This window comes from Herbaspirillum camelliae (assembly GCF_001929405.1).
Lineage (GTDB): Bacteria > Pseudomonadota > Gammaproteobacteria > Burkholderiales > Burkholderiaceae_D > Herbaspirillum > Herbaspirillum seropedicae.
Genome location: NZ_KV880769.1, coordinates 2,496,120 through 2,726,805, shown reverse-complemented (window position 1 = coordinate 2,726,805; position 230,686 = coordinate 2,496,120). Strand labels below are relative to the sequence as shown.

The 230,686-nt window shown below is 63.5% G+C and carries 202 protein-coding genes (2 of these 202 only partly in view); 88 read left to right on the top strand and 114 right to left on the bottom strand.

Annotated features, from left to right (window positions below):
- The 3 genes from BGK68_RS12085 to BGK68_RS12080 all read right to left on the bottom strand — a co-directional run.
- Positions 1–214: the 5' portion of a DUF883 family protein gene (locus BGK68_RS12085; RefSeq protein WP_075257300.1), read on the bottom strand. It extends 101 nt beyond the left edge of the window; only the first 214 of its 315 coding nucleotides appear in the window; the start codon lies at positions 212–214; its stop codon lies off the left edge, out of view.
- Between the two features lie 65 nt (positions 215–279).
- Complete coding sequence (locus BGK68_RS27825) at positions 280–420, bottom strand: hypothetical protein (RefSeq protein WP_156181733.1); 141 nt, start codon at positions 418–420, stop codon at positions 280–282.
- 153 nt (positions 421–573) lie between these two features.
- On the bottom strand, positions 574–771 hold the full coding sequence (locus BGK68_RS12080; protein ID WP_075257299.1) for a CsbD family protein: 198 nt from the start codon (positions 769–771) through the stop codon (positions 574–576).
- Positions 772–1,265: 494 nt separating this feature from the next.
- Between BGK68_RS12080 and BGK68_RS12075 the strand changes: the two genes are divergently transcribed.
- On the top strand, positions 1,266–1,730 hold the full coding sequence (locus BGK68_RS12075) for a PA2169 family four-helix-bundle protein (RefSeq protein ID WP_013233216.1): 465 nt from the start codon (positions 1,266–1,268) through the stop codon (positions 1,728–1,730).
- A gap of 134 nt (positions 1,731–1,864) precedes the next feature.
- Here the strand turns inward: BGK68_RS12075 and BGK68_RS12070 are convergent, their stop codons facing one another.
- From BGK68_RS12070 to BGK68_RS12045, 6 genes are all read right to left on the bottom strand, one after another.
- Positions 1,865–2,590 (bottom strand): ABC transporter ATP-binding protein, encoded by a 726-nt coding sequence (locus BGK68_RS12070; protein ID WP_075256096.1) that lies wholly within the window; start codon positions 2,588–2,590, stop codon positions 1,865–1,867.
- A gap of 15 nt (positions 2,591–2,605) precedes the next feature.
- Positions 2,606–3,373: an ABC transporter ATP-binding protein gene (locus tag BGK68_RS12065; RefSeq protein WP_013233215.1), complete on the bottom strand. Its 768-nt coding sequence runs from the start codon at positions 3,371–3,373 to the stop codon at positions 2,606–2,608.
- A gap of 15 nt (positions 3,374–3,388) precedes the next feature.
- On the bottom strand, positions 3,389–4,603 hold the full coding sequence (locus BGK68_RS12060; protein ID WP_075256097.1) for an ABC transporter permease subunit: 1,215 nt from the start codon (positions 4,601–4,603) through the stop codon (positions 3,389–3,391).
- Positions 4,604–4,656: 53 nt separating this feature from the next.
- Positions 4,657–5,586 (bottom strand): branched-chain amino acid ABC transporter permease, encoded by a 930-nt coding sequence (locus BGK68_RS12055; protein ID WP_013232225.1) that lies wholly within the window; start codon positions 5,584–5,586, stop codon positions 4,657–4,659.
- Between the two features lie 566 nt (positions 5,587–6,152).
- Positions 6,153–7,124: a 4-hydroxy-3-methylbut-2-enyl diphosphate reductase gene (gene ispH, locus BGK68_RS12050; RefSeq protein ID WP_075257298.1), complete on the bottom strand. Its 972-nt coding sequence runs from the start codon at positions 7,122–7,124 to the stop codon at positions 6,153–6,155.
- A gap of 71 nt (positions 7,125–7,195) precedes the next feature.
- Positions 7,196–7,651, bottom strand: a complete 456-nt coding sequence (locus tag BGK68_RS12045) for an FKBP-type peptidyl-prolyl cis-trans isomerase (RefSeq protein ID WP_075257297.1) — start codon at positions 7,649–7,651, stop codon at positions 7,196–7,198.
- Between the two features lie 195 nt (positions 7,652–7,846).
- Between BGK68_RS12045 and radC the strand changes: the two genes are divergently transcribed.
- The 3 genes from radC to rpmG all read left to right on the top strand — a co-directional run bounded on the left by radC (position 7,847) and on the right by rpmG (position 9,156).
- Entirely contained in the window at positions 7,847–8,521 is a 675-nt protein-coding gene (radC, locus tag BGK68_RS12040; RefSeq protein ID WP_075257296.1) for a RadC family protein, read from the top strand.
- Positions 8,522–8,727: 206 nt separating this feature from the next.
- Positions 8,728–8,964 (top strand): 50S ribosomal protein L28, encoded by a 237-nt coding sequence (gene rpmB, locus BGK68_RS12035; protein ID WP_006463730.1) that lies wholly within the window; start codon positions 8,728–8,730, stop codon positions 8,962–8,964.
- Positions 8,965–8,988: 24 nt separating this feature from the next.
- A complete protein-coding gene (rpmG, locus tag BGK68_RS12030) occupies positions 8,989–9,156 on the top strand; it encodes a 50S ribosomal protein L33 (RefSeq protein ID WP_006463731.1) in 168 nt (55 codons plus the stop codon).
- Between the two features lie 313 nt (positions 9,157–9,469).
- Here rpmG and BGK68_RS12025 read toward each other — a convergent pair whose 3' ends face one another.
- The 16 genes from BGK68_RS12025 to BGK68_RS11950 all read right to left on the bottom strand — a co-directional run bounded on the left by BGK68_RS12025 (position 9,470) and on the right by BGK68_RS11950 (position 24,556).
- Positions 9,470–10,666: a DesA family fatty acid desaturase gene (locus BGK68_RS12025; protein WP_048348507.1), complete on the bottom strand. Its 1,197-nt coding sequence runs from the start codon at positions 10,664–10,666 to the stop codon at positions 9,470–9,472.
- 82 nt (positions 10,667–10,748) lie between these two features.
- A complete protein-coding gene (locus BGK68_RS12020) occupies positions 10,749–12,107 on the bottom strand; it encodes a mechanosensitive ion channel family protein (protein WP_075257295.1) in 1,359 nt (452 codons plus the stop codon).
- A 39-nt stretch (positions 12,108–12,146) separates the two neighbouring features.
- Positions 12,147–12,731, bottom strand: a complete 585-nt coding sequence (locus tag BGK68_RS12015) for a phospholipase D family nuclease (RefSeq protein WP_075257294.1) — start codon at positions 12,729–12,731, stop codon at positions 12,147–12,149.
- Positions 12,728–13,987 (bottom strand): RsmB/NOP family class I SAM-dependent RNA methyltransferase, encoded by a 1,260-nt coding sequence (locus tag BGK68_RS12010; RefSeq protein WP_075257293.1) that lies wholly within the window; start codon positions 13,985–13,987, stop codon positions 12,728–12,730. The genes BGK68_RS12015 and BGK68_RS12010 overlap by 4 nt, the downstream gene beginning before the upstream one ends.
- Positions 13,988–14,038: 51 nt before the next feature.
- Positions 14,039–14,650, bottom strand: coding sequence for a phosphoribosylglycinamide formyltransferase (gene purN, locus BGK68_RS12005; RefSeq protein ID WP_198937193.1), 612 nt, complete (start codon positions 14,648–14,650; stop codon positions 14,039–14,041).
- 134 nt (positions 14,651–14,784) lie between these two features.
- A complete protein-coding gene (locus BGK68_RS12000; RefSeq protein WP_324617640.1) occupies positions 14,785–15,303 on the bottom strand; it encodes a barstar family protein in 519 nt (172 codons plus the stop codon).
- Between the two features lie 2 nt (positions 15,304–15,305).
- Positions 15,306–15,701: a ribonuclease domain-containing protein gene (locus BGK68_RS11995; RefSeq protein ID WP_013233203.1), complete on the bottom strand. Its 396-nt coding sequence runs from the start codon at positions 15,699–15,701 to the stop codon at positions 15,306–15,308.
- A gap of 113 nt (positions 15,702–15,814) precedes the next feature.
- On the bottom strand, positions 15,815–17,020 hold the full coding sequence (locus BGK68_RS11990) for a patatin-like phospholipase family protein (protein ID WP_013233202.1): 1,206 nt from the start codon (positions 17,018–17,020) through the stop codon (positions 15,815–15,817).
- Positions 17,021–17,080: 60 nt separating this feature from the next.
- Positions 17,081–17,839: an SDR family NAD(P)-dependent oxidoreductase gene (locus BGK68_RS11985; protein ID WP_075257292.1), complete on the bottom strand. Its 759-nt coding sequence runs from the start codon at positions 17,837–17,839 to the stop codon at positions 17,081–17,083.
- Positions 17,840–18,036: 197 nt separating this feature from the next.
- Positions 18,037–20,079, bottom strand: a complete 2,043-nt coding sequence (locus tag BGK68_RS11980) for a sodium-translocating pyrophosphatase (RefSeq protein ID WP_171941788.1) — start codon at positions 20,077–20,079, stop codon at positions 18,037–18,039.
- Between the two features lie 338 nt (positions 20,080–20,417).
- A complete protein-coding gene (adk, locus tag BGK68_RS11975; RefSeq protein ID WP_075257291.1) occupies positions 20,418–21,074 on the bottom strand; it encodes an adenylate kinase in 657 nt (218 codons plus the stop codon).
- 279 nt (positions 21,075–21,353) lie between these two features.
- Positions 21,354–22,169, bottom strand: a complete 816-nt coding sequence (kdsB, locus tag BGK68_RS11970) for a 3-deoxy-manno-octulosonate cytidylyltransferase (protein WP_075257290.1) — start codon at positions 22,167–22,169, stop codon at positions 21,354–21,356.
- 15 nt (positions 22,170–22,184) lie between these two features.
- A complete protein-coding gene (locus tag BGK68_RS11965; RefSeq protein ID WP_075257289.1) occupies positions 22,185–22,373 on the bottom strand; it encodes a Trm112 family protein in 189 nt (62 codons plus the stop codon).
- A complete protein-coding gene (gene lpxK / locus BGK68_RS11960) occupies positions 22,354–23,391 on the bottom strand; it encodes a tetraacyldisaccharide 4'-kinase (RefSeq protein ID WP_075257288.1) in 1,038 nt (345 codons plus the stop codon). Before lpxK ends, BGK68_RS11965 begins: the two co-directional genes overlap by 20 nt.
- Positions 23,392–23,506: 115 nt before the next feature.
- Positions 23,507–23,935, bottom strand: coding sequence for an ExbD/TolR family protein (locus tag BGK68_RS11955; RefSeq protein WP_013233196.1), 429 nt, complete (start codon positions 23,933–23,935; stop codon positions 23,507–23,509).
- A 15-nt stretch (positions 23,936–23,950) separates the two neighbouring features.
- The gene (locus BGK68_RS11950) at positions 23,951–24,556 is read right to left on the bottom strand and encodes a MotA/TolQ/ExbB proton channel family protein (RefSeq protein WP_013233195.1); all 606 of its coding nucleotides are present in this window, start codon (positions 24,554–24,556) and stop codon (positions 23,951–23,953) included.
- 162 nt (positions 24,557–24,718) lie between these two features.
- Between BGK68_RS11950 and xseA the strand changes: the two genes are divergently transcribed.
- On the top strand, positions 24,719–26,116 hold the full coding sequence (gene xseA, locus BGK68_RS11945; protein ID WP_075257287.1) for an exodeoxyribonuclease VII large subunit: 1,398 nt from the start codon (positions 24,719–24,721) through the stop codon (positions 26,114–26,116).
- Between the two features lie 317 nt (positions 26,117–26,433).
- Positions 26,434–27,012, top strand: coding sequence for a superoxide dismutase [Fe] (sodB, locus tag BGK68_RS11940; RefSeq protein ID WP_075257286.1), 579 nt, complete (start codon positions 26,434–26,436; stop codon positions 27,010–27,012).
- 112 nt (positions 27,013–27,124) lie between these two features.
- Here sodB and BGK68_RS11935 read toward each other — a convergent pair whose 3' ends face one another.
- The 4 genes from BGK68_RS11935 to BGK68_RS11920 form a co-directional block, all read right to left on the bottom strand.
- Positions 27,125–28,426, bottom strand: coding sequence for an NAD(P)/FAD-dependent oxidoreductase (locus BGK68_RS11935; protein WP_075257285.1), 1,302 nt, complete (start codon positions 28,424–28,426; stop codon positions 27,125–27,127).
- Positions 28,427–28,442: 16 nt separating this feature from the next.
- Positions 28,443–29,171 carry an amino acid ABC transporter ATP-binding protein gene (locus BGK68_RS11930; RefSeq protein ID WP_075257284.1) on the bottom strand — a complete coding sequence of 243 codons (729 nt, stop codon included), beginning with the start codon at positions 29,169–29,171 and terminating at the stop codon, positions 28,443–28,445.
- Positions 29,168–29,824, bottom strand: a complete 657-nt coding sequence (locus BGK68_RS11925; RefSeq protein WP_013233190.1) for an amino acid ABC transporter permease — start codon at positions 29,822–29,824, stop codon at positions 29,168–29,170. The genes BGK68_RS11930 and BGK68_RS11925 overlap by 4 nt, the downstream gene beginning before the upstream one ends.
- A 100-nt stretch (positions 29,825–29,924) precedes the next feature.
- Positions 29,925–30,701 (bottom strand): ABC transporter substrate-binding protein, encoded by a 777-nt coding sequence (locus tag BGK68_RS11920; RefSeq protein ID WP_075257283.1) that lies wholly within the window; start codon positions 30,699–30,701, stop codon positions 29,925–29,927.
- A gap of 346 nt (positions 30,702–31,047) precedes the next feature.
- On the opposite strand from BGK68_RS11920, the gene BGK68_RS11915 reads away from it, so the two are divergent.
- Entirely contained in the window at positions 31,048–31,839 is a 792-nt protein-coding gene (locus tag BGK68_RS11915; protein WP_075257282.1) for an IclR family transcriptional regulator, read from the top strand.
- Positions 31,840–31,892: 53 nt separating this feature from the next.
- On the top strand, positions 31,893–32,279 hold the full coding sequence (locus BGK68_RS11910; RefSeq protein WP_075257281.1) for an OsmC family protein: 387 nt from the start codon (positions 31,893–31,895) through the stop codon (positions 32,277–32,279).
- On the opposite strand, the gene BGK68_RS11905 is transcribed toward BGK68_RS11910, so the two are convergent.
- The 8 genes from BGK68_RS11905 to BGK68_RS11870 form a co-directional block, all read right to left on the bottom strand.
- Positions 32,261–33,184, bottom strand: coding sequence for a DedA family protein/thiosulfate sulfurtransferase GlpE (locus tag BGK68_RS11905; RefSeq protein WP_075257280.1), 924 nt, complete (start codon positions 33,182–33,184; stop codon positions 32,261–32,263). The genes BGK68_RS11910 and BGK68_RS11905 overlap by 19 nt on opposite strands.
- Before the next feature lie 174 nt (positions 33,185–33,358).
- A complete protein-coding gene (locus tag BGK68_RS11900) occupies positions 33,359–34,702 on the bottom strand; it encodes an MFS transporter (RefSeq protein ID WP_075257279.1) in 1,344 nt (447 codons plus the stop codon).
- A gap of 117 nt (positions 34,703–34,819) precedes the next feature.
- Positions 34,820–36,187 carry a glucarate dehydratase gene (gene gudD, locus BGK68_RS11895; RefSeq protein ID WP_075257278.1) on the bottom strand — a complete coding sequence of 456 codons (1,368 nt, stop codon included), beginning with the start codon at positions 36,185–36,187 and terminating at the stop codon, positions 34,820–34,822.
- Between the two features lie 202 nt (positions 36,188–36,389).
- A complete protein-coding gene (locus tag BGK68_RS11890; RefSeq protein ID WP_075257277.1) occupies positions 36,390–37,487 on the bottom strand; it encodes a LacI family DNA-binding transcriptional regulator in 1,098 nt (365 codons plus the stop codon).
- 73 nt (positions 37,488–37,560) lie between these two features.
- Positions 37,561–38,973, bottom strand: coding sequence for a S1C family serine protease (locus BGK68_RS11885; protein ID WP_233149298.1), 1,413 nt, complete (start codon positions 38,971–38,973; stop codon positions 37,561–37,563).
- Positions 38,974–39,157: 184 nt separating this feature from the next.
- Positions 39,158–40,450 (bottom strand): MFS transporter, encoded by a 1,293-nt coding sequence (locus tag BGK68_RS11880; RefSeq protein ID WP_075257275.1) that lies wholly within the window; start codon positions 40,448–40,450, stop codon positions 39,158–39,160.
- Between the two features lie 48 nt (positions 40,451–40,498).
- Positions 40,499–40,939: a MarR family winged helix-turn-helix transcriptional regulator gene (locus BGK68_RS11875; RefSeq protein WP_075257274.1), complete on the bottom strand. Its 441-nt coding sequence runs from the start codon at positions 40,937–40,939 to the stop codon at positions 40,499–40,501.
- A gap of 120 nt (positions 40,940–41,059) precedes the next feature.
- Entirely contained in the window at positions 41,060–42,028 is a 969-nt protein-coding gene (locus BGK68_RS11870) for a LysR family transcriptional regulator (protein ID WP_075257273.1), read from the bottom strand.
- A 159-nt stretch (positions 42,029–42,187) separates the two neighbouring features.
- Here BGK68_RS11870 and mdlC point away from each other — a divergent pair, with 159 nt between their 5' ends.
- The 4 genes from mdlC to BGK68_RS11850 all read left to right on the top strand — a co-directional run bounded on the left by mdlC (position 42,188) and on the right by BGK68_RS11850 (position 47,874).
- Entirely contained in the window at positions 42,188–43,786 is a 1,599-nt protein-coding gene (gene mdlC / locus BGK68_RS11865; RefSeq protein ID WP_075257272.1) for a benzoylformate decarboxylase, read from the top strand.
- Between the two features lie 75 nt (positions 43,787–43,861).
- Positions 43,862–45,313 (top strand): aldehyde dehydrogenase, encoded by a 1,452-nt coding sequence (locus tag BGK68_RS11860; protein WP_075257271.1) that lies wholly within the window; start codon positions 43,862–43,864, stop codon positions 45,311–45,313.
- Positions 45,314–45,538: 225 nt separating this feature from the next.
- Positions 45,539–46,921, top strand: coding sequence for an MFS transporter (locus BGK68_RS11855; protein ID WP_075257270.1), 1,383 nt, complete (start codon positions 45,539–45,541; stop codon positions 46,919–46,921).
- The gene (locus BGK68_RS11850; RefSeq protein ID WP_075257269.1) at positions 46,918–47,874 is read left to right on the top strand and encodes a ketopantoate reductase family protein; all 957 of its coding nucleotides are present in this window, start codon (positions 46,918–46,920) and stop codon (positions 47,872–47,874) included. The genes BGK68_RS11855 and BGK68_RS11850 overlap by 4 nt, the downstream gene beginning before the upstream one ends.
- Here BGK68_RS11850 and BGK68_RS11845 read toward each other — a convergent pair.
- Positions 47,853–48,581 carry a DUF2076 domain-containing protein gene (locus BGK68_RS11845; RefSeq protein WP_075257268.1) on the bottom strand — a complete coding sequence of 243 codons (729 nt, stop codon included), beginning with the start codon at positions 48,579–48,581 and terminating at the stop codon, positions 47,853–47,855. The two genes, BGK68_RS11850 and BGK68_RS11845, sit on opposite strands and share 22 nt — an antisense overlap.
- A 456-nt stretch (positions 48,582–49,037) precedes the next feature.
- On the opposite strand from BGK68_RS11845, the gene BGK68_RS11840 reads away from it, so the two are divergent.
- Positions 49,038–51,314 (top strand): NADP-dependent malic enzyme, encoded by a 2,277-nt coding sequence (locus BGK68_RS11840; protein ID WP_075257267.1) that lies wholly within the window; start codon positions 49,038–49,040, stop codon positions 51,312–51,314.
- Between the two features lie 110 nt (positions 51,315–51,424).
- Here the strand turns inward: BGK68_RS11840 and BGK68_RS11835 are convergent, their stop codons facing one another.
- Positions 51,425–52,141: a GntR family transcriptional regulator gene (locus BGK68_RS11835; RefSeq protein WP_075257266.1), complete on the bottom strand. Its 717-nt coding sequence runs from the start codon at positions 52,139–52,141 to the stop codon at positions 51,425–51,427.
- A 207-nt stretch (positions 52,142–52,348) separates the two neighbouring features.
- Here BGK68_RS11835 and BGK68_RS11830 point away from each other — a divergent pair, with 207 nt between their 5' ends.
- From BGK68_RS11830 to BGK68_RS11815, 4 genes are all read left to right on the top strand, one after another.
- Entirely contained in the window at positions 52,349–53,677 is a 1,329-nt protein-coding gene (locus tag BGK68_RS11830) for an MFS transporter (RefSeq protein WP_075257265.1), read from the top strand.
- 42 nt (positions 53,678–53,719) lie between these two features.
- Entirely contained in the window at positions 53,720–54,994 is a 1,275-nt protein-coding gene (locus BGK68_RS11825; protein ID WP_075257264.1) for a glucarate dehydratase family protein, read from the top strand.
- A gap of 385 nt (positions 54,995–55,379) precedes the next feature.
- On the top strand, positions 55,380–56,927 hold the full coding sequence (locus BGK68_RS11820) for a methyl-accepting chemotaxis protein (RefSeq protein WP_075257263.1): 1,548 nt from the start codon (positions 55,380–55,382) through the stop codon (positions 56,925–56,927).
- Between the two features lie 123 nt (positions 56,928–57,050).
- The gene (locus tag BGK68_RS11815; RefSeq protein WP_075257262.1) at positions 57,051–58,181 is read left to right on the top strand and encodes a DSD1 family PLP-dependent enzyme; all 1,131 of its coding nucleotides are present in this window, start codon (positions 57,051–57,053) and stop codon (positions 58,179–58,181) included.
- Here BGK68_RS11815 and BGK68_RS11810 read toward each other — a convergent pair.
- Genes BGK68_RS11810 through BGK68_RS11800 form a run of 3 tightly spaced genes read right to left on the bottom strand, consistent with a single transcriptional unit; the run spans position 58,168 to position 61,311 of the window.
- Positions 58,168–59,379 (bottom strand): M20 aminoacylase family protein, encoded by a 1,212-nt coding sequence (locus BGK68_RS11810; RefSeq protein ID WP_075257261.1) that lies wholly within the window; start codon positions 59,377–59,379, stop codon positions 58,168–58,170. The genes BGK68_RS11815 and BGK68_RS11810 overlap by 14 nt on opposite strands.
- Positions 59,380–59,416: 37 nt before the next feature.
- Positions 59,417–60,877 (bottom strand): aldehyde dehydrogenase family protein, encoded by a 1,461-nt coding sequence (locus tag BGK68_RS11805; RefSeq protein ID WP_075257260.1) that lies wholly within the window; start codon positions 60,875–60,877, stop codon positions 59,417–59,419.
- A gap of 56 nt (positions 60,878–60,933) precedes the next feature.
- Complete coding sequence (locus BGK68_RS11800) at positions 60,934–61,311, bottom strand: RidA family protein (RefSeq protein WP_324617605.1); 378 nt, start codon at positions 61,309–61,311, stop codon at positions 60,934–60,936.
- Positions 61,312–61,472: 161 nt separating this feature from the next.
- Here BGK68_RS11800 and BGK68_RS11795 point away from each other — a divergent pair, with 161 nt between their 5' ends.
- Positions 61,473–62,417 (top strand): LysR family transcriptional regulator, encoded by a 945-nt coding sequence (locus BGK68_RS11795; RefSeq protein ID WP_075257258.1) that lies wholly within the window; start codon positions 61,473–61,475, stop codon positions 62,415–62,417.
- A gap of 6 nt (positions 62,418–62,423) precedes the next feature.
- Here BGK68_RS11795 and BGK68_RS11790 read toward each other — a convergent pair whose 3' ends face one another.
- The 7 genes from BGK68_RS11790 to BGK68_RS11760 all read right to left on the bottom strand — a co-directional run bounded on the left by BGK68_RS11790 (position 62,424) and on the right by BGK68_RS11760 (position 71,146).
- Positions 62,424–63,749, bottom strand: a complete 1,326-nt coding sequence (locus tag BGK68_RS11790) for an NAD(P)/FAD-dependent oxidoreductase (RefSeq protein ID WP_075257257.1) — start codon at positions 63,747–63,749, stop codon at positions 62,424–62,426.
- A 1-nt stretch (position 63,750) separates the two neighbouring features.
- Positions 63,751–64,485, bottom strand: a complete 735-nt coding sequence (locus BGK68_RS11785) for a cupin domain-containing protein (RefSeq protein ID WP_075257256.1) — start codon at positions 64,483–64,485, stop codon at positions 63,751–63,753.
- Between the two features lie 241 nt (positions 64,486–64,726).
- On the bottom strand, positions 64,727–66,658 hold the full coding sequence (locus tag BGK68_RS11780; protein ID WP_083657786.1) for an ABC transporter ATP-binding protein: 1,932 nt from the start codon (positions 66,656–66,658) through the stop codon (positions 64,727–64,729).
- Between the two features lie 4 nt (positions 66,659–66,662).
- Positions 66,663–67,544: an ABC transporter permease gene (locus BGK68_RS11775; protein ID WP_075257255.1), complete on the bottom strand. Its 882-nt coding sequence runs from the start codon at positions 67,542–67,544 to the stop codon at positions 66,663–66,665.
- A complete protein-coding gene (locus BGK68_RS11770; protein ID WP_075257254.1) occupies positions 67,541–68,497 on the bottom strand; it encodes an ABC transporter permease in 957 nt (318 codons plus the stop codon). Before BGK68_RS11770 ends, BGK68_RS11775 begins: the two co-directional genes overlap by 4 nt.
- Positions 68,498–68,712: 215 nt before the next feature.
- A complete protein-coding gene (locus tag BGK68_RS11765) occupies positions 68,713–70,335 on the bottom strand; it encodes an ABC transporter substrate-binding protein (RefSeq protein WP_075257253.1) in 1,623 nt (540 codons plus the stop codon).
- A gap of 142 nt (positions 70,336–70,477) precedes the next feature.
- On the bottom strand, positions 70,478–71,146 hold the full coding sequence (locus tag BGK68_RS11760) for a haloacid dehalogenase type II (protein ID WP_075257252.1): 669 nt from the start codon (positions 71,144–71,146) through the stop codon (positions 70,478–70,480).
- A 640-nt stretch (positions 71,147–71,786) separates the two neighbouring features.
- Here BGK68_RS11760 and BGK68_RS11755 point away from each other — a divergent pair.
- From BGK68_RS11755 to BGK68_RS11715, 9 genes are all read left to right on the top strand, one after another.
- Positions 71,787–72,674, top strand: a complete 888-nt coding sequence (locus BGK68_RS11755; RefSeq protein WP_075257251.1) for a GNAT family N-acetyltransferase — start codon at positions 71,787–71,789, stop codon at positions 72,672–72,674.
- A gap of 19 nt (positions 72,675–72,693) precedes the next feature.
- Positions 72,694–73,620: a 2-hydroxyacid dehydrogenase gene (locus BGK68_RS11750; RefSeq protein WP_075259799.1), complete on the top strand. Its 927-nt coding sequence runs from the start codon at positions 72,694–72,696 to the stop codon at positions 73,618–73,620.
- Positions 73,621–73,835: 215 nt separating this feature from the next.
- Positions 73,836–75,128 carry an NAD(P)/FAD-dependent oxidoreductase gene (locus BGK68_RS11745; protein WP_075257250.1) on the top strand — a complete coding sequence of 431 codons (1,293 nt, stop codon included), beginning with the start codon at positions 73,836–73,838 and terminating at the stop codon, positions 75,126–75,128.
- 75 nt (positions 75,129–75,203) lie between these two features.
- The gene (locus BGK68_RS11740; protein ID WP_075259798.1) at positions 75,204–76,685 is read left to right on the top strand and encodes an NAD-dependent succinate-semialdehyde dehydrogenase; all 1,482 of its coding nucleotides are present in this window, start codon (positions 75,204–75,206) and stop codon (positions 76,683–76,685) included.
- A 49-nt stretch (positions 76,686–76,734) separates the two neighbouring features.
- Entirely contained in the window at positions 76,735–77,637 is a 903-nt protein-coding gene (locus tag BGK68_RS11735; protein ID WP_075257249.1) for a GNAT family N-acetyltransferase, read from the top strand.
- A gap of 178 nt (positions 77,638–77,815) precedes the next feature.
- Positions 77,816–79,192: an aspartate aminotransferase family protein gene (locus tag BGK68_RS11730; protein ID WP_075257248.1), complete on the top strand. Its 1,377-nt coding sequence runs from the start codon at positions 77,816–77,818 to the stop codon at positions 79,190–79,192.
- A 143-nt stretch (positions 79,193–79,335) separates the two neighbouring features.
- On the top strand, positions 79,336–79,830 hold the full coding sequence (locus BGK68_RS11725) for an Lrp/AsnC family transcriptional regulator (protein WP_013233150.1): 495 nt from the start codon (positions 79,336–79,338) through the stop codon (positions 79,828–79,830).
- Positions 79,831–80,157: 327 nt separating this feature from the next.
- Positions 80,158–82,188, top strand: a complete 2,031-nt coding sequence (gene fliD / locus BGK68_RS11720; protein WP_075257247.1) for a flagellar filament capping protein FliD — start codon at positions 80,158–80,160, stop codon at positions 82,186–82,188.
- A gap of 194 nt (positions 82,189–82,382) precedes the next feature.
- Positions 82,383–82,838: a MaoC family dehydratase gene (locus tag BGK68_RS11715; RefSeq protein ID WP_075257246.1), complete on the top strand. Its 456-nt coding sequence runs from the start codon at positions 82,383–82,385 to the stop codon at positions 82,836–82,838.
- Between the two features lie 15 nt (positions 82,839–82,853).
- On the opposite strand, the gene maiA is transcribed toward BGK68_RS11715, so the two are convergent.
- From maiA to BGK68_RS11695, 4 genes are read right to left on the bottom strand one after another with little or no spacing between them, the layout of a single operon-like run.
- Entirely contained in the window at positions 82,854–83,501 is a 648-nt protein-coding gene (gene maiA, locus BGK68_RS11710) for a maleylacetoacetate isomerase (protein WP_075257245.1), read from the bottom strand.
- A gap of 42 nt (positions 83,502–83,543) precedes the next feature.
- A complete protein-coding gene (gene fahA / locus BGK68_RS11705; RefSeq protein ID WP_075257244.1) occupies positions 83,544–84,890 on the bottom strand; it encodes a fumarylacetoacetase in 1,347 nt (448 codons plus the stop codon).
- Positions 84,887–86,224: a homogentisate 1,2-dioxygenase gene (gene hmgA, locus BGK68_RS11700; RefSeq protein WP_075257243.1), complete on the bottom strand. Its 1,338-nt coding sequence runs from the start codon at positions 86,222–86,224 to the stop codon at positions 84,887–84,889. The genes fahA and hmgA overlap by 4 nt, the downstream gene beginning before the upstream one ends.
- On the bottom strand, positions 86,221–87,564 hold the full coding sequence (locus BGK68_RS11695) for an MFS transporter (RefSeq protein WP_075257242.1): 1,344 nt from the start codon (positions 87,562–87,564) through the stop codon (positions 86,221–86,223). The genes hmgA and BGK68_RS11695 overlap by 4 nt, the downstream gene beginning before the upstream one ends.
- A gap of 193 nt (positions 87,565–87,757) precedes the next feature.
- Here BGK68_RS11695 and BGK68_RS11690 point away from each other — a divergent pair, with 193 nt between their 5' ends.
- The 5 genes from BGK68_RS11690 to BGK68_RS11670 all read left to right on the top strand — a co-directional run bounded on the left by BGK68_RS11690 (position 87,758) and on the right by BGK68_RS11670 (position 94,890).
- A complete protein-coding gene (locus BGK68_RS11690; protein ID WP_075257241.1) occupies positions 87,758–88,678 on the top strand; it encodes a LysR family transcriptional regulator in 921 nt (306 codons plus the stop codon).
- Positions 88,679–88,703: 25 nt separating this feature from the next.
- Positions 88,704–89,537 (top strand): alpha/beta hydrolase, encoded by an 834-nt coding sequence (locus tag BGK68_RS11685; protein ID WP_075257240.1) that lies wholly within the window; start codon positions 88,704–88,706, stop codon positions 89,535–89,537.
- A 163-nt stretch (positions 89,538–89,700) separates the two neighbouring features.
- Complete coding sequence (locus BGK68_RS11680) at positions 89,701–92,253, top strand: sulfite reductase flavoprotein subunit alpha (RefSeq protein WP_075257239.1); 2,553 nt, start codon at positions 89,701–89,703, stop codon at positions 92,251–92,253.
- A gap of 240 nt (positions 92,254–92,493) precedes the next feature.
- The gene (cls, locus tag BGK68_RS11675) at positions 92,494–93,912 is read left to right on the top strand and encodes a cardiolipin synthase (protein ID WP_075257238.1); all 1,419 of its coding nucleotides are present in this window, start codon (positions 92,494–92,496) and stop codon (positions 93,910–93,912) included.
- A 42-nt stretch (positions 93,913–93,954) separates the two neighbouring features.
- The gene (locus tag BGK68_RS11670; protein ID WP_075257237.1) at positions 93,955–94,890 is read left to right on the top strand and encodes a hypothetical protein; all 936 of its coding nucleotides are present in this window, start codon (positions 93,955–93,957) and stop codon (positions 94,888–94,890) included.
- A gap of 307 nt (positions 94,891–95,197) precedes the next feature.
- Here BGK68_RS11670 and BGK68_RS11665 read toward each other — a convergent pair whose 3' ends face one another.
- Entirely contained in the window at positions 95,198–96,085 is an 888-nt protein-coding gene (locus tag BGK68_RS11665) for a LysR substrate-binding domain-containing protein (RefSeq protein ID WP_075257236.1), read from the bottom strand.
- Positions 96,086–96,311: 226 nt separating this feature from the next.
- Here BGK68_RS11665 and BGK68_RS11660 point away from each other — a divergent pair, with 226 nt between their 5' ends.
- The 5 genes from BGK68_RS11660 to BGK68_RS11640 all read left to right on the top strand — a co-directional run bounded on the left by BGK68_RS11660 (position 96,312) and on the right by BGK68_RS11640 (position 101,919).
- Positions 96,312–97,061 (top strand): SDR family NAD(P)-dependent oxidoreductase, encoded by a 750-nt coding sequence (locus tag BGK68_RS11660; RefSeq protein ID WP_075257235.1) that lies wholly within the window; start codon positions 96,312–96,314, stop codon positions 97,059–97,061.
- A gap of 73 nt (positions 97,062–97,134) precedes the next feature.
- Positions 97,135–98,181 (top strand): TRAP transporter substrate-binding protein, encoded by a 1,047-nt coding sequence (locus BGK68_RS11655; protein ID WP_075257234.1) that lies wholly within the window; start codon positions 97,135–97,137, stop codon positions 98,179–98,181.
- Entirely contained in the window at positions 98,178–100,034 is a 1,857-nt protein-coding gene (locus BGK68_RS11650; RefSeq protein ID WP_075257233.1) for a TRAP transporter large permease, read from the top strand. The genes BGK68_RS11655 and BGK68_RS11650 overlap by 4 nt, the downstream gene beginning before the upstream one ends.
- Positions 100,035–100,072: 38 nt before the next feature.
- The gene (locus BGK68_RS11645; RefSeq protein WP_075257232.1) at positions 100,073–100,918 is read left to right on the top strand and encodes a transketolase; all 846 of its coding nucleotides are present in this window, start codon (positions 100,073–100,075) and stop codon (positions 100,916–100,918) included.
- Positions 100,915–101,919 (top strand): transketolase family protein, encoded by a 1,005-nt coding sequence (locus BGK68_RS11640; RefSeq protein ID WP_075257231.1) that lies wholly within the window; start codon positions 100,915–100,917, stop codon positions 101,917–101,919. Before BGK68_RS11645 ends, BGK68_RS11640 begins: the two co-directional genes overlap by 4 nt.
- Before the next feature lie 63 nt (positions 101,920–101,982).
- Here BGK68_RS11640 and BGK68_RS11635 read toward each other — a convergent pair whose 3' ends face one another.
- Positions 101,983–102,297, bottom strand: a complete 315-nt coding sequence (locus tag BGK68_RS11635; RefSeq protein ID WP_013233132.1) for a c-type cytochrome — start codon at positions 102,295–102,297, stop codon at positions 101,983–101,985.
- A gap of 230 nt (positions 102,298–102,527) precedes the next feature.
- Here BGK68_RS11635 and BGK68_RS11630 point away from each other — a divergent pair, with 230 nt between their 5' ends.
- Entirely contained in the window at positions 102,528–103,430 is a 903-nt protein-coding gene (locus tag BGK68_RS11630; RefSeq protein ID WP_075257230.1) for a LysR family transcriptional regulator, read from the top strand.
- 95 nt (positions 103,431–103,525) lie between these two features.
- On the top strand, positions 103,526–104,362 hold the full coding sequence (gene lgt, locus BGK68_RS11625; protein ID WP_075257229.1) for a prolipoprotein diacylglyceryl transferase: 837 nt from the start codon (positions 103,526–103,528) through the stop codon (positions 104,360–104,362).
- A 228-nt stretch (positions 104,363–104,590) separates the two neighbouring features.
- Here lgt and BGK68_RS11620 read toward each other — a convergent pair whose 3' ends face one another.
- Together BGK68_RS11620 and edd are read right to left on the bottom strand one after the other, a co-directional pair.
- Positions 104,591–105,220 carry a bifunctional 4-hydroxy-2-oxoglutarate aldolase/2-dehydro-3-deoxy-phosphogluconate aldolase gene (locus BGK68_RS11620; RefSeq protein ID WP_069373241.1) on the bottom strand — a complete coding sequence of 210 codons (630 nt, stop codon included), beginning with the start codon at positions 105,218–105,220 and terminating at the stop codon, positions 104,591–104,593.
- The gene (edd, locus tag BGK68_RS11615; RefSeq protein WP_075257228.1) at positions 105,217–107,088 is read right to left on the bottom strand and encodes a phosphogluconate dehydratase; all 1,872 of its coding nucleotides are present in this window, start codon (positions 107,086–107,088) and stop codon (positions 105,217–105,219) included. The genes BGK68_RS11620 and edd overlap by 4 nt, the downstream gene beginning before the upstream one ends.
- A 353-nt stretch (positions 107,089–107,441) precedes the next feature.
- Between edd and pgi the strand changes: the two genes are divergently transcribed.
- From pgi to tal, 4 genes are all read left to right on the top strand, one after another.
- Positions 107,442–109,115, top strand: coding sequence for a glucose-6-phosphate isomerase (pgi, locus tag BGK68_RS11610; RefSeq protein WP_075257227.1), 1,674 nt, complete (start codon positions 107,442–107,444; stop codon positions 109,113–109,115).
- Positions 109,116–109,183: 68 nt separating this feature from the next.
- Entirely contained in the window at positions 109,184–110,650 is a 1,467-nt protein-coding gene (gene zwf / locus BGK68_RS11605; protein WP_075257226.1) for a glucose-6-phosphate dehydrogenase, read from the top strand.
- Between the two features lie 51 nt (positions 110,651–110,701).
- Entirely contained in the window at positions 110,702–111,556 is an 855-nt protein-coding gene (locus tag BGK68_RS11600) for an SIS domain-containing protein (protein WP_034310514.1), read from the top strand.
- A gap of 118 nt (positions 111,557–111,674) precedes the next feature.
- On the top strand, positions 111,675–112,610 hold the full coding sequence (gene tal / locus BGK68_RS11595) for a transaldolase (RefSeq protein WP_075257225.1): 936 nt from the start codon (positions 111,675–111,677) through the stop codon (positions 112,608–112,610).
- Positions 112,611–112,725: 115 nt separating this feature from the next.
- Here tal and BGK68_RS11590 read toward each other — a convergent pair whose 3' ends face one another.
- From BGK68_RS11590 to BGK68_RS11565, 6 genes are all read right to left on the bottom strand, one after another.
- Positions 112,726–113,595, bottom strand: coding sequence for a hypothetical protein (locus tag BGK68_RS11590; protein WP_143433027.1), 870 nt, complete (start codon positions 113,593–113,595; stop codon positions 112,726–112,728).
- A gap of 345 nt (positions 113,596–113,940) precedes the next feature.
- Positions 113,941–115,494 (bottom strand): methyl-accepting chemotaxis protein, encoded by a 1,554-nt coding sequence (locus BGK68_RS11585; protein ID WP_198937192.1) that lies wholly within the window; start codon positions 115,492–115,494, stop codon positions 113,941–113,943.
- A 228-nt stretch (positions 115,495–115,722) separates the two neighbouring features.
- Positions 115,723–116,760 (bottom strand): L-idonate 5-dehydrogenase, encoded by a 1,038-nt coding sequence (locus tag BGK68_RS11580; RefSeq protein WP_075257223.1) that lies wholly within the window; start codon positions 116,758–116,760, stop codon positions 115,723–115,725.
- Positions 116,761–116,788: 28 nt separating this feature from the next.
- Entirely contained in the window at positions 116,789–117,583 is a 795-nt protein-coding gene (locus BGK68_RS11575; protein ID WP_075257222.1) for an SDR family NAD(P)-dependent oxidoreductase, read from the bottom strand.
- Positions 117,584–117,741: 158 nt separating this feature from the next.
- Positions 117,742–119,304 (bottom strand): gluconokinase, encoded by a 1,563-nt coding sequence (gntK, locus tag BGK68_RS11570; RefSeq protein WP_075257221.1) that lies wholly within the window; start codon positions 119,302–119,304, stop codon positions 117,742–117,744.
- Between the two features lie 56 nt (positions 119,305–119,360).
- Complete coding sequence (locus tag BGK68_RS11565) at positions 119,361–120,713, bottom strand: GntP family permease (RefSeq protein ID WP_075257220.1); 1,353 nt, start codon at positions 120,711–120,713, stop codon at positions 119,361–119,363.
- Positions 120,714–121,336: 623 nt separating this feature from the next.
- On the opposite strand from BGK68_RS11565, the gene gntR reads away from it, so the two are divergent.
- Together gntR and ggt are read left to right on the top strand one after the other, a co-directional pair.
- Positions 121,337–122,395 (top strand): HTH-type transcriptional regulator GntR, encoded by a 1,059-nt coding sequence (gene gntR, locus BGK68_RS11560; RefSeq protein WP_069373234.1) that lies wholly within the window; start codon positions 121,337–121,339, stop codon positions 122,393–122,395.
- A 232-nt stretch (positions 122,396–122,627) separates the two neighbouring features.
- Complete coding sequence (gene ggt / locus BGK68_RS11555) at positions 122,628–124,385, top strand: gamma-glutamyltransferase (RefSeq protein WP_075257219.1); 1,758 nt, start codon at positions 122,628–122,630, stop codon at positions 124,383–124,385.
- 267 nt (positions 124,386–124,652) lie between these two features.
- On the opposite strand, the gene BGK68_RS11550 is transcribed toward ggt, so the two are convergent.
- Both BGK68_RS11550 and BGK68_RS11545 read right to left on the bottom strand, forming a co-directional pair.
- Positions 124,653–127,187, bottom strand: a complete 2,535-nt coding sequence (locus BGK68_RS11550; protein WP_143433026.1) for a hypothetical protein — start codon at positions 127,185–127,187, stop codon at positions 124,653–124,655.
- An 8-nt stretch (positions 127,188–127,195) separates the two neighbouring features.
- Positions 127,196–127,735, bottom strand: a complete 540-nt coding sequence (locus BGK68_RS11545; RefSeq protein WP_075257217.1) for a hypothetical protein — start codon at positions 127,733–127,735, stop codon at positions 127,196–127,198.
- A 194-nt stretch (positions 127,736–127,929) separates the two neighbouring features.
- Here BGK68_RS11545 and BGK68_RS11540 point away from each other — a divergent pair, with 194 nt between their 5' ends.
- From BGK68_RS11540 to BGK68_RS11510, 6 genes are all read left to right on the top strand, one after another.
- The gene (locus BGK68_RS11540; RefSeq protein ID WP_075257216.1) at positions 127,930–128,208 is read left to right on the top strand and encodes a hypothetical protein; all 279 of its coding nucleotides are present in this window, start codon (positions 127,930–127,932) and stop codon (positions 128,206–128,208) included.
- 78 nt (positions 128,209–128,286) lie between these two features.
- Positions 128,287–128,688, top strand: a complete 402-nt coding sequence (locus tag BGK68_RS27820; RefSeq protein ID WP_158035442.1) for a hypothetical protein — start codon at positions 128,287–128,289, stop codon at positions 128,686–128,688.
- Positions 128,582–129,313, top strand: a complete 732-nt coding sequence (locus BGK68_RS11530) for a hypothetical protein (RefSeq protein ID WP_075257214.1) — start codon at positions 128,582–128,584, stop codon at positions 129,311–129,313. Before BGK68_RS27820 ends, BGK68_RS11530 begins: the two co-directional genes overlap by 107 nt.
- The gene (locus BGK68_RS11525) at positions 129,262–131,706 is read left to right on the top strand and encodes a hypothetical protein (RefSeq protein WP_075257213.1); all 2,445 of its coding nucleotides are present in this window, start codon (positions 129,262–129,264) and stop codon (positions 131,704–131,706) included. Before BGK68_RS11530 ends, BGK68_RS11525 begins: the two co-directional genes overlap by 52 nt.
- A 1,016-nt stretch (positions 131,707–132,722) precedes the next feature.
- On the top strand, positions 132,723–137,792 hold the full coding sequence (locus BGK68_RS11515; RefSeq protein WP_075257211.1) for an Ig-like domain-containing protein: 5,070 nt from the start codon (positions 132,723–132,725) through the stop codon (positions 137,790–137,792).
- A gap of 131 nt (positions 137,793–137,923) precedes the next feature.
- The gene (locus BGK68_RS11510) at positions 137,924–138,325 is read left to right on the top strand and encodes a helix-turn-helix domain-containing protein (protein WP_075257210.1); all 402 of its coding nucleotides are present in this window, start codon (positions 137,924–137,926) and stop codon (positions 138,323–138,325) included.
- Between the two features lie 88 nt (positions 138,326–138,413).
- Here the strand turns inward: BGK68_RS11510 and BGK68_RS11505 are convergent, their stop codons facing one another.
- A complete protein-coding gene (locus tag BGK68_RS11505; RefSeq protein WP_075257209.1) occupies positions 138,414–139,736 on the bottom strand; it encodes a hemolysin family protein in 1,323 nt (440 codons plus the stop codon).
- Between the two features lie 458 nt (positions 139,737–140,194).
- On the opposite strand from BGK68_RS11505, the gene BGK68_RS11500 reads away from it, so the two are divergent.
- Positions 140,195–141,196 (top strand): reverse transcriptase domain-containing protein, encoded by a 1,002-nt coding sequence (locus BGK68_RS11500; protein ID WP_075257208.1) that lies wholly within the window; start codon positions 140,195–140,197, stop codon positions 141,194–141,196.
- The gene (locus BGK68_RS11495) at positions 141,193–142,719 is read left to right on the top strand and encodes an AAA family ATPase (RefSeq protein WP_075257207.1); all 1,527 of its coding nucleotides are present in this window, start codon (positions 141,193–141,195) and stop codon (positions 142,717–142,719) included. Before BGK68_RS11500 ends, BGK68_RS11495 begins: the two co-directional genes overlap by 4 nt.
- A gap of 33 nt (positions 142,720–142,752) precedes the next feature.
- Here BGK68_RS11495 and BGK68_RS11490 read toward each other — a convergent pair whose 3' ends face one another.
- Together BGK68_RS11490 and pdxR are read right to left on the bottom strand one after the other, a co-directional pair.
- A complete protein-coding gene (locus tag BGK68_RS11490) occupies positions 142,753–143,754 on the bottom strand; it encodes a zinc-binding alcohol dehydrogenase family protein (RefSeq protein WP_075257206.1) in 1,002 nt (333 codons plus the stop codon).
- 134 nt (positions 143,755–143,888) lie between these two features.
- A complete protein-coding gene (pdxR, locus tag BGK68_RS11485; RefSeq protein WP_075257205.1) occupies positions 143,889–145,439 on the bottom strand; it encodes a MocR-like pyridoxine biosynthesis transcription factor PdxR in 1,551 nt (516 codons plus the stop codon).
- Between the two features lie 115 nt (positions 145,440–145,554).
- On the opposite strand from pdxR, the gene BGK68_RS11480 reads away from it, so the two are divergent.
- The 9 genes from BGK68_RS11480 to BGK68_RS11440 all read left to right on the top strand — a co-directional run bounded on the left by BGK68_RS11480 (position 145,555) and on the right by BGK68_RS11440 (position 156,884).
- Entirely contained in the window at positions 145,555–146,835 is a 1,281-nt protein-coding gene (locus BGK68_RS11480; protein WP_075257204.1) for a 4-aminobutyrate--2-oxoglutarate transaminase, read from the top strand.
- Between the two features lie 84 nt (positions 146,836–146,919).
- Positions 146,920–148,050 carry an ABC transporter ATP-binding protein gene (locus BGK68_RS11475; protein WP_075257203.1) on the top strand — a complete coding sequence of 377 codons (1,131 nt, stop codon included), beginning with the start codon at positions 146,920–146,922 and terminating at the stop codon, positions 148,048–148,050.
- 237 nt (positions 148,051–148,287) lie between these two features.
- On the top strand, positions 148,288–149,331 hold the full coding sequence (locus tag BGK68_RS11470; protein WP_075257202.1) for an ABC transporter substrate-binding protein: 1,044 nt from the start codon (positions 148,288–148,290) through the stop codon (positions 149,329–149,331).
- Positions 149,332–149,570: 239 nt separating this feature from the next.
- Complete coding sequence (locus tag BGK68_RS11465) at positions 149,571–150,851, top strand: ABC transporter permease (RefSeq protein WP_075257201.1); 1,281 nt, start codon at positions 149,571–149,573, stop codon at positions 150,849–150,851.
- 52 nt (positions 150,852–150,903) lie between these two features.
- Positions 150,904–151,737 carry an ABC transporter permease gene (locus tag BGK68_RS11460; protein ID WP_075259796.1) on the top strand — a complete coding sequence of 278 codons (834 nt, stop codon included), beginning with the start codon at positions 150,904–150,906 and terminating at the stop codon, positions 151,735–151,737.
- Positions 151,738–151,763: 26 nt separating this feature from the next.
- Complete coding sequence (gabD, locus tag BGK68_RS11455) at positions 151,764–153,218, top strand: NADP-dependent succinate-semialdehyde dehydrogenase (protein WP_069373226.1); 1,455 nt, start codon at positions 151,764–151,766, stop codon at positions 153,216–153,218.
- A gap of 295 nt (positions 153,219–153,513) precedes the next feature.
- Positions 153,514–154,845 carry an MFS transporter gene (locus BGK68_RS11450; RefSeq protein ID WP_075257200.1) on the top strand — a complete coding sequence of 444 codons (1,332 nt, stop codon included), beginning with the start codon at positions 153,514–153,516 and terminating at the stop codon, positions 154,843–154,845.
- The gene (locus tag BGK68_RS11445) at positions 154,842–155,861 is read left to right on the top strand and encodes a histone deacetylase family protein (protein ID WP_075257199.1); all 1,020 of its coding nucleotides are present in this window, start codon (positions 154,842–154,844) and stop codon (positions 155,859–155,861) included. The genes BGK68_RS11450 and BGK68_RS11445 overlap by 4 nt, the downstream gene beginning before the upstream one ends.
- Positions 155,862–155,909: 48 nt before the next feature.
- The gene (locus BGK68_RS11440; protein ID WP_233149297.1) at positions 155,910–156,884 is read left to right on the top strand and encodes a LysR family transcriptional regulator; all 975 of its coding nucleotides are present in this window, start codon (positions 155,910–155,912) and stop codon (positions 156,882–156,884) included.
- 241 nt (positions 156,885–157,125) lie between these two features.
- On the opposite strand, the gene BGK68_RS11435 is transcribed toward BGK68_RS11440, so the two are convergent.
- From BGK68_RS11435 to BGK68_RS11420, 4 genes are all read right to left on the bottom strand, one after another.
- A complete protein-coding gene (locus tag BGK68_RS11435) occupies positions 157,126–158,016 on the bottom strand; it encodes a LysR family transcriptional regulator (RefSeq protein ID WP_075257198.1) in 891 nt (296 codons plus the stop codon).
- Between the two features lie 69 nt (positions 158,017–158,085).
- On the bottom strand, positions 158,086–159,051 hold the full coding sequence (locus tag BGK68_RS11430; RefSeq protein WP_075257197.1) for a pyridoxamine 5'-phosphate oxidase family protein: 966 nt from the start codon (positions 159,049–159,051) through the stop codon (positions 158,086–158,088).
- A gap of 46 nt (positions 159,052–159,097) precedes the next feature.
- A complete protein-coding gene (locus BGK68_RS11425; protein ID WP_075257196.1) occupies positions 159,098–159,718 on the bottom strand; it encodes a glutathione S-transferase family protein in 621 nt (206 codons plus the stop codon).
- Positions 159,719–159,929: 211 nt separating this feature from the next.
- The gene (locus tag BGK68_RS11420; RefSeq protein WP_075257195.1) at positions 159,930–161,198 is read right to left on the bottom strand and encodes an MFS transporter; all 1,269 of its coding nucleotides are present in this window, start codon (positions 161,196–161,198) and stop codon (positions 159,930–159,932) included.
- A 79-nt stretch (positions 161,199–161,277) separates the two neighbouring features.
- On the opposite strand from BGK68_RS11420, the gene BGK68_RS11415 reads away from it, so the two are divergent.
- On the top strand, positions 161,278–162,291 hold the full coding sequence (locus BGK68_RS11415) for an AraC family transcriptional regulator (protein ID WP_075257194.1): 1,014 nt from the start codon (positions 161,278–161,280) through the stop codon (positions 162,289–162,291).
- A 16-nt stretch (positions 162,292–162,307) separates the two neighbouring features.
- Here BGK68_RS11415 and BGK68_RS11410 read toward each other — a convergent pair whose 3' ends face one another.
- The 3 genes from BGK68_RS11410 to BGK68_RS11400 form a co-directional block, all read right to left on the bottom strand.
- A complete protein-coding gene (locus BGK68_RS11410; RefSeq protein WP_075257193.1) occupies positions 162,308–162,598 on the bottom strand; it encodes a type II toxin-antitoxin system RelE/ParE family toxin in 291 nt (96 codons plus the stop codon).
- Positions 162,586–162,876, bottom strand: coding sequence for a CopG family ribbon-helix-helix protein (locus BGK68_RS11405; RefSeq protein WP_267889708.1), 291 nt, complete (start codon positions 162,874–162,876; stop codon positions 162,586–162,588). The genes BGK68_RS11410 and BGK68_RS11405 overlap by 13 nt, the downstream gene beginning before the upstream one ends.
- Positions 162,877–163,102: 226 nt before the next feature.
- Positions 163,103–164,182, bottom strand: a complete 1,080-nt coding sequence (locus BGK68_RS11400) for an alpha/beta fold hydrolase (protein ID WP_075257191.1) — start codon at positions 164,180–164,182, stop codon at positions 163,103–163,105.
- A gap of 250 nt (positions 164,183–164,432) precedes the next feature.
- Here BGK68_RS11400 and BGK68_RS11395 point away from each other — a divergent pair, with 250 nt between their 5' ends.
- On the top strand, positions 164,433–164,648 hold the full coding sequence (locus BGK68_RS11395; RefSeq protein WP_006465163.1) for a glycine zipper 2TM domain-containing protein: 216 nt from the start codon (positions 164,433–164,435) through the stop codon (positions 164,646–164,648).
- 123 nt (positions 164,649–164,771) lie between these two features.
- Here the strand turns inward: BGK68_RS11395 and BGK68_RS11390 are convergent, their stop codons facing one another.
- The 8 genes from BGK68_RS11390 to BGK68_RS27455 form a co-directional block, all read right to left on the bottom strand.
- Positions 164,772–165,497, bottom strand: a complete 726-nt coding sequence (locus tag BGK68_RS11390) for an SDR family oxidoreductase (protein ID WP_075257190.1) — start codon at positions 165,495–165,497, stop codon at positions 164,772–164,774.
- A gap of 14 nt (positions 165,498–165,511) precedes the next feature.
- Positions 165,512–167,158, bottom strand: coding sequence for an FGGY-family carbohydrate kinase (locus BGK68_RS11385; RefSeq protein ID WP_075257189.1), 1,647 nt, complete (start codon positions 167,156–167,158; stop codon positions 165,512–165,514).
- Positions 167,159–167,197: 39 nt separating this feature from the next.
- Complete coding sequence (locus BGK68_RS11380; protein WP_075257188.1) at positions 167,198–167,929, bottom strand: SDR family oxidoreductase; 732 nt, start codon at positions 167,927–167,929, stop codon at positions 167,198–167,200.
- Between the two features lie 52 nt (positions 167,930–167,981).
- Positions 167,982–168,968 carry an ABC transporter permease gene (locus BGK68_RS11375; protein WP_075257187.1) on the bottom strand — a complete coding sequence of 329 codons (987 nt, stop codon included), beginning with the start codon at positions 168,966–168,968 and terminating at the stop codon, positions 167,982–167,984.
- A complete protein-coding gene (locus BGK68_RS11370) occupies positions 168,958–170,472 on the bottom strand; it encodes a sugar ABC transporter ATP-binding protein (RefSeq protein ID WP_075257186.1) in 1,515 nt (504 codons plus the stop codon). The genes BGK68_RS11375 and BGK68_RS11370 overlap by 11 nt, the downstream gene beginning before the upstream one ends.
- 66 nt (positions 170,473–170,538) lie before the next feature.
- A complete protein-coding gene (locus tag BGK68_RS11365; protein WP_013233092.1) occupies positions 170,539–171,447 on the bottom strand; it encodes an ABC transporter substrate-binding protein in 909 nt (302 codons plus the stop codon).
- Positions 171,448–171,624: 177 nt separating this feature from the next.
- Entirely contained in the window at positions 171,625–172,509 is an 885-nt protein-coding gene (locus tag BGK68_RS11360; RefSeq protein ID WP_075257185.1) for a helix-turn-helix domain-containing protein, read from the bottom strand.
- Entirely contained in the window at positions 172,469–172,762 is a 294-nt protein-coding gene (locus BGK68_RS27455) for a hypothetical protein (protein WP_143433023.1), read from the bottom strand. The genes BGK68_RS11360 and BGK68_RS27455 overlap by 41 nt, the downstream gene beginning before the upstream one ends.
- A 36-nt stretch (positions 172,763–172,798) precedes the next feature.
- On the opposite strand from BGK68_RS27455, the gene BGK68_RS11355 reads away from it, so the two are divergent.
- Positions 172,799–173,515: an MgtC/SapB family protein gene (locus tag BGK68_RS11355; RefSeq protein WP_075257184.1), complete on the top strand. Its 717-nt coding sequence runs from the start codon at positions 172,799–172,801 to the stop codon at positions 173,513–173,515.
- On the opposite strand, the gene BGK68_RS11350 is transcribed toward BGK68_RS11355, so the two are convergent.
- From BGK68_RS11350 to BGK68_RS11325, 6 genes are read right to left on the bottom strand one after another with little or no spacing between them, the layout of a single operon-like run.
- Complete coding sequence (locus tag BGK68_RS11350) at positions 173,512–173,928, bottom strand: nuclear transport factor 2 family protein (RefSeq protein WP_075257183.1); 417 nt, start codon at positions 173,926–173,928, stop codon at positions 173,512–173,514. The genes BGK68_RS11355 and BGK68_RS11350 overlap by 4 nt on opposite strands.
- A gap of 2 nt (positions 173,929–173,930) precedes the next feature.
- Complete coding sequence (locus BGK68_RS11345) at positions 173,931–174,782, bottom strand: SDR family NAD(P)-dependent oxidoreductase (protein ID WP_075257182.1); 852 nt, start codon at positions 174,780–174,782, stop codon at positions 173,931–173,933.
- A complete protein-coding gene (locus BGK68_RS11340) occupies positions 174,779–175,348 on the bottom strand; it encodes a DUF3833 domain-containing protein (protein WP_143433022.1) in 570 nt (189 codons plus the stop codon). Before BGK68_RS11340 ends, BGK68_RS11345 begins: the two co-directional genes overlap by 4 nt.
- Positions 175,349–175,351: 3 nt before the next feature.
- Positions 175,352–176,563: an SAM-dependent methyltransferase gene (locus BGK68_RS11335; protein WP_075257181.1), complete on the bottom strand. Its 1,212-nt coding sequence runs from the start codon at positions 176,561–176,563 to the stop codon at positions 175,352–175,354.
- Positions 176,560–177,414 (bottom strand): DUF1365 domain-containing protein, encoded by an 855-nt coding sequence (locus BGK68_RS11330; protein WP_075257180.1) that lies wholly within the window; start codon positions 177,412–177,414, stop codon positions 176,560–176,562. The genes BGK68_RS11335 and BGK68_RS11330 overlap by 4 nt, the downstream gene beginning before the upstream one ends.
- A complete protein-coding gene (locus BGK68_RS11325) occupies positions 177,411–178,697 on the bottom strand; it encodes an NAD(P)/FAD-dependent oxidoreductase (RefSeq protein ID WP_075257179.1) in 1,287 nt (428 codons plus the stop codon). Before BGK68_RS11325 ends, BGK68_RS11330 begins: the two co-directional genes overlap by 4 nt.
- Positions 178,698–178,873: 176 nt before the next feature.
- Between BGK68_RS11325 and BGK68_RS11320 the strand changes: the two genes are divergently transcribed.
- Entirely contained in the window at positions 178,874–179,494 is a 621-nt protein-coding gene (locus BGK68_RS11320; RefSeq protein ID WP_075257178.1) for a TetR/AcrR family transcriptional regulator, read from the top strand.
- A gap of 18 nt (positions 179,495–179,512) precedes the next feature.
- On the opposite strand, the gene BGK68_RS11315 is transcribed toward BGK68_RS11320, so the two are convergent.
- From BGK68_RS11315 to BGK68_RS11285, 7 genes are all read right to left on the bottom strand, one after another.
- The gene (locus BGK68_RS11315; protein ID WP_075257177.1) at positions 179,513–180,382 is read right to left on the bottom strand and encodes an L-fucono-1,5-lactonase; all 870 of its coding nucleotides are present in this window, start codon (positions 180,380–180,382) and stop codon (positions 179,513–179,515) included.
- A gap of 123 nt (positions 180,383–180,505) precedes the next feature.
- Positions 180,506–181,396, bottom strand: coding sequence for an ABC transporter substrate-binding protein (locus BGK68_RS11310; RefSeq protein ID WP_407645728.1), 891 nt, complete (start codon positions 181,394–181,396; stop codon positions 180,506–180,508).
- Positions 181,397–181,530: 134 nt separating this feature from the next.
- A complete protein-coding gene (locus BGK68_RS11305; RefSeq protein ID WP_013233080.1) occupies positions 181,531–182,574 on the bottom strand; it encodes an ABC transporter permease in 1,044 nt (347 codons plus the stop codon).
- 45 nt (positions 182,575–182,619) lie between these two features.
- On the bottom strand, positions 182,620–184,182 hold the full coding sequence (locus BGK68_RS11300; RefSeq protein ID WP_075259793.1) for a sugar ABC transporter ATP-binding protein: 1,563 nt from the start codon (positions 184,180–184,182) through the stop codon (positions 182,620–182,622).
- Positions 184,183–184,337: 155 nt separating this feature from the next.
- Positions 184,338–184,700, bottom strand: a complete 363-nt coding sequence (locus BGK68_RS11295) for an L-rhamnose mutarotase (protein WP_075257175.1) — start codon at positions 184,698–184,700, stop codon at positions 184,338–184,340.
- A gap of 7 nt (positions 184,701–184,707) precedes the next feature.
- The gene (locus BGK68_RS11290; RefSeq protein ID WP_075257174.1) at positions 184,708–185,484 is read right to left on the bottom strand and encodes an SDR family oxidoreductase; all 777 of its coding nucleotides are present in this window, start codon (positions 185,482–185,484) and stop codon (positions 184,708–184,710) included.
- A gap of 81 nt (positions 185,485–185,565) precedes the next feature.
- On the bottom strand, positions 185,566–186,843 hold the full coding sequence (locus BGK68_RS11285; RefSeq protein WP_075257173.1) for an L-fuconate dehydratase: 1,278 nt from the start codon (positions 186,841–186,843) through the stop codon (positions 185,566–185,568).
- 354 nt (positions 186,844–187,197) lie between these two features.
- On the opposite strand from BGK68_RS11285, the gene BGK68_RS11280 reads away from it, so the two are divergent.
- Positions 187,198–188,046: an IclR family transcriptional regulator gene (locus tag BGK68_RS11280; protein WP_013233075.1), complete on the top strand. Its 849-nt coding sequence runs from the start codon at positions 187,198–187,200 to the stop codon at positions 188,044–188,046.
- A 19-nt stretch (positions 188,047–188,065) separates the two neighbouring features.
- On the opposite strand, the gene BGK68_RS11275 is transcribed toward BGK68_RS11280, so the two are convergent.
- Both BGK68_RS11275 and BGK68_RS11270 read right to left on the bottom strand, forming a co-directional pair.
- Positions 188,066–188,944 carry an SMP-30/gluconolactonase/LRE family protein gene (locus tag BGK68_RS11275; protein ID WP_075257172.1) on the bottom strand — a complete coding sequence of 293 codons (879 nt, stop codon included), beginning with the start codon at positions 188,942–188,944 and terminating at the stop codon, positions 188,066–188,068.
- 192 nt (positions 188,945–189,136) lie between these two features.
- Complete coding sequence (locus tag BGK68_RS11270) at positions 189,137–190,261, bottom strand: porin (protein WP_041310257.1); 1,125 nt, start codon at positions 190,259–190,261, stop codon at positions 189,137–189,139.
- Between the two features lie 322 nt (positions 190,262–190,583).
- Between BGK68_RS11270 and BGK68_RS11265 the strand changes: the two genes are divergently transcribed.
- Complete coding sequence (locus BGK68_RS11265) at positions 190,584–191,525, top strand: LysR family transcriptional regulator (protein WP_013233072.1); 942 nt, start codon at positions 190,584–190,586, stop codon at positions 191,523–191,525.
- 295 nt (positions 191,526–191,820) lie between these two features.
- Here BGK68_RS11265 and BGK68_RS11260 read toward each other — a convergent pair whose 3' ends face one another.
- From BGK68_RS11260 to BGK68_RS11220, 9 genes are all read right to left on the bottom strand, one after another.
- Positions 191,821–192,606, bottom strand: coding sequence for an SDR family NAD(P)-dependent oxidoreductase (locus BGK68_RS11260; RefSeq protein ID WP_075257171.1), 786 nt, complete (start codon positions 192,604–192,606; stop codon positions 191,821–191,823).
- Between the two features lie 63 nt (positions 192,607–192,669).
- Complete coding sequence (locus BGK68_RS11255; protein WP_075257170.1) at positions 192,670–194,427, bottom strand: IlvD/Edd family dehydratase; 1,758 nt, start codon at positions 194,425–194,427, stop codon at positions 192,670–192,672.
- A gap of 93 nt (positions 194,428–194,520) precedes the next feature.
- Positions 194,521–195,738 carry a multiple monosaccharide ABC transporter permease gene (gene mmsB, locus BGK68_RS11250; RefSeq protein WP_075257169.1) on the bottom strand — a complete coding sequence of 406 codons (1,218 nt, stop codon included), beginning with the start codon at positions 195,736–195,738 and terminating at the stop codon, positions 194,521–194,523.
- A gap of 74 nt (positions 195,739–195,812) precedes the next feature.
- Positions 195,813–197,369: a multiple monosaccharide ABC transporter ATP-binding protein gene (gene mmsA / locus BGK68_RS11245; protein ID WP_075257168.1), complete on the bottom strand. Its 1,557-nt coding sequence runs from the start codon at positions 197,367–197,369 to the stop codon at positions 195,813–195,815.
- Positions 197,370–197,575: 206 nt separating this feature from the next.
- The gene (gene chvE / locus BGK68_RS11240; protein ID WP_075257167.1) at positions 197,576–198,649 is read right to left on the bottom strand and encodes a multiple monosaccharide ABC transporter substrate-binding protein; all 1,074 of its coding nucleotides are present in this window, start codon (positions 198,647–198,649) and stop codon (positions 197,576–197,578) included.
- A gap of 219 nt (positions 198,650–198,868) precedes the next feature.
- Complete coding sequence (gene yjfF / locus BGK68_RS11235; protein ID WP_075257166.1) at positions 198,869–199,891, bottom strand: galactofuranose ABC transporter, permease protein YjfF; 1,023 nt, start codon at positions 199,889–199,891, stop codon at positions 198,869–198,871.
- Positions 199,888–200,967: an ABC transporter permease gene (locus BGK68_RS11230; RefSeq protein WP_075257165.1), complete on the bottom strand. Its 1,080-nt coding sequence runs from the start codon at positions 200,965–200,967 to the stop codon at positions 199,888–199,890. Before BGK68_RS11230 ends, yjfF begins: the two co-directional genes overlap by 4 nt.
- Positions 200,964–202,514: a sugar ABC transporter ATP-binding protein gene (locus BGK68_RS11225; RefSeq protein WP_013233064.1), complete on the bottom strand. Its 1,551-nt coding sequence runs from the start codon at positions 202,512–202,514 to the stop codon at positions 200,964–200,966. Before BGK68_RS11225 ends, BGK68_RS11230 begins: the two co-directional genes overlap by 4 nt.
- A gap of 111 nt (positions 202,515–202,625) precedes the next feature.
- Positions 202,626–203,600, bottom strand: a complete 975-nt coding sequence (locus BGK68_RS11220) for an ABC transporter substrate-binding protein (RefSeq protein WP_075257164.1) — start codon at positions 203,598–203,600, stop codon at positions 202,626–202,628.
- A gap of 199 nt (positions 203,601–203,799) precedes the next feature.
- Between BGK68_RS11220 and BGK68_RS27815 the strand changes: the two genes are divergently transcribed.
- From BGK68_RS27815 to BGK68_RS11185, 9 genes are all read left to right on the top strand, one after another.
- Positions 203,800–203,952: a hypothetical protein gene (locus BGK68_RS27815; RefSeq protein ID WP_156181721.1), complete on the top strand. Its 153-nt coding sequence runs from the start codon at positions 203,800–203,802 to the stop codon at positions 203,950–203,952.
- Between the two features lie 150 nt (positions 203,953–204,102).
- On the top strand, positions 204,103–205,077 hold the full coding sequence (locus BGK68_RS11215) for an aldose 1-epimerase (RefSeq protein ID WP_075257163.1): 975 nt from the start codon (positions 204,103–204,105) through the stop codon (positions 205,075–205,077).
- 13 nt (positions 205,078–205,090) lie between these two features.
- Complete coding sequence (locus BGK68_RS11210; protein ID WP_013233061.1) at positions 205,091–206,050, top strand: 2-dehydro-3-deoxygalactonokinase; 960 nt, start codon at positions 205,091–205,093, stop codon at positions 206,048–206,050.
- Between the two features lie 32 nt (positions 206,051–206,082).
- Positions 206,083–206,721 (top strand): 2-dehydro-3-deoxy-6-phosphogalactonate aldolase, encoded by a 639-nt coding sequence (locus tag BGK68_RS11205; RefSeq protein ID WP_075257162.1) that lies wholly within the window; start codon positions 206,083–206,085, stop codon positions 206,719–206,721.
- 99 nt (positions 206,722–206,820) lie between these two features.
- Positions 206,821–207,969 (top strand): galactonate dehydratase, encoded by a 1,149-nt coding sequence (gene dgoD, locus BGK68_RS11200; protein WP_075257161.1) that lies wholly within the window; start codon positions 206,821–206,823, stop codon positions 207,967–207,969.
- On the top strand, positions 207,947–208,207 hold the full coding sequence (locus BGK68_RS27450) for a hypothetical protein (RefSeq protein ID WP_143433021.1): 261 nt from the start codon (positions 207,947–207,949) through the stop codon (positions 208,205–208,207). The genes dgoD and BGK68_RS27450 overlap by 23 nt, the downstream gene beginning before the upstream one ends.
- The gene (locus tag BGK68_RS11195) at positions 208,173–209,255 is read left to right on the top strand and encodes a hypothetical protein (protein WP_075257160.1); all 1,083 of its coding nucleotides are present in this window, start codon (positions 208,173–208,175) and stop codon (positions 209,253–209,255) included. The genes BGK68_RS27450 and BGK68_RS11195 overlap by 35 nt, the downstream gene beginning before the upstream one ends.
- Positions 209,243–210,112: a nucleotidyl transferase AbiEii/AbiGii toxin family protein gene (locus BGK68_RS11190; RefSeq protein WP_075257159.1), complete on the top strand. Its 870-nt coding sequence runs from the start codon at positions 209,243–209,245 to the stop codon at positions 210,110–210,112. The genes BGK68_RS11195 and BGK68_RS11190 overlap by 13 nt, the downstream gene beginning before the upstream one ends.
- Before the next feature lie 104 nt (positions 210,113–210,216).
- Entirely contained in the window at positions 210,217–211,389 is a 1,173-nt protein-coding gene (locus BGK68_RS11185) for an MFS transporter (RefSeq protein ID WP_075257158.1), read from the top strand.
- 23 nt (positions 211,390–211,412) lie between these two features.
- Here BGK68_RS11185 and BGK68_RS11180 read toward each other — a convergent pair whose 3' ends face one another.
- The gene (locus BGK68_RS11180) at positions 211,413–211,937 is read right to left on the bottom strand and encodes a MarR family winged helix-turn-helix transcriptional regulator (protein ID WP_075257157.1); all 525 of its coding nucleotides are present in this window, start codon (positions 211,935–211,937) and stop codon (positions 211,413–211,415) included.
- Between the two features lie 62 nt (positions 211,938–211,999).
- Between BGK68_RS11180 and BGK68_RS11175 the strand changes: the two genes are divergently transcribed.
- Complete coding sequence (locus tag BGK68_RS11175) at positions 212,000–212,872, top strand: EamA family transporter (RefSeq protein WP_075257156.1); 873 nt, start codon at positions 212,000–212,002, stop codon at positions 212,870–212,872.
- Positions 212,873–213,193: 321 nt separating this feature from the next.
- On the opposite strand, the gene BGK68_RS11170 is transcribed toward BGK68_RS11175, so the two are convergent.
- Entirely contained in the window at positions 213,194–213,922 is a 729-nt protein-coding gene (locus BGK68_RS11170) for a hypothetical protein (protein WP_233149294.1), read from the bottom strand.
- Positions 213,923–214,221: 299 nt separating this feature from the next.
- Here BGK68_RS11170 and map point away from each other — a divergent pair, with 299 nt between their 5' ends.
- A complete protein-coding gene (gene map, locus BGK68_RS11165) occupies positions 214,222–215,019 on the top strand; it encodes a type I methionyl aminopeptidase (RefSeq protein WP_075257155.1) in 798 nt (265 codons plus the stop codon).
- Positions 215,020–215,026: 7 nt separating this feature from the next.
- Here the strand turns inward: map and BGK68_RS11160 are convergent, their stop codons facing one another.
- Positions 215,027–215,842, bottom strand: a complete 816-nt coding sequence (locus BGK68_RS11160; protein WP_075257154.1) for a DeoR/GlpR family DNA-binding transcription regulator — start codon at positions 215,840–215,842, stop codon at positions 215,027–215,029.
- Positions 215,843–216,103: 261 nt separating this feature from the next.
- Between BGK68_RS11160 and deoC the strand changes: the two genes are divergently transcribed.
- The 8 genes from deoC to BGK68_RS11120 all read left to right on the top strand — a co-directional run bounded on the left by deoC (position 216,104) and on the right by BGK68_RS11120 (position 225,936).
- Entirely contained in the window at positions 216,104–217,135 is a 1,032-nt protein-coding gene (deoC, locus tag BGK68_RS11155; protein WP_075257153.1) for a deoxyribose-phosphate aldolase, read from the top strand.
- 26 nt (positions 217,136–217,161) lie between these two features.
- Positions 217,162–219,537, top strand: coding sequence for an aldehyde dehydrogenase family protein (locus tag BGK68_RS11150; protein WP_075257152.1), 2,376 nt, complete (start codon positions 217,162–217,164; stop codon positions 219,535–219,537).
- Positions 219,538–219,726: 189 nt separating this feature from the next.
- The gene (locus BGK68_RS11145; RefSeq protein ID WP_075257151.1) at positions 219,727–220,179 is read left to right on the top strand and encodes an RbsD/FucU family protein; all 453 of its coding nucleotides are present in this window, start codon (positions 219,727–219,729) and stop codon (positions 220,177–220,179) included.
- A 2-nt stretch (positions 220,180–220,181) separates the two neighbouring features.
- Complete coding sequence (rbsK, locus tag BGK68_RS11140) at positions 220,182–221,141, top strand: ribokinase (RefSeq protein ID WP_075257150.1); 960 nt, start codon at positions 220,182–220,184, stop codon at positions 221,139–221,141.
- 27 nt (positions 221,142–221,168) lie between these two features.
- The gene (locus BGK68_RS11135) at positions 221,169–222,182 is read left to right on the top strand and encodes an ABC transporter permease (protein WP_075257149.1); all 1,014 of its coding nucleotides are present in this window, start codon (positions 221,169–221,171) and stop codon (positions 222,180–222,182) included.
- Between the two features lie 51 nt (positions 222,183–222,233).
- Complete coding sequence (locus tag BGK68_RS11130) at positions 222,234–223,241, top strand: substrate-binding domain-containing protein (protein WP_013233048.1); 1,008 nt, start codon at positions 222,234–222,236, stop codon at positions 223,239–223,241.
- An 86-nt stretch (positions 223,242–223,327) separates the two neighbouring features.
- On the top strand, positions 223,328–224,890 hold the full coding sequence (locus BGK68_RS11125; RefSeq protein ID WP_198937190.1) for a sugar ABC transporter ATP-binding protein: 1,563 nt from the start codon (positions 223,328–223,330) through the stop codon (positions 224,888–224,890).
- Between the two features lie 2 nt (positions 224,891–224,892).
- On the top strand, positions 224,893–225,936 hold the full coding sequence (locus tag BGK68_RS11120) for an ABC transporter permease (RefSeq protein ID WP_075257148.1): 1,044 nt from the start codon (positions 224,893–224,895) through the stop codon (positions 225,934–225,936).
- A 161-nt stretch (positions 225,937–226,097) separates the two neighbouring features.
- Here the strand turns inward: BGK68_RS11120 and BGK68_RS11115 are convergent, their stop codons facing one another.
- Together BGK68_RS11115 and BGK68_RS11110 are read right to left on the bottom strand one after the other, a co-directional pair.
- Positions 226,098–226,793, bottom strand: a complete 696-nt coding sequence (locus BGK68_RS11115; protein WP_075257147.1) for a PEP-CTERM sorting domain-containing protein — start codon at positions 226,791–226,793, stop codon at positions 226,098–226,100.
- Positions 226,794–227,022: 229 nt separating this feature from the next.
- On the bottom strand, positions 227,023–228,027 hold the full coding sequence (locus BGK68_RS11110) for a sensor domain-containing diguanylate cyclase (RefSeq protein WP_075257146.1): 1,005 nt from the start codon (positions 228,025–228,027) through the stop codon (positions 227,023–227,025).
- A gap of 1,154 nt (positions 228,028–229,181) precedes the next feature.
- Between BGK68_RS11110 and BGK68_RS11105 the strand changes: the two genes are divergently transcribed.
- Positions 229,182–229,754, top strand: a complete 573-nt coding sequence (locus tag BGK68_RS11105) for an MFS transporter (protein WP_075257145.1) — start codon at positions 229,182–229,184, stop codon at positions 229,752–229,754.
- Here BGK68_RS11105 and BGK68_RS11100 read toward each other — a convergent pair.
- Positions 229,751–230,230, bottom strand: coding sequence for an NAD-dependent epimerase/dehydratase family protein (locus BGK68_RS11100; protein WP_233149293.1), 480 nt, complete (start codon positions 230,228–230,230; stop codon positions 229,751–229,753). The two genes, BGK68_RS11105 and BGK68_RS11100, sit on opposite strands and share 4 nt — an antisense overlap.
- A protein-coding gene (locus tag BGK68_RS11095) for a fumarylacetoacetate hydrolase family protein (RefSeq protein ID WP_075257144.1) crosses the window boundary here: on the bottom strand, positions 230,227–230,686 show its end. 524 nt of this gene lie beyond the right edge of the window; only the last 460 of its 984 coding nucleotides appear in the window; its start codon lies beyond the right edge, outside the window; its stop codon occupies positions 230,227–230,229. The genes BGK68_RS11100 and BGK68_RS11095 overlap by 4 nt, the downstream gene beginning before the upstream one ends.

Genomic DNA, 230,686 nt, shown 5'->3' with positions numbered 1-230,686 from the left:
CGGTGGTGGTGACGATCTGACGACCGGTATCGACCACCGCTGCCTGTGCATCCTGGGCGGTGTTGAGCGCCTGCTCCAGAAGATCCTGGGCGCCGGCGCGCAGGTCATCGGCCTTCTTGCCGGTGGCATTGGCCGCTTCGGCGAACATGTCCTGGGCCTGCTGCAGCAGGGATTGCACATCGGTACGGACAGTCTTGAACTTGTTGGCTTGCATGCTAGCCCTCCATGAATTCGTTTCGGGTTGATCGAGGCGGCCATGCCAGCCTCGGCGTAGGGTGCTTACATGAGGTATTGCAGAACGATCAGCATCAGCACCGGCACACCCAGAAGCCATCCGAGCACGAGCTTGTCCATGTCGTCTCCTCCCATCTTGTTCTTGCTGATGCCGGGTGCTGGTGGAACGCTATCGCGTTGCAACATCCGGCGCCTCCTTGCATGTTCTGCATGCTCTTGGCTACCTGCATGTCTGCGCACTTGAGCAAGTAGTCAACACGATATCGATCCCTTGTCGCGCTTTGTATCGGCGCCATCCCGATTGCCGTGTAGGACAACGGGCCACGCCGAGCGCCACAGTCAGAGCGAACCTGCGCGCTGGCGCAGCGAACGCTTGATCAGCTCTTGCGCCTGGCCCACGGCATGCATGATGCGACCATCCATCTGGCGACGTTGCGCAGCGCGCTGCAGGTTGACATTGCCCAGTGCGGCGCCCAGGTTTTCCTGGAACTTGCCCAGCGCAAGCTGCCACTGGCCGTGGATGGTCTTCTTGTTCATGTGCGTCTCCTCGTGGTCAAGGTGGTCGGGTTCTGCCCTCGCAGGACAGCCTGTACAGCATGGAAAAATGGTAGCAACGCCATACTGCAGGGCTCTATAGGACGCCGGCCGATTGTCTTGTAGGACAACGCGCAAAGCCTTGCGGGAACTGGATTTGCGCCATTCTGAGGAGAGTTTGTGAACGGGGGGTTTTCAGCGCATGGGAAGATCGTTTCCTACAGGCGCTTGCGGCCTCGTCCGATGGCGTAGGGGCCTATGCGCTCCTAGGATGAAACTGTGCAGCAAGGCGACGCCACTGCTGCAATCCATTGAACCCATCACAAGGAGAATCCCATGGGCAAGTATTTCCTCGCGTGGCTGTGCGGCGTACCGGCTTTCCTGCTGGTGCTGATCTACTTCTTCGCTCACTGACCTGCCTGATTCCACGGACTGCCGGCGTGACCTAAGTTTTCTAAATAAGTCGCGCACGGCGCTTTGCCAGAAAGGAGACCACCATGACCAACGACCACCTGATTTCCACCCTCAACGACCTGATCCAGATTTCCATGGATGGCGAGAAGGGCTTCCGCGCCTGTGCTGATGACGCTCAGGAGCGCTATATCCCGTACAAGGACACCTTCATGGCGCGCGCCACTGAATGCGCGCAGACCGTGCTGGACCTGCAGGACCTGGTACGCCGGCTGGGCGGTGAACCGGCCAGTCACAGCACGCTGGGCGGCGCGCTGCACCGCCAATGGGTCAACCTGAAGAGCGCCATCACCGGACGGGATGACGAAAGCATCCTGGAAGAATGCGAACGGGGCGAGGATGCCGCCGTCAACGCCTATCGCAAGGCCTTGAGTGAAGATCTGCCGACCGACATCCGCCTGCTGATCGAACGCCAGTACCAGGGCGTGCTGGCCAACCACGACAAGGTCAAGAGCCTGCGTAATGAGGTGCGGGCGCGCAAGGCGGCCTGATCCTCGATGCGTCAAATATGCAATGACGCAAGCATGAAAAAAGCGCAGCCGGTGTGGCTGCGCTTTTCATTGATACCGCAATCTTCCTGCAAATAATTTATATCATTTACAGAAGAACGGGCACTTCAGCACTCTCAACCTTCACCGAGATAAGCCGCCTTCACCCGCGGATCATCCAGCATCTGCTGCGCCTGCCCCTGCATGGTGATCAGGCCCGACTCCATCACGTAACCGCGATGCGCCGCCTCCAGCGCCAGCTTGGCGTTCTGCTCCACCAGCAGGATGGTGATGCCCTGCGCCGACACATTGCGGATCACCTCAAAGATCTTCTCCACCATGATCGGCGACAAGCCCATCGACGGTTCATCCAGCAACAGCAGCTTGGGATGACTCATCAACGCCCGCGCCATCGCCAACATCTGCTGCTCGCCGCCCGAGAGCGTGCCCGCCATCTGCGCCGCGCGCTCCTTCAGGCGCGGGAAGACCGCGAACCACTTGTCGATATCGGCCGCGATCTGGCCCTTGTCGTCGCTGGTGTAGGCGCCCATCAACAGGTTTTCCTGGATGCTCATGCGCGTGAAGACGCCCCGCCCTTCCGGCACCATCGCCAGCTTGTCCTTGACCAGCTCGAAGGACTTCTTGCCCTTGAGCGCCTGGCCCAGGTACTCGATATGCCCCTCGACGCGGCTGGCCGGCAGCGTACCGGTGATGGCCTTGAGGGTGGTGGTCTTGCCCGCGCCGTTGGCGCCGATCAGCGTGACCAGTTCGCCTTCGTTGACCTCCAGGTCAATCCCCTTGACGGCCTGGATGCCGCCATAGGCCACGCTCAGTTGTTGGACTTTAAGAATGTTCGTTGTCATGTTCTATGGTCTCGCTTAATGTCCCGCACCCAGATAGGCCTCAATCACCGCCGGGTTCTTCTGCACATCGGCCGGCACGCCTTCGGCAATCGGCTTGCCGTAGTCCAGCACCGTGATGCGGTTGCACAGGCCCATCATCAGCTTGACGTCGTGCTCGATGAGCAGGATGGTCTTGCCTTCGGCCTGGATCTTCACCAGCAGCTCGCGCAGGCCCAGCTTCTCGGTGGCGTTCATGCCGGCAGCTGGTTCGTCCAGCGCCAGCAGTTGCGGATCGGTCGCCAAGGCGCGGGCGATCTCCAGGCGGCGCTGGTCACCATACGACAGGTGACGCGCCGTGCGCTTGGCGAACTGGCCGATGCCCACGAAGTCCAGCAGCTTCTGCGACTTCTCGCGGATGGCCGCTTCCTCTTCACGGGCGGCCTTGTGGCGGAACACCGCACCGAAGACGTTCTGCTTGGTGCGCACATGGCAGCCCACCATCACGTTTTCCAGCACGGTCATCTCGCCGAACAGGCGGATGTTCTGGAAGGTGCGGGCAATGCCGGCCTTGGCCACTTCATGCGGGGCGCTGGGCGAATAGGGCTTGCCGTCCAGTTCGAAGGTGCCGGTGTCGGGTTGATACAGGCCAGTGATGACGTTGAAGAAGGTGGTCTTGCCCGCGCCATTGGGGCCGATCAGGCCATAGATCTGGCCGCGTTCGATGGTGATGCCCACGCCGTTCAAGGCTTGCAGGCCGCCGAAGCGCTTGCTGACGTCGCGGATCTTGAGCAGTGTCTGGCTCATCTTGTTCTCTCCTGCTTAGGCTTTGACTTCGCCGGTCGTGCCGACTTGGGTATGGTCCGCTTCGGGGCGGTCTTCATGGCGCGGCGAGGGCCACAGGCCGGCCGGGCGGGTCAGCATGATCACCACCATGGCCAGGCCGTAGAGCAGCTGGCGCAGCACTTCGGCATCGATCCAGACCTTCCCGAAGAGGGCCATCTGCACCGGCTCCACCACGTGACGCAGCACTTCCGGCAGCGCCGCCAGGATCACGCCGCCCAGCACCACGCCAGGAATGTGGCCGATGCCGCCCAGCACCACCATGGCCAGCACGGCGATGGATTCGGTCAGCGAGAACGATTCCGGCGAGACGAAGCCCTGGAAGGCGCCGAACATGGCCCCGGCCACGCCGCCAAAGGACGCGCCCATGGCGAAGGCCAGCAGCTTGACGTTGCGGGTGTTGATGCCCATCGCCTTGGCGGCGATCTCGTCTTCGCGAATGGCGACCCAGGCGCGGCCCAGACGCGAATCCTGCAGCCGCACCGAGAAGAAGATCACGCCGATGCACAACAGCAGGAACAGGAAGTAATAGGCGTTGACCGAGGGCATGCTCATGCCGAAGACCTGGACCATCGAGCCCGAGCCGGGCTCACCGGCCAGCGAGACGCCGAACACCTTGATCGGATCGATCAGGTTGATGCCCTGCGGCCCGTTGGTGATGTTGACCGGGGCGTTGAGGTTGTTCATGAAGATGCGGATGATCTCGCCAAAGCCCAGCGTCACGATGGCCAGGTAGTCGCCGCGCAGCTTCAGGGTCGGCGCGCCCAGCAGCGCACCGAAGAGCGCAGCCAGCAAGGCCGAGATCGGTACGATCAGCCACAGCGAGAGGTGGATGCCGTTCTGCACGATCTCCGGGCCGCACAGCCATACCAGGAAGTTGCCGACGCTGGGATAGGTGTTGACGAAGGATTCGATGACCGCCGCAAACTGCGGCGAGGCCAGCAAGCCCGCGGTATACGCACCGATGGCATAGAAGGCGATGTAGCCCAGGTCCAACAGGCCAGCAAAGCCCACCACCACGTTCAGGCCCAGGGCCAGCATGATGTAGAGCAGCGCCACGTCCATGATGCGCACCCAGGAATTGCCGAACTGCTGGGCCACGAAGGGAAACACGATCATCAGGGCCAGCAGCAACAAGAGGCTGGTGCGGGCTTGCTGCGGATTGCGCTTCATGTCGAAAGTTAGGAGAGCCATAGGTCTTCTCTTCTGGTTCTGTAAAGGTGTGGATGACTAAAGGAGTAAGGGGCTCAGGCGCGGTCAGCCACGCGCTCGCCCATGATCCCGGAGGGACGCAGGGTCAGCACGATGATGAGCACGATGAAGGCAAAGATGTCCTGGTAGTTGCTGCCCAGGAAGTTGCCGGTGAGGTCGCCGATGTAACCCGCGCCCAGGCTTTCGATCAAGCCCAGCAGGATGCCGCCAAGCATGGCGCCGTAGATGTTGCCGATGCCGCCCAGCACGGCGGCCGAGAAGGCCTTCAGGCCGGGTACGAAGCCCATGGCGAATTGCGCGGTGGAATAGTTGGCCGCCCACATGACCCCGGCAATGGCCGCCAGGCCCGCGCCGATGGCGAAGGTGACCACGATGACCTTGTTGGCGTCCACGCCCATCAAGCCGGCGATGCGTGGGTTCTCGGCGGTGGCGCGCATGGCGCGACCCATCTTGGTCTTTTCCACGATCAGCACCAGGCCCACCATGGCCAGCACGGCCAGCGCCAGCAGCATGATTTGCGTGGGCGAAATGAGGGCGCCGGCGATATGCACCGGGTCCGACGGCATGACCTGCGGGAAGGGCAAGGGGCTGCGGCCCCAGATCATCATGGCCAAGGTCTGCAACAGGATGGATACGCCGATGGCCGTGATCAGCGGGGCCAGGCGCGGGGCATTGCGCAGGGGCCGGTAGGCGATGCGCTCGATGAGCAGGCTCACCACGATGCACACCGGAATGGCGCCGACGATGGCGATGACCAGTTGCACGATGCCCGGCAGGCCGGGCGCCACCTGCTGCACCACTTTGAGCAGCGACAGGCCGACCATTGCACCCACCATCAGGATGTCGCCGTGGGCGAAGTTGATCAGGTTCAGCACCCCATACACCATGGTGTAGCCCAGGGCGATCAGTGCGTACATGCTGCCTAGCACCAATCCGTTGATGATCTGCTGGATGAAAATGTCCATGGTTAACTCTTCGATCTAGATGAAAACAAGAAAAACGCGGAGGCCTGCACCGGGCGGGCGCTGCACGAAAGCATGGCGATTAGCAAAATCCGTTCCCGGAGGCCGGGATACGATCATTGCCCTTCAACCAAAGGCTTGCTCAGCCAAGCTGACAGACGGGGACGGAGGGAAGTGAAGCGATATCAGCCGCTATCGCCGCGGATGCGACAGCAGCGCCTGTGGCGGGAATGCCGACAAGACCGGCGCAGGCCGGCTGGCAGATGGACTTGCATGGTTGGGGTCTCCCTGTCTCTCGTTACGCCGCGTTGGCGGCGCGCCGGGCCTCGCTCGAAGGAGGCTTCTCGCGTAGCCGCCTTTTGGGCGGCTCGTCAATATTGGTGCGGAATTATACTCAGAACCTTCATACAATCCAGCAGAAAGACTCGGCTGTTACATAAGAAAGCGCGGTAAGACCAGTGAACTGCACCGTTTTATTGCATCAACTGCGGCCAAATTGAAAAAGGCTTGCATCGGCAAGCCTTTTAACGCAATCCATGCGCTCCACGCTCTTCAGTGTCGACTCAGCCTCAGGCCGCTATCTCGCTGGTCGCCGTGCGCGCCCCCAAGCCCTTGGGCAAGGGGAAGGTGACGTTTTCTTCAATCCCTTCCAGCACCCGCACGCTGCGCGCACCGATTTCCTTGATGCGGTCGATCACGGCCTGCACCAGCACTTCCGGCGCGGAAGCCCCCGCAGTGACGCCGATGCGCTGGCGCCCCTGGATCCATTGCGGATCGATCAGGGCGGCATTGTCCACCATGAAGGCCGCCACGCCCTTCTTCTCGGCCAGCTCGCGCAGACGATTGGAATTGGAGCTGTTGGGGCTGCCCACCACGATGACCACATCCACCTGCGGCGCCATGAACTTCACGGCTTCCTGACGGTTGGTGGTGGCATAGCAGATGTCGCCCTTCTTGGGCTCGGAAATGGCGGGGAAGCGCTCGCGCAGGGCGGCGATGATCTCGGCCGTGTCATCCACCGACAGCGTGGTCTGGGAAACATAGGCCAGCAGGGCCGGGTCGGCCACCTGCAGGCGCTGCACGTCTTCTACCGTTTCCACCAGGTGCATGCCGGCTTCGGTCTGGCCCATGGTGCCTTCCACCTCGGGATGGCCGGCGTGGCCGATCATGATGATCTCGCGACCCTCGCGGCGCATCTTGGCCACTTCCATATGCACCTTGGTGACCAGCGGACAGGTCGCGTCGAACACCGTCAACCCGCGCTCGGCCGCCTCGGCCTGGATCGCCTTGGACACGCCATGGGCCGAGAAGATGACGGTGCTGCCGGCCGGCACATCGGCCAGCTCCTCGATGAACACCGCACCCTTGGCGCGCAGGTCGTTGACCACGTAGGCGTTGTGGACAATCTCGTGGCGGACATAGATCGGTGCGCCGAACTGCGCCAGCGCGCGCTCGACGATCTCGATGGCGCGATCCACACCCGCACAGAAACCACGGGGCTGGGCCAGCAGGATTTCGGATTCGGCTTTATCCACGGTCATGGTGATTTCCTTGATTCTTCACGACTTTCTTCACTACTTCACTAGCACTGCATCGCCAAATATCGAGGCGCTTACAGGATTCCTATGATTTTCACTTCGAACTTCAATGTCTGGCCGGCCAGCGGATGATTGAAGTCGAAAATTGCGCCATCATCATCCATCGCCCGCAGGATGCCTGCGAAGCGGCCGCCGCCGGGCGCAGCGAAATCCACCAGGTCACCGATGCGATATTGCTCGTCCATGGAAGAGTTCTCTTCCAAGGTGGCGCGGGAAATGCGCTGCACCAGTTCATCGGTGCGCTCGCCGAAGGCCTGGGCCGGGGCCAGTTCGAAGGTCTGGTGTGCACCCTCGGGCAAGCCCAGCAGGCAGGACTCCAGGAACGGCGCCAGTTGCCCCTGCCCGAACTGCAGCGTGGCCGGATTCTCGTTGAAGGTGCTGACGATGTCTTCCCCGTCCAGCGAGGCCAGGCGGTAATGCAGCGTGAGATAGGCGTTTTCGGTGACGACGGGTGCGGATGGGCTGGGCATGGCAGAAACTCGGATAGGCACAATAGCCCGCTATTGTAAGCCACGTTGGCCTGCCGCGCCGGGGCCGGCTTCATCTTCGCGACCAGGCGGGCGCACTTCCCTGCACTGTCCTTGAGGCGGCTCAAGACCCGCTGGGGCGGCCGGGACCGGGCAGGCGATTTCCTTCATTTCCTTCATTTTCAGGAGTTTCAAGACATGGTGATCACGGATTGGCCCAAGGAACAAAGGCCGCGCGAGCGGATGGCCCAGCACGGACCGGCGGCGCTGTCGGACGCGGAATTGCTGGCGATCTTCCTGCGCGTGGGTATTCCCGGCAAGAATGCAGTGGAGCTGGCCAGCGAGACGATACAGCGCTTCGGCTCGCTGGACGGCGTGCTGGGGGCTGTCGAAAAAGACCTGCCGCTGGGCAAGGGCCTGGGACCTGCCATCTGCACCCAGTTGCGGGCGGTGCTGGAAATGTCCCGCCGCGCCATCCACACGCAGATGCGGCAGCGCGAATTGCTCAATTCGACACGAGCGGTAGGCGACTACCTGAAACTGATGCTGGCCCATCGCGAACAGGAATGTTTCGTCGCCCTCTTCCTGGACGTGCGCAACAAGCTCATCGGCACCGAAGAATTATTCAAGGGCACGCTGACCCAGTCCGCCGTCTACCCCCGCGAGGTCATCAAGGCCGCGCTGCGGCATAACGCAGCCTCGGTCATCCTGGCCCATAACCATCCCTCGGGCGACCCCGAACCCAGCGACCACGACCTGCGGCTGACCGAAGCACTGGACGAGGCGCTGCAGATGATGGACATCCGCCTGCTGGACCATTTCGTGGTGGCTGGAACACGTCTCTACTCCTTCGCCGACCATAGGAAGATCTAGCGCAGCACCACTCGAACAGGCGGCAAACCCGCATGGCAAGCGGCTTCTGCGCCAACTAGGCAGGTTCAGGAAAGCTTGATGCAAACAATTGTTAAATATCTAGGTATCACGATGACACAATTGTTTTTCGCAAGTCATTGAAAAGTCTAAGTTTTTTCCTTATACTCTCGTTTTTCCCAAATTCGGAAATTTTTAAGGAGTCTCACATGGCACGTGTCTGCCAAGTCACCGGGAAGGGGCCGATGGTCGGCAACAACGTTTCCCATGCAAACAACAAGACCAAGCGTCGTTTTCTGCCCAACCTGCAGAACCGCCGCATTTTCGTCGAATCCGAGAACCGCTGGGTTTCGCTGCGTTTGTCCAACGCCGGCCTGCGCGTGATCGACAAGATCGGCATCGATGCCGTTCTGGCCGATCTGCGTGCTCGTGGCGAAAAAGTCTAATTAGCAGAGTAAAGGAAATCTATCATGGCGAAATCCGGCCGCGACAAAATCAAACTGGAGTCGACCGCAGGTACTGGTCACTTCTACACCACCACCAAGAACAAGCGTACTACGCCCGAAAAGATCAGCATCATGAAGTTCGATCCCAAGGCACGTAAGCACGTCGAATACAAGGAAACCAAGATCAAGTAATTGATCCCGGTCTCCCGATGAAAAACCCGCAGAGCGATCTGCGGGTTTTTTGTTGCCTGTGCACGGCCATCGTCCACTGCCCTGCCCCTCCCCTCGCGCCGCTGCCTTGACGCAACGCCGGGAGCGCCTCGTCAAGCCTCGCCGCTGATGGCGCCGGGCAGCGGCGCCGCGACAGGAAAAGGGCCGTAGACTGGCCAACGGCGCTCAAGCCTGCGCACACCAGCCCACGCACAAAGAAAAATCCCCGCAGATCACTCTGCGGGGATTTTTTATTCCTGCCCAGGCGGCCAGCGCGTACTGGCCAACCGGTCAATCAGGCATAGCTGCGCAGGCGCAGTGCAAAGTCACGCAAGGCCTTCACACCGGACGCCTCGGCGCGTGCGCACCAGTCTTGCAGTTGCTGCAGCAGTTGCTCGCGGGTCGAGTGCGAACGCTCCCAGATGGCGCTCAGTTCGATGCGCATCTCATGCATGGTCTGCAGCGCCTTGCTATGCGCGAACAGTTCGGAGAGCTGTTGCTTCTGGCCATCTTCCAGACGGCCCGGCTCACGCTGCAGCAGCTTCTTGGACGACTTCAGGAAGCGCGATTCCAGCTTGGCCTTCTCGATCAGGTGGTCCAGCTCATCCTTCCAGGCGCTCTTGAGGGAGCGGGCGTACTTGGCGGTGACGTCGTAACGGTTGGCGATGACCGATTGCAGCGTGTCGAAGTCGATGACGGCTTTCTGGCGGTCGAACTTGGGCACCGGCAACACCTTCTTGACCTTGGCCAGGCCGAAGGTTTCCAGGATGCGGATATACATCCAGCCGACGTCGAATTCATACCACTTGGCCGAGAACTTGGCCGAGGTGCCGAAGGTGTGGTGGTTGTTGTGCATTTCCTCGCCGCCGATCAGGATGCCGATCGGGAACAGGTTGGTCGAGGCATCCACGCAGTCGTAGTTGCGATAACCCCAGAAGTGGCCCAGGCCATTGACCACGCCGGCCGCCCAGAAGGGGATCCAGGCCATCTGCACAGCCCAGATGGTCAGACCGATGGCGCCGAAGAGCAGCACGTCGATGATCAGCATCAGGCCCACGCCCTGCCAGCTGTACTTGCTGTAGACGTTATGCTCGAGCCAGTCGTCGGGGGTGCCATGGCCGAACTTCTCCATGGTTTCGTCATTCTTGGATTCGGCGCGATAGAGCTCGGCGCCTTCCCACATCACCTTCTTGATGCCGCGGGTCTGCGGGCTGTGCGGATCTTCCTCGGTCTCGCACTTGGCGTGGTGCTTGCGGTGGATGGCGGCCCATTGCTTGGTCACCATGCCGGTGGTCATCCACAGCCACAGACGGAAGAAGTGGCTGGGGATCGCGTGCAGTTCGAGCGCGCGATGCGCCTGGCAACGATGCAGGTAGAGTGTCACGCCCACGATAGTGATGTGGGTCATCACCAGGGTGTAAATGACAATCTGCCAACCGGATGCATGCAGCAGGCCGTTGGCAACAAAGTCGAGGATCGCATCAAGGGTCATCAGTACAACTCCAAATAGAAAACAACTATCGGACAACAAAACAGGATTATTACTTGTTCCGTGAAAATGGTTTTATTTTCTTTTAATTACCGGGCATTGTACGCGAATTCCGCGCCCCTGGCATATCAGGATTTTCCTTGCCCGTACTTTGGCGGAAGCTGCGCTCATCCATGATGCGAATGTCGCGCTTGGCGTGCGCCACTTCAATGCCATGTTGCTTGAAGGCAGCCCAGATGGCCCGATTGACGTCGGACAAGACATTGAGCCGGCCATTTTCCGGGTCGGTAATCCAGAAACCGAGCTCCAGGTCCAGCCCGTCGGCCCCGATCTTGATCAGCAGGGCCTGCGGGGCGGTCTGCTGGGATACCCGTTGTACCCCAAGTGCGGCCTGTTCCATGATCGACAAGACGGTTTCGACGTCGTCCTGGTACAGAATTGTAAGCTGTGTGGACAAACGTACAATGCGGTGGGTCAATGAATAGTTCTGTACCGGATTTGAGACAAACAGTTCGTTGGGCAACACCGATTCGATGCCGTCCAGCCCTTCCAGGATGGTGTAGCGGGTATTGATCTGGGTGACCTTGCCGAAATATTTATCCACAGCAACCATGTCGCCGATGACCATGCTGCGCTCGAGCAGGATCACGAAACCCGATACATAGCTGCTGGCGATCTTCTGCAAGCCCAGACCGATACCCACCCCCAGTGCGCCGCCGAAGACCGAAAGCACCGTCAGGTCGATCCCCACCAATGACAGGCTGACCAGGAAGGCGATCAGGATCAGCAGGGCCCGCAGCATCCGCGCCACCACGGTACGCAGCGAGGAATGCATGCCGCTGAACTTCATCAGCCGGTTTTCCAGCACCGTCCCTATCCACAGGGCAATGATGAGCGTCACCAGCACCGAGGCCGCACCTTGCAACATCGTCAACAGCGAGACCTTGTGGCGCGCCAGCGGCAGCGTGGTGCCATCCAGGTAATCGACAAAGTCCGGCCACAGCCCGGTGATCCAGAGCACCACGCACAGCCAGACCAGCACGGCGATCGCCTTCTCGGACAGGTGCAGCAGGGCGCCCACGGTCGCGTCCTTGACGAAGATGCCGCGCAGCACATAGAACACAAAGCGCATCGCCACCTGCGCCACGGTGAGCGGAAACATGATTTCCCACAGCGTCACCGAATGGCCGCTGCGCTTGAGCATGTAGTAGGCCGCCGTCAGCAGCCCCAGCGCCAGCAGTGGCGAGAGCACGCGAGCGAAGCTCTTCACGCCGATCTGCATGACCAGCGACTGCGGGACGTCGTCGCCGGGCAGCATGAAACGCGCCCGCAGCCAGCGCGACAGGGCGATGCCGCCCAGCAGGCACAGGGCGATCAGGCCCAGCTGGCGCAGCAGCGACAGTGGGGCGGGGTCAGTGAAGAGGGAAAAGAAGTGATCGGTCATGCAGGCCGGGAAGCAAAAGGACGAAGCGAGGACGGCGGCTCAGGGAGCGGCTTCGGCATCCTGCCGGTGCCGCTGCCAGTTCTCGGCGTAGCGTGCTGCCAGCGCGGGATTCTTGCCGAGCACCAAGACGTTCTCGGCATTCTTGTGCTGGGCCGACCAGGTGAAATTGTAGCTGCCGGTGATCACGGTGGCCGTCGCCAAGGGGGCATCAATGATGATGACCTTGTTGTGGGCGTTGCGGTAATCGGTTTCCAGCCAGACCGGAATGCCAGCGCCGCGTAATTGCTTGAGACGGTCATTGGAATTCTTGTCGAGCTGGCCCACATCCATCAGCACCCGCACATCGACGCCGCGCTTGCGGGCCGCGACCAGCGCATCGGTGATGGGCCGGCTGGTCAGCAGGTAAGCCTGCACCAGGATCTGGCGGCGGGCGCCATCGAGCTGGCCGACGATCAGGCCCTCGACATCGTCCCAAGGCGCAAAGGCCGGCTGTATCGTGCCCTGAGCTGGCATCACCGGGGGCGGCGGTACGGCCTCGCGGGCCTGTCGCGCCAGCGCCGGCGCGGCGGCCGGCAGGCACAGTGCCAGCGCAAGCAGAGCGCGGGAGAAGCACCCTCGCATCATGCCGCGCGGCGCTCCAGCACGGCCGCAAAGAAGCCATCGGTCTGATGCTGATGCGGCAACAGCTTCAGGTAGTCGCCCATCTCCAGCGCAATCTTCTGTTCGGCCAGCACCTCGCCCATGGGGCGCAGGATGAAGTCCGGATGCGATTGCAGGAAGTCGGCGATGACCTCGTCATTCTCTTCTTCCAGGATGCTGCAGGTGCCGTACACCAGGCGGCCGCCGGCGCGCACCAGGCGCGCGGCGCTGGCCAGGATGGCGCTTTGCTTGGCACGCATCTCGGCCAGGGTCTCCACGGTCTGGCGCCACTTCATGTCGGGATTGCGGCGCAGCGTGCCCAGGCCGCTGCAGGGTGCATCGACCAGCACGCGGTCGAGCTTGCCGGCCAGGCGCTTGACCTTGGCGTCGTTCTCGTGGGCGATCACCACCGGATGCACATTGGACAGGCCACTGCGCGCCAGGCGCGGCTTGAGCTTGGCCAGACGCTTCTCGGAGACGTCGAAGGCATACAGGCGGCCGGTATTGCGCATCAGCGCGCCCAGCGCCAGGGTCTTGCCGCCGGCGCCGGCACAGAAATCGACCACCATCTCGCCACGCTTGGCGCCGACGATCTGGGCCAGCAGCTGGCTGCCCTCGTCCTGCACCTCGATGGCGCCATCCTTGAACAGCGGCAGGTTCTGCAGGGCCGGCTTCTTCAGCACGCGCAGACCCAGTGGCGAATACGGAGTAGGTTCGCAGGCCACCGGGGCCTTGGCCAGTTCGGCGATGACAGTGTCGCGATCGGCCTTGAGGGCATTGACGCGCAGGTCCAGCGGGGCCGGACGGTTCATGGCCTCGGCCAGTTCCAGCGTGGCCGCTTCGCCCATGCGCGCCACCAGCTTGTCCCACAGCCAGGGCGGCAGGTTGCTGCGCATCTGCGGAGCCAGTTGGGTGCGATCGATCTGGGCCACGCGCTCCAGCCAGTCGGCCTCGCCTTCCTGTAGGCCGGCGATGGATTCAGCGCCCACCGCATCGGCCAGGCCCAAGAGGGCCAGGCGGCGCATCATCGGACCGCTGCCCGATTCGGCAAAGTTGGTCAGCACCGTCTTGTTGCGCAAGAGGCCATAGACGGCCTCGGCGATCACGCCGCGCTCGCGGCTGCCCAGCCGGGGGTTGTCGCGGAAGTAACGCGACAGCGTCACGTCGGCCGGGCCGGTGAAGCGCAGCACTTCGCGCAGCAGTTCTTCGGTATGGGGAATGATCGCGGGAGGCAATCTCATGCTAGGTCCTTCAGATTCAATTCAAGATAAGGGGTTGCGCAGGCTGGGCGTTCAGGACGCCGTCGCCAGGCGTACGCGATGGCCATCGAGGCGCAGACGGCCGTCGATGAACCAGCGCACGGCGCGCGGGTAGATCACATGTTCCTGTTCCAGCACCCGTTCGGCCAGGGCTTCTTCGCTGTCCTCTTCCTGCACCGGCACGGCCGCCTGGGCCACGATGGGACCATGGTCGAGGTCGGGCGTGACGAAGTGCACGGTGGCGCCGTGCAGCTTCACGCCCGCCGCCAGCGCCTGGCGGTGCGTGGCCAGCCCGGGGAAACTGGGCAGCAACGACGGATGGATGTTGAGCATGCGGCCCTGGTAGTGCTCCACGAAAGGAGCCGTCAGGATACGCATGAATCCGGCCAGCACCACCAGGTCCGGCGCGAAGGTATCGATCTTCTCGCGCAGGGCGCTATCGAACTGCTCGCGCGTAGGATAGTCGCGGCTGGGGATGACGGCGGTCGGGATGCCCCGCTGGGCGGCGAACTCCAGGCCGCTGGCGTCGGCGCGGTTGCTGATGACGGCGGCGATCTTGGCAGGCCACTGCTCGGCCTGTGCGGCGCGGACGATGGCTTCCATATTGCTGCCTCGTCCGGAAATCAGGATGACAATGCTTCTCATGGTCTGCGCATTGTACCTGCTGGCGGCCCGCCCACCGCCGTTTTTCACGATGTGCAAGGCAGATCGTGGCGTAAATGTTTTAACAAAAAGTATCCGGATCGGCTTCGGATCCGCTTCGGGTCGGCTGCGGATCTTTACTGGAAGGAATAGAAGACGCGGAATGGCACCTTCTTCTCCGCCCAGTAATCGGCCGCATCGCGGAAGACGTCGAGCAGGGTCTCACGGGCTTCCTTGTCGAACTTCTGCGTATTGGGCAACTGCTCCAACACCACCACGAAGCCGGGCTGCTTGCCGGCCTTGTGGGTCAGGTCGGTCAGGCAATCGTACAGGGCATCGAAATTCTTGCCGAAGTGACGCGGGAAGTGGAAAGCGGTGGCAATGCTGGTCAGCACCTGCTGCTTGGTCACGGCCTGGGCGCAATAGGCATAGAGAAAATGCTGCTGCAGATGCGCGGCCTCCTGCTGCAGTTCATTGACGCGAAAGGCGCGAATGGACTGCACGAGATTGGGCGGCACCGTTTTAAACAAACTTATTTTCCCTTCAGTATCCATAGGCGGGGCTGTGTGGCTGTCTTGGCTATCGTGATAAATCTGGTGACCAGGTCTGACTTGCGTGCGTGCAGACAGGGCTTGCGCGCCCTGCTGCCCGACCAGCCTCAATCCCGTATCCGGCGGAAGGTCTTGTAATGATCGCTGGTGTAATAGTATTCGCCGGAAGTCTTGGGCTCCCCCCCGCTGACGATCCTGCGGGCCCCGCGATTGCGGGCGCGCGGCGTCTTGACGGTGTATTCGCGATAATACCCGCGCTTTTGCCGGGGCAACACCCCTTCATAATTGCCGAACACCGCCCCATCCTTCTCGTAGGGGAAAGGTCCGCCAGCGCGGATCAGGGCCATGGTCTGCTGGGCTTCGCGCGGCAGCTGGTCAAGGTTGACCTCCGGCAAGCCCCCCGGCGCAGGTCCGCGCGCCTGCACCGGCGCCGACAGCATCAGGGCGGTCAACAGCACCAGCCAGTAGCGGGAAAATATCGAGAAAATGAATCGGGCTCGCATCTGCGTTTTATTTAATTGCAATTTTGTCAATTCAAGGCGAAAGCATCTCGTAGATTAACGTGTTGCTTTCAGCTAGGCAACCGTCACAGCGGCCAAGCTTGACCGGCAGCAAATCAGGCAGAGGCTTGGAGCAATTGCGCCGTGTCCGGTTCAAAAAAGGCCATCACTTCGTCGCGCTTGGCGTAGGTATCGCTCTGACCCAGGGCGATCAGTTCGCGCGTGAAGCTCTGTTCGAACAGCAGATAGGAAGCCAGCGCCGAACCCCGCGCTTCGGTCGCGCCAATGCCGCCCAGCATGGTGCGGATGGGACGTGGCAGGCTGCCCACATGGCGGCTGGCGATGCTGTCGATGCGCTTGGAGGGCGAGATCACCAGGGTGCGGATGGGTTTCAAGGGGGTGTGGCGGCGCTGTTCTTCGTTGAGCACCGACAGGGTCTGGTTGACGCGGTTGATGCGCTCGATGTCGGCCGAGAGACCATCGAGGAAGATGCCCGACATGGCATGGCCCGCCACCTGCGCCAGGCTGGGATAGTGCGGCGTGTTGGTGGGCGCCTGCTCGCCTTTCTCGCCCATGCGCCCTGCCCCGATCACCAGCACCTTGGTCGCGCCCAGGTGGATGGCTGGCGAGATCGGTGCGATCTGGCGCATGGAGCCATCACCGCAGTATTCGCAGCGCCCATCGATATAGACCGGGATGGCCGGGAAGATGAAGGGAATGGCCGAGGACGCCAGCAGATGGTCGACACCGATCTGGTCGCGGATGGCCAGGCGCTGGGTGCGCCGCCAGGGTTCGATCTCCCCGGCGCATTGGTAGAAGGTGATGTGCTGGCCGCTGGTGTAGGAAGAGGCGGTTACCGCCAGCGCATGCAACTGGCCCTCGGCCAAGGCGGCATCCAGGCGCGGCAGGTCCAGCAGGCGATGCAGCATGCTCACCAGGGGCGTGTTGTCCAGCAGCGAGTTGGGCGGATTGGCGCGCCACTTGCGCAGCAGCCAGCCGAAGGAAAACAGCGACAGCCAGCGCGCGCCCGAGCGGATCACGCCCAGCGAATCGGCCCGGTAGACCTGGTCCACGCCAAAATTGCTCCACACCGCCATGAGCTCGCGCACGGCCTCGCCGAAATCATCGGCGCGGCAGGCCAGCGCAGTGCCATTGATAGCGCCGGCCGAGGTGCCGCAGATGATGGGAAAGGGATTGCTATGCACCGGCCAGCCTGCTTCGAGCAGGATCATGGAAATCGCATTGAGCACGCCTACCTGGTAGGCGGCGCGTGCGCCGCCACCGGTGAGGATCAGTCCGGTTTTATGTGTGGTTGTCTCCATGGCCTGAGCTTAGCAGCAGCACCGGGCCTGTGGACAAGAGAATTGGCAGGTAAATGCCGCTTATTTGGGCTGCATGCGGATGGCACCGTCCAGGCGGATGGTCTCGCCATTGAGCATCACGTTCTCGATGATGGTGCGCGCCAGTTGCGCGTACTCCGCCGCGCGTCCCAGCCGTGGCGGGAACGGTACCGCCTGGCCCAGCGAATCGCGCACTTCCTGGGGCATGGCCAGCATCATGGGCGTCTCGAAGATGCCCGGCGCAATGGTCATGACCCGGATGCCGCTGCGCGACAGATCGCGCGCCATCGGCAAGGTCATGGCCACGATGGCGCCCTTGGAGGCGGCGTAGGCAGTCTGGCCGATCTGGCCATCGTAGGCCGCCACCGAGGCCGTGTTGATGATGACGCCGCGCTCGCCCTCCTCCACCGCCGCGCTCCTGGCCATGGCCTCGGCGGCAAAACGCGCCATGTTGAAGCTGCCCACCAGGTTGATGTTGAGGGTCTTCATGAACAGCGCCATGGTGTGCGGGCCACTCTTGCCGACCAGCTTTTCAGCCGGGGCGATGCCGGCGCAATTGACCAGTCCGCGCAGGTTGCCCAGGGACTCGGCGGCACGCACCACCGCTTGCGCATCCTCTTCCGAACTGACATCACAGCGCACGAAGACACCGCCCAGCTCCGCCGCCAATGGCTCGCCTGCCTCCTGGTTCAGGTCGGCCAGCACGGGCTTGCCGCCGGCGGCAGCGATCATGCGCGCCGTGGCTGCACCCAGCCCGGAAGCCGCGCCGGTGATGATGAAAACATGTCCTTCGATACGCATGGAGTCTCCTGAAGATGGTCATGACAGCCGCGGGCGGATCGCCCAGGCCGTGCGCCTGGATGATGAGGTGATGCATCAGGCGGCATTATTTGACGGATCGTCCACTCTGGCAATCCGCATCTGCGGATCGATGATGAAAGGGTCGCCGCACCGCAGACTATCGATACGGCGACAATTGCTGCACGGGTCAGCCACACTCAGGTCGGCATGGCCGGTAACAGCGGCACCAGCAGCAGGGCCACGATGTTGATGATCTTGATGAGCGGATTGACGGCCGGGCCAGCGGTGTCCTTGTAGGGATCGCCCACGGTGTCGCCGGTGACGGCGGCCTTGTGCGCCTCGGAACCCTTGCCGCCGTGATGGCCGTCCTCGATGTATTTCTTGGCATTGTCCCAGGCGCCGCCGCCAGTGGTCATCGAGATGGCCACGAACAGGCCAGTGACGATGGTACCCATGAGCAGCCCGCCCAGGGCCGACGGCCCCAGCAGCATCCCCACCAGGATAGGGACGATCACCGGCAGCAGCGAGGGCAGGATCATCTCGCGGATGGCCGACGAGGTCAGCATATCGACGGCCTTGTCATACTCAGGCCGGCCGCTGCCATCCATGATGCCCTTGATCTCGCTGAACTGGCGCCGCACCTCGACCACCACCGCCCCGGCCGCACGCCCTACCGCCTCCATCGCCATGGCGCCGAACAGGTAGGGAATCAGTCCGCCGATGAACAGGCCGATGATCACCGCCGGACTGGAGAGATCAAAGCTGGCGCTCTTGCCCACCGATTCCAGCGCGTGGGTGTAATCGGCAAAGAGCACCAGCGCCGCCAATCCGGCCGAGCCAATCGCATAGCCCTTGGTGACGGCCTTGGTGGTGTTGCCCACCGCATCGAGCGGATCGGTGATGGCGCGCACCGACTCGGGCAGGCCGGACATCTCGGCAATGCCGCCGGCGTTATCGGTGATGGGTCCGTAGGCGTCCAGCGCCACCACGATGCCGGCCATGGACAGCATGGAGGTGGCCGCAATGGCGATGCCATAGAGCCCGGCCAGCCAGTACGACAGCAGGATCGCCGCACACACCGCCAGCACCGGGTAGGCCGTGGACTTCATCGACACGCCCAGCCCGGCGATGATGTTGGTGCCATGACCGGTGGTCGAGGCCTGGGCGATGTGTTGCACCGGTTTGAAGTCGGTGCCGGTGTAGTACTCGGTGATGTAGACCATCAGCCCGGTCAGGGCGATGCCCACCACGGCCGCTCCCATCAAGGGAACACGCAGGGGCGGTGGCAACAGCAGCCAGGTGACCACGGCAAAACCGATCAATGACAGGCCGGCCGCCCACCACAGGCCGGTATAGAGCGCCGACATGATCTTCTTGCCGGGCTGCGCCTTGACCATGGCGCAACCGACGATGGAGGCCAGGATCGAGACCCCGCCCAAGGCCAGCGGATAGAGCACCGCCAGCGTCTCCATGCCGGTCAGCATGAGGCTGCCCAGCAGCATGGTCGCCACCAGCGTGACCACATAGGTCTCGAACAGGTCGGCGGCCATGCCGGCGCAATCGCCCACGTTGTCACCGACGTTGTCGGCGATCACGGCGGGATTGCGCGGATCATCCTCGGGAATGCCGGCCTCAACCTTGCCCACCAGGTCGGCGCCGACGTCTGCGCCCTTGGTGAAGATGCCCCCACCCAGCCGGGCGAAGATGGAGATCAGCGAAGCGCCGAAGGCGAGTCCGATCAAGGGCTGGATGGCGTCATGCAGGCTGGCCGCGCGGCCCTGTCCATAGATGTACAAGACCCAGAAGAACAGCGACACTCCCAGCAGCCCCAGCCCCACCACCAGCATGCCGGTGATGGCGCCGCCGCGAAAGGCCACGGCCAGCGCCTGGTTCATGCCCTGCGTGGCGGCCTGCGCGGTGCGCACATTGGCCCGCACCGAGACATTCATGCCGATGAAGCCGCAGGCCCCCGACAATACCGCCCCCAGCAGGAAACCAATGGCCGTGAGCCATCCCAGACCAGGTATCAGGGCAATGAGGATCAAGAGCACCACCCCGACCATGGCGATGGTACGGTACTGGCGCGCCAGGTAGGCAGAAGCGCCCTGCTGGATGGCCAGGGCGATGTCCTGCATGCGGGGGTTGCCAGGGTCTTGCTTGAGAATCCAGTTGCGCGATACCAGGCCATAGATCACCGCGACAATGCCGCAGGCAATGGCGAACCACAGGGCAAGTGCCATCTTCATCTCCTTTGTTATCACGACTCATCAACAATCACGAACATCCGCCGTGCCGCCTGCAGTCTTGTGCTGCCTGCGTCACCACCGATACTGCGCCTGCAAATTACGTCGCCCTTATTGTTGGAATTGTTATGCCTGCTGGGGCTGTCGCGACGACATCCCCGGGCGGGATAGCGTCTTGATCATCACTGTTCTGTTACCTGCTGTTCTGCTGTTCTGCTGTTCTGCTGTTCTGCTCTTCTCCTAGCTCTGTCAGTTCTATTAGTTTTCCAGCTCAACCGCCGCTTGTGCCGGCAATCAAAAGACTAATAAAAAAGCGGACCGAAGTCCGCTTTACTTTACTCCGCCAGGGCGGCAAATGCACGATCCCTGATTTCTTCCACCGGACCCACGCCGGCGATCTTGCGATACTTCGGCGCACCCGGTTGGCCCGAAGCCGCCCAGTTGCTGTAGTAACCCAGCAGCACCTTGGTCTGGTCGTGGTAGACGGCCAGGCGCTTCAGGACGGTTTCTTCCTTGTCGTCATCGCGCTGCACCAGCGGCTCGCCGGTGACGTCATCCTTGCCCTCGACCTTGGGCGGGTTGAACTTGACGTGGTAGCTGCGACCCGAACCCGGGTGCACGCGGCGACCGCTCATGCGTTCGACGATGGCGCTGTCGGGCACGTCGATTTCCAGCACGTAGTCGATGGCCACGCCCGCATCCTTCATCGCGTCGGCCTGGCGCGTGGTGCGCGGGAAGCCGTCGAACAGGTAACCGTTGGCGCAATCGGCCTGCTTGAGGCGATCCTTGACCAGGCCGATGATGATGTCGTCAGAAACCAGACCGCCTGCGTCCATCACCTTCTTGGCGGCGATGCCCAGTTCAGTACCCGCCGCCACCGCCGCGCGCAGCATGTCGCCGGTGGAGATTTGCGGAATGTGGAATTTTTCCTTGATAAAAGTGGCTTGCGTGCCTTTACCGGCACCAGGCGCTCCTAAAAGGATGAGGCGCATATGGGTTCCTAAATTGAGGTTTCTGAAATTTGAATGCTTGAATTCTTGTGTGACGTGATGGCAGAGGATGCCTGCCATCTGGACGGTTATGCAGCTTGTTTGCGCGCCGTTTGCATCAGCTCTGGGACGAAACTTACCACAAAATCTTACCGAACCATGACAAACGCCTGATTTTTAAGCAGTCTCCGGGGCTTGATTGTGTCGTGTCAGCTTGACATGGAACTTACAGCAAGCCGATCCGGCCCGCCTTGCGCCGGATCATGCCGGCGCGGGCTCGAGTCAGAGTGCCGAAATGGTCTGCACCAGCGGACTGTCGGGCGGGGCCTCGAAATGCTTGCGCACGCGCAACAAATCCTCGGGGGTGTCCACCCCGGCTTCGGGCAGCAGCGAGGTCACATGCACGGCGATGGCGTGGCCATGCCAGAGCACGCGCAGCTGTTCGAGCGCCTCAATGCGTTCCACCGGCGACGGCGAGAGCGTGGGATAGAGCTGCAGGAAGCGGTTGCTGTAGGCGTACAGGCCGATATGGCGCAGCGGCACGTATTCGTTGGCGTGGTCGGGACCGCTGGCGTCGGGCAAGACCTCGCGCGACTGGGCGAAGGCATCGCGGTGCCAGGGAATGGTGGCGCGCGAGAAGTACATGGCGCAGCCTTCCTTGTTCAACACCACCTTGACCACGTTGGGATTGAAGGCATCGGCGGCGCTCTCGATGGCATGCGCGGCCGTGGCCATGGGCACGCCGGGCTTGATGTGGGCCGCTGTGGCGGCGATGAGGCCCGGGTCGATCAGCGGTTCATCGCCCTGCACGTTGACCACCACCGCATCCTCGGCCAGGTCCAGCGCGGCCGCCACTTCGGCGATGCGGTCGGTGCCGGAGGGATGGTCGGCGCGGGTCATGGCCACTTCCACGCCATGGGCCTGGCAGGCCGCATGGATGTCATGATGGTCGGTGGCCACGATGATGCGCGCCGCGCCCGACTGGGCCGCGCGCTCGGCCACCCGCACGATCATGGGCTTGCCGCCCAGGTCGGCCAGCGGCTTGTTGGGCAGGCGCGTGGAAGCCAGGCGCGCCGGGATGATGACGGTAAAGCTCATGGGCAGACCGATGGATCAGGCCGCCGGCGCCGCAGGCACTGCGGTGAGCTCACGCGCTTCGTCGGCCCACATGATGGGGATGCCGTCGCGGATGGGATAGGCCAGCTTGTCTGCCTTGCAGATCAGTTCCTGGGCTTTCTTGTCATAGTCCAGCGGACCCTTGCAGAGGGGGCAGACCAGGATATCAAGCAGTCGGGCGTTCACGGAGTTTCTCCACTATGTGTTCAGCCAGCGCGCCGTCGATGCGCGCTGTTACAGGCACGACCCAGATGCGCGGGTCGTTTCGGATGGCCTCGATAGCCCTGCATTTTACTGCATCCTTTTCGGTGATCAGGATGACATCGGCGGCAAGGCCGGCAAAGGGATCGACGGCAAAGTCGTAATGGTCGGGCAAGGGATGGCGCGAAAAGGATAATCCCGCCGCCTGCAGGGTGGCAAAAAAACGTTCCGGATTGCCGATCCCGGCCAGCGCCGCCAGCCGCAGCCCGCCCTCGCCCATGCGCGCCAGCGGCTTGCGCGCCGAGGGCGGCGCCAGTTGCACCGCCTCCGTGGCCAGCAGCTGCATCGCATGCACGCCGGCAGGCGCGGCGCCAGCCATGCCGCTGCTACCCACATTGAGCACCGAGAAATCCCGCCGGCGCGACGCCGGCTCGCGCAGCGGCCCCGCCGGCAGCAGCCAGCCGTTGCCGACTCCGCGAGCATCCGAGAGTACGATCTCGATATCGCGCGCCATGGCGTAATGCTGCAGGCCATCGTCGGAGACCAGCACATCGACCTGCGGATGCGCCGCCAGCAAGGCGCGCGCAGCCTGCACGCGGCGGCGGCCCACCACCAGCGGGACGCCGGTGCGCTGGGCGATCAGCAGGGGCTCATCGCCCACCTGCGCAGCGGCGGACGTGGCGCTGACTTCCACGGTCTGCTGCGCGCCGCCGCCATAACCGCGCGAGATCACGCCCGGCGTATAACCGGCCGCGCGCAGCGCCTCGATCAGCCAGATCGCAAACGGAGTCTTGCCGGTGCCGCCGACGAAGATGTTGCCCACCACCACCACCGGCACCGGCAGCCGTTCGCTGCGCTTGACGCCCAGTGCAAAGAGCAGCCGGCGCACGCCCGACAGCGCCGCAAAGAGCAGCGACAGCGGCCACAGCAGGCAGGCCAGCGGGCCACGCGACTGCCAGGCGCGGCTCAGGATGGCTTCGGCGTTGGGCCTGGAATCGGCCATGGGTTCAATCCATAAAATGAAAACGATGTACGGCGGGCGCTGATCACTGATAACAGTGACAACAGGCCCAACGTACCTCCGGTGAAGAATCGATTACGCCAGAATGACGTCCATCTCACTTGCTGCTGGCCTGTGCCGCAAACGTCACCTTGGGATAACCGGCCATGCGCGCGGCTTCCAGGACGTTGACCACGGTCTGATGCGTGGCCAGCGCATCGGCATTGATGATGATGACCGGATCGAGCTTGCTGGCGCTGGCGCGCACGACGGCCTGCATTTCCTCGGACAGCCCCTGGGCGTCGCGCGCGGAAATGCGCTTGTTGTTGAGGGCGTAGCGCCCATTGGCGTCAACCGCGATGTTGAGCTCGAAGGGCTGCTCCAGCGCCTTGGGCGCATCGGCCGTGGGCAGGGTCAGCTGCAGTGCGGTGAACTTGCTGTAGGTGGTGGTGACCATCAGGAAGATCACGATCACCAGCAGCACATCGATAAAGGGAATCAGGTTGATTTCCAGGTCTTCGCGGGGACGGCCCTTGCGGAAGTTCATGACGGCCTCGGCAGATCAGCGGCGCACGTCGTGCACGATGTCGACGAACTTCACGGCCTGCTGTTCCATGTCGACCACGAAGCCATCGACCAGCGCCCGGAAGTGGCGGTAGAACACCAGCGCCGGCATGGCAATGGCCAGCCCGAAACCGGTGTTGTAGAGCGCAATGGAAATGCCGTGCGCCAACTGGGCCGGATTGGTGCCGGCGGCGTTCTGCGAGGCAAAGATCTCGATCATGCCCACCACGGTGCCGAACAGGCCCATCAGCGGGGCCAGCGACGCGATGGTGCCCAGCGTGGTCAGGAAGCGCTCCAGACGATGGGCTGCAGCCTGGCCGGCTTCCTCGATGGCTTCCTTCATGACCTCGCGGGGGGCATCGACGTTACGCAGGCCTGCGGCCAGCACGTGGCCCAGCGGCGAATTCTGTTCCAGCTTGTCGGCCACGTCGTCGGTGATGCGGCCGCTCTGGTAGACGCGCACCACCTGGTTGAGCAGGTCGGGCGGCAGGATGCGGCTGCGGCGCAGATACACCAGTCTTTCAATGACCAGCGCCAGGCCGATGATGGATGCGATCAGCAAGGGCCAGATCGGCCAGCCTGCGGCGAGGATGATGGCGAGCAAAACGTACTCCTAATGTCCTGATGAGATGCAATGGTTCCGATGGGCAGCGCGGCGGTCCTCCCAGGGTCCGCTGCAATCTGCGGTGCAGAATGTAGCCTATGCGGCTTGGCTTTACAATGCGACATTGTATCGCCTCCCACTCGTACCACGCCCTAACGCCCGATGCCATCCGACAAGTTCCCGCCCTTCCCGACCGCCCGCCCGCTCGCGCCCGCTGCACCAAGCGCCGATGGCGGACCGCCCATGCTGACCGTCTCGGCCCTGAACCAGGCGGTGGGACGGATGCTGGAACGCAACTTTCCACTGCTCTGGGTCAAGGGGGAAGTCTCCAATTTCACCCGCGCCGCATCCGGCCACTGGTATTTCAATCTCAAGGACGAGGGTGCGCAGGTGCGTGCCGTGATGTTCAAGGGCCGCGCCCAGTACGCCGGCTTCATGCCGCGCGAGGGCGACAAGGTCGAGGTGCGCACCCTGGTCACGCTCTATGCGCCCCGTGGCGACTACCAGCTCAACGTCGAAGCCATCCGCCGCTCGGGCGTGGGCGATCTCTACGCCGCCTTCCTGCAACTGAAGGAAAGGCTGGAGCGCGAGGGCCTCTTCGCCCGCGAGCGCAAACGCGCACTACCGGGCTTCCCGCGCCGCATCGGCATCGTCACTAGCCCCCAGGCTGCGGCCCTGCGCGACGTGCTGACCACGCTGCGCCGCCGCGCGCCCCATGTGGAGGTGGTGCTCTATCCCACGCCAGTGCAGGGCGAAGGCGCGGGCCAGCGCATTGCCGCGGCCATCGGACGCGCCTCGGAACGGGCCGAATGCGATGTGCTGCTGGTGTGCCGGGGCGGCGGCAGCATCGAGGACCTGTGGTCCTTCAACGAAGAGGTGGTCGCCCGCGCCATCGTGGCCGCGGCCATGCCGGTGATCTCAGGGGTGGGCCACGAGACCGATTTCACCATCGCCGATTTTGCCGCCGACCTGCGCGCCCCGACCCCGACAGCAGCCGCCGAGCTGGCCGCCAGCGCCCGCCAGGACTGGCTGGCCGAGCTGCGCGGCCACGCCGCCGACCTGACCCGCGCCCTGCGCCGCACGCTCGCCGACAAGGCCCAGAGCGTGGACTGGCTGTCGCGCCGCCTGGTCAGCCCGAGCGCCTATATCCAGCACGAACGGGTCAAGCTGCTGGCCTTGCAGAACCGCCTCTCGCACGCCAACCAGATCCCGCTCACGCGCATGCGTCATGGCCTGCAGCAACTGGCTTCCCGGCTGGCGCACCAGTTGCCCGATACCCGCCATGCCCGGCGTGACCTGGCCGACCTGGCGCGCCGCCTGCAACGCGCGCAAGGCGCGCAGCAGAGTGCGCAGCGCCAGGCGCTGGCCACCCTGCACTCCCAGCTGGAACTGCTGAACCCGCAACGCACCCTGGAACGCGGCTATGCCATCGTCAGCGGCCACCAGGGGCGCGTGCTGCACAGCCCCGCCGAGTTGGCCGCCCGCAGCGAGATCACCATCCGCCTGGCCCAGGGCAGCGCCGAGGTGGGTATCGCCAGCGTGCAGCCGCGACTGGATTGAGCCAGGCAGGCTTGACAGCTGTGGCAGACTTTTTTGCATAAGCTTCTGCTGCCCTGGTGTAGCCGGCTTGCGCTGTCTGCGGGGCGCACGCGCCTTCGGATGAGCTGGAACGTCTGCGCCGCGCTGGCATCTACGGCTTTGCCCGCTGCTGGCCGGGCGCTTGCGCAACAGGAAGCATTCGCATTGCCGCCCGCCATGCGGGCGCCTGCCCGACGAAGACGGCATTTGATCGAGTGCAAAGAATTGTCTTCCGCTTTAGAATCTCAGGTTCTGAATAGAACCTTCGTAGCAAACCAACAAGACTGAAAGGATTCATCATGGCACATACCCTTCCGGCACTGCCTTACGATCTGGACGCGCTGGCGCCCACGATTTCCAAGGAAACCCTGGAATATCACTATGGCAAGCACCACCAGACCTATGTGACCAACCTGAACAACCTGATTCCGGGTACCGAATTCGAAAACCTGTCCCTGGAAGAGATCATCAAGAAATCCTCCGGCGGCATCTTCAACAACGCTGCCCAGGTGTGGAACCACACCTTCTACTGGAACGGCCTGACCCCGAAGGGCCAAGGCGCTCCGAGCGGCGCGCTGGCTGACGCCATCAATGCCAAGTGGGGTTCCTTCGACGCCTTCAAGGCCGAGTTCACCAAGCAAGGCCTGGCCAACTTCGGTTCCGGCTGGACCTGGCTGGTCAAGAAGGCTGACGGCGCCCTGGACATTGTCAACACCACTGGCGCCGGCACCCCGCTGACCACCGACAGCAAGCCGCTGCTGACCGTGGACGTGTGGGAACACGCCTACTACATCGACTACCGCAACGCACGCGCCAAGTATGTCGAGAACTACTGGGGCATCATCAACTGGGACTTCGTGGCCAAGAACTTCGCCTGATCTTCAGCATCAGCGACGGCCTTCCCGGCAAGAAAAAACCACGCGCAAGCGTGGTTTTTTTTCGCCTGCACCGCCTGAGCTCATATCAGGATAGTCAGGATGGTCAGGAGACTCAGGAAAACCGGTCCAGCACGCTGTACCAGGCCACACCGGCGGCGATGTAGAAGCGCTGCAAGCCATGCAGAGGAATGGGCGCAATGGTGCTGACCGGGAAGGGAAACGCCATCCCGGCCTGTCCGATCAGGCGCTGCGCCAGGCGCTGCCCCATGGTCGTGGCCATGGCAATGCCACGTCCGTTGTAGCCTAGCGCGATGCTCAGGCCGGGCGCAGGCTCATGCACATGGGGCAGAAAGTCCCGCGTGATGGCGACCCGTCCCGACCAGCGGTATTCGTATTCCACCCCGGCCAGCTGCGGGAACAGCAAGGCCACCGAGCGCTCCAGATGGGCAAAGTCCGCTGGCCCGCGCGGCTCGCCGAAGGGCCCGCGGCCGCCCATGAGCAGCCGGCCCTGTGCATCGCGCCGGAAGTACAGCAGCAAGCGGCGCGAATCGGAAGTGACCTCGCCACCGGGCAGGATGCTGGCGCCCAACGCTGGCGGCAACGGCCGGGTGGCGACGATGAAGCTGTTGGCGGCAATCACCGATTGCCGCAGATGCGGCCACAGGTCATCGGTATAGCCATTGGTGGCCAGCACTACCCGTTCGGCATCGATATGCGGCCCCTGTTCTCCGGACGGACCATGCAGCCGCCAGCCCCCCTGGCGGCGCTCCAGGCGCGTCACCCGCGTATCGCCGTGGATGACCACACCCAGGCGCTGCGCCGCCTGCGCCAGTCCCCGGCAATACTTCAGCGGATGCAGGCTGCCGGCCCGCTTATCCTTCCATCCGCCCACATAGGCGCCGGTACCAATGCGGCGCGTCACTTCAGCCCCATCCATCAACTGCGCCGACGCCCCCTCGGCCATCCACTGGCGCGCACGCGCCTCCAGGGCGCGCATCATCTTGGGAGAATGGGTGGGCTGGATCCAGCCAGCGCGTTGCGCCTCGCACTCGATGCCATGGCGGGCGATCAGGTCGAACACCGTATCGGCCGCCGAACCGATGGCCGTAATCAGGGGATCGGCCACGGCACTGCCGAACATGACCCGCAACTGGTCGGGATCGTACTTGAGGCCGGGAATGACCTGTCCGCCATTGCGCCCAGACGCACCCCAGCCTGGCGCATGGGCATCCAGCACGCACACCGACACACCGGCCTGGGCCAGGTGCAGGGCCGTGGACAGGCCGGTGTAACCGGCGCCGACGATGGCCACATCGTAGCGTGCGCTGGCCTGCAGGGGCGGCGCCCCGGAAAACTCTTCGGCGGTCGCCGCCCACAGGGAAGGCGGGAAGGCCGGGTTGGAATGCTTTGTCATGGGCAAGGCCTCGCTCTCACTTGCCAATCACGCGGCGCAGGAAATCCTGGGTACGCGCATGCTGCGGTTCGGACAGCACCTGCGCTGCCGCGCCAGATTCGACGATGCCGCCGCTATGCAGGAAACACACACGGTCGGCCACCTCGCGGGCAAACCCCATCTCGTGCGTAACCACGATCATGGTCATGCCATCGGCGGCCAGCGTGCGCATCACCGCCAGCACCTCGCCCACCAGTTCGGGGTCCAGCGCCGAGGTGGGTTCGTCGAAGAGGATCGCTTCGGGCTGCATGGCCAGCGAGCGCGCAATGGCCACGCGCTGCTGCTGGCCTCCGGAGAGCTGGGCCGGATAGGCATCGCAGCGCGCCGCCAGCCCCACCTTGTCCAGCAAGGTCATGGCCAGTGAACGCGCTTGCTCGCGCCCAAGCCCATTGACGTAGATCGGCCCCTCGGTCACGTTCTCCAGCACCGTGCGATGCGGGAACAGGTTGAAGCGCTGGAACACCATTCCCACCCGGGTGCGCAGGCGGTGGATATCCGGGCCATCGCGGTCCACGCGCTGGCCGTCGATCAGGATGTCGCCACGCTCGTAGGACTCCAGTCCATTGATACAACGCAGCACCGTCGACTTGCCCGAACCCGACGGGCCGATAAGGCAGACCACTTCGCCCTGGGCCACGGAGAGCGAGACATCCTTGAGCACTTCGTGCCGGCCGAAGCACTTCGAAATACGCTTGACCTCGATCATCGCGCTCTCCCCTTGCTGTTGCGGATCTCCAGGCGACGGATCAGGAACACCAGCGGCAGCGACAGCAGCAGGTACAGCACCGCCACGGTGGTGTAGACCGTCATGTTCTGGAAGGTGCTGGAAGCGATCATCTGGCCGGCGCGCGTCATCTCCAGCACCGTGATGGTGGAGACCAGCGAGGAATCCTTCAGCATCATCACCAGCGTATTGCCATAGGGCGGCAAGGCGATGCGAAAGGCCTGCGGCAGGACCACGCGGCGCATGATCAACGGCCCGCGCATGCCGATCGATTGCGCCGCCTCGATCTGGCCCATATCCACCGCCTCGATGCCGGCACGGAAATTCTCCGCCTGGTAGGCCGAATAGGCGATGCCCAGGCCGACCACACCGGCCTGGAAGGCCGAGAGCTGGATACCGATATCGGGCAGCACGAAATAGATGTAGAACAGCTGCACGATGATGGGCAGCCCGCGGATGATGTTGACGATGGTGGCCCCGGCCAGCGCCACGGGCTTCAGGCGCGAGACTTTCATCAGGGCTAGCAGCAGTCCGATGACCGAACTGAGCAGGAAGGAATAGATCGTGACTTCGACGGTGACCAGCGCTCCCTTCAGGAGGATGGGCAGGAAGTCCAGCACGTTTTGCAGGAGCATGGGCGAACGCAAGTAGTGAGGATGGCAGGAAGCAGGCAGGACGCCGCAGGTGACGTCCCTGCCTGTGCCGATAACGGGGAAGGCGACGACGAGGAGCGGATCAGTTCAGCTTCCACTGCTCCACGATGCGCGCCAGCGTGCCATCAGCCTTGAGCTCGGCAATCGCCTTGTTGAGCCGTTCCATCAACTTCGGATCGCCCTTGCGGATGACCAGACAGACATCGCCCATGAGCGTAGGCTGATATTCCTTGACCAGGCGCACCTGCGGATTGGCGCCCTGCGCAAGCTGGTAGGCCACGATGGGGCGATCGCCGAAACCGGCCTTGATCCGGCCCAGGGCGACGTCGCGCATCATGTCGGCCACCGAATCGTAGGTCTTCACTTCCTTGAAACCGCCCTTCTTGTTCAGCGCGTCCACGAAGACAGTGCCGACCTGGGCGCCAACGATCTCTCCCTTGAGGTCATCGAGGTTCTTGTAGCTCTTGGCATCCTGGGCATTGACGAACAAGCCCTCGCCATAGGAATACACCGGATCGCTGAAGTCCACGATCTGCGCGCGCGCCTCGGTCTTCAACATGGCAGCTGCGATGATGTCGATCTTGTTGCCGGTCAGCGAGGGGATCAGCGCGGCAAAGGGCGTCTGCTGGATATTGACCGAGAAACCGGCCTTGTTGCCCACGGCGGTGACGGTGTCGACCATCATGCCCTGCAGCTTGTTGGTCTTGATATCGAGGAAGGTGAACGGCACCCCCGTGGAAGTGGCGCCCACGTTGTAGCTAGCCTGCGCCATCGCGGGCGCGCTACCCAGGGTGGCCACCGCGGCAGCCAGCGCGACGCTGCCCACCAGATGTTTGAACAGGCAATGGAATGGCTTCATACGACTCCCCTTTGGCGCAAGATCGCGGCCAGGCGCGATCAGGATGGACGACTGGAAGTCCGCGCGACGGTGCTGGCGCTCCCTCGGCGGTGCGTGGACCTGCTGAACAAGCATGGACTGCGACGGCCCTGACGGAACCGGATGTTGCAACACCTCAGGCAAGCTCCTTCGCATCGGACTGCCCGGTATGGCCTGGATGCAGATCTTGGATATCAAAATGAGGTGTTGAAATAAGTATATTTGGTTTACTCGAATCGTTAACAGATATTTATGAATCGATATTCGATACGAATGCAGTGAATTACCGTAGAATTGGCCATTCTTTCCCACTCCTCCAGGAGCCCGCATGAACGAGCCCGACGACACCGCATCGGATCTCTTATTCAATCAATCGCTGGAAAAGGGCCTGGCCGTGCTGCGCGCGTTCAATGCGCAGCATCGCACCATGACACTGGGCGACGTGGCCAGCGCGACCGGCATCTCCAAGAGCTCGGCGCAACGGATGGTGCATACGCTGGAGACGCTGGGATACATCTGCAAGCACGCCAAAACGCGGCGCTACCAGCTCACGCCCAAGGTGATGGAAGTGGGTTACAACTATCTGGCCGCCGATATCCTGGTGGATGTGGCCAATCCCTTCCTGTCGGAACTGGCCAACATCACCGGCGAGACGGTCAACCTGACCGAGCCCTACGACGGTGAGATGGTCTACGTGGCGCGCTTCGTCGCCAGCAAGTTCATTCCCATCCACATGCCCATCGGCAGCCGCATCCCCATGTACTGCACCGCCTCGGGCCGCGCCTACCTGAGCGCGCTGGAACCGGAGGAAGCGCAGGCCATCCTGGAGTCCAGCGAACGCACGGTGCACACGCCCCATACCCGCACCGATGTGGAAGACATCATGCAACTTCTTGCCGCCAGCCGCGAGCGCGGCTTTGCCAGCAACCGGGAAGAGCTGTTCCTGGGTGACATGACCATCGCCTCACCAGTATTCAACAGCGAGCGCAAGCCGGTGGCATCGGTACATGTGGTGGCGCCGACCAGCCGCTGGAGCGTGGAAGAGGCCGACAAGAAACTGGGACCGCTGGTGCTGGAATGTGCTCGCGCGATTTCCAATTCGGTGCGCACGCTGGTGTGAGCCTTGTGACACAATCTCCGATCACATCGACCACTTGCCCCACGGAGACCCTCATGGCCCACGTCACCCTGCACAACGCCGCCGGCTACGCCCAGGACATCCAGGCGCGCATCCACCAGCTCAAGTCCGACGAACCCGAAAGCAATGGCGGCAAGGACACCGGTCCCGCGCCCTATGAGCTGCTGCTGGCTGCGCTGGCCTCCTGCACCTCGCTGACCCTGCGCATGTACGCCGACCGCAAGGGCTGGGACCTGGGCAGCATCTCGGTGGACGCCCACTTCGGCCGCGATGACAGCGGCCTGGAAACCATCACCCGCAAGATCAGCTTCGGCAATGCACTGTCCCCGGAACAACTGACCCGCCTGGCCGAGATCTGCGAAAAGACCCCGGTCACCAAGACCATCCGCCAAGGCACCGCCATTCAGACATCGATGGCGTAACCCGCCGCGCGCCAGGCATCGATGCCGCCGGTCAGCGGACGCACACGGGTATAGCCGCGCCGCATCAGCTGGCGCGCCACCAGGGCCGCCGAGGCCTCGTTGGGACAGGCGCAATAGACCACCACCTCGCCCTCGACGGGGCCATCGAAGACGAAGGTCTGGATCTCCTGGTTGGAGATGGTGACGGCGCCCGGAATACGCCCATCCTGCTGCGACAGCGGCGAACGCACATCGATGATGGTGGGGGCGTTGCCCTCTTCGAGCATGGTGTTGAGCTCATCGACCGAAATGCGCGCCATCTCCAGCGACTTGCGGAAACGCCGGCGCTGCCACCACTTGTTGGCCACGAAAGCGGCCAGCGCCACCGCGATCATCAGCATGCCGTAATGGCCGAGTTCGGCCAGCACATTGAGCAGGTCATCCACGGCCGAACTGAACAGTGAACCGAGGAAGATGCCCAGCCCGGCCCACAAGGCGCTGCCGGCGGCGTCCCACAGCAGGAAGCTGCGACGGCGCGTGCCCATGGTGCCCGACAGCGCACTGGCAATGGAAGCAAAGCCGGGAATGAACTTGGCCAGCAAGAGCGAACGCGCACCCCAGCGCAGGTAGATCGATTCGGTCTGGCGCACGCAGGAGTCCGGCGAGAGCGAGATACGGCACAGCCGCGACATGATCTGGCGGCCATAGCGCCGGCCCGCGAGGTACCAGACATAGTCGGCCAGCAGGGCCGCGCACACCGCCACCAGCAACAGCACCGCCGGCGAGTAGCGCCCCGACGCCGAGAGCGCACCGGTCAGGATCAGGGTCGGATAGGCCGGCACAGGCGCACCGAGCTGCTCCACCAGAACATTGACGAAGACGATGAGCAGACCATACTGCTCGATCAGGTGATAAAGGGTTTCCATGGCAGGCGGCCTTGATGTTCCGCCGCGATGGCGGATTGCAGACTGCCATTATAGGTGCGCCGCAGCGCGCCCGCTTGCATCGGGCCGGGCATGAAAAAGCGCCCTGCTCGCCGGCACAGGTCCGGCGCACAGGGCGCAAACGAGGAAAACCTCGGAGAAAACCGTAACGCCGCTTCAGGCAGCGTGCTTGACCGCCGCCTCAGCCGGGCCGCCGCCATCCGGCGCGGCGGGCCGGGTGCGCGCCAGGAAGACCAGCACCGCCGCCAGCAGAGAGGCTCCTGACAAGGCGAACAGGCCACCCTGGATGGAACCGGTCTTCTGCTCCAGGTAGCCGAAGGTGGCGGGAGCAAAGAAGCCGCCCAGGTTGCCCAGCGAATTGATCAGCGCCAGCACCGCCGCCGCGATGCGGGCATCGAGATAGGCTTGCGGAATCGGCCAGAACAGCGACGAAGCCGCCTTGAAGCCAATGCCGGCGAAACACACCGCGACGAAACCGATCACCGGGCCGGCCACCGCCGAAATGGCCATGCCCACCGCCGAGATCACCAGCGTGGTGGCGACCCAGAACTGCGGCTTCTTGTAGCGCGCCGCCAGCACGGCGAACAGGTACATCGCCGCAATGGCCACGATCCACGGGATGGAGTTGAACAGCCCCACCTGGAAATCATTGAAATGCCCCATCTTCTTGATGATGGTCGGCAGCCAGAAGGTGGCGCCGTAGATGGTCAACTGGATGGCGAAATAGATAAAGCAGAACAGCACGATCTGCGGATCGCGCAGCAGCGACAAGGCAGAGACATGGGCCGGACGACTGGCCGCGCGCTGCTCCTGTTCAGCGGCAATGACGGCGGCCAGCGCCTCGCGTTGCTCCTGCGAGAGCCACTTGGCCTCACGCGGAGTGGAGTCCAGCACCAGCCATACCACCACGCAGAACACCATCGACGCCCCGCCTTCGATGATGAACATCCATTGCCAGCCATGCAGCCCGCCGCCTTCGATGAGCAAGAGCGCCCCCGTGATCGGACCGGACAGGATGGAAGCGATCGCCGAGCCCGACAGGAACACCGCCATCGCCCGGCCACGCTCATGATTGGGCAGCCACTGCGTGAAGTAGTACACCACGCCGGGGAAGAATCCTGCCTCGGCCACGCCCAGCAGGAAACGCATGAAATAGAAGCTGGTTTCGCTCTGCACGAAGGCCATGCAGGCCGCCACCAGGCCCCAGGTGAACATGATGCGGGTCAGCCAGGCGCGCGCGCCATAGCGCTGCAAGAGCATGTTGGAGGGGACTTCGAAAATGGCATAGCCCACGAAGAACAGCCCCGCGCCCAGGCCAAAGGCGGCGGCGCCAATGCCCAGGTCGGTGGACAGATGGCTGCGCACGAAACCGATGTTGACGCGGTCGATGTAATTGATGATGAACATCGCCACGAACAGCGGCAGGATGCGCCACTTGATCTTGCTGACCGCCGAGGTGAGCGCCAGGCCTGCCGGGGTGGATGACTGGGAAGGATTCACGGGTTGTCTCCTCTGTTGAGCCCGTACTGCTACTGCCGGTTGATGAACTACATGCCAGGCCACCGGCGCGTCAGCGCGCTCTTGTGGCGGCCTTGCTGGAGCGTCGAGCGCCCGTCCTCAGCGGACCAGGCAGGGTTTCTTCGGATCGAACTTCCAGCCCGGGATCAGATACTGCATGGCCACCGCGTCATCGCGCGCGCCCAGGCCCATGTTGCGATAGGTCTGGTGCGCTGCCTCGACTTGCTCCATGTCCAGCTCCACACCGAGGCCCGGCTTGGCCGGCACCTTGACCTTGCCGCCGACGATCTGCAATGGTTCACGCGTCAGACGCTGGCCGTCCTGCCAGATCCAGTGAGTATCGATGGCGGTGATCTTGCCGGGTGCGGCCGCTGCCACATGCGTGAACATGGCCAGCGAGATATCGAAGTGGTTGTTCGAATGCGAACCCCAGGTCAGGCCCCACTCATGGCACATCTGCGCAACACGCACCGAGCCCTGCATGGTCCAGAAGTGCGGATCGGCCAGCGGGATGTCCACCGATTGCAGCGAGATCGCATGGCCCATCTGGCGCCAGTCGGTCGCTACCATGTTGGTAGCAGTCTGCAGGCCCGTGGCGCGGCGGAACTCGGCCATCACTTCGCGGCCCGAGTAGCCATCTTCCGCGCCGCAAGGATCTTCGGCATAGGCCAGCACATCATGCTGGTCGCGGCACAGGCGGATCGCATCCTTGAGCAACCAACCGCCATTCGGATCGAGCGTGATGCGCGCCTTGGGGAAACGCTCGGCCAGGGCGGTCACGGCAGCGATCTCTTCCTCGCCACGCATGACGCCGCCCTTGAGCTTGAAGTCATTGAAGCCATAGCGCGCATAGGCCGCTTCAGCCAGGCGCACCACGGCCTCGGGCGTAAGGGCCGCCTCATGGCGCAGGCGCGTCCAGTCATCCTGCGCATCCGGCGCCGCCAGGTAAGGCAGATCGGTCTTGTTGCGATCGGCCACATAGAAGAGATAGCCCAGCATCTCCACCTCATCGCGCTGCTGGCCCTCGCCCAGCAAGGCCGCCACGGGCACGTCCAGGAACTTGCCCAGCAGATCCAGCAGCGCCGCCTCCAGCGCGGTCACGGCATGGATGGCGATGCGCAGGTCGAAGGTCTGCAGGCCGCGCCCGCCCGTATCACGGTCGGCAAAGGCCGTGCGGGCACGGTTGAGGATGCCCTGCACATTGCCGATGGACTGGCCCACCACCAGGGTGCGCGCATCCTCCAGCGTCTGGCGGATGCCCTCGCCGCCCGGCACCTCGCCCACGCCGGTGTTGCCGGCGCTGTCGGTGAGGATGACCAGGTTGCGGGTGAAATAGGGACCGTGCGCACCCGACAGGTTCAGCAACATGCTGTCATGACCTGCCACCGGAATGACGCGCATCTCGGTCACGCGGGGAGCGCCCTGGACGGGCTGGACGGTATGGGGGATGGCTGCGCTCTGGCTCATGGCTCTGCTCTCTCACGCCGATGGATCGGCAAACACGGAATCGTCGAAGGTACGGACCACCCAATTGGTAGCGGTACCAAACTAATTTCAGCAAATGGTAGCGGTACCAATTTGTGATGTCAATCAGTCTTTCTGAAATGGCTTTTCAGCAATGTTGCGCCCCAAGAGGCCGCCAAAAGAGCCCGGTAAAAGAGGCAAGGAATCAGGCGCTGTCGCGAGCAATGATGGAGAAACCGACGTCGACCACCCGTTCAGCCACCTCGATACCGGCGGCGCGGTCGATGATGAAACGAGCGGCGCGCTGGCCGATGCCGGTGCCGTCGATGCGCACCGTAGTCAGGCGCGGCTGCAGGTCGCGAGAGAATTCGAGGTCGCCGAAACCGACCACGGCCAGTTGCTCAGGAATGGCGATGCCACGGCTTTGCGCCTCGATCATCACGCCCAGCGCCAGCAGGTCGGAGCTGCAGAAGATGGCGTCCAGGTCGGGCTGCGCCTGCAGCAGCTCGGCCAGTCCCTGGCGGCCCTGGCCCAGCGTGGTCGGCGCGGTCACATGATGCATGGGCAACGGCGCCCTGCCCTCCTGCATGCCCAGCGCCACGCACTCCTGCGCAAACGCATTCATGCGCCGCTGGCTGCGCTCGTCGCGCCCACCCACCACGGCAACTTTCTTGCGTCCGCGCTGATGCAGGTAGCGCGCCACCTCGCGGCCGATGGCCTCGTGCGAAAAGCCCACCAGCATGTCGATGGGCGTGGGCGTCAGATCCCAGGTCTCCACCACCGGGATGCCGCTGGCCAGCAAGCGCTTGCGCGCCTCGGCCGAGCGCATGATGCCGGTCAGCACCACGCCATCGGGACGACGGCCAATGATGGCTTCCAGCAGCGCATCCTCGCGCGAATTCTCATAGCCGCTCTGGCCCAGCATGACCTGGTAGCCCGCCGCAGCGAGCGTTTCGGTGAGGGTGTGGACGATTTCCTGGAACACCGGCCCGATCACGGTCGGCACCACCACCGCCACCAGCCGGCTCTTGTTGGAGGCCAGTCCACCGGCCAGCAGATTGGGCACGTAACCGGTCTTCTCCACCGCCTCGCGCACCTTCTGCAAGACCTTGGGCGACACCGCCGAAGGCGTATTGAGCGCCCGCGAGGCCGTGATCGGCGCCACGCCCGCCAGCTGGGCGACATCGCGCAGCGTCACGCCACCGGCGCTCTTGCGGCTGCCGCGACGGCGCGGGCTGGCGGCATCGCCATCCTGATGGGAGGCGACGGGGAATTCGGAGGAAGAGAGGCGGTTCTCGGACATGGCCGCATTCTAGCATCGCGGCTGGTAGCGTTACCACGGCGCGGCGCTGCCAAGCGGGCTGCACAAGCCCGGATCAGCGCTTGGGCGGACGTTGCTGCAACTGGAGATTGAGACGCTCCACCGCGCTGGCCAGCGGAATGAAGAAGTTCATGCCCGCCATGCCACGCGCCCCCAGGCCGGCCACGGTGATGCCCACCACCTGGCCGGAGCGGTCCAGCAAGGGGCCGCCGCTGCTGCCGGGCAGGATGGCGACGTCGCTTTGCAGGAATTCCTGACCATTGAGCAGGCGCACGCCACTGAGGATGCCGCGGGTCAGCGTGGTATTGAAGGTATCGCCCAGCGGCGAGCCCAATGCATAGACATCTTCGCCCAGCCCCGGCTCGTCCAGGCGCAAGGGCAGCGGACGCACGCCGGGCGGTTCGGTCTTGAGCAGGGCCACGTCGCGCGCCGCATCCACCCGCAACACCTCGGCCGGCAACTCGCGACCGCCCGGCAGCCGCACCCGCACCGAGCGGGCCGTGCCCACCACATGCTGGTTGCTGAGCAGCCAGCCGCTCTGGCCGATGTAGAAGCCGGTGCCGGAGCGGCCCTCGGTCAAGACCGTCACCACCCCCTGGCGCAGTTGGCCGATCACCTTGGACATCTCGCCGCCCGGCTGGGCCGCAGGGAGATTGTCGATGCTCACCGCCGGTCCCGGGGCGGGCTTGTTGGCCGCACCGCCCGTACCCGTGCCCGGAGCGGCGGGTTGGGAAGGCTGGGAGGGTGGCAGGATACTGGCATTGGCGGCCGCCGCCGCCCTGTCGTAAGGGGTCTGCAAGGCCAGCGCAAAGGCAGGATCGGCCAGCAAATTGCGCACGCCCACGCTGAAGGCTTCGGCCACGATGGGCGGCGCCGCCCCTTCCAGGCTGGCCTGGCGCGACTGGAACAGGCCTTCGCTGACGGTCTTGAAAATAACCTTGCGCTGATCCGGCGCGAACACCTGCCATTCCAGCCTGAGATAGGCCTCGCCGGTCCAGGAAGCATTGCCCTTGAGACAGAGATTGGTCAGCACCTGCGCCACGATCACGCCCACCTGCAACGCCTGCTCCGCCTGGCTGGGCGTGGCGTCATCCGGTTTTTCCTGGAACAGCGGCGCCTCTTTCGGTCCGGGAAGGGGATAGCCATGCTTTTGCAGTTCGCTACGGAAACGCGCCAGCATCACCCCGGTCGGCAACAACGCTTCACTACCCTTGGCAGTCCAGTAGATATCGCTCTTGCGGCTGCAGAACAGGCCGTTCTGCAATTCGCCGATGGGCTGGTTGCCCTGGTCGTAACGGCGCTGGATGCGCGCCAGATAACTGGGCCGGGCCGCCGCCGTCGTGGGCATCACCAGCGGCTGGCGAATCTCTACCGGTGGCATCGCCGCCTCTTGCGCCTGGGCGCCGGGATGCAGCAGCCACATCATCGAGATCAGCAAGGCGCTGTGCGCAAGATTGTTCTTGTTCATGTTCTGGCGATCGGAAAATCGAGTACGAATGAATGCCCCCGTAGGCATTGTCGCACGGCGGACATGACGCGGGCGATTTCCCCAAGGGACAGGCTGAATGAAAAAACGCCATTTCCCCCGCAGGAGAAATGGCGTCATCCAGAGGCCATAGCCAGGCCGCAATCAGGCGGCTATCAGACCACTATCAGGCCACAGCCGCCACCGCCCCGCCCGCCTTGCCCTTGATGCGCAAGACCAACACCGCCCCGACCAGGCAAGCCGCCCCCATCAGGATGGACGACAAGGTGTAGTTGCCCAGCGAGGCGCGCAGGTAGCCGGCCAGCGTGGTGGCGGTGGCCGCACCGAGTTGGTGGCCGGCAACGATCCAGCCGAACACGATGGGGGCCGCCAGGCGACCGAAGACATCATTGGCCAGGCGCACGGTGGGCGGCACGGTGGCGATCCAGTCCAGGCCATAGAAGATGGCGAAGATGGTCAGCCCGTAGTACTGCAGGCCGAAGGCATAGGGCAGGAAGATCAGCGCCAGGCCGCGCAGGCCGTAATACCAGAACAGCAGCACGCGCGGGTTGTAGCGGTCCGAGAGCCAGCCCGAGAGCGTGGTGCCGACCAGGTCCAGCATGCCCATGGCGGCCAGGATGGAAGCGCTGCTGACTTCGTTGATGCCGTAGTCATTGCACATGGCGATGAACTGCGTGCCGATATAGCCATTGGTGGACAGGCCGCAGACGAAGAAACTGGCAAAGAGCAGCCAGAAATCCGGCATGCGCACCGAGGTGCGCAGCGCGTCCAGGGCGATGAAGAGTGGATTGCGGCGGGACAGGCCCTCCTCCTTGGTGTCACTGGTCTGGCCCAGCATCTTCTGGCCGATCGCCGCCGGGCTTTCCGGCAGCAGCAGCCACACCAGCGGGATGGCCAGCAGCGCCACCGCCGACACCAGGAAGGCGACCGAGCGCCAGCCATAGCTGCCGACCATGGCCGCCATCAGCGGCAGGAACACCATCTGGCCGGTGGCCGCGCTGGCCGTGAGCAAGCCCATGGCCAGGCCGCGCCGGGTCTCGAACCAGCGGCTGACGATGGTCGCGCCCAGGGTATTGGCGGCCACGCCGGTGCCCGCCCCCACCAGCAAGCCCCACGACAGCAGCATGTGCCAGGGCATGTGCATGAGGGTCGACAGCGCCGTGCCGCTGGCCAGCAGCACCAGGGCCGCCAGCACCACGCGGCGGATGCCGAAACGCTGCATGGCCGCCGCCGAGAAGGGACCGATCAGGCCATACAGGGCGATGTTGACCGAGATCACCACCGAGATGGTGGAACGGTTCCAGCCGAATTCCTGTTCCAGCGGCAGGATCATCACCGAGGGCGTGGCGCGGATGCCGGCCGAACACAGCAGCACGAGGAAGATCACGCCCACCACCACCCAGGCATAGTGGAAGCGGGGCGTGACGGCGTTGGCGAGCGATTGGGTGAACTTGGTCATGGCAGTCCAGTGGAGGTGTGGGTGCAGCAGCGCAAGGCCGGGTGGAGATCAGGCTTCTTCTTGCAGGCGGGTGTAGGCGTCTTCGATCAGATCGTTGAAATTGCGCGCCAGGTCGGGGCCCAGCAGGCGGTCGATCTCATCCTGGGCGCGCCGCCAGTACGGCCGCGCCTGTTCCAGCTTGGCGCGGCCGTCCCGGCTCAGTTGCAGCGCAAAGGAACGCTTGTCCAGCTGGGCGTCTGCGGGCAGGTCCACGGTCTCTATCCAGCCGGCCGCCATGAGCGGCTTCAAGGCCCGGCTCAGGGTGCTGCGGTCCATGCCCATGTCCTGCGCCAGGGTGATGTTGGCGATGGGTCCCTTGCGACCGATGCGGCTGATCAGCGAATACTGGGTAATGCTCAGTTCGCAATCCTGCAGGTGATGGTCGTAAAGAACGGTGATGCGGCGCGTGAGGCGGCGCAGGGGGGCGCAGGTGCAGATGTCCTTGCTCATGGGGCTTCCCGGTGGAGTCTTGCCCTTCAGGCAGACTGTCAATTAAGTATGCATATACATCGATGTATGCGCATCATATTGATCACTCCTGGCGAAGTCAAGTGGCGTTGCTCGGCGGCCTCACGGGAAGATGGGAGCCATGGCAGCGGCAGACGGCGATGCCGCGCCCGCCCGCTGCGTCGGCGCCAGGGAGCCGGTCAGATGACGCAGCTCGTCCAGCAGGCGGGCGGCCGGCGCCGGCAGGATGCCCTGGCGGCGGCGGAAGGCGGTCAGGGTGCGCGGCGCATCCAGGCCGGCCACCTCCAGTGCGGCGATGACGCCGGCCTGGCGCTCGGTATCGAACATCGGCCCGGACATCCAGCCGATGAAGCCACAGCGCGCCACCAGGCTCTTGAGGACCGTGACCGACCGCGACTCGACGGCGATCTCCGGCATCGGCAGGCCATGCCGGGCGAAGGTTTCCTGGACGTGCAGATAGGGGCCGGTGCCTTTGGGCGTGAGCGCCCAGCGTTGTCCCAGGGTCTGCTCCAGCGCAATGCGCCCTTGCTGACGCAAGGGGTGATCGGGCGCGGCGACCACGTAGCTCAGGTCGGTCCAGCAGCAATCGGCAATGGCCGCGACCCCCTCGGTCTGCCCTCCCGAGGTGCTCAGGGCCAGGTCGATCTCGTGCGTGAGCAAGCCCTCGACCAGCCGGTCCCATACGCCTTCGATGATCTCCACCCGCAGGTTGGGCCACTTGTCCAGCACACCGCGCACCGCCAGCGGCAAGACCAGGCTGGCGATGCTGCCCACCGCCCCGACCTTGATGACGCCCTTGGCCAGGCCGCGGATGGCATCGAGCTCCTCGCGCGCCTGCTGGGCCTCGCGCTGCAGCGACATGGCATGGGGCAGCAGCGCCTGGCCCAGCACGGTCAGGTGCATGCCCTTGGTGTGGCGTTCGAACAAGGTCCCGCCCACCGATTCTTCCAGCCGCTTGATGGCGCGGCTCAGGGCCGGCTGGGTCAGGTTGAGCAGCGCCGCCGCGCGCCCCAGGCTGCCGGCCGAGACAATGGCATTGAACATTTCCAGCTGTTGCAGGTTGAAGCTCACGCGGGGCCTCCTGGGAGGATGAAAGGACGGGTTCAACACATTACCAGATGTAATGACTTTGATCACATCCGGCAATTTTCAACCTGGAGCCAGCGTTTCATACTGCCCTCCATCATCCACCCGGCCCGCACTGGTGCAGGTCTCTTCACAGGATCAGCGATGCAGCAGAAGTTTTCCCACCCGATCACCGTCCGTCATGCGGTGCTGGATCTCATGCGCCGTCTCGGCATGACCTCTGTCTTTGCCAATCCCGGTTCCACCGAGTTGCCGATGTTCCGTGACTTTCCGGAGGATTTCCGCTACGTGCTGGGCTTGCAGGAAGCCGTCGTGGTCGGCATGGCCGACGGCTTCGCCCAGGCCAGCGGCAACGCCGCCCTGGTCAACCTGCACTCGGCCGCCGGGGTCGGCAATGCCATGGGCAACATCTTCACCGCCTTTCGCAATCGCACGCCGCTCATCATCACGGCCGGCCAGCAAGCGCGCTCCATTCTCCCCTTCGACCCCTTCCTGGGCGCCACGCAGGCCACCGAGCTGGCCAAGCCCTACCTCAAGTGGAGCATCGAACCGGCACGCGCAGCCGATGTGCCCTTGGCGCTGGCGCGGGCCTATCACATGGCCATGCAGGAACCACGCGGGCCGGTGTTCGTCTCCATCCCTGTGGATGACTGGGACCAGCCGGCCGAGCTGGTGCCGCCCACCCAGGTGACCAGCCGCTGCCGTCCGGAACCTGCCGCCATCGCCACGCTGGCGGCGGCGCTGGAACAGAGTCAGCGCCCAGCCATCGTGGTAGGTGCGGAGCTGGACCGGGCCGGCGCCTGGGACGCCGCGATCGCGCTGGCCGAAACGCTGCGGGCGCGGGTGTTCGTGGCGCCGATGTCCTCGCGCTGCAGTTTCCCGGAAGACCATCCGCTGTTCGCCGGCTTCCTGCCGGCCATGCGCGAGAAGATCGTGCAGGCCCTGCAAGGCCACGACCTGCTCTTCGCGCTGGGAGCCCCGGCCTTCACCTATCACGTCGAAGGCAGTGGCCCGCACGTGCCGCCAGGCGCGGCCCTGTTCCAGCTGATCGACGATCCGGTCACGGCCTCCTGGACACCGACCGGCCAGGCCATCGTCGGCAACATCCAGCTCGGCCTGGACGACCTGCTGGCGCAGATCAGGCGGCAACCGCCCACGCAACGTGCGCAACCGCCGGCGCGGCCTGCGTGTGCGCGGGTGGAGGCAAGCGCTCCGCTATCCATGGCCTATGCCCTGCAAACCCTGGCCGACGTGCGCGAGGCCGGCGACATCGTCGTCGAGGAAGCGCCCGGCTCGCGTCCCGTGATGCAGGCCCATCTGCCCTTCACTCGCCCCGGCAGCTTCTACACCATGGCCAGCGGCGGCCTCGGATATGGCATGCCGGCTGCCGTTGGCGTCGCGCTGGCGCGTCCGCACAGCCGGGTCATCGGGCTCATCGGCGATGGTTCGGCGATGTATTCCCCGCAGGCCATCTACAGCGCCGTCCAGCTGGGACTGCCGGTCACCTTCGTCATCCTCAACAATGGACGCTACGCCGCCTTGCAGGATTTCGCGCCGGTGTTCGGTTTCGGCCCCGAGGATCCGGTGCATGGAACGGACCTTCCCGGCCTGGATTTCGTGGCGCTGGCGCACAGCATGGGCTGTCACGGCGTGCGCGTGAGCCAGGCCGCCGCATTGGCGCCGGCGCTGCGCGAGGCCTTGTGTTCCAATGAAACGCGGCTGGTGGAAATCGTGGTGCGTTGAACCCCAGGTTCGCCATCCGGCCCGACATCGTCCCCCTGAATCCAGACAGACAAGAGAAACCCGAGGAGCAGACCCATGAATGAGATCGATATGCTGATCAACGGCGAACGCTGCGGCGCCACCGGCGCTGCGTATTTCGAGCGGCGCAATCCGCTGGACCATAGCGTGGCTGCGCGCGCGCCGGCGGCCACCGTGGCCGACGCCCGCGCAGCGGTCGCCGCCGCAGCCGCCGCCTTCCCGGCCTGGGCCGCGATGGGGCCGGGCCAGCGCCGCGCCCTGCTGACACGCGCCGCCGATGCGCTGCAGGCCCGCGCCGACGACTTCGTCCAGGCCATGGCGGCCGAGACCGGGGCGTCGCATCACTGGGCTGGCTTCAACGTCAAGCTGGCCGCCGACGGGCTGCGCGAAGCCGCCGCCATGACCACCCAGATCGCCGGTGAAGTGATTCCCTCGGACGTACCCGGCAACCTGGCCATGGCGGTGCGCCAGCCGGCCGGCGTGGTGCTGGGCATCGCGCCCTGGAACGCCCCTGTGATCCTGGGCGTGCGCGCCATCGCCCTGCCGCTGGCCTGTGGCAACACGGTGGTGTTCAAGGGTTCCGAGATCTGCCCGGCCACCCATGGCCTGATCATTGCCGCCCTCCAGGAGGCCGGCCTGCCGCCGGGCGTGGTCAACTTCGTGACCAATGCCCCGGAAGACGCCGCCGCCATCGTCGAAGCCATCATCGCTGAACCCGCCGTGCGGCGCGTCAACTTCACTGGTTCCACCCGCGTGGGCCGCATCATTGCTGCGCAATGCGCCCGCCACCTCAAGCCCGCCGTGCTGGAGCTGGGCGGCAAGGCGCCCTTTGTCGTGCTGCACGACGCCGACCTCGATGCCGCCGTGGAGGCCGCCGCCTTCGGCGCCTTCGCCAACTCGGGACAGATCTGCATGTCCACCGAGCGCATCATCGTCGATGACAGCGTGGCCGACGAGTTCGTGCGCAGGCTGGCCGCCAAGGCGGCCAGCCTGCCGCTGGGCGATCCGCGCCAGGGACCGGTGGTGCTGGGTTCGGTGGTGGACATGGCCACCGTCGAGCGCTGCAATGCGTTGATCGACGACGCTCTGGCCAAGGGCGCCACCCTGGTCTGCGGCGGCAAGGCCAGCGACACGCTGATGCCGGCCACGCTGCTGGATCACGTCAGCGCCAACATGCTGATCTACCGCGAGGAATCCTTCGGCCCGGTCAAGCCCATCGTGCGCGTGGCAGGCGACGAAGCCGCCATCGCCTGCGCCAACGACAACGAATACGGCCTGTCCTCGGCCCTGTTCAGCCGTGACGTGGCGCGCGCCCTGGCGCTGTCGCGCCGCATCGAATCGGGCATCTGCCACATCAATGGACCCACCGTCCACGACGAGGCCCAAATGCCGTTCGGCGGCGTCAAGTCCAGCGGCTTCGGCCATTTCGGCGGCAAGGCCGGCATTGCCGAATTCACCGAACTGCGCTGGGTGACGGTGCAGACCACGCCGCGCCACTATCCGTTCTGAGTCCTGCCCTGCCCCGGCCAGGCCAGTGTCACGCTGCGCCAGCCGGGCCTGCTGTTCCACCACCACAACAATCACCAACGCCGGCCGCCCACGATCGGACCGGCGTGATACCACCGAGGAGACCTCCATGCGCAATACGCCCTGGCCATTGCCGCCCCAGCTCGCACCCGCCCTGCTCTTGCACAAGCACATCGCCGCCGCCCTGCGCGCCGCCGAGGAGCGCACATGAGCAACCTGGGCGCACATGGCAAGCAGACCGTCGACATCGGGCGCATGCTCGATGACGGCGTCTTCTCCGGATTCCAGAAACTGGTGGTGTGCCTGGCGGCGCTGTCCATCGTCATGGATGGCTTTGATGGACAGCTGATCGGCTTCGCCATCCCCAGCCTGATCAAGGAATGGGGCATCACCCGCAGCGCCTTCGCCCCCGCCGTGGCCGCCGGCCTGGTCGGCATGGGCATCGGCAGCGCCTTTGCGGGCCTCTTTGCCGACCGCTTCGGGCGCCGCATGGCCATCATCGGCAGTGTCTTCGTCTTCGGCGTGGCCACCAGCCTGATCGCGTTTTCTCCGGACGTGACCACCATCGCCATCCTGCGCTTCTGCGCCGGCCTGGGCATTGGCGGCGCACTGCCCAGCTCGACCACAATGACCGCCGAATTCAGCCCGGCGCGACGCCGCACCCTGGCCGTTACCGCCACCATTGTCTGCGTACCGCTGGGTGGCATGCTGGCCGGGCTGTTCGCCAATGCGGTGCTGCCGCACTATGGCTGGCGCGGCCTGTTCCTGATCGGCGGCCTGCTGCCGGTGGCGTTTTCGGTGCTGCTGTGGTTTGTCATTCCGGAGTCGCCGCGTTACCTGGCGCGCCATCCGCACCGCTGGGATGAATTGCGCCGCCTCCTGCAACGCATGTCGCGACCGGTCAGCGCCGACACCGGCTTTGCCGACGCCCGCGAGCAAGCCGTCGAGACCCGCGCAGGATTCGGCGCGCTCTTCGCCAGTGGCCAGGCACGCGACACCATGGCGCTGTGGGTGGCCTTCTTCATGAACCTGCTGGCGGTCTATAGCGCCTTCAGCTGGCTGCCCACGATGCTGGCGGGCGAAGGGCTAAGCCCCTCGGTAGCCGGCGCCGGGCTGACGGCCTACAACTTCGGCGGCGTCTTTGGCGCGCTGCTGTGCGCCTTGTTCATCACCCGCTTCGGTTCGCGCCTGCCCATGCTGCTGTGCTGCCTGGCGGCCACGGCCAGCGCGCTGTTCCTGCGCAGCCTCGATGTGGCCAGCCAGACCACGCTGCTGGTGGTGGGCATCGGCCTGCACGGCCTGTTCGTCAACGCCGTACAGAGCACCATGTATGCACTGTGCGCCTACATCTATCCCACCCAGGTGCGCGCCACCGGCACCGCCGCAGCACTGGCCTTTGGCCGGCTGGGCGCGATCCTGAGCGCCTTTGCCGGCGCGCTGGTGATCACCCAGGGCGGCGCAGCGGGCTACCTGGCCATGCTGGCCGGGGCCATGCTGATGGTGTTCGTGGCGCTGCTGGTGGTGCGCAAACATATCCCCCGCGTGAATGCGGGGGCGGCTGAAACATTGAAGAAGGAATCACACGCATGAAGATAGCCATCGTCGGCGCAGGCGCCATGGGGGGATTGTTCGCAGCGCGCCTGGCGCTGGCCGGACAGGACGTGAGTTTGATCGAGGTGGCCCCGGCCAGCATCGAGGCGATCAGCAGCCATGGCCTGTCGCTCACCGATGAAGACGGCGCCCACACGGTCAGGGTGCCAGTGGGCCGGGCCGACAGCTTCCGCGATACCTTCGATTTGATCATCCTCTTCACCAAGGGCTTCCATACCCAGGCCGCCATCGCCAGCGTGGCCCACCTGGCAGGTCCCCATACCTGGGCGCTGTCGGTGCAGAACGGGCTGGGCAATGCCGACCTGATTGCCGAGGTGATCCCGCGTGAACGCATCATCGTGGGCATGACCAATCTGCCGGCCGACCTCAGGGCGCCGGGCGTGGTCCACAGTCATGGAGAAGGACAGGTCAGGATCTGGACGCTGTCGGGGCAGCCCAGCGCGCAATTGACCCAGGTCGCGGCTGATTTCAATGCAGCCGGCCTGCCCTGCAGCGCCGATCCACTGGTGCAGCAGGCCATCTGGGAAAAGCTGGCCTTCAATGCCGCGCTGAACGCGATCTGCGCCGTCACCGGCCTGACCGTGGGCGCCGCCGGGGCCAGCGCCCCAGGCCGGGAGCTGGCCCTGCGCATTGCCGCCGAGACCGTGGCAGTGGCGCAGGCAGCGGGCATTGACGCGCGCCTGGTGCAGGTCGAAGACGCCATCGAACACGCCTTCCGCACCCACCTGCATCACAAACCCTCGATGCTGCAAGACATCGAGGCCGGACGCAGGACCGAGATCGACTTCATCAACGGCGCCGTGGTCCGCGAGGCAGAGCGCCTGGGCCTGGCCGTCCCCACCACGCAGACCCTGCATCAGCTGGTGAAGTTGATGGAAGGGGCGGCGCAAGCGCAACAGCGCCCGGCCGCTCAGACCAGCGAATCGTCGTAGCCGCCGCTATCGTCCAGGTCGACATTGCCCAGGTCGGCCAGGTCGTTGCTGGAACCGAAGTCGTTGCCATCGCTGCTGGCCTGGTCGGAGGACCGGTCGGCATCGCTGCCGTAGTAGTTGTTGACGGTGGTGTTCTCGATATTTTCCACCGGCGTGCTCAGTCCGTTCTGGTGCGCAAAGCCGGAGCCGCCATTGCCGTTGAACAGGTGCTCGATGCCCTGGTACAGGAAGGCGCCGCCCGCCACACCTGCCGCCGTAGCGGCCACCGTGCCGAGCATGCTGCCCATGCCGCCGCCAAAGAAGCCCGATGAGGACGAAGGCGCTGCTGCTGGCGCGGGTGCGGCCTGGTAGGCGGGCGCGGCAGGCGCGGCGTAGGCCGGTGCTGCCGGTGCGGCCGAACCATAGGCTTGCGGACGCGACGCCGTCGCCGCGCGCCCCCAGGCATTGCCATCGAGGAAGCCCGGCTCGCGCGCACCGCCGGCCTGCAGCGCCTGTACCTGGCTTTGCAACGCCGCCACCTGCGCCTTGGCGGCATTCAATGCCTGCTCCACCAGCAGCGCTCGCTGCACCAGCAGATAGGCCGCGTCGGGCTGGCGCGCCACCGCCGCGGCGATCATCGCATCGGCCTGGGGATCCTTGCTGATGCCCCGGACCTCGGTCAGTTGTTGAAGAAAATCCTGCAGTGCCTGGGTTTCTTGCGGACTCATGATGACGGACTCCCTACTGAGATGAAAACGAGGAATGTAGACACAACGACATCTGGGGTGGTAGTGGATGACAGGTATCGTCGTCAATATCATTATGCGCGCCTTGATATCGAAGATTTGTGTCAACAATCGACGAGATGGAAACAGCTTGTAACAGCCAGCAGAAACCAGAGCAAAGTCAAGGCAAGTGCTAGCAAAAAACCCGAAGCGCCAAATTTTAGGTAATATCCCCCTCCCCGTCGCCGTTCCCGCCGCCACAAGCCCCGGAACGAGCGGGAGCAGGCGCAGGAAGCCGTTAGCGGTTTCCTCCCCACGATCCGGATGGCCGGAAGTCAAAGCATCTTCCCGGCCGATCCGCCGCATTCACACCAGGAAACCAGAACGGTGAAGGCGGGCCTTGCCCGGAGTACGGGCGCCCTCCTATCACCACACCCGTTTTTACTCCTCATCAAGACCATGACCCAACAAATCTCTGCAGCCGAGCAACTCTTGCGTGACGCCGCACGCGAATACCATCGCACGCCGTCGCGCGGCAAGATCGAAGTCCGTCCCACCAAGCCGCTGTCGAACCAGCGCGACCTGTCGCTGGCCTATTCGCCGGGCGTGGCCTATCCCTGCCTGGACATCGAAGCCGACCCGCTGAAGGCCTTCGACTACACCTCGCGCGGCAACCTGGTGGCCGTCATCAGTAACGGTACCGCCGTGCTGGGCCTGGGCAACATCGGTCCGCTGGCTTCCAAGCCGGTGATGGAAGGCAAAGGCTGCCTGTTCAAGAAATTTGCCGGCGTGGACGTATTCGACATCGAACTGGCCGAGAACGACCCCGACAAGCTGGTCGAGATCATCGCCTCGCTGGAGCCGACCCTGGGCGGCATCAACCTGGAAGACATCAAGGCCCCGGAATGCTTCTACATCGAGCAGAAGCTGTCGGCGCGCATGAACATCCCGGTCTTCCACGATGACCAGCACGGCACCGCCATCATCTCCTCGGCAGCGCTGTTGAACGGCCTGGAACTGGTCGGCAAGGACATCGGCAAGGTCAAGATCGCCGTCTCCGGCGCCGGTGCGGCAGCGATTGCCTGCGTGGAAGTGATGATCGGCCTGGGTGTGAAGCGCGAGAACGTCTACATGGTCGACAGCAAGGGTGTCATCTATGAAGGCCGCCCCGGTGGCCTGGACGCTTCCAAGCAGCGCTACGCCATCAAGACCGAGGCGCGCACCCTGGCCGACGTGGTCAATGGCGCTGACGTCTTCCTGGGCTGCTCCGCGCCGGGCGTGCTGAGCGCCGAGATGGTCAAGACCATGGCCGACAAGCCCATCATCCTGGCCCTGGCCAACCCGGAACCGGAAATCCGCCCCGAGCTGGCCAAGTCGGTGCGCCCGGACTGCATCATCGCCACCGGCCGTTCGGACTACCCGAACCAGGTCAACAACGTCCTGTGCTTCCCCTACATCTTCCGTGGCGCGCTGGACTGCGGCGCCACCAAGATCACCGAAGCCATGAAGCTGGCCTGCGTGCGCGAGATCGCCGACCTGGCCAAGGCCGAGACCAGCGCCGAAGTCAGCGCCGCCTATCCCGGCAAGGAACTGGTGTTCGGCGCCGACTACCTGATCCCGACCCCGTTCGATTCGCGCCTGATCCTCAAGATCGCCCCGGCCGTGGCCAAGGCCGCCGCCGAGTCCGGCGTGGCCACCCGTCCCATCAAGGACTACGACGCCTACCGCGCCGAGCTGACCCGCTTCATCTACCAGACCGGCATGTTCATGCAGCCCGTCTTCAACACCGCCAAGGTCGCGCCGCAACGCGTGGTCTACGCCGACGGCCAGGACGAGCGCGTGCTGCGCGCCGTGCAGTTCGTGGCTGACGAAGGCCTGGCCGCGCCTATCCTGGTGGGCGCCCCTGCGGCCATCGAAGCCGGCATCAAGAAGGCCGGCCTGCGCATCAAGATCGGTCAGAACGTGCAAGTGATCGACCCGGCCAGCGACGCCCGCGTGGCGCAGTACGCCGCCCAGTACAAGGATGGCAGCGAAGCCGACGTGCGCGCCAGCGGCAGCCTCTTGGCCGCGCTGATGGTCAAGGCCGGTGACGCCGACGCCATGCTGTGCGGCCTGGATGGCAACTACGACGGCCATCTGGCGCATGTGGAAAAGGTGATCGGCCTGAAGCAAGGCGCGCAGGAATTCGCGGCCCTGAACGCCGTGCTGCTGCCGGACCAGACCCTCTTCATCACCGACACCTACGTCAACGACACTCCGGACGCCGAGCAACTGGCCCGCATCGCCCAGGCCGCCGCCGAAGAAGTGGCGCGTTTCGGCGTGCCGCCGAAGGTGGCTTTCCTGTCGCACTCCAACCGTGGCAGCTCCTCGCGTCCGTCGGCCCGCAAGATGGCCGCCGCCCATGAGGCCTTCAAGAAGCTGGCCCCGGAGGTCGAATCCGCCGGCGAACTGCATGGCGACGCCGCCCTGTCGGAAAAGATCCGCAACAACGCCGGCCTGGCCGACAGCGGCCTGACGGGTGCGGCCAACGTGCTGGTCTGCCCCAACCTGGATGCCGCCAACATCCTCTTCAACGTGTTGAAGACCAGCAGCGGCCAAGGCACCACCATCGGCCCCATCCTGCTGGGCGCGGCCGCTCCGGTGCATGTGCTGACGCCCTCGAGCACGGTGCGTCGCGTCATCAACATGACCGCCCTGGCGGCGGCCAAGGCGCAGGACGGCAAGTCCAAGGCCTGAGCTCGCTCTGAGCTGATCTGCAGCCGCCGTCGCGGTAGCTGCATGAACAACGCCCCGCTGTCGTGAGACGCGGGGCGTTTTTCGTGGGCCAGTAGAAGGATGGGGCCTGGCTAATCCTTCACATAATGCGGAAAGCGCTGGCGGATCTCCTCCAGCTGCGCCAGCGTCCCCGACAGATGCTCGCGCAGCGCGGCCTGGGCGGCGGCCGGGTCGCCGGCCGCGATGGCGTCCACGATGGCGGCGTGGTCGCGCAACACCCGTGCGGTCTTGCCGGGGATGGGCACATGCAGGTTGCGCAGGCGGTCGAGGTGGCCGCTTTGCCGCCGCACCATGGACCATAGCTCCGGTACCTGCGCCGCTTCGTACATCTGGCGGTGGAAGGCCTGGTCGGCCAGCACGAACTCGGCGTAGTTTTCCCGCCCGGCCAGCACCCGCTGGACCTCGATACTGTCGCGCAGGCGGTTCACCAGCGCGGCGTCGGCCTGCGCCGCCAGCGTGTGGACGACCTCCAGCTCGATGGAACGGCGCAGGAAATGCGCCTGCCGCGCCAGCGTCACATTAACCGCGCTGACCACCGTCGCATGCTGGGGAAAGATGTCCACCAGCCCTTCCTCGCCCAGCTTGATGAGCGCATCCCGGATCGGCGTCTGGCTCAGGCCGTATTGCGCGGCCAGCTCGGCGCGCTGCAGGACCGTGGCCGGGGCCAGGCGCATGCCGATGATCAGCTCGCGCAGATGCTCGAAGACCTGCGGCGCGGCATGGCGCGAACGGTCCAGCGGCGGCGGGGTGATGACGATGGGGGCGATGCTGGTGCTGGTGCTGGTCATGCTGATGTCCTTGCGTCCTTCCTGGAAAGCCGGGAGAACGCCCGCCAACCACGAGCACGTCCCTCCCGACCCGCGATGATAAACCGCCCTCTCACGATTGACGCACTAATATATTAGTGTTTTAATGCTTCACATCGCGCAGTTGTACGATGACATCTCGCCCTCAGAGGCCATGCCAGCTGCGCCCTGTCCATCGAGGAGACCTGCGTGGAAACACCCCAGCAAGCAGCCAGCGCCACCGGCGCGGCCGCGCCCACCGTCCTGCAACAGGCGGTGGCCAAGATCAAGCAGCGTGTCTTGCCGCTGTTCGTGATCATGTTCATCGTCAACTACATCGACCGCGTCAACATCGGCTTCGTGCGCAGCCACCTGGCCACCGACGTGGGCATCGGCACGGCCGCCTATGGCCTGGGTGCGGGGCTGTTCTTCGTCGGTTACGCCCTCTTCGAGGTGCCCTCCAACCTGCTGCTGCAACGCTTCGGCGCCAAGGCCTGGCTCACCCGCATCATGGCGACCTGGGGCCTGGCGGCCACGGCCATGGCCTTCGTCAACAGCGAGACCACCTTCTATGTGCTGCGCTTCCTGCTGGGAGCGGCCGAGGCCGGTTTCTTCCCCGGCGTGATCTACTACTTCACGCAATGGCTGCCGGCCAGCGAACGCGGGCGCGCCATGGCGATCTTCCTGTCCGGCTCGGCGCTGGCGTCCATCCTCAGCGGGCCGATCTCAGGGGGGCTGTTGCAGATCGACGGCGGCGGGCTGCATGGCTGGCAATGGATGTTCATCATCGAAGGCATGGCCTCGGTGCTGCTGTGCGGCTTCGTCTGGTTCTGGCTGGATTCGATGCCCGCTGACGCCAAGTGGCTCACCGCGCAGGAACGCGCCGCCATCACCAGCGCCATCGTGGACGAGCAGGCCGAGCGCATGAAGCACCAGCCCGCGCAGGTCTCGCCGCTGCAACTGCTGCGCGACCCGCAGATCCTGATCTTCTGTTTCATCTACTTCTCCATTTCCCTGACCATCTATGGCGCCACCTTCTGGCTGCCCAGCATCATCCGCAAGATGGGCAGCTTCAGCGATCTCCAGGTGGGGCTGTTCAATTCCATTCCCTGGCTGATCTCGATTGTGGCCATGTACGCCTTCGCCGCCCTGGCGGCCCGCTTCAAGCACCAGCAGGCCTGGGCCGCCACGGCGCTGGTGATCGCGGCCCTCGGCATGTTCGCCTCCACCTTCGGCAATTCGGTCTATGCCTTTGTCTCGATCTGCTTTGCGGCGGTCGGCTTCAAGGCGGCTTCCTCGCTGTTCTGGCCGCTGCCCCAAGGCTATCTGGATGCACGCATCGCCGCCGGCGTCATCGCCCTGATCAATTCCATCGGCAACCTCGGCGGCTTTGTCGCGCCGACGGCCTTCGGCTTCCTGGAACAGCGCACCGGCTCCATCCAGGGCGGGCTGATGGGATTGGCCATCACCTCGCTGGTGGCCGCCGGGGTCGTGTTCCTGGCCCGTTCGGGACCGGGCGCCGCGCGCCGTCCCCGCTGAACCCGGCCCCGCGCTTCGGCCACATCTTCAAGAGAGTCCACCATGAAAATCACCCGCGTCACCGTCACCCCCATCGCCTTCAAGGATGGCCCCCTGCTCAACGCCAGCGGCATCCATGAACCCTATGCGCTGCGCTCCATCATCGAGCTCGAAACCGATAACGGCTACATCGGCCTGGGCGAAAGCTATGGCGATGCGCCGGCGCTGAAGATCCTCGATCTGGTGAAGGAACGACTGGTCGGCCTGGACCCGTTCAACCTCAACGGCCTGCGCGCCATCGTGCGCGGCGTAGTGGCCGCCATGGCGCCGGCCAGCAACGCCGGTGCGGAACTGGCCCCGGGCTCGCATGCCAGCAAGGCCGTCTCCAATGCCTATTCGGCCTTCGAGGTGGCCTGCCTGGACGCCCAGGCGCGCTACCTCAACGTGCCGCTGGTGGATCTGCTGGGCGGGGCGGTGCGCAAGGAGATTCCCTTCAGCGCCTATCTCTTCTTCAAGTACGCCCAGCACATCGACAGTCCCTATGCACCCGATGCCTGGGGCGAGGCGCTGAGCGAAGAGCAGATCGTGGCGCAGGCGCGCAAGATGATCGAGGAAAACGGTTTCCAGAGCATCAAGCTCAAGGCCGGCGCGCTCGCGCCCGAACACGAGGTGGCCTGCATCAAGGCGCTCAAGAAAGCCTTCCCCGACGCCCCGCTGCGCATCGACCCTAACGGCAACTGGTCGCTGGAGACTGCCATCCGCATGGCCGAGCTGCTGGGCGATGATCTGCAATATTACGAAGACCCGACTCCGGGCCTGGAAGGCATGGCCGAACTGCATCGCCGCACCGGCTTGCCGCTGGCCACCAACATGGTGGTCACCGATTTCGATGAACTGCGCCGCAGCGTGGCCTTGAACAGTGTCCAGATCGTGCTGGCCGACCACCACTACTGGGGCGGCCTGCGCGATACCCAGCAACTGGCGAAGATGTGCGATGTGTTCGGCCTGGGCGTGTCCATGCATTCCAACTCACACCTGGGCATCAGCCTGATGGCGATGTCGCATATGGCCGCAGCGGTGGAGAACCTGTCCTATGCCTGCGATACCCACTATCCCTGGCAAGAGCCGGACGAGGAAGTCATCCAGGGCGGCAAGCTGCCCATCCGCAATGGCTGCGTGCAGATCACCGACGCCCCCGGCCTGGGCGTGGAAGTGGACCAGGACCAGTTGCGCAAACTGCATCAGCTCTACCTCGAGTGCGGCATCCGCCAGCGTGATGACGTGGGCCAGATGCGCAAGTACCAACCGGACTGGAAGACCGTCAAACCGCGCTTCTGACCTCACCCCGCAGGCCGCCGGTGCAGGCCGTGCGGCGCTGCATTGATATCAAATCCCGCATTGCCTGGTCGATTAATTTCATTGGATGGAATGCTTGCCGCTGGTTAATATCAAGCCCGATCCAGCCATGCGACCATCGACAAGCAAGCGCCAGGGGCAGTGGGAGGCCCGCCGCAAATCACACAGAGACAGGATGGGCAGGCAGGCCGACGCTTCGTGACGGCATGACAGCATGACATCACCGGCACTCTGATTGCGCCATCGCGCCCCGCCGCCACCCCGGCCGGATGCTCCCTGTACACGCCCGGACGCCAACCGGGCGGCCCCGCTTCGATGACGTCGGCTGGACCGATACCGACAACGATAAATCGAATGCGAGGATGACATGATCTGGTTCTACAACCTCAACATCGCCAAGAAACTGGCCTTGTCCTTTGCCGTGGTGATCGCGCTGACCCTGTTGCAGGGCCTGTTCGCCATCAAGGAACTCAAGCAGGTCAACAAGGCCTCCGGCGAGATTGTCAGCAAGTGGATGCCGACCATGGACGCAGCCCGCGAGCTGCAAGGCTCGCTGCCGCCGCTGCGCCTGAACGAACTGGAACTGGTCACCGCCGTCACGCCCCAGGAGCGCGCCGCCGCCAACAAGGCGATCAAGGACCGGCTCGATGCCCTGACCCGGCAGCGCGCCATCTTCGAACAGCGCATGTCGGAGCCGCAGGAAAAGGAACAGTACGCGCAATTCCTCAAGAACCTGACGGCCTACGCCAAGGTCGACGAGCAACTGGCCGAGATGGCGGCCAACCAGCAATACGATGAGACCCGCGCCCTCTTCAACGGCGAATCGGCCAAGCTCTATCGCAGCATGGTCGGCAACCTCGATGCGATCGTCAAGATCAACACCAGCGGCAGCGCCCAGGCCGATGAAGAGGCCTCGACCGTGTTTCGCGGGGCGCAGCGCTGGATCGTCGGCCTGCTGGCGGCCACGGTGCTGATTGCTTCGCTGCTGGCCTTCCTGGTGGCCACCAATGTCTCGCGTCCGCTCAAGGAGGCCGTGCAGATCGCCCAGCGCGTGGCGCGCGGCGACCTGACGCTGCGCATCCGCCCAGCCGGGCGCGACGAAACCGGCGCCCTCATGGAAGCCCTGCGCGCCATGAACGAAAGCCTGCGCGACATCGTCAGCGAAGTGCGCCAGGGCACCGAGACCATCAGCACCGCCTCGCACGAGATCGCGCGCGGCAACCTGGACCTGTCCAACCGCACGGAACAACAGGCCGGTTCGCTCGAAGAAACCGCCTCGGCCATGGAAGAACTGACCTCCACCGTGACCCAGAACGCCGACAACGCCCGCCAGGCCAACCAGCTGGCCGCCACCGCCTCGGAGATTGCCAGCCAGGGCGGCGAGGTCGTGGGCCAGGTGGTGCAGACCATGGAAGGCATCACCGAGAGTTCGCGCCGCATCGCCGACATCATCAGCGTGATCGACGGCATCGCCTTCCAGACCAATATCCTGGCCCTGAACGCCGCCGTGGAAGCGGCCCGCGCGGGTGAGCAGGGACGCGGCTTTGCCGTGGTGGCGTCCGAAGTGCGCTCGCTGGCCCAGCGCTCGGCCGGCGCAGCCAAGGAAATCAAGGAACTCATCGACGATTCGGTGCAGAAGGTCAGCGCCGGTAGCGCCCTGGTGGAGCGCGCCGGCAGCACCATGACCGAAGTGGTGGCCAGCGTGCGGCGCGTCACCGATGTAGTCGCCGAAATCAGCGCCGCCACCCAGGAACAGAGCGGCGGCATCAACGAAGTCAACCTGGCCATCACCCAGATGGACGAGACCACCCAGCAGAACGCCGCCCTGGTGGAACAGGCCGCCGCAGCAGCGGATTCGCTCAAGGGCCAGGCCAGCAACCTGGCGGCGGTGGTAGGCAAGTTCAAGCTGGATTGAACTTGCCCAAGCATTCGCAGTGTTAAACCACGCTTAATGCTGGATTCATCCAGCATTAAGCACCTCTTGACGCCGATCTCCTATAGTCATTGCTCCCTACCGCGCAATCTTCAGGAGTCCACCATGAACCTGGCGTCACTGCCCACCCCCGCCGCCCTGATCGACGTCGCCCGCATGGAACGCAACATCGCCCGCATGCAGCAGCGCATGGATGTGCTGGGCGTGCGTTTTCGTCCGCACGTCAAGACCACCAAATGCAATGAGGTGGTGCAGGCACAATTGCAGGCCGGCGCCAGCGGCATCACGGTCTCCACCCTGAAGGAAGCCGAACAGTTCTTTGCCGCCGGCATCACCGACATCGTCTACGCCGTCGGCATGGCCCCCACCAAACTGGCCCAGGCGCTGGCGCTGCGCCGCCAGGGCTGCGAGCTCAAGATCGTGGCCGACAGCGTGGTCTGCGCCCAAGCCATCGTGGCCTTCGGCCAGGCGCAAGAGGAATGCTTCGAGGTCTGGATTGAAATCGATGTGGATGGCCACCGCTCCGGCATCGCCCCCGAAGACGCCACCCTGCTGGCCGTCGGCAACGTACTCCACGCGGGCGGCATGCGCATCGGCGGCGTGATCGCCCATGCTGGCTCCAGCTATGACTACGACAACGACGCCGCCCTCATCGCCGTGGCCGAACAGGAACGCGCCGGTTGCGTGCGCGCCGCCGAACGCCTGCGCGAATCCGGTCTGCCCTGCGACGTGGTCAGCATCGGCTCCACCCCGACCGCCCTGCGCGCCGAACACCTGCAGGGCGTGACCGAAGTGCGCGCCGGTGTCTATGCCATGTTCGACCTGGTGATGCACAACGTGGGCGTCAATACCATGGACGAGATCGCCCTGAGCGTACTGACCACCGTGATCGGCCATCAGCCCGAGAAAGGCTGGGCCATTGTCGATGCAGGCTGGATGGCCATGAGCCGCGACCGTGGCACGCAGGGACGCAAGCACGACTTCGGCTATGGCCAGGTCTGCACGGAAGACGGCAAGGTGCTGGAGGGCTACCTCATGAGCGGCGCCAACCAGGAACACGGCATCCTCTCGCGCCAGGGAACGCCCGACGCGCAGATCGCAGAGCACCTGTCCATCGGCACGCGCCTGCGCATCCTGCCCAATCACGCCTGTGCCACCGGTGCGCAGTACCAAGAATATCAGGCCATCGGCGCGGACGGCAGCGTGGCAATCTGGCCGCGTTTCAACGGCTGGTAAGCGTCCCGCCCTTGAGCCCGCTGCCAAACCAGGACTGCGCCAGCGCCACCCAGTAACGTACGCCTTCTTCGATGATGTCGTCGTTGAAGTCGTAGTGCGGGTGGTGCAGCGAGTGCGAGGCGCGGTCCTGCGGCGCATTGCCGATCAGGACATAGGTGCCGGGCCGCTCCTCCAGCATGAAACCGAAATCCTCGGAGGTCATGTTGGCCGGGATGCCGGTGCGGATGCGTTCATCGCCGAAGGTATGGCGAATCACGCGTTCGCAGAAGTCGGTCTCGGCCGGCGTGTTGATGGTGGCCGGATAGTACTGGAAGAATTCCACTTCGACCTTGGCCCCATAGGCTTCGGCCAGCGCATGGCACATGCGGCGGATGTCCTCCTGCAGCTGTTGCTGCAAGGTGGACGACAGCGTGCGGATGGTGCCGCGCAATTCGGCGCGGTCCGGAATGACGTTGTCGGTATCGCCCGCATGGAACATGCAAACCGAAATGACCGCCGGATCGACCGGGTCCTTGTGGCGCGCGGCAATGGTCTGGCACTGCAGGACCATGGAACAGGCCAGCGGGATCGGGTCCAGCCCCAGGTGCGGCTGGGCCGCGTGGGCGCCCTTGCCGGTGATGCTGATCTTCAGGCGCGAACCCGCCGCCATGATGGGGCCGGTGCGCAAGCCGAACTGCCCGGCCGGCAAGCCCGGCCAGTTGTGCATGCCGAACACGGCTTCGGTGGGAAACTGTTCGAAGAGCCCCTCGTCGATCATCTTGCGCGCCCCCGCCCCACCCTCTTCACCCGGCTGGAACACGAAATGGACGCTGCCCGGCAGCATCGGCCCCTGCTTGAGCAGGCGCGCCGCGCCCAGCAGCATGACGGTGTGGCCGTCATGACCGCAGGCGTGCATGACGCCGTGCGTGCAGGAGGCATGGGCGAAATCGTTGGCCTCGACGATGGGCAAGGCATCCAGGTCGGCGCGCAGCACGATGCCGCGTTGCGGGTCGGCGCCCGCCAGGCTGGCCACCACGCCGGTGCCGCCCAGACCGCGTGTGACGGTGTAGCCCAGGGATTGCAGTTCCCGCACCACCACGTCGGCCGTCCGATGTTCTTCGAAGCGCAACTCGGGATGCGCATGCAGGTCGCGGCGCAGGCCGGCCCAGTGGGCGCGGTGCTGGTGCAGGGTATCGTTCGGATGTCCAGTGTGTTCCATGATGCGGATGATGATGATTTGCCAGCGCTGTGCGCAGTCAGGCGTAATAGCCCAGGATAGCTTTGACTTCCAGGTATTCTTCCATCCCTTCCACGCCATACTCGCGTCCGTTGCCGGATTGCTTGTAGCCGCCGAAGGGGGCTTGCGGGTCCCAGGCCGGATAGTTCAGGTGGACCTGGCCGGACTGGATGCGCGCCGCTACCGCTCGCACCTGGTCCTTGTCGCTGCCCTGCACGTGCGCGCCCAGGCCATAGACGGTGTCGTTGGCGATGGCAATGGCTTCTTCCACCGTGTCATAGGGCAGGATGGCCAGCACCGGTCCGAAGATCTCTTCCTGGGCGATCACCATGTCGGTGTGCACCTCGGAGAAGATCGTGGGCCGCGCATAGTAGCCCTGCGCCAGGCCGTCCGGACGTCCGGGACCGCCGGCCAGCAGGCGCGCGCCGTCCTGCATCCCCGCCTCGATCATCTGCTGCACCCGCAGGAATTGCGCACGATTGGCCAGCGGGCCGTGGGTGGTGGCCGCATCGTTCGGGTCCCCCACCTTCATCTGCGCCAGCGCCGCCAGCGCCAGTTCATGCACGCGATCCAGCGCCGCACGCGGCACGATCAGGCGCGTGGGCGCGCTGCAGGACTGGCCCATGTTGCGCAAGGCTGCCGCCACCCCGGGCGGGATGGCGCGTTCGAGATCGGCATCGGGCAGCACCAGGTTGGGCGACTTGCCGCCCAGCTCCTGCGCCACGCGCTTGACGGTGACGGCGGCCGCCTGTGTCACCAGCACGCCGGCGCGGGTGGAACCGGTGATGGAAATCATGTCCACCTGCGGGTGCGAGGACATGGCTGCCCCCACTTCAGCGCCACTGCCATTGACCAGATTGAAGACCCCGGCAGGAATGCCGGCCTCATGGACGATCTCGGCAAAGAGCAGCGCCGACAGCGGCGAGAGCTCGCTCGGCTTCAACACCACGGTGCAACCGGCCGCCAGCGCCGGGCCGACCTTGGCGGTGATCTGGTAGATGGGCCAGTTCCAGGGCGTGATGAGCGCGCACACGCCGATCGGTTCGCGCACGATGGCGGTGGTGCCGCGCGGACGGATGAAGGGGTAGTCGGCCAGATTGTCGCGCGCCACCCGCAGGTGTTCGGCGGCCAGTGGCACGTGGGCCGTGCGCGCGTAGCTGATGGGTGCGCCCATCTCCAGCGTCAGCGCCTGGGCGAACAGTTCGCTGCGCTCCACCAGCAGCGCATGCACACGGCCCAACAGCGCGGCGCGTTCCAGCGGCGAGGTCGCAGCCCAGGCCGGAAACGCCCGGCGCGCCGCCTGCACCGCCTGATCCACATCGGCGGCATTGCCCAGTGCAATCTCGCAGACACCTTCCTCCGTGGCGGGCGAGACCACGGCGGCGCGTCCGTCGCCTTGCGGACGCTGCCACCGGCCATCGATGTAGAAGTGATCCAGGCGGGCGTTGCGCATCAAATGCGTCAGAGGGGAACTGGTCATGTCGGGGTGTCCTTGAGTGTCCTGGTGTCGTAGGGTGTCTCGCGTGCCGCGAAGTGTCACAGCAGTGCCGTGGCCTCGACCTCGACCAGCAGGCCGAAGTGCAGCGCCGGCACCGGCACCACCGCGCGCGCCGGGCGGGCATTGCCAGCCCAGCGGGCATAGAGGTCGTTGAAGGCCGGCCAGTACGCCACATCGGCCAGGTACACGCGCACCTGCAAGAGCTTGTCGATCTCGCTGCCAGCGCCGGCCAGCGCAGCCTCGACATTGGCCAGCACTTGCCGGGCCTGCACGTCGAAAGCGGCATCGGTGAGCTTGCGTCCCTCCGCATCGATGGGCAGCTGGCCCGAGATGAAGACCATGCCGTTGCCGATGGCGACGTGACTGTAGTGGCCGCCCGGCGTGGCCAGGCCGGCGGGGTTGAGGGTCAGGGGCATTGCCGTGGCTTCAGGGTTGTGAGAGTCGGAATTCATGATGAGAGCACTGAGGAGCAAGGAAGGTCGGCCAGGATAGCTGACGCAATTCCGCAGATGAACTGTAGCCAAGATAGCGTCAGCGATGTTTAATGTTCGTTCAATCCACCATTAAGAGGTCTTTAATGCTGCAACTCGATGACATGCAACTGCTACGCGCACTGGGTTCGTCCGCCTCGCTGGCCGGCGCGGCCCGCCTGCTCGACCTGACGCCGCCGGCCGTGACGGTGCGCCTGCAGCGCATCGAAGAGCGCATCGGCGTGCGCCTGGCCAATCGTGCTGCGCGCGGTTTCGCGCTCACCGATGAGGGCCAGCGCCTGGTCCAGGAAGCCACCGACATCCTCGAACGCATCGAGGCCATCACCGCCAGCGTCTCGCGCGAATCGGACCGCGGCGAGCACGCCAGCCTGGCCAATGTCAGCGGTTCGCTGCGGGTGGTGGCGCCCTTCGGCTTCGGCCGCCGCTACGTCGCCCCGCTGCTGCGCGACCTGCACCGCAACCATCCGCGCCTGACGATCTCGCTGCTGCTGGCCGAGAGTCCACTGGCCGCCGCCAGCGGAGCTGACGCCATCATTTCCATCGGACGCGTCAGGGGTTCGTCCTGGGTCGGTCACTTCCTCGCGCCCAATGAGCGTTTCCTGTGCGCCAGTCCGGCACTGGCGCGGCGCATGAACCGCGCCCGCCACCCTTCCGACCTGGCCGACTATCCCTACCTGAGCCTGCGCGAGAATGACGACGACCTCAGCCGCCTGCGCTTCACACCCGTCGACAGCGCCGGCCGCCGCACTGGCAAGGCGCTGACCGTCAAGCTCAACGGCGCGCTCTCCTCCAACGACGGCACCATCACGCGCGACTGGGCGCTGGATGGCGAAGGCTTCGTGGCGCGCTCCGAATGGGATTGCGCCTACCTGCTGGCCGATGGCGGCCTCAAGCGCGTGCTGCCCGGCTGGCAGCTCGATCCCGCGCCCATCATGGCCCTGCTGCCTGGCCGCCAGGGCCTGACACTGCGCCAGCGCGTCTTCCTCGAGGCCGCCAAGCGGGCCTTCCAGCCTATCCCCTGGCGGCGTTGACCCGCTTCAGAAATCGGCCACCTTGCCCCAGGACGAATCGTTGAAGCGATTCGGGTGATAAGGCCGTGGATCGACGATGGGCGCAGCGCCGCTGGCCAGGTCGGCGATCAGGTGACCGGCCCCCGGCCCGATGCCGAAGCCGTGACCGGAGAAACCGGCGGCCAGGATCAGGCCCGGCGTCTGCGGCAGCTCACCGATGCCCGGTACGCCATCGGGCGTGCTGTCCACATAACCGGCCCACGTATGCGTGACCTTGGCCTGCGCCAGCTGCGGCAGCAGCTCGACCGCACGGCGATGGGTGGCGCGTATCGATGCCGGATCGGCCGAGGCGTCCAGGATGCGCATGCGTTCCATCGGCGTGGGCGCATCCATGCGCCAGCGCGACAGCGTCTCGTGGCCGCTGCGCCAGGCTTCCAGCCCGCCCGGCGACAGGCTGCGCCAGCGCTTGGCGAACATCGGCAGGAACTGCGGCGAAAAGCGCAGGAACTGCATGGTCGGATCGACCCGGGCGCGGCCACTGATGGCCAGTGCATAGGAACCGTCGCTGCGGCGCGTAACGGCCACACCGGAGGTGTACAGCGCGCCCGGCAAGGGCGCTTCCATGGGCGCCACGCTCATGATGGATTGCCGCACCGAGGCCTGCGGGAAGCGGATGCCCAGTTGATGACAGAAGGACGAGGCCCAGGCGCCGCCGGCCATCACGGCAACCTTGGTCTTGATGACGCCGGCTTCGGTGATGACGCCCGAGACACGGCCGCCTTCGGTTTCGATGCCGCGTGCGGCGCATTGCTGGATCACGTGGCCGCCCAGCTTCATGACCGCGCGCGCCACGGCGGGGGCGGCCTTGACCGGATCGGCGGTGCCGTCGGTGGGCGAGAAGACGCCGCCCTTCCAGGCGCGCGCGGTGGCGTGGCCGCGTTCGGCGGCCTCTTTGGCGTCGAGCATGTAGGTGGTCACCCCGGCGGTCTTGGCGAAGTCGCCCCAGGCGGCCCAGCGGGCGATCTCTTCCTCGTCGTTGGACAGATAGAGCAGGCCGCAGCGGTTGAAGCCGGTGTCTTCGCCGGTCTCGGCGGAGAACTGTTCCCACAGGTCGATGCTCTTGGTGGCCATCGGCAGTTCACGCGCATCGCGGTTCTGCTGGCGGCACCAGCCCCAGTTGCGGCTGGATTGTTCGGCGCCGATGCGGCCCTTCTCCACCACGGCCACCGAGATGCCGCGCTTGGCCAGGAAGTAGGCGGTGAAGATGCCGATGATGCCGCCGCCGATGACGACCACATCGGCCGACGTCGGAGGAATGGTAGGACTCTGGACCTGGACGAGCGGAGGCGACATCTTACTTGCCTCCTTCGGCCGGCACGGTCTGCACCACGTAGAACTTGGCCACCCGCTCACTGCTCTCCCAGCCGACCGCCTCGCCCTTGGGCACAAACAGGGCATCGCCCTTTTCCACCGTGACCACGCTGCCATCGGTCTGGGCAAAGCGCACGCCGCCATCGAGGATGTGCATGAACTCGTTGACCGGATGGGCGCGCACGATGCGGTGGTAAGGGGTGGAATCCCAGGTGCCGATCTTGCAGCCGATGGAGCTTTCATCGACGACGTTGTCACTGCGGCACTGGGGCGCATCGCCCAGCAGGATTTCCTTGGGCAGCGCATTGAGCGAGGGCTTGAAGTCGGCCTCGGCCACCAGCGGGAACACACCCGGCTGCACCGGCTGCGGGCAGTCGGCGGCGCAGAACACTGCCAGGGTCGGCTGCGTGGCGGAGATGCGCACCGCCGCGCCCGTGGCGATCACCACGCCACTGTCGGGCTTGAGCACCAGGGGCGCTGCGCCTTCGGTTTCAACAAGCAGTTCGCCTTGCACCACGACCAGGGTTTCCTGGTGCGGGAAGCGGGCGATCTCGAGGGCGCCCTCGAAGCGCAGGCGGCCTGCACTCATGCCGCCGATGCCTTGCCAGGCGATCTCGCGCAAGGCTGCAAAGGGATCGGACTCACCCAGCGCGCCGGGACGGAATGCGGTGGATACGGGGTCGCCAGAGGCACGGTACAACACCAACGCTGCAGTCATTTTTTCTCCTGTTTCCTTGGGGTGGGAGGACGACGGAGTCAGTGCGATCTTCCTGGTCCCGTCCTGCCCGGATCTTTTCTTCGTGGTCCGGCCGCTGGCGGCCAGCACGCCATGCCTGACGATGCTAAGCCCCGCGTCCGACGCTGTGGTTAATACTCATGGAATCCGACATTAAATCCGGCTTAATGCTCCATTCCAGCTTCGTTCCTGCTTCGGCTGCCGTCACCCTGCAGCACCGTATTCAGATCGTCACACCCTCCACCGGCACCAGCGGCGTCTGCGACTGCTGCAGATCGGCATCCGAGCGATGGCAGAGGATCTCGCCGCCATGTTCCATGTTGCGGCGGCGCGGCGGCACCACGTTGCACACGCCATCGATGCGCTGCGCGCAACGCGGCAGGAAGGCGCAGATGTCCGGCGAGGGATCGATCGCACCGATGGGCGGCAGCTTGTGCTGCCCCGCCCCGGCCACCTGCTCCAGCCAGCCCTGCTGCATGGCCGGCACCGACGACAGCAGCAGATGCGAATACGGGTGATAGGGCGGCGCCATCATCGCTTCGCGCGGGCGGTTGGCCACCATGCGGCCGGCATAGAGCACCACGATGTCATCGCAGATGGCGCGCACCGTGCTGATATCGTGGCTGATGAACATGTAGGACACCTGCAGCTCGCGCCGCAGTTCAGCCAGCAACTCCAGGATAGCGGCGGCCACCACCGTATCCAGGGCCGAGGTCACCTCGTCGCACAGGATCAGGTCGGGCTTGGCCGCCAGTGCGCGGGCCAGGTTCACGCGCTGCTTCTGGCCGCCCGAGAGTTCGGCTGGCAGGCGGTCGATCACGCTGGCGGGCAGCTGGACCAGGTCCAGCAATTCAGCCGTGCGGCGGCGCATGGCATCGCCCTTCAAGCCGTGATAGAAGGACAGCGGACGGTTCAGGATGCGGCCAATGCTGTGGGACGGATTGAGCGCCGTATCGGCGTTCTGGAACACGATCTGCACGCGTCGGAACTGTTCGCGGGTGCGGCCTTCGAGCGTGGGCGAGAGAGTTTCGCCATCGAGCTGGATGCTGCCGCGCGCCGGCGCGATCATGCCGGCCACGGCGCGCGCCAGCGTGGTCTTGCCGGAACCGGATTCGCCGATGATGCCCACGGTGCTGCCGCGCTGGATGGTGAGATTGATGTCGTCCAGGATACGCACGCCCGGCAGGCCCAGCCGGTCCGGCGCGCCATAGCCGGCCACCAGGCCGCTGATGCGCAGCAGCGGTGCGCGGGCTTCGGCTGGCATGGTCTCGGGCAGGATCTCGCGCAGTTGCACCACACGTGCAGCCGGCGAAGCGGCGGCCAGCAGGCATTGGGTATAGCTGTCGGCGGGCGCGTGCAATACCTGGCTGGTCGAACCGGTTTCGCGCACCGCGCCATCGCGCAGCACGATGATGCGGTCGGCCATCTGCGCCACCACCGCCAGGTCGTGCGAGACATAGACGGCGGTGGTGCCGAGTTCCTTGACCACGTTCTTGAAGGCGCGCAGCACTTCGATCTGGGTGGTCACGTCCAGGGCCGTGGTGGGTTCGTCCAGGATCACCAGTTCCGGACCGGTCACCAGGGCCATGGCCGCCATCACGCGCTGCAACTGGCCGCCGGAGACCTGGTGCGGATAACGCTCACCAATCTTCTCGGGATTGGGCAGCGCCAGCGCGCGGAACAGCTCGACGGCCTTGCGCATGGCGCTGGCCTTGTCCATCACGCCGTGCTGCAGGGCGCTCTCGATGACCTGGTCCATCAGCGTGCGCGCCGGGTTGAAGGCCGCTGCCGCGCTCTGGGCGATATAGGCCACATGGTGACCGCGCATGGCCAGGAGCGCCTTTTCATCCATCTGGTCGATCTGGCGCTCGCCAATGCGCACCTGGCCGCCAGCGATGTGGCAGCCGGCGCGTGCATAGCCCAGCAGCGAGAGCGCAATGGTGGTCTTGCCGGAACCGGATTCGCCGATCAGGGCCAGCACCTCGCCGCGCGCGACGGTGAAGTTGACGTTCTTGACGATCTCGACCTGGCTGCCGTCGTCCTTGCGGGCATTCACGCGCAGCCCCTGCACCTCCACCAGTGGCCGCAATGCCGCACCGCCGCCTGCACCACCGGCGCCGCTTTCCTTGCCGAGGAAGATATCGAATTGCTTCACAGGCTTACTCCTTGGCAGCGCGCTTGCTGCGCAGGTTGTCGATCAAGAGGTTCACGCCGATGGTCAGCGAGGCAATGGCCAGGGCCGGCATGATCACCGCCAGCGCGCCCTCACCCAGGCCGGAAATGTTTTCCCGCACCAGCGAACCCCAGTCGGCGTCCGGCGGCTGCACGCCCAGCGAGAGGAAACTCAGGCCCGACAGCAGCAGTACCACGTAGACGAAGCGCAGGCCGAAATCGGCCAGCACCGGGCGGATCATGTTGGGCAGCATTTCCACCGTCATGATGTACCACACGCCCTCGCCGCGAGCGCGTGCGGCCTGCACGTATTCCATGGCCTGCACGTTGACCGCCAGCGAGCGCGCAATGCGGTAGGCGCCGGGCATGTAGGTGATGGCCGCGGTGAGCACCAGCAGCAGCATGGACGAACCGAAGGTGGCCACCATCATCAGCGCGAACATCTTGCTGGGAATGGAGATCAGGGCGTCCAGTGCGCGGCTGATGACGGCGTCGCGCCAGCCGCCCGAGAAGGCCGCGAAGAGCGCGATGGCCGTGCCCGTGGCGCTGGCCAGGACGGTGGCGGCCAGCGCCAGGCCGATGGTGGCGCGGGTGCCGAAGAGGATGCGGCTCAACATGTCGCGGCCCAGGTAGTCGCTGCCCAGCAGGAATTTGTGGCTCATGCCGGAGAACACGTCGGTGTCGACGATGGCCGTGGCGTCATAGGGCGAGATGCTGGGGCCGAGGATGGCCATGAGGATCCAGAAGCCGACGATGACCATGCCTATCCAGGCCATGGTCGAATGGCGGCGCACGCGCCTGGCCGGTGCGCTGGCTGGGCTTGCGGGAGTACCCGCCGGGCTGCCGGTGGAATCGTGGAGGGCTTTCATCGGGTCTTCAACCTTGGATTGGAAACAATGGCCAGCACATCGGCGGTGAGCACCAGCAGCAGATAGCCGGCGCAGAAGATCATGGAACAGGCTTGCACCAGCGGCATATCACGGGTGGTGACGGCATCGATCATCAGGGTGGCGATGCCGGGATAGTTGAAGATGCTCTCGACGATGATGACGCCGCCCAGCAGGTAGGACAGGCTCAGCGCCACTGCATTGGCAATCGGGCCGATGGCGTTGGGCAATGCATGGCGCAGCACGATGCGGGTGCGCTTGACACCCTTCAACAGCGCCATTTCGGCATACGACGAACGCAATTGATCGATCACGGCTGCGCGCGTCATGCGCGTCATCTGGGCCACGATCACGCAGCACAGGGTCAGCACCGGCATGGCATAGGCCTTGATGAAGGCGCCCAGGGTAGCGGCGTCACCCGCATGCGACAGCGCCGACAGCCAGCGCAGCTTGACCGCGAAGATCATCACGGCCACCGTCGCCACCAGGAATTCCGGCACCGACACCATCGACACTGCACTGACGTTGACGGCGCGGTCAAAGAAGGAGCCACGGTACATGGCCGAGAAGATGCCCAGGAACAGCGCCAGCGGCACCGACACCAGGGCCGTGACGGCGGCCAGCATGAGCGAGGCCGGCAAGCGTCCGCCTATCATCTGCGCCACCGGCACATTGTTGACCAGCGACATGCCGGGATTGCCCGAGAGCAGGTTGCCCAGCCAGTGGGCGTAGCGCAGCGGCGCCGGCAGGTCCAGCCCGTACTGCAGGCGCAGCGCGGCCACCGTCTCGGGCGTGGCGGCCTGGCCCAGGGCGGTCTGGGCGGCGTCGCCCGGCAGCAGGTTGGTGATGAAGAACACGCCGGCCGAGACCAGCAGCAGCGTCAGCACCGCCTGCAGCAGGCGGCGCGCGATCAGACGCAGAATCATTGCATTCATAGCTTTCCTCGGTAACAGACTACTGGGACTTGCGCTTGCACTGAACGACACGTCCGCATGTACATACACGATTGCCACCCTCTCATCCCGTTCGGACTGAGTAGCGGCATCGCCGCGTATCGAAGGCGCACCGACGTCGCGCCTTCGATACGGCCCTTTCGGGCCTACTCAGTACGAACGGTGAACGAATCGCAAAGGCAAGCCAATTCCCGCACTCACGCGTCCAGCCAGACGTACTCCGCACAGGTGTAGTTCATGAACGCCCCCAGCGGCACCGGATCGATCCCCTTGACCTTGGTGCTCATGCCTTCCAGGTTGATGATGAAGACCGGGATGCCCAGGCCGCACTTCTCGTGGATCATGGTCTGCAGGTCGGCGTACATGGCCTTACGCTTGGTGAAGTCGGTCTCGCCGCGCGCCGCCACCACCAGTTGGTCGAACTGCGGATTCTTCCAGCCCGACTCATTCCACTGCGCATCCGACTTGAAGAACTGGGTCAGCAGGATGTCGGCACTAGGACGCGGGTTGATGTTGCCAAAGCCGACCGGCACCTTCATCCACTGGTTGGACCAGTAACCGTCCGCCGGCACGCGCTTGACATCCAGCTTCAGGCCGATCTTGGCGGCGCTCTGCTGCATCAGCACGGCCATGTCCACCGAGCCGGTCGCGGCCACCGAGGCCACGATGGGGATGGTGCTGCCCAGCACGCCGGCCTTGCCCAGGTGGAACTTGGCCTTGTCCGGATCGTAGGGACGCTGCGGCAGGCCGGCGAAGTAGAAGCGGTTGGTGGGGTCGATGGGCTGGTCGTTGGCGATGACGGCGTAGCCACGGAAGGCAGCCATCTTGATCTGCTCGCGGTCCAGCAGGTACTTCATGCCCAGCGTGAAATCCATGCTGTTGCCGGGCGCCACGTCCTGGCGGATCACCAGGTCGGTGTACTGGCCCGACTTGGTTTCCATGACGGTGTATCCCGGCGTGTTCTTGACGCGGCCGGTGGAGCGGGAATTGACGTCGTTGATCCAGTGCACGTCGCCGGAGAGCAGTGCATTGACGCGCGCGGCTTCGTCGGGAATGCCGAACAGTTCCACCTCGTCCAGATAGGGCAGGCCCGGCTTCCAGTAATTCTCGTTGCGTACGCCAATGGTGCGCACGCCCGGGGTGAACTCCTTGAGCTTGAACGCGCCGGTGCCATTGGGCGTGCTGAAATTGGTGGTGCCGTCACGGATGATAAGGAATTGCGCGGTCGCCAGGATCACCGGCAAGTCAGCATTAGCGCTGGTGAGCTTGATCTGCACTTCGTTGGGGCCGGTGGCCTTGACCGATTCGAACTGGTCGGCCACGACCTTGACCTTGGAAGCGGTGGCCGGATCCTTGTGGCGCATGATCGAGTAGACCACGTCGGCCGGCGTGAGCGGCTTGCCATCGTGGAAGACCACGCCCTTTCTCAGCTTGACGGTCCAGGTGATGGCGTCGGTGGTCAGCATTTCCTCGGCCAGCACCATCTGCGGTGCGAGCTTGCTATCGAGCTTGGTCAGGCCGTTGTAGAACATGTGTACGCGGGTGTAGTCGGTGGAATGCGCGGTCTTGGCGGGGTCCAGGGTATCGGCGGTGGAACTGGTCTGGGTGGCGATGCGCATCTTGCCGCCGCGCTTGCCGGTCTGGGCCATGACGCTGCCGCTGGCCGTGAGCAGGCCCGTGCCGCCTACGGTCATGAGGCTGCCGGCCAGCAGGGTGCGCATCATGTCGCGGCGGGTGAAGCCGCCTTGGGCGTGTTCCGGTGTGTCGCCGGTGATGATGGAACCCTCTTGGGGGTGACGTCCGTTTTCCTGCTTGCTCATGAAATGCCTCACGATAAAAGTTCAACCACGAAGACCACCGGCTGCCCCGCCGCCTGTTGCTCGGGCATCACCTCCTTGCAAGCTTGATACCAGCAGGCAAGGAGGGACGGCGAGTGCTGACGGCAGCGACAGCCCCCTACACTTACAGACCGAGCACGCCCGGCAGGCCAGAGATATCCTTGATCTCGGTGTAGCCGTAGAAGGGTGTGGAAGGTTCATGGCCGCGCGCGACGAAGACCTTGTTCTTGATCCCCATGTCGGCGGCCGGCATGAGGTCGTAACGCAGGCTGGAGGAGACGTGCAGCACGTCTTCCGGATTGCAGTTCAGGTTGTCGAGCATGTATTCGAAGGCGCGCAGGCGCGGCTTGTAGGCCTGGGCCTGCTGGGCGGTGAAGACCTTGTGGAAGGGCGCGCCCAGCTGTTCGACGTTGTGCATGATCTGGCTGTCGTCGGCATTGGAGAAGATCACCAGCGGGAATTCCTTGGCCACCTTGGACAGGCCCGCTGGCACGTCGGCATGCGGCCCCCAGGTCGGCACGGCCTTGTAGAAGGCGCCGGTTTCCTCGTCGTTGGTCTGGATGCCCCAGCGTGCGCAGGTGCGGGTGATGGCGTTCTTGCAGACCTGCTCGTAGGGCTTCCACTGGTCCAGCACTTCATCGAGGCGGTAGGCGGCGAACTGGCGCAGGAAGAAGGGCATGTCTTCGGCAGAGATACGGTCGGCGTAGATCTTCTGTGCGGTTTCCGCCATCTGGAAACGGGTCAGGGTGCCGTAGCAATCGAAGGTAATGAACTTGGGCTTGAAAGTGCTCATGGAAAGTCGTCCTGTCAAAAAAAGGGGGCGCATCACCTGTCGGCCCTGCGCTGGATGCTGCTCGTTTGCGTGATTGCGGTTCAGTGCATGAGGAGGATTACAACATAGCGAAACTTGCGATTTATTCCTTTTTGACCGGGTCGCGAAACAGAAATATGTGTTTTGGACGGCCCAATCAGCATAGCTTGCCGAGCAGTGCAGCAATGCGATCCGGGTGCGCTGCTTTGGGGCGATTTCACCAACTTGGTGCGGATCGTATCCACCGGCAAGGCCCCATCGGTACAGGCCTGCGCCGCCTACGGGCACTGCGGACCAGCGTCTGCGGGCTGCTCCATGCTAATGCCGACGCCGCCCAATTTTGTGCCGAGAAGAGGGGGCAGATCGCCATAAGATTGCGAATTAACGCATGGGAAGACTGCCGTTCTGCGTCGCGCCGGGTGCATCATCGCTGGGGTAGCGCTGGGGTCGGTCTGTGTACCTGACCAGCGCAGCGCGTCGTGAAGGCGCAATGATCCAAACGTTTTATATCGTTTGATATCGTTTTATATGATTTACCGGCGGCAGGTCTTGGCTGCCGTTTGAGTTCATCGGCTTCATCGGCTTCATCGCCGTCATCATCGTATTGACAAGGACACGCTTCATGCATACCGAAAGCACCCTCATGGCCGGGCAGGCCGCCCAGACCACGCTGCGCCCCATGCGCCCCGAGGACCTGGCCAGCTGCCACGCCATGAGCCTTCATCTGCACTGGCCGCACCGCCTGGCGGACTGGCAGTTCCACCACCAGGTCAGCAGCAGCTGGGCGGTCGAGCTGGAACAGCCCGACGGCACGCGCAGCGTGGCCGGCAGCGGCATGCTCTGCCCGCTGGGCGAGGATTACGCCTCGCTGGGCCTGGTCATCATTGCCGATGCGCTGCAAGGCCGTGGCCTGGGCCGGGCCATGATGCAGCGCCTGCTGCAGGATGCCGGATCGCGCAACGTCATCCTCAACGCCACCGACGCCGGACGCCCGCTCTATGAAAAGCTGGGCTTCGCCGTCACCGATACCCTGAGCCAGCACCAGAGCACCTCTGCCCGCGCCCAGCCAGCGCTGGCCGCCGATGCCCGCATCCGCCCGCTGCGCAAGGAAGAAGCGCCGGCCTTCCTGGCGCTGGATCGCCAGGCCAGCGGCATGGACCGCAGCACGCTGCTGCAGCCGCTGCTGGCCACGGCCGACGTGGCCGTGCTGGAACAGGCCGGCCAGGTCAAGGGCGTGGCCATGCTGCGCGAATTCGGTCGGGGCCGCGTGATCGGGCCGGTGATCGCCAGCCAGGTGGAAGACGCCAAGGCGCTCATCGCGCATTGGGTCGATGCCTATCCCGGCGCCTATCTGCGCATCGACGTGCCGGGCCGCACTGGCCTCAAGCCCTGGCTGGAGGAGATCGGCCTCACCTGCGTGGACAACGTGGTCAGCATGTGCCGTGGCACACCGCCCTCGCCTGCCACGCCGTGGCGCACCTATTCCATGATCAACCAGGCGCTTGGCTGACCGCCGGCCCATCTCCACCATGACATTTCTCTACAAGGCCGACCCGGTGCGCGGGGCCGAATGGGCGCAACTGTTTGCGCAAAAGGCGCCCGAACTGCCCTTCCAGATCTGGCCGCATGAGGGCGACGGCGCCAGCGTGCGCTACCTGGCGGCATGGACGCCGCCGGACGATATCGCAGAGCGCTTCCCCAAGCTGGAAATCCTGTTCTCGGTGGGCGCCGGCATCGACCAGTTCGACATGTCCACCCTGCCGCCGGCGCTGCCGGTGGTGCGCATGACCGAACCGGGCATCGCCGCCGGCATGGTGCAGTACGTCACCCACGCGGTGCTGGGCCTGCATCGCGACAGCCGCATCTATGCGCGCCAGCAGCGCGATCAGGTCTGGCGGGCGCATCGCGTGCGACCGGCTTCGGCCTGCCGGGTTGGCGTGCTGGGACTGGGCATGCTGGGGCGGGCGGTGCTGCAGCAGCTGCACGGCCTGGGTTTTCCCTGCGCCGGCTGGAGCCGTTCGGTGCATCAGATCGACGGCATCGACTGCTACAGCGGCGGCGCGGGTCTGCGCGACTTCCTGGCGCGCACCGATGTGCTGGTCTGCCTGGTGCCGCTGACCGAGGATACGCGCGGCCTGCTGTGCCGCGACCTGTTTGCGCAGTTGCCGCGCGGGGCGGCGTTGATCAACGTCGGACGCGGCGGCCACCTGGTGGAAGACGACCTGCTGGCCGCCCTCAACGATGGCCAGCTCAGCGCCGCCGTGCTGGATGTGTGCGAGGTCGAACCCTTGCCGCCGGGGCACCCGTTCTGGACGCATCCGGACATCGTGCTCACGCCCCATATCGCCAGCATGACCCAGCCGGATGGCGCGGTCGATGCGGTGCTGGAGAACCTGCGCCGCCATCGGGAAGGCCTGCCCTTGCTGGGCCTGATCGACCGACAGCGCGGCTACTGATCCGCCTCCCCCTCTACCGCCCCGGAGATGCCGCATGGCAAACAAAATGCCGAACGCCCCCGCCACAACGGCATGCCATGCCGCTGGCGACGGGCAGTTCGCGTCACCGTTCTGGCCCATGCGTCCTATCCTTGATGACATGGCGAACTGCGTCAGGCGCTGCGCCGGCTCAGACGCCCGCGCCCTGCCCCATCCACTTGCCTGAAGCCCCGACCATGAAGCTGGAATCCTACTGGACCGATTCTGCCCCGCTCTACATTTCCCCCACGCGCGAACTGCCGGCGCAGGTCGACGTGGCCATCGTCGGCGGCGGTTTCACGGGCCTGTCGGCGGCGCTGGCGCTGGCCAAACGCGGGGCCTCGGTAGTCGTGCTGGAGGCCGGCCCGCATGTGGCCGCGGAAGCCTCGGGTCGCAACGGCGGCCACGTCAACAACGGCCTGGCGGTGGACTATGCCGAGCTCGCCGCCAAGGTCGGGGTGGAGCGCGCGCGCGCCTGGTATCACGCGTATGACGATGCGGTCGATACGGTGGCGCGGCTGGTCGCGGAAGAGCAGATCGACTGCGATTTCCTGCGCCACGGCAAGCTCAAGATGGCGACCAAACCCTATCAGATGGACGCCTTGCAGCGCAGCGCGGACCGGCTCATCGCCGATGGCGTGGACCTGGATGTGGAGATCCTCGACGCCCAGCGCGTGCAGGCCGAAGTCCAAAGCGAGCGCTTCCACGGCGGACTGCTCTACAAGCGCAGCGGCCAGATGCACATGGGTCGCTTCGCCTACGGCCTGGCCATGGCAGCCGAGCGCCAGGGCGCGGCCATCCATACCGGCACGGAGGTGCGACGCCTGGAACGCATCGGCCAGACCCACGGCCATCGCCTGCACACCACCCGCGGCGCGGTGCTGGCGCGGCAGGTGCTGCTGGCCACGGGGGCCAGCCGCCATGGCGCCTATGGCAGCTTCGGCTGGCTGCGTCGGCGCATCGTGCCCATCGGCAGCTTCATCGTGGTCACCGAACCGCTGGGCGCCGAGCGCGCGGTCGCGCTGCTGAAGCACCAGCGCACCTATACCACGGTGGCCAACATCCATCACTATTTCCGTATGACGCCGGACACCCGCCTGGTCTTCGGCGGACGCGCGCGCTTTGCCATTTCCAGTCCGCAGTCCGATGCGGCCAGCGGCGAGGTGCTGCGCCGCGGCCTGCACGAGACCTTCCCGCAACTGGGCCAGGTGCGCCTGGACTACTGCTGGGGCGGACTGGTGGACGTCACGCGCGACCGCCTGCCCCAGGCCGGCGAGCGCGACGGCCTGTATTACTCGATGGGCTATAGCGGCCATGGCACCCAGATGTCAGTGCACATGGGCCAGTGCATGGCCAAGGTGATGGCCGGCGACGCCCTGGCCAACCCCTGGTGCGAACGCGAGTGGCCGGCCATCCCCGGTCACTTCGGACCACCCTGGTTCCTACCGTTGATCGGCCTGTACTACCGGCTCAAGGACAAGCTGGCGTAATGACGTCCGACTTGCTGCATTAAATTTCCATGAATGTCTGTTGCTTGTTGCATTAACTTTTGCTGAATGCTCACCATGACCTCTCTCACACTGCAACGCCAGGACCTCATGCCCGGCGCCCAACTGATCGGCGCCGACTGGCGCGGCGCGGCCGATGGTCGCCAGCTCGACGTGAGCGACCCGGCCACCGGCCAGGTGTTCGCCACTGTGCCCGATGGCAACGCGGCCGATGCCCGCGCCGCCGTGGAGGCGGCCGTGGCGGCCTTCCCGGCCTGGCGCGCCACGCCGGCCAAGCAGCGCGCCGGCATCATCAAGCGCTGGAACGATCTGTTGCTGGCGCATCAGGAAGACCTGGGCCGCCTGATCTCGCGCGAGCAAGGCAAACCCCTGGCCGAAGCCAAGGGGGAAGTGGCCTATGCCGCCAGCTACGTGGAATGGTTTGGCGAAGAAGCCACGCGCGCCAATGGCGACATCATTCCCGCGCCCGTCCCGGGCCGCCGCATGATGGCCCTGAAGGAACCGGTCGGTGTGGTGGCCGCCATCACGCCATGGAATTTCCCGGCTGCGATGATCGCCCGCAAGATCGCTCCTGCCCTGGCCGCAGGCTGCACGGTGGTGTGCAAGCCGGCCGAGGATACGCCGCTGACGTCACTGGCGCTGATCCGCCTGGCGCAGGAAGCGGGCGTGCCCGCTGGCGTCATCAACATCGTCACCGCCTCGCGCGAGCGCACGCCCGAGGTGGTGGACGTATGGCTGGCCGATGGGCGGGTGCGCAAGATCAGCTTCACCGGATCGACCGCCGTGGGCAAGCACCTGGCGCGCCATTCGGCCGACACCCTCAAGAAGCTCTCACTGGAACTGGGCGGCAATGCGCCCTTCATCGTGTTTGACGATGCGGACGTGGACGCCGCCATCGATGGCGTGATGGCGGCCAAGTTCCGCAACGGCGGCCAGACCTGCGTGAGTCCCAACCGCATCTACGTACAGGAGAAGGTGTACGACGCCTTCGTGGACAAGCTGGGCGCGCGCGTGGCCGCCTTGAAGGTCGGCCCGGCCACCGATCCGGCCTCGCAGATCGGCCCCATGATCAATGCCCGCGCCATCGCCAAGATCGACCAGCACGTGCGCGACGCCATCGCACGCGGCGCGCGCGTGATCACTGGCGGCAAACGGCTGCAGGGTCCCGGTTTGGGCAGCGACAACTACTATGCGCCGACCGTGCTGGCCGACGTGACCGGCGCGATGCAATGCAGCTGCGAAGAGACCTTCGGCCCGGTCGCCCCGATCACCCGCTTCGCCACCGAAGAGGAAGTGATTGCCGCGGCCAATGCCACGCCCTTCGGCCTGGCGGCCTACTTCTACTCCACCGATGTGCGGCGCATCCATCGCGTCACTGATGCGCTGGAAAGCGGCATCGTGGGCGTGAACGAAGGCGCACTGGCGGCCGAAGCCGCGCCCTTTGGCGGCGTGAAGGAATCCGGCTATGGCCGCGAGGGCTCGGTACATGGCCTGGACGATTACCTGCATACCAAATACGTTTGCCAGGGCCAGCTCTAAGTGGTCCTGGCTGTCGCCGTCCCTTTCATTGAAACGAACAGGAGCTCCCATGCCCGCGCCGTCCACCCATGATCCCCAGACTGTCCGCGCGCCCTTGCCCGACCTGCTGTTGCGCCCCATGGAAGCGGATGACCTGGCTCACTGCCACCGGCTCTCGCTGCGCTTCAAGTGGCCGCACCGGCTGGAAGACTGGACTTTCCTGCTGCAGCGGGGACAAGGCTACCTGCTGGAGAACACGGACGCGGAGGCGCCGCTGCGCGTGGTCGGCAGCGTGGTCTGCACCCCCTATGGCGCACACCACGCGGTCATCGGCATGCTGCTGGTGCAGGCCGAATTGCAGCGACGCGGCCTGGGGCGGCGACTGATGCAGCAGGCCGCCAGCGCGGTCCAGGGGCACAGCCTGATCGTCAACGCCACGGCGGCCGGCATGCCGCTCTACAAGCAGCTGGGTTTCGTGCAGCAGGATGTGCTGCACCAGTTCCAGGGCAGCTCGGCGCAGCCGGTGCTGGTGTCGCTGCCGCCGGGCGAGCGCGTGCGGCCGATGGGCAAGAATGATGTGCCGCGGCTGCTGGCGCTGGATGCGCAAGCCACCGGCATGGATCGCGGCAAGCTCTTGCTGGCGCTGCTGGAGATGTCCGAAGGCGTGGCGCTGGACCGTGATGGCGAGATGCTGGGCTTTGCGCTGGTGCGCCGCTTCGGCCATGGCCGCGTGATCGGGCCGGTGGTCGCACCCGACGCCGAGCGCGCCAAGGGTCTGATCGCGCATTGGATCAATACCTATTCGGATTCCTTCATCCGCCTCGATGTCTTCGAATCGACCGGCCTGCCGTCCTGGCTGGACAAGCTGGGCCTGACCTGCGTGGACCATGTCACGCGCATGTGCAAGGGCGAGCCGCCGGTGCGCGACCCTGGCATGCAGCTGTTCTCCATCGTCAACCAGGCGCTGGGCTGAAGTGCGCGCACGCGACCGCAGAAAATGCCAAAGCCGCCCGCAAAACCCATGAAGATGCTTTTTCAGCCCTGCATCTCGCGCATCGCCTGCGAGGCCGGGGACCTAGCATAGAAGCCATGCCGGTTGTGCCGTTAGCCTGCACGGCCTTGTTCAACGCATCTTCAGCGAGCCCCTCTCTATGCAAACTTCCGCCCTGGCCGCGCTCGACCGCCGCCACCTGATCCATCCCGTCACCAGCCTGCGCGAACATGAAGAGCTGGGTCCCATCATCCTCAAGTCCGGCCAGGGCGCCTACCTGACCGATCACCAGGACAAGCAGTTGCTGGACGCCTTCTCGGGCCTGTGGTGCGTCAACACCGGCTATGGCCAGGAGAGCGTGATCCGCGCCGCCACCGAGCAGATGCAGCGCCTACCCTACGCCACCGGTTATTTCCACTTCGCCTCGGAACCGGCCATCCTGCTGGCTAAGAAGCTGGTGGACATCAGCCCGGCCTCGTTGCAGCACGTCTATTTCACCCTCGGCGGTTCGGATGCGGTGGATGCGGCCATCCGCTACATCACGCACTATCACCATTCCATCGGCAAGCCGGGCAAGCAGCATTTCATCTCGCTGCAGCGCGGCTATCACGGTTCGTCCTCGGTGGGTGCGGGCCTGACCGCACTGCCCAACTTCCATTACCACTTCAACCTGCCGCTGCCGACCCAGCATTACCTGCCTTCGCCTTATCCCTACCGCAGCGCGCTGCAGGGCGATGAAGCGATCATCGCGGCCTCGGTGCAATCGCTACGCGACAAGGTCGCCGAACTGGGTGCGGACAATGTGGCGGCCTTCTTCTGCGAACCGATCCAGGGATCCGGTGGCGTGGTGGTGCCACCCAAGGGCTGGCTGAAGGCCATGCAGCTGGCCTGCAACGAACTGGACATCCTCTTCGTGGTGGACGAGGTCATCACCGGCTTTGGCCGCACCGGCCCGATGTTTGCCTGCCTGGACGAAGATGTGCAGCCCGACCTGATGACCATGGCCAAGGGCTTGACCGCCGGCTATGCGCCGATGGGGGCGGTGATGATGTCAGACCGCGTCTACAACGGCATTGCCGATGGCGCGCCGATGAGCACCGTGGTCGGTCATGGCCAGACCTACTCGGCCCACCCGGTCAGCGCGGCGGTGGCGCTGGAGGTCCTGCGGCTCTATGAAGAAGGCGGTCTGCTCGACAATGGCCGTCGGCTGGAACCGGTCTTTGCCGGCGGCCTGCGCGCCCTGCTGACGCATCCGCTGGTGGGCGACGCCCGCAGCCGTGGCCTCCTGGGTGCGCTGGAGCTGGTGGCCGACAAGCAGACGAAAGCGCGCTTCGCGCCGGAACTGAAGCTGCATGATCGCATCTTCCAGGCGGCCTATCGTCATGGGCTGGTGTTCCGCGCCTTCGGCGACAACATCCTCGGTTTTGCGCCGGCGCTGTGCTACACGCAAGAGGACTTTGCGCTGATGTTTGCGCGCCTGAAGGCCATCCTCGATGAAGTGCTGGCCCAACCCGAGGTGCGCCAGGCCGTGCGCTGAATCGGCCAATGCGAGTATCGCCTCCATCCCGATGGGGAAATCGCGGCTGGAGGGGTTAAAATGCCCTGCAACCTCCTGCCGGCCTTGCCTGCGTGCCATACGCGGGCAAGGCCAGCAGGCTGAGTCGAATAACCCGAGGCAACATGATGACTAACGGCGCGTTGAAACTGGACCGGATCGATCTGAGGATTTTGTGTCACCTGCAGCAGAATAGCCGCATCACCAATGTGATCCTGGCCGACGCGGTGGGCCTCTCGCCCAGTCCCTGCCTGATCCGCGTCAAGCGCCTGGAGAAGGCCGGCTACATCAGCGGCTATGGCGCCTACATCCGCCTGGAGAAACTGGCCGATGTACAGATCGTGTTCACCGAAGTGACGCTGTCGGACCATCGACGCGAAGACTTCGCCAAGTTCGAGTCCACCATCCGCAACGTCGATGAGATCATCGAATGCCATCTGGTCAGCGGCGGCTATGACTACCTGCTCAAGTTCATGACCCGTAGCGTGGTGCATTACCAGAGCGTGATCGAATCGCTGCTGGAGCAGAACCTGCGCATCGAGAAATACTTCAGCTACATCGTCATCAAGTCGCCCTTCGTCAAGCATCACTACCCGCTGGAAAAGTTCATCCAGAGCTGAGGCTGGCAACGGCCGCCGGATGCCCGGCGCGCCGCCTCTGGCGCGCATTGCCTTGCTGCGCTTCCTTCCCGTCCCGCCCATCCACCGTCCGGCGTTCTCAAGATCGGCCACACTGTCTCGCTGCACGGGATTATCCGTGCCAGGCAGCCGCTGGCGTTGAACGCACAAATTCCCGCATCTCCATCAAATCTCCACAAAAAGACCAGACAAACGTCAGTATTAGTCAGCAAAATCACCCTTTACTTTTGTAAAGACCTGCCGATAACGGCGGTATGCTGAGGCAAGCTCAGCGCTTCATATCATAAAAACATCATCAGGGGCTCCACCATGGCTACTTCTACAGGCACCATTTCGACGTCGGCAGGTCCGCTGGACGTTGCGACGCTGGTCAACCAGTTGATCTCGGTCGAGAGCAAGTCACGGCTCACGCCGCTGAAGAACAAGGAGAGCAGCTTCAATACGCTGATCTCGGCCTATGGCAGCCTCAAGAATGCCTTCACCAGCTACCAGAGCGCGCTCAAGACCCTGACGGCGGCCAGCTTCAGCGCCCAGAAGACCACGCTCAACAACGCCGGCACCGGCAGCAACCTGACCACCGATCCCTTCACGGCCGATACCAACACCGATGAATCGACCAAGGTGCTGGCCCAGAAGCTGCAATCGGCGGGTTTCACGGCCGGCCAGACCTTCAACGCAGGCGACTCGGTGGCCATCAAGGTCGGCACCAACCAGCCCACCTTCATCACCCTGCAAGCCAACGCCACCCTGGCCGGGGTGCGTGACGCCATCAACGCCTCCAAGGCCGGCGTGACGGCCTCCATCACCACCGACGGCAGCGGCGACCACCTGGTGCTGGAATCGAACACCGGCGGCACCGCCAACACCATCAAGATCACGGCCAACAACAGCCTCTCCAGCCTGGCCTATGACCCTTCTTCCAATGTCTCCAGCACGGTCACGCAGATCCAGGCTCCGCGCGACGCCAGCAAGGCGGCGGCGGGCAAGTACAACATCGCGGTGAACCAGCTGGCGCAGGCGGTCAAGGTCAGCTCGGCCGGCATCGCCCCGGGCAGCACCTTCGACAGCGGCGTACTGGCCATCAAGACCGGCAATGGCTCTACAGCCATCATCCAGCCCAAGACCAACTCCCTGGCCGGCGTGCGCGACGCCATCAATGCCAGCGATGCCGGGGTGAACGCCTCCATCGTCAACGATGGCACCAATGACCACCTGGTGCTCACTGCCAAGGACGGCGGCTCGGCCAACACCCTGCGCGTGACCGGCACGGGCAACTTCGCGGCCTTCAATTTCGACCCCAGCGGCACGATCACCACGACGGGCGTGGCGACCAACCAGACCTACTCCAGCGGCAGCCTGGCGCTGCAGGTGGGCAGCAAATCCTTCACCATCAACCCCACCGACCTCGACGGCAGCGGCGCCATCGGCCTCAACGATGTGATGAAGGCCATCAATGACGCCAACACCGGCGTGACCGCCTCGATCACCAATGACGGCTCCAAGGACCATCTGGTGCTCACCCCCACCGGCACGGACGCGGTCAAGCTGACCGGCGCGGGCGACTACAGCGACCTGGCCGGCAGCACCATGGGCCAACTGGCCAAGGCGCAAGACGCCAAGCTGACCGTGGACGGCGTGACCGTAACCAGCACCAGCAACAAGGTCACCAACGTGATCTCCGGCGTGACCCTGAACCTGAGCAAGGTCACCACCAGCGCGGACAATTTCTCGCTGTCGATCAACAATGACACCAGCGGCCTCTCTACTGCCGCCAACACCTTCGTCACGGCCTACAACACGCTGGCCAAGGCCGTGGCCAACCTGACCAAGCAAACCCCGTCCACCACCAAGGGCCAGGCCAGCACGGGTTCGCCGCTGGCCTCGGAATCGTCGGTGCTGGCCTTGATGGGCCAGGTGCGCAACACCATGCTGGGCGCACTGGGCGATAGCGGCTCGACCAACCTGTCGCAGATCGGTATCAGCTTCCAGAAGGATGGCACCCTGGCGCTGGACGCCACCAAGCTCACCAATGCCGCCACCAAGGACTTCGACGGCATCACCCAGCTCTTCACCTCCGCCACCAATGGCGTGGTGCCCAAGCTGCAGAAGCTCATGGACGGCATCCTGGGCGAGTCGGGCGTGCTGGCGTCCAAGACCAAGGGGCTGCAGGACAGCCTGAAGATCGTGACCGACCAGCAGACCGCGGCCAATTCACGTCTGCAGGATCTCAAGGACACCTACACCAACCAGTTCAACCGCCTCAACGTCACGCTGGCCACCATGCAGTCGCGCCAAAGCTACCTGACGCAACAATTGGCCAAGCTGTCCAAGTCTTCCTGAGCGCGCTGGCCGCCTTTGCGGGCCGCCGATGAAAAACCCCGCCGGTGCGGGGTGGTCATTGCAAGGGCTGACGTACGCAAGATCGTCACCGCCCTGCTCGTCAGCAGGGCCACTCTCTGGCTATACTGGATGGACAGCGGCAGCCTATCGCTGCACGCCGATCCGGTATCGATAACTAGGACCAGGGAGCACACGTGGAGCAGCCCAAGTATCTCGATGATTTCCTGCCCGGCCAGGTGTTCCGTTCACCGGGCAGCCTCACCGTGCACAGCGCCGACATCAAGGCCTTTGCCGCGCAGTTCGACCCTCAACCCTTCCATCTCGACGAAGCCGCCGCGCAGCAGACCTTCTTCAAGGGCCTGGCCGCCAGCGGCTGGCATACGGCGGCGCTGACCATGCGCCTGCTGGTGGACACGCTCAACATCGAAGGCGGACTGATCGGCGCGGGCTTCGATGAATTCCGCTGGCCGCGCCCGACCCGCCCCGGCGATACGCTGCGCCTCGACGCCGAGGTGCTGGGCATCAAGACCTCGCAATCCAAGCCGCTGCAAGGCTTCCTCCATCACCGCGTGACCACCTACAACCAGCACGAGGAGCCGGTCCTGATCATGACCGGCAATCTGCTGGTGCCGCGCCGCAGCCAGGGCTGAGCGCCCTGGCGCTGTTCAGGCCGCGTCCGGCTGTTGCGCCGGATGGGCCTGCTGGAACGCCGGCAAGGCATGGCAGGCCTGCTCGATGGCGCATAGCGTCGGATACGGCGCCATGTCCACCTCGAAACGGCGGGCGTTGAAGATCTGCGGCACCAGGCAGCAATCGGCCATGGTCGGCGCATCACCGACGCAGAAATGCCCGCGCGTGGTATCGGCGGCCAGTTGCCGCTCCAGCGCGGTGAAGCCCAGATTGATCCAGTGCGCGATCCAGGCGTTCTTGCGCTCGTCATCCACACCCAGTTCACGCTTGAGGTACTTCAGCACCCGCAGGTTGTTCAGCGGATGGATATCGCAGGCGATGGCCAGCGACAGCGCGCGGATGTGGGCGCGCTGGAAAGCGTCCCCGGGCAAGAGCGAGGGCGTCGGGTGACGCTCCTCCAGCAGCTCCAGCATCGCCAGCGACTGGCTCACGTAATGCCCCTCCTCGGCCAGCACCGGGACCAGGGCATGCGGATTGATCTCGGTGAAGGCTGGCAGCAACTGCTCGCCCCCCTGGTTGAGCAGATGCACCGGCACGGTCTCGTAGGGCAGGCCCTTGAGATGCAAGGCGATACGCACGCGGTAGGAGGCTGAACTGCGGAAATAGCTGTAGAGCGTCGTCATGGTCTGGCTTTCTCCTGGAGCTTCTGTCTTATCCCTTATCCTTCATCCCTGACTGCGCGCTGGCAGCACGGTTCCTGCCGACTCGCCAAACCCGATCAGCGGCAGGCCGTCGCGGCGGGCCACGGCGCGCAGGATGATGGTGTCGCCATCTTCCAGGAACACGCGCTTCTCGCCGCTGGCCAGCGTCAACGGCGACTTGCCGCCGGTGGTCAGTTCCAGCAGCGAACCGGCCTCGTCCGGGGCGGGGCCGGACAGCGTGCCCGAGCCCAGGAAATCGCCGGGCCGCAGGTTGCAGCCATTGACGGTGTGATGCGTCACCAGTTGCGCCACGGTCCAGTAGGCATCGCGGTAATTGGACAGCGACAGGCGCTGCGGCAGCTGTCCGGCCTGGCGCATGGCAGCGGTCTGGATCAGCACTTCCAGTTGCACATCGAAGGCGCCCTGCGTGCGCAGCGTCGGCGCGTCCAGGTAAGGCAGCGGCTGCGGATCGCCGTCGGGGCGGCTCCAGCTGCAACGGTAAGGCGCCAGCGCTTCCAGCGTCACGATCCAGGGCGAGATGGTGGAGGCAAAGCTCTTGGACAGGAACGGCCCCAGCGGCTGGTATTCCCAAGCCTGCACATCGCGCGCGGACCAGTCGTTCAAGAGGCACAGGCCGAACACCTTGTCCTCGGCCTCTTCCATGGGCACCGGCTCGCCCAGGGCGTTGCCGCCGCCGATGAAGATGCCGATTTCCAGCTCATAGTCCAGCCGCTTGCAGGGGCCGAAGGTGGGCGCATCCGCATCCGGCGCCTTGGTCTGGCCGAGCGGACGGGGGAACTGCTGGCCCGAGACGGCAATGGAAGAGACTCGTCCGTGATAGCCGATGGGCACCCACTTGTAGTTGGGCAGCAGCGGATTATCCGGGCGGAACAGCTTGCCCACCGTGGTGGCGTGATGGATGGAGGTGTAGAAGTCGGTGTAGTCGCCGATGGCGGCCGGGACATCGTACTCGGCCTGGGCCTGCGGCACCAGGCAGGCGGCCAGCTCGGTCTGATGCGGCGAAGCGGTGCGCAGCAGGTGCGACAAGGCCAGCCGCAGCGCCGACCAGGACGCAGGCGTAAGCGCCATCAGCGCATTGAGCCGGGAACCGCTGCAGGCCGCATGGGCGGCCTGGCGAGTGGCTTCGTCAAAGCCCGAGAAGGCGCCCGCGGACTGCGCGGCGGGCAAGTCCAGGATCTGGTCGCCGATGGCCACGCCCACGCGGAAATCCTCCTCGCTACCGGCGCGGCGGAACACGCCATAGGGCAGGTTCTGGATCGGGAACGGGCAGCCGTCGGCATTGGCGCTGGGCACCCAGCTGCGCAGTTCGGTGTCGTGGGTTTCGTTCAGGGTCAGGCTAGACAGGCTCATGGGTGCTCCGGGTTGAAGTTCTTCTGGATGCCCAGCCAGCAATCCTGGTAGTCGCGCTGCAAGGCGGGCGACGCCAGCGCATGGCGGGTCGGGCAAAGGATGTTGCGGGTCTCGAACATGAAGGCCATGGTGTGATCGACCTTGTTCGGCGTGCTGGTATCGATGCGGCTGGCCTTCTCGAAGGTGGCGGCGTCCGGTCCATGACCACTCATGCAATTATGCAGGCTGCCGCCGCCCGGCACAAAGCCGCCGCCCTCCTTGGCGTCGTACTGGCCAGTGATCAGGCCCATGTATTCGCTGGCCACGTTGCGATGGAACCAGGGCGGGCGGAAGGTGTTTTCGGCGGCCAGCCAGCGTGGCGGGAAGATCACGAAGTCGATGGTATCCACGCCGGGCGTATCGCTCTGCGATTGCAGCACCAGGAAGATGGACGGATCGGGGTGGTCGTAGCTGATCGAACCGATGGTGTTGAAGTGCCGCAGGTCGTACTTGTAGGGGGCGTAGTTGCCATGCCAGGCCACCACATCCAGCGGTGAATGGCCGATCTTCGCTTGCCAGAGCTGGCCGCCGAACTTGGCGATGAGCTGGAAGTCGCCCTCGCGGTCTTCGTACCAGGCATGGGGCGTGGCGAAATCACGCGGGTTGGCCAGGCCATTGGAACCCAGCGGACCCAGGTCCGGCAGGCGCAGCAGCGCGCCGAAGTTCTCGCAGATATAGCCGCGCGCCTCACCGTCAGGCAGCCGCACCTGGAAGCGCACGCCGCGCGGGACGACTGCGATCTCCTGCGGTTCGATATCGATCACGCCCATCTCGGTGCGCAATTGCAGGCGGCCCCTCTGCGGCACGATCAGCAGTTCGCCATCGGCCGAATAGAAGAAGCGGTCGGTCATGGAGCAATTGGCCGCATACAGGTGGATGGCGCAACCGCTCTGCGCCTGCGGCGAGCCATTGCCAGCCATGGTCACCAGGCCGTCGATGAAATCGGTGGGTGCGGTCGGCATGGGCAGCGGGTCCCAGCGCAACTGGTTGGGGGGCGGTGCGACCTCATCGAAGCGGCTCACCAGCAGCCCTTGCGGCATGGCCTCGAAGGGATGATGCATGGCCGCCGGGCGGATGCGATAGAGCCAGGAACGCCGATTGTGGCCGCGTGGAGCGGTGAAGGCGGTGCCGGAGATCTGCTCGGCATAGAGCCCATAGGCCACCCGCTGAGGAGAATTCTGATGCGCCGGCAAGGCGCCCGGCAAGGCCTCGGTAGCGAACTCATTGCCGAAGCCGGACTGGTAGCCACGGGTATGCACGTGGTGGCTGACGGAAAAATCGGTAGCGGTATTCATGCAGACACTCCTTGAGCAGTACGATGCAGTCGCGCGATGGTGAGCGCGGAAATCAGCGCCGGCACAGCGGCGGCCAGGAACAGCGAGGCATTGGTCCACTGCAGGGCAATCAACTGGCCGCCGATCACCGGGCCCACCACCGAACCGATGCGACCGATGCCCAGCGCCCAGCCGATGCCGGTGGAACGTAGCGTGGTCGGATAGAAGGTGCCGGCCAGCGCATTGACCGCCGGCTGTCCGCCGACGATGCAGAATCCGGCGACGATCACGGCCACAAACAGCAAGGCCGGCACGGTGGCGAGCTTGCCGATCAAGGCGATGGACAGGCAGGCCAGCAGGAAGCAGCTGCCCAGCACGCGGGTGAAGCCGAAGCGTTGGATGAAGCGACCCAGCGACAGCGTGCCAATCACGCCGCCGACCTGCAGCGAGGTGCCGATCAGCACGGCCATGCTGGTCGAGTAGCCGGCATCGCGGATGAGCGTAGGCAGCCAGTTGGACAGGAAGTACAGGTTGATCAGGTTCATGAAGCTGATCAGCCACAGCAGCACCGTCACGCCGGCCCGGCCATCGCGGAACAGCGCCGCCACCGGCATGCCTTCGGCCTTGGTTTCCTTGACCACCACCTCGGTCCTGTCATCGATGACGATGGCCGGGTCGAGCTTGCGCAGCCAGCGCGCCACCTGCGTGCGCGGGCGGCGATGCAGCACCAGGAACTGGATCGACTCCGGCAGCCAGACCAGCATGGCCAGTCCGAGCACCAGCGGCACCACGCCGCCGACCCAGAACACCGCATGCCAGCCATAGGCCGGGATCAGCGCAGCGCTGACGAAGCCGCCTGCAGCCGCCCCCACGGTGAAGCCGCAGGACACCAGCATCATGCGCGTGACCCGCGAGGACGAGGGGCTGAACTCACCCACCAGCGCCATGGCATTGGGCATGATGCTGCCCAGGCCGAAGCCGGTGATGAAGCGCAGCACCAGCAGCTGGTCCAGCGTCGTCACCATGGGCGTGACCAGCATGCACAGGGCAAAGAAGAGCGTGGAGAGGATCAGCACCGGACGCCGTCCATAATGGTCGCCCACCGGGGTCAACACCAGCGAGCCCAGCAGCATGCCGAACAGGCCCGCGCCGAACACCGGCCCCAGGCTGGCCTTGCTCACGCCCCAGTCGGCGATGATGGCCGGCGCGACATAGCCCATGGCCTGCACATCGAAGCCATCGATGATCAGGCACAGGCCGCACAGCAGCAGCAGGCCGAACTGGAAAGCGCCAAAACGGCCCTGCTCCACCACCTGGTCCACATTGACCGTGGGGAGAGCGCCACTGGTGTGGATGCTCATGGTCTTGCTCCTCGTCTGTCTCTACGTTTTTTTATCTGGGCCGTCGCCGCACCAGCAGCGTGGGGGCGGGCCGTCTCGTGATCTTGTTCTTGTTGCGGTCACACTGTAGTGCAATCGCCCTTCTTTTACGATATAAATGCAAAAATACGATCCATTCATTTCGTGAATAATACCCATCCTTGCGCATTGCACCATGCCTCTCATCGAACCGCGTGATATCGACCTCAACCTGCTGGTGGTCTTCCAGGAAGTGTTCCAGGAACGCCAGATCTCTTCCGTGGCGCGCCGCCTGGGCCTGTCGCAGCCCGCCGTGAGCAACGCCCTGGCGCGGCTGCGGCGCAGCTTCGAGGACGAGCTGTTCGTGCGCACCGCACAAGGGATGCAGCCCACGCCCTTCGCCGAGCAACTGGCCGAGCCGGTGGCTGCGGCATTGCAGCAGGTGGCGCGGGCTCTGAACCTGCAGGAAGGCTTTTCTCCGCAGACCAGCACACGCCGTTTCACCATCGCCATGACCGATGTGGGCGAGGTGTATTTCATGCCCACACTGATCGAAGCCTGCGCGCGCCATGCGCCCGGCGTGAGCATCAGCACCGTGCGCGCCGGCGCCATCGATCTGAAGAGTGAAATGGAATCGGGCCGGGTGGACCTGGCCATTGGCGCCTTCGACAATCTGTCCGAAGCGCTGTACCAACGCCGGCTGTTCCGGCAGGAATACGTGAGCATGTTCCGCATCGGCCATGCGCTGGACAAGCCGGGACGGGGCGAGGTCAGCCTGAAGGAATTTCTTGCCGCCGAGCATCTGATGGTGTCTTCCCAGGAAAGCCCTTACGACCGCATCAACCAGAACCTGGAGAAGGCCGGTATATTGCCCAGCGTGCGTTTTCGTGTGCCGCATTTCACCGCCGTGCCGTATATTGTCAGCAGCACCGCCCTGGTCGTGACGGTGCCGCGCAAGCTCGCCGAGAGCGCCGCCGCCCCGTTCGGGCTGCGCTATATCAAGCCGCCGCTGCGACTGCCTTCGTTGCAGACCAATATGTTCTGGCACCGCCGCTACAACCAGGATGAAGGCAATGTCTGGCTGCGCGGATTCATCTCGGAACATTTCGCCGAATAAGAACCCGCCGGGGGGAGGAGAGACCATGAAGATCTACCGCGACTACACCTCTGAAGAACTGGATGCGCAGTACAACGTGCGCGCCCGGGTGCCGGATTTCCAGGACTACTTCGACCGCTTTGCCCGGCAGGGCGAGGCCGCCCGCCAGGCCCATCCGCACCTGGCCGACCTGCCTTACGGCGAAGAGATGCTGCAGAGCATCGACTTCTTTCCCGCCCGCAGCAATGGACGGCCCTTGCTGGTCTTCATCCACGGCGGCTACTGGCGCTCGCTGGACAAGCACCAGTTCAGCCATCTGGCCCTGCCCTATCTGGAGCAGGACATCAATGTGGCGCTGATCAATTACCGCCTCGCGCCCCAGGTCAGGATGGGCGACATCGCCGCCGACTGCGGCCGGGCGCTGCGCCTGCTGCACGCCAAGGCCCCCGCCCTGCGCGTGGACGCCAACGCCATCTGGCTCATGGGTCATTCCGCCGGCGCGCATCTGGCCTGCGTGATCGCCGCGCTGCGCGCCGCACCGGTGCGCGGCGTCTGCGCGCTGTCGGGGCTGTACGACCTGGAACCCATACGGCTGAGCTATCTCAACGAAGCCCTGCACCTGTCACCCTCGGACGTCCTGCAGGCCAGCCCGCTGCTCCTGTCCATGCCGGACGGCGTGCGCGCCGTGCTGTGCGCGGGCGGCCAGGAGAGCGAGGAATTCCTGCGCCAGCGCGACGTGTACGCCGCCAATCTGCGGCAATCAGGACACCAGGTCGAAGTGGTCGAGGCCGCGCAGGCCCATCACCTCAGCATCATCGACGTGGCGGCAGACGGGCAAAGTGCGTTCACGCGGACGGTGTTGAGGATGATGCAGGACTGAATGCATCCTTCCGATTCCCTGTGGTGGCAAGCCTCTGAATACCAATGGGAATCATTTTCATTTGATTTATAATACCGGGCTTACCCAGCCCCGGTCGCGCTCTGCTGCGGCCCGGCCCCGAACAACAACAGGGCCTCACGCCCGCCGTCCGCCAAGCCATCGCATGTTCAAGAAGATCTGGTTCCAACTCCACTGGTTCATCGGCATCACCGCCGGCACCGTATTGATGACCATCGGCGTGACCGGCGCCTTGCTGGCTTTCCGTGAAGAAATCATGGATCTGCTCAGCCCGGGGGTGATGCACGTCCAGGTGCGCCAGCAAGCCACGCTCACGCCGCAGCAAGTGCTGGAGAAACTGCGCCAGGAAGAGCCGCAACGCCGCATCACCACCATGACCCTGTCGGCCGAGCCCGGGGCTTCGGTGCGCGTGGTGTTCGCGCCGCCTCCGGGAGAGCGGCGCGGCCAGGCGCGTTATGTCGATCCCTACACCGGCGCACTGCTGCCGCCGGTGACGGGCATGGAATTCTTCGAGTTCACCGAGCGCTTCCACCGCTGGCTGCTGCTGCCCACCGAGATCGGCAAGATCGTCCTGGGGACGCTGGCGCTGTGCCTGCTGATGCTGGCGCTGTCGGGGCTATACCTGCGCTGGCCGCGCCGCTGGCTGTCGCTGCGCGCCTGGCTGCGGCTGGACTTCCAGTTGCAGGGCCGCTCCCTGCTGTGGAACCTGCATTCGGTCATCGGCACCTGGTCGCTGGTGATGTACGTGATCTTCGCCACCACCGGCGCCTACTGGGCGCTGGACTGGTTCAAGGACGGCGTCAACACGCTGGCCGGCGAAACCCGTCGCGCCCCGATGGCGCGCGGCGAGGGCAAGAAAAAGGACGCACCAAAGAGCGAGACCCCGGTCACCCTGGAACTGACCCAGGCCTGGAACGCCTTCCTGGCCAAGGCGCCGGACTACCAGAGCGCACAGCTGCGCCTGCCCGAACAAGGTACGCAGCCGCTGCAGATCTTCTTCCTCGGCCACGACGCGCCGCATGAGCGCGCCCGCAGCCGCATGGTGGTGCTGCCACAGAGCGGCGAGATCAGACAGCTGGAACGCTACGAAGACAAGAGCACCGGCGGCAGGTTCATCGCCGCCATCTATCCGCTGCACATGGGGACCTACTTCGGCCTGCCCGGACGCATCATCATGGCCATCGCCAGTCTGATGATGCCGCTCTTCGGCATCACCGGCTGGATGCTCTACCTCGACCGCCGCCGCAAGAAGGCCGCCCTGCGCGCCGAACGCGCCGCCCTGGGAGAGCCGCAGCAGCAAGGCGGAGGCCAGTTGCTGGTGGCCTATGCCTCGCAGACCGGCCAGGCCGAACGCATCGCCCTGCATACCGCAGCGCGCCTGCGCCGCAGCGGCGTGGCCGTGACCCTGCAGGCGCTGGCCCAGACCACTGCCGAAACGCTGCGCCACCATCCCCGCCTGCTGCTCATCGCCAGCACCTTCGGCGAGGGCGACGCGCCCGACAGCGCGCGCGGCTTCGAACGTCGCCTGCGCCAGGCCGCCGGCCAGTCGCTGGCGCATCTGCAATATGCCGTGCTGGCGCTGGGCGATCGCCACTACACCAGCTTCTGCGGCTTCGGCCATACGCTCGACCATGGCCTGCGCCAGTGCGGGGCCAAGCCGATGTTCCCGCTGGTGGAAGTGGACCGCATGGACGCCGCGGCCCTGCGCAAGTGGGAGAGCGAACTGGCCAGCCATGGCCTGGACGCCGCCGTGAGCGATCTCCTGCCCGCCAGCAGCCCGGCCTGGTCCTCATGGGTGCTGGTGGAGCGCCACCATCTCAATGCCGGCAGCCAGGGCGAACCGCTCTTCCACCTGGTCTTGCAGAGCGCCGACACCAACCAGCCGGCGCCGGCATGGCAAGCCGGTGCGCTGCTGGAAGTGATGCCGCGCCACGCGCCGGATCGTGTGGCCCTGGTGCTGCAGCGCCTGGGGCTGGATGGCGCAACCGAAGTCCACTGCCGTGGCATGCGCTGCAGCCTGGCCGATGCACTGGCCTGCAGCGTACTGCCGGTGCAGGCAGCGGCCGATGCGCAGACACTGGCGCAACAGTTGCAGGCGCTCACTGCGCGCTCCTATTCGGTGGCCTCGGCCATGCAGGATGGCACGGTGCAACTGCTGGTGCGCCAGCAGCGGCACGAAGATGGCCTGGGACTGGCCTCCGGCTGGCTGACCGAATACGCCCCCATCGGCGCGCACGTGCAGGCCAGACTGGTGGACAATGCCGGCTTTGCCCCAGTGTCCGCCGACACGCCCGCCATCTTCATCGGCAACGGCTCGGGCATGGCCGGCCTGCGCGGCCATCTGCGCCAGCGCATCCACGCGGGCGGCACGCGCAACTGGCTGCTGTTCGGCGAACGTAACGAACGTTACGATTTCCTCTATCGCGAGGAACTGCAAGCCTGGCTGCAGCAGGGCCAGCTGGCGCGCCTGGACCTGGCCTTCTCGCGTGACCAGGAAGCCCGCATCTACGTACAGGATCGCCTGCGCGAGGCCGCCAGCGAATTGCGCCACTGGCTGGACCAGGGTGCGGTGCTGTATGTCTGCGGCAGCCTCGATGGCATGGCCGCCGGCGTGGACGCGGTGCTGACCAGCCTCCTGGGCGAAACGGGTCTGCAAGACCTGATCGAACAGAAGCGCTACCGCCGCGACGTCTACTGAATCCCTCCGGGAGGGCGTGGCCCCTCCCCTTCGTCGTCTTCCCCACCTTCAGCATAGGCGCCACAGCGCGCCGGCTTTCCTGTAGGCAGCTCCCGCTTTCCGTTGTAGGACAGCGCCGATTCGCCGCTCTGGCTGCGCCGTGGCGCCAGGCTGCGGCATATACTCATCGACACTGCGTTGCCTTACTCTCCCTGCGAGACAGCGTCAAGGTCGATGGCGGCGTAGAACCGGGAATCTTCCATGACCAACAAGAACATCAAGCCCAGGCGCTGGTGCGCTACCCTGCTCGTACTGGCTGGCCTGTCGGCGCTGCTCTCGTCATGCAGCTCGCTGCCCACCATCGTGCCCGACATGGACACGCAGTCGGCGCGCACCATCCAGATGAAGGGCGGACGCGGCGTGCTCTCGGAGGCGCAATCCAAGGCCGTGCTGGAGAAGCTGCGCGCCCAGAACGCCGACAACACCCTGCTGGACCGGCACGTGGCCATCGAAGGCGCCATCACCGGCTCGCCCCTGGTCACAGGCAACAAAGTGACCCTGCTCATCGACGGGCCGGCCACCTATGCCTCCATGCAGCAGGCCATCCAGGCGGCGCGCTACCACATCAACATGGAAACCTACATCATGGAAGACGACGAGGTCGGCCGCCAGTTCGCCGACCTGCTCATCGCCATGCAGAAGAAGGGCGTGCAGGTCAACCTGATGTATGACAGCGTGGGCGCGCTCAACACGCCGCGCACCTTCTTCCAGCCCATGATCGATGCCGGCATCCAGGTGCTGGAATACAACCCGCTGAACCCGACCCAGTTGCGCAAGGACTGGGAAGTCAACCAGCGCGATCACCGCAAGCTGCTGGTGGTCGATGGCAAGACCGCCTTCGTGGGCGGGATCAACATCAGCAGCGTCTATTCCAGCGGTTCCTTCAGCACCCGCAAGAAGAAGCCGCGTCTCAATGCCGAGGGTCAACAGATTCCCTGGCGCGACACCCAGGTGCGCATCGATGGCCCGGTGGCGCTGGAATTCCAGAAGCTCTTCGTCGATACCTGGAACAGGCAGCGCGGTCCCGCCTTGGGCGATCATCGCTACTTCCCCACGGTGGCGCCGGCTGGCAACGAGATCGTGCGCGCCATCGGCAGTTCTCCCGATGATCCCTACAGCGTCATCTACGCTACCTTCATCTCCGCCATCCAGCATGCGGAAAAGGCCATCTACCTCACCAATGCCTACTTCGTGCCGGACCCGCAATTGCGCGATTCGCTCAAGGACGCGGCCAAGCGCGGTGTCGATGTGCGCCTGATCCTGCCCTCGCACAGCGACTCGTCCTTGGTGCTGTACGCCTCGCGCTCCTTCTACCAGGAACTGCTGGAGGCGGGCATCCGCATCTACGAGCGACAGGATGCGCTGCTGCACTCCAAGACCGCACTCATCGATGGCGTCTGGTCCACCATCGGATCGACCAACCTGGACTGGCGCAGCTTCGTCTACAACCAGGAAATCAACGCGGTGATCCTGAGCCCGCAATTCGGTGTGCAAGTCAAAGACATGTTCGACCGGGATCTTGGCGCGTCCAAGGAGATCACAAAGGAACAATGGGAGCAGCGCCCCATCAGCGAGCGCATGAAGGAATTCGGCGCCAGCGTCTGGGCGCGGCTGCTGTAGCCGCCTGCCAATTGGCTCAATTGGCTCAATTGGCATGCTTGAATGGCTAGAGAGGAGTCCCGTTTGCGATCCACGTTGTCCCGTCTGTCACGGCCCCTGATGGCCTGCGCCGCGCTGGCGCTGGCCCTCTGTGGTGCTGCGCAGACCCAGGCCCAGACCCAGCCCCAGAACGGCGCGGCGGCCATGAAGAGCCGTTACGAAGAGCTGCAGGGTGAACTGAGCAACAATGCCTACCAGCGCCCGCTGTATCTCAATTCGCGTGAGCAGGACAGCACCGTCAAGGGCGATATCTACGCCGTGCTGGCCTATCCCTTTGCCCAGGTGCGCGAGGCGCTGGACAGTCCCGACCACTGGTGCGACATCCTGATCCTGCACCTCAACACCAAGTACTGCCGACTGCTGCGCGAAGGCGGCAAGACCACCCTGCGCATGCAGGTCGGCAAGAAGACCGAGCAGGACCTCAACGACACCTACCGGGTCGATCTGCGCTACCACGGCGGGAGCAGCGCGGCGGACTATTTCTCCTCCTCGATGCTGGCCGACAAGGGGCCGCTGGACACCTCCAACTATCGCATCGAGATCGAGGCCATCCCGCTGGACGAGCGGCGGTCCTTCCTGCATTTCAGCTATGCCTATTCCTATGGCATGGCCAGCAGGTTGGCCCTGCGCGCCTACCTGATGACGGTGGGACGCGACAAGGTCGGCTTCAGCGTCGTCAAGCGTGACGCCAATGGCCAGGCGCAGTATGTCTCGGGCAGCCGCGCCACGGTGGAGCGCAACACCATGCGCTACTACCTGGCCATCGATGCCTACCTGGCCGCACTGGAGGCGCCCGCCGGCGAGCGGCTGGAGAAGCGCCTGGCAGCCTGGTATGGCGCGACCGAGCAATATCCCCGGCAGTTACATGAGCTCACGCGGGAAGAGTATCTATCGATGAAGCGCAAGGAAGTCGCACGGCAGCAAAAGCCGGGGAGTTAATGTCCACGATTGCCAACGACCGCTCGCCCTGCGCCTGTCGGAGGGCTGCGCCGCCGGTGAACCTTCGATACGCGGCTGCGCCGCTACTCAGGCCGAACGGGAGTCTAGTCATCCGGCACGGCAAACGGCCAGCGTTGGCGCCAATGAGCCGTTCACGCAATCACCCCACCACCGTTCGACCTGAGTAGGCCCCGCAGGGGCCGTATCGAAGGCGCGCCGTCCGCACCCGATCAACAGCCTCAGGACAGACTTCGATACAGCGCCAAAGGATGGCTCAGGTCGAACGTTATGCGGATTGCAGGGCCACTCACCCCTGCCCATCGGCCTGCTCCCGCAGCCATTCCAGGAACGCCGCCACCGCCGGCCGCCGTGCATGGTGGGCCGGATAGACGGCGAAGTGCGCCTTGACCTTGATGGCGCGCTCCAGTCCGAAGATGGGTTTCAGTTTCTTTTCCTCGATGTGGCGCGCCGCCACGGTGGCGCTCTCCAGCGCCACGCCCAGTCCCTGCGTGGCCGCATCCAGCGACATCTGCGCGCGGTCGAACCGTACCGCAAACTGCTCGGGCGCTCGCACGTCCGCAAATTCCCCGAACCAGTCGGCCCACTGCACCACGCTGACATTGCTGCGGATGAGTTTCACGCCCAGCAGGTCAGCCGGCTTCCTGAGCCGGTATTCACGGATGAAGGCGGGGCTGGCCAGGGGCACGATGCACTCTTCGAACAAGGGTTCCACCACCAGCCCCGGCCAGTTGGGAATGCCATAGCGGATATCGATATCCACCTCGCCCAGCTCGAAATTGCTCTGCGAGTGCGCCGCCGACAGATTGAAGGTGATTTCCGGATAGCTGCGCGCAAAATCATTGAGGCGCGCCATCAGCCACAGACTGGCGATGCTGGGCGCGGAATGGATGTAGAGCGTGTTGTTGACGCCCTGGCGCACATCCATGGACGCCGCCGTGATGGCCGAGATCGCGCCCTGGATGCGCGCCAGGTAAGCCTCTCCCGCCGTGGTGATGCGCACGCCATGGGCGCTGCGCTCGAACAGCCGGATGCCCAGGTAAGACTCCAGCCGCGCCACCTGATGGCTCACCGCCGAGGCGGTCAGATGCAGTTCGGCCGCGGCCAGCGCAAAACTCTTGCGCCGGGCCACCGCTTCGAAGGCCTGGAGGTTGGGCAGGGGCGGGAGAACGGCCATGGGCGGGCTCTGCAGCTAAGATGATGATCCGTCACTTTAACATGACGAGACTTCGCTTGTCGTCAGGCGAGGAAAGTCCGACCATGCGCATCAGAACAAAAACGGAGACAACGGTGCACCGCCTGGCGGCTGCATCGCCCCCTACGCATGCTGCGCCTGGCGCAGACACGCACCCGCTTTGTCTCCGGTGTTCCGCCTATCAACGCAAACATCTGGAGAACACGACATGCTGCTCAAGGACAAGGTTGCCGTCATCACCGGCGGTGCAGGAATCAATGGTCTGGGTTACGCCACGGCGCGCCTGATGGCCGAACAAGGCGCCCGCGTGGTGGTGCTGGACCTGGCCCAGGCCGATCCGGCGGCTGCCGCTGCGCGCATCGGCAGCCAGCACCTGGGCCTGGTGGCCGACGTGACCGACAAGGCTTCCTGCGACACGGCAGCGGCGGCCATCCTCCAGCAGTTCGGCCGCATCGACATCCTGGTCAACAATGCCGGCATCACCCAGCCGGTCAAGACGCTGGAGATCACCGGCGCCGACTACGACCGCATCCTCGACGTCAGCCTGCGCGGCACGCTCTACATGTCGCAGGCGGTGCTGCCGGCCATGCGCGCGCAGCAGAACGGTTCCATCATCTGCATCTCCTCGGTGTCGGCCCAGCGCGGCGGTGGCATCCTGGGCGGTCCGCACTACTCGGCGGCCAAGGCCGGCGTCCTCGGCCTGGCCCGCGCCATGGCGCGCGAGTTCGGTCCGGAAGGTATTCGCGTCAACAGCATCACCCCGGGGCTGATCGGCACCGACATCATCAAGGGCAAGCTCACCGAAGAAAAGAAGGCCGAGATCGCCGAGACCATTCCGCTGGCGCGCCTGGGCCGTGCCGACGACATCGGCGGCGCCTGCATCTTCCTGGGCAGCGACCTCTCGCAATACTGCACCGGCATCACGCTGGACGTTAATGGTGGAATGCTGATTCATTAAACACAGCTTAATGCTCGCGCACGCCGGCCTGCCCGGCATCTTTCCCGATATCAGAACAAACAGGAGACCAGAGATGACCCAAGACAACAGCAAACCCGGCAAGACCACCCTGAGCCGCCGCCAGATGCTCAAGGCCGGCGCCGTCGGCGCGGCGCTGCCGCTGTTTTCCATCATGAGCCGTCCGGCCAATGCGGCCGAGTTCAACTACAAGTTCGCCACCGGCCAGGATCCGTCGCACCCGGTCAACAAGCGTGCGCAGCAGGCCATCGACCGTATCCGCGAAGCCACCGGCGGCCGCCTGGACATCAAGCTGTTCCCGGCCAACCAGCTCGGTTCGGATACCGACCTGATGTCGCAGATCCGCAATGGCGGCGTGGAATTCTTCAACCAGGCCAGCGTGGTGCTCTCCACCCTGGTGCCGGCGGCGGGCATCGTCAACACCGGCTTCGCCTTCCACGACTACAAGGAAGTCTGGAAAGCCATGGATGGCCCGCTGGGCGCCTACGTGCGCGCGCAGATCGAGAAGGTCGGCCTGTTGACCATGTCCAAGCCCTGGGACAACGGCTTCCGCCAGATCACCACCTCGACCAAGCCGATCAAGACCGCCGCCGACCTCAAGGGCCTGAAGCTGCGCGTACCGGCCGCACCGATGCTGACTTCGCTCTTCAGCGCATTGGGCGCGAGCCCGACGCCGATCAACTTCAACGAGGTCTATTCCTCGCTGCAGACCAAGCTGGTCGAAGGTCAGGAAAACCCGCTAGCCATCATCAGCACCGCACGCCTGTACGAGGTGCAGAAGTTCTGCACCATCTCCAACCACGTCTGGGATGCCTACTGGATCCTGGGCAACCGCCGCGCCTTCGAAAAACTGCCCAAGGACATCCAGGAAATCGTGCGCCGCGAACTGGACAAGGCCGCCACCGACGAACGCGCCGACATTGCCTCGCTGTCCGGCTTTGCCCGCAACGATCTGCAGGGCAAGGGCGTGCAGATCATCGAAGCCGACAAGAATTCCTTCAAGGAAGCGCTGGCCCGAGGCAGCTTCTACAAGGACCTGCGCGCCAAGTTCGGCGATGACGCCTGGAAGCTGTTGCAGAACAGCGTAGGGAGTCTGGGATGAGCGCTCTGTCGCTGGAGCAACCGGTGGCGGATGAGCGCTCGCTGGCTGCGCGCCTGGAACACTGGCTGGGCCTGGCCATCGAGATCCCCGCCGCGGCGCTGGTGGTGGGCGAGGTGGCGGTGCTGCTGGCGGGCGTGATCATGCGCTTCATCTTCAACAACCCCATCCCCTGGGCCGATGAACTGGCCTCCATCCTCTTCCTCTGGCTGGCCAATCTCGGCGCCGCCGTGGCCCTGCGCCGGGGTACCCACATGCGCACCACCGTGCTGGTGGGCTTCATGAGCGAACGCGGCAAGGCCTGGGCCGAAGCCCTGGCCATCATCGCGCCGTGCGTGATGCTGCTGATCCTGATGCATCCGATGTGGGAATACGCCGAAGACGAAATGTTCGTGCAGACTCCAGCGCTGGGCTGGCCCAACACCGTGCGCGCCGCCGCCGTGGCCGTCGGTGCGGCGCTGATGATCGCCCTCTCGCTGCTGCGCATCTCGCGCCAGAAGCTGGTGGACCTGGTCGGCGTCCTGGCCCTGCTGGCGGTGGTGGCCGGGGCGATGTACCTCGGCTCGTCTTGGCTGCAGGCCATCGGCAACTGGAACCTGGTGGTGTTCTTCGGCCTGGTGCTGGCGGTGTCGGTGCTGCTGGGCATTCCCATCGCCTTCTGCTTTGGTCTGGCGACGGTGGCCTTCATGCTGACCGTGACCACCAGCCCGCTGGCGGTGGTGGCCGGACGTTTCGATGAAGGCATGTCTTCGCTGATCCTGCTGGCGGTGCCGCTGTTCATCCTGCTGGGCCATCTGGTGGAAATGACCGGCATGGCCAAGGCCATGGTGGACTTTCTGGCCTCGCTCCTGGGCCATGTGCGCGGTGGCCTCAACTATGTGTTGCTGGGTGCGATGCTGCTGGTGTCGGGCATCTCCGGCGCCAAGACCGCCGACATGGCGGCCGTGGCCCCGGTGCTGCTGCCGGAGATGAAGCGCCGTGGCAATCACGAGGGTGAGCTGATCTCGCTGCTGGCCGCCTCCGGCGCCATGGCCGAGACCATTCCGCCCTCGCTGGTGTTGATCACCATCGGTTCGGTGGCCGGGGTATCGATTGCGGCGCTGTTCACCGGCGGCATCATGCCGGGCATCGTGCTGGCGGTATTGCTGGCGATCCTGGCGCGCTGGCGCAGTGCCGAGATTCTCGAAGGCATCCAGCGCGCGCCCGGCCGCGTGGTGCTGCGCACGCTCATCATTGCCCTGCCCGCGCTGCTGCTGCCGATCCTGATCCGCACTGCCGTGGTCGAAGGCGTGGCCACGGCCACCGAGGTCTCCACCATCGGCATCGCCTATTCCGTGGTGGCGGGTCTGCTGGTCTACCGCAAGTTCGACTGGAAGCGGCTCTATCCGATGCTGGTCGATACCGCGGCCCTGTCGGGCGCGATCCTGTTCATCATCGGCACGGCCACCGGCATGTCGTGGGCGCTGACGCAGTCGGGCTTCTCGCATGCGCTGGCCGACGCCATGACCAGCGTGCCGGGCGGCAAGTATGGCTTCCTGCTGGTGTCCATCGCGGCCTTCATCGTGCTGGGCAGCGTGCTGGAGGGTATCCCCGCCATGGTGCTGTTCGCGCCGCTGCTCTTCCCGGTGGCCAAGGCCATTGGCGTGCATGAGGTGCATTACGCGATGGTCATCATTCTCTCCATGGGCGTGGGCCTGTTCGCGCCGCCCTTCGGCCTGGGCTACTACGCCGCCTGCACTATCGGCCGCGTGCATCCCGACGTGGCGGTCAAGCGCATCTGGCCCTACCTGGGCGCGCTGGTGGTGGGCCTGCTGATCGTGGCCTTCGTGCCGTGGTTCTCCATCGGTTTCCTCTGATCTTTCCGAACACACTCATCCACAAGCAAGGATTCGCAATGTCTGACAAGTTGGCAAACCTGCGCGCAAGCGCATACCGCATCCGCCGCAATGCCGTGCGCATGGGCGAGGTCCAGGGCCAGGGCTACATCGGCCAGGCGCTGGGCTGGGCCGATGTGCTGGCCGTGGCCTACAAGCACGCCATGCAACTGCGCCCGGATGATCCCGAGTGGAGCGGTCGCGACCGCTTCCTGCTCTCGCACGGCCACTACGCCATCGCCCTGTATGCCGCGCTGATCGAGTCCGGCATCGTCCCCGATGAAGAGCTGGAATCCTACGGCAGCGATGACAGCCGCCTGCCCATGTCGGGCATGGCGACCTATACGCCGGGCATGGAAATCTCCGGCGGCTCGCTGGGCCAGGGCCTGGCCATCGGCGTGGGCATGGCGCTGGGCCTGCGTTACAACAACAACCCGGCCTTCGTCTACAACTCCATGTCCGATGGCGAGCTGGACGAAGGCTCGACCTGGGAAGCCGCCATGGGCGCGGCGCACCACCAGCTGGGCAACCTCATCTGCCTGGTCGATATCAACAACCAGCAGGCCGATGGCCCGTCCGGCAAGATCATGGGCTTCGAGCCGCTGGCCGACAAATGGGCGGCCTTTGGCTGGTACGTGCAGCGCGTCGATGGCAATGACCTGGCCGCCGTGGTGCAGGCCTTCGACAACGCCCGCAACCTGCAGGACGCCAAGCCGCGCGTGATCCTGTTCGACACCCTGATGGGCAAGGGTGTGCCTTTCCTGGAACAGCGCGAGAAGAACCACTTCATCCGTGTCGATCCGCCCGAATGGCAGCAGGCGCTGTCCATCCTCGACCAGTCTTATCAACAAGGAAGCCAAGCATGAACACCGTCGCAGAGAAGAAACCGCGCCTGACCACCTCGGCCATGATCGCCTCCATCGCCGCCGAGGGGCAGCGCGTGCAGGCGGCCCCGTTCGGCAAGGCGCTGGTGGACTATGCCGCCGACCGCCCCGAGATCGTGGGCTTGACCGCCGACCTGGCCAAGTACACCGACCTGCACCTGTTCCAGAAGGCTTATCCCGAGCGCTTCTTCCAGATGGGCATGGCCGAACAGTTGCTCATGGCCGCCGCCGGCGGCATGGCCAAGGAAGGGCTGGTGCCCTTCGCCACCACCTATGCGGTCTTCGCCACCCGGCGCGCCTATGACTTCATCCATCAGGTGATTGCCGAAGAAAACCTGAACGTGAAGATCTGCTGCGCCCTGCCGGGCCTGACCACCGGCTACGGCCCCAGCCACCAGGCCACCGAAGACCTGGCGATGATGCGCGCCATCCCCGGCATGACCATCGTCGACCCCTGCGATGCACTGGACCTGGAACAGGCCGTGCCGCAGATCGCCGCGCACCAGGGTCCGGTCTACATGCGCCTGGCGCGCGGCAATGTGCCGCTGGTGCTGGATGAATACGACTACCGGTTCGAGCTGGGCCGCGCCAAGGAAATCCGCGACGGCAATGATGTGCTGATCATCTCCAGCGGCTTCATGACCATGCGCGCGCTGGAAGTGGCCAAGGCGCTGGAAGCCGACAAGCTCAGCGTGGCCGTGCTGCACTGCCCGACCATCAAGCCCTTCGACGAAGCCACGGTGGTGGAGCAGGTCAAGAAGAAGAACCGCCTGGTGGTGGTGGCCGAGAACCATTCGGTGGTCGGCGGCCTGGGCGAGATCGTCGCCACCACGCTGATGCGCCACCGCGTGCAGCCGGCCGGCTTCCAACTGGCTGGCCTGCCGGACGCCTTCCTGGATGCCGGCGCGCTGCCGACCTTGCATGATCGTTATGGGATCAGTTGCGAGGTGTTGGGAAGGCGGATCAAGGAGTGGTTGAAGTAAGCTCTGTGCATGAAAAAAGGAGACCTCGGTCTCCTTTTCGTCTTACCTCACAACGCCGATCACTTACTTCAGCGTCAACACCCACTTCACCAGCTCACGCGCTTCGGCCTCGCTGACCTGGCCCTTGTTGGCCGGCATCGGCACTGCGCCCCAGACGCCGCCGCCGCCGTTGAGCACCTTCTGGGTCAGCTTGGCTTCGGCATCCTTCTGGCCGGCGTATTTCTTGGCCACTTCCTTGAAGGCGGGACCGACGATCTTGGCGTCCACCGAGTGGCAAGCCATGCAATTCTTGGACTTGGCCAGTTGTGCATTGGCCATGGCTTCGGCGGAAATGGCCGAACCGGCCACCAGGGTGGCGATCAACAACAGGTATTTCATGGAGGCTCCTCAGCTAGCGGTGAACGACGGGCCTGCGGCAAGGGTCTAGCCGCCGCTTTCGCAGGCGGGGCTATTCTACCCGGCTTCCCCGGACCGCCACTATCTGCCCGAACGTATATCTGTCATAGATCAAATCTCCTGCGCGATCATCCCGCCAGCGCGGCGGCTTGCCGCTTGATATCGCGCAGGGATATCATGAGAGCCCGATTGATTCGGATCCGATATCAGCCATGTCCGACCTGCCCCGCCTGGAACTGCGCCAGTTGCGCTACTTTGCCGCCGTCGCCGAAGAGATGCACTTCGGCCGCGCCGCAGCCCGCCTGCACATGACCCAGCCGCCGCTGTCGCAGACCATCGCCGCGCTGGAAGAACTGCTGGGCACGCCGCTGTTCCAGCGCACCAAGCGCAGCGTGGCGCTGACCCCGGCAGGCGCGGCCCTGCTGCCGGAAGCCCAGCGCCTGCTGCAGCAGGCCGCGGCCCTGCCCGACCTGGTGCGGCGCGCCGCCAGTGGAGCCTCGGGGCTGTTGTCCCTGTCCTTCATCTCCAGCGCCGACTACAGCATCCTGCCGCCGCTGCTGCAGCGTTTCCGGGCACGCTATCCGCAAGTGCAGATCGAACTGCGCGAAGCCACCACCGACGTCCAGCTGGAAGACCTCCTGCAAGGCAAGATCGACGCTGGCCTGCTGCTGCCGCCGCTGCCGGAGAAGGCCGCCGCCCTGCTGGAGGTGCGGCCGGTGCTGTCCGAACCGCTGATTGCGGCGCTGCCCGAGGGCGCGGTCAGAAAGCGCGGACCGGTGTCGCTCAAGAGCCTGCGCGAGCTGCCGCTGATCATCTTCCCGCGCCGCATCGCGCCGGCCTTCCATGACACCATCCTGTCGTGCTTCCGCGATGCCGGGGTGACGCCCCATATCGGCCAGGAGGCCATCCAGATGCAGACCATCGTCGGTCTGGTGTCGGCTGGCATGGGAATGGCGCTTGTGCCACAATCCGTGTCGAACCTGAAACGCCCGGGTGTGGACTACCGACGGCTGAGCGACCCGGCCCCGGCCATCCAGACCAGCCTGGCCTGGCGGCGCGACAGTCCCTCCAGCGTCCTGCGGGCGCTGCTGGAACTGCTGGACGAACCGGCCTGAAGCACCCCTCCCGCGCGCCGGGAAGTACTGCGCGAACTTGCGCTGCCCGCCGCGTTCCAATCGCCGTCCCGCCCAACAACAGAAAGATCAAACTCATGCTCGTCCACCCCATGCCCGACCCGATCGCCGTCCACATCGGGCCACTGGCCGTCCACTGGTATGGCCTGATGTACCTGCTGGCCTTCGCCCAATTCATCGCGCTGGGCCGCCTGCGCATCAAGCAGCCGCACATCGCCGCCGTCGGCTGGAAGAAGGAAGACCTGGACGACATGCTCTTCTATGGCGTGCTCGGGGTGGTGCTGGGCGGGCGGCTGGGCGAGATCCTGTTCTACAACCCGGCCTATTACTTTGCCCATCCGGCCGACATGATCGCGGTCTGGAAGGGCGGCATGTCCTTCCACGGCGGTTTCCTGGGCGTGCTGCTGGCGATGTACCTGTGGGGCCGCAAGCGCGGCCGCAACCTGATGGACATCATGGACTTCATCGCCCCGATGGTGCCGCTGGGCTACGCCGCGGGCCGCCTGGGCAATTTCATCAATGCCGAGCTGCCAGGCCGTCCGGCCGATCCCTCGCTGCCCTGGGCCATGATCTGGCCCAATGTGGACAACATCCCGCGCCATCCCTCGCCGATCTACCAGATGCTGGTCGATGGCATCCTGCTGTTCATCATCCTGTGGATCTTCTCGCGCCACTCCCGTCCGCGCATGGCGGTGGCGGGCATGTTCTCGCTGCTGTATGGCTGCGCGCGCTTCTTCACCGAGTATTTCCGCGTGCCGGACTATGAGGTGCACTTCGGCGGCATCACCATCTCGGCCGGGCAGATGCTGTCGGTACCGATGATCGTGCTGGGGATCGTCTTGCTGGTGCTGGCCTACAGGCTCAGGCAGCAGGCGCAGGCGCCTGCGGAACCAGCCTTGGCGGGCAAGAAGTAATCCCGTCTTGCGCATGAAAAAGGGCGGTACCGAATCATCATCGGTACCGCCCTTTTCTTTTCTGCATCCACCGCCCGCTCGGATTGCGTCGCAGCGCAGGCGACGTATCGACAGCGCGCCTTCGATACGCGGCGATGCCGCTACTCAGTACGAACGGTAGTCATTGCATCTGCGTAATTAACCATCAAACAGCCATCAAACAACCGTTACGCAGCCGCCGCGCAACCGTCAAGCCTTCTTCAATGCACTGGCCGCCTTGGCGATCTCGGTGATCTTGTCCCAGTCACCCGCCTCGATGGCGGCCTTGGGGGTCAGCCAGGAGCCGCCCACGCAGACCACGTTCTTGCAGGCCAGGAACTGCGGCGCGGTCTCTTGCGTGATGCCGCCGGTCGGGCAGAAGGACACGTCGGCCAAGGGACCGGCGATGCCGTTGAGCATGCCCACGCCGCCCGCCGGCACGGCCGGGAACAGCTTCAACTGACGGAAACCCGCTTCGCGCGCCGCCATCACTTCGGAGGGCGTCATCACACCCGGCAGCAAGGGCAGGCCGCTGCGCTTGGCGGCTTCGATCAGCGCGGGTGTGAGGCCCGGTGAGACGCCAAAGACCGCGCCCGCATCACGCGACGCGGTGAACTCTTCGGGCGAGGTCAGCGTGCCCACGCCGACGATGGCGTCTGGTACCGACTCGGCAATGGCGCGGATGGCCGGCAGGCCGTGTTCGGTGCGCAGGGTGATTTCCAGCACGCGGATACCGCCTGCGACCAGGGCGCGCGCCAGTGGCACGGCGTGTTCGAACTTGTCGATGGCGATCACCGGGATGACCGGCGAGGCGCGCATGATTTCCAGTGTGGTCTTCATACCGTGACTTTCTCTTTCTCAAAAATCGGCGGCAGGCCGAAGGTGGCGCCGCCCTCTTCTGCGGTTCCCACCGCGTTGCGGAACAGGCTGAACAATTCGCGGCCCATGCCATGCTGGTTGCCCGACAGATCGCTGCTGTCCTGGCTTCGTGCCGCCCATTCGGTGGCGTCGACCTTGGCTTCGAGCGTGCCGGCCTCGGCATCGAGGCGGATGATGTCGCCATCGCGCACCCGGCCCAGCGGACCACCGCCCAGCACTTCGGGTGTGACGTGGATGGCTGCCGGTACTTTACCCGATGCGCCCGACATGCGGCCATCGGTGACCAGCGCCACGTGACGGCCCTTGTCCTGCAGGATGCCCAGCGCTGGCGTGAGCGCATGCAGCTCGGGCATGCCGTTGGCGCGCGGCCCCTGGAAGGTGATCACGGCCACGAAGTCGCGGTCGAGTTGACCGGCCTTGAAGGCGGCCATGAAAGCCTCCTGCGAATGGAAGACCACGGCGGGCGCTTCCACCACGCGGTGCTCGGGCTTGACTGCCGAGATCTTGATGACGGCGCGGCCCAGGTTGCCCTGCAGCAGCTTCAAGCCACCGTCCACGGCGAAAGGCTTGGCCACCGTACCGAGCACGCCCTCGTCACCGCTCTGCGCGGGGGCGTCGTGCCAGGTGACGATGCCGGGACGGCCATTCTCGCCCTCGGCGGCCAGCATCGGTTCCTTGCAGTGCTGGCGCAGGCCCTGGCCGAGGATGGTGGTGACGTCGTCATGCATGAGGCCGGCATCGATCAGCTCGCGCAGCACGAAGCCAGTGCCGCCGGCTGCATGGAAGTGGTTCACGTCAGCGGTGCCGTTGGGATAGATCTTGGTGATCAGCGGCACCACGGCCGAGAGCCTGTCGAAGTCGTCCCAGTCGATGACGATGCCGGCCGCCTTGGCGATGGCCACCAGGTGCAGGGTGTGGTTGGTGGAGCCGCCGGTGGCGTGCAGTGCGACGATGGCGTTGACGATGGACTTTTCGTCGATCATGCGGCCCACCGGGGTGTATTGCGTACCGAGGTCGGTGATCTTGGCGGCCTGCTTGGCGGCCGCCGCGGTCAGCGCATCGCGCAGCGGGGTATTGGGGGTGATGAAGGCCGCGCCCGGCAGGTGCAGGCCCATGGCTTCCATGAGCATCTGGTTGCTGTTGGCGGTGCCATAGAAGGTGCAGGTACCGGCGCCGTGGTAGGACTTGGATTCGGCTTCCAGCAGCTCGGCGCGGCCGATCTTGCCGGCGGTGTAGAGCTGACGGATCTTGACCTTGTCGCTGTTGCTCATGCCGCTGGTCATGGGACCGGCCGGCACGAACACGGCCGGCAGGTGGCCAAAGTGCAGCGCGCCGATCAACAGGCCCGGTACGATCTTGTCGCACACGCCCAGGTAGAGCGCAGCGTCGAACATGTTGTGCGACAACGCGATGGCGGTGGCCATGGCAATGGCGTCGCGCGAGAACAGCGACAGTTCCATGCCGGCCTGGCCCTGGGTGACGCCATCGCACATGGCCGGCGAACCGCCGGCGAACTGGGCCACCGCGCCGGCTTCGCGGGCGGCGTCCTTGATGATCTGGGGGAAACGCTCGAACGGCTGGTGCGCCGAGAGCATGTCGTTGTAGGCCGAGACGATGGCCAGCGAAGGCGCCTTGTCTTCCTTGAGCTTGAGCTTGTCGTTGGCGGGGAAGGCGGCGAAGCCGTGGGCCAGGTTGGTGCAGGCCAGCGCGCCGCGCTGTGCGCCCTTGCGGCGGGCCGCTTCCAGGCGTTCGAGGTAAGCGGTCCGGTAGGGACGGCTACGTTCGGCGATGCGTTGGGTGACGCTGGCTAAGGTAGCGTTGAGAGGCATTGTCGGGTTCCTGTTAGCGTTAACAATGTAATTTTACTACACAATTTTCAATGAATGAAATCATACACTTAGAGCACTGCAACATGCCGCCACCGTGCGTTTTTTCATTGGCCTTACAAAATCTGCGCAAAAAGCCGTATCAGTCTGGATTGCCGGGCTGCAGCAGAGTTGGTACGCGGATGTAACGACGCCGTCATAAACTGTAGTGAAATTACCATTTTGACGAAAATGATGTATAGTCCAATCGTTGCACCAAGAAAGACCAAGACTCGCGGCCGACCGCCCATCCTTGCCAGCCAGCAAGCAGCTGCCTGGTCCGCAGGCCCGGCCCGACCGCCAACCGACACCAGACCATGCATACCACTGCACTGACCGACACGGCCGCCTTCCAGGCCTTGCAACACCATCATGCCAAGGCCGTCACCTGGCACATGCGCGACCTCTTCGCGCAACAGCCCGACCGTTTCGAGCGCATGCATGTAAGCGCGGCCGGTCTGCTGCTGGACTATTCCAAGAACCGCATCGAGTCCGAGACCCTGGCGCTGCTGATGAGCCTGGCGCGCGAGCGCGGCGTGGAAGCGCTGCGCGAAGCCATGTTCCGGGGCGAGAAGATCAACTTTACCGAACATCGCGCCGTGCTGCACACGGCCCTGCGCGCACCGGCCCAGGCCTGTGACGCACAAGTGGACGGACAGCCTGTGAGCCAGGAGGTTCATGCGGTGCTGGAGCATATCCGCGAATTTTCCGAGCGCGTGCGCAGCGGCGCCTGGCGCGGCTACACCGGACGCGAGATCACCGACATCGTCAACATCGGCATTGGCGGCTCCTTCCTCGGCCCGCAGATGGTCTGCACGGCCCTGCGCAACTACCGCCACGCACGGCTCACCACGCATTTCGTCTCCAACGTGGACGGCCATGACCTCGATGAGGTGCTCTCCCGCGTCGATCCCGAGACCACTCTCTTCATCGTCGCCTCCAAGACCTTCACCACCCAGGAGACCATGCTCAACGCCAAGTCGGCGCGGGCCTGGTTCCTGCGCCATGGCCAGCAAGCCGATCTGGCGCGTCACTTCGTGGCGGTCTCCACCAATGCCGCCGAGGTGGAAGCCTTCGGCATCGACCCCGACAACATGTTCCCCTTCTGGGACTGGGTGGGTGGACGCTATTCGGTGTGGTCGGCCATCGGCCTGCCCATTGCGCTGCTGATCGGCTTTGAGCATTTTTCGGCCTTCCTGGCCGGCGCCCACGCAATGGACCGCCATTTCCGCGAAGCGCCGCTGGAAGCCAACATGCCCGTCATCCAGGCCCTGATCGGCATCTGGAACCGCAACTTCTTCAACAGCGAATCGCTGTCGGTCGCCCCTTACCACCAATGGCTGCGCTATTTCCCGGCCTACCTGCAACAGCTCGACATGGAGAGCAACGGCAAGCGCATCACCCGCGACGGCACACCGGTGGGGGTGGCCACCTGTCCCTTCATCTGGGGCGACGTCGGCACCAACGGCCAGCACGCCTTCTTCCAGCTGTTGCACCAGGGCACCGATGTCACGCCCATCGATTTCATTGCCGTGCTCAAGCCTTCGCATGGTATTGATGAGCACCAGGAGGTGCTGCTGGCCAACTGCTTCGCCCAGTCCGAAGCCTTCATGCGCGGCAAACAGGCCGATGAGGTGCGCGCCGACCTGGAACGCCAGGGCGTGGACGCTGCGGAACTCGCCGCGCTGTTGCCGCACAAAACCTTCGACGGCAACCGTCCCAGCAATACCCTGTTGCTGCCCGAACTGAGCCCGCATGCGCTGGGCGCCATGATTGCGCTCTATGAGCACAAGACCTTCGTGCAAGGCGCGATCTGGGGCATCAACAGTTTCGACCAATGGGGCGTGGAGCTGGGCAAGGTGCTGGCCAAGACCATCCACGGCGAGCTGCGCAGCGAACCCAACCCGGCCTTGCATGACGCCTCCACCAACGCCCTCATCGCGCTGGCGCGGCAGGCAAGACAGCAGAACACAGTAGTACTGGACATGTAGCAGAGCGCAGCGGCACGCCGCGCCTTGATCAACGAAGACGACGCACAAGAGACAAGAGAATCCACACCATGGCTATTTCCGATTTCGATCTGGTTTTGTTTGGCGGCACCGGCGACTTGTCGATGCGCAAGCTGCTGCCCGCCCTGTACGCCCGCGACCGCGCACGCGACCTGCCGCCCGAGGCGCGCATCGTCTGCCTGGGCCGCGATGAAAAGACCCGCGAGGAATTCATCCAGATCGTCGAGAAGGATTCCAAACCCCACGTCCCGGCGGCCAATCTGGACAAGGCTGTTTGGGAGCGCTTCTGCAACCGCCTGCAATACGCCTCGGTCAATGCCAAGGAGGGCGCCAGCTTTGTCCACCTGAAGGAAGCGCTGCGCGACACCGAAGGCCTGGCCCGCGTGTTCTACCTGGCCACACCGCCCAGCCTGTTCGCCTCCATCTGCGAGAACCTCTCCAAGGGCGGCCTGGTGACGCCCGCTTCGCGCGTGGTGCTGGAAAAACCGCTGGGCCGCGACCTCGCCAGCGCGCGCGACATCAACGCGCAAGTCGGACGCTACTTCCAGGAATCGCAGATCTTCCGTATCGACCACTACCTCGGCAAGGAAGCCGTGCAGAACCTGCTGGCGCTGCGCTTTGGCAATGTGCTGTTCGAACCGCTGTGGCGGCGTGAGTGGATTTCGGATGTGCAGATCACCATCGCCGAAGAGCTCGGCGTGGGTGGCCGCTTCGACTACTACGACACCTCCGGCGCGCTGCGCGACATGCTGCAGAACCACCTGCTGCAACTGCTGTGTATCGTCGCCATGGAGCCGCCGGTGTCCAACTCGGCCGATGCCGTGCGTGATGAAAAACTCAAGGTGCTGCGTTCGCTCAAGCGCTTTACCCCCACCACGCTGGCCATGAACGTGGTGCGCGGCCAGTACCGCGCCGGTCACGTCAATGGCGTGGCCGTGCCGGGCTATCGCAAGGAAGCCGACGCCAATCCCGAATCGCGCACCGAGACCTATGTCGCGGTCAAGGCCGAGATCGACACCTGGCGCTGGGCCGGCGTGCCTTTCTACCTGCGCACCGGCAAGCGCATGGCCGATTCGCTGGCCGAGATCGTGGTGCGCTTCAAGAGCGTGCCGCACTCCATCTTCGCGCATCAGAACGACACGCCCAACTGCCTGGTGATCCGCCTGCAGCCCGACGAAGGCCTGCACATGAACCTGATGGCCAAGCAGCCCGGCGATGGCATGCGTCTGCGTCCGGTGGAGCTGGAACTGGACTTCCGTGAGAAATTCAAGACCCCGCGCATGGATGCCTACGAACGCCTGCTGCTGGACGTGCTGCGCGGCCACCTGACCCTGTTCATGCGCAGCGACGAGCTGGAAGCCGCCTGGGAATGGGTCGAACCCATCCTCAATCACTGGGACCAGCAGGAGGCCGATCCGGTCCCCTACAACGCCGGCACCTGGGGCCCGGCAGCGGCCAGCGCCCTGATCGGCCGCGACGGCCTGCAATGGCGCGAAGAAGCGCTGCCGGAAGTCTGAGGCCGGCTGCGCCAGTCCGCTAGACCGATAGACCGATAGGCCATCATGTCCATGCTGCTCGACTCCATCCGCACCCACATCAACTCCCTCTCCAAGTCGGAGAAGAAGGTGGCGGCGACCATCCTCGCCAATCCGCAGCTGGCGCTGGCGGAGAACCTGACGGCGCTGGCCAAGAACGCGGAAGTGTCGGAACCGACCGTGATCCGCTTCTGCCGCGCCATCGGCTACGAGGGCTGGCATGACTTCAAGCTGAAACTGGCGCAGAGCCTGGCCCTGGCCCTGCCCGGCGCCGACGAAACCCTGGCCCAGGACGACCTGGCCGCCGACCTGGTCAACAAGATCTGCAGCCGCTCCATCAATACCCTGCTGGACCTGCGCAACCACCTCAATCCGGACGCCATCCAGCTGGCGCTGGACGTGCTGGCGCGGGCCAACAAGATCGAGTTCTACGGCCAAGGCACCTCCGGTATCGTGGCCAACGACGCCCAGCACAAGTTCTTCCGCTCGGGCGTGCCCACGGTGGCCTATTCCGACCCGCACATCCACAGCATTGCCGCCTCGCTGTTGAAAGCCGGCGACTGCGTGGTGGCGATCTCGCAGCGCGGCGGCAATGCCGCCCTGCTGCGCTCGATCCAGCTGGCCCGCAAGGGCGGCGCCGACATCATCGTGCTGGGCCCGTCGGGTACGCCCCTGGCCGAACTGGCCACGGTGCTGGTGCCCATCGACCTGTCCTTCAACATCGACCCCTATACCCCCATCTCGGCGCGCCTGGCGCACCTGGTGGTCATCGACATCCTTGCGGTGGGACTGGCCCTGCGACGCGGTCCGGAATTCCGCAAGAAGATGCAGAACGCCCAGAAGTCGCTGCAGAAGTTCGACATGCAATTCGATTCCTTCTTCCGCTGACGAGGCATCAGCTGCGGCTGCGCGAGGTCAAGTGTCAGCCATTGCCCGACAGACAAGCCGCCGCGATTGCGTACAATGCTGAACCATTCATTCTTCCAACTTAGCAACAGGATTTCCCATGAGCCAGCTTGAACAGTTGAAGCAATACACCACCATCGTGGCCGACACCGGCGACTTCCAGGCCATGAAGGCCTTCGCCCCGCAGGACGCCACCACCAATCCCTCGCTGATCCTGAAGGCCGTGCAGAAGGCCGAGTACAAGCCGCTGCTGGAATCCGTTGTCAAGGCCCACGCCGGCATGAGCACCGATGCGATCATCGACCGCCTGCTGATCGCCTTCGGGCTGGAAATCCTGAAACTCATCCCGGGCCGCGTCTCCACCGAGACCGACGCGCGCCTGTCCTTCGACACGGAAGGCACGGTCGCCAAGGGCCGCGAACTGATCCGCCTGTACGAAGAAGCCGGCATCGCCCGCGAGCGTGTATTGATCAAGATCGCCTCCACCTGGGAAGGCATCCGCGCCGCCGAGATCCTGGAGAAGGACGGCATCCGCTGCAACCTGACCCTGCTGTTCTCGCTGCCGCAAGCCATCGCCTGCGCCGAAGCCCGTGTGCAGCTGATCTCGCCCTTCGTGGGCCGCATCTATGACTGGTACAAGAAGTCCACCGGCCAGGAATACACCGGCAGCGATGATCCGGGCGTGCAATCGGTCAAGGCGGTGTACAACTATTACCGCAAGTTCGGTTACGCCACCGAAGTGATGGGCGCGAGCTTCCGCAATACCTCGCAGATCGTCGAACTGGCCGGCTGCGACCTGCTGACCATCAGCCCCGACCTGTTGCAAAAGCTCGCCGACAGCGATGCCCCGGTGGAACGCAAGCTGAGCAAGGAAGCGGCTGACGCCGCCGATATCGAACGCATCTCCCTGGATGAGAAGACCTTCCGCCTGGCCCTGAATGCCGACGCCATGGCCACCGAAAAGCTGGCTGAAGGCATTCGTCAGTTTGCTGCTGATGCGGTCAAGCTGGAGCAGATCGTCGACGCGCTGCGCTGATCGACAGGCGTTCCGTGCGTTGCCTGTCCGGGGACGCCGCAACCTCCGCATAAAAAAAGGCCGCCATCGTGCTCATCCACGATGCGGCCTTTTTGCATCCCGCGTGTTCCGGCGATCAGCTTGCCAGCAGATCCGGCAACGCCCCGACGACCTTGTTGCTGCACTGTTCAAATGTCTCGGCCATCCATTGCTCGACTTGTGCGTAGTCATCCTTGGCCCACTGATCCAGCGGCAGGGCTTGTTCCGACGTGCGGTTGCAGGAGACCTCGACGTAGGGACTGAAAGTGAGCATGCCCGCGCTTTCCTTGCGCTTGTAGACGCTCAGGTTGGTGCTCATCTTGTACAGATCGGCCTGCTCGCCGGTCAAGGCTTCATAGACCAGCTTGGCGCTGCCGCCTGCCACCATGACGCGCTGCTTGAAGGTCGCCGTCTTCATCTCAGGCTGTGATTGCAGCGCCGTGTTGAGGGCGCGGCTCAACTGCGCGGTGAAACCGGAGGCGACCTGATTGCGCACACGGTTGCGGTCCTTCACGTCCTCGATCTTGTCGCCCTTGAGATCATCCTTGCTGAAGGTGTTGACCGCCATTCCCCCACCCAGGGCGAACATGAAGATGTTCAGGGCCACCTGGGCCGCCACGGTGTTCTGGGTATTCTTGGGACGCACGATCAGCACTTCTTCCGGCACTTCCTTGAGGCGCGAACCATCGATGAACGAGGTGGTGTAGAGCACCCCCAACCTGGGCTCTGCCGCCATGGCCGGGTCCGGCTTGGCCGATGCCACCGGCACAGGCGCCACCACCGTCGCAGTGGAGACCGCCGCTACCGGTGCATCCGCTGGCGCGGCAGCGCCAGCTGCCTGGGTGGGCGAGGTGACCGCCGATGTCTTGGCTGGCGCCGGCGCGGCAGTGGCGGCAGCCGTCTTGTTGTCGGATGGGCTGGCGCATCCATTGAGTGCAAGGAGGGCCGCCAGAGCGATATGTTTCAACTTGGTCTGCATCTGCATGTTCTGATTCGTCGAAAAAAGTGAAAGCGATCCCCTGCCACCGCGCGCGGAGCAATCAGCAACTGGAGAAAGCGGGAATGGCAGACGAAGTTCGTTCTTTCGCCAAGACATGCGCGCGGTGAGCGGCGTCGAATGGAAAAAACAGACTCCCCCGATGTCTGCGAGGGCAAGTCTAGTGAGTCAGATAAAGATTGTCTATAGGCAATCTTACAATGTGGTGAGAAAACTATAGGTGAATAATTGAGCTTTTGAAGAGCAATCCCGACGCATTGGACGCCCTACCCGCGTCGGCCAGGTCTTGGTCACGCCCCCCCGGCGCCCGCACCACTACGCCAGCCTGGCCTGCATCCCCCGCACCAGCTGGCACTGGAAGAAACCCACTGCCGTCTGCAGCAGCAAGGCGCGGCGATTGAGTTCTTCGGAGGTCACAGCCAGCTCTTCCGAGCTCAGCGAATTCTGCTGGATCACCTGGGCCAGCTGGCTGGCTGCCGTGCTGATCTGGCTCACGGCAGCGGACTGCTGCTCGGACGATTGCACGATGTCCTGCACCAGCACCGAGGTGCGGGTGATGGTCGGCACCATGTCACTGAGCTGTCGCTCGGCAGCGCAGGCCAGGGTCACGTTGGCGCGGGCGACTTCGTCGATCTCCTGCGCCGCAGACTGGCTGCGCTCGGCCAGGCGGCGCACTTCGGCCGCCACCACGGCAAAGCCGCTGCCGTGCTCGCCCGCATGCGCGGCTTCGATGGTGGCGTTCAGGGCCAGCAGGTTGGTCTGGTAGGCAATGTCATCGATGACGGCAATCTTGCCGGCGATCTGCTGGATGGCCGCCACCATCTGCTTGACCGTTTCTGCACATTGGCGCGCCTCCAGCGCCGCCGCTGCGGCGATCTGGTCGGTCAGCCTGGCGTTTTGCGCAGTGCTCTGCACCAAGGCGTGGATCTGCGCCAGCGCTGCGCTGGTCTGTTCCACGCCGCTGGCCTGCTCGGTGGAGGCGCGCGCGAGGGACTGCGCGGTAGCGCTGACTTCCTCGGCGGTGCTGACCAGGCCGTCGGCGTTGCCGCGTACTTCGCCCACCACCTGAGCCAGGCGCGTCATCATCTTCTGGATGGCGTGCATCATGCTGTCGCGACAACCGGACTTGAGCGTGATCGTCTGCACCAGGTCGCCATCGGAGAGGCGCTGCATCACCGTCACCACATCGCCCGGTTCGCCGCCCATCTGCCGCAGCAGGGTGCGCGTGAGCAACCATCCCGCCCCCAGCAGGATCAGCAGCACGCCGCCGGCCACCAGCGCGACCGCCTCCAGCGCATGGCTGATGATCTCGCGGGCGCTCAATGCGCTGGCGTCGCCCAGCGCGATGTTGTAGGAACGGTGGCGCGCAAAGCTGGCCTGCACGGTATCGATGGCAGCGCGAAATTCCAGCACGCTCAGGCCCAGGCTATCCTCGACCCGGTCCTCTTCGGCCACCGCGAGCAGCCGCCGCACCACCTCTTCAAAGGCGGCGATGTGGGCGCGGTCATCGGCCAGCATGGCGCCATCGGTCTCGTCGGTGATGTAGGCATCGGCGTAGGTCTGGAGATGCCGCTGCATGCGCGCGCGCTGCACGTCCATCTCCTTGATCAGGCGGCTGCGGTCGCGCGGGTCGAGGTTGACCAGGTATTGATAGATGCGCCCCTGGATGGCGTTGAAGGCAGCCTGCGCGTCATCCAGCGTGGTCACGCTGGGCACCGTGTTGACCTGGGCGTAATTGGCCGCCGTGTAGACGTTTTCGATCTGGCGCAAACTCACAGCCGCCGTGGCGACCAGTCCCAGCAAGGCCAGCAGGATCAGTACCGACAAGCGCTGTCCGACGGACAGCGTACGAAGCCCAGGCCTGGACATGGATTCCTCTCCCCAGAGGTGTTGCGGTGGCTGCTTGAGATGGCGCGCGCCCCTCAACGCCGCGCCATGCAGAGTTGGCCACGAACTTATAGCGCGCAGCAGGGCTTGTCAATCAATGCCGCAGGCCCCCTTCTTCAGGCAGGCAAAAAAAATACCGCCCAGCAATACTGCGGACGGCATTTTCATGAACCCCTCGCAGCAGCCCCGTGTCAGGGCCACTGTGCCGATTCAGTCAAAACTGATCTGCACCTTCATCATGCGCGAGCGGTCGCCTGCGATCTCGAAGGCTTCCACCGCCTGGGCAATGGGATAGGTCGCCGTGATCAGCGGCTTCACATCCACCAGCTTGCGGTTCATCAGCTCCACCGCCATGGCGAACTCTTCATGGAAGCGGAAGGCGCCGCGCCACTCCAGCTCCTTGCCCACCAGCAGGTTGGCCGGGAACTGGATGTCGCCGCCCAGGCCGACCTGCACGATGATGGCCTGCGGGCGCAGGGCTTCCAGCGCGCCCACCAGCGCACGCTCATTGCCGCTGGCCTCGAAGAGCACATCGAAGGTCCCCTTGTCGGCGGCATAGGCCTTCAAGGCATCGGGCGTCTCGGCCATGTTGATGGCACTGTCCGCCCCCACCTGCAAGGCCGCCTGCAGCGGCATGCTGGCCACATCGGTAACCACCACTTCCAGCGCCCCGGCGCGGCGCGCAGCCACCACCACCAGGGCGCCGATGGGACCGCAGCCAGTCACCAGCACACGCTTGCCCACCAGCGGGCCGGCGCGGCGCACCGCATGCAGCGCCACCGACAGCGGCTCGGCCATGGCGGCTTCGCCATCGCTGACGTGGTCGGCCACCACGTGGGCTTGCGAACGCTCGATGATGATTTCCTGGCGGAACGCGCCCTGCACGTGCGGCGTGCGCATGGCGCTGCCGTAGAAGCGCATGTCCAGGCAATGGTTCTGCTTGCCTTCCTGGCAGTACTTGCAGACGCCGCAGGGGCGGCTGGGCGAGATGGCGATGCGCGTGCCGGGGGCGATGTCGGTGACGGCCGAACCGACTTCGGCGATCTGGCCCGAGACTTCATGGCCCAGCACCATCGGCTCCTTGATGCGCACCACACCGAAGCCGCCGTGGTGGTAGTAGTGCAGGTCCGAGCCGCAGATGCCGCCGGCCTTGACCTTGACCTTCAGTTGCTGCGGCTGCAGTGCGCCGGTGTCCAGTGCCTGGATGCGCAGGTCGTGCGGCGCATGGATGACGAGGCCTTGTTGCATGGTCTTCTCCGAAAATGAGCTAAATGATTTACAAGGTGGCCGTCACGCCGCCGTCCACGTAGAGGATGTGGCCATTGACGAAGCGGGAAGCATCACTGGCCAGGAACACGGCCGCGCCGACCAGGTCTTCCACGTCACCCCAGCGGCGCGACGGGGTGCGACCCACCAGCCAGTCGGTGAACTTGGCGTCGTTGACCAGGGCCATGTTCATCTCGGTCTTGAAGTAGCCTGGGCCCAGGCCATTGACCTGGATGCCGTACTTGCCCCAGTCGATGGCCATGCCCTTGGTGAACATCTTCACCGCGCCCTTGGTGGCGGTATAGGGCGCGATGTTGGGACGGCCCAGCTCGCTCTGCACCGAACAGATGTTGATGATCTTGCCAGCCCCGCGCGGGATCATGTGGCGCGCCACGGCTTGCGCCGCGTAGAAGACGCTGTTGAGATTGGTATTGATGAGGTCGTGCCAGTCCGATTCCTTGAACTCTTCCAACGGATTGCGGCGCTGGATACCGGCATTGTTGACCAGGATGCCGATGGGGCCGATCTCGCTTTCGATCTTCTGCACCGCGGCCTTCACGTCCTCCGAGGAGGTGGCGTCGAAACTGGATGCATGGATGGTATGGCCTTCGGCGCGCAACTGCGCCGCTACGCTGGCCAGCTTGCCGGCATCGCGCCCGTTGAGCACGATGGCCGCGCCCGCCTGGGCCATGCCGCGCGCCAGCGCCAGGCCGATGCCGCCGGAAGAACCGGTGATCAGCGACAGCTTGCCTTCCAGCGAAAAGCCCTGCAAGCCTGCGGGCAAGGGGGTGGTCTTGGTGGTCACATCATCTCCTTAAAATCAAATCGACTACTCATAGAATCAACGCGGCCGTTCGGACTGAGTAGGCCCCTGGGCCGTATCGAAGGCGCTCCCAAGCTTGCTGCAGGCGCGCCTTCGATACGCGGCGAAGCCGCTACTCAGTCCGAACGGGAACCATGAACCTAAGGATGAGAGCGCCCCGCCTCGCGCTGGAAGGCGGCAATGGCGTGATACTCCGCCTCCAGCTTGGCCGGAATGGCCGCAAAGATGGGTTGCAGGCGGCCATAGACGGCGACCGCCTCGGCCTCGGGGGCGTGATGGTTGGTGGAGCCGACCATGCCCGAGATCACCGACAGCGACGGCAGCAGGCCCAGCGCCCACGCGCCCAGCACGGCAGCACCCAGGCAGGACGATTCCACACTCTCCGGCACCACCACTTCGCGGTTGAAGATGTCGGCCATCATCTGCCGCCACAACGCCGACCGGGCGAAGCCGCCCGTGGCCATCATGCGCTTGGTGGGGCCGACAAGTTCTTCCAGCGCCGGCAGGATGCTGTAGAGATTGAAGATCACGCCCTCCAGCGCCGCGCGGATCATGTGGTGCTTGCCGTGATGCAGGGCCAGGCCGAAGAAGGAGCCGCGCAGGTCGGCATTCCACAGCGGGGCGCGCTCGCCGGCCATGAAGGGATGGAACAGCAGGCCCTCCGCGCCAGGACGCACCTTCTCGGCGATGCGGGTCAGGGCTTCATAGGGATCAACACCCTCTTCACGCGCCGCAGCCGCTTCCGCGGTGGCCAGTTCATCGCGCACCCAGCGGAAGATGTTGCCGCCATTGTTGACCGGGCCGCCCACCACCCAGTGCTTTTCGGTCAGGGCATAGCAGAACAGGCGGCCATGCGGATCGGTCCGCGGTTCATCGATCACCGTGCGCATCGCCCCGGAGGTCCCAATGGTCACGGCGACATGGCCGATCTCGATGGCGTTGACGCCCAGGTTGGAGAGCACGCCATCATTGGCGCCGATGATGAAGGGCGTATCGACCGACAAGCCCAGGCGCTGCGCCATCTCGGGCGAGAGCGCCGGCAGGCGGTGGGTGGTCGGCACGGGCGTGGGCAACTGTTCGGGACGCACACCCAGCAATTCCAGCGCGCCCTGGTCCCAGGCCAGCTCGCGCAGGTTGAACATGCCGGTGGCCGAGGCGATGGAATGGTCCACCAGCCACTGGCCGAAGAGCTGATACAGCAGGTATTCCTTGATGCCCACGAAGCGCGCCGCCCGGTTGAAGACCTCCGGCTTTTCATGGCGCAGCCACATCAGCTTGCACAGCGGCGACATCGGGTGGATAGGCGTGCCGGTGCGGCGATAGATGGCGTTGCCGTCATGCTCGTGCTTGATGCGCTCGGCCCAGACCGAAGCGCGGATATCGCCCCAGGTGATGCTGTTGGACAGCAAGCCATTCTCGGCATCGAGCGCAATGACGCTGTGCATGGCCGCGCTGAAGGACAGCAGTGCGATCTCCTGCGGCGCCGCCTTGGCGGCCTTGACCGCGCCGGCAATGGAGGCCAGCGCAGCGGCCACGATCTGTTCCGGGTCCTGTTCCGCCATGCCCGGTTCTGTGCAGAGGACCGGATATTCCTCCGCATGCTGGGCAACCACCTTGCCATCAAGGGTGAAGACGACGGACTTGGTGCTGGTGGTACCGATATCGACACCGAGCATGTAGCGGGCCAAGGCGGACGTGGACATGGAGATTCCTTTGCAAGCAGTCACGCCCGGGCGTGCCGGGCGTGCATCATTGAAGGTCAGACGACCAGGTTGAGCAACATGATGAAGATGATAGCAACCACCGAGATCAGCGTTTCCATCACCGTCCAGGTCTTGAAGGTCTCACCGACGCTCATGTTGAAGTATTCCTTGACCAGCCAGAAACCGGCATCGTTGACGTGCGACAGGATCAGCGAACCGGCGCCGGTGGCCAGCACCAGCAGTTCCTTGTTGGTGCCGGGGATCAGCGCCACCAGCGGCGCCACGATGCCTGCTCCCGTGATGGTAGCGACGGTCGCCGAACCGGTAGCCACGCGGATCACGCCGGCCACGAACCAGGCCAGCAGCAGCGGCGAGATTTGCGCATGCACGGCCAGTTGGCCGATGGCCGTGCCCACCCCGGAATTGACCAGCATCTGCTTGAAGCCGCCGCCCGCGCCGATGATGAGCACGATGGCGGCGGTGGGAGCCAGGCTCTGGTCCACGAATTTCAACACCTGCTGGCGGGTGAAGCCACGGGCGATGCCAAAGGTCCAGATAGCCAGCAGGAGCGCAGCCAGCAGCGCCACGATGGGGTTGCCGATGAAGTCCATCAGGTCGCGCATGGCGTGACCTTCCGGCAGGGTGACGTCGACCAAGGTCTTCAACAACATCAGGAAGACCGGCGCCAGCACGGTGATGAGGGTAGTGGCAAAGCCAGGCAGGTTGGTCGTCTGCGGCTCGCGCGCCAATTGCGCCATCAGTTCTTCGGACGGCTTGATATCGACGTAACGGGAAATGAAGGCGCCGAACATGGGGCCAGCGATGATGACCGTAGGCAGACCCACCAGCAGGCCATAGAAGATGGTCTTGCCGATGTCCGCGCCAAAGATGCCGATAGCCAGCAGCGGCCCCGGATGCGGCGGCACCAGGCCGTGCATCACCGACAGGCTGGCCAGCATGGGCATGCCGATCTTGAACAGCGGCACGCCCGAGCGGCGCGCCACGATGAACACCAGCGGAATCAGCAGCACGAAGCCGATCTCGAAGAACAGCGGAATGCCGACCAGGAAGGCGCCCATCATCATGGCCCAGTGCACGCGCTCGCGACCAAAGGCGCGCACCAGCGTCTGCGAGATCTGGTCGGCCCCGCCGGATTCGGCCATGAGCTTGCCCAGCATGGTGCCCAGGCCCAGCACGATGCCCACGAAACCGAGCACGCCGCCGAAACCGTCCTGGAAGGACTTGACGATCTTGGGCAGCGGCATGCCCGAGATCAGGCCGAGGAAGCCCGACGTGATCGTCAGGGCGATGAAGGGATGGATGCGCAGGCGCGTGATCATCAGGATCAGCGCCAGGATTGCGATGACTGCATTGAACAGCAAGGTGGCGTCGTGGCTCATTCCCAGCATGGGTTCTCCGATTGCCGATAGCCGATGCCATGCGCCCCTGGGACGGCCGCAGCAGCGCGGCCCTGCTGACGATGAGTGGGGCGAGCGTCTCCTGCGGCCACCCTGGCGGGCGGCACGGACATCTGCACTATCTGCGTAGTGTTATCTGTTTTCCTGAGTGTGGTATGCCGCCGCTGACCCCGCCGCCGTGTGCCCGGAGGTTCGGATGTTAGCGTTAACATGGGGCGCGATGATAACGCTAACATTTTGCGCGGGTCAAACATTTGTTGTGTTGCGGTGCGGTAGAAGGAGCGAGGAAACGGAAGGCAGGTCATGCCGTGCGGAAATCATTTTCTTTCGGGTGCGCTCCGGACCCATGCTGCCGGGGGAGGCTGGCGGTGATCTGTAGGCGTGTCTTCGATACGCCGCTGCGCGGCTACTCAGTCCGAACGGGAGGAGGGATGGGGATGGGCGGAGGACGAAGAGCGCAAGCGTTGATCATCGAGAACCGTTCGGACTGAGTAGCGGCATGGCCGCGTATCGAAGGCGCACCGTCTCCTCGCATCCCGCAGGAATCACGCCCTCCCACCCCGCAAGCAGGTATCATGTCGCCACCCTGAATTGACCGCCCTCTCCCGCTCTCCATGACCCAGCGCGCAGCACCCAAGTCCAAGCCCAAGTCCCCACCCGCCGTACGTGGCAGCCGCGCCACCGGACGCGTGACCATCATCGACGTGGCCGCCGAGGCCGGGGTAAGCCCGATGACGGTCTCGCGCGCCTTGAAGACGCCGGCCCTGGTGCAGGAACAATCGCGCCAGCGCATCCTGGAAGCCATCGACAAGCTCGGCTATGTGCCCAACCAGGCCGCCGCCACGCTGGCCTCGGCGCGCTCGCAGGTGGTGGCCGTGCTGGTGCCGTCGCTGACCAATGCGGTGTTCATCGAAACCCTCTCGGGCATCCGCGACTACCTGGCCAGCGTGGGCTACCAGTTCCTCATCGGCGAGACCGGCTATGACCGCCACAAGGAAGAAGAACTCATCGCCACCTACCTGGCCCATGCGCCGGCGGGCTTCTTGCTCTCCAGCAGCCAACAGCACGACATCCTGCAAAGCCGCCCGGCCAGCCGGGCCATCCCGGCGGTGCGCATGTTCGACCTGGGCCGCAGCCAGCAGGATTACTCGGTCGGTTTTTCCCAGACCCGCGCCGGCCACGCCGTGGCCCGGCATCTGGCCGAGCGCGGCTACCGCCGCCCGGCCTTCCTGGCGGCCCAGCTCGATCCGCGCATGATGAAGCGCCGCGAAGGCTTCCGCAAAGGCTTGCAGGAAGCCGGACTGGCAGCCGATATCGAAGTGCTGCTGCCGCAGCCCACCACCGTGGACATGGGCGCGCAACTGCTGCGCCGGGTGCTGCAAGACCATCCCGACTGCGATTCGGTGTTCTGCTGCAACGATGACCTGGCCCTGGGCGCGCTCTTCGAATGCCAGCGCCAGGGCATCAGCGTGCCGCGCCAGATGGCCATTGCAGGCTTCAACGACCTCTCCTGGGCGGCCTGCGCCACGCCCTCCATCACCACCGTGGTCACGCCGCGCTATGACATCGGCTACCAGTCGGCCGAGATGCTGGTGCGCCAGCTCAAGGGGGAAGAGATCGCCAAGGGGCGGCTGGACCTGGGCTTCGAGCTGGCCGTGCGCGAGAGCACGTAAGCACCCGGGCACGTCAGCACCTGAAGCGAGGCCATTCGCCCGGCGCGGGCATCCCGCACATCCGTGGACGAATCCGCAGCAATAATCCATCCATCGCCGCCCTGCGGCTCTGGACAGAACACCGCCATTCTCTACAATCTCCCGGTGTCGTTCGCCCTTGCAGCACGGCGCGCGGCATTCCTATAAATAATATGTAGATTCCTACATCCAGAGATCATCAGGAGCATCCCTCATGCAGACATTCACCGGTCTTTGCAAACCCGCCCTGGCCCTGCTGCCGCTGTGCGGCGCGCTGGCCTTCGCGCCGGCCCAGGCCCAGACGGCGGCCCCGGCCGCACCCGTGGTCAAGTACGACCTCACCTATGACATCATCAGCCCGGTGCACAGCCAGCACGGCATGGTAGCCACCGAGCAGGCACTGGCCACCCAGGTCGGCGTGGACATCCTCAAGAAGGGCGGCAATGCCGTCGATGCGGGCGTCGCAGTAGGCTTTGCGCTGGCCGTGGTGCTGCCCAATGCGGGCAACATCGGCGGCGGCGGCTTCATGATGATCCACGACGCCAAGACCGGCAAGAATGTCGCCCTGGACTTCCGCGAGATGGCTCCGCAGCGCGCCACCCGCAACATGTACCTGGACGACAAGGGCAACGTCGTGCCGGGCCGCTCGCTCTACACCCACCTGGCCGTGGGTGTACCGGGCACCGTGGCGGGCCTGTCGCATGCGCTGTCCAAGTACGGCACCATGAAGCTGTCGCAGGTCATCCAGCCGGCCATCGAACTGGCCGAGAAGGGTTACCCGGTCAGCCGCAGTCTGGCGCAGATCCTCTCGGCCGAGCGTGAGCACCTGGGGCAGTGGGATTCGTCCAAGGCCATCTTCTTCAAGGAAGGGCGTCCGCTGCAGGAAGGCGAACTGCTGGTCCAGAAGGATCTGGGCAAGTCGCTGCGCCTGATCGCCAAGGAAGGTCCCAAGGTCTTCTACGAAGGCAGCATCGCCAGGAAGATCGTGGCCGAGATGGACAAGCACGGCGGCCTGATCTCCGCCGACGACCTGAAGAACTACAAGGTAGTGGAGCGCGTGCCGGTGTCGGGCAACTATCGCGGCTACCAGGTCATGTCCATGCCGCCGCCAAGCTCGGGCGGCGTGCACATCATCCAGATGATGAACATCCTGGAACGCTATCCCCTGAAGCAATACGGCGCCGACAGCGCCCAGACCATCCACCTCATGGCCGAAACCATGAAGCTGGCCTATGCCGACCGCTCCGAATACCTGGGCGATCCGGATTTCACCAAGGTCCCGGTCAAGGGCCTGACCTCGCGCGCCTATGCCGATGAGCTGGCCAAGAAGATCAACCCCGACCGCGCCACCCCGTCCAGCGAAATCAAGCCGGGCCAGCCGCAGCCGTATGAAAGCGACCAGACCACCCACTACTCGGTGGCCGACAAGGACGGCAACCTGGTGGCCACGACCTACACGCTGAACCTGAACTTCGGCAGCGGCATCGTCGCCACCGGCACCGGCATCACCTTGAACAACGAGATGGACGACTTCGCCGCCAAGCCCGGCGTGCCCAACGCCTTTGGCCTGGTCGGCGGTGACGCCAATGCGGTCGCTCCCTACAAGCGTCCGCTGTCGTCGATGTCGCCCACCTTCGTGCTCAAGGATGGCAAGCCCTTCCTGGTCACGGGCAGCCCCGGTGGCAGCCGCATCATCACCACCACCCTGCAGACCATCCTCAACGTGATCGACCACGACATGAACGTGGCCGAAGCCACCATCACCCCGCGCATCCATCACCAGTGGGCGCCGGATCAACTGCGGGTAGAAAAGGGCTTGTCGGCCGATACGATCAAGATCCTGCAGGACAAGGGCCAGAAGATCAGCGTGCAGCCTTCCATGGGGCGCACCCAGACCATCCAGATCCGCTCGGATGGCTTTGATGGTTTCTCGGATCCGCGTAATCCGGATGGGCGTACGTTGGGGTTCTGATGCTGCGTTAGTCACCCGTATCGGACGTTACCAAGCGACCGGCTCCTGTTTCTGCAGGAGCCGGTTTTTTGGTTCTCCGAATGTATGGCCCTTAGCAACAGACTCCACCTTACCCACACTGCTCCTGTCTATCGCGAATAATCCCGCGCAAGACAGTCGCCGCTGAGGTGACGTTGTCAAGCCGCTGCTCCGTAAGTGGCTTGTTGGGGACACCTACGGCAGATGCCGAAGAGGGGACGCTATCTCCCAATATCTGCAATGCCTATGTCAGTGACGGCGCCCTCTGTGTAGGGTCGAAGAATTTTCATGCTGTTGCGATTCCGTTTCGCTATAGGCCTTGAGAACGATCTTCGCGCTGCCGTCAGAACCGACCTCGAATCCGTTCTCGTTGCTGTCCATGTAACGGATGGAACCATCCGATTTCTTGTGCAGATGGCCGACGGTCGTCCCTTTGATATTGGCAACAGCGACGCTATCGTCGGACAGGGTGTGAAGATCAACGCCGCTCAAGCCGAACCGGACCAGTTGCTGGGCCAGAGCGATACGCTGATCGTCGCCGCACTGGAGCCCTGAGCTGGTCAGCTGGAATTGCAGCTTTTCCTGACCTTCCATGCTGCGATCGGCGACCACTGCCTCATTACCCAGACGCCCCCTGCCGCTTAACACCGCAGCGCTTTTCGCTTCCAATGGATGACGACCTGGTAGCGCCGATACCTCCCCCAGGACCGCAGGCATGCTTCCTCTTGCAAGTACTTGCGCGCCATCAGGTGTTGACGCCGCTGCGGCGCCTGCCTCACCGCGGGAGGAAAGCGCGGCAGCGGCTGGTCTTGGCACGGGCGATTCCGATGGCGAGGCAGCGTTTGAGACTTGAGGCGCCTCATAACGAGCGCCTTTGACATCAAGATTCTTTTCGCGAGCGTCGATGATCAATGCATATCTGTTCTCTACACTGCGGATATCCTGCTCGAATTTGCGGGCGACGTTGCCATCACCATCCCGCTCAAGCGCGGTCGATCCACGCACGTTCTGAGGAACCAGACTACGGCCTTCACGGTCAGCCACTACCATCGCCACCGGACTGGCCTGCTTGAGTGCGAATCGCACCGCATCGCCACGCGGACTATCCTCCAAGGCAAGCGCCACACGCTGCTCAGACTGCAGGCTGGCAATGTCGAGCATCTTGACGCTGCCCCCGGCATCCACCACGCCCTGCATTTGTGCCCTGAGTTCCTTCACACCGGCATCCCAGGACAAGCGCGCATCCAGACCAGCCTCACCATAAGGACGATTATCCGAAACGGTTCGGGTGAACGATGACCCTGCGGGAACAAAGCTTTCACGTATGAAATCAAGCAGATTGGGAAAACTGTCTCCTTCGATGGCCTTGACTGCGTTGGGATCCCGTACCACGATGTCAGCCATTTCGACCCCGGAGCGTTCGGCCATCACCGCGAACTCTCCCAGCGTCATCAGCGGCTCGCCGTTTTCCTGCCGCTGTTCCTGAATCACCTGCATCAGGGAAACAGGCCTGGTCAGGGTATAAAACGCATGGTTATTGCCGATGTCGGTATAGGGGCCACCAAGCACAGCACCATTCTGGCCGTGAATCGGCAACACCAGGGCGTTGCCATTGCCAACGCCAATTCCCGGCACCATGGTCACATCGGCCCCGGCCATCGCCATGGTGATCACGCTCAGGCTACCTGGACGTTCAACAAGGTCCCCACGAAAGGGATTGTTCAGAATACTGGGCCGCATGCCCATCGCCTCAAACTTTTCTTTCACCGCCATCCAGGCAATGTCGAGGCGCTCACTTTCGTAATAATTGCCCGACGCCGTGCTGCTGGAAGGATTGATGTCTGCAGAGGCTGCCGCCCGGTCAATTTTGGCGTGTACGCGCTGTTCTTCCCCGACTTCATACGTGCCGTTCTGAGGCAGCCAGCTCTTCGCCAATAAGGGGTTATCACGGTAAGCGGTGTAGGTATCGATGGCCTCACGCAAGATCTGCGACGGAGACATCTTCCCTGCGGGGTCCCTCAGCGCAGGTAAATTGGTGGCATTGAAGCTGATGTTATTGTTGGCAGAGAGATTGATATGTTCGGGATAGAGCATTTCCAGAGATTGCGCGATCTGGCCGGACAGGGAGCCACTGGCCAAGGTCACTTTTTCGCAACCCTCCAATTTAGGAATGACCTGATCGCGAAACCACTTATCTGCCTCTGCAATCTGTCCCAAGGCGGCACCATGCCCTACCGTCTCCTTGAAGTCAGCTCCCGCCACATCCTGCGTAGCGCCTCCCCCCAGGGAATTAGGGCGGAATTCGGTGTCGCGCAGCGAAACGATAATTTCTCTTTTGAAGTCAGGGCCTGCATTAAGTGGGGGCTTTTCAGTGATCAGGGTCGCAGAAAAACCCGTGGAGTCATTAGGCTTTTGTGTGACGTCATATTTTTCAACAAAAGCCAATGCCTCTGATGGGGTCAGATAATTCGTCCCGATGGGCACATCTATCTTGCGAGGTTCGCGCCCCTCATTTTTGGCGGTTTTATCTTCTATTACCTGCAAACGGTTCTGCTCTATGGCTTGTGCCTGAGGCGAAATATTCCCCGCGAGCAATCTTTTTGTAAGTTTTTTTTCGTACTGGACATCCTCCTTCAAGCCGATAATGCTTTGATCAAGAAACGATTGGGCTACCGTCGTCATCCTCTGCGTCTTCAGGAGACTTCTCAACAGATCGGCTGTCGGGGCCAAGTTTGAACCCGGCAAGTAAAGAAGCCGTGAAAGTTTTTTTTCAGATTCGCTCATTGCTATTTTTATCGATTAGCCAGCGGCTCGTCCGCTACCGTTTTTGTCAAGCCAACGCTATCCTCAATAAAAGAGCCGAACTCTCTGGGCACTGGCTCAAGACAGATCGTGCTACGTACTGCTCGACGCATATTCCAAACTACGGTGAATGGTTTCTTCTCCACATACCTGCGGGTGTAACTTCGCCGCACGGCAACCGTCTCTCCTGTTCTCATATCCACCACCATCATTTCGGAACCCGTAACTCCTAAACGCAAATCCTCAGGCGAGTGCGTGATCTCTCTCCACATGTAGCCGTATTGCGCCTTCGATTCATTGATCGGGGTGACCATGCGTTTTTGCAGGATGTAGCTTTCGTTGTAATCGATCTTGCATCTGTCGTCGTAGCTTCTGCAGTTCATGGGAGGGCGTGTGTCGATGGGGCGCGCAATCATGTAGACCTCATCATCATTGACCAAGGTCACCCGTCTTCTGGCATCAGGCAATGGCGCGTACTCATAGCGAATCAAGCTATACCCAGGGTATTTCTTCCGCTCTTCTGCGTTCATAGGTCGCTCGAAAAACAACGGAGCACCGCTTCTTCTCACGTTATAAGCGGCCCAATCCTTTAGTGGAAACTCTTCCCCGTTATTTGCGAGATAGCGACGATTGATCCAATAACCCTCCGGCCCAACATCGCCAATGATGTGCCAGGGTTTCCACGCCCCTGTCTTAGGGTCCTGGCGCCTTATCGAATCTGCGGGTGAATGCTGCGGATAATGATAGCTACGGCAACGTGCTGGCCCACGCCAACGGCGGCAGCGCGGCTGCCCCCACCAAGGCAGACTACGACTTGATCGGCATCGCCCTGCCCAAGACTTCCGCCGCGACCAACAGCACCCACGCCCTGAGCCTGTTGAACGGCGCCGTGAAAGCCCTGTCCACCGACAAGATCGACACGGTGGCCGAGCTCAACAAGCTGGCCATCACCGTGGACAAGCTGATGCAGCTGGCCGCCGTCGGACCAATACCGGGCAGCTAACTGACCAAGGACGATGAGCGGAACACGATCACCATCCCGGCCAAGCTGACCGATCTGCTCAACGCCATCCAGGCGCTGATGAACACCGTCGCTGGCAGAACCGACACTGAGCTGACGCAGAAATTGCTGGAAAAGCTGGAGGTGAAATTCACCAGCGTGGAAAAGAGCACCAACGCCGACGGCATCGTCACGATCACCAACTGGGCCGCCATCCGTTCCGCCATCCCCGGCGTCACCACCGACACCACCAACGGCACCGACAGCGCCGTGCGCGCCCTGCTGGACTCTGTCATCGCCAGCAAGGCCAACCGCATCCTCAAAGCTGCCGACGGCGTCCCGGACAACCTGACCGGCGACCGCCACCGCCAAGGACGTGCAGGAGATCGTCGATATCTACAACAAGGTCCTGGCACTGGCCGATGGCGCGAGCAACAACATCAATCCGGATGCCACTGCCAGAATCACCGTCACCGTCAATGACTACAAGAAGCTCGGTATCGACCTGCCCGCAGGTTTCGCCGACCAGCCTGCCAAGCTCAGCCTGCTCAACAGCGTCATCGACAAGCTGGCCGCCGACAAGGTCAACACCCCGAAGGAGATCACCGAGTTGATGAAGGTCGTCGCCAAGGTGATCGCGCACGTCAACAGCAATGGTGCGCAAGCGCCGGACAAGGCAGACCTGACCCTCATCGGCGTGACCGGCCTGACCGACGAAGACCTGCCCGCCGTCCTCTTCAAGCTGCAAAAGACCACCACGCTGGACAAGGTCGATACCCTGGACGAACTGCAAACGCTATCGACGAACGCCGTCGCCGCGCAACAGAAGATCCGCGACTACGCCGGCAACAGCGCCCTGAGCGCCCCCGCAGCGACAGACTATGAAAACATCGCAGTCACCCTGCCCACAGAACCGGCGGCAGTCAGCGCAGTCATCCTCGCGGCGCTCAACAACGCCCTGGCCTCGGCCCCGGTAGGCAAACCCCAGGCCGGGACGCCGCAGGATGTGCAGAACATCGTCGATAGCTACGCCAAGCTGCTGGGCATACCCTCGGCATGCAAATCCGCCTCGGCGGCGCCGGGCTGGATCTCGACAATGACAAGCTGAAGCTGGACGTGGCGCTGGACCTCAATACCTATCCACCCACCGCGACCCACAGGACCATCGGCGGCGTCACTGGCGTGTCCTACAATTACGACCCGGACACCCGCACCATCGGCATCAATAAATCGTCCGGCACCGCACTGACAGGTGCACAAGTCAAGGCCATCGTCGAATCGCTGGCCCTGATCAACGCCAGCCCCAAGGATGGCGAGCGGACCATCGAGGTGCGCCTGATCAAGTCAGGCGTGGGGGAACTCAAGGGACCGTACTCCAGCGCCACCCTCATCGTCGATACCCAGGCGCCGTCACTGGACCTGGACTACGCGGCAGCGGGTCTGCAGATCCGTTCTGATCGCACCGTGTCCCTTGAACGCCTGGCCGGTGCAACGGGGCTGTTCGAGAAGACCATCGGCGTGGCGGCAACCAATGACATCCGCGACATCAGGCTGGAATACACGGGCCGCGATTACACAAGGACCAGTGACCGTCTGTTCTATACCGGCGCAGAAGCCGCCAGCAATCTGCTGCGTGCGAGCGGCGACGCCACCCTCAACCTCCCCGGCCTGCCGTCACTGAGATATACGACCAGGGAGACCACCGATGGACTGCCGGCGAGCGCCATCCGTTCAGACGTGGTGATCAAGACTGCTTCTGGCGCAGCGCTGACCAATGCAGACGTCCGCACCCTGCTGGAAGGTCTGCGCTTCAAGAGCGATTCGCGCGACACCACCGACCGCCTCTTCAAGTTCACCCTCACAGACATGGCCGGCAACAGCAGCACGCAGACCCTGACCTCGCTGTGGGTGGACATCTCGCGCACCGCTCCGGCCCTCACGGCCAGCCTGGTCGATACGGGCAAGCAGATCAGCTATGGCATGGTGACCATGACCACCGGCATGGGCTCGACCCATACCAGCAACCTGAGCAAGGGAGAGAGCGTGAAGATTCCCCTGCCGACGGGCTTCACGGCGGATAATTTCCTGTTGGCGCTCAAGGCGATCGCCAGTGACTGGGGCGGCCCCGGCATCACCGCTCCATCTAACGTCATTGACGACAAGTATCGCAGTTACACCAGCATTGCCGCTCCCTCGATGCTGAGCGACTCGTTCAGCGTGGCGCACCAGTCGCACAGGGCGGTCAAGGGCAACCAGGTGCAATTCAGCATTGCGGGCAATACCCTGAGCTTCATCAATAACGGCGGCTTCGCGGTACCCGATAGCGACATCTATCGCTTCACTCGCTTCACCGGCGAATCAAAGGAGCTCAACGGCAGCTATGAGATGGGCAACCTCCGCCTGCTCTATCAAACGACCACGGACAATGTCAACAGCACGCCGACGTTTGCCATCAGCTACGACCGCGCCAAGGTCTCGGTGGGCGATGTGATCGGTCTTTACGAGGGCAACAAGCTGCTGGCCAGCAAGACGCTGGAGAGCACCGACGTGGGCGGCAGCGGCACGGCAACGCTGAACCTGAAGATCAGCGACAGCCTGGCCTCGGGCAATCACGCCATCTTCAGCAAGTACACCTCGGCCACGGGCCTCACCTCGCAGTCAAGGGCGACCACCGTCAACATCACGGGCGACGCCAAGGCGCCCTTGCTGACCGACCTGAAGGTCAAGGCGGGATATGGTGAAGAGTCCACGGCCAAGGCGATCTTGCTGGGCGGTGACGCCTACACCTCCATCACCGACCCTGGCCGTATTGGGGGAGAAGGCACTTATGACAAGGGGCTGATCTTCAGCGGCAGCGTGAACACGCCGGGGCTCACGGGACCGCAGAAGTATCTGGTGACCGTGAGCCTGGGCGGCAAGCTGCTGGGTTATGACACCTTCACTCTCAGCACCACGGACGATCCCGCCACCAGCAAATTCACCTTGCAGGCCGCCTCCAACCTCCTGGCGCCGGGGCTGTACCGCGACCTGACGGCGACGGTGACCAACGTCACCGAAGGCAGCATCCACAACGGCCAGACCTCGGCGATCAAGGATGCCTCGCTGGGCTGGTACTGGGTGGGACAGGGGATGGGCAACCTCATCGGCGGCAATGGCAACGACGGCATGCTGCTGGGGGCGAGCCAAACCGCTACCCCCTTCACCGTCACCACCGGCGCCGGCGCGGACACGTTGACCTTGGGCGCCTTCGGCAAGAGCAGCAACCTCACCGCCACCGTGACCGACTTCCAGCTGGGTCTGGACAAGGTGCAGGTGTGGGCGAAGAGCATCACGTCCGCCGACCTCAGCAGCTTCGTCACCAGCGCCGTGGCCAGCGACGGCGGACGTAGCACGACCTTGACGGTGGATCTGGATGGGGTTAAGGGCGGCTTGAGCTATACGCTGCAGTTGCAGAACGTGGCCTTTAATACGGCTAATACGCAGACGATCTTTGGTGTTTGAGGGAAATCAGGGAGGGTTCCCGGGGCCTGCGAGGGCGACGGGATAGAGCAATGGTCTCTCCGGCTCGTCATGGGTTGGAGAGATCGATATGCCCAGGCAACCTGGATGCCTCGGATCGGAAAGAATCCTGGCCCGGCACCCGGAAGGAGTCGCTGCAGCGGCAGCAGCCCGGCTTTACGCGCGGGATCACACTTACCTCTTTGGAGCTTGACACATGAGTACTTCTTTTTTCATTCCGCTTCCGACTGTTCATCCGGTCACCAGTGACAACGGCGTCACTAAGGAAGAATTTCGCAAGGCTTCACCCTCACGGGAGCAGCCGCGCAGTGGCATACGGTGATGTTGTTCTTCTCGGACGGCACAGTCGTCAAGAACGGCATTCCTACCCGAGACCGCAACGATGGGAGTAAGACGGGGGACTGGGCCTACACGATGACTGAGGCCAATATGCAGAGGCTGGATGCCAAAGTGTTCACTAACAGCCAGCGGCTGATTACGGTCCAGTCTCACCAGATCGGAGCAGATACCGGTCCACGATCCACGAGCTGGGCGCTGCCGGAGTCATTACTGAAATTCGCACCATGTGCAATGCAAGTGAATCCATCCCTTACGAAGTTTTCTGGGAGACGTGAACTGTGCTCTCCACCAATAACGAAATTTCTTTTCAATCTCGGAAAGCGAGAAATTTGATGAAGTCACCAACACTAAGATGTCTGTATCGATCCGATTGACCAGCCTTTGCTCGGGAGGGAAGGAAGGAGCGCGAGAGCATCCTGCCTCTTCCACCGGACAAGTCCGTTCCTAGGCGAAATCGATCAGGTCGATCTTTCTGAAGCAGCGCAACACGTTCGGGCCAGTCTGCCCTTGCCTTGCCTCGGAGAGTCCAATGCTGGTGCAAGTACGCATGTGCTGCGACGGTTGGGATGTTCGATGAAGCGACAAGCACACGCGGTGGCCGCCTTGGCTGCAGCCGTCCCTGTACCAGATCCATACTCACCTTAACTTGAGAGTTTCTGATGATGAAACAATCCTTTCTGATGCCGCATCCGACCTTCGATCCCGTGAACGGAAGTGACGTTCTGCTATCTAGCGATTTAGAAGGCAATCTGGTGTTCACTGGCACTGCGGCGAAAGGCGCAACCGTCACGCTTTTCTTCTTTGATGGCACTGTCATGGCCAGCGGAATCGAGACTTTCGATCCTGGCACGTCCAGTGAGAACTGGAAGTGGAGATATCACCTGAGTCAATCCGATCGATATCGGCTAGCTGGTGATGCCTACTCCGATCAGGTGAAACTGGTCACGGTCCAAGCACATGACTTCGTTCGTAACATCGAGTCACCCAGGATTGATCATACTTTTCGGGTCACAGCACAGTTCTCCGGGTTAAATCCACCGAGCCTGGTGAACGACACTGGCGAAGCATCTCACGACGGCATCACCAACGATGGAACCCTCAGGCTTTCAGGAAACAACCTGGAATATCAAATCGACTTCGGCCCCTTTGTTCCAGCTTCGGCGAACTATCCAACGGTCTTGATCCACGAGGAAGGAGAGCATACGATCACGGCAAGAGCCAAGAATGGAGCTGGTAATTTTGACAGCTATTCATACTCATTCACGCTGGATCGAACGCCACCATCAAAACCTGAATTGACAATCCTCCCAGAAGAAGAAAGCAGCCATTCCTATACCGGTATTGATTGGCGGATCATCGAATTCAGTAACAGGGAGAATGCCACCTCCTGGCAGTGGAGTACGAATCAAGGGCTGACATGGAACCACCCGCAAACGCCGTGGGCCGATACTATCAAATTGCGTAGCACGCTCGCTTTCCCTGAGAATGTCATGGTCAAGTCCATTGATAGAGCGGGGAATGAATCCATCAACTCCATCGCGCTGAGCAATCCTGTCGCGGGAGTAAACACCGTTATTCCACGCCCAGTACTCCGACTGTGGTACGACTCAGGGTTCTCCGGCAGTGATCGGGTTACCAAGCTAGGCTGGGTCAAGGTTGATGGCGTTAGTGCGGACAATAGCTGGCAATGGAGTACCAATGCAGGTGCAACCTGGAAGGATCCGGTTGACCCGCAAGAGAATCTGATCAAGATCACAGAGGACGGCGTCCACACGGTTCACGTTAAAGTGATCGACAAGAGCGGAAACATTGCAATCAGTTCGCTAGATTTCCAGCTCGATACGGTTCTGTATGGTCCGGTGATTGACTGGAGCTCGGGCAAGGCCCACGTCAACCTAAAGCCGTCACTCGATGCCGAGTCCTGGCTCAAGACAACCGTCTATCATCGCGATCCTAATACAGGCGCAAGGGGCGAAGTTGCCGTGCGCCAATTTGGCAAACCCCTGACCGACTACGAGTTGCTACAGGAACTTGAGCTACCGCGCGCGGTTATCGTGAGCGGTTTGTATCGACCGGGACCCGACTCCTATCACCCGGAGATCAATGGACTTTACACCTCGGTCTCCAAGGAAAATGTGTTGGCGCTACAACATGCTTTTTCTGATCACTTCGTTGCAAATGGAAAGGCGACACTGGACATTTCCCGACCTGTCTTCCAGAGGTATGCCAACGGCGAGACATGGTATGTCTGGGCTATCGTCGGGGGCGACTACATCATTTCCCGCCGAAATGACAGCTCGGAGTGGTATCGACAACGCAGCCCCAGTACCACCCGGGAAGCAGAGTTCAAAAATTGGGAAGGCCTCAGTCTTCCCTTATCCAAGGTCAACGAGGAGAAAAACCTCAATAACGGTTACTCGAATCATCAACGAAACCTAGATTCCGTAAAATTGGAAACAACAGGAAGCGAAGATCCGTACGCTAAGCGCCCGCTATTCGGCAGTCCAGGAGAGTGGGATTACCTCGTCATGCATGAAGACCTGGCGGGTAATGAGGGGATGCGCTACTTTGGCTCGAATACTCGGCAAACTTCGTTCTCCCCAAAGCCATATTCGAATGTCCCTCAGCTACGCTGGGACCTGGACGCGACCACGCCAGACAGGCAACTTCACATTTCGCGACAAGTCAGCACGGAATCTCTGATCGACGGCGTTTCATTTGCACCCGCAATTGCTCCGGTTCAGGATGCCGCCACTTATCGCATCCACATCTCACTATCCGGCTCAGGACTTGACTTAACCAACGACAAGATTCTGATTGAAGAAAAACCTCCTGCCTACTACGCCGGAGGAAAATCCTGGCCCCTAGAACTATCCTTGGAAAAATCTTCAGCTCACTCAGCAGTATGGATCGGAGGGCACATCAGCGATCTCCGCTACGACAGTGCGAGCAGAACAATCGAGATGAGAAGCCATCTCAATCCTGGACACGACCTGCTCGATGAAAAAATCTTGACTGACATGGTTGGCAGCATCAAGCTGGTCAATGCCAATGGCTCGCCTGGAGAAAGAACGATATCAATCTCCAGCAGCGGATGGGATAGGCTTCCATCTCAAATTGCCACCGCAACCATTGACGTGTCTCCTTCCAAGCTCTGGGTAGATCTAGATCCCGACACTGAGGATATTCAACGCTCAGCCTCCCATTACCTGACCAATCCAGCCATTCTCGCAGGTGGAACAGCCTTTTTGACCGGAATTGAGGCCCCTCCGACTCAGGATCTGTACGGATTACAGGTCACTTTCTCGGGCGCTCGACTGGATACAGCCAATCACAAGATCGTGCTTGATCGACCGCTGAGTCTGGACGCTTCACAGGCCCTGACGAAAGGGGTAAACATTGCTGGCGTGAAAGACTTGAGCTATTGGTATGATGCGCCGAGCAAAACCTTGACGCTGACCAGTGGCGACCCGCGCCGCAGCCTGAGCGGCGTACAGGCCAAAGCCATCATGGAGTCGATCAAACTGGTTGCGCCCAATGCGCTGGATGGCGAATGGGCCGCACAGTTCCGGCTCATTTCCAACACCGACAAGATCGGTGCAGACTCGACCGCCAAGCTGGTATTGGACACGGTGGCGCCATCATTGGACCTGGACTATTCCGTGGCTGGGGTGCAGACCACATCGCAACGAGCGATCGGTCTGACACACGCACGCGACGGAGTGAGCCTGTTCCAAAAAACCATTGGCGCGCCGCTTGCCAACGACATCGACAGCATCAAGCTGACGCTCTCGAGCCCAAAGGGCAGTGCAAAATCCGATAAGCTGATCCTGGATAGCGATACACACAGCAAGGTCTCGTTCGGTGACAAGAGTGCAGGAGCCGGCCAAACGTTGGGAGGGGTAGCGGGAATGAGCTTCAGCTTTGACAGCAGCGGTCGCGATCTTGTATTACGCAAGCAGGACGGTGCTGCGCTGACGGGATTGGAAACCAAGGCCGTTCTGGAATCGATCAAATTCCAGACCAGCTCAAAGATGGCTGGCGACCGCCAGGTCAGTATCACGCTGACTGACCAGGCTGGGCATACCGGTACCGCCAAAGCGATCTTGAAACTCGATACCACGGCGGCGCCGAAGATCTCTGCCGAACTGATCAACAGCAAGCAAACCAGTTATCAATTGCTAGAACTCGGAGACATCCTCGGAAAAAGCAATCCCCACAATCTGACCAAAAATGAAAAGGTCGCACTACCGATCCCCGAAGGCATGAGTGCGGAGGCATTTCTTTCCGCGCTCAGGGGTATCTCGGCGGAATGGGGTGGCCTCTCGATTACCGGTAACGCCAATACCACCTATCGGCCTTACAAAAGCTTCCTCGAATTTGATAAACCGTTGAGATCGGGCGAGCAGTTCACCTTGCAGCATCAGAGCGCGGCGTCGGTCAAGGGAGGTCAGTTCAGTTTCAGCTTATCCGATGACGGCAAACAGCTTGTGCTGACCAACAAGGGCGGGTTCATCGCCGAAAATACCGACATCTACGAATTCGCTGGTTCAACGGCGGCATCGAGAAGCAACTACGACATCGGCAATATCAGGCTGCTCTATGAGGTACAGACGGATAACGCCAATACCCGTCCGTCTGTACGCATTCACTACAACGGTTGGGAGGCTAACGTTGGCGATGTGATCGCGCTTCACGATAAGGACCGCTTACTAGCCAGCAAAACACTGACCGCGAAGGACATAGGCAACGATAACGCTTCAGTGATCCTGACGCCCGACCTGAGTTTATACCAGGGTGAAAGACAGATCTTCAGCACCTATACCGAGACTTCCGGCAACTCGAGCAGGTCCAACATGATCGATATAAAGATTCAGCAATATGGCTACATGCATAGCGTTTCGAACGCTACAATCGAGAGCACGCAGAGTATGGGCGCTATTCGGTACGCTGACCGCGACATCAGCTACACGAACGATGCGCTCCATCCCTCGCATGCGCTGGTCGGTGCTTTCTGGGCTCCAGGCCACTATGAAAGTGGTCCAGATCTCAAGGTATATGCAGGCAGAGGCGATCCGCTGGATGAATATCTGATCACAGTTCGCATGGGCGGAAAACTGTTGGGATTCGATAAGGTCAACTGCCAAAGCGCGCACTACCATACCATCGAGACGGCCGCCAATATTCTGGCGCCCGGCACTTACGACGATCTGAGCGTGACGGCCACCAGTATTACGCCGGGCGCATCCAATGGCCAGGCCGACAGCATCAGCGGACTGACCCAATCGGTATTCTGGGCGCCCCAATCATTGAGCGGCGTGGCTGGGGGCAAAGGCAATGACTTCATCCCCATTGGACGGACCAAGGACGGATTATCGACCATGATCCAGACTGGCTCAGGTGCAGACAGCCTTATACTCGGCAGCTTTGGCAAGAAGGGGGACTTCTCGGCCACGGTGACTGACTTTACCTTGGGAGTAGATACGGTGAAGGTGTTTGGTTATCCCGGCTCAGTTGATGGTGAACCCGCTCCGCGCCACTATCTCCACGACATCAATGAAAGCAACTTCAACGAATTCGTAAAGGAAGTCGCTCCGATTCAGGGGGGCGCCGGCACCAAGCTGGTCGTCGATCTGGACGGCGCAGCTGCCGGCAACCAGACCTACACGCTGCATCTGCAAAACGTGGCCTATCAACCGGCCAATACGCACACGCTCTTTGGGGTCTGACGCCAGATCCAGACCCGTACCTCGGAACGTGTTGACATAACCGACGCCTTATACCAGCAAGCTTTCCATCTAGGCCCGCAGGCCTGAACAGAGGAAGCCCGGCGCAGGGAGGGATCACATAACAGCCCGCCATGAATGCATCAAAAACAGCCATCGGCCAGCGCATCAAGCGCGCCCGACTGGCCATCGGCTTCAGCCAGCGCAAATTCGCCACTGTGCTTGGGACCTTGCCCAACCATATCTGCCAGATCGAACAAGGACGCTGTATGCCCGGCAGCCGTCTGCTGCACGGCATGCATGTGCAATTCAACATCGACATCAACTGGCTCCTCACGGGCCAGCATCAGCCGTTCCGCCTCAATTCGCAGGAAATGGGCTTGCGCATGCTGCTTCACCACTACGCCCGTGCAGACGAAACCGGCAAGCACCTCCTGATCTCCGCCGCCAGCTTGCTGGCTATGACCGAGCGGCTACCCAAGGATGCGCCTGCGCTCCCACCCGTGGCGGAGGCGATGGATCAAGAGGAGCTCTGATTGATGAGCGATCAATGACGGCAAATGCCGGCAATATGGGCAGGGCCAGCGTCGTTTTCAGCGCCAGCTTGCCCTCCCCGATACGGGCTTACTCCCGCACTTCCTGCAGTTTGGGATAGACCTTCACCAGCACAATCTTCGGCCCCGACATGCGCTTGATGACCACGTCAAAGGCCGGAAAGTCGATCTTCTGCCCTTCCTTGGGCAGGTCGCCCAGTTTTTCCATGACCAGGCCGCCGACGGAGTCGATGCTGTCGTCGTACTCGATGTCGATGCCCAGCATGTTTTCCAGCGTGACGATGGGCAGGCTGCCCTTGCCCAGCAGGGTGCCGTCGTCCTGGCGGGTCCATTCGCCGGTGTTGTGGCGGAACTCGTCGCGGATCTCGCCCACCAGCAGGCTCAACATATTGTCCAGCGTGATGAAGCCGGCCGGGGGCTGGCCCTTCTTGCCGATGATGGCGAAGTGCGGGCTGCCAGTGCGGAAGCGCCGCAGCAGGTCCAGCGCCGGCAGGGCCGGCGAGATGTATTGCACCGGGCGCAGGTAGTCCTTGAGGTTGGCGATGGCGCGGCCATCCTGCTGCGCCAGGAAGACATCCTTGAGGTGCACCAGTCCCAGCACCTGCTGGCGCTCGGCGTCGAAGTAGGGATAACGCGAATAGCGGTTGCGATAGATGATGTCGAGATTCTCTTCGAGGCTCTTGTCATCGCCCAGCGCCACGATCTCGCTGGCCGGACGCATGATGTCGGCCACGTCCAGCTCGGCGAAGTTCAGGCTTTGGGTCAGCACGTTCCATTCGTCGCGGGTGAACTTGCCGCTCTTGCCGCTCTTGTTGCCGGCGCGCAGGATGAGCTTGAGTTCGTCCGACGAATAGTGGGCGTCATGACCATGGCCCGCACCCAGGCCAGCCACGCGCAGGAGCCAGTTGGAGCTGGCGTTGAGCACCCAGATCAGCGGATACATGCCCCAGTAGAAACCATAGAGCGGCACGGCGCACCACAGGCCGAGTTTCTCGGGGCTGCGGATGGCCATGGACTTGGGAGCCAGCTCGCCGGCCACGATGTGCAGGAAGGAAATGACGAAGAAGGCGAACACGAAGGATACGCCGTGGATCAGTTCCTGGTTGGTCACGCCCACCAGCGAGAAGAGAGGTTCGAGGATGCGGGCAAAGGCCGGTTCACCGATCCAGCCCAGGCCCAGCGAAGCCAGGGTGATGCCCAGCTGGCAGGCCGAAAGGTAGGCGTCGAGCTGGTTGTGCACCACGGCCAGGATACGGCCGCGTAAGCCTTGTGTCTTTGCGATGGCCCGGATGCGCGTTTGCCGCAACTTGACCAGACTGAATTCTGCTGCAACGAAAAAACCGTTCAACGCGACCAGGAAGAAGGCCACGAGGATCAGTAATATGTTTTCCAACTAGGGTTCCTATGGGGGTTGTGAGAGGGTCCGGACACGATGGGCTGGTCCGGGCCTGATAATTTACCATGGGCGCAGGGTAGATCCCATTTAATTATCAGAAATGCAATTTTTGTGTGGGGAACATGCTGGCACTGGGGGCTTGAAATTGCACTGCTAAAGAAGACCTGTGCGCTTAGGAAATATACGGAATGACACCAACTCAAATCGAGCTTGGTCTCGATCTTGCCGGGCGCCGTCAAAATGGGGATTTTTAAGGCCTGAATATCTGGAGTTCTACTATTGCGTGGCTTGAGAAGTTTCAAGCCACGCAACTAAATTGGTAGAATCAGACGGCCTAGAGGTCAGCAGAATGACTGGAGCTACTCCTAGTCACTGACATGGCGCGATTATACAACTGCAGAGGAAAAACGGGCAAGCCTGCCTCGCAGACCTTGGACGGATGAACGTCGGAATATATGACTAAACAACCTTTGCAAAAGCTCTTTGATGCGATGTATCACGGCAAACATAGCTTTGAAGATTTCTTGCAAAGCCCGGTCGAGAAGAACTATGAGGTCATCGGGACGAGTGACTTTGGCGGAAGGAAATTATTCAAACCGAAGGAAAATCTCAAGCTCTACCATCGGTTCCTCAATCTATTCCTGTTCGAGCTCTTGCCTATCAACGAGCGTGTGGTTTTTTCCTACCGGAAAGGCTTCAGCGCCGTCAATGCCGTTCAACGGCACACTCAAAGCAAGTACTTCTTCCAAACCGACATTCAGTCGTTCTTCGATTCTATTGATCAAGCGCTCACGAAAAGAACCATCCTTGCGGGTGAACCGTACTGCCCCATCGCCGATCTGACTGCTCATCTTGATCGGATCGTGGATCTCGTCTGTATCGACGATTCCATACCAGTCGGACTTCCAGCATCCGCGCCGTTGAGCAATGCGGTTCTCTTGAATTTCGACAACGAGATGGAGCGCCTCTGCCAGGAGCGGGATCTTAGCTATTCCCGCTACGCTGACGACATCATCATTTCAGGGCAGAACCAAGGTGCTGTGCAGGAGGCAGGTAATGCGGTACAGGAAAAGCTGCATCAATTTTCATCGGAAAAATTCTTTATTCATCAAGGGAAAACCCGCTTCTTCCAGGTCGGCGGCAAAATAAAGATTCTTGGCATGCTGATCCTTCCAAATGGAAGGATCAGCATCGATACGAAGAAAAAGAACGAGCTCGAGGTCCTGCTCTTCTTCTATCTGAATGACCGGGAAAAATTCAAGAACATTGTCAATCAGGCCAAGCAACGAACGGATGCAAAGCGCGATCTGGTTGAAGATGACTACATTGCCTACCTAAGTGGAAACATCAACTACGTTGATTCCATAGATCCAGACTACACGGACAAACTACGCCGCAAATTTGGAGCAGCAACCATCGATGCGCTCAAGTACAGCGGTTTTTCAAAAGAAAAATGAAACTTGCGATTTCGATTCGGAACGTACAGCACATCAGTAAGATCGATTTCACTTTCGATCTGGACGACAAGTCTCTGCTATGCATTACGGGAAAGAACGGATCCGGCAAGACGACGCTGATCAAGGCGATCGGCAACTTGATCAATGCCGACACCTTCACCAAAACCAGTGCGGCGCGGATAGCTTCCGCCGCGAGCCTGATACGCTATGAGATAAATGGTCAGGAGATTGTCTTCAACTACAACGCCAAGCTAAAGACCCTGGATTCACGACAAACGCTGCCGAAGAATTTAAAGGACAGGCTATCAGTCGAGCTTCCGATCCCCTACGGAGAACGCTTTAATTTTTTCCAGAAAATCAGCGGGATCGACGATGACCTTCGCCGCCAGATCGTGCTCAAGGACTACTCAAGGCCGGAGGAATTGATCAGCTTTCTGAAGGCAATCTACCTCACAAACAAGTTTGATAATCTTGTCGAGATAACGGTAAAGGGAGTCCCCTATTACGTCATTCCCTACGACGATGATTATTACCTGAGGGAAGACCATTTCAGCTCCGGGGAATACTTCTTGATCAGTTTGTATCGCCGTATAAGGTCCCACTACCTCGCCATCTTTATTGACGAAATCGATATCTCACTGGATGCGGCCGCACAGGTCCGGTTGGTCGAATGGTTGAGAAGATTCAAGGACATCTATCAAACAAAGTTTGTCTTCACGACACACTCCCTTGCCATGATGCGCACCGTTTCTGATGAGCTTTTTTATATGGAAGAGCAAGCAGACGGCGCCATCAGCATCGAAAGAAAATCTTATGGATTTGTGAAAAGCACCTTGTTTGGCTTCAATGGATGGGAGAAATATATCCTCACAGAAGATGCCGTGCTCAGCGACTTTCTGAAACATCTCATCGATCAACATTGTGCCCGTCCCTTTTACCAGTTCAAGATCATTTTTGTGGGCGGAAGCAAGAACACAACTGATCTCATGCAGAGAAACAAGAGCGAGAAGTTCCTCACAGACGAATACAAGAACGTCATCGTCGTGTTGGATGGCGATCAGAGAAAAACGGCATTGGCCAAAAAGGAAAACGTCTTCTGCATTCCCATGGAGAGTGTTGAAAAAGAACTCCTTACACGATGCCTCAAGGGAGAATTCTGGGACACGCGGGAATTGCAGCTATTGATTCCGGATCACGACCGCTTGCAGGCATTCTCCCGCGGCGAAAAATACAGCGGGGGAAGTCTGCTCAAACGACTCTTCTATCAATTCATCCTGATCTTCAGAAAAGATACGGAGGTACGCAGGAAGCTCAGTGCAGCGCGCGGAGAGCCGATCAAGGAGCGGGACTTCTCAAATGCAGGAAAAAGACTGTTTGCGCATCTGACCGCTCGCGAATTCACTCAACAACAGATTTTCGAGTTCCTGATCGAAAAGAATCCCGCCTCTATTTCCTCCCTGCTTCACGCTCTGGAACAATTCCTTTCGACCAGCCATGCGCTCAACAAGCAGCGGCACGACTGAACAAAACACATCTGAGCCCCTGATAATGTCCGCTCAGAACCCTTCCAGCACAATCTTCCCCTTCGCCCTGCCCGACTCCAGCAAGCCATGCGCGCGCCGCAGGTTGGCTGCGTCGATGCGCCCGTAATGTTCGCCGGTAGTGGGGCGCAGCACGCCCTGGTCCAGCAGCTGCGAGACGCGTTGCAGCAGTTCATGTTGCCGGATCATGTCGGGCGTCTGGAACATCGAGCGCGTAAACATCAGCTCCCAGTGCAGGGAAATGCTCTTGAGCTTGAGCGGCATCGCATCCAGCGAGGCAGGATCATCGATGAGCGCCAGCTGCCCCTGCGGGGCGAGTACATCGATGATCTGGGCGTAATGCTGGTCAGTATGGGTCAGGCTGATGACGATGCCGACCTCGGGGATGCCCAGCTTGTCCAGCTGTGGCTTGAGCGGCTGGCTGTGATCGATCACATGGTGCGCGCCCAGCTCGCCCACCCATTGCGCCGTCTCAGGACGGGAGGCGGTGCCGATCACGGTCAGTTGCGTGAGCTTGCGCGCCAACTGCGTCAGCATGGAACCGACGCCGCCAGCCGCGCCGATGATCAACAGATGCTGGCCCTGCCCGCCGCCTTCGGCCACGGCCACGCGGTCGAACAGCAATTCCCAGGCGGTAATGGCGGTCAGCGGGATGGCGGCGGCATCGGCGTGACCGAGGCTGGCCGGCTTGCGGCCGACGATGCGTTCATCCACCACGTGCAACTCGCTGTTGGCGCCGGGGCGGGTGATGGAACCGGCATAGAAGACCTCGTCGCCCGGCGCAAAGAGCGTGACGGCCGCGCCGACCGCGCGCACCACGCCGCTGACGTCCCAGCCCAGTACGCGGGCTTCCTTGGCGCTGGCGCGGATCTTGGTATCGACGGGATTGACCGAGATGGCCTTGACCTCCACCAGCAGGTCATGTTCGCCAGGAATGGGATCGGGCAAGGTGGTATCGATCAGGGCATCCGGTGCGCTGATGAGCGGGGATTGCGGTTGGGTGAGGATGGCTTTCATGGGGATTCCTTTTCACGTTGAATGCAGCAGACGGGCCATCTTAGGCCTGCATGCCCTCCTGCACCACTGCCTGCGCCGCGAAAGACTTTCCTCCCGAACACGAAAATCACCGCTCAGCCCACATGGCAAGCCGGCTACGCCAGATGCGGCTTGATCACCGCCGCCAGCTTGTCGAAAGCCCGCGCAATCTCATCATTGGGGACGCTGGCATAGCCCAGCAACAGGCCGCGCCGCGCCCCCCGTGCATGCATGTAGTAGCGCGACAGCGGGCGCACCACGATGCCGGCGGCCAGGGCCTGTTCGCAGATGAGCACGTCGTCGCACTCCTGCGGCAGGCCCAGCACCAGGTGCAGGCCGGCCTCGCCGCCGGTGATGGTCATCTTTTCGCCGAAATGACGATTGATGGACTGCTGCAGCAATTGCAGCCGCTCGGCGTAGAGCACGCGCATCTTGCGGATGTGCGAAGCGAAATGCCCTTCGGCCATGAAGTCGGCCAGCGTGGCCTGCAAGAACACCTGGCCATTGCGGTAGAGCTCGGCGATGCCGGTGGAAAAGGCCCGCGCCAGGGACTCGGGCACCACCAGGAAACCGATGCGCAGACCAGGGAACATGATCTTGCTGAAGGTGCCCATGTACAGCACCCGGTCCTGGGTATCCATGCCCTGCAGCGACGCCAGCGGCCTGCCGCCATAACGGAATTCACTGTCGTAGTCGTCTTCGATGATCCAGACCTTGTGGGTGGCGGCGTACTCCAGCAGCATGCGCCGCCGCGACAGGCTCATCACCATGCCCAGCGGATACTGGTGCGAGGGCGTGGTGCAGATGAAGCGCGGCGGCCGACGCAGGTTGGCCAGGCGCATGCGCATGCCCTCCTGATCGACCGCAATGGGCACCGACTGGATGCCCAGCGAATTGAGCACGCTGCGCGTTCCCCAATAGCAGGGGTCTTCCACCCAGGCGCTGTCGCCATGCTCGCCCAGCAGCTTGACCACGATGTCCAGCGACTGGTGGATGCCGGTGGTGATGAGCACTTGCGAAGGCGTGCAATTGACCGAGCGCGCCACGCGCAGGTACTCGGCGATCTGCTCGCGCAGCCCGGCATAGCCCGCGCCGGGGCCATAGGTCAGCAGGTCGGCGTTGGAGCGGCGCCAGTGCTTGTTCTGCAGGCGGCCCCAGATCTTGTAGGGCACGCAGGTCACGTCCGGCACCCCGGGCATGAAGGCGCCCCACTGCCGCTCCCCGACTCCGGCCTGGCGCGTGAGCATGGCCCCGCGTGCGGACAGCTCGGACTTGCCGCTGGGGTCGGTCAGCGGTTCGGGACGCTCGACGGCTTCGGGAATCTGGTCCGGGGCGGTGTCGGCCACGAAGGTGCCGGCGCCGGGGCGGCTCTCCAGGTAACCCTCGGCCAGCAGCTGTTCATAGGCATAGGTGACGGTGTTGCGGGAGCTGCCCAGTTCCAGGGCCAGGTCGCGCGAGGAGGGCAATTGCATGCCAGCCGGCAGGGTATGGGCCAGGATGGCTTCGCGGATCAACTGGTAGATCTGCCGGTTCACGGGGGTGCGCGGGGCGGATTTCGCTGCACTGCTTTCGTGCGCGGAACCGGCTTTTGCCTTGCCTGGAGCGGCTTTGACAGCTGGACGATTGATGCGTAGCAGCAGGTAATCGGAGAGCGAGGCGATTTTCAAGTGGCACCATCAAATATTTGAAATTGGCTCTATATTACAGTGCCACTTGGGTTTTATATTGTTTCCGACTCAGCCATTTCCGCGCCGCCAGGGCGCCCTTTACCCGGAGCAAGCAATGACCAGCAAGGCCAACAACCAAGAGCTGCAACAACGAAAGAACGCCGCTACCCCGCGCGGCGTGGGCGTGATGTGCGACTTCTATGCCGAGCGCGCAGCCAATGCCGAGTTGTGGGATGTGGAGGGCCGCCGCTTCATCGACTTCGCTGCCGGCATCGCCGTTCTCAATACCGGCCATCGTCATCCCAAGCTGCTCGACGCCATGCGCGCGCAGATGGACAAGTTCACCCACACGGCCTACCAGATCGTGCCCTACGCCAGCTACGTGGAACTGGCCGAGCGCATCAACAGCCTCACGCCGGGCAACTATGCGAAGAAGACCGCCTTCTTCTCCACCGGCGCCGAAGCGGTGGAAAACGCCATCAAGATCGCCCGCGCCCACACTGGCCGTCCGGGCGTGATCGCCTTTGCCGGCGGCTTCCATGGCCGTACCATGATGGGCATGGCGCTCACCGGCAAGGTCGCGCCCTACAAGCTGGGTTTCGGTCCCTTCCCCGGTGACGTCTTCCATGCCCCCTACCCTAGCGCGCTGCACGGCATCACCAGCGAAGATGCGCTGGAAGCCGTCAAGGGCCTCTTCAAGAGCGACATCGAAGCCAAGCGCGTAGCGGCCATCATCCTGGAACCGGTGCAGGGCGAAGGCGGCTTCTACGCCGCGCCGGCCGACTTCATGCGCGGCCTACGCGCCCTCTGCGACGAGCACGGCATCCTGCTGATCGCGGACGAAGTGCAGTCCGGCTATGGCCGCACCGGCAAGTTGTTTGCGATGGAACATTACGATGTCCTGCCCGACCTCATTACCATGGCAAAGAGCCTGGCAGGCGGCATGCCGCTGTCGGCGGTCAATGGCCGCGCCGAGATCATGGATGCGCCGGCCCCTGGCGGCCTGGGCGGCACCTACGCGGGCAACCCGCTGGCCATCGCCTCGGCGCTGGCGGTGCTGGACGTGATGGAAGAAGAACAACTGGTGGCGCGTGGCCAGCGCCTGGGCGACAAGCTGCAGGAGCACCTGAAGGAACTGCGTTCGTCCGTGCCGCAGATCGCCGAAGTGCGTGGCGTGGGTGCGATGGTGGCGGTGGAGTTTGCCGATCCGGCCACCGGCGAGCCCGATGCCGAGTACACCAAGAAGGTCCAGCAGCATGCCTTGAACAACGGCTTGCTGCTGCTGACCTGCGGCAGCTACGGCAACGTGATCCGCTTCTTGTTCCCGCTGACGATTCCCGATACCGTCATGGACGAAGCGCTGGGCATCCTGGCCAAGGCGATCCGGCTGGCCTGAGATTTGCATTGCACGGCAGCTGTTGCAACAGGAATGAAGGGATGGGCCGGACGGCGAATCCGGCCCACATCAGAGAGAGGATGAATGATGGCGGCTTATGCAATGAAGCAAGCGGTGCAGGCACCGGCACAGCAGAACGATGTGCTGGTGCAGTTCTGCGGCGTGAAGAAGACCTATGACGGCGAAAACCTGATCGTCAAGAACCTGGACCTGGATATTCGCCGGGGCGAATTCCTGACCCTGCTGGGCCCGTCGGGTTCGGGCAAGACCACTTGCCTGATGATGCTGGCCGGCTTTGAATTCCCCACCGGCGGCGAGATCCGCCTGGACGGCCAGTTGCTCAACCGCGTGCCGCCGCACAAGCGCAACATCGGCATGGTGTTCCAGAACTATGCCTTGTTCCCGCACATGACCATCGCCCAGAACGTGGCCTATCCGCTGTCGGTGCGCAAGATGGATCGCGCCACCCGCGAGGCCAAGGTCAAGCAGGCGCTGGACATGGTGCAGATGGGCAAGTTCGGCGACCGCTATCCGACCCAGCTCTCGGGCGGCCAGCAACAGCGCGTGGCGCTGGCGCGCACGCTGGTGTTCGATCCGCAGCTGGTGCTGATGGACGAACCCCTGGGCGCGCTGGACAAGCAACTGCGCGAACACATGCAGCTGGAACTGAAGGCCCTGCACAAGCGCCTGGGCGTGACCTTTGTCTATGTCACCCACGACCAGAGCGAAGCGCTGACCATGTCGGACCGCGTGGCCGTGTTCGATCAGGGCGTGATCCAGCAGCTGGCGCCCGTGACCGAGCTGTACGAATATCCCGACAATCAATTCGTCGCCAACTTCATCGGCGACAACAACCGTTTCAAGGGCAGCGTGGAATCGGTGCAGGGCGAGCACTGTACGGTGCGCCTGACCGATGGCGCGGTGGTCACCGGCCTGAACGTGCATCGCGCCCATGCCGGCCAAAGCATCACCGCCTGCGTGCGCCCCGAGCGCATCCGCCTGGCCGCGGGTGGCAGCGCCGAACCCAACAGCATCCGCGCCAGCATCGCCGGGCTGATCTATTTTGGGGACCATGTGCGCGTGCGCTGCACGGTCGCGGGGCAGGAAGACTGCTTCGTCAAGCTCTCGCTGTCGGACCCGGCGCTGTCGGGGCTGAGCGAGGGCAGCAGCGTGGTGCTGCATGTGGCGCAGGATCGTCTGCGCTGCTTCCTCTGAAAATCAACGGATGCAACTTGTGACGCCCGTTCGCCCTGAGTAGCGGCTTGGCCGCGGATCAAAGGACGCAACCCGCTATGTGTCTTCGATACGGCCCTCTCGGGCCTACTCAGTCCGAACGGGAGCCGGTATCCCATTTTTGTAGTCCTTTGCAGTCCCAAGAGTCAGGCAACCGCAGATTGCCGCTCGGTTTTTTCCAACACAGTCAACACGCACGATAACCAACGAGGAACAACAATGAAACGCCTGACACCCGCCCTGCTGTCCCCGCTCGCCCTGGGCCTGCTGTTTTCCGGCGCGGCCTGTGCCGCTGAACTGACCGTGGTCAATTTTGGCGGCGCCAATGGCAACGCCCAGAAGGTGGCCTACGTGGAGCCGTTCCAGAAGAGCACCGGCGCCAAGGTCGTGACCTCTGAGTTCAACGGTGAACTGGCCAAGCTCAAGGCCATGGTCGAGACCAAGAAGGTCAGCTGGGACGTGGTGGAAATCGACGGCGGCGACTTGAACCGCGCCTGTGACGACGGCCTGATCGAAAAGCTCGACCTGGCCAAGACCATCAAGAAAGACGACTACATCCCCGAAGCCACCGTCAGCGAATGCGGCATGGGCGCCTTCGTCTGGTCCACCGTGCTGGCCTACAACGGCGACAAGCTCAAGACCCCGCCGACCGGCTGGGCCGATTTCTGGGATACCAAGAAATACCCCGGCAAGCGCGGCATGAAGAAGAGCGCCCAGTTCAACCTGGAGTTCGCCCTGATGGCCGACGGCGTGCCGACCAAGGATGTCTACAAGGTCCTGGCCACCAAGGAAGGCGTGGACCGCGCCTTCAAGAAGCTGGACCAGTTGAAGCCCAACATCCAGTGGTGGGATGCAGGTGCATTGCCGGCGCAGTTCCTGGCCTCGGGTGACGTGGTCATGGCCAATGCCTACAACGGCCGCATCGACGCCGCCCAGCGCGAAGGCAAGAACCTCAAGGTGGTGTGGGCCGGCAGCGTCTATACGCTGGATTACTGGGTGATCCCCAAGGGTTCGCCCAACAAGGCCCTGGGCGAGAAGTTCATCAGCTTCGCCAGCCAGCCGGACACCCAGAAGACCTACGCCAACAACATCGCCTACGGCCCCGTCAACAAGGGCGCCTTGAAGCTGCTCGATGCCAAGACCCTGGCCAACCTGCCGACCTCGCCGGCCAACGCCAAGGATGCGGTGCAACTGAGCCTGCAGTTCTGGACCGACCACGGCGAAGAGCTGGAGCAACGTTTCGCGGCCTGGATCGCGAAGTAACAGGTCCGATGCAGCCGTTGCGCGCCCTGGCTCCCGTTCGTCCTGAGTAGCGGCGCAGCCGCGTATCGAAGGTTCGCCGTCGGTACACTGACGGCGAACCTTCGATACGGCCCTTGCAGGGCCTACTCAGTCCGAACGGTAGCGGGTGGCGCTGCAGCTCTTGTATCTGTCCCGCTTCGGCGCGCAACAATGTTCAAGCGCCGTTGTGCTGAACCCCGCTGCCACCGGATTACCGACACATGACCACCATCGCCACTAGCTCCGCCGCCATGCCCCTGGCCGAACCTGATCCGCAGCAACTCAAGCGCGACCTGCGCGCCGCCCAGACCCGCAAGCGGCTGGGTGCGCTGGCGCTGATCGCGCCGCTGGCCATCTTCCTGCTGCTGACCTTCGTGGCGCCCATCGTGGCCCTCTTGCAGCGCGCCATCGAAAACCCCGAAGTGGCCACCACGCTGCCGCAGACGGTGGCGGTACTGGCCAAGTGGGACCGCAAGTCGGCCCTGCCCGACCAGGCCTACTCGGCCCTGGCCGAAGACCTCGCCCGCGCCAAGGAAGACACCACCGCCGGCAACCTGGCGCGGCGTCTGAACATCGAGCTGGCCGGCTCGCGCTCGCTGGTGATGGGCACGGCGCGCGCCATGCCGCTGCGTGACGCCGAGGGCAAACCCCTGAGCCCGGCGGCCACCCGCGAGGCCATCATCGCCCTCAATGCGCAATGGGGCCAACCCGACGTGTGGCGCGTGATCGCCCAGAACGGCTCGGTCTATTCGCCCTACTACCTGCTGGCTTCGCTGGACCTGCGCCAGAACGTCTTCGGCGACATCGAAGCCGCGCCGCCCGAATCCGCCATCTACCGCACCATCTTCGGCCGCACGCTGTGGATGAGCGCGGTGGTCACCTGCATCACCCTGCTGCTGGCCTATCCGCTGGCCTACTGGCTCTCCACCATGTCGGAGCGCCGCGCCAACCTGCTGATGATCCTGGTGCTCATTCCCTTCTGGACCTCGATCCTGGTGCGCGTGGCGGCCTGGATCGTGCTGCTGCAGTCCGAAGGCCTGGTCAACAAGGCGCTGATGCTGGCCGGTCTGACGCAGTCGCCGCTGGAGCTGGTCTTCAACCGCGTGGGGGTGTACATCTCGATGACGCACATCCTGCTGCCCTTCATGATCCTGCCGCTCTACAGCGTCATGAAGTCGGTGCCAGCCACTTACCTGAAAGCGGCCGTCTCGCTGGGCAGCCATCCCTTCGCCGCGTTCTGGCGCGTGTATGTGCCGCAGACCTACCCGGGCATCGGCGCGGGCGTGCTGCTGGTGTTCATCATGGCCGGCGGCTACTACATCACCCCGGCGCTCCTGGGCGGACCGAACGAACAGATGGTGAGCTACTTCATCGCCTACTTCATCAACACCACCATCAACTGGGGCATGGCCTGCGCACTGGGCGCCCTGCTGCTGGCGGCGACCCTGGTGCTGTATGGCGTCTATCGCCGCTTTGCCAAGGTCGATGTGGGCATCAGCTGATCGCTGCGCCACCGATGCACTGAAGAACATCGAAGAATCCACGGACTACGCCATGAACAAACCGCCTCTCTTCCCGCCCTACACCTCGCTCGTCGGACGCGCCTGGTTCTTCGCCTCGCGCGGCTTCAACGTGCTGGTGCTGCTGTTCCTGGTCTCGCCTATCCTGGTGATGATCCCGCTGTCGTTCTCCGACAGCAGCTTCCTGATGTATCCCATCAAGAGCTTCTCGCTGCGCTGGTATGAGAACCTGTTCAGCTCCGACGACTGGGTGCGCGCCGCACAGAACAGCTTCATCGTCGCCCCAGCCGCCACCGTCATTGCTACCGTGCTGGGAACACTGGCGGCGGTGGGCCTGAACAAGGCCGATTTCCGTGGCAAGGGCATCCTGATGGCCATCCTCATCTCGCCCATGATCGTGCCGGTGGTCGTGGTGGGCGTGGGCGTGTACCTGTTCTTTGCCCGTATTGGCCTTTCTGACAGCTACCTCGGCCTGATCCTGGCGCATGCCGCGCTGGGCGCGCCTTTTGTGGTCACCACCGTGCTGGCCACGCTGCAGGGCTTCAACCACAACCTGGTGCGCGCCAGCCTGAGCCTGGGCGCCAGCCCACTGCGCACCTTCTTCCGCGTGACGCTGCCGGTGATCGCCCCGGGCCTGATCTCGGGTGCGCTGTTTGCCTTTGCAACTTCCTTCGACGAAGTGGTTCTCACCCTCTTTGTCGCCGGCCCTGAACAGGCCACGCTGCCGCGCCAGATGTTTGCCGGCATCAAGGACAACATCAGCCCGACCATTGCCGCGCTGGCGACGATCCTGATCATTTTCTCAACCTGCCTGCTGCTGGCCCTGGAATGGCTGCGCGGACGCAACAAGGCCGCCGCCCGCTTCTGAGGCCGGCCACTCAACGGAGACCCAAGATGCTGCAACTGAAAGACCCTGCCCTGCTGCGCCAGCAAGCCTTTGTCAACGGCCAGTGGTGCGATGCCGACCAGGGCGAACGCCTGGCCGTGCACAATCCGGCCAACGGCGAACTGCTGGGCCATGTTCCCCTGATGGGAGCAGCCGAGACACGCCGCGCCATCGAAGCCGCCAACGCCGCCTGGCCCGCCTGGAAGAAGAAGACCGCCAAGGAACGCAGCGCCATCCTGCGCCGCTGGTACGAACTGATGCTGGCCAACACGGATGACCTGGCGCTGATCATGACCGCCGAGCAGGGCAAGCCGCTGGCCGAAGCACGGGGCGAGATCGGCTATGCCGCCTCCTTCATCGAGTGGTTTGCCGAAGAGGGCAAGCGCACCTATGGCGACACCATCCCCTCCCCTTCGCCTTCCAACCGCATCGTCGTCATCAAGGAAGCCATCGGCGTGTGCGCTGCGATCACGCCGTGGAACTTCCCGGCTGCGATGATCACCCGCAAGGCCGGCCCGGCGCTGGCCGCCGGCTGCCCGATGGTCTTGAAGCCGGCTGAAGCCACGCCCTTCTCTGCGCTGGCGCTGGCCGTGCTGGCCGAGCGCGCGGGCATTCCGGCGGGCGTGTTCAGCGTGGTCACCGGCACGCCCAAGGACATCGGCGGCGAGATGACCTCCAACCCCATCGTGCGCAAGATCAGCTTCACCGGCTCCACCGGCGTGGGCAAGCTGCTGATGCAGCAGAGCGCCTCCAGCATCAAGAAGCTCTCGCTGGAACTGGGCGGCAATGCGCCCTTCATCGTCTTTGACGACGCCGATCTGGACGCCGCCGTCGAAGGCGCGATCGCTTCCAAGTACCGCAACGCCGGCCAGACCTGCGTGTGCGCCAACCGCATCTATGTGCAGGATGGCGTCTATGACGCCTTCGCCGCCAAGCTGGTGGAAGCGGTGAAGAAGTTCAAGGTCGGCCAAGGCACCGAAGAAGGCGTGACCCAGGGTCCGCTGATCAATGAGCAGGCCGTGCAGAAGGTCGAGCAGCACGTCGCCGACGCCGTCGCCAAGGGCGCCCGCGTACTGCTGGGCGGCAAGCGCCACGCGCTGGGCCACAGCTTCTTCGAGCCCACCGTGCTGGCCGACGTCACCCCGGCCATGCAGGTCGCCCGCGAGGAGACCTTTGGCCCCATGGCGCCGCTGTTCCGCTTCAAGACCGACGAAGAAGCCCTGGCCCTGGCCAACGATACCGAGTTCGGCCTGGCCAGCTACTTCTACTCACGCGACATCGGCCGCATCTGGCGCGTGGCCGAAGGGCTGGAGTCGGGCATGGTGGGGATCAATACCGGGCTGATCTCCAACGAGGTCGCGCCGTTTGGCGGCGTGAAGCAGTCGGGGCTGGGACGGGAAGGGTCGCACTACGGGATTGATGATTATCTGGTGGTGAAGTATTTGTGCATGGGGGGAATCTGATAGTGGATGCCAATCATCACTGATCTTTCTGACATCTCCCTGACCCAGGCCGGTCGATAGACTTACCTGCATCGAGACGCCGCGCCGCTGTTGTGACAGCCGCGCGGCGTTGTGCTTGATGGGCCCGGCAAAAAATCGACATGGCCGGTGAAGCTGCGAAAAAGCGCATGTGCGCCTCCTTCTCGCATAAGGATTCCGAATGTAAAAGATTCAAAAACCTAATTTTTCTTATGAGCGCGGCAGTCGTATAACTTCAGTTTCCCCCACATCGACATCCACATCGGGAGACTGAACCATGCACACCGCGGCATCTCGTCACCAGCCAGTACGCGCCTCGCTGGCGGCCTTCGTCGGCACCATGATCGAATGGTACGACTTCTACATCTACGCCACGGCCTCGGCCCTGGTGTTCGGCAAGCTGTTCTTTCCCACCACCAACGGCTTCTACGGCACGCTGGCGTCTTTCGGCACCTTCGCGGTGGGCTTCCTGGCGCGGCCATTGGGCGGGGCGGTATTTGGCTACATCGGTGACCGCGTCGGCCGCAAGAAATCGCTGGTCATCACCCTGCTGATGATGGGCACGGTGACGATACTCATCGGGCTGCTGCCGACCTATGCCAGCATCGGCATCTGGGCGCCTATCGCGCTGGTGGCGTTGCGCTTCATCCAGGGCATCGCGGTAGGCGGCGAATGGGGCGGCGCCGTGCTCATGGCCAGTGAGCATTCGCCGGACCAGAGTCGGCGCACCTTCCTGGCCTCCTTCGCGCAACTGGGCAGCCCGGCCGGTTTGATCCTGGCCACCCTCATGTTCAAGCTGGTCAGCAGCCTCGACAATGCTGTCTTCCTCGACTGGGGCTGGCGCATTCCCTTCCTGATGAGCGCCCTCTTGCTGGTGGTCGGGTTCGCGATCCGGCTGTCGGTGCAGGAGTCACCCGACTTCCTGGACGAACAGCAACGGCGCGCCAGCACACCGGCGGCCAGCTCGGAGGCGGCGCCCCTGGCCGAGGTCCTGCGCGGCGCGCCCGCCCTGCTGATGCTGGCCATCGGCGCCAACGTGCTGGGTATCGCCGGATTCTATTTCACCAATACCTTCATGCTGGTCTACACCACGCAATACCTCCATCTCGAGCGTGCGCTGGTGCTCAACGGCTTGCTGGCGGTGTCCGTGATGCAATTCTTCATTACGCCGCTGGCGGCCTATCTGGCGCGCCTGATGGGCAATCACCGCTTCCTGGTGGCGATGTCGGCCCTGTCCATCATCTCGCCCTACGCCATGTTTTCACTGGTCGATGTCGGCTCGCTGATCAGCGTGACGGCGGGCGTGGCCATCGCCATCCTCTTCATCGGCGCTTATTACGCGGTCATCGCCGGCTTCGTCAGCGAGGCCTTCCCGACGCGCATCCGCTATACGGGCATCTCCATGGCCTATCAGGTCTCGGGGGCGCTCTTCGGCGGACTCACGCCATTGCTGGGGACGGTCCTCGCAGAGAAATTCCAGGGCCAGTGGTGGCCACTGGCCCTGCTGTTCTCCGCTCTTTCGCTGTTGTCGATGTCGTGCGTGGCGCGCCTGGGCCGTGATCGCTCCGTGACGCTGCCGCGCCCGCTGCGCGTTCAGGAGGGTCGATGAAAACCTTTTACCATCCCGCGCAGAAACTGCATCACCCGCAGAGCTACTATTCGCGCGGCAAGATGCGCGTGCCGCAAGAGGTGCCGGAACGGCTGGATGAGCTGGCCGCGCTGTGCACGCGGCTGGGCTTTGCGGTGCAGCCGCCCGCCGACGCGGGAGCCGCCGCCATCAGTGCGGTGCACGCGCTGGACTATCTGCAATTTCTGCAAGAAGCGCATGCCCAGTGGATGGAGTTGCCAGATGACTGGGGGCAGGAAGTGGTCTCCAACATCTTCGTGCGCGAACCCAATGCGCTACGCGGGGTGCTGGCCAAGGCAGCGCGCTATCTCGCCGATGGCAGTTGTCCGGTCGGGCCGCACACCTGGCAGTCGGCTTACTGGTCGGCCCAGTGCGCCATTGCCGGCGCGCAGGCGCTGCTGCAAGGTGAGCGACGCGCCTATGCGCTGTGCCGCCCACCCGGCCATCATGCGCGGCGTGATGCGGCCGGGGGCTTCTGCTATCTGAACAATGCCGCCATCGCCGCCCAGATGCTGAGTGAAAAGCATCGCCGCGTGCTCGTGCTCGATACCGACATGCACCACGGCCAGGGCATCCAGGAAATCTTTTACGCGCGGCGTGACGTCATGTACGTCTCCATCCATGGCGACCCCGAGAATTTCTATCCCGTGGTGGCCGGCTTTGAAGAGGAGCGCGGCAGCGGCGAAGGCCTGGGTTACAACCTGAACCTGCCGATGCCACATGGCTCACCCGAAGCGGTCTTCTTTGCGCGCCTGACGCAGGCCTGCCGCGCCATCGCGCTGTACCAGCCCGAGGTGTTGGTACTGAGTCTGGGCTTCGACATCTTCGAGAAAGACCCGCAGGCGGTGGTGGCCGTGAGCAGCGCCGGTTTCGAGCGCTTGGGGCGCGAGGTCGGCGCACTGGGATTGCCCACGCTGGTGGTGCAGGAAGGCGGTTACCATATCGGCGGATTGCAGGACAACGCCGCGCGCTTCTTCGCCGGACTGGAGCGCGCCTGATGCCTGAGCCTGCCTGACTTGCCTTCGACACCCCTGGACTTAGCCATCATGCGCCACGACTCCGCCAGCCTGCGCCCGCCCCTGCCTGCCTTTTCCTCCGAGCGCATGGACTGGAACCTGCTGCGCACCTTCATGTTCGTGGTGCAAGAGCGCGGCGTCGGGCGCGCTGCCAGCACCTTGTGCCTGAGCCAGCCGGCGGTGAGCCAGGCGCTGCGGCGGCTGGAAGACAATCTCGGAGGCATGCTGCTGCACCGGCGTCACGGCGAGTTCCGGCTCACGCCGCTGGGTGAAGAAATCTATGCCGTCGCGCGCGAGATGTACGGCATGATGGCGCGCATCGAGGTGGTGGCAGGGCAGGCTGGCGAGGATGTCGCGGGCAACCTGCGCCTGTTGCTGATGAGCCGGGTGCAGAGCGCGGCGTATGACGATTTCCTGGCGCGTTTCCATCGGCGCTATCCGCGCGTGGAATTCCGCATCGATGTCATGCAGAGTGCGGCCATTCTCGACACCCTCGCCAAAGGCAGCAGCGGCCTGGGCCTGTGCCTTTGCCGCAAGCCGGTGGAAAAACTGGAACGGCGGCTGTTCCTGCGGCATCGCTATGTACTGGTGTGCGGACGACGTCATCCCTTGTTCGCGCAACGTAGCGTGACCATGACCGAACTGCTGGTGCAGAATTTCGTCTGTTTTGCCAGCGACCAGTTGGGCGATACGCTCTCTCCCCTGACCGTCTTTCGCGATCAGCAAGGATTTACCGGCCACATCGCCGCGACCTCACCACATGTGGAAGAAATCCGCCGGCTGGTGGTCGCCGGGGTCGGCCTGAGCTTCCTGCCGGAACATCTGATCGGCCAGGACGTGGCGGAGGGGCAGTTGAAGGTACTGCCGCTGGGTGGCCCGGTGGCCGAGATCGACGTCTTCCTGACCTGGCATGGTCAACGCAAGCTATCAGCGCCGGAACAGGCCTTCCTGGCGTCGTTCGAGCGCTTCCTGCAGCGGGTGCCGCTGGAGGTGAGGACGGCGTGAGAACCTGGATCGTTTCCGCCTTTGCCGACATGGAGAAGCGTTCTTGCCAAGATTAGGAAGCAATATTGCTCTGTTAAATCGGATTATCCTCTCGCATTCCATTAAAAGAGCAATTTCACACTCTTAGCTTGCACATCGCCATTGCGCATGCTTGGCTGCATCCACCATCTGCCCATCAAGACCATGGTGAGGCAACTGCGGCAATCCCTCCCCGGCGCGTAGAGCCTGGCGGGTTCTACGCTCAATCAAACGCCGGATTCTCCCGCAGCCTGGCGACGGCCAGATCGATGAAAGCCCGCACCTTGGCCGGCGAACGCCGCCCTTCCGGATAGAGCACATGAATCGGCAAGGGTGGCTCTTCGAACTCGCTCATGACCCGCTGCAAGCGCCCTTCCCGCAGGTCAGCCGCCACCTGGTACGCCAATACCCGCGTCAACCCCCAAGCCTGACGGGCCGTGGCGATGGCGGCCTCGTTGGTATTGGTCTGCAGGGCGGCCTCCACCAGCACGCGCTGGCCATCGGCAAAACGCCATTCGGGCGAGGCCCACGCGCTGGTGGAGGTGACGATGCGATGCTGCTTGAGATCGGCCGGCGAGGTCGGCACGCCATGCCGGCGCAGATAATCGGGTGCGGCGCAGATCACGCGGCGCACCGAACCGACCTGGATGGCCGTGAATCCGGAATCAGGTAGATGGCCAATGCGCACCGCCACATCCATGCCTTCTTCCACAATGTTGACCGGGCGATCAACGAAGAAAGTCCGCGCCCGCATGCCCGGATAGAGATCGAGATATTCCGTGACGATGGGCAGCACATGCATCTGCCCGAACAGCAAGGCCGCCGTCACCGACAGCGTGCCCGAGGGCTGGTCGTAATGACCGGCGGCAGCCGCCTCGGCTTCGGCGATTTCGGCGAGGATGCGGCGGCAGTCTTCCAGGTAGCGGGCGCCGGCTTCGGTGGTCTTGACCGAGCGCGTGGTGCGCACCAGCAAGCGCGCACCGACCAGTTCTTCCAACCCCGCCACGGTGCGGGTCACCGCCGGTGCGCTCAACTGCATCTGCCGCGCCGCCTTGGCGAAACTGGCGGTCTCGGCCACTTGCACGAAGATTCGCATCGCCAGCCAACGGTCCATGAGTCTGCCTTTCCCTGTGAACGAGGGAAGCATTATGCCTCCATCCGTTCGGTCAGGAAGAAAGCCGTCTCACGCACCCGCGCGCGGCCACTGGCCCGTGGCCAGCACATACGGCGACCAGCCTTGGTCCTGGAAGCGCCACCGCAAGGCCAGCGCGGCACGGCGGCGCACGATGCGCTGCGGGCGGAAGGTCCACAGCCGCTCGGCCCCCTCGAAGGCGGCAATCTCCGGCGAATCGAGGATGAGCTCGGCCTGCCCGCTCATCTGCAGCACATCCCCGTTGGCATAGTCGACGAACAACAAACCCGCACGGCCATTGAGGACGATGTTGCCCAGCGTGGAAAAGAACAGGTTGCCGTTGAAGTCCGGCACGGTCAGCGCCCCCTCCGCATCCACCCGCACGAAACCCGCCTTGCCGCCACGATGGGAGACATCGACCTGACGCCGCTCGTCCACATCGGCATAGGTGGCCACGAAAAAGGCATCGGCCATGCCGATCAATTCGCGCGCCGAGGCATCCAGCGTGGCCATTGATTCGGGCTGACCGGGATGATCCTGCGCCGGATCACGCGCGAAGGAATAGTCGCGCAGCTGGATGTAGCGGGGACAGTTACCGAAGCTCTGCTCCACCTGGACCCGCCAGCCGTCCTCCAGCGGCGTCAGGACGCCATTCATGCGGTTGCGCCGGCGCGTGTGCATCTCGATGCCCAGCAGGCCGACCGGCGCGCCTGCGGCCATGCCGGCGGCAGCCGGATCGCCGGGCGCAGGATGGGCATGCATGTCCAACTGGACGGGCGAAGGCGAAGCCAGGAAACCCGGCTGTCCTTCCAGCAAAGTCGCCCAGGCATCCCCTGCCGGATCGACGCTGCCCAGCACGATGAAAGGCAACTGGCGGTAGAAGTCGCGATGCTGATCGGGCATGACGGTGCGCACCACGCGCTGCCCGACGGCCTGCATCTTGTCGGCCACGCCGAGTTGCGCTTGCAGCAGTTGCTCGCCTGCATGCCAGACCGATGGGGAGGAAGAAGTGCTCATGGCGGACCTCACAGAAACGAAATGCGCGGGTGCGATGCGAACACGCTCAGGCCTGGGCTGCCATCAGGCCAGCCGGGGTCTGGGCGAAGGGGACGAAGCCGGGCAAGACTTCGACGCGCTGCAGGAAGCCTTGCACGCCCGGATAGCCGCGCAGATCGACATTGCCCTCGGGAGCGCGGGCGAGGTAGCTGTAGACCGCCACGTCGGCAATGGTGGGGTGATCGACAGCGAACCAGTCGCGTTTTGCCAGATGCTGCTCCATGCGCCCCAGCAGCAGGTGGGCGCGTTGGATCACTTCGTCCGCGTTGAAAGCCGCACCGAATACCGTGACCAGCCGCGCCGCTGCCGGGCCATAGGCCAGCTCACCGGCGGCCACCGACAGCCAGCGCTGCACAGCAGCCGCGCCCTGTGCATCTTCAGGCAGCCAGTCACTGCGGCCGGCCTTCTTGGCCAGATAGACCAGGATGGCGTTGGAGTCGGCAATCACCACCTCGCCATCTTCCTGCACCGGCACCTGGCCGAACGGATTGAGGGCCAGAAAGGCCGGCTGCTTGTGCGCGCCAGCGGCCAGGTCGACTTCGACCAGCTCGGCCGCAAGGCCCAGCAGCGATGCGAACAGGACGACGCGATGGGCGTGCCCGGAGAGAGGATGGTGATGGATCTTCATGAGATGGCTCCTGGTGGGTTGGCGCGGTCAGGACTGTTTCCTGACACGGTGACGCCAGTGTGGAGCCAAGCGCGGATGAAGAGAATCCGCGCCATGGACACTTCTTTATTGCACAGGGAGGAATAATGCCAAAAGAAGAAAGCGGCTTCCGGGAACGCACCGGAAGCCGCCGGACAGCAATACGCGATCAGGGCAGGATCACACTGCCCGCTCAGAAGTGCGCATTGCCCGCCACCGGCGCGCCGCCGCCACGCGGACCATAGCGCAGCGTCAGCAGCGTGCCCAGGGTGATGGCCACGACCGCGAAGATGGGGCCGCCCAGCGCGCCCACATGATCGACCAGCACGCCGCCGCCAATCGCCCCGCTGGCGATGGCCACCTGGAAGGCCGCCACCAGCAGGCCGCCCGCGCCTTCCGCATGGTCTGGCGCGGCGCGCACGATCCAGGTCTGGAAGCCCACCGGGAAGGCGCCGAAGGCAAAGCCCCACAGCGAAATGGCCACCGCCGCCACCACCGGCGAGCTGCCGGCCACCCACAGGGAGGCCGCCAGCAGGGCGATGAGCGCGCCGCCACTGACGATGGCGTAGCGTTCGCTGCGTTCGGCGATGAAGCCGCCCGCAAAGTTGCCGAAGAAACCGCCCACGCCATAGCCGAGCAGCACGGCCGAGATGGTCGTCACCGACATGTGGGTGATCTGCTCCATCAGCGGACGGATATAGGTAAAGCCCGCAAAATGCCCCGACACCACCAGCAGCACCGCCAGCAACGCCACCCGCACATCCTTGCGGCCCAGCAGTTCAGCCAACACCTTGAGGCTGGGATGATCCTTGGGCGGCAGGCGCGGAATGGCGATCCACTGGATCGCAATGGCCACCAGGCTCACCACGCCCGCAGCCACGAAGGCGCTGCGCCAGCCCCACAGATTGCCCATGTAGGCGCCAATGGGTGCGGCGCACACGGTGGCCACCGACACACCGGTGAGGATCAGCGACATGGCCCGCGCAAACAGATGATCCGGCACCAGGCGCATGGCCAAGGCCGCCGCCATCGACCAGAAACCACCCAGCGCCACGCCCAGCAGCACGCGCGCCACTAGCAGCACCGGCAAGTTGGGCGCGGTCACGGCCAGGATATTGGACACCAGCAACAGCAGCGAGAGCATCAGCACCACGCGCTTGCGGTCGATATTGCGGGTCAGCAACGGAATGCTGGGCGCGGCGACCGCCCCAACAATGGCCGTGGCCGTGACGGCTTGCCCGGCCGCTCCATCGGAGACGTGCAGGTCGGTGGCGATGGCGGTGAGCAGGCTGGCCGGCAGGAATTCAGCGGTGACCAGGCTGAACACGCCCAGCGCCAGGCTGGCGATGCCGCTCCAGTTGGCGGGAGCCTCCTGGCCTGCCTTGTGGGCAGTGGGCGCAGGGGCCGTTGCCGAGGCCGCCGTCTCGGTCAGCGGGGCCTCGATGATGCCGGGGGTGGACATGGGAAAACCTTTCTATGACATGGGTAGCGCAGTCTATGGTTAAATACCTGGACTTTCCATGCCGATATTTCGCAAAGATATGACTATTCGTCCAAATCTATCGGAAACCCCGGAGGCCTTGCCCCGGGAGCGCCCTGCCGATGGCGTCGATCCCCTGACCGGGATCCTGCTGGGCCTGCGCCTGGATGGCGTCGAATACGCCCGCTATGTGTTGCACGAACCCTGGGCAGTGGCTTTCCCGGCAAGGCGCGAGGCGACCTTCCATTTCGTCGCCCAGGGCAGTTGCTGGATGCAGGTCGGCCAGCAAGAGTGGCTGCAGCTCAATACGGGCGACGCCGTGCTGCTGCCGCGCGGTGCGCCGCATGCGCTGGCCAGTGCGCCGGGGCTGCCGACGGTAGAAATCGGCAAGCTGGCGCGCAAGGCGCTGGCGGACAATCTCTTCCTGATCGACGACAGCGGCAACGGCCTGGCCGACGCCGCCGCGCACCCGGCATCGCTGCCACCGTCGCATGTGCTCTTTTCCGGCACGCTGCGCTTCAACCTGGACCCCTTGCATCCGCTGTTGATGATGATGCCCGAGGCCATGCGCGCCTGCGACCTGGCCCAGCGCGATCCAGCGGTGCTGGCCCTGCTCGATGCGATGGAGCGCGAAGTGGCGCTCAACCGCATCGGCGCCTGCGGCATCCTGGCGCGCCTGGCCGATGTGCTGGCCGCCAGCATCATCCGCGGCTGGGTGGAATGCGCTTGCAGCGATGCCAGCGGCTGGATCGCGGCGGTGCGCTGCCCGCAGGTGGGGCGCGTGCTGGCGGCGGTACACCAGCATCCGGAACGCGACTGGTCGGTGGCCGAGCTGGCCGCGCTGATGGGGGCGTCGCGTTCCAGCTTCATCGACAAGTTTTCTGCCGCCGTGGGCGAGACCCCGGCCAAGTATGTGGCGCGGGTGAAGATGTTCCAGGCGCGCCACTGGATTGCCCGCGAGGGCTTGCGGGTCGCGGTGGTGGCCAATCGCCTGGGCTACGATTCGGAAGCGTCCTTCAGTCGCGCCTTCAAGCGCATCATCGGCCATCCGCCCAGCGAGGCCAGGCTGGGCTGAGCGCAGCCACCACTGCCTAGTACCCGACTTCCTTTTGATGCCGCACTGCGAGAATGACGACCTCATCCAGATCGATCCGATAACGGACCACATAACCGCTGTCGCCGAAGTCAATGATCCATTCCCGGAACTCGTCAGGCATATCCTCAACCGGGCGGCCGACCTCCGCCTGGTGTCCCAACACCTTGACACCGTCCCGGATGGCCTTTGCTGCACGCTTAGCCGCGTCGAGGTTCTTGGCCGCCAGAAAACGATACAGGCGCTGCGTATTGAGCAGCGCCGGGGGCGTCCAGATCACTCGTGACATGCGGGCGGCTCAATATCATTACCTTGTTCCAACTGGGCTAGCCAAGCATCAGCCTCCCCAGCAGTCACATGCAAACCGTTGGCCCGAAAATCCTCCCATGCCTTCAGTGTTTCCTGACGAAAAGCCTCACGCTTTTCCTCGCGAACGACATATTGCGTGATCGCCTCACGCATCAGCCAGTGTGAAGTACGTTGACGCGCCTCAGCAAGACGCCTCACGCGCGTCTTCATATCGTCATCAAGTTTGATCGCCACAGGGCGAAGGGTAGCAGCAGTCACAATAACCTCCAGTGAAGTAGCACTAGGTATTACCTTAGCATACTTCCGACTAGCCCGTCACCGGTCACCGGTCACCGGTCACCAGTTTCACTGTTGCACAAAATCCAGCGCCAGCAGGCACATGACCGACCGACTGGGTCGGCCCGCCTTGTCGGGTGCGATAGTCGCGCTGGAAGAACAGGTTGGCGTTGCGCCGCCAAGGCGGCTCGCCATTGCAGCGTGCGCATCAGCGGGCCGGCAAGCCCTTGATGAACTGCTCCAGCTCACGCACATAGAAGCGCGCCATGCCGGTCGTACCGTGGCCACGCGTCTCGGCGCTGGCCGGGATCAGCAGCAACTGCGCACTCGGCACTTCCTTCAAGGCGGCCTGCATGACGCCGGTCTCGGGCGGATTGCGTTCATCGTCGGCGGAATTGATGGCCAGCACCGGCACCTTGATCTTGGACAATCCCGGCGCCGCGTTGTAGTCCGCCGAGGAACCCCACTGGTAGATGAAGTCATTGGCGTCGGCCGTCACCGGTGCGGCCAGGCGGTCATCGACCAGCTTGTCGGCCTGGGCATGGCTGCCGGCCATGGCCTGGTAGGCCAGCGTGCCGCCATTGGTGGCAAAGACGAACATGTTGTTCGCCAGGCGCAGCGAGGGCGGCTGGACGGTGTAGTTGCCATTGTTCCAGGCCGGGTCCTGCTTGATGGACTCCACCAGCATGCGCCGCATCATCCAGTTGCGGCTGGCCATCTCGGTAGGTTGCGAGGCCATCGGCACCAGGCCGTCGGCAAAGCCCGGATAGGTCCCGCCCCAGATCCAGGTCTGCATGCCGCCCATGGAATTGCCGATGATCAGGCGCAGATGCGTGATGCCCATGCCTTCGGTGAGCATGCGGTATTGCGCCAGCACCATGTCGGCATAGTTGTACTGCGGGAAAGCCGCGCGCAGGCCGTCGGAGGGCTTGGTGGACTTGCCCACGCCGATGCCGTCGGGAATGATGATGAAGTACTTGCTGGCGTCCAGCGGCTGGCCGGGGCCGAACAACTGGCCGCCGAAGTCCTTGGACAGCATGGCCTGGGCGCTCTGGTAGGTGCCGTGCAGCACCAGCACCGCCGGATTGGCGCGGTCACCCAGGGTCACATAGTGCAGGCGCAGGTTCTCCAGCGTCTGGCCGGTATGGAACTGGAAGCGCGGCGCCACCCAGTCGCCCTCCACCGGCTGGGGTGGGCCGGCCGCCTGCGTTGCTGCGCTGCATAGCATCAGGGCGGCTGAAGACAGCAGCAGGCGGGCGACATGGCGGAGGCGGAAGGTCAGGGTCATGAAGTCTCTCTGGTCGTGGTCTGGATCGAATCTGCCCTGCCCCTCTGCAACTGAGGGTAACAGAGGGACAACAAAGGCGACAGTATGTAACAACTGTAAGCGAAGATGTGGAACCTCGAATCTTTTTGAGAAGACGCTAGTCTATTGCCGTAGCTATCCCGGTTTTTCGCTTACAAGGGCGATTATCGGGGAGCACCCTTCACTCCAGGAACAAGCCAGTAAAAAATCCTTAACGATCAGGAAAAAAATCATGAAAACTCTGCACAAGATCGCTGCCATTTCCGTGACTGCCATTGCGCTGACCGCCATGACCGGCTGCAGCAACATGAGCACCCGCGACAAGAACACCGCCATCGGCGCCACGGTCGGCGCGGTGGGCGGCGCCATCCTCACCGGCGGCAGCGGCATCGGTACCGCTGGCGGCGCCGCCGTGGGTGGCGTGATCGGTCACCAGATCGGCCGCTGAGCAAGTTGCCCACGGCCCTTGAGGCCGGGCAGGCATGCGGCTGGATGAATACAGCAAGACCACAAGGGCGGCCGACGAGCCGCCCTTGTTGCGTGGTCTGAGCTTGCGGCCAGACCACGTCAGCTACACCGCCAGGAAGCCCCCATCCACCGGCACCACCGCCCCATTGAGCATGGCCGCATCCGGCGAGAGCAGCATGGCGATGCTGCGCGCCACATCCTCGGGCGAGGCGAAGCGTGCGCTGGGATGGCGCGCCATCATCGGCCCCGACTTGGCCGGGTCGCTCCAGGCGGCCTCGGCCAGCTCGGTCAGGGTGATGGTGGGCGCCACCGCATTGACCCGGATGCCATGCGGCCCCAGCTCCCGCGCCAGCACTCGGGTAGCGCCTTCCAGACCAGCCTTGGAAGCGGCATAGCACAGATGCTGCTCAAAGCCGCGATGCCCGGCAATGGAAGTGATGTTGACCATGGCCCCGCCGCCGCCTTCGGCGATGCGCATCCGGGCAAAGGCCTGGCAGGTGATCAGCGCGGCGCGCAGGTTCACGCCCAGTACGGCTTCATAGCCCTTATCGCTCATCTCCAGCACCGATTCCAGCACATTGATGCCAGCGCTGTTGACCAGGAAATCGGCGCTGCCGGCCTCGGCCATGGCGCGCCGCGCGGCAGCCGGGTCGCTCAGGTCCACCGCAATGACACGCGCACCGATCGCTTCCTGCAAGCGCGCCAGGTCGCTGGCGGTACGCGCCAGCGCGATCACCTGTGCGCCGCGCTGCGCCAGCAAGTGCGCGCAGGCACGCCCGATACCGCGCCCTGCCCCGGTGATGATGACCGTCTTTCCTGCAAATGACATGTGTTCCTCCATGGTCAATGATGGCCCTGCGTATGCGCCGCCAGCAGCGGGGCCAGGCTGTCGCGCAGCGCACGCGCCAATTGCTGGCTCTTGAGGAAGGCCTGGTAGCGCGCCGCATGCAGCGCAGCGATGTCACCCTGCGCCGGCAGGCTGCACCCGGCCACGCTGGACATGGCCGGCATGGCGCTCTGCAGATCGGCATGCAGGCCGGCAGCCACCGCCGCCAGCATGGCCGAACCCAGCAGCACTGGTTCCGGGCTGGCGGTGATTTCCACCGGCATGCCGGTGGCGTCGGCCAGCAACTGGCGCGTCAGCGGATGTACGCCCGCGCCGCCCGAGACCGAGATGCTCTGCACCCGCACCCCGCAATCCGCCTGGGCCTCGATGATCTGGCGCAAGCCATAGCCCAGGCTGCACAGGCCGGCCACGTAAAGCGCCACCAGGCTGTCGATGTCGTGCTCCATGCCCAGCCCCAGCAGGGCGGCGCGCGCCTGCGGATCGGCCAGCGGCGAGCGGTTGCCGAGGAATTCCGGCACCACCGTCAGTTGGCCGGCCAGCCAGACCGCCTCCGAGGGATGGACCACCGCCGCCAGCGCCTGCTGCGCCAGCCACTGCGGCAATTCCATCTGCGCACGGGCCGCTTCTTCCCTGGCCTGGGGCGTGGCCGGATGCAGGCGCAGCAAGTGATCGATGGCGGCCCCGGCGGCGGACTGGCCGCCTTCATTCAACCACATGCCCGGTGCCATGGCGTTGTAGTACGGCCCCCAGACGCCCGGCACCAGCACCGGATCGGCATGGCTGGTCATGGTGCAGGAAGAGGTGCCGAAAACATAGGCCATGCAGGCCGCCGCATCACCCTGCCCGCCACGAGCGGCCACCGTGCCCACGCCACCGGCATGAGCGTCGATCAGGCCGGCCGCGACTGCAATACCGGGCCGCAAGCCCATGGCCTGCGCCGCCGTCTGACTGAGGCCGCCCTCCAGCGGCGTACCCGGCCACACCACCTCTGCGCCGATGCGCGCAAAGCCGGCCTCGGCCAGGTCGCCCAGGCCGATCTGCCGGAAATAGCTGGCATCCCAGCCGGCCTCATGGGCCAGGTAGGTCCATTTGCAGGTCACGGTGCAGGAAGAGCGTTGCAGCGAACCGGTGGCCTTCCAGGTCAGGAAATCGGTCAGGTCGAAAAAATGGGCGGCGCTGGCATAGACCTCCGGCAGGTTTTCCTTCAGCCAGAGCAGCTTGGGCGTTTCCATTTCCGGCGAGATCACCCCGCCCACATAGGACAGCACCGCATGGCCCATGCGGTTGATGCGCTGGGCCTGTTCCAGTGCGCGATGATCCATCCAGACGATGACATCGCGCTCGGGATGGCCGGCATCGCCCACCCCAGCGCTGGCGCCCTGCACCACCAGCGAACAGGTGGCATCGACGCCGATGCCGGCGACCGCCGCCGGGTCGATGCCGGACTTGGCCACGGCGGCGCGCACCGCCTGACAGACCGCTTCCCAGATCTGGGCGCTGGATTGTTCGACGCGCGCGCGGCGCTCGTCGCGGAAGAGATCGATGTCATGCCGGGCGCTGGCCAGCAACTGGCCCTGGGGGTCGAACACACCGGCCCGGGCCGAGCCGGTGCCGACATCGATGCCGATCAGATAAGTCTCCATCTTTCCTCGCTGGTTGCCTGAATGAAGCCCCCTGCCGGTTCAGACCCGGTCGAAATTGGTGGGCAGCACGAGCATATCGCGGATGGTCACATTGCGGTTGCGGGTCAGCATGTACTCCACCGCATCGGCCACTTCCGACGGTTCGATGAGGCTGCCCGATTCCTTGGCCTTGCGCAGGTTCTCTTCGGGCCAGTCGGCCAGCAGCGCCGAGATCACCGGGCCCGGCGAGACCTGGCCCACGCGCACGCCATGCGGGATCATCTGCCGGCGCATGGTCTGCACGAAGCAGGTAATGGCCCATTTGGAACCGGCATAGACGGGCTCCCAATAGGTCGGGAAATGTCCGGCCACTGAACACGTGACGATGATGTCACCGCTCTTGCGTTTGATCATGTGCGGCGCGACCGCGTGGACATTCTTCATCACCGCATTGACGTTGAGGTTGAGCATCTTGTCGATGGCCTCGGGCGTGGTATCGACCAGATCGCCGCCGATGTAGGTGCCGGCATTGCAGTAGAGGATATCGATGTGATCGACCTTCTTGAGGATCTCCGGCACCATCGCCGCGCAGCTCTCGGCATCCAGCAGATTGGTCACCTGTGGGATGGCCTGCGGCCCCAGGCGCGCTGCCAGTTCGTCGAGGGCCTTGGCGTTCCAGTCCACCATCACCACGGTCACGCCGTTGGCCAGCAATTTCTCGGTGGTGGCCAGGCCGATGCCGGAGGCCGCGCCGGTGATGACGGCGATCTTGCCTGCGAGGGATTGGGTCATATCGTGTCTCCTTGTGAATGAAATTGAGTATGAAAAAAAGGAATGAAAATGCTCAGCGCCATTCCCGCGCGATATAGATCGCCAGCAGGATGATCACGCCGCGAATGATGTCCTGCAGGTAGGGATTGATGCCCATCAGGTTCAAGCCATTGTTGAGGATGCCCAGCAGCACCGCGCCGATGAGCGTGCCCACCACCAGCCCGCGCCCTCCCGCGATGGCGGTGCCGCCCAGCACCACGGCGGCAATCGCATCCAGTTCGAAACCCACGCCCGCATTGGGCTGGCCCGACATGAGCCGGCCCGTCAGGATGATCGCAGCCAGGCCCGAGGTGAAGCCGGAAATGGCATACACCGCCAGCTTGATGCGCGTGGTCTTCACCCCCGACAGGCGCGCCGCCATCTCATTGCCGCCGATGGCGTAGACATGGCGGCCAAAGGCGGTCCGCTGCAGCAACAGCCAGGCCAGCGCATAGACGATCAGCATCAGGATCACCGGCACCGGCACCATGCCGATGCGACCCACGCCAAACCACGAGATCCAGCCCGGCAGACCCGAGATCGGATAGCCGCCCGAATAGATCAGCCCCACTCCGCGCGCCACGCCCATGGTGGCCAGCGTGACGATGATGGCCGGCATGCGCCCCCACGCCACCAGTGCGCCATTGAGCAGGCCGATGCAGGTGGCCAGTCCCACACTGCACAGCAGCGCCAGCGGCGCGGGCAGGCCGCTATTGACGATGAGTCCGGCCGAGATCGTGCCGGCCAGCGCCATGGCCGCGCCCACCGAGAGATCGATGCCGCCGGTGAGGATGACAAAGCTCATGCCCACGGCCAGGATGCCGACGATGGACACCTGGCGCAGCACATTGAACCAGTTGGAGACGGTGAAGAAATTGTCCGAGGCCAGCCCCATGAGCAGCGATACCACCACCAGCCCCGCCAGGGGCAGCGCCAGCGGTGAATGGATCAGGCTGCGCCAGCGCTGGCTGGCGGAGGTGTGCAGCGAGGCTGCGGGCAATGCGTTGGCGTCATGCGGCATGGCGGATTCTCCCGGTGGTGGCATGGGTCATGATCTCTTCGGCGTTGACGGCTTCGCCCTCGAGGGTGGCGACGATGCCGCCGCCCCGGAATACACAGACGCGATCGGCCATGCCGACCACCTCCGGCAACTCGGAAGAAATCATGAGGATGGAATAGCCCTGCGCGGTGAACTCGCGCATGAGCTGGTAGATCTCGGACTTGGCGCCGACGTCGATGCCGCGGGTGGGCTCGTCGAAGATCAGCACCTTCATGGCGTGGTTGATCCAGCGCGCTATCACCACCTTCTGCTGGTTGCCGCCGGAGAGCGTATCGACCCACACCTGCGCCCCCGGCGCCTTGACCCGCACGCGCTGCATGGCGGCCTCGGTGGCCTGCTGCTCGCGCCGCCGGTCCAGGAACAGGCCGCCCAGGCGATACTTGCCATAGTTGTTCAACGAGACGTTGTGCAGGATGGAAAAGCTGGTGATCAGGCCCTGCTCCTTGCGACTCTCGGGCAACAAGCCGATGCCCGCCTGCAGCGCCTGGGCCGGATCGGCAAAGCGCAGCGGCACGCCATGCATGGACAGCTTGCAGCTCAGCGCGGCATGCGCGCCCAGCATGGCCAGCACGGTCTCGGTGCGGCCCGAGCCGACCAGCCCGGCAAAGCCCAGTATCTCGCCCCGCCGCAACTGGAACTGCGAGACCGGCGCCTGGCGTCTCAACTGCAGGGCATGCACTTCCAGCACCACCTCGCCATCACCATCACTATCAACACCCTTGGCCGGCTTGGGCGGGAAGCAATTCTCGATGCGCCGTCCCACCATCATCTCCACCAGCCGCGCCTGGTCCACCTCGGCGGTGGCGCAGGTGGCCACGTAGGCGCCATCGCGCAGCACCGTGATGCGGTCGCAGATCTCGAAGATTTCTTCCAGGTGGTGCGAGATGAAAATGATCGCCACCCCCTGCGCCCGCAGACCGCGCATGACCGCAAAGAGATGCTCCACCTCGGCCGGGGTCAGCGTGGCGGTAGGCTCGTCCAGCACCAGGATGCGGGCGTCCAGGGCCAGCGCCTTGGCGATCTCCACGAACTGCTGCTGCGCCACCGAGAGCTTGCACACGGGCACATCAAGCGGAATCGCCACACCCAGCTGGGCGATGATCTCCTGCGCCCGCCGGCGCATGGCGGCGCGCTGCAGCCAACCCCAGCGGCTGCGTAGCTCGCGCGCCAGGAACATGTTGTCCACCGCGTCCAGATAGGGGATCAGCGAGAACTCCTGGAACACCACCCCCACCCCGCCCGCAATGGCGGCGCGGTAACTGTCGAAACGGCAGGGCTGGCCGTCGATGCGGATCTCGCCGGCGTCAGGCCGGACGATGCCGCACAGTATCTTCATCAGCGTCGACTTGCCCGCGCCGTTCTCGCCCAGCAAGGCATGCACTTCGCCAGCGCGCACCTCGAGGTCCACCCCGCGCAGCACCGTCACCGGGCCGAAGTTCTTCTTGATGCCAGTCAGTTGGAGCATGGCTGCCTCCATCAGGAAAATGAAAGGCGCGGCCCGCCATCGCCGGACAGCCGCCGCGCCCGCGTCTTACCAGCTGAAGCCAGCGGCGTTCTTCTTGGTCACCGGCATCACATCGATGGGCACTTCCTTGGGCACCACGCGCGCGCCCCACTTCTTGGCCAGCGCCATGGCCAGGCCCACACGCACCTGGTCACGCGGGAACTGGGCCGTGGTCTCGACGAAGGGGCCGCCGTCGGCGATGGCCTTGACCGCCTCGGGCGCGCCATCCACCGAGGTCAGCTTGATATCCTTGCCGCTGCCCTGGATGGCCGCCAGCGCACCCATCGCGCCGCCGTCATTGACCGAGAAGATGCCCTTCAGATTGGGGCGCGACTGGATCATGTTCTCCACCACGCCCAGCGCTACCGAGCGGTCCTGGCGGCCGTTCTGGGTGGCCACCAGCTTGATGTCCTTGTACTCGGCCAGGGCTTGCTTGCAGCCTTCCACCCGCTGCAGGATGGGCACCACCGGAATGCCGTCGAGGATGGCCACCTCGCCCTTGCCGCCGATGGCGTCAGCCAGCGCACGGCAGGACTGGTAGCCGGCATCCTTGTTCTTGGAACCGACGAACATGTCCACCGGGCCAGAGGCATTGGCATCGACCGCCACCACGATGACGTTGCGCGCCTTGGCCGCCTTCACCGCCGCCTCCACGCCGGCCGAATCGGTCGGGTTGATCAGCAGGATGTCGATGTTCTGTTGCAGCATGTCTTCGATGTCGGCGATCTGCTTGGCCACGTTGTGGGCCGCGTCGGTGGCGATCACCTTGGCGCCCAGGGACTTGGCGGCCTCGTCCAGGGCCTTCTTCATCGAGACGAAATAGGGATTGTTCATTTCCTGGAAGCTCATGCCTATCTTGAGCTTGCTCACCTCCTGCGCCATCGCCGGGGCGGCAGCCAGTGTGGTGAGGGCCAGTGCGATCAGTGCTTTCTTCATTGCAGTCTCCATTGTTGTTGGTGGTGGGTCGTTCGCTCGACGGCGGAATGGCTCGTTGGGGGGCGACAGGCAACACCTGTCCTGTTCCGGAAAGCGGGGACTTTCCTGAATGCGTTTTTCCGTAAAAGGAAAATGATTTAAATGATTTGAATTATTTATTTCTGGATGTGGCTGCAGCTACCCGGTAGCTGCAAACAGTCCATTGCTGGCAAAGGTAGTGCGGAACTCCGAGGGCGACATGCCCTTGATCTTGTGGAAATGCCGGTTGAAATTGGACAGGTTGGAAAACCCCGTCTCGTAGCAGATATCGGTGATACGCGCCTGCGGCCGCGTCAGCAGGGCCAGGCAGGCCAGGTCTACGCGCAGCTGGTTCTTGTAGCGCACCAGGGTGGTCCCGGTATGGCGCTTGAAGGCGCGCGAGAAGCTGCTCAGGTTCTGCCCGACCATATCGGCCAGGTCTTGTTCGCCGATGTCGTCGGTGAGGTGTTCGCGCAGGTAGGCGATGGCGCGATTGAGGCCGCTGCTGTTCACGCCCGACAGGTCGAGCTTGTAGGAGAGGCTGGCCAGCACTTCCGGTTCGGGAGCATTGGCCAGCACGTCCAGCAGTTCCCAGAACAGCGCCAGGCGCTTGAGGCCGCGCTGGTCGATCAGGCGCTGCATCAGCGGGCGCACCGTGTCGCTGGTCGCGGCATCGAAGAGCAAGCCGCGATGGCTGCGTTCCAGCAAGGGCATGATCGCTTCCATTTCGGGAATGCTGGCCGCGCACTGATCCACCAATTGCTCGGGAAACTGGATCACCAGCGAGCGCACCGGCACCATCTCATCGGCAGCGATATCGGAAATCCAGTTCTGCGGCAGGTTGGGGCCGGTCATCACCAGTTGCCCGGGGGCGAAGTCACCGATGTGGTCGCCCACATAGAAGCGTCCCGAGGTCGCCACCACCAGATGGATCTCGTATTCCGGATGGTAATGCCAGCGCACGGTACGGAAGGGGTAGCCGTGCATCCATGCCGCAAAGGATTCACCCTTGCGGATATGGACCAGTTCCAGGTCGGGCTGCATCGTGTCTCCTCTCGATCGAGAGCATTTTTGTCGTGGAAAACTGCGGAATGGCTTTTTGCAGTTTCTCCCGTTTGCAGCATCTTAGTGCGCCTGTGGCGGCGATCTCTACATCATCAGAGCGGCCCGGCTGATACTTTTTTGCGCAATCACGCGATGAGAATCGCCAGATGATGCCCACCACCAACACCTGCTGCCCGGCATCCGTGGATTTGTCATGTGCCTGTTGCATTGATGCGGCATCATCGCGCACCATTGCGCCATCCCATTGCAACAAGATCTGCCGGAACCCATGGAAATCCTCAACAACATCAACCTCAATTCCCTGCTGGACACCTTCATCAGCCTGACCGCCGCCTTCATCCTGGGCGGCCTCATCGGTCTGGAACGCCAGTACCGGCAACGTACTGCCGGCCTGCGCACCAATGTGCTGGTGGCCCTGGGCGCTGCCGTCTTCGTGGACATGGCCAATCGCCTGGCCGGCCACGAGGGGGCGGTGCATGTGGTGGCCTATGTGGTGTCGGGGGTGGGTTTCCTGGGCGCGGGCGTGATCATGCGCGAAGAAGGCAATGTGCGCGGCATCAATACGGCGGCCACCCTGTGGGGCTCGGCTGCGGTGGGGGCGGCGGCTGGCGCGGACCTGATCCTGGAAGCCATCCTGGCCACCATCTTCGTGCTGGCCGCCAATACACTGCTGCGCCCGGTGGTCAACACCATCAACCGCAAGCCGCTGGATGTGCCTTCGGTGGAAGTGACCAATACCCTGCACCTGATCGTGGAAAGCGCGCACCAGAAGCGCGTGCTCACCGCCGTGACCGACATGCTGGAACAGAGCCGCCATCCCACCCACGACCTGGAGGTGCGGCCCTTTACCGACGACGAAGTGGAGATCGAAGCCACGCTGGCCGCCACCTCCGTGGATGGCGATGAGCTCGACGCGCTGGTGGAGCGCCTGCTGGCCTTGCCGGCGGTGAAGCAGGCGTTCTGGAGTCCGAGTACGACCGACTAAGCGGCGCGGAACTTCCCTCGCAGCCACTTCACCGGCCCGCCGATGAGCGGCAGCTTCTGCCACAGCTCTTCGGCGGCGTCCCAGTAATCACGATGCTCGGTGACCAGGCCGGCTTGATCGAAGCGGAAATGCGTGGCCCCCAGCACGGTATAGAAACGTCCCTTGAGACGGAACTCGAAGCGCCAGGTGGCGAACCCCTGATCGCCCTGCCCCATGTGCTCCAGGATCACGAAACGCGGATCGTCCGTGGTCTCGAACATGTGCTCGAAGATGCGGCGGATCGAGCGTAGACCCTTGATGTCGTTGAAGGGGTCCTTGAAGATCGCCTCGGGCGCATAGAATTCGCCGATGCGTTCCAGGCTGCTGCGCTCCAGCGCGCCATACCACTGCAGCAATTGGTCCAGGTGGCTCATCATCAGCTCAGCAGGAAGCGCTGGAACAGCATGAAGCGCAAGCGGAACGGCAATATCCGCAACAGCTTCAGCCAGGCCGTGAAGCGCAAGGGGAAATGGATCTCGAAGCGCCCTTCGCCGATGCCGCGCCAGATTGCGCTGGCGGCCTGCTGCGGGGTCTGCAGGGCGGGCATGGCGAAGTCGTTCTTGTCGGTCAGGTCGGTCTTGACGAAGCCGGGATTGACCAGATAGACATTGACGCCCTTGGGCCGCAGATCGCTATAGAGAATTTCCGCCAGATTGATCAGCGCCGCCTTGCCCGGCCCGTACACGGTTGCGCCCGGCAAGCCGACGTAACCGGCCACGCTGGCCACCAGGGCAATGCCGCCGCTGCCGCGTGCGAGCATGTCCGGCAGCGCTGCGCCCAGCGCCGAATAGACGCTGGCCAGGTTGGTGCGGATGGTGTGCTCGGCCTCGTCTTCCTGCACTTCCCAGCTGCGCTCGGGACGATACCTGGCCGCGCAGAAGATCAGCAGATCCACGCCGCCGAAGGCTTCGACGATACGCGCATGCTGGTCGCGCCAGGCATCGTGGCAGAGCACGTCCAGCGGGGCGATGAAGGCCTCTGGATGGCCACCCGCGACTTCTTCCAGCACCTCCGCACGGCGCGCCGACAGCGCCACCCGCGCACCAGCCGCCAGCGCCTGGCGCGCCAGTTCGGCGCCGATGCCGCTGGAGGCGCCGATGAGCCAGATGCGCCGTCCGCGCAGGTCGGCCATGGGTTCGTTCATGGGGCCGAACAGCACGGCCGTGCGCGAGGGCGGGGCCTTGTCCTGAGGGGCTGCCTTGGGCAGCGGACGGGTGTGCGTGCTCATGCGCCCTCCTTGCGGAAGAACAGGGTGACCTGGCCGACTTCGATGCCGAACTTGCTCATGCTGGTGCGATTGATGAGGGTGCGCTCATCCATCTGGTACATCCAGTCATCCATCTGCATTTCATATTGCTTCTCGCCCACCGGCAGCAGCAGCGTGTAGTTCCAGTGCAGCGCATTGCCAGCGGTCTGGCCGATGGCCTCGCCGATGACGTCGCCGGCACGGCCGCGCCAGCTGTTGTCGGGCTGGCGCACCAGGGTCCAGACGCGGGTCTGGGTTTCGCCGTCGTCGTAGCGGAAGCGCTCGTCCAGCGTGAGCGTATTGCCTTCGACAGTGCCGGTCACCACCACATGGAAGCGCCGCGCCACTTCGCCACTGCGCTTCTGGAACATGCCCCAGGCTTCAGTGCGGCCCTTGAAGAAGACGGCCGGATCGAATACCGGCGTCTTGGCGGCATAGTCCGACAATTGCTGCGAGGCGCAACCGCCCAGGGCCAGGCCCAGCAGCGCCAGGCCCATCCAGTGCCACAGTTGCGCCGGCAGGCCCCGGCGCATCAGCTTGGTATCCATGACTCACTCCTTGTGCAAGAGGAACTGCACCACATCGGTCTGGCCTTCGTCGAAGCCGACTTCGCAGAACACGTAATACAGCTGCCAGAGACGACGGAAGCGCTCATCGAAACCTTGCGCGGCAATCGTTTCACGCTGGGCGAGGAAATTGTCGTGCCAGCGGCGCAGGGTCTCAGCATAGTCGCGGCCGAAGTGGAATCGGTCGCGCGTGGCCAGCCCGGCGCGCTGGGCGCAGCGCGAGAAGCGCTCGTGGCTGGGCAGCATGCCGCCGGGGAAGATGAATTCGCGGATGAAGTCGGCGCTGTCGCGGTAACGCTCGAAGACGGCCTCATCGATGGTAATGGACTGGATCAGCGCCTGCCCGCCCGGCTTCAGGCGTGCAGAGACGGTATCGAAATAGGTCTGCCAGAAACGTTCACCCACGGCCTCGAACATCTCGATGGAGACGATGGCGTCGTACTGGCCATCGAGGTCGCGGTAGTCGCGCAGTTCCAGCTGCGCCAGATGATCGAGCTGCTGGGTGCGCATGCGTTCTTGGGCATAGGCCAGTTGCGCCGGCGAGATCGTCACGCCATGCACGCGGATGCCCAGGCGCGCCGCATGCTCGGCAAAACCGCCCCAGCCGCAGCCGATCTCCAGCACGCGGTCACCGGCGCGCAGGCCCAGCTGGTCGATGATGCGCTGGTACTTGGCGGCCTGGGCCTGCTCCAGGCTCTGGTCGGGCGCGCTGAAGATGGCGCTGGAATAGCTCATGGTAGGGTCCAGCCACAAGCGGTAGAAATCATTACCCAGGTCGTAGTGCGCATGGATGTTGCGACGGCTGCCACTGCGCGTGTTGGAACGCAGCAGGTGGCGCAGGCGATACCACCACGAGGCCAGCCGTCCCCCTTCGACAGCACTGGAAAGCACCTGGCGATTGCGCATGGCCAGGCGCAGCAGTGCGGCCAGGTCGGGTGTATCGACCCAGCCATGGCCGTAGGCCTCGCCGAAACCGATGTCGCCGGCACGCAGGATCGCACCACAGGCGCGCCAGTCCAGGATGCGCAGTTGCGCACTGGGCGGCTGGCGCAGATCACCGAAGGTCAGCGTGGTGCCGTGCGGCGTGATCAGTTCGAGGTGGCCGTGGCTGAGGCGTTCGAGCATGGCCAGGAACAGGCGTGCCGAAATCGGTCCGGCACGCCGGCCAGTAGTCTGCAAAGCGGGGCTGCGGTTCACGATAGGGTTTCCTTTCCAGAAGAAGTTCCTGCGGCGGCTGCGCGCTCGGGCTTGCTGAACCAGGGCACGCGCTTGCGCCACAACAGCAAGGCCTGCCAGTGGATACGGGCGACCACGCCCAGCGTGAGCAAAGGCTGCGCGCAGAGCGCAGCGAAGGCCGAGGCCGCAGTCAGGGGATGCAGATGGCCACCAATGGAGGTGCGCATCAAGGGTTGCAGACCTTGAGCTGCCTCGGCGGCCTGGCCATGGTCGTAGTAATCGATACCGACGAAGGCGGTATGCTGGTCCGCCTGGTCGCGCCGGGGCTGGTCGCGGAAGCGGAAGCGATAGAAGCCGCGCACTTCGCAGAAGGGCGAGACATGCATCAGCTTGTCGCAGACCAGGCGTGTTTGCTCGTCGATGACGCCTTGGCCAGGCGCCGAGAGCAGGTAATGCTGGGTCTCGCCGAAGGTGTTGTTGACCTCGGCCAGCACGGCGCGCAAGCGGCCTTCGCGGTCATGGCAGAGGAAGAAGCTGACCGGATTGAAGACAAAGCCGAACAGGCGCGGGAAGGTCTGCAGCCAGATCGCGCCATCATCGGGCAGGCCGGCCTGTTGCAGATGTCCTCGCACCCATTGCCTCAGGTCGCTGCCATTACGTGGACCATAGTCACGCGTGCGCACGCACATCAGGCGGCGGCGGTCCACCCCGAACCAGGCATTGCTGGCCTCGCCCAGACGCGCCAGATCGAGGCGCACGCAAAACACCGGGTAGACGAACTTGTGCAGCACCGGGCGCAGGCGCTGGTGCATCACCTGCCCGCTCAGCAGCAGCGCGGGTGCATCGGCGCGGGAAGGCTGGGCGCGGCTCATAGGGCCGCCCAATCCGGCAGCACGCCGAAGTCCTTGACCACGCGCAGGGCCGACTTGAGGCCGTCTTCGTGGAAGCCATAGCCGGTCCAGGCGCCGGCGAACCAGGCGCGATGGCGTCCCTGGATGTCCGGCAGGCGGCGCTGGGCGTCGATGGCGGGCTGGTCGAAGACCGGATGTTCGTAGTCGAAGCGCCCCATGACCGTAGCCGGGTTGGGCGGCTGCGGCGGATTGAGCGTGAGCACCACATCGCTACGACAAGGCAGGTCCTGCAGGCGGTTGAGCCAATAGCTCACGCACACGGCGCGGCTGCCATCGTCCTTGCGCGAACCGAGGTAGTTCCAGGCCGACCAGACCTTCTCCCGCTGCGGCATGAGCGAGATATCGCTGTGCAGCCACGCCGTATTGGCCTGATAGCGCACGGCCGCGAGCACCTGGTGTTCCTCGATGGTGGCGTCCTGCAGCAAGGCCAGCGTCTGTGGTGCATGGGTGGCGAAGACTACCGCATCGAACTGTTCTTCACGCGCCTGGGGAGCGGCGCTGCGCACCAGCACGCCCTGTTCGTTGCGCACCACGCTCTCCAGGCGGCTGCCCAGGCGCACGTCGTCCAGCGTGGCGGCGATGCGCCGCACGTACTCGCGCGAGCCGTTGCGTACGGTGCGCCAGCGCGGACGGTTGTTCACCTGCAGCAAGCCATGGTTGATGCAGAAGCGCAGGAAGGTCGCCGCCGGGAAATCCAGGATGTCAGAGGGCGAACTGGACCAGATCGCCGCCGCCATGGGGATCAGGTAGGCGTCGCTGAAGAGCGCGCCATAGCCGCCCTCCTTGAGCAATTGCCGCAGGCTCACCGGACGGCCTTCGCAGGCCGCCAGGTTGGCGCGGGCGGCGCGGTTGAAGCGCAGGATGTCGCGCAGCATGCCCAGGAAGGCAGGTTGCAGCAGGCGCTTGCGCTGGGCGAAGACGGTATCGAGATTGGTGCCGGCCCATTCGAACTGGCCCTGGTCCATGGACACGCCGAAGGACATGTCGGTGTCGTAGGTCTCGACCTTGAGTTCCTTGAACAGGGCGATCAGGTTGGGATAGGTCCAGTCATTGAAGACCAGGAAACCCGTATCGACGGCAAAGGGTACGCCCTCCGGGGCGATATCCACCGTATTGGCGTGGCCGCCCAGGGTCGGCGCGGCCTCGTAGAGCACCACCTGGTGCTGGCGCGCCAGCAGGTAGGCGCTGGCCAGACCGGAAATCCCGGCGCCGATGACGGCAATGCGTTGTCCTGTTGGAATCATGAAAGCTGTCCGCCTCTTCTCTGGATGCTGTGCCGCCGCCGGCGGCCCGGCTGATGAGTCCGGCGGTGCGGCCGGCTGGCTTTTTTACAGGTATTTGCGCCGCTCATCAGCGATTTAGGTGCTAAGATTACTACCAAAGAAAAATAAAATCTACTAATTAGTAATCAAATCTACCAATGAGTATTTTCGGAAAACTGAGCTTCAAGGACCAGGCTTTCAAGCTGCGCGAGAACGCCATCCTCGACGCCGCCACTTCGGTGCTGGGCAGCAAGGGCTATGACCTGATGACCATGGACGATGTGGCAGGCGCTGTGGGCATCTCCAAACCCAGCCTGTACAAGCATTTCAAGTCCAAGGAAGAGCTGATCGGCGAGACCATGATCCGCTTGATCGATGGCGCCATTGATCAGTTGGCCCAGCTGGAGCACATCGCCGGCGCGCGCGACAAGCTCGAGGCGATGCTGGAATGGGCGCTGCGCGTGCGGCTGGAAGGCGGCCTGCCCTTCCTGCCCTCCACCAGCGCGCCGGTGCGGGACATGCTCATGCGCAACGTCAAGTATGTGATGCGGGTGTTGAAGCTCAACGGCCAGCTGGAGAAGCTGGTGAAGGAGGCGCAGAAGGCCGGCGACATTGATGCCGCTCTGCCCAGCGATGTGGTGTTGTACAGCTACTACGCCCGGACCTGCGATCCGGCGGTGGATTACCTGCAGAAATTCAGCAAGATGAGCAACGAAGACATCATCAAGTACATGCTGCACGTGGCCTTCAAGGGCTTCGAGCAGGATGCGCCGCGCTGAACGCGGCGCCCCATCCTCTCAGGCCAGGCCGTAGCAGCGCGCTGCGGTCGCGCCCCACAACAGCTCCTGCTCGGCCGCCGACAAGCGCGTCGCGGCCCACTCCCTGACCACGCTGGCCACCTTGGCATAGGAAGCGGCCAGCAGGCACACCGGCCAGTCCGAACCGAACATGAGCCGCTGCGGACCGAAGGCTTCCAGCGCGGTATCCAGGCACAGGCTGATGTTGTCGAAGTCCTTCTGGCGCAGGCCGCGCTGCCAGTCGGCCTCGGTGACCAGGCCCGACAGCTTGCAGGCCACATGCGGCAAGGCCGCCAGGGCGCGCAACTGGCGTTTCCATCCCTCGAAAGCGGCATCACCCCGGCCGAACTCGGTCAGGGCCGGCTTGCCCAGGTGATCCAGCACCAGCCAGTGGCGATCATGGCGGGCGCAGAAGGCCTGCACCTCGGCCATCTGGCGCGCATAGACCAGCACGTCGTACACCATCCCCTGCTGCTGCAGCCAGGCCACGCCGGCATTGAAGGCCGGCGCCTCCACGAAGCCGCCCACATCGGCCTCATCCTGCAACTGGTGACGAAAACCCACCAGCTTGTCGCGTCCCCAGCGCTCCACATTGGCCGCCAGATGCGGCGAAGCCAGGTCTTCCCAGCCCACCACGCCGGCAATACGGCGATTGCCGCGGGCAAACTCCAGCAGGAACCCGGTCTCTTCGCGGCCCGCGCGGGCCTGCACGGCGATGGACTGATCCAGCCCTTCGGCATCCAGGACCGGCTGCAACTGGCCGGGAGTACGGTCGCAGGCCAGCAGCTCCATGCCTGCGCCTATCCAGGGATAGGCCTGCGGCTGGTAGAACCAGAAATGCTGGTGGGCGTCGATGCGGGGCGGCTTCATGATGGACTCTTCCGGAGGGGGTGAAAAATTGTTAGTCCTGCATTACAGAAAACTTATTCCTGCTGCGTCAAAAAATAAGGCGTCGCCGCTGGCGACGCCCTGGCAGATCAGCAAACCATTGGATCAGTCGTACAGCACTGCAGCGATCTTGGCGTCGTCGATATTGCTCTTGTCGTACCAGTAGAAGCCGGTATCGATGACCTTGGGCAGCTTCTCGCCCTTGATCGCCTTCACGGCCGCTTCCACGGTCTTGTAGCCAATGCCGACCGGGTTCTGGGTGATGGCGCCGGCCATGATGCCTTCGCGGATCGCATCCTTCTGCTGCTTGCCCGAGTCATAGCCGATGATGATGATCTTGCGCTTCATTTCCTTGACGCCATTGACCACGCCGATGGCCGAGCCTTCGTTGGTGCCGAAGATACCCTTGATCTTGGGATAGGCCTGCAGGATGGACTTGGTCACTTCGGTGGACTTCAACTGGTCGCCGGCGCCGTACTGCACGCTGACCACCTTGATCTTGGGATAGGCGGACTTGATGCGTTCCAGGAAGCCATCGCGGCGGTCCACGCCAGTGCGGCTGGTCTGGTCGTGCGCGACCACGGCCACTTCGCCTTCCTTGCCGACCAGCTCGGCCATCTTGTCGGCAGCCAGGGCAGCGGCGGCGCGGTTGTCGGTGGTGGCGGTGGTGACCGGGATGTCGCTGTCCACGCCGGAGTCAAAGGCCACCACCGGGATCTTGGCGGCCTGGGCTTTCTTCAACAGCGGGATGGCGGCCTTGCTGTCGAGCGCGGCGAAGCCGATGGCCTGCGGCTTCTTGGCCAGGGCGGCGGAGAGCATGTCGATCTGCTTGTCCACCATGGCTTCGGTCTCGGGGCCTTCGAAGGTGACCTTGACCTTGTAGTCCTTGGCAGCCTGGTCAGCCCCGGCCTTCACGGCCTGCCAGAACTGGTGCTGGAAGCCCTTGGAGATCAGGGGAATATAGGCTTCCTGCGCTTGCGCAGCCGAGGCGCCCATCGCGAAAGCCAGGCCCAGGGCAGCGCCCAGTAACTTGTTCTTGAACACGGTAAGTCTCCTTTTGTTATCGATGATGGAGTGCCGGCCCTTGGCGATGCCGGCGGGGTTGGAATGCCTTTGTTGCTACCACAGGTTCATGCACGACGACGGCGGCGCAGGATGTCCAGATACACCGCCAGGATGATGATCACGCCGGTCACCACGGTCTGCCATTCCTGCGCCACCGACATGATGCGCAGGCCATTGACCAGCACACTCATGATGAAGGCGCCGATGATGGTGCCCAGGATGGTGCCGGTGCCGCCGGAGAGCGAGGTGCCGCCGATGACCACGGCGGCGATCGCATCGAGTTCATAGCCCTGGCCCAGCGCCGGCTGCGCCGAGTTCAGGCGCGAGGCGATGATCAGGCCGGCAATGCCGCAGATGGCGCCGGAGAAGGTATAGACGGCGACCTTCCAGAAATCCACCTTCACGCCCGACAGGCGCAGCGCCTCTTCGTTGCTGCCCAGGGCAAAGGTATAGCGGCCGAACACGGTCTTGTTGAGGATGATGGACGCGCCGATGGCCACCAGGAACAGGATCAGCACCGCATTGGGAATGGGCAGCGAGGGAATGAGGTCGCCGATCAGCGAATCCTGGGCGATGGCCGAGAAGCCCTCGGTATCGTTGAAGTAGATCGGACGGGTGCCGGAGATCACCAGCGACAGGCCCTTCAAGAGCATCATCATGCCCAGCGTGGCGATGAAGGGCGGCACCTTCAGCTTGGCAATCACCATGCCGGAGATCCAGCCCGAGAGCGCGCCGAAGAAGATGGCCGCAGCGATGCCCAGCGGCAGCGGCATGCCCCAGTTGGTCAGCACCACGCCGGCCATGACGGCGCAGAAGGTCATCATGGTGCCCACCGACAGGTCGATGCCGGAGGTGATGATGACGTAGGTGCAGGCAATGGCCAGCACGCCGTTCACAGCGGTCGATTGCAGGATGCTGACCAGGTTGTCCACCTCCATGAAGTTGGGCGAGGCGAAGCTGAAGAACAGGATCATCAGCAAGAGACTGGCAAAGGCCAGCAGCTTCTGGCGCGCGGCCGGGTTGAACAGGCGGGCGCGCAGGCCCTGGGCGGAAGCGGTATTGGCCATGGTGGTGGATGCGGAAGTGGCGGAGTGGATATTGTTTGCCATGATCGTCTCGGGTCTAGTATGGGGGCGTGGGCGGCGTAGGCTGTCTCAGCCGGCCACGGCCGATTCGCGCTGGGTGGCCAGTTGCATGATCTTTTCCTGGGTGGCGTCGGCGCGCGCCAGTTCTCCGGTGATGCGCCCTTCGCACATGACCAGCACGCGGTGGCTCATGCGCAGGACCTCGGGCAGTTCCGAAGAGATCATGACGATGGCCTTGCCCTGTTCGGCCAGGGCGTCGAGCAGCTTGTAGATTTCGCTCTTGGCGCCGACGTCGATACCGCGTGTGGGCTCGTCGAAGAAGAGGATGTCGCAATCGCGCAGCAGCCACTTGGCAATCACGATCTTCTGCTGGTTGCCGCCCGAGAGCAGGCGCGCCTGCTGTTCCACCGACGGCGTCTTGATGGCCAGCTGGCGCACGTACACCTGTGCGGCCTCGCGGATGGCGCGCTGGTCCATGAAGCCGACCCGGGTGAAGCGGCCCATGCTGGAGAGGGCGATATTGGCCTGCACGTCCATGCCCACGGCCAGGCCGAAATGCTTGCGGTCTTCCGACAGGTAGCCGATGCCATGGGCCACCGCGTCAGCGGGCGACTTGATGACAGCCTTGCCGCCGTGGATGATGATCTCGCCTGACTCCAGCGGATCGGCGCCGAAGATGGCGCGCGCGACTTCCGTGCGGCCCGCGCCCATCAGGCCGGCAAAGCCGAGGATCTCGCCCTTGCGCAGCGTAAAGCTCACATCGCGGATGGCGCGGCCGCGATTCAAGCCGCGCACTTCCAGCACCACGTCATTGCGGGACGTGTCGGGCGGGATGCGCTGCTCGCCATCGAGGGCGCGACCGACCATCATGGAGATGATGGTGTCCATGGAAGTATCCTGCATGGGAACGGTGGCGATGTACTTGCCGTCGCGCATGACGCTGACGCGATCGGCGATCTGGCGCAGCTCGTCCATCTTGTGCGAGATGTAGACGATGCCCACGCCCTGCGCCTGCAGGTCACGGATGATGCGGAACAGTTCGGCGATCTCGGCGTTGTTGAGCGCCGCGGTCGGCTCATCCATGATCAGCACGCGCGAGTCGAAGGACAGCGCCTTGGCGATTTCCACCATCTGCTGGCGCGCCACGGTGAGCTCGCCCACCGGGGTGGACGGGTCCATGTCCAGCCGCATGCGAGCGAAGATGGCGGCGGCCTGGCGATTGAGTTCGTCCTCGTCGATGAACAGGCCAAGGGCCTTGCGCGGCTCGCGGCCGATGAAGATGTTCTGGGCCGCCGAGAGGTGGTTCATCAGGTTCAGTTCCTGATGGATGATGCCGATGCCCAGCGCCTGCGCCTGGCGCGGCTCGGTGATCTCCACCGGCTTGCCGTCGAGCAGGATGTCGCCGCTGTCGCGCTGGTAGACCCCGGAGAGGATCTTCATGAGCGTGGACTTGCCGGCGCCATTCTCGCCCATGAGGGCGTGGACCTCGCCGGCTGCCAGTTCGAACTGGCAGTTGTCCAGCGCCAGTACGCCGGGAAAACGCTTGCACACATTGCGCAGCGCGATGACCGGAACGGAGGACGAGGAACTCGCCGCCACGCCAGTGGTGCTTGTCTCTTTATCTTCTTGCATGCTCACCTCGGATGCATTGCGGGCCACGATGGGCCATTCTTGACGCGGCTCTGCGGCCGCTGTGCCGGTGGACCGGCCTTGCTTTCATCAGTGGACGCTGTCTCGGGGGACTAACAGTGTCGTCACTGAAGACTAACAGAAACTACCGGGAAAACTTAGTCCTCCTGATCTTCTTCGCCTTGTTGCCCGGCCAGATCGAAGATGCGCGTCATTGGCACCCACTTCTGCCCCGCTGGCGTCCACGGAGTCGGGGCCTGGAAACGCCACATCAATTCTTCCCATGCGCGGACCTTGGGATCGTCCACCGTCGCCGCCGCCATGGCGGCGGCATTGAAGACGGCGTCGTCGGTCTCCATGATCATCATCATGCGCGTGCCAAGACGATAGATTTCCATCGCGGTCACGCCATGCTGCCGCAGATGCCGGGCGATCTCCGGCCAGATGCGTCGATGATGCGCCTCGTACTGGGCGATCAGCTCGGCGTCATCCTTGAGGTCCAGGGCCAGTACGCTGCGCATGGCTGCCTCAGGTCAGGGCGCGGTCGAGATGGGTATAGCCCCCATCGACGAAGATCCACTGCCCGGTGGTATGCGAAGAACGCTCCGAGAGCAGGAACACGGCCATGTCCGCCATTTCCTCGGCGGTGGTAAAGCGCTTGCCCAGGGGAATCTTGCTGGTGATGGCGTCGAGCTTTTCCTGGGGATGGTCGAAGGTGGCGATCCACCTTTCGTACAACGGGGTCATCACTTCAGCCGGGATCAGGGCGTTGACGCGCACGCCATCATCGCGCAGGGCGGCCGCCCATTCACGGGTCAGCGAGAGCTGCGCGCCCTTGGAAGCGCAATAGCCGCTGGTATTGCCCTGGCCGGTGACGGCGGTCTTGGAGGAGACATTGATGATGGCGCCGCGCGTGGCCTTCAGATGCGGCACGCAGTAATGGGCCATGACGTAGTAGTGGATCAGGTTGCGTTCCAGCGAGGCGACGAACGCGTCGCGGCCGGCCTCCAACCCCACGCTGTCGTTGACGCCGGCATTGTTGACCAGGCCATCGAGGCGGCCGAAGCGCTCTATGGTCCCGGCCACGGCCTCGCGGCAGCGTGCATCATCCTGCAGCTCGAGCTGGAACAGCGCTGCGCGCGGCTGCACGGCAGTGAGTCGTTCCCAGAACTGCGGCTCGGGCGCGCTGCGCGCAAACACCACCGGAATGGCCCCTTCAGCAGCCAGTTGCAGGCTGATCGCAGCGCCGATGCCGGAGGCGCCGCCGGTGACGATGACCACCTTGTCTTGCAGGTTCAGATCCAATTCAGTCTCCGTATTCTTTTATATCGCTTTATAACGTTTTATAACGTTTATATTTCTTGCCTTGCTTCGCCGAGCCTTGCTTCACCCGCGGAAGCGGTACTGCTCCAGCGATTGCGGCTTCATCTCGATGGAGAAGCCGGGCCGGCTGGGCGGCATGTAGGCGGCGTTCTTCACCACGCAGGGATCGACGAAGTGCTCGTGCAGGTGATCCACGTATTCGGTGACGCGCCCCTCCTTGCTGCCGGAGATGCACAGGTAGTCGATCATCGACAGGTGCTGCACATACTCGCACAGGCCCACGCCGCCCGCATGGGGGCAGACCACCTTGCCGTACTTGGCGGCCATCAGCATGACCGCCAGGATTTCATTGACGCCGCCGAGACGGCAGGAATCGATCTGCACCACGTCGATCGCATCGCGCATGATGAACTGCTTGAACAGCACGCGGTTCTGGCACATCTCGCCGGTGGCGACCTTGACGGCGCCGATGCCTTCGCGGATCTTGCGATGTCCTTCGACGTCATCCGGAGAGGTGGGTTCCTCGATGAACCAGGGCTGGGCAAAGGCCAGCTGGTTGACCCAGTCGATGGCCTGGTGCACTTCCCAGACCTGGTTGGCGTCGATCATCAGCTTGCGCTCCGGTCCCAGCACCTCGCGGGCGATGCTCACGCGCCGCTTGTCGTCGGCCAGGTCGCGGCCGACCTTGAGCTTGACGTGATTGAAGCCCTGGTCGATGGCTTCCTGGCAGAGCCGGCGCAGCTTGGCGTCCTCATACCCCAGCCAGCCGGCCGAGGTGGTGTAGCAGGGATAGCCTTCCTGCTGCAGCAGGCGCAGGCGCTCGGCCTTGCCGGCTTCTTTCTCGCGTAGCAGAGCCAGTGCCTCGTCGGGCGTGATGCAGTCGGTGATGTAGCGGAAATCGATGGTGCGCACCAGTTCTTCGGGCGACATGTCGGCCACCAGTTTCCAGACCGGCTTGCCTTCGGCCTTGGCCCACAGGTCCCAGGCGGCGTTGACCACGGCGCCGGTGGCCAGGTGGATCGCGCCCTTGTCCGGGCCGATCCAGCGCAGTTGGCTGTCGGAGGTGACGTGACGCCAGAAGCGTCCCATGTCGGCGGCGATCCATTCCAGGTCCAGCCCGACCACCAGGTGCTCCATGGCGCGGATGGCGGCGCAGCAGATCTCGTTGCCGCGCCCGATGGTAAAGGTCAGGCCGTGGCCCTTGAGCGCGGCGTTGTCGGTATCGAGGATGACATAGGCGGCGGAATAATCCGGATCGGGATTCATCGCATCCGATCCATCCAGCGATTGCGAGGTGGGGAAGCGCACGTCGAGCACGCGCAGGGCAGTGATCTTGGTCATCAGTCTCTTGTCGTGTGGCCGGGCCGGGCCGTGGCGATATCGTGGCGACATCAGCGCTGGGCGGGACCATCGGCAGGGCCCTCCGCCTTGCTGGCGGCCGGCCCGGTTATCGTCTCCGGGGCGATGCCCCTCTTCTATTATTCACAAATAAAATGTTATTTCATCTGTGAGGATTGAAGCATAACCTTGATTATCCCCGCATTAGAGCGCGATCCCGATGAAGTTTCACACCTTCTTGATATCTGTTTTGACATGTCTCCCAGGCAATGAGTGGCGATATATAAAATTTCCTTTTACAAATGAAATATCGTGGTTTATAAAGTCGCCTCATCTCAGTCCGACAGTCACGCCATCATGCCCAGAACCAGGAAGATCAATCCGGACGACGCCGCCACCGTGCAGACCGCTGCCGCCGAGGACGACAGCAGCAGCGGCAAGACGCGCTATGCCGCGCCGGCGCTGGACAAGGGACTGGATATCCTGGAACTGCTGAGCCGCTCCGAGCAGATGCTCACGCTCAACCAGATCTCGCGCCAGCTGGGCCGCAGCGTCAATGAGATCTTCCGCATGGTGGTGACGCTGGAGCAGCGCGGCTACCTGATTGCCGACAATGACCATTACCGGCTCTCGCTGAAGCTGTTCGAACTGGCCCACCATCACCAGCCGATCCGCTCGCTGGTCAGCACCGCCCTGCCCCATATGCGTGAACTGGCCAGCCGCGCCGTGCAATCGACGCACCTGACGGTCTATGAAGCCGGTCGCGTGATCGTGGTGGCGCAGGTGGACAGCCCCGAACGCTGGGCCTTCGGGCTCAAAGTGGGGGCCTTGGTGAGTTTGACGGATACGGCTTCGGGCCATGTGCTGCTGGCCTTCCGCGACGAGGCCGAGCGCGCCGCCATGCTGGCCGCCCATGTGCGCATGGATGGCGAGCAGGAAATCGAAACGGCGCAACTGATGCGCCAGATCGAGGACACCCGCAAGCGCGGTCATTCACGCATGGAGAGCCGCCAGATCCGCGGGGTGGTCAACCTCTCCTATCCCGTCATGGGCGCCAACAACCGCATGCTGGCGGCTTTGAACGTGCCCTACATCGAACGCATCGACAAGAAGGTCAATCCCAGCCTGGACGAGGTGCAAGGCATCGTCCAGGAGATTTCAGCGCGGCTGTCGCGGCTGATGGGGGATTCCAGCTTCGGCTCGTGAAGCCGGGCGCGGCGCGGGTTCAGCCGGCGAAGCGCACCTCGGGCAAGCCGCGCACGTCCGCCAGGGCGACGGCGAACAAGGCCCCGGCCTGCGGGTCGGCAGCGCGTTGCTCGGCGCTCATGCCTTCATGGGCCGTGGTGACATAGAGCGTGTCGAACTGCGCGCCGCCGAAGGCCACGCAGGAAGGCTGGGACGTCGGGATGGCGACGACGCGGTCGATGCGGCCATCAGGCGCATAACGCACCACCCGGGCCCCGCCCCATTGGGCATTCCACAGATAACCCTCGGCATCGATGGTGGAACCGTCCGGACCACCCGGCTGCGCCACGTCGGCGAAGACGCGTTGTCCGCCGACCGCACCGCTGGCGGCATCGTAGTCACAGACCATGATCTTGCCGGCCATGGAATCGCAGTGGTACATCAGCTTGCCATCGAGGCTGAAGCAGATGCTGTTGGAGATGGCGATGGAGGGCAGGGACAGACGCTCCAGCGTCAGGTCGGTATTCAGGCGATAGAAACTGGCGATGGGCGCGCGACCTGCGTCTTCATTGAGGGTGCCGAAGACGAAACGACCCTGGCGATCGCAACGGCCATCATTGAGGCGCGTGCTGGGCAAGTCATCCTCGATGCGGCAGATCGGCGCGATCGTCCCTGTGGATAGATTGAAGAAGGCCAGGCGCGACTCCAGTCCGATCAGCAACTGCTGGGGATCGGCCGTGAAGGCATAGCAGCACAGCCGCTCGGGCATGCCCCAGCTGCGCGTGAGGCCCGTTTGCGGATCATGGTTCCACAGGCGCGATGCATGGATGTCGGTCCAGAAGACCGATTGCGAGCGGTCGCACCACAGCACGCCCTCGCCCAGTTCATGATGTCCATCCACCAGCAATTGCGCATTCATCGTCTTGCCCCGCCAATAATATAAATAATTTACCGATGGCGGCAGTGTTGCCGGCGGCATCGGCACAGATCGAACCACATTGGACTACATTGCACTACATCGGACTACAAGAAAAAAGGGCGGGCTTGCGCCCGCCCTCAACTACATCAAGACCACCTCAGGAAGGATTACAGATACTACAGAGTTATTGCATCAGAACGAGTGGGCGATACCGAAGTAGCCACCGGTCTGATTGGTGCCCTTGCCACCGCCGGTGGAGCTGTCCGCTTCCAGCGAGTAGTTGGCGTTGTTGCCGTTGCGCATGGTGCCGCCGCCCACGTACAGCAGGGTACGCTTGGACAGGAAGTAGTTCACACCGGCCATGAACAGGTTGGCGCTGCCATTGCCGTTGTTGGCATTGACGTGGAACACCGAGCCCACCAGCTGGAATTGCGGAGTGACGTCGTAGTTCGCACCCAGCCAGTAGTGGTTCACGCGATCAGGCACGCCGCTGGCGGTGTTGGCGTCAGGTGCGCGCAGGTTTTCGTAACCCAGGAACATCTTCAGCTTGTCGATCTTGTAAGTACCGCCCAGGATCAGTTCCTTGGAGGTGTCATACACATCGGTGTAGCGGCCGTTGGCATCGCGGATCACGTCATAGATGCCGCGCAGTTCCAGACCATTGTTCTGGTACACCAGGGACAGGCCGTCCTTGCGACCATACTTGGTGCTGGTGCCGCCCTTGCTGAAGGAGCCGGCTGCTTCGCCCAGGCTGGTCTGCACGGTCGCACCGAAGCCGCCGAAGGTCGGGGTGGTGTACTCGATCACGTTGCTGGCGCCGGGCCAGTTACGGCCACGCACCAGGTTGGCGGTACCGATCCATTGCTGGCCGGTCGGGTCCAGGAACCACACATCGTTGTTGATGAACAGGTTCTTACCCAGCTTCAGGCTGCCGGCATTGGCCGAGGACAGGCCGACGTAGGAACGACGATTGAACAGCGAGGTGCCGTTGATGTCGGTACCGTTGAGGCCGCCGGTGGTCGAGCCAAAGCCCGATTCCAGCAGGAAGAAGGCATTGGTGCCGCCGCCCAGGTCTTCCGTACCCTTGACGCCGATCATGCTGGTGCCCCACTGGTTGCTGGCAGCACGAATACGTGTGCCGGTCGTGCCAGAGCCATCCGTCTTGGGAACGTTGGTCATGATATCCACGCCCGCAACCACACGGCCGTAGATGGTGACACTGCTGGTCTGCGCCTGCGCCTGTGCCGAGAATGCTCCCATCAGCGCGAGCGCGCACAGGGTCTTTGCTCCAATAAAGGATGGCTTCACTTGCTTCATGAATAGTCTCCGTGGATATTGCCGTTTAAATTTTTTTCGTCGGTGGGCTTGGTCGTGCAGCTTGCACTTCAGACCCCGTGAATCCTGACGGACCCCTGACGGTCTCCCAACTTTTTGTTTTGATGCTGCCCGACCATCTCTTCGTTCATTCCGGACACTGTCATTGTTTTGTCCTGTACAGCCCGGAATGTGGCTAGATACTAAGTATTCGGTTCATGTCTTTCCAATGAAATCTTTAGCAATTCCGATATGCGATTTGATATCATGAATTTCTAAGAAAAATTCTATGTAAAAAAAATGCAGAATATGGTCCCGGAGACTTATGAAAAACAGTGACCCCAACTGGTTTCTGCGGGCGCGATTGAAGACCCGCCAACTCCTTCTCCTCATCGCCCTCGACGACACCCGCAACATCCATCGCGCCGCCAGCGAGCTCAACATGACCCAGCCGGCGGCTTCCAAGCAGCTCAAGGATCTCGAAGACATGCTGGGCGTGGCCCTGTTCGAGCGCCTGCCGCGCGGCATGCGGCCCACCATCTATGGCGAGGCCATGATCCGCCATGCGCGCATGGCGCTGACCAGCCTGTCCAAGGCGCACGAGGACATCGTGGCGCTCAAGTCGGGCCTGTCCGGCCAGGTGGACGTGGGCGGCATCCTCTCGCCGGCCATGGCGCTGTTGCCGCCAGCCATCGCACGGGTCAAGGAACAGGCGCCGATGCTGCGTATCGGCGTGGAAGTGGAAAGCAGCAACATCCTGCTCTCGCGCCTATTGCACGGCGAACTGGACTTCATCATCGGCCGCATCCTCGACGACGAGGCGCGCGGCGGCCTGCTCTATGAAGAACTGGCCGACGAGCCGATCTGTGCGGTCGCGCGGGTGGGCCATCCCTTCCATGCACGCACCGACCTGAGCCTGGCCGACCTGGCCAGCGAGGCCTGGATCATGGCGCCCAAGGGCAGCATCCTGCGGGCGCGCTGCGACCAGATGTTCCGCGAGCAAGGGCTGGCGCCGCCGTCCAACGTGGTCGACACCACCGCCATCCTGTTCATCACCAGCCTGTTGCAGCAGACCGACTTCATCTACGCCATGCCCACCGAAGTGGCGCGTTACTACACCCAGGCCCGGCTGATGGATATCCTGCCCATCGAGTTGCCCTGCCGCATGGCGGGTTTCGGCATCATCACGCGCCAGGACAATCTGCTCTCGCCGGGGGCCAACCTGGTGCTGCAGGCGATCCGTGAAGTCGCGAAAATGATTTACTGAGCAAGCATTTTCTTGCGCATGATGCAGCCAAAAGGCCACAGTGCGTCCCGGAGTTTTATTAAGAAATGTAAGGAAGCGTAAGCCGATCTGAAAACCGGATTCACCAAATTGTGTAGCGCGATTTTTCTGCGCCAGAAAATAAAAAAAGCAACTGCAAAAAAACAACAAGCCTTCGCCGGAAATCTAAGTTTTTCTCTCTCCACCAATGAAAAAGCGTCGCCAGGCAGCGACGCTTTTTTCATTTCAGCCAGTGCGTCCCCCTATCAGGACACGCCGGGCCGTCATCCTCGATCCATCAAACCCAACCGGCATCGACGATAAATTCCTGCGCGGTGCACATGGCGCTATCGTCAGCAGCCAGGAACAGCACCATGCGCGCCAGGTGCCACGGCAGCAGGTCACCCTGCAGGCACTGGTTGCGGGCGATGGCCTTCTTGCCTTCCTCATCCAGCCACAACTGCCTTTGGCGCTCGGTCATGACCCAGCCCGGCGTGACGGTATTGACGCGGATCTTGTGCGGACCGAGGTCGCGCGCCAGGCCACGAGTCAGGCCCAGGGTCGAGGCCTTGGCCGTGGTATAGACCGGGAAACCGCCGCTGGACTGGTGCCAGCTGATCGAACTGAAATTGATGATGGAGCCGCCGCCACGGCGCTTCATCCCCTCCACCACCGACTGCACGGCGAAGAAGGACGGGCGCTGATTGATGGCGATGCGGTCGTTCCAGTATTCCAGCGTCACTTCTTCCAGCTTGTGACGCTGGTCGTTGGCCGCATTGTTGACCAGCACATCGAAGTCGCCCAGCTGGGCTTGCAGTTCGGCGATGGTGGCCTGGAAAGCCGGGATGTCACGCAGGTCGCAATGGCGGAACAGCGGCTTGGGGTGACCAGCCGCAGCCACTTCGTTGCACAGCGCTTCGCTGGCTTCGGTGGCGATATCGACGAAAGCCACCTGCGCACCTTGTTGCGCAAACGCTTCGACGATGGCCGCGCCAATGCCGGTGCCGCCACCGGTGATGAAGACGCGCTTGCCCTTCAAGCTGGGGAAGCTCGCCAGTTGTACGTTCTGGGGAGTGTTGCTCATGAGAAGTCCTTGCCGCCGGTGTCATGCCGACACCGGCTCATCCATGGGATATCGGGTGAAAGATCAGTGCGAGTGCTTGGGCACGGCTGCGCCACGGCAACCGACCAGGAAGTCGAAGTCGCAGCCTTCATCGGCCTGCAGCACGCGGTCCACATACAGGGACTGGTAGCCACCGACCATCTCGGGCTTGCGCTCGGCCAGCAGCTTGGCGCGGGCTTCAAGGCGGCGCTTCATCTCTTCTTCGCTGATGTCGAGCTGCAGCTTGCCGGCATAGGCGTCCAGTTCGATGAAGTCGCCATCCTGGACGATGCCCAGCGGACCGCCCGCAGCGGCTTCCGGCGCCACATGCAAGATCACGGTGCCATAGGCGGTGCCGCTCATGCGCGCATCCGAGATACGCACCATGTCCTTCACGCCGGTGGCCAGCACCTTGGGCGGCAAGCCCATGTTGCCCACTTCGGCCATGCCCGGATACCCCTTGGGACCGACGTTCTTCATCACCAGCACGCAGCTGGCGTCCACATCCAGATCGGGATCGATGATGCGTTCCTTGTAGTGGTTGAAGTCTTCGAAGACCACCGCGCGGCCGCGATGCTTCATCAGCTCAGGCGTGGCTGCCGAGGGCTTCAGGACCGCGCCGCGCGGCGCCAGGTTGCCGCGCAGGATGCAGATGCCGCCATCTTCGATCAGCGGCTTGGCCAGCGGACGCACCACTTCGTCGTTGTAGATCGGCGCATCCTTGACGTTGTCCCACATGGTCTGGCCGTTGACGGTCAGTGCATCCTTGTGCGGCAGCAGGTCGGCCTCGCCCAGGCGGCGCAGCACGGCAGGCAGGCCGCCGGCGTAGTAGAACTCTTCCATCAGGTAGCGGCCCGAGGGCTGCAGATCGACGATGGTCGGGGTGCCACGGCCGATGCGGGTCCAGTCTTCCAGTTCCAGGTCCACGCCGATGCGACCGGCGATGGCCTTGAGGTGGATCACGGCATTGGTGGAACCACCGATGGCGGCGTTGGTGCGGATGGCGTTCTCGAAGGCCTTGCGGGTCAGGATCTTGGACAGGGTCAGGCCTTCCCAGACCATGTCGACGATGCGCATGCCGGACAAGTGCGCGAGAACATAGCGGCGCGCATCAACGGCGGGGATCGCTGCATTGTGCGGCAGCGACACGCCCAGCGACTCGGCCATGCAGGCCATGGTGGAGGCGGTGCCCATGGTGTTGCAGGTGCCCGCCGAACGCGACATGCCGGCTTCAGCGGCCATGAAGTCATGGATGGTGATTTCACCGGCCTTGACCTGTTCCGACAATTGCCACACCACCGTGCCCGAACCGATGTCGCGGCCCTGGTGCTTGCCGTTCAACATCGGACCACCGGTCACGACGATGGCCGGTACGTCGCAGCTGGCCGCCCCCATCAGCAGGGCCGGCGTGGTCTTGTCGCAGCCGGTCAGCAGCACCACCGCATCGATGGGATTGCCGCGGATCGACTCTTCCACGTCCATGCTGGCCAGGTTGCGGGTGAGCATGGCGGTGGGGCGCAGATTGGATTCGCCATTGGAGAACACCGGGAACTCCACCGGGAAGCCGCCGGCCTCGATGATGCCGCGACGCACGTGTTCGGCGATCTTGCGGAAGTGGGCGTTGCAGGGGGTCAGTTCCGACCAGGTGTTGCAGATGCCGATGACCGGCTTGCCCTGGAATTCGTGGTCGGGGATGCCCTGGTTCTTCATCCAGCTACGGTACATGAAACCGTTCTTGTCGGCGGTGCCGAACCAGCCAGCCGAGCGCAGGGTGCGGCTCTTGTCTTTTTTGTCGCTACTCATCGTTGAATTCCTGACAGAAGGAAATGAAAGGATAGGGTCCAGCCGGAGGTCAATGTAAAAGGCGGGCCACTCTGCCCGCCTTTGCCATCCGGATTACTTGTTCTTGTTGTAGACGTCGAAGCACACGGCCATCAGCAGGACCAGGCCCTTGATCATCTGCTGGTAGTCGATGCCGATGCCCATGATGGACATGCCGTTGTTCATCACGCCCATGATGAAGGCGCCGATGACCGCGCCCATGACCTTGCCCACACCGCCCGAGGCCGAGGCGCCGCCGATGAAGCAGGCTGCGATCACATCCAGCTCGAAGCCCAGGCCAGCCTTGGGGGTGGCGGTGTTCAGACGCGCCGCGAAGATCAGGCCGGCCAGCGCGGCCAGCACGCCCATGTTGACGAAGGTGAAGAAGGACACGCGTTCGGTCTTGATGCCCGACAGCTTGGCCGCCTTCTCATTGCCGCCCACGGCATAGACGCGACGGCCCAGGGTGGTGCGGCTGGTGACGAAGGTGTAGAACACCATCAGCGCAAACATGATGATGAGCACATTGGGCATGCCGCGATAGGTCGACAGCAGGTAGCTGAAGGCGATGATGGCGGCAGCGAACACGCCGTTCTTGAGCAGGAAGAACATGGCCGGTTCATCTTCCATGCCGTGCTTGGTCTGCTTGCGGCGACCATGCAGCTTGACCAGGATCAGCACCACGGCGGCGATGATGCCCACGACCAGCGAGGTGGTGCGGAAGGTGGCGTTGCCGGTCAGTTCAGGGATGAAGCCCGAGGACAGCATCTGGAAGGTCTGCGGGAAGGGGCCCAGGGACTGGCCTTGCAGCAGCGCCAGCGCCATGCCCTTGAAGACCAGCATGCCGGCCAGGGTGACGATGAAGGACGGGATCTTGAAGTACGCGATCCAGTAGCCCTGCGCCGCGCCGATCAGGCCGCCGGCGATCAGGCAGACGATGGAAGCGGGCACGAAGCCCCAGCCGTAGTCCACCATCAATACCGCCGCCAGTGCGCCAATCAGGCCCACCACCGAGCCCACCGACAGGTCGATGTGGCCGGCCACGATGACCATCAGCATGCCCAGCGCCATGATGACGATGTAGCTGTTCTGCAGCACCAGGTTGGTCAGGTTCAGCGGACGCATCAGCGTGCCGTCGGTCATGATCTGGAAGAAGGCCATGATGGCCACCAGCGACATCAGCATGCCGTACTCGCGCATGTTGTTCTTCAGGAAGCTGCCGTAGTCCTTCTTTTCGGCGGCGCCGCCGGCGGCGGCCGCAGCCGGTTTCTTGCTCATGTCAATGCTCTCCATTGTCTTGCTCCTCAGGTGCTCTCTGGTCTTTATGGTAGTTGCCGCCGGTTTGGCTCCGGCTTGGTCTGCTGCGTTCAGGCGGCCTTGGACAGGCCCGGGTCATCGATGCGCTTGTTGCGCATGATGGCGCGCATGATGTTTTCCTGGGTGGCCTCGGCCTTGGGCAGGTGGCCCACGAACTGGCCTTCGTTCATCACGTAGATGCGGTCGCACATGCCCAGCAGTTCCGGCATTTCCGAGGAGATCATGATGATGCACTTGCCCTCGGCGGCCAGCTTGCTGATGATGTTGTAGATCTCGAACTTGGCGCCCACGTCGATACCGCGTGTGGGTTCGTCCAGGATCAGCACCTCCGGCTGCGAGAACAGCCACTTCGACAGCACCACCTTCTGCTGATTGCCGCCGGAGAGGTTGACCACCTTCTGCAGCACGCTGGAACAGCGGATGCGCATCTGCTGCTTGAAGTCGGCGGCGATCTTGTATTCGCGCGCCTCGTCGATGACGGTGCGCTCGGACACGCCGCCCAGGTTGGCCAGCGAGATGTTCTTCTTGATGTCTTCTTCCAGCACCAGGCCATCGCCCTTGCGGTCTTCGGTGACGTAGGCGATGCCCTTGGCGATGGCTTTCTCGATGGTGGACAGATCCACTTCCTTGCCGTGCAGGAAGGCCTGGCCGCTGATCTTCTTGCCGTAGGCGCGGCCAAAGATGCTCTTGGCCAGCTCGGTACGGCCCGCCCCCATCAGGCCGGCGATACCGACGATCTCGCCGGCGCGCACGGTCATGTTGACGTCCTTGATGGCCAGGCGGTCCGAGTGCAGCGGGTGGTGTACACGCCAGTCGCGCACTTCAAAGATCACGTCGCCGATCTTGGGATCGCGCTGCGGATAGCGGTCGGCCATCTCGCGGCCCACCATGTGCTGGATGATACGGTCTTCGCTGATGGGTTCAGCGCGGCAGTCGAAGGTATCGACCGTGGTGCCGTCGCGCAGCACGGTGATGGAATCGGCCACCTTGGAAATTTCGTTGAGCTTGTGCGAGATCAGGATCGAGGCGATGCCCTGGCGCTTCAACTCCAGCAGCAGTTCGAGCAGCGCATCGGAATCGCTTTCATTGAGGCTGGCGGTCGGCTCGTCCAGGATCAGCAGCTTGACTTCCTTGGAGAGCGCCTTGGCGATCTCGATCAATTGCTGCTTGCCCACACCCAGGTCGCCCACCTGTGTCAGCGGCGACTCCTTCAGGCCGACCTTGGCCAGCAGCTCCTTGGCGCGCACGTAGGACTGTTCCCAGTCGATCACGCCGCCCCGGGCCTGCTCATTGCCCAGGAAGAGGTTTTCCATCACCGACAGCAGCGGCACCAGCGCCAGCTCCTGGTGGATGATGATGATGCCCAGGTGTTCGCTGTCGCGGATGTCCTTGAAGGCGCGCACCTCACCCTTGTAGACGATGTCGCCGGAATAGGTGCCATGCGGGTAGACCCCGGAGAGCACCTTCATCAGCGTGGACTTGCCGGCGCCATTCTCGCCGACGATGGCATGGATCTCGCCTTCGCGTACCGCCAGGTTGACGTTGTTCAACGCCTTCACACCCGGGAAACTCTTTTCGATGCCGCGCATTTCCAGAATGTTGCTCATGATGCTGACCTCTCTTCTGCCGGTCTTCCGAACCATCGCGAAGCCGGAGTTTTTGTCTCGTGTGCATTGCCTTTGCGCAAGCACATCTTCCTGAAAGTATTAGTCCTGCACAGGGCGGGACTATGCTGATCTTGTGAGTATTCTTGCTGCGAAAGATTCAACGGGCGGGCGCAACGATGTGTCATCGGCTGCGCCCGCTGTCCTGCTTACTTCAGCTGGGCTTCGGTGTAGTAGCCGCTGCCGACCAGGATTTCCTTCCAGTTCGACTTGTCCACCACGACCGGCTTCAACAGGTAGGAAGGCACCACCTTCACGCCGTTGTTGTAGGTCTTGGTGTCGTTGATCTGGGGCTGCTTGCCGCCCAGGACAGCGTCAACCATACCGACGGTGACCTTGGCCAGTTCGCGGGTGTCCTTGAAGATGGTGGAGTACTGCTCGCCACGGATGATGGACTTGACCGAAGGCACTTCCGCATCCTGACCCGAGACATACGGGAAGGGTTGTTGCGGGGTGCCGTAGCCGACGCCGCGCAGCGAGGACAGGATACCGATGGACAGGCCATCATACGGGGACAGCACGGCGTTGACCTTGGCGTTGGTGTAGTAGGCCGACAGCAGGTTGTCCATACGGGCTTGTGCAGTGGCCGGATCCCAGCGCAGGGTCGCGACCTTGTCCATGCCCATCTGCTTGGAACGCACCACCAGCTTGCCGCTGTCGATGTAGGGCTTCAACACCGACATGGCGCCGTTGTAGAAGAAGAAGGCGTTGTTGTCGTCCGAGGAACCGCCGAACAGTTCGATGTTGAACGGACCCTTGCCTTCCTTCAGGCCCAGGGCCTTTTCCAGCGATTGCGCCTGCAGCACGCCGACCTGGAAGTTGTCGAAGGTGGCATAGTAGTCGACGTTCTTGGAGCCACGGATCAGGCGGTCATAGGCGATGACCTTGACGCCCTTGTCGGCGGCCTTCTGCAGCACGTCGGTCAGGGTGGTGCCGTCGATGGCGGCGATCACCAGCACCTTGGCGCCCTTGGTCAGCATGTTCTCGATCTGGGAGAGCTGGTTGGGGATGTCGTCTTCGGCGTATTGCAGGTCGGTCTGGTAGCCCTTTTCCTTCAGGACCTTGACCATGTTGTTGCCGTCGGCGATCCAGCGGGCCGAAGACTTGGTGGGCATGGCCACGCCGACCAGCTGCTTGCTCTGTGCGCTCACCTGTGCGCTGATGGACATCAGGGTGACGCCCAGGCCGAGGGCAATACCGCTCAATACGGATTTGATTTTCATGCTTCGAGTCTCCAGTCTCTATTTATGGAATGGCGTGTTGTAGTTGTCTAAAACAGCGCCTCTAGTTCTGATGAATGTCATGCAGAGCAACTGTTTTGCGGGCTCTACATTAATTGCTTTACCAATACATTTCTAATGATTTTTTGAACGTAATGGATATGGTTTTCGGTATAACTCCCTCTATGTAAAGTTATCTTAATTAAGCTTAAAAAATCCCGCTCAAGCCGCTACTGTCGCGGCTTTTGCAGGTGCGGCCGGTTTCCCGCGCAGGGCCCCCAGCGAGATGAGCCGTTGCGCCACGCAAAAGACGAACAGCAGCGCCCCGATGAAGATCTTGGTCCACCAGGAACTGAGGGTGCCATCGAAGGCGATCAGGGTCTGGATCACCCCCAGGATGAGCACGCCGGTCAAGGTACCGGCCACGTAACCATAGCCGCCGGTCAACAGGGTGCCGCCGATGACCACCGCAGCAATCGCATCCAGCTCCACCCCCTGGGCATGCAGGCCGTAGCCGGAGAGCATGTAGAAAGAGAACAGCACGCCGGCCACCGCCGCGCACAGCCCGCTGAAGGCATACACCAGGACCTTGGTGCGCCCCACCGGCAAGCCCATCAGCAGCGCCGAGTTCTCGTTGCCGCCGATGGCGTAGACGGCCCGACCGAAGCGGGTGCAGTGCGCCATCCAGATCGCCAGCGCCAGCATGAACAGGGCGATCACCACGCTGGGCGAGATGAACAGCCCTGCCAGCTCCAGCCGCGTCTGCGACAGGGTGGTAAACAGCGGCTCATCGATGGTGATGGAATTGATGCTGATGAGGTAGCACAGTCCGCGCGCCAGGAACATCCCGGCCAGCGTGACGATGAAGGCCTGCAGCTTGAAGTAATGGATCATCGCGCCCATGGCGGCGCCAAACCCGGCGCCCATCAACAGCACGGTGACGATCACCAGCAGCGGATGCCAGTGCCAGTTCTGCAGCAGGAAGGCCGCCACCATCGTGGTCAGCGCCAGCACCGAGCCGACCGAGAGGTCGATGCCGCCGGAGAGGATGACGAAGGTCATGCCGATGGCCACCACCAGCAGGAAGGCATTGTCGATCAAGAGATTGAGCATCACCTGGGGCGACAGGAAGCCATCGTAGCCGAGAGCGCCGGCCACCAGCATGACTACCAGCAACACCACGGTGACCATGGACGTGAACCACGGCGCGTGCGAAGCGCGCCGCAAGGAAGAAACGAGCATCATGATTTGGACATCCTCAACATGCGGCGGAATTGCGGCGACTGCGACAGGCAGACCAGGAACACCACGATGGACTTGACCACCATGTTGACCTCAGGCGGCACGCCCAGCGAATAGATGGTGTAGGTCAGCGTCTGGATGATGAGCGCGCCGATGACGCTGCCCACCAGGCTGAACTTGCCCCCGGCCAGCGAGGTGCCGCCCAGGGTCACGGCCAGGATGGCGTCCAGTTCCAGCAGCAGGCCGGCGTTGTTGGCGTCGGCGCTCTTGATGTTGGACGCGATCATCAGTCCGGCCAGCCCGGCGCAGGCGCTGCAGAACATGTAGACGAAGAAGATCAGCGCCGCCGTGCGGATGCCGGCCAGGCGGGACGCCACCGGGTTGATGCCGACCGATTCGATGAACAGCCCCAGCGCGGTCTTCTTCATCAGCAGCGCCAGCAGCACGAACATGGCCGCCGCGATGTAGAGCGAGAACGGCAGGCCGAACAGATAGCCGCCGCCCAGGAAGAAGAAGGGCTTGTAATAGACCGTGACGATCTGGCCATCGGTGAGCAGCTGCGCCAGTCCGCGCCCGGCCACCATCAGGATCAGCGTGGCGATGATGGGCTGCAGCCCCAGACCGGCCACCAGCAAGCCGTTCCAGGCGCCGCACAGCAACGCCGCGCCCATGGCCGCGCACAGCGCCCAGACCATCGGCACATTGCTGACATATTGCGAGACGCCATCGACCACCACCATCTTGCCGCCGATCAAGATGGCCGCCACCGCACCGGAGATGGCCACCACCGCGCCCACCGAAATATCCACGCCACGCGTGGCAATGACCAGCGTCATGCCCAGCGCGGCCAGCATCAGCGGTGCGGCGCGGTTGATGATATCGATCAGGGCGCCATACAGGTGGCCGTCCTTGATCTCCAGCTTGAAGAAGCCTGGCACCAGCAGGAAATCGATCAGCAGCAGCACGGCCAGCGCCGCTAGCGGGCGCACCAGGGGATGGCGCAACAGGCCGGCCAGCACGGGCGAGCCTGCGCGCGCGGCAGTATCGGGAATCAGTTTGGAATCCATGGAAGCACTCATGCGGTCTCTCCCGCGATCACCTGCAAGACCGACTGTTCGTCCAGCTCGCCGCGGCGATACTCACCACAGGCGCGACGGTCGCGCAGCACCAGCATACGGTCGCTGCAACGCAGGACCTCGGGAATCTCCGAGGAAATGAAAAGAATGGACATGCCCTTGCGGCACATGGCGATGACGAAATCCATGATCTCCTGCTTGGCGCGCACGTCGATGCCGCGCGTGGGCTCGTCCAGGATCAGCATGCCCGGGTCGGTGGCCAGCCAGCGCGCCAGCAAGGCTTTCTGCTGGTTGCCGCCGGAGAGCAGGCCGATGGGGGTTTCCAGGTCGGCCGTCTTGATGCCCAGCCACTTGACGTAATCTGCGGCGATCTGGTTCTGACGCTTGCGCGGCAACACCCGGAACAAGCCTTGACGCGCCTGCAGCGCCAGGATGATGTTTTCGCGCACCGACAGTTCCAGGATCGCGCCCTCCTTCTTGCGGTCCTCGGAACAGAAACCGATGCCGGCGGCAATCGCATCGCGCGGCACGTTGAGCCGGACCTCCTTGCCTTCGATACGCAACTGGCCGCAGTCAGCACGATCGGCGCCGAACAGCAGGCGCGCCATCTCGGTCCGCCCCGAACCCAGCAGGCCGCACAGTCCGAAGACTTCGCCGCGCCGCAATTGCAGGTCTTGCGGCGCCAGCACGCCGCGCCGGCCAAAGCCCTCGGCTTGCAGGAAGACTGCACCGGCAGCGGCGGCATCGGTCGAGAGTTCGGACGCCAGCGCCTCGGCGCCCGCCTCGACCTTGCGGTGATCGACCGCGGTCACCCCCACCATCTTGTTGACCAGGTCCAGGCGCGACAGCTCGGACACCAGGTATTCACCCTCGCGCACGCCATTGCGCAGCACCGTGATGCGGTCCGAGATCTCGTAGGTCTGGTCCAGGAAGTGGGTCACGAAGAGGATCGCCATGCCCTGCTCGCGCAGGCGACGCAACACCTTGAAGAGCTGCTGCACCTCGGCCTCATCGAGGCTGGAGGTGGGCTCATCGAGAATGAGCACCTTGGCCGAGACCGACAGCGCACGCGAGATCGCCACCATCTGCTGGATCGCCAGCGGATAGGACGACAGCGGCGCAGCGACATCGATATCGATCTGCAACTGCTGCAGCAGTTGCCGGGATTGCGTGTGTACGCTCTTCCAGTCGATGCGGCCAAAGCGGGTGGGATAGCGGCCCACGAAGATATTCTCGGCCACCGACAGGTTGGGACAGAGGTTGACCTCCTGGTAGACCGTGCTGATGCCCAGCGCCTGCGCCTCCAGGGTGGAAGCCGGCGCAATGGCGCGGCCATCCAGTTCGATCTTGCCGCCATCGGGTTCATGCACGCCGGTCAGCACCTTGATCAGCGTGGACTTGCCTGCGCCATTCTGCCCCATCAGGGTATGCACTTCCCCCGGGAACAGCCGCAAGCCGACATCGGTGAGCGCCTTCACGCCCGCAAATGCCTTGTGGATACCGCTCAACTCCAGCATGGGACGCGCCTGCGTCCCGACAGACATCGTCATCGCAACTCCATCAGAACACCCGCTGCGCGCACTTCCGCAGCAGGCGAAAAAAACCGCCGCACAGGCGCACCGCGCTAAGCGGCAGCCAATGCGGCGTCCATCAGGTCGGCATCAGTACTTGCGGTTGGGGAATTCCTTGGCCGCCACTTCGGCCGGGAAGATGCCTTCCTCGGTCGTGATGCGCTTGGGGACTTCCTTGCCAGCCTTGATGTCCTTGGCGATCTGCATCAGTTGCGGACCCAGCAGCGGGCTGCACTCGACGGTGACATTGAGCTTGCCGGCCATCATGGCTTCGAAGGCGCCCTTGACCCCATCGATGGAGATGATGATGATGTCCTTGCCCGGCTTCATGCCGGCTTCTTCGATGGCCTGGATGGCGCCGATGGCCATGTCGTCGTTATGGGCGTAGAGCACATTGATCTTCTTGCCCTCGGCCTTGAGGAAGGCTTCCATCACTTCCTTGCCCTTGGCGCGGGTGAAGTCGCCGGTCTGCGAGCGGATGATCTTCAGGCGCGGTTCGCCCTTGATGACTTCCTCGAAGCCTGCCTTGCGGTCGATGGCCGGCGCCGAACCGACGGTGCCCTGCAGTTCGACGATGTTGATGTCACCCGCCGGCATGCTCTTGGCCTTGTCCAGCAGCCAGCGGCCAGCGCGGCGGCCTTCTTCCACGAAGTCCGAACCGATGAAGGTCACATACAGCGACTTGTCGGAGACGTTGACGGCGCGGTCGGTCAGGATCACGGGAATCTTGGCGGCCTTGGCTTCACGCAGCACGGTTTCCCAGCCCGACTCCACCACCGGCGAGAAGGCGATCACGTCGACCTTTTGCGCGATGAAGGAGCGGATCGCCTTGACCTGGTTTTCCTGCTTCTGCTGGGCGTCGGCGAACTTCAGGTTCACGCCGGCCTGCTTGGCGGCGTCCTTGATGGAAACGGTGTTGGCGGTACGCCATTCGCTTTCAGCGCCGACCTGGGAGAAACCCATGGTCAGCGGTTTGTCGGCGGCAAAGGCCGGCAGGCTCATGGCGCTGCTACCCAGGCTCAGGCAAATGGCTGCGCCCAGAAGCGCTCTTCTCTTCGAATTCATTGTCAGTCTCCGTTGGCAGGGAATTGTGGACTTCCCCTTGTTGTATGCGTGAAGTGCGCTGCGCCGGCGATGCGTTCGACTTGTAGGAATAAGAGTGCGGCGCGGTGCGTCTGGAATCGGGAACAGCAAACAGCCCTGATCGTTCTCGATCCGGGCTCAATATTAGGTAAGCAAGCAATAAGCTTCCAATGAATTTTTAATGTTTTTCGATACCGTTTCCCGCATCGATGAGCCTGCACCGTCGCGCAGGCCGCTTTCGTCGCGGCTCGGGCAGGCTTCGCGCAATTTTGATATCGTTTGCGATCTTTTTTTCATTATTCCCTATCGGAGGGCGGTGATAGCATCGGCGTGATTTTTTTGAAGCGCAGTTCGTGCAGACGGAGCGCAGACCCAGCTCGTGAACCCTCTCCCTCTTCGTGAAACCGCCTTCGATGTCCCCTCGACGGGACGCTGCACCCCATCGCTGATGCGCGCTGCACACCATAACAAGACACGAGACGACATGCCATCCCGAGCAACCGATGCCCGCCGCGCAGGCTCCCAGGGACTGCCGCAAATCCATACCTTGCAAGCCGGTCGCCAGCGGCTGCATGTGCTGCCTTCGCTAGGCGGCGCACTGGCTGGCTGGGAATGGCAGCGCGAGCGCCAATGGCTGCCGCTGCTGCGCCCCTGGAGCGCCGACCCTGCAGCGCTCTACGCCACTGCCTGCTTCCCGCTGCTGCCCTGGTCCAACCGCATCACCGGCGGTGGATTCGACTTTGACGGCAAGCATTATCCGCTGGTCCCCAACCGCCCCGGCGAACCCTATCCCATTCACGGCGACGGCTGGCGCCAGGCGTGGACCATCACGGCCCAGGCCGAGGACCGCATGACCCTGGAACTGGAATCGGACCGCTGCGACGGCAATCCCTACGTCTATCGTGCGCGGCAGTTGCTGACCCTGCGCGAGAACGCGCTGGAGATCGAGCTGCGCGTGACCAATACCGGCACAGAGACCCTGCCCTACGGCCTGGGCCTGCATCCCTACTTCGTGCGCGACGCCCAGACGCGGCTGCAATTCCGCTCGCGCGGCGTGTGGCTCTCGGGACCGGATCGCATCCCCACCAGCTTCACCCGCCAGCTGCCGCCAGGCTGGGACTACAACCGCCCGGCCACGCTGGAAGACAAACTGATCGACAACTGCTTCGAAGGCTGGGATGGCCTGGCCATGATCGAAGATCCCACGCGCGGACTGCGCCTGCAGATGCATACCACCGACCGCAGCGGCTATGTGCTCATGTTCCGCCCGGTAAAACAGCCCTTCTTCTGCCTGGAGCCGGTGACGCATCCCATCGACGCCTTCCACCGGCCCAAGCGCCCCGGTCTGATCGACCTGGCCCCGGGCGAGGACATGGTCTTGCTCACGCGTTTTTCCGTCTGCGAGATCGCCCAGGAAGAACCCCAGGCGCGGCCAGCCGTAAGCAGCGCCGCGCGATGAACCGAAAGACACGATGAACCAGAATCACCATGACTGCGCCCTGATCGCCCTGGACTGGGGCACCTCTTCCCTGCGCTGCTACCGCTATGACGGCAGCGGCCAGGTGGTGGAGCGGCGCGCCCATCCCTGGGGCATCATGAACCTGCCCGCCGTGGAGCATGGCGACGACGCCCAGGCGCCCTACCGCGCCGCCCTGGAAGCGGCCTGCGGCGACTGGATCGCCGCCGCGCCCGAGGCTGCGCTCATTGCCGCCGGCATGGTCGGCAGCAAGCAGGGCTGGCGCGAAGCGGCCTACCTGACCGTGCCGCTGGCACCGGACGGCATCGGCCGCAAGCTCACCGAAGTCGATACCGGCCTGGGCCGCTCCCTGTGGATCATTCCGGGACTGTTGCAGAACTCGGCCCTGCCCAATGTCATGCGCGGCGAGGAAACCCAGGTGATCGGCGCCTTGCAGCAGCAGCGCCAGTCCGAACTGCTGATCGGCCTGCCCGGCACGCATTCCAAGTGGGTGCGCGTGGTGGAGGGCCGCATCGAGCATTTCGACACCTTCATGACCGGCGAAGTCTATGGCGCGCTGTGCGGCCATACCATTCTCGGCCGCACCATGCACAAGCCTGACGTCCCTGACGACGCCGCCTTCGTGCGCGGTGCACGCGTGGCGCAGGGACCGCAGGGCCAGGCCGGCGTGCTCTCCAACATCTTCAGCAGCCGCACCCTGGGCCTGACCGGCGAGCTGGCCCCCGAGGCCCAGCCCGATTACCTCTCGGGCCTGCTGATCGGCCACGAGATCGCCGCGCTCAAGAGTCTTTACCCGGCACAGCAAGCGCCCATCGTCCTCATCGGCGACGCCGGCCTGTGCCGCCGTTACCGCCTGGCCCTGGAGCTGTACGGCCTGGGGCCGGTCAGCGAGGCTGACGCGGCCACCGAGGCAGGCCTGTGGATACTGGCCCGCCATGCAGGACTGGTCGCCTGATCCGGCGACATCACCGAACCACGAGAGAACAGATGAACACCCAACCGCAACGATTCCACGACGCCCTGCGCAGCACCGGCATGATCGCCATCCTGCGCGGCGTGCGCAACGCCGAAGCCGAAGCCATCGGCGCGGCCCTCTATGAAAGCGGCTTTCGCATCATCGAAGTGCCGCTCAATTCGCCCGAACCGCTGCTGAGCATCACGGCCCTGCGCAAGAGCCTGCCGGCCGACTGCATCGTCGGTGCAGGCACGGTGCTCAAGCCGGCCCAGGTGGAGCAGATCAAGGATGCCGGCGGCGAACTGATCGTCATGCCGCACAGCGACGGCGCCGTCATCCGCGCCGCCCGCGACGCCGGCCTCTACAGCGCGCCCGGCGTAGCCACCGTGACCGAAGCCTTTGCCGCACTGGCCAACGGCGCCGACGTGCTCAAGATGTTCCCCGCCGAACAGCTGGGCCCGCAGGTGGTCAAGGCCTGGCGCGCCGTGATCGCGCGCGACATCGCACTGCTGCCGGTGGGTGGCATCACCCCCGAAGGCATGGCCGTGTTCCATGCCGCTGGCGCATCCGGCTTCGGCCTGGGCTCGGCGCTGTACACACCCGGCCTGTCGGCCGAGCAGGTGCGCCAGCGCGCAGAGGCCTTCGTGGCGGCATGGAAGGCGCTGGCCTGAAGCCATTCATTGAAGTCATGCATCGTTCACCAGATCGGCCCACGATCTTTTTTCAAGCGCAAGCAACAGAGTAAACGCATAACCGTTACCGGATAGAACATGAAAATCACCAAGATCACCACCTTCATCGTGCCGCCGCGCTGGTGCTTCCTCAAGATCGAGACCGACGAAGGCGTGGTCGGCTGGGGCGAGCCCATCGTCGAAGGCCGTGCGCACAGCGTGGCCGCCGCCGTGGAAGAACTCTCCGACTACCTGATCGGCAAGGACCCGCGCAACATCGAAGACCACTGGACCGTGCTCTATCGCGGCGGCTTCTATCGGGGCGGCGCCATCCACATGAGCGCCCTGGCCGGCATCGACCAGGCCCTGTGGGATATCAAGGGCAAGGACCTGGGTGTGCCGGTGCACCAGCTGCTGGGCGGCGCCGTGCGCAACTCCATCCGCGTGTATTCATGGATCGGCGGCGACCGTCCCGCCGACACCGCCGCCGCCGCCAAGAGCGCCGTGGCGCGCGGCTTCACCGCCGTGAAGATGAACGGCACCGAAGAACTGCAGTTCATCGACAGCCACGACAAGATCGAACTGACCCTGGCCAACGTACAAGCCGTGCGCGAAGCCGTCGGCCCCAATGTGGGCATCGGCGTGGACTTCCATGGCCGCGTGCACAAGCCCATGGCCAAGGCCCTGATCAAGGAACTGGAGCCGTACAAGCTGATGTTCATCGAAGAGCCGGTGCTGTCGGAGAACTCGGAAACCCTCAAGGAAATCGCCCACCTGACCTCCACCCCCATCGCCCTGGGCGAGCGCCTGTATTCGCGCTGGGACTTCAAGCGCATCCTCTCCGAGGGTTATGTGGACATCATCCAGCCCGACGTCTCCCACGCCGGCGGCATCACCGAGACCCGCAAGATCGCCATGATGGCCGAAGCCTACGACGTCGCGCTGGCGCTGCACTGCCCGCTGGGCCCGATCGCGCTGGCCTCCTGCCTGCAGGTGGACGCTGGCAGCTACAACGCCTTCATCCAGGAGCAGAGCCTGGGCATCCACTACAACGAAAGCAATGACCTGCTGGACTACATCCGCGACAAGAACGTGTTCGCGTATGAAGACGGCTACGTCAAGATCCCGCAAGGCCCTGGTCTGGGCATCGAGATCAACGAAGAGTATGTCCGTCAGCGCGCCGAAGTCGGCCACCGTTGGCGCAACCCGATCTGGCGCCACAAGGATGGCAGCTTTGCCGAATGGTAAAGCGATAAGCCGAAACTTCCTCCTCGGTAGTCCCTCAGCCCGGTCCGGCGCAAGCTGGCCGGGCTTTTTTGTGGGCCGAAGTATCACTGACTGGAATGAAATCCCGATTTCACTGCAAATCCGGATTTCAACATATGCTGAAATAGACATTTTTGGTGAAATACTCTCCTTGACATTTTCACCAGAAATGGTATTTTCAACAAATGCTGAAACAACACCGTTCAATGAAAATGTTTGAGAACCAGGCGGCACAAGCCCTGCGCTTGCTGTTGCAGCAAGTGCCTGCACTCAAGCTTCTGGACATTGAACATGACACCTCAGCACCCGATTCGGGCGTCGATTTCACGGCCCGGCTCAAGGTATCAGGCAAACGCCATGCATTGGTCTGCGAAGCGAAGACCTCGGGCCAACCGCGCCATGTGCGCAATGCCCTGCTGTCCTTGCGCGATTACATGTCCCATCATGCGCAAGACGCCACGCCCGTACTGATCGCGCCCTACCTCTCCCCCGACGCCCAGGCGCTGTGCCGCGAGCACGACGCTGGCTTCCTGGACCTGGAAGGCAATGCCCGCCTCGTCTTCGATGGCATTTTCATTGAGCGTCAGGTAGCCAGCAAACCCCTTGCAGACCGACGGGCGCTGCGCTCCTTGTTCAAGCCGAAATCGGCGCAGGTATTGCGCGTGATGCTGCGCGATCCTCAGCGGACCTGGCGCGTCACCGAATTGGCGCAGGCCGCGGCAGTCAGTCTCGGGCACGTCAGCAACGTGCGCACCGCCTTGCTGGAACGCGAATGGGCGCAGGTGGCCGAGCAAGGGCTGTTCCTGTCCGAACCCGATGCGCTGCTGGATGAATGGCGCGCGACCTACGAGCCGCCGCCCGGCAGGCGTCTGGGCTTCTACACCCCCTTGCACGGGAACGCCTTCGAACAGGCGGCACGGCATGCCATGCGGGCAGAGGAAGAGTTTCCCGCAGCCGCGTTTTCGTCATTCTCGGCAGCGCACTGGCTGGCGCCCTACGGAAGGACGGGGACCCAGTATTTCCATGCCACAGCAGACGGGCTTGCGCGATTGCAATCGGCCCTGAAGCTCTCGGCGACCGACAAGGGCGAGAACGTCATCGTGACCGTGCTAGACGACGCCGATCTCATGCGCGATACCCAGGAACCCGCGCCCGGCGCGATCTGTACGAGCACCATTCAAACCTATCTTGACCTGAGCAAAGCAGGCGAACGCGGACGGGAGGCCGCAGATCACCTTCGAAGGAAATTGCTGACATGGAAGACTTGACGCCGGGCGAGCCCCAATCCGCCTCAGACTATGACGATCGCACCAGCATGGCCGTCAAGAAGGTACTGGTGGAAATCGGCCAGATCCTCGGCAGCTTCAAGGGGAAATTCGCCATCGTGGGCGGGGCTGTCCCCTGGCTGCTGCTGGGCAACGACGATATGCCCCATGTCGGCACGGTCGATGTCGATCTGAGCCTGGATGCCGAGGCGCTGGGTGATGGCCAATATGTCACCCTGATCGAAGCGCTGCAAGAACACGGCTATCACCAGCGCCGGGAACTGCGCCGCTTTCAGCTTCTGCGGCAAGTGGTGACCGAGGATGGCGGTGCACCGATCGACATCATTGTCGACTTCCTGATGCCGCGTGAGGCCGAGATTGTCAAAAACGTGCCGCCCCTGATCAGCGACTTTGCTGTCCAACGGGCAGATGGCGCAGATCTCGCCCTGCGTTTCTATCAACTGGTCGCCATCAGCGGCCCGATGCCTGCCGGCGGCACGAACCGCGTGGAAATCGCGGTGTGTTCGATTCCCGCCTTGCTGGCGATGAAGGGACACGCCATCCAGGGACGCTACAAGCAGAAAGATGCCTATGATATCTACTACTGCATCCGGAATTACCCCGGCGGTCCGGAGGCCCTTGCCGAGCAATGCCGCGCACTGCTCCATCATCCCAGTGGTGCAGCCGGTTACGGCTTCATTGCCGAGAAGTTCGACAGCGTCGATGGCTTCGGCCCGACATGCGTACGTCGCTTCGTGGAACAGACAAACGTACTCGGAGAGCGTAGTCCTGAGCAATGGCAACGGGATGCCTTCGGTCAGGTCGAAGCCTGGCTGAAGGCGCTCGGCCTGAAACAGTAAGCCCTTCTTCGGCGCTCTGCACCAAGCTCATCCGCAGATTCCATTTACCGAATCCCGCAAAAGCTGGCAAAGTCACGCTTTCTGATTTTTCCAGCAGGTCTTCCATGACGTCAGGCTCATCATCATCACCAGCCACCGCACCTCACCGTATCCGCAACGCCACCCGCGCCACCATGGCGCAGTTCTTCGTCAATGGCGCCACCTTCGCCACCTGGGGCGTGCTCATCCCCTCGGTCAAGGAGCGCTTTGCGCTGTCTGATGCGGTGCTCTCGCTGGCCATGCTGGCGGTGGCCGGCGGCGCGCTGCTGACCATGGGCCAGTCTGGCAAGTGGATCGCCCGCGTGGGCAGCGCCCGTGCGTTGCGCCAGGTCGGTATCCTCTACGCGGCCACGCTGCTGTTGATCCCGCTGGCCCCGCAATTCTGGATGCTGGTGCTGCTGTTATTGGTCTTTGGCAGCGCCATGGCCGCCTACGACGTGGCCATGTCGGTACAGGCCGCCTTGGTCGAAGGCCAGCGCACGCGCCCCGTCATGTCCACCCTGCACGCCATGTTCAGCATCGGCGGTATCGCCGGTGCGGCGCTGGGCGCGGCGCCCGGTCTGTCGCCATTGGCGCATGCCGCGCTGGTCGGCGTGGTCACGCTGGCGGTGTCCTTGTCGATTGGCCCCTTCGCCTTGCCAGACGAAGTCCACGACAGCGCCGCCACGCCCCACGGCGCTGACAAGAGCGCGCGCCGCATGGTGCTGGTGCTGGGGGGCATCGCCTTCCTGGCGCTCATGTGCGAGGGCGGCATGTATGACTGGGCCGCCGTCTACATGCGCGATGTGGCGCAGTCGCCCATGGCCTGGGTCAGCTATAGCTATGCCGCCTTCTCCACCGGCATGGCCGCAGGCCGTCTGACCGGCGACCGCATCCGCGCTCGTATCGGCGGTCTGCGCACGCTGACCTGGAGCGGCGTGGCGGGCGCGGCCGGCATCGCACTAGCGGCAGCCTGGCCAACCCCGCTGGCCACGCTGGGCGGCCTGTTGCTGTCCGGGCTGGGGATTGCCAACCTGATGCCGATCTTCTTCCTGGCCGCCGCCCGCGTGCCGGGCATGGCCGCCGCCGAGAGCATCGCCGCCGTGTCCCGCTTCGCCTATGTGGGCATGCTGCTGGGGCCGGTGTTCATCGGCGGCGTGGCCGAGCACCTGGGCCTGCGTCTGAGCTTTGTGGGGGTGGCGCTGGTGATGACCGTGGTGGCCCTGCTCGGCGGCAAGGCAGTACGGCGCTTCATCTGATCCCCGAAGACGCTGGCCGGACCTTAACGCGGCGGCTCCGGCGCATTCTCCAGCGTCAGCAGCAACGCCGACAACTGCGCATCGAGCGCAGCCAGCGACTCGGCCGGCAAGGCCGCGAGCAAGCGCCGTTCATTGTCCAGATGGCTTTCGACGGCGCGGTTGATCAGCGCCAGTCCCTTGCGCGTGAGCTGCACCAGCATGCTGCGCGCATCCTCTGCATTGGGCAGGCGCTCGATCCAGCCCCGGGTCTCCAGGCGCTTGAGCCTGTGGGTCATGGTCCCGGAGCTCACCATCAAGGTCGAGAACAGCTCGGTCGGACTCAAGCGGTAAGGACTCCCTGAGCGGCGCAGCGCCGCCAGCATGTCGAACTCCCACACGCTCAGATCGTAGGACGCAAAGCCCGCTTCCAGGCGGCCTTCCAGCAGTGCGGCACAGCGCTTGAGGCGACCGATCGGCCCCATGGGCGCGGGGTCGAGATCGGGGCGCTCACGCCGCCACTGGTCGAGGATCACATCGACTGCATCATGTTGTCTGGCTGGCTTTTTCATTTATCTTGACTTCGAGATAGTTGACTTCTAGACTGATATTATCTTGAATTGAAGATAAAGTCATGTCATCCACTCACAGCGCACCCCGCTGGCGCGACATCATGCTCACCGCAATCGCGCCGGCCATCTGGGGATCCACCTATATCGTCACCTCACAGTTGCTACCGCCGGACCGTCCGTTTACCGCTGCGCTGATCCGCTGTCTGCCAGCCGGCCTGCTGTTGCTGATGATGACCCGACGCCTGCCGGCACGGGCGGACTGGTGGCGCCTGCTGGTCCTGGGGGCATTGAATATCGGCCTGTTCCAGGCGCTGCTGTTCGTGGCGGCCTATCGGCTGCCGGGCGGACTGGCGGCGGTGCTGGGTGCGATACAACCCTTGCTGGTGATGGTCCTGGCCTGGGCGGTGGATGGCCGCGCTCCGGCGCAGATCACCTTGTGGACTGCCGTGGCGGGGGTGGCGGGCATGGCCATACTGCTGCTCTCGCCCCAGACCCGGATCGAACCCATCGGAGTCGTCGCCGCGCTGGCCGGCGCGGGCTGCATGGCGGCAGGTGTATGGCTGACGCGGCGCTGGCAATTGCGCTTGCCGGTGCTGGCGCTGACCGGCTGGCAACTGGCCATCGGCGGGCTGATGCTTGCACCGGCTGCCTGGCTGGCCGATGCGCCCTTGCCCTCGCTGGGTCTGACGCAAGGGCTGGCCTACGCCTACCTGAGCCTGGCCGGTGCACTGCTGGCCTATGCGCTGTGGTTTCGCGGCATCGCCCGCTTGCCCACGGTGGCGGTGGCTTCACTGGGCCTGCTCAGTCCCTTGACGGCGGTCGTACTGGGATGGGTGATCCTCTCCCAGTCGATCTCGGGTATCGCCCTGGCGGGACTGGTGGTCGTGCTGGGCAGTGTGTTTGCCGTACAGTGGACGACCACTCGCGGGACTTGACTGCAGCGTCATCTGATTGCGCACATCCGCCATCACATCAGAACCTGCTCCCGACCTATCCGGCGCTTCTTCGCACCATCGAGCATGACCCTCTCACCATCCTTCTGTTGCCCTCATTTGAATTGGAGGCATGCGTAGAGATCATCGTCAGGCGCCAGTTGTCCCGGCCTTGGCTGGCCGGGAATGGGCAGCAGGAAGAACGGAAGATACGCCAACGCTTTCCGATGCTGCGAGCGCTGGGATGCCGACAGTTCGAGAGCGGGATAGCTGCCGACGTGCTGGTTGAACAAATCTGGAAGGCTACCTGTTTGTCATCCCCCATCAATAGCCCAGCACCGGGATGACCGAGTTGCGCGCAGGACACGACAACCAGTCAAAGAATGACTGATGCGCCTCCCTGACCAGCGTTCCTGTCCTGTTTTCTATCATCCATTGACAGTAGTAATCCTTGATCGCCTGGACCTGCACCGCGTCATCCGGTATCCGCTGCCAGCCTATGAACGCAGGCAAGCCCTTTTCGCCATGCTCATGGATCTGGCTAAGGCGTGCCGCCATTTCATGGCTGATTGGACGACTGCCTTGCCCATGAATCGCTTCACCCAGTGAATCAACCAGCACTTGCTTGACGGCTGGCTGCCCTTCAGTCAGGACGACTTTCGCCCACGGGGCGGATCGGAGATAAGCGGGGCCATGATGGTTGGACTCGGCGTATTCCGCATAGCCATAATAGGTGACGCTGCGCACCTCCTGCGGTGGCCAGTGCGTGGGAAAGGGGGGTGTCATTTGCTGGTACCAATGCACGCTCACCTTGTTATCGCTGAACATGATGGTGCTCTCCTTGACGTAGGTGTCGAATTTGCTCCAGTCAGAAGCCAGATACCGGCGAAGATCATTGCTGCTGATCTTCTCGATGGCCACTACACGTTCGCCGAGCAGAAATGATCCTTCAAGGCTGGCGCTTGCCTGCACTGGCGAAACCTTCAGCAGAACAAGCAAGGCCGCAACGACAATGGGAGCAGCGCGGAACAGGAACGCACTCATTGCCATCATGATCCCAGCGTTCCCACATTGATCTCTTCTTCGAGCGCGAGAAATTGCAAGCATTTTTGTGATCCAGTGGAGTTGCATCGGAGGGAACCGCCCATCTCAATCGGACGATGAGAGGGATGATCAAAAACCAGGCGATTTTAAAGGCAAGTTACTAACTGGCCCTATGGTAGAAAAAGTCCAAGCCAAGCTCAGAAAAATACCGAGAACCCGGTAGAGCGCGACAGGAAAGCACCGCCCCGGATAAAATAGTCGGCCAAATGACCGCCGCGCCCTGCGCGGCATACCGAGATCAGACAAGCATGAGAAAAGTAAAGCTGCGCAACGCCGCAGAAATCGCCCAGGCGCGCGTAGCCGGACAACTGGCCGCTGAAGTGCTGCACATCGTGGCCGAGCACGTCAAGGCCGGGGTGACCACCGACGAACTGGATCGCATCTGCCACGACCACATCGTCCAGGTGCAAAAGGCCACGCCGGCCAATATCGGTTACCACGGTTTCCCCAAGACCATCTGCAGCTCGGTCAACGAGGTCATCTGCCATGGCATCCCCGGCGGCCAGGTGCTCAAGGATGGCGACATCATCAACATCGACGTGGCCGTCATCAAGGATGGCTGGTATGGCGATTGCAGCCGCATGTACTTCGTCGGCTCCCCCAACGCCACCGCCCGCAAGCTGGTCAACACCACCTACGAAGCCATGTGCGCAGGCATTCGCGCCGTGCGCCCGGGCGCGACCCTGGGCGATGTCGGCCACGCCATCCAGACGGTGGCGCAGCGGGATGGTTTTTCGGTGGTGCGCGAATACTGCGGCCATGGCATCGGCACGGTCTATCACGATGAACCGCAAGTGCTGCACTACGGCCAGCGCAATGCCGGTCTGCCGCTGAAGGAAGGCATGATCTTCACCATCGAACCGATGTTGAACGCCGGCAAGCGCCACACCGAACAGCTCGACGACGGCTGGACCGTGGTGACCGCCGATGGATCATTGTCCGCACAGTGGGAGCACATGGTGGTGGTGACCTCCAAGGGCTATGAAATCCTCACGCCCTGGCCGGATGGCTTTGGCGACTATCCCTCCATCGCCACGCGCAACTGAAACTGCATCAGCCCGCCACCACCTCGACCGGAAAGTCCGAGAACAGGTCCAACTGGTCCTGTTCCGGCGTGCCGCCCACCACGATCGCCGAAAACACTTCCAGCGTGCTGTAGAAGGCTGGACGGAAACGGCCCAGCTTGCTCTGGTCGATCACCACGTAGCACTCGGCCGCACTCTCGATGGCGGCCTGCTTGATCGGCACTTCATGGAAATTGGAACAGCTCACCCCGCGCCGCGCATCGACCCCGCCGGCAGACAGGAAGGCCTTGTTCACGCCCAGCCGCTTGAGATACGCCACGCCTTCTTCGGAGGCAAAGGAAGCCGATGAAGGGTGATACAGCCCGCCCAGCAGGATCACCTGGGTATTGGGTCGCTGGCTGACGATGTTGGCAATGTTCAGGGAATAACAAATCACGCTCAGCCCGATCTCCGGCGGCAAGGCCTCGGCCAGATGGGTCATGGTGGTGCCGCAGTCGATGAAGAGGCTGTCCCCCTCCACCACGCGGCGCGCTGCATGCTGGCAGGCCAGGCGCTTGCGCTGGGCATGCTGATCGGCTTCACGGTCGATCGAATAGCGGTTCTCGCCACCACCCGGACTGGCCTCCAGCACATGCCCACCCAGGCAGATCAGCGGCGAATCCTCGCCGGCCAGGTCGCGCCGCACCGTCATCACTGTCACGCCCAGCACATCGGCAATGCGCGATAGCGGCGTGGGGCCGTGATCGCGGATCATCTCCTGCATGCGGGTCAGCCGCAGCGCGCGGGAACGTGCGCCCAGCGTGGGTTGTGCAGCTTTGGTGGAAGAGGTGGACGTGGAAGCCATGGGCGTTTTTTTCCTGAGCGGGAAAATGTTTCTAACAAAAAACGGTTGCAAGTAAAAAGTTATGGATGTAACGTTACATCCATTAAATGTTATTTGCAAAACATTTAGCTGTGTTGGGAAGAGATTGTAGCGAGGCTCTCCGCTGGCGTCGATGCAAGCGAGCGCCAAGCCTGACCCAGCGCAAGGCAAGCAAGGCAACACATGGAAGAGACACTGCCCGTAGGCGTCAGCATACGGTAATTAACTAAAAGTTACGCAGCCATGAACATGACCCGCAAGACCCCTTCCCTGCGCAGTGCGCAGGGCGAGGCCGATGTTGCGCAGCCCGACAGCGCCCCCACCGGCCATCCGCGCAACAGCGTGCAGCCCTATGACGCTGCCGCCTTCGAACACCTGCGCATCAACCTGAGCGCCGCCGAGAAGCGCGTCGCTACCCTCAAGGGCCGCCGTTCGGTCAAGAAGGATGCGCAGGCGGCGTGGCTGCTCAAGGCCATCACCTGCATCGATCTGACCACGCTCTCCGGCGACGACACCCCGCAACGCGTACGCCGCCTGTGCGCCAAGGCGGCCAATCCGCTGCGCGCAGACCTGCTCGAAGCACTGGGCATGCAGGACCGTGGCCTGACGACCGGCGCGGTGTGCGTCTATCACCGCTTCGTCAAGACGGCGGTAGACGCATTGGAAGGCAAGGAGATTCCCGTGGCCGCGGTGTCCACCGGTTTTCCGGCGGGCCTGAATCCCCATGCACTCAAGCTCAAGGAAATCGAAGCGTCGGTACGCGATGGCGCCGCCGAGATCGATATCGTCATCACCCGCGAACACGTGCTCACCGGCAACTGGGAAGCGCTGTACCGCGAGATGCGCGACTTCCGCCAGGCCTGCGGCGAGGCCCACGTCAAGGCCATCCTCGCCACCGGCGAACTCAAGACCCTGCGCAACGTGGCCAAGGCTTCCATGGTCTGCATGATGGCCGGCGCTGATTTCATCAAGACCTCCACCGGCAAGGAAAGCGTCAACGCCACGCCGCTGGTGTCGCTGGTGATGCTGCGCATGATCCGCCAATACCAGGAGATGACCGGCATCCAGGTCGGCTACAAACCCGCCGGCGGCGTGGCCACGGCCAAGGACGTACTGGAATACCAGGTGCTGATGAAGGAAGAACTGGGCCATGACTGGCTGCAGCCTGACCTCTTCCGCGTCGGCGCCTCCAGCCTGCTGGCCGATATCGAGCGCCAGCTGGAACACCACGTCACCGGCCGTTACTCCGCCTTCAACCGGCATGCCATCGGCTAAGCCACGCCACCTGCACGGACAAGACAATGAGCGTTTCCACCTACTTCGACACCATGGACTACGGCCCCGCCCCCGAAAGCGACAAGGATGCCCGCGCCTGGCTGGCCAGCCACGAGGCTTCGTTCGGCCACTTCATCGCGGGCCGCTTCACCCAGCCCAGGGCCGATCTGGACGATATCGATCCGGCCAGCGGCAAGCTGCTGGCCCGCCTGAGCCAGGGCTCGGCAGCCGATGTGGACGCCGCCGTCCAGGCAGCGCAAGCGGCCCTGCCCGGCTGGCAGGCGCTGGGCGGCCATGGCCGCGCCCGTCACCTGTATGCACTGGCGCGCACGGTGCAGCGCCATGCACGCCTGCTGGCGGTGCTGGAAACGCTGGACAACGGCAAGCCGCTGCGCGAATCGCGTGATGTGGACGTGCCGCTGGTGGCGCGTCACTTCTATCACTACGCCGGCTGGGCGCAGTTGCAGGAGAGCGAATTCCCTGATCACGTGCCAGTAGGCGTGGTCGGCCAGATCGTGCCGTGGAATTTCCCGCTGCTGATGCTGGCGTGGAAGATCGCCCCGGCGCTGGCGCTGGGCAATACCGTCGTGCTCAAGCCGGCTGAGAACACTTCGCTGACCGCCCTGCTCTTTGCCGAACTGGCGCAGCAGGCTGGCCTGCCGGCGGGCGTGCTGAATATCGTCACGGGTGACGGCGCCACCGGCACGGCCGTGGTGGCCCATCCCGGCATCCAGAAGATTGCCTTCACCGGCTCCACCGAAGTGGGCCGCCTGATCCGTGAACAGACCGCCGGCAGCGGCAAGTCGCTCACGCTGGAACTGGGCGGCAAGTCGCCCTTCATCGTCTTCGAGGACGCCGATATCGATGCCGCCATCGAAGGCGTGGTCGATGCCATCTGGTTCAACCAGGGCCAGGTCTGCTGCGCTGGCAGCCGCTTGCTGGTGCAGGAAGGCATCCATGATCTGTTCATTGCGCGCCTGAAGACGCGCATGCAGAAACTGAAGGTCGGCGCGCCGCTGGACAAGTGCAGCGACATGGGTGCGCTGATTTCGCCGGTGCAGCTGGAACGCGTCAGGAGCCTGGTGGAACAGGGTGTGCGCGAAGGCGCGCAATGCCATCAGGTGGCGCTCGATACGCCGCCCGGCGGCTGCTTCTATCCGCCCACGCTGCTGACTGGCGTGCACCCGGCAGCGACCGTGGCCAGCGAAGAGATCTTTGGGCCGGTGCTGGTGGCCATGAGCTTCCGCACACCCGACGAGGCCGTGCAACTGGCCAACAACAGCCGCTATGGGCTGGCCGCCAGCATCTGGAGCGAAACCATCGGCCTGGCCCTGGGCGTGGCCCCGCAACTGAAGGCTGGCGTGGTCTGGATCAACAGCACCAACCAGTTCGATGCGGCGGTCGGCTTTGGCGGCGTGCGCGAATCCGGCTATGGCCGTGAAGGTGGGCGCGAAGGCTGCTATGAATATCTCAAGCCCAGACACCGCCAGGCAGGCAACCTGCGCCAGGCTTCGACCCCACGCGCCGTCCGCTCAGATTCCCCGCTGCAGGGCGGCGCCATCGATCGCACGGCCAAGCTCTATATCGGCGGCAAGCAGGTGCGCCCGGATGGCGAGGTGTCCATGGCCTGCCATTCCGCTCAGGGCGAGCGGCTGGAAGACGTCGGCCTGGGCAATCGCAAGGATATCCGCAATGCCGTTGCCGCCGCCGTCAAGGCGGGCGGCTGGACCAGCGCCAGCCCGCATCGCCGCGCGCAGGGGCTGTATTACATCGCCGAAAACCTCTCCGCCCGCAGCGAAGAATTCGCCCGCCGCATCGCCAGCACCACCGGCGTCAGCGCCGACGACGCCCGCGCCGAAGTGGAGGCGTCGATCAAACGTCTCTTCACCTATGGCGCCTGGGCCGACAAGTTCGAAGGCGCAGTCCACCAGCCGCCCATGCGCGGCGTGGCGCTGGCCATGCCGGAAGCCATCGGCGTGGTGGGCGTGGTCTGCCCCGAGGAAAAGCCCTTGCTGGCCCTCATCAGCCTGGTGGCCCCGCTCATCGCCATGGGCAACCGCGTGGTGGTGGTCCCCAGCGAGCAGGCGCCGCTGGTGGCCACCGACCTGTACCAGGTGCTCGACACCTCCGACCTGCCCGCCGGCGTCATCAACATCGTCACCGGCAAGAGCGCCGAACTGCTGCCCGTGCTGGCCGAACATGATGAAGTCGAAGCGCTGTGGGTGCGCGGGCCGGCCGAGTTCTCGGCGACGGCGGAGCGGCTCTCGACCGGCAATCTCAAGCGCTGCTTTGTCGATCACGGTTACCTCACCGACTGGCATGACGCGGCGCAAGGAGAAGGCGCGCAATACCTGCGCCAGGCAACGCACATCAAGAACGTCTGGATACCTTATGGCGAATGAATCCCTTCCCGCGCAACAGGAAAGAATTTCCAGGACATCGCTGACAATTTCCTGACTAACAAAACAAGTCAGAGATAATCCGAAAAAAATTAGATTTTTTCAGTGAACAATCAAGCTGAACAAGGAATCACAAGCCACAAGATTTAGATTTATCCTATAAGCATACTTATAAAATCCACAGGAGACGACATGCTTAAGAATCTGCATCCCTTGCTCAACGCCGACGTGCTCTACGCCCTGCGGGCCATGGGCCACGGCGATGAACTGGTGTTGTGCGACGCCAATTTCCCCGCCGATTCGGTGGCCCGCCAGACCGTGCTGGGCAAGGTGCTGCGCATCGATGGCGTAGGCACCACCGAAGCGGCCCGCGCCATCCTCTCGGTGCTGCCGCTGGACAATGCGGTGGAGCAGCCGGTGCGCCGCATGGAAATCATGGGCGAGCCCGCCACCATCCCCCCGGTGCAGCAGGAGCTGCAAGAGGAAGTGAACCAGGCAGAGGGTCGCGCCCGACCGCTGGGTTCCATCGAGCGTTTCGCCTTCTATGAAGCCGCCAAGAAAGCCTATTGCGTCATCGCCACCGGCGAGCGCCGCTTCTACGGTTGCTTCCTCCTCAAAAAAGGTGTGCTGCCCCCGGAGGCGTGAGCATGACTTCCTTCTCGCACAAGCAGGGCGTGGCCGTGCTCGGCATCTATGTGGCCGACCTCGCCTTCCGCGCCCCGAACATGCCGAGCCTGGGCCAGACCATCGCCGGCACCGGCTTTGCCATGGGCCCCGGCGGCAAGGGTTCCAACCAGGCCGTGGCCGCTGCCCGCGTGGGTGCTCCGGTACGCTTCATCTCCGCCATCGGCAAGGACGCCTTCGGCGACTTCGCCCTGTCGCTGTGGCGGCGCGAAACCATCGCCCCGCACGTCCGCGTGATCGACGGCGCGCCCACCGGCGCAGCCTTCATCTACGTCAACGACGCCAGCGGCGACAACGCCATCATCGTCGTGCCGGGCGCGGCATCGCAATTGTCGGAACAGGATGTGGAGCGCGAACGCCAGGCCATCGAAGCGGCCAAGGTCTTCGTCACGCAACTGGAACAACCGCCCGAGGCCGCACTGGCCGGCCTGCAGATCGCCCGCGCAGCAGGCACCATCACCGTCTTCAATCCGGCTCCTGCATTGGATTTCCCGCCACAGGTCTATGGACTGTGCGATTACATCACGCCCAATGAACACGAAGCCGCATTGCTGACCGGCATCGAGATCCACAACATCGACGACGCCCGCCGCGCCGCCGAGGTGCTGCTGGAGCGCGGCGTGGGCTGCGCCCTCATCACGCTGGGGGCGCAGGGTGCGCTGCTGCACAGCCGCAGCCACTCGCTGCACCTGCCGGCGCTGTGCGCAGGCACGGTGGTGGAGACCGCCGGCGCAGGCGACGCCTTCAATGGCGCCTTCGCCGCCGGCCTGGCCGAAGGCATGTCCGCCGAAGAAGCCGCCCGATTGGCCACGGCGGTCGCGGCCATCTCGGTGACGCGCCCCGGCACCGCGCCCTCCATGCCCAGCCGGCAGGAAGCGCTGGCGCTGCTGGACACCCATGCCGGCGTGCCGGTCCAGGCATAAGACCCATGACATTCACGGCAAGGTGAAATGACGATGAAACTGAAGATCTCCGACCCGCAACTGCTGTTCCTGCTGGTCATCAACGTAGCGATCCTGCTGGTGGCGACCGTGTTTTCGCATGGCGACTTCCTGGACATCTACAACTTCCAGTCCATGGCCAGCCAGTTGCCCGAACTGGGCCTGCTGGCCATCGGCGTGGCGCTGGCGATGATCTCCGGCAATGGCGGCATCGACCTCTCCGGCATCGGCCTGGCCAACCTGGCCGGCGTGGTGGCGGCGGCCGCCATGCCGCTTCTGGTGGCCGCCCCCGACGCCGCGCCCTGGACCTATACGCTAGGCTTCGTCGCCGTGGCGCTGGTGACTGGCGTCTTGGGCGGCGCGCTCAATGGCTGGCTGATCTCGCGTGGCAATCTCACCCCCATCCTCTGCACCCTGGGTACGCAGATGATCTTCACCGGACTGGCCGTGGTGCTGACCAATGGCTCGAGCCTGCGCATCAGCGTGGTCGATCCGATCTCGGCCATCGGCAATGAATCGGTGCTGGGCGTGCCCATCCCCTTCATCATCTTCGTGGCGCTGCTGTTGCTGGTGGGCTGGCTGATGCGCTACAGCCTCTTCGGCATCAAGCTCTACCTGCTCGGCACCAATGCGCGCGCGGCCCGCTATGCCGGCATCTCGCAGAACCGCCTGCGCTTTGCCACCTATGTCATCAGCGGCGTGCTGGCCTCGGTGGCCGGCGTCATCATCGCCGCCCGCACGGCCAGCGTGAAGGCCGACTACGGCAACTCCTACCTGTTGATCGCCATCCTCATCGCCGTGATGGCGGGAGTGCGTCCGCAGGGTGGCTACGGACGCATGGTCTGCCTGTTCTTCTCGGCGCTGGCGCTGCAACTGCTGTCGTCCACCTTCAACCTGCTGGAGATCTCCAACTTCTTCCGCGACTGCGCCTGGGGCCTGCTGCTGCTGTGCTTCCTGGCCTCGGCGCGGGTCAGCTGGCGTGACTTCTTCCCGAATTCGAAGGCGCAACTGCGCAAGTCTTGAACAGCACCCCGCCTGTCAAGATCCATCCAACTCAGTGGGGAAACTGGAGACATGATGAACAAGAAATCGGCTTGCGTACTGGTATCGGCCCTGGCCGCCGTCGGCTTTGCCAGCGCCCTTCAGGCGCAGAACAAACCCATCGATATCGTCACCGTGGTCAAGATCACCGGCATCAGCTGGTTCAACCGCATGGAAGTGGGCGTCAAGGAATTCGCCGCCGCCAATCCCGGCGTGACGACCCGCCAGATCGGCCCGGCGCAATCGGACGCGGCCCAGCAGCAACGCCTGGTGGAAGACCTGGTGGCCAAGAAGGTGGACGCCATCGCCGTGGTCTCGATGGACCCGCCCACGCTGGAACCGGTCTTGAAGCGCGCCCTGGATCGCGGCATCAAGGTGGTCACCCATGAAGCCGACAACCAGAAGAACACCCTGGTCGATATCGAAGCCTTCGACAACACCGCCTACGGCGCGCGCCTGAACGACCGGCTGGCGGCCTGCATGGGCCAGGCCGGCAAGTGGTCGTCGCTGGTCGGTTCGCTGGGCAGCCAGTCGCAGGTGCAATGGGCCGATGGCGGCGCCGCCAATGCCGCCAAGAAGTATCCCAAGATGACCCTGGTGGACGCCAAGAACGAATCGGCCAACGACGCCGAGAAGGCCTATGCCAAGGCCAAGGAAATCCTGCGCAAGCACCCCGACATCAAGGGCTTCCAGGGTTCTTCGTCGCTGGATGTGCTGGGCATCGGCCGCGCCGTGGAAGAGGCCGGCCTGCAAGGCAAGGTCTGCGTCTATGGCACCGGCCTGCCCAGTGAAGCCGCCAAGTTCCTGGAATCGGGTGCAGTGGGCGGCATCGCCTTCTGGGACCCCAAGGATGCCGGCCTGGCCATGAACAAGGCCGCCATGATGCTGGTGCAGGGCAAGAAGATCACCGACGGCATGGACCTGGGCATTCCCGGCTACAACAAGGTCACCGTCAAGAAGGGCCCGGGCGTGGGCGTGATCGTTACCGGTCAGGCCTGGGTGGAAGTGGACAAGAAGAACTACAAGCAGTACGCGTTCTGATCGCGGCCTGATCAGACCCACCGGACATCCGTCGTGCGCCGAGTTGCCGTCACGCCCGCGGATGTCCTCCGTCATCGCGTTTCACTATGACCAGTCAAACCACCTCTAGCGTCTCTGCCGCGCCCGCCCAGGAATTCCTGCGCCTGCAAGGGATACACAAGCGCTTTGCGGGCGTGCACGCCCTGCGCGGCGTCGATCTCACCATCCACGCCGGCGAGATCTATCACCTGCTGGGCGAGAACGGCTGCGGCAAGAGCACCCTCATCAAGATCATCGCCGGCGCGCAGCCGCCCAGCGAAGGCGAAATCTACATCCAGGGCCAGCGCGTGGCCGAGCTCACCCCGCTGGCCTCGCTATCGCTGGGCATCGAGACGGTCTATCAGGATCTCTCCCTGCTGCCCAACATGAGCGTGGCCGAGAACGTCGCCCTGAGCGAACAGTTGGTGCATCACCACGGCCGGCTGGCGCGCCTGTTCGACCGCCACGCCCTGAACCAGACCGCCGCGCGGGCGCTGCGCGCCGTCAATCTTCCCGCCGATGCCGACTTCCTCGACACCCGCGTGGACGAACTGCCCATCGCCACCCGCCAGCTGATCGCCATTGCGCGCGCCATCGCCACCAGCGCGCGCATGGTCATCATGGACGAACCCACCACCTCGCTCACGCAAAAGGAAGTCGATGCCTTAGTCAAGGTCATCAACGGCCTGCGCGCCAATGGCGTGGCTGTGCTCTTCGTGAGCCACAAGCTCGATGAGTGCTTTGCCATCGGCGGCCAGGCCATCGTCTTCCGCGATGGCGAGAAGGTCGCGCAAGGCCCGATCCAGCAATTCACCAAGGCCCAGCTGGGCCAGCTCATGACCGGCAAGCAACTGAGCCAGGAACGCTACCGCGTCGACGCGCAACTGCACAAGCCGCTCATGGAAGTGCGCTCCCTGAGCCGCCATGGCGCTTTCGAGGATGTCAGCTTCGCACTGCGCCAGGGTGAGATTCTGGGCATTACCGGACTGCTGGATTCAGGCCGCAACGAACTGGCCCTGGCGCTGGCCGGCGTAGAACCCGCCCGTGCAGGCCAGATCACGCTGGAAGGCCAGCCGCTGTCGCTGCGCAATCCCGGCGACGCCATCACCCATGGGATCGGCTACGTCCCCGAAGACCGCATCAGCGAAGGCCTGTTCCTGGACAAGTCGATCCGCGACAACATCGTCACCACCATCCTGCGCAAGCTGCGCGGCAAGTTCGGCGCGCTGGACGCCGCCGCCTGCCAGCGCTTTTCCACCGACACGGTGCGGCAATTGCAGATCGCCACGCCCGATGTAGACCGGCCTGTGCAATCGCTGTCCGGCGGCAACCAGCAGCGCGTGCTGATCGGCCGCTGGCTGGCCATCAACCCGCGCGTGCTGATCCTGCATGGGCCGACGGTGGGCGTGGACGTGGGCTCCAAGGACATCATCTACCGCATCATCCAGGACCTGGCGCAGCGCGGCCTGGGCGTCATCCTCATCAGCGACGACCTGCCCGAGCTGCTGCAGAACTGCGACAACCTGCTGTTGATGAAACGCGGCCGCATCGTGCGCCGCTATGCCGTGGAAGGACTCGCCGAGAGCGAGCTGTTCCACGATCTGGTCTCCGAGCAAAGTCAGGAAACTTAGTCATGGATGCAAGCACCCTCACCCGCCAGGCCGCCGACGCCAGCGCCGACGCACCTGTCCAGCGCCGCCCCAGCCTGGCCGCCCTGCTCAAGAAAAATCCCTCCGCCTTCACCCTGCTGCTCATCGTGCTGGTGGTGCTGACGGTGGCCTTGATCAACCCCGCCTTCTTCCAGCTGGCCGTGCTGTTCGACATCGTCCGCGCCTGCACCACGCTGGGCCTGTTCGCCCTGGGCGTGATGATCGTGCTGGCCGCCGGCGGCATCGATGTTTCCTTTGCCGCCATTGCCGCGCTGACCATGTATTCCATCACCAAGGTGGTGATGACCTGGTTCCCTGAGACGCACATCGCCGTCATCCTGCTGGCCGGCGCGGTCGGCGGCACCGGGCTCGGTGTGCTCAATGGCTTGCTGGTGGACTGGCTCAAGGCGCCTTCGCTGATCGTCACCATTGGCACGCAGTATCTCTATCGCGGCATCCTGCTGACCTTCGTGGGCACGGTCTTCTTCATGAACATCCCCCATGCCATGGACAGCTTCGGCAAGCTGGCGCTGGCCCGGCATGACACCGCCAACGGCCTGCATGCCGTGCTGCCGGCCACCGTGCTGGTCTTGGTGCTGGCCAGCGTGCTGACCTGGTGGCTGCTCAACCGCACCCTCATGGGCCGCGCCGTCTACGCCGTCGGCGGCAGCCTGGCCATTGCCGAGCGCCTGGGCTACAAGCTGCGCTCGGTGCATCTGTTCGTGTTTGGCTATGCGGGCTTCCTGTCGGGACTGGCGGGGATCGTGCATGTATCCAGCACGCGCCTGGCCAATCCTTTCGACCTGGTCGGCAGCGAACTGGACGTGATCGCCGCCGTTGTGCTGGGCGGGGCGCGCATTACCGGTGGACATGGCAGCGTGGTGGGGACGCTCCTGGGGGTGTTGCTGGTGACGCTGATCAATAATGTGCTGATCCTGGCGGGTGTGCCCAGTACCTGGCAGAAGGCCATCATCGGAGCATTCATTGTGCTGGCGGGGGCGGTGTTTGCGTTGCGCAGGGAGAAGTAGGGTCTGGCGCCGCAGGATGGAAACAATAGTCCGATCTGCCTTTCGTCCGTGGCATGAAAGACGATGAAGAAGAACGCCATGCAGAGTCGCGCAGCACACGCAAAAAAAACAGAAATGGCCGGACCAACCGGCCACTTCTGCCTTATTCACACCTGCACTGTTCAGGCCTGGGCGGACTTGTTCTTGCGACGGCTTGCCATCAATCCGAACAGCCCCATCCCCAGCAAGGCAAGACTGGCCGGTTCCGGGACGTCGGTAAAGCTGGCTTTCCAGGCCAGCGAATTGGACCAATCCAGACCATCCCATTTCGAGTTGGTGAGAAGGGTGGCATCGCCATTATTGTTATAGAAAACAAACTTGCCGTCATAAGGCCGTCCGGAGCGACGCGAGAGCATCCCCCACTGTGAGTTGCCGGGCTGGCTGTTATCCGTCACGGTCAGCAGGGCCACGTAAGAAGCATTCTTGCTCAGCGCCAGGCTGCCTGCATTGAAGGTGAAAGACTGCAGGCTATTGCTGTTGAGCGTGACGGCCTGACTGAACAGCGCCTGGCCCAGCGCCGATCCGCCTTGCTGCTGATCGCTCCATGCATAGATCCGGGCGCTGGCGGCAATGCTCTTGCCGAAGGTATTGATAAAGAACGTGAAGTTCTTGAGCGCTCCACCGGGAGCCGAGAAGGTTTCACCGTAGGTCGTGGTGGAACCGCTGCCGCCGAAGGGATAGACAATGTTTTTTCCGTCCCAGAGTGAGGTGGTGTCGATGAATGTGGTGTCGATGACAGCGGCATGCGCTGGTGCAAGGGCGGCCGCCATGAGGGTAGCGGCCAGGCTGAACCTGAGGGAAAGTCGTTGGATGGACATCTGCGTATCTCCTGAAAAAGATGAGTCGAAGTGACGCAGTCCATTTAGCAAATCGAGTGCCAGCACAACAATGTCCGCAGAAACAAGGGCTTATCTTTTTCGCTCGATCTTGTCTGTCAACGACCTCGACACACCGTTATGCGCACTGTCAAAAAAGCTTGATGCGCATGCCAGCAGCAGGGGCAACGTAGATTTCTGCACCATGCATCTTTGTTTTTGATTGCCACGTCTAGATTCTGCAATCTCTTTTACTGGCTGCTGATTCGAGGCCAGCGGCGATCTCAACGCGATTGCGCCCGCTATTTTTTGCTCGATAGAGTGCCAAGTCAGCCAAGGTCAGAAGCGTAGTACGGTCATGTCCGGCTTGATAGGCCGCAACGCCAAAGCTGCATGTGCGCCTACCGACAGGGACGAAGTTATATTTCTCTATCAGTAATCTTAGTTTTTCGGCCATGCGCGAGGCATCCTCTATGTCGCATTCCGGCAAGATGAGCAGAAACTCCTCCCCGCCCCAACGACCTACCAGGTCTGAGGACCGCACGTTACGCCTCAAGATCTCCGCGATACCAACCAGAACAGCGTCGCCCGTCGCATGCCCAAAATTGTCATTCACTTCCTTGAAGTGATCAATATCCAGCAGTATCAGCGATAAATTTTTTTCATATCGATCAGCACGATTTATTTCGTTATCAAGCACTTCATCCAGCTTCATCCTGTTGGCCAAGCCGGTCAATTTATCCGTGACGGCCAGCTGCGCAAGTTTTTCATTCAGACGCTCAACGCGCTGTTCAGCCAATTTACGTCCTGTAATGACGACGTGAGAAATGACGAAGAAATCTTCCGCCTCCAGCACTGGGGCTATGCGCATCATGAACCAGCGTTGCTCATTGGGGCTATGGCATGGATATGCGTACTGGAAGAACGGTGCACCAGACTCGACAACTGATCGGATGCCGTCATAAACTTTTCGACCATCACCATCGCCACTGTTGCCTGCCGAACGGCATACGGCGAGATAATTGATGCCAATCCAGCTGTAGCCAGCAGGTATGCCATTCTCGATCCCGAATTCACACCATGTCTTGTTGACGTAATGGATCACCCCAGTACGGTCTATCAATGCAATCTGGCTATCGAGAGAGTCCAGGGTGGCTCGGAGCAGTCTGGGAAACTGACGTCCTACGGATTTTTCGGCCTGCGATTGACGATGTCTTTCTTCGAGATCCCTCTTCATGCATCGCTCCAATCCTTTATTTAGTTAGAACTCGTTTCATGAACAGCTCAGCTGCAATCGGTCGGACTAATAATTTCTGAATCGCTTAGAGCTTAGATAGCTCTAGGCAGCGCCAAGTCTTCTCGATATGCAACGGAGCTGACACGAGAAGCTATTTACGGCGAAATCGGGATTGGAGAATCAGACGATCTTGAATGAAATGCTGCTCGCACTTCCCATGGAGAGGGCAATTCTCCCCTTCTCCAACCGAGACAGTTTCGTGATCGATGAGCTCGCCAGATGCGTTGGCAACCGGCGATACACACAGGAACTCACAAGGCGCAGGCGCCAGCGCTCGAGATCGTGTGGGAGGCACTCCCCTGTGCCTGAAAGGCAAGCCTGCTCACCTCGCGCGAGCGGCCCCGTATGAGTCGTGTAGACGTTACGCATTCCCCCTCCTTTAGCGCCGCCGGACTACTGACCTTGCTGGTGCTTGTGCCATTTTTCTTGTAGTGAATGACATGACCCCAATTCAAGATCCGCACAGGCACTGCCTGGGATTTCAGGATAACGAATTAGCGATCAACAAACGCATGGACACGCTGCTGCCAGCATAACAATTTAGCGCCCTTCACTTATTGGGCAACACTGCGGAGCCAAGATGATTGATGAGTTTTTCTCAGCTCCAAAACGACACCGTCTCACTGAATCCGCATCATGCCGTAGGCTAGATAGCGTCGCAGATTCAGTGAGACGGTGGGTGAACAAAGCCCCCCTTGTTCACAACCTGACAATAACTCCCCGAATGTTATTGATAGGTCAAATCAATGCTAGCGAGTTGATTATCTGTTTTCAAGCATTTCGTTCAACGAATATGATCTGAGACAAATTTTGTCGTCACCGGATGTAAGTCCTTCTGCGGCTACCCGGCATCAAGGCTTCTGTGCCTTAGAAGGAAAAGGAAGGTAGGTTAACTTGAGTGGCTCAATTTTTTGCTAGTAAAGCCACAAATGTGAGGAATGTGTGAGTTTGGTCCACTATGAAAAATATGCTCAGGGGATAATCCTGCCTCGTCACTTTATACGGCGGTAGCGTCCGGCACCCTGCCGATTTAGCAAATTAAGTCCTCTGACGGATCCAGACTCAGCGGAATTAATTTTCAGCTTCGTGAAGACATGAACAATCCACGCAATGGAACTACCGTACTGAGCTGCACGCTAGTGTTTCTTGCTCAATTGGGCTCGACATTGTGTCTTCCCGTGCTCCCACAGATTGGCAACGACATTGGCCTTACTGAGGCTATAGCCTCACTCTCGCTCGTCGTCTTTTTCGCGGGCTGTGCGGCCCCCCTATTGGTATGGGGGGTATTAGCAGATCGTTGCGGTCGTAGAGTGGCAGTTGTGACCGCCTTGCTTCTGTTCTCCATGGCAGCGGGAGTTGCAGCCAACGCTGCAACTCCATCCGTTTTTTTGGCAGCCCGTGCGATACAAGGAGTAGGAGCCGGTGGCATGGCCGTGCTGGGAAGAATATTGATCGCGGACACTGCAAGCGCTGCAGATTTGGCCAAAAGAATGTCACTGCTGTCATTTACATTTGTTCTGGCGTTGGGTGGCGGTCAGTTTTTGGGTGGCGTGATTCAAGATTTTTTTTTCGTGGCGCCATCTTTTTATGATGACCGCAGCCTCGGGAACTGCCCTTTTCTTATTCATTCAATGCATTCACATTTCTCCCCCCGCGCAATCGTCTAGTCGGCCAGGAGGATTTCGCAGGCCAGCTTGTGCGCGCCATAAATCAATGCGGGGCGGGTCGGTGTGGCCGGGGTCACCGGATCGGGCAGGTCCAGGCCATAGACGGCGATGGTGCTGGCGTAGACCACCACTGGGGGCGGTGTGGCCGGGTCGCGCCGGGCCAGCAGTTCGAACAGGTCCAGCGTGGCGTCCAGGTTCACGCGCCGGCTCAGCGCGGGATCGGCCTCGGCGGCGCCGCCGGGCAGCGCGGCCAGATGAAAGCACAGGTCAGCGCCGAAGGCGACGATCTGTGCTTGCACCTGCGCATCTTGCAGATTGCCTTCGATGCGCACCATCTCTGGCGCAGTCTCGCCCAGTTGCCGGTCCAGTACGGCCAGGCTGCTGATGCGCCGCCCGCCTGCCTGAGCGCGCTGCCGCAGCAGTGCAACCAGGGTGGCGCCGATGAAGCCCCCTGCGCCGGTGACGAGGATCTTCATCGTGCTGGCACCACGCGTTGTTGCAGCAGGCCAAAGGGTCCGGTGCGGCCATCGTCAAAGCAGGCCTGCATGCTGACCTCGTCGCCAAAGCGCATGAAGCCGGTGCGGATGTCGCCGTGGTCGATCTTTTCGATGACGCGGCGTTCGGCGATGCAGGCCGATCCTGCCGCACGCGACTGGTTCGACACCGTGCCCGAACCGATCACGGTGCCAGCGGTGAGCCGGCGACTGCGGGCGGCGTGGGCGATCAGTTCGCCAAAGGAAAAATTCATCTCGCCGCCGTGCGGATGGCCAAACGGCTGGCCGTTCCACTGCACCTGCAGGCGCATCTGCACGCGGCCGTCGCGCCAGGCGGGGCCGAGCTCGTCGGGGGTGACGGCCATGGGAGCGAAGGCGGTGGAAGGCTTGGCCTGCAGGAAGCCGAAGCCGGTCTTCATCTCATGCGGCCCCAGCGCG

What these genes read in the sequence shown, in the direction of transcription:
- BGK68_RS27825 (WP_156181733.1), bottom strand. Translation starts at nt 420, where the DNA reads ATGTTGCAACGCGATAGCGTTCCACCAGCACCCGGCATCAGCAAGAAC.
- BGK68_RS12080 (WP_075257299.1), bottom strand. Translation starts at nt 771, where the DNA reads ATGAACAAGAAGACCATCCACGGCCAGTGGCAGCTTGCGCTGGGCAAG.
- BGK68_RS12075 (WP_013233216.1), top strand. Translation starts at nt 1,266, where the DNA reads ATGACCAACGACCACCTGATTTCCACCCTCAACGACCTGATCCAGATT.
- BGK68_RS12070 (WP_075256096.1), bottom strand. Translation starts at nt 2,590, where the DNA reads ATGACAACGAACATTCTTAAAGTCCAACAACTGAGCGTGGCCTATGGC.
- BGK68_RS12065 (WP_013233215.1), bottom strand. Translation starts at nt 3,373, where the DNA reads ATGAGCCAGACACTGCTCAAGATCCGCGACGTCAGCAAGCGCTTCGGC.
- BGK68_RS12060 (WP_075256097.1), bottom strand. Translation starts at nt 4,603, where the DNA reads ATGGCTCTCCTAACTTTCGACATGAAGCGCAATCCGCAGCAAGCCCGC.
- BGK68_RS12055 (WP_013232225.1), bottom strand. Translation starts at nt 5,586, where the DNA reads ATGGACATTTTCATCCAGCAGATCATCAACGGATTGGTGCTAGGCAGC.
- ispH (WP_075257298.1), bottom strand. Translation starts at nt 7,124, where the DNA reads ATGACCGTGGATAAAGCCGAATCCGAAATCCTGCTGGCCCAGCCCCGT.
- BGK68_RS12045 (WP_075257297.1), bottom strand. Translation starts at nt 7,651, where the DNA reads ATGCCCAGCCCATCCGCACCCGTCGTCACCGAAAACGCCTATCTCACG.
- radC (WP_075257296.1), top strand. Translation starts at nt 7,847, where the DNA reads ATGGTGATCACGGATTGGCCCAAGGAACAAAGGCCGCGCGAGCGGATG.
- rpmB (WP_006463730.1), top strand. Translation starts at nt 8,728, where the DNA reads ATGGCACGTGTCTGCCAAGTCACCGGGAAGGGGCCGATGGTCGGCAAC.
- rpmG (WP_006463731.1), top strand. Translation starts at nt 8,989, where the DNA reads ATGGCGAAATCCGGCCGCGACAAAATCAAACTGGAGTCGACCGCAGGT.
- BGK68_RS12025 (WP_048348507.1), bottom strand. Translation starts at nt 10,666, where the DNA reads ATGACCCTTGATGCGATCCTCGACTTTGTTGCCAACGGCCTGCTGCAT.
- BGK68_RS12020 (WP_075257295.1), bottom strand. Translation starts at nt 12,107, where the DNA reads ATGACCGATCACTTCTTTTCCCTCTTCACTGACCCCGCCCCACTGTCG.
- BGK68_RS12015 (WP_075257294.1), bottom strand. Translation starts at nt 12,731, where the DNA reads ATGATGCGAGGGTGCTTCTCCCGCGCTCTGCTTGCGCTGGCACTGTGC.
- BGK68_RS12010 (WP_075257293.1), bottom strand. Translation starts at nt 13,987, where the DNA reads ATGAGATTGCCTCCCGCGATCATTCCCCATACCGAAGAACTGCTGCGC.
- purN (WP_198937193.1), bottom strand. Translation starts at nt 14,650, where the DNA reads ATGAGAAGCATTGTCATCCTGATTTCCGGACGAGGCAGCAATATGGAA.
- BGK68_RS11995 (WP_013233203.1), bottom strand. Translation starts at nt 15,701, where the DNA reads ATGCGAGCCCGATTCATTTTCTCGATATTTTCCCGCTACTGGCTGGTG.
- BGK68_RS11990 (WP_013233202.1), bottom strand. Translation starts at nt 17,020, where the DNA reads ATGGAGACAACCACACATAAAACCGGACTGATCCTCACCGGTGGCGGC.
- BGK68_RS11985 (WP_075257292.1), bottom strand. Translation starts at nt 17,839, where the DNA reads ATGCGTATCGAAGGACATGTTTTCATCATCACCGGCGCGGCTTCCGGG.
- BGK68_RS11980 (WP_171941788.1), bottom strand. Translation starts at nt 20,079, where the DNA reads ATGGCACTTGCCCTGTGGTTCGCCATTGCCTGCGGCATTGTCGCGGTG.
- adk (WP_075257291.1), bottom strand. Translation starts at nt 21,074, where the DNA reads ATGCGCCTCATCCTTTTAGGAGCGCCTGGTGCCGGTAAAGGCACGCAA.
- kdsB (WP_075257290.1), bottom strand. Translation starts at nt 22,169, where the DNA reads ATGAGCTTTACCGTCATCATCCCGGCGCGCCTGGCTTCCACGCGCCTG.
- lpxK (WP_075257288.1), bottom strand. Translation starts at nt 23,391, where the DNA reads ATGGCCGATTCCAGGCCCAACGCCGAAGCCATCCTGAGCCGCGCCTGG.
- BGK68_RS11955 (WP_013233196.1), bottom strand. Translation starts at nt 23,935, where the DNA reads ATGAACTTCCGCAAGGGCCGTCCCCGCGAAGACCTGGAAATCAACCTG.
- xseA (WP_075257287.1), top strand. Translation starts at nt 24,719, where the DNA reads ATGCCATCCGACAAGTTCCCGCCCTTCCCGACCGCCCGCCCGCTCGCG.
- sodB (WP_075257286.1), top strand. Translation starts at nt 26,434, where the DNA reads ATGGCACATACCCTTCCGGCACTGCCTTACGATCTGGACGCGCTGGCG.
- BGK68_RS11935 (WP_075257285.1), bottom strand. Translation starts at nt 28,426, where the DNA reads ATGACAAAGCATTCCAACCCGGCCTTCCCGCCTTCCCTGTGGGCGGCG.
- BGK68_RS11930 (WP_075257284.1), bottom strand. Translation starts at nt 29,171, where the DNA reads ATGATCGAGGTCAAGCGTATTTCGAAGTGCTTCGGCCGGCACGAAGTG.
- BGK68_RS11925 (WP_013233190.1), bottom strand. Translation starts at nt 29,824, where the DNA reads ATGCTCCTGCAAAACGTGCTGGACTTCCTGCCCATCCTCCTGAAGGGA.
- BGK68_RS11920 (WP_075257283.1), bottom strand. Translation starts at nt 30,701, where the DNA reads ATGAAGCCATTCCATTGCCTGTTCAAACATCTGGTGGGCAGCGTCGCG.
- BGK68_RS11915 (WP_075257282.1), top strand. Translation starts at nt 31,048, where the DNA reads ATGAACGAGCCCGACGACACCGCATCGGATCTCTTATTCAATCAATCG.
- BGK68_RS11910 (WP_075257281.1), top strand. Translation starts at nt 31,893, where the DNA reads ATGGCCCACGTCACCCTGCACAACGCCGCCGGCTACGCCCAGGACATC.
- BGK68_RS11905 (WP_075257280.1), bottom strand. Translation starts at nt 33,184, where the DNA reads ATGGAAACCCTTTATCACCTGATCGAGCAGTATGGTCTGCTCATCGTC.
- gudD (WP_075257278.1), bottom strand. Translation starts at nt 36,187, where the DNA reads ATGAGCCAGAGCGCAGCCATCCCCCATACCGTCCAGCCCGTCCAGGGC.
- BGK68_RS11890 (WP_075257277.1), bottom strand. Translation starts at nt 37,487, where the DNA reads ATGTCCGAGAACCGCCTCTCTTCCTCCGAATTCCCCGTCGCCTCCCAT.
- BGK68_RS11885 (WP_233149298.1), bottom strand. Translation starts at nt 38,973, where the DNA reads ATGAACAAGAACAATCTTGCGCACAGCGCCTTGCTGATCTCGATGATG.
- BGK68_RS11880 (WP_075257275.1), bottom strand. Translation starts at nt 40,450, where the DNA reads ATGACCAAGTTCACCCAATCGCTCGCCAACGCCGTCACGCCCCGCTTC.
- BGK68_RS11875 (WP_075257274.1), bottom strand. Translation starts at nt 40,939, where the DNA reads ATGAGCAAGGACATCTGCACCTGCGCCCCCCTGCGCCGCCTCACGCGC.
- mdlC (WP_075257272.1), top strand. Translation starts at nt 42,188, where the DNA reads ATGCAGCAGAAGTTTTCCCACCCGATCACCGTCCGTCATGCGGTGCTG.
- BGK68_RS11860 (WP_075257271.1), top strand. Translation starts at nt 43,862, where the DNA reads ATGAATGAGATCGATATGCTGATCAACGGCGAACGCTGCGGCGCCACC.
- BGK68_RS11855 (WP_075257270.1), top strand. Translation starts at nt 45,539, where the DNA reads ATGAGCAACCTGGGCGCACATGGCAAGCAGACCGTCGACATCGGGCGC.
- BGK68_RS11850 (WP_075257269.1), top strand. Translation starts at nt 46,918, where the DNA reads ATGAAGATAGCCATCGTCGGCGCAGGCGCCATGGGGGGATTGTTCGCA.
- BGK68_RS11845 (WP_075257268.1), bottom strand. Translation starts at nt 48,581, where the DNA reads ATGAGTCCGCAAGAAACCCAGGCACTGCAGGATTTTCTTCAACAACTG.
- BGK68_RS11840 (WP_075257267.1), top strand. Translation starts at nt 49,038, where the DNA reads ATGACCCAACAAATCTCTGCAGCCGAGCAACTCTTGCGTGACGCCGCA.
- BGK68_RS11835 (WP_075257266.1), bottom strand. Translation starts at nt 52,141, where the DNA reads ATGACCAGCACCAGCACCAGCATCGCCCCCATCGTCATCACCCCGCCG.
- BGK68_RS11825 (WP_075257264.1), top strand. Translation starts at nt 53,720, where the DNA reads ATGAAAATCACCCGCGTCACCGTCACCCCCATCGCCTTCAAGGATGGC.
- BGK68_RS11820 (WP_075257263.1), top strand. Translation starts at nt 55,380, where the DNA reads ATGATCTGGTTCTACAACCTCAACATCGCCAAGAAACTGGCCTTGTCC.
- BGK68_RS11815 (WP_075257262.1), top strand. Translation starts at nt 57,051, where the DNA reads ATGAACCTGGCGTCACTGCCCACCCCCGCCGCCCTGATCGACGTCGCC.
- BGK68_RS11810 (WP_075257261.1), bottom strand. Translation starts at nt 59,379, where the DNA reads ATGGAACACACTGGACATCCGAACGATACCCTGCACCAGCACCGCGCC.
- BGK68_RS11805 (WP_075257260.1), bottom strand. Translation starts at nt 60,877, where the DNA reads ATGACCAGTTCCCCTCTGACGCATTTGATGCGCAACGCCCGCCTGGAT.
- BGK68_RS11800 (WP_324617605.1), bottom strand. Translation starts at nt 61,311, where the DNA reads ATGCCCCTGACCCTCAACCCCGCCGGCCTGGCCACGCCGGGCGGCCAC.
- BGK68_RS11795 (WP_075257258.1), top strand. Translation starts at nt 61,473, where the DNA reads ATGCTGCAACTCGATGACATGCAACTGCTACGCGCACTGGGTTCGTCC.
- BGK68_RS11790 (WP_075257257.1), bottom strand. Translation starts at nt 63,749, where the DNA reads ATGTCGCCTCCGCTCGTCCAGGTCCAGAGTCCTACCATTCCTCCGACG.
- BGK68_RS11785 (WP_075257256.1), bottom strand. Translation starts at nt 64,485, where the DNA reads ATGACTGCAGCGTTGGTGTTGTACCGTGCCTCTGGCGACCCCGTATCC.
- BGK68_RS11775 (WP_075257255.1), bottom strand. Translation starts at nt 67,544, where the DNA reads ATGAAAGCCCTCCACGATTCCACCGGCAGCCCGGCGGGTACTCCCGCA.
- BGK68_RS11770 (WP_075257254.1), bottom strand. Translation starts at nt 68,497, where the DNA reads ATGAATGCAATGATTCTGCGTCTGATCGCGCGCCGCCTGCTGCAGGCG.
- BGK68_RS11765 (WP_075257253.1), bottom strand. Translation starts at nt 70,335, where the DNA reads ATGAGCAAGCAGGAAAACGGACGTCACCCCCAAGAGGGTTCCATCATC.
- BGK68_RS11760 (WP_075257252.1), bottom strand. Translation starts at nt 71,146, where the DNA reads ATGAGCACTTTCAAGCCCAAGTTCATTACCTTCGATTGCTACGGCACC.
- BGK68_RS11755 (WP_075257251.1), top strand. Translation starts at nt 71,787, where the DNA reads ATGCATACCGAAAGCACCCTCATGGCCGGGCAGGCCGCCCAGACCACG.
- BGK68_RS11750 (WP_075259799.1), top strand. Translation starts at nt 72,694, where the DNA reads ATGACATTTCTCTACAAGGCCGACCCGGTGCGCGGGGCCGAATGGGCG.
- BGK68_RS11745 (WP_075257250.1), top strand. Translation starts at nt 73,836, where the DNA reads ATGAAGCTGGAATCCTACTGGACCGATTCTGCCCCGCTCTACATTTCC.
- BGK68_RS11740 (WP_075259798.1), top strand. Translation starts at nt 75,204, where the DNA reads ATGACCTCTCTCACACTGCAACGCCAGGACCTCATGCCCGGCGCCCAA.
- BGK68_RS11735 (WP_075257249.1), top strand. Translation starts at nt 76,735, where the DNA reads ATGCCCGCGCCGTCCACCCATGATCCCCAGACTGTCCGCGCGCCCTTG.
- BGK68_RS11730 (WP_075257248.1), top strand. Translation starts at nt 77,816, where the DNA reads ATGCAAACTTCCGCCCTGGCCGCGCTCGACCGCCGCCACCTGATCCAT.
- BGK68_RS11725 (WP_013233150.1), top strand. Translation starts at nt 79,336, where the DNA reads ATGATGACTAACGGCGCGTTGAAACTGGACCGGATCGATCTGAGGATT.
- fliD (WP_075257247.1), top strand. Translation starts at nt 80,158, where the DNA reads ATGGCTACTTCTACAGGCACCATTTCGACGTCGGCAGGTCCGCTGGAC.
- maiA (WP_075257245.1), bottom strand. Translation starts at nt 83,501, where the DNA reads ATGACGACGCTCTACAGCTATTTCCGCAGTTCAGCCTCCTACCGCGTG.
- fahA (WP_075257244.1), bottom strand. Translation starts at nt 84,890, where the DNA reads ATGAGCCTGTCTAGCCTGACCCTGAACGAAACCCACGACACCGAACTG.
- hmgA (WP_075257243.1), bottom strand. Translation starts at nt 86,224, where the DNA reads ATGAATACCGCTACCGATTTTTCCGTCAGCCACCACGTGCATACCCGT.
- BGK68_RS11695 (WP_075257242.1), bottom strand. Translation starts at nt 87,564, where the DNA reads ATGAGCATCCACACCAGTGGCGCTCTCCCCACGGTCAATGTGGACCAG.
- BGK68_RS11690 (WP_075257241.1), top strand. Translation starts at nt 87,758, where the DNA reads ATGCCTCTCATCGAACCGCGTGATATCGACCTCAACCTGCTGGTGGTC.
- BGK68_RS11685 (WP_075257240.1), top strand. Translation starts at nt 88,704, where the DNA reads ATGAAGATCTACCGCGACTACACCTCTGAAGAACTGGATGCGCAGTAC.
- BGK68_RS11680 (WP_075257239.1), top strand. Translation starts at nt 89,701, where the DNA reads ATGTTCAAGAAGATCTGGTTCCAACTCCACTGGTTCATCGGCATCACC.
- cls (WP_075257238.1), top strand. Translation starts at nt 92,494, where the DNA reads ATGACCAACAAGAACATCAAGCCCAGGCGCTGGTGCGCTACCCTGCTC.
- BGK68_RS11670 (WP_075257237.1), top strand. Translation starts at nt 93,955, where the DNA reads ATGGCTAGAGAGGAGTCCCGTTTGCGATCCACGTTGTCCCGTCTGTCA.
- BGK68_RS11665 (WP_075257236.1), bottom strand. Translation starts at nt 96,085, where the DNA reads ATGGCCGTTCTCCCGCCCCTGCCCAACCTCCAGGCCTTCGAAGCGGTG.
- BGK68_RS11660 (WP_075257235.1), top strand. Translation starts at nt 96,312, where the DNA reads ATGCTGCTCAAGGACAAGGTTGCCGTCATCACCGGCGGTGCAGGAATC.
- BGK68_RS11655 (WP_075257234.1), top strand. Translation starts at nt 97,135, where the DNA reads ATGACCCAAGACAACAGCAAACCCGGCAAGACCACCCTGAGCCGCCGC.
- BGK68_RS11650 (WP_075257233.1), top strand. Translation starts at nt 98,178, where the DNA reads ATGAGCGCTCTGTCGCTGGAGCAACCGGTGGCGGATGAGCGCTCGCTG.
- BGK68_RS11645 (WP_075257232.1), top strand. Translation starts at nt 100,073, where the DNA reads ATGTCTGACAAGTTGGCAAACCTGCGCGCAAGCGCATACCGCATCCGC.
- BGK68_RS11640 (WP_075257231.1), top strand. Translation starts at nt 100,915, where the DNA reads ATGAACACCGTCGCAGAGAAGAAACCGCGCCTGACCACCTCGGCCATG.
- BGK68_RS11635 (WP_013233132.1), bottom strand. Translation starts at nt 102,297, where the DNA reads ATGAAATACCTGTTGTTGATCGCCACCCTGGTGGCCGGTTCGGCCATT.
- BGK68_RS11630 (WP_075257230.1), top strand. Translation starts at nt 102,528, where the DNA reads ATGTCCGACCTGCCCCGCCTGGAACTGCGCCAGTTGCGCTACTTTGCC.
- lgt (WP_075257229.1), top strand. Translation starts at nt 103,526, where the DNA reads ATGCTCGTCCACCCCATGCCCGACCCGATCGCCGTCCACATCGGGCCA.
- BGK68_RS11620 (WP_069373241.1), bottom strand. Translation starts at nt 105,220, where the DNA reads ATGAAGACCACACTGGAAATCATGCGCGCCTCGCCGGTCATCCCGGTG.
- edd (WP_075257228.1), bottom strand. Translation starts at nt 107,088, where the DNA reads ATGCCTCTCAACGCTACCTTAGCCAGCGTCACCCAACGCATCGCCGAA.
- pgi (WP_075257227.1), top strand. Translation starts at nt 107,442, where the DNA reads ATGCATACCACTGCACTGACCGACACGGCCGCCTTCCAGGCCTTGCAA.
- zwf (WP_075257226.1), top strand. Translation starts at nt 109,184, where the DNA reads ATGGCTATTTCCGATTTCGATCTGGTTTTGTTTGGCGGCACCGGCGAC.
- BGK68_RS11600 (WP_034310514.1), top strand. Translation starts at nt 110,702, where the DNA reads ATGCTGCTCGACTCCATCCGCACCCACATCAACTCCCTCTCCAAGTCG.
- tal (WP_075257225.1), top strand. Translation starts at nt 111,675, where the DNA reads ATGAGCCAGCTTGAACAGTTGAAGCAATACACCACCATCGTGGCCGAC.
- BGK68_RS11585 (WP_198937192.1), bottom strand. Translation starts at nt 115,494, where the DNA reads ATGTCCAGGCCTGGGCTTCGTACGCTGTCCGTCGGACAGCGCTTGTCG.
- BGK68_RS11580 (WP_075257223.1), bottom strand. Translation starts at nt 116,760, where the DNA reads ATGCAACAAGGCCTCGTCATCCATGCGCCGCACGACCTGCGCATCCAG.
- gntK (WP_075257221.1), bottom strand. Translation starts at nt 119,304, where the DNA reads ATGTCCACGTCCGCCTTGGCCCGCTACATGCTCGGTGTCGATATCGGT.
- BGK68_RS11565 (WP_075257220.1), bottom strand. Translation starts at nt 120,713, where the DNA reads ATGCTGGGAATGAGCCACGACGCCACCTTGCTGTTCAATGCAGTCATC.
- gntR (WP_069373234.1), top strand. Translation starts at nt 121,337, where the DNA reads ATGACCCAGCGCGCAGCACCCAAGTCCAAGCCCAAGTCCCCACCCGCC.
- ggt (WP_075257219.1), top strand. Translation starts at nt 122,628, where the DNA reads ATGCAGACATTCACCGGTCTTTGCAAACCCGCCCTGGCCCTGCTGCCG.
- BGK68_RS11550 (WP_143433026.1), bottom strand. Translation starts at nt 127,187, where the DNA reads ATGAGCGAATCTGAAAAAAAACTTTCACGGCTTCTTTACTTGCCGGGT.
- BGK68_RS11545 (WP_075257217.1), bottom strand. Translation starts at nt 127,735, where the DNA reads ATGAACGCAGAAGAGCGGAAGAAATACCCTGGGTATAGCTTGATTCGC.
- BGK68_RS27820 (WP_158035442.1), top strand. Translation starts at nt 128,287, where the DNA reads ATGAACACCGTCGCTGGCAGAACCGACACTGAGCTGACGCAGAAATTG.
- BGK68_RS11525 (WP_075257213.1), top strand. Translation starts at nt 129,262, where the DNA reads ATGCAAATCCGCCTCGGCGGCGCCGGGCTGGATCTCGACAATGACAAG.
- BGK68_RS11515 (WP_075257211.1), top strand. Translation starts at nt 132,723, where the DNA reads ATGATGAAACAATCCTTTCTGATGCCGCATCCGACCTTCGATCCCGTG.
- BGK68_RS11510 (WP_075257210.1), top strand. Translation starts at nt 137,924, where the DNA reads ATGAATGCATCAAAAACAGCCATCGGCCAGCGCATCAAGCGCGCCCGA.
- BGK68_RS11500 (WP_075257208.1), top strand. Translation starts at nt 140,195, where the DNA reads ATGACTAAACAACCTTTGCAAAAGCTCTTTGATGCGATGTATCACGGC.
- BGK68_RS11495 (WP_075257207.1), top strand. Translation starts at nt 141,193, where the DNA reads ATGAAACTTGCGATTTCGATTCGGAACGTACAGCACATCAGTAAGATC.
- BGK68_RS11490 (WP_075257206.1), bottom strand. Translation starts at nt 143,754, where the DNA reads ATGAAAGCCATCCTCACCCAACCGCAATCCCCGCTCATCAGCGCACCG.
- BGK68_RS11480 (WP_075257204.1), top strand. Translation starts at nt 145,555, where the DNA reads ATGACCAGCAAGGCCAACAACCAAGAGCTGCAACAACGAAAGAACGCC.
- BGK68_RS11475 (WP_075257203.1), top strand. Translation starts at nt 146,920, where the DNA reads ATGATGGCGGCTTATGCAATGAAGCAAGCGGTGCAGGCACCGGCACAG.
- BGK68_RS11470 (WP_075257202.1), top strand. Translation starts at nt 148,288, where the DNA reads ATGAAACGCCTGACACCCGCCCTGCTGTCCCCGCTCGCCCTGGGCCTG.
- BGK68_RS11465 (WP_075257201.1), top strand. Translation starts at nt 149,571, where the DNA reads ATGACCACCATCGCCACTAGCTCCGCCGCCATGCCCCTGGCCGAACCT.
- BGK68_RS11460 (WP_075259796.1), top strand. Translation starts at nt 150,904, where the DNA reads ATGAACAAACCGCCTCTCTTCCCGCCCTACACCTCGCTCGTCGGACGC.
- gabD (WP_069373226.1), top strand. Translation starts at nt 151,764, where the DNA reads ATGCTGCAACTGAAAGACCCTGCCCTGCTGCGCCAGCAAGCCTTTGTC.
- BGK68_RS11450 (WP_075257200.1), top strand. Translation starts at nt 153,514, where the DNA reads ATGCACACCGCGGCATCTCGTCACCAGCCAGTACGCGCCTCGCTGGCG.
- BGK68_RS11445 (WP_075257199.1), top strand. Translation starts at nt 154,842, where the DNA reads ATGAAAACCTTTTACCATCCCGCGCAGAAACTGCATCACCCGCAGAGC.
- BGK68_RS11440 (WP_233149297.1), top strand. Translation starts at nt 155,910, where the DNA reads ATGCGCCACGACTCCGCCAGCCTGCGCCCGCCCCTGCCTGCCTTTTCC.
- BGK68_RS11435 (WP_075257198.1), bottom strand. Translation starts at nt 158,016, where the DNA reads ATGGACCGTTGGCTGGCGATGCGAATCTTCGTGCAAGTGGCCGAGACC.
- BGK68_RS11430 (WP_075257197.1), bottom strand. Translation starts at nt 159,051, where the DNA reads ATGAGCACTTCTTCCTCCCCATCGGTCTGGCATGCAGGCGAGCAACTG.
- BGK68_RS11425 (WP_075257196.1), bottom strand. Translation starts at nt 159,718, where the DNA reads ATGAAGATCCATCACCATCCTCTCTCCGGGCACGCCCATCGCGTCGTC.
- BGK68_RS11420 (WP_075257195.1), bottom strand. Translation starts at nt 161,198, where the DNA reads ATGTCCACCCCCGGCATCATCGAGGCCCCGCTGACCGAGACGGCGGCC.
- BGK68_RS11415 (WP_075257194.1), top strand. Translation starts at nt 161,278, where the DNA reads ATGACTATTCGTCCAAATCTATCGGAAACCCCGGAGGCCTTGCCCCGG.
- BGK68_RS11410 (WP_075257193.1), bottom strand. Translation starts at nt 162,598, where the DNA reads ATGTCACGAGTGATCTGGACGCCCCCGGCGCTGCTCAATACGCAGCGC.
- BGK68_RS11400 (WP_075257191.1), bottom strand. Translation starts at nt 164,182, where the DNA reads ATGACCCTGACCTTCCGCCTCCGCCATGTCGCCCGCCTGCTGCTGTCT.
- BGK68_RS11395 (WP_006465163.1), top strand. Translation starts at nt 164,433, where the DNA reads ATGAAAACTCTGCACAAGATCGCTGCCATTTCCGTGACTGCCATTGCG.
- BGK68_RS11390 (WP_075257190.1), bottom strand. Translation starts at nt 165,497, where the DNA reads ATGTCATTTGCAGGAAAGACGGTCATCATCACCGGGGCAGGGCGCGGT.
- BGK68_RS11385 (WP_075257189.1), bottom strand. Translation starts at nt 167,158, where the DNA reads ATGGAGACTTATCTGATCGGCATCGATGTCGGCACCGGCTCGGCCCGG.
- BGK68_RS11380 (WP_075257188.1), bottom strand. Translation starts at nt 167,929, where the DNA reads ATGACCCAATCCCTCGCAGGCAAGATCGCCGTCATCACCGGCGCGGCC.
- BGK68_RS11375 (WP_075257187.1), bottom strand. Translation starts at nt 168,968, where the DNA reads ATGCCGCATGACGCCAACGCATTGCCCGCAGCCTCGCTGCACACCTCC.
- BGK68_RS11370 (WP_075257186.1), bottom strand. Translation starts at nt 170,472, where the DNA reads ATGCTCCAACTGACTGGCATCAAGAAGAACTTCGGCCCGGTGACGGTG.
- BGK68_RS11365 (WP_013233092.1), bottom strand. Translation starts at nt 171,447, where the DNA reads ATGAAGAAAGCACTGATCGCACTGGCCCTCACCACACTGGCTGCCGCC.
- BGK68_RS11360 (WP_075257185.1), bottom strand. Translation starts at nt 172,509, where the DNA reads ATGCAGCCCGACCTGGAACTGGTCCATATCCGCAAGGGTGAATCCTTT.
- BGK68_RS27455 (WP_143433023.1), bottom strand. Translation starts at nt 172,762, where the DNA reads ATGGTGCGCGATGATGCCGCATCAATGCAACAGGCACATGACAAATCC.
- BGK68_RS11355 (WP_075257184.1), top strand. Translation starts at nt 172,799, where the DNA reads ATGGAAATCCTCAACAACATCAACCTCAATTCCCTGCTGGACACCTTC.
- BGK68_RS11350 (WP_075257183.1), bottom strand. Translation starts at nt 173,928, where the DNA reads ATGAGCCACCTGGACCAATTGCTGCAGTGGTATGGCGCGCTGGAGCGC.
- BGK68_RS11345 (WP_075257182.1), bottom strand. Translation starts at nt 174,782, where the DNA reads ATGAGCACGCACACCCGTCCGCTGCCCAAGGCAGCCCCTCAGGACAAG.
- BGK68_RS11340 (WP_143433022.1), bottom strand. Translation starts at nt 175,348, where the DNA reads ATGGATACCAAGCTGATGCGCCGGGGCCTGCCGGCGCAACTGTGGCAC.
- BGK68_RS11330 (WP_075257180.1), bottom strand. Translation starts at nt 177,414, where the DNA reads ATGAGCCGCGCCCAGCCTTCCCGCGCCGATGCACCCGCGCTGCTGCTG.
- BGK68_RS11325 (WP_075257179.1), bottom strand. Translation starts at nt 178,697, where the DNA reads ATGATTCCAACAGGACAACGCATTGCCGTCATCGGCGCCGGGATTTCC.
- BGK68_RS11320 (WP_075257178.1), top strand. Translation starts at nt 178,874, where the DNA reads ATGAGTATTTTCGGAAAACTGAGCTTCAAGGACCAGGCTTTCAAGCTG.
- BGK68_RS11315 (WP_075257177.1), bottom strand. Translation starts at nt 180,382, where the DNA reads ATGAAGCCGCCCCGCATCGACGCCCACCAGCATTTCTGGTTCTACCAG.
- BGK68_RS11310 (WP_407645728.1), bottom strand. Translation starts at nt 181,396, where the DNA reads ATGGGCGCCTCGGCTGCGCAAGCGCAGGAAGCCTATATTCCCCTGATC.
- BGK68_RS11305 (WP_013233080.1), bottom strand. Translation starts at nt 182,574, where the DNA reads ATGGCAAACAATATCCACTCCGCCACTTCCGCATCCACCACCATGGCC.
- BGK68_RS11300 (WP_075259793.1), bottom strand. Translation starts at nt 184,182, where the DNA reads ATGCAAGAAGATAAAGAGACAAGCACCACTGGCGTGGCGGCGAGTTCC.
- BGK68_RS11295 (WP_075257175.1), bottom strand. Translation starts at nt 184,700, where the DNA reads ATGCGCAGCGTACTGGCCCTGGACCTCAAGGATGACGCCGAGCTGATC.
- BGK68_RS11285 (WP_075257173.1), bottom strand. Translation starts at nt 186,843, where the DNA reads ATGACCAAGATCACTGCCCTGCGCGTGCTCGACGTGCGCTTCCCCACC.
- BGK68_RS11280 (WP_013233075.1), top strand. Translation starts at nt 187,198, where the DNA reads ATGCCCAGAACCAGGAAGATCAATCCGGACGACGCCGCCACCGTGCAG.
- BGK68_RS11275 (WP_075257172.1), bottom strand. Translation starts at nt 188,944, where the DNA reads ATGAATGCGCAATTGCTGGTGGATGGACATCATGAACTGGGCGAGGGC.
- BGK68_RS11270 (WP_041310257.1), bottom strand. Translation starts at nt 190,261, where the DNA reads ATGAAGCAAGTGAAGCCATCCTTTATTGGAGCAAAGACCCTGTGCGCG.
- BGK68_RS11265 (WP_013233072.1), top strand. Translation starts at nt 190,584, where the DNA reads ATGAAAAACAGTGACCCCAACTGGTTTCTGCGGGCGCGATTGAAGACC.
- BGK68_RS11260 (WP_075257171.1), bottom strand. Translation starts at nt 192,606, where the DNA reads ATGAGCAACACTCCCCAGAACGTACAACTGGCGAGCTTCCCCAGCTTG.
- BGK68_RS11255 (WP_075257170.1), bottom strand. Translation starts at nt 194,427, where the DNA reads ATGAGTAGCGACAAAAAAGACAAGAGCCGCACCCTGCGCTCGGCTGGC.
- mmsB (WP_075257169.1), bottom strand. Translation starts at nt 195,738, where the DNA reads ATGGAGAGCATTGACATGAGCAAGAAACCGGCTGCGGCCGCCGCCGGC.
- mmsA (WP_075257168.1), bottom strand. Translation starts at nt 197,369, where the DNA reads ATGAGCAACATTCTGGAAATGCGCGGCATCGAAAAGAGTTTCCCGGGT.
- chvE (WP_075257167.1), bottom strand. Translation starts at nt 198,649, where the DNA reads ATGAAAATCAAATCCGTATTGAGCGGTATTGCCCTCGGCCTGGGCGTC.
- yjfF (WP_075257166.1), bottom strand. Translation starts at nt 199,891, where the DNA reads ATGATGCTCGTTTCTTCCTTGCGGCGCGCTTCGCACGCGCCGTGGTTC.
- BGK68_RS11230 (WP_075257165.1), bottom strand. Translation starts at nt 200,967, where the DNA reads ATGAGTGCTTCCATGGATTCCAAACTGATTCCCGATACTGCCGCGCGC.
- BGK68_RS11225 (WP_013233064.1), bottom strand. Translation starts at nt 202,514, where the DNA reads ATGACGATGTCTGTCGGGACGCAGGCGCGTCCCATGCTGGAGTTGAGC.
- BGK68_RS11220 (WP_075257164.1), bottom strand. Translation starts at nt 203,600, where the DNA reads ATGAATTCGAAGAGAAGAGCGCTTCTGGGCGCAGCCATTTGCCTGAGC.
- BGK68_RS27815 (WP_156181721.1), top strand. Translation starts at nt 203,800, where the DNA reads ATGTTTTTCGATACCGTTTCCCGCATCGATGAGCCTGCACCGTCGCGC.
- BGK68_RS11215 (WP_075257163.1), top strand. Translation starts at nt 204,103, where the DNA reads ATGCCATCCCGAGCAACCGATGCCCGCCGCGCAGGCTCCCAGGGACTG.
- BGK68_RS11210 (WP_013233061.1), top strand. Translation starts at nt 205,091, where the DNA reads ATGAACCAGAATCACCATGACTGCGCCCTGATCGCCCTGGACTGGGGC.
- BGK68_RS11205 (WP_075257162.1), top strand. Translation starts at nt 206,083, where the DNA reads ATGAACACCCAACCGCAACGATTCCACGACGCCCTGCGCAGCACCGGC.
- dgoD (WP_075257161.1), top strand. Translation starts at nt 206,821, where the DNA reads ATGAAAATCACCAAGATCACCACCTTCATCGTGCCGCCGCGCTGGTGC.
- BGK68_RS27450 (WP_143433021.1), top strand. Translation starts at nt 207,947, where the DNA reads ATGGCAGCTTTGCCGAATGGTAAAGCGATAAGCCGAAACTTCCTCCTC.
- BGK68_RS11195 (WP_075257160.1), top strand. Translation starts at nt 208,173, where the DNA reads ATGCTGAAACAACACCGTTCAATGAAAATGTTTGAGAACCAGGCGGCA.
- BGK68_RS11190 (WP_075257159.1), top strand. Translation starts at nt 209,243, where the DNA reads ATGGAAGACTTGACGCCGGGCGAGCCCCAATCCGCCTCAGACTATGAC.
- BGK68_RS11185 (WP_075257158.1), top strand. Translation starts at nt 210,217, where the DNA reads ATGACGTCAGGCTCATCATCATCACCAGCCACCGCACCTCACCGTATC.
- BGK68_RS11180 (WP_075257157.1), bottom strand. Translation starts at nt 211,937, where the DNA reads ATGAAAAAGCCAGCCAGACAACATGATGCAGTCGATGTGATCCTCGAC.
- BGK68_RS11175 (WP_075257156.1), top strand. Translation starts at nt 212,000, where the DNA reads ATGTCATCCACTCACAGCGCACCCCGCTGGCGCGACATCATGCTCACC.
- BGK68_RS11170 (WP_233149294.1), bottom strand. Translation starts at nt 213,922, where the DNA reads ATGATGGCAATGAGTGCGTTCCTGTTCCGCGCTGCTCCCATTGTCGTT.
- map (WP_075257155.1), top strand. Translation starts at nt 214,222, where the DNA reads ATGAGAAAAGTAAAGCTGCGCAACGCCGCAGAAATCGCCCAGGCGCGC.
- BGK68_RS11160 (WP_075257154.1), bottom strand. Translation starts at nt 215,842, where the DNA reads ATGGCTTCCACGTCCACCTCTTCCACCAAAGCTGCACAACCCACGCTG.
- deoC (WP_075257153.1), top strand. Translation starts at nt 216,104, where the DNA reads ATGAACATGACCCGCAAGACCCCTTCCCTGCGCAGTGCGCAGGGCGAG.
- BGK68_RS11150 (WP_075257152.1), top strand. Translation starts at nt 217,162, where the DNA reads ATGAGCGTTTCCACCTACTTCGACACCATGGACTACGGCCCCGCCCCC.
- BGK68_RS11145 (WP_075257151.1), top strand. Translation starts at nt 219,727, where the DNA reads ATGCTTAAGAATCTGCATCCCTTGCTCAACGCCGACGTGCTCTACGCC.
- rbsK (WP_075257150.1), top strand. Translation starts at nt 220,182, where the DNA reads ATGACTTCCTTCTCGCACAAGCAGGGCGTGGCCGTGCTCGGCATCTAT.
- BGK68_RS11135 (WP_075257149.1), top strand. Translation starts at nt 221,169, where the DNA reads ATGACGATGAAACTGAAGATCTCCGACCCGCAACTGCTGTTCCTGCTG.
- BGK68_RS11130 (WP_013233048.1), top strand. Translation starts at nt 222,234, where the DNA reads ATGATGAACAAGAAATCGGCTTGCGTACTGGTATCGGCCCTGGCCGCC.
- BGK68_RS11125 (WP_198937190.1), top strand. Translation starts at nt 223,328, where the DNA reads ATGACCAGTCAAACCACCTCTAGCGTCTCTGCCGCGCCCGCCCAGGAA.
- BGK68_RS11120 (WP_075257148.1), top strand. Translation starts at nt 224,893, where the DNA reads ATGGATGCAAGCACCCTCACCCGCCAGGCCGCCGACGCCAGCGCCGAC.
- BGK68_RS11115 (WP_075257147.1), bottom strand. Translation starts at nt 226,793, where the DNA reads ATGTCCATCCAACGACTTTCCCTCAGGTTCAGCCTGGCCGCTACCCTC.
- BGK68_RS11110 (WP_075257146.1), bottom strand. Translation starts at nt 228,027, where the DNA reads ATGAAGAGGGATCTCGAAGAAAGACATCGTCAATCGCAGGCCGAAAAA.
- BGK68_RS11105 (WP_075257145.1), top strand. Translation starts at nt 229,182, where the DNA reads ATGAACAATCCACGCAATGGAACTACCGTACTGAGCTGCACGCTAGTG.
- BGK68_RS11100 (WP_233149293.1), bottom strand. Translation starts at nt 230,230, where the DNA reads ATGAAGATCCTCGTCACCGGCGCAGGGGGCTTCATCGGCGCCACCCTG.